General features: G+C 45.8%; 184 protein-coding genes and 7 pseudogenes (2 of these 191 cut by a window edge). 166 read left to right on the top strand and 25 right to left on the bottom strand.

From position 1 onward, the window contains the following. On the bottom strand, positions 1-68 hold the 5' portion of the coding sequence (rpmB, locus tag OVA33_RS16830; protein ID WP_003154328.1) for a 50S ribosomal protein L28. Its footprint begins 121 nt before the window's first position; the window shows 68 of its 189 coding nt (coding positions 1-68); the start codon lies at positions 66-68; its stop codon lies beyond the left edge, outside the window. A gap of 258 nt (positions 69-326) precedes the next feature. Between rpmB and OVA33_RS16825 the strand changes: the two genes are divergently transcribed. The 124 genes from OVA33_RS16825 to mutL all read left to right on the top strand — a co-directional run bounded on the left by OVA33_RS16825 (position 327) and on the right by mutL (position 127,958). Then, positions 327-689 carry an Asp23/Gls24 family envelope stress response protein gene (locus tag OVA33_RS16825; protein WP_003154327.1) on the top strand — a complete coding sequence of 121 codons (363 nt, stop codon included), beginning with the start codon at positions 327-329 and terminating at the stop codon, positions 687-689. A gap of 15 nt (positions 690-704) precedes the next feature. Further along, positions 705-2,372 carry a DAK2 domain-containing protein gene (locus tag OVA33_RS16820; protein WP_014417751.1) on the top strand — a complete coding sequence of 556 codons (1,668 nt, stop codon included), beginning with the start codon at positions 705-707 and terminating at the stop codon, positions 2,370-2,372. 142 nt (positions 2,373-2,514) lie between these two features. Next, on the top strand, positions 2,515-3,177 hold the full coding sequence (sdaAB, locus tag OVA33_RS16815; protein WP_017417764.1) for an L-serine ammonia-lyase, iron-sulfur-dependent subunit beta: 663 nt from the start codon (positions 2,515-2,517) through the stop codon (positions 3,175-3,177). 20 nt (positions 3,178-3,197) lie between these two features. Beyond that, positions 3,198-4,100 (top strand): L-serine ammonia-lyase, iron-sulfur-dependent, subunit alpha, encoded by a 903-nt coding sequence (sdaAA, locus tag OVA33_RS16810; protein WP_003154324.1) that lies wholly within the window; start codon positions 3,198-3,200, stop codon positions 4,098-4,100. Next, on the top strand, positions 4,078-6,126 hold the full coding sequence (gene recG, locus OVA33_RS16805) for an ATP-dependent DNA helicase RecG (RefSeq protein ID WP_017417765.1): 2,049 nt from the start codon (positions 4,078-4,080) through the stop codon (positions 6,124-6,126). Before sdaAA ends, recG begins: the two co-directional genes overlap by 23 nt. Before the next feature lie 106 nt (positions 6,127-6,232). Beyond that, entirely contained in the window at positions 6,233-6,799 is a 567-nt protein-coding gene (gene fapR / locus OVA33_RS16800; protein ID WP_003154320.1) for a transcription factor FapR, read from the top strand. A 13-nt stretch (positions 6,800-6,812) separates the two neighbouring features. After that, on the top strand, positions 6,813-7,811 hold the full coding sequence (gene plsX / locus OVA33_RS16795; RefSeq protein ID WP_017417766.1) for a phosphate acyltransferase PlsX: 999 nt from the start codon (positions 6,813-6,815) through the stop codon (positions 7,809-7,811). An 18-nt stretch (positions 7,812-7,829) separates the two neighbouring features. After that, a complete protein-coding gene (gene fabD, locus OVA33_RS16790; protein ID WP_007409759.1) occupies positions 7,830-8,783 on the top strand; it encodes an ACP S-malonyltransferase in 954 nt (317 codons plus the stop codon). After that, complete coding sequence (gene fabG / locus OVA33_RS16785) at positions 8,776-9,516, top strand: 3-oxoacyl-[acyl-carrier-protein] reductase (protein WP_003154312.1); 741 nt, start codon at positions 8,776-8,778, stop codon at positions 9,514-9,516. The genes fabD (OVA33_RS16790) and fabG overlap by 8 nt, the downstream gene beginning before the upstream one ends. A gap of 84 nt (positions 9,517-9,600) precedes the next feature. Then, positions 9,601-9,834 (top strand): acyl carrier protein, encoded by a 234-nt coding sequence (gene acpP, locus OVA33_RS16780; protein ID WP_003154310.1) that lies wholly within the window; start codon positions 9,601-9,603, stop codon positions 9,832-9,834. Between the two features lie 138 nt (positions 9,835-9,972). After that, complete coding sequence (rncS, locus tag OVA33_RS16775) at positions 9,973-10,722, top strand: ribonuclease III (protein ID WP_014417754.1); 750 nt, start codon at positions 9,973-9,975, stop codon at positions 10,720-10,722. 101 nt (positions 10,723-10,823) lie between these two features. Then, entirely contained in the window at positions 10,824-14,384 is a 3,561-nt protein-coding gene (gene smc / locus OVA33_RS16770) for a chromosome segregation protein SMC (RefSeq protein ID WP_071181760.1), read from the top strand. Between the two features lie 19 nt (positions 14,385-14,403). Next, positions 14,404-15,393: a signal recognition particle-docking protein FtsY gene (ftsY, locus tag OVA33_RS16765; RefSeq protein WP_003154301.1), complete on the top strand. Its 990-nt coding sequence runs from the start codon at positions 14,404-14,406 to the stop codon at positions 15,391-15,393. Between the two features lie 83 nt (positions 15,394-15,476). Then, positions 15,477-16,247 (top strand): phosphotransferase family protein, encoded by a 771-nt coding sequence (locus OVA33_RS16760; RefSeq protein WP_128974072.1) that lies wholly within the window; start codon positions 15,477-15,479, stop codon positions 16,245-16,247. Between the two features lie 121 nt (positions 16,248-16,368). Next, a complete protein-coding gene (locus OVA33_RS16755) occupies positions 16,369-16,701 on the top strand; it encodes a putative DNA-binding protein (RefSeq protein WP_003154299.1) in 333 nt (110 codons plus the stop codon). Between the two features lie 13 nt (positions 16,702-16,714). Then, positions 16,715-18,055 carry a signal recognition particle protein gene (ffh, locus tag OVA33_RS16750; RefSeq protein WP_007409763.1) on the top strand — a complete coding sequence of 447 codons (1,341 nt, stop codon included), beginning with the start codon at positions 16,715-16,717 and terminating at the stop codon, positions 18,053-18,055. 105 nt (positions 18,056-18,160) lie between these two features. Further along, entirely contained in the window at positions 18,161-18,433 is a 273-nt protein-coding gene (rpsP, locus tag OVA33_RS16745; protein ID WP_003154296.1) for a 30S ribosomal protein S16, read from the top strand. Then, positions 18,433-18,678 (top strand): KH domain-containing protein, encoded by a 246-nt coding sequence (locus OVA33_RS16740; protein WP_007611392.1) that lies wholly within the window; start codon positions 18,433-18,435, stop codon positions 18,676-18,678. The genes rpsP and OVA33_RS16740 overlap by 1 nt, the downstream gene beginning before the upstream one ends. A 90-nt stretch (positions 18,679-18,768) precedes the next feature. Further along, entirely contained in the window at positions 18,769-19,155 is a 387-nt protein-coding gene (locus OVA33_RS16735; RefSeq protein WP_110085556.1) for a YlqD family protein, read from the top strand. A 4-nt stretch (positions 19,156-19,159) separates the two neighbouring features. Then, positions 19,160-19,684 carry a ribosome maturation factor RimM gene (gene rimM / locus OVA33_RS16730; protein ID WP_072176999.1) on the top strand — a complete coding sequence of 175 codons (525 nt, stop codon included), beginning with the start codon at positions 19,160-19,162 and terminating at the stop codon, positions 19,682-19,684. After that, on the top strand, positions 19,681-20,412 hold the full coding sequence (gene trmD, locus OVA33_RS16725; RefSeq protein WP_022553353.1) for a tRNA (guanosine(37)-N1)-methyltransferase TrmD: 732 nt from the start codon (positions 19,681-19,683) through the stop codon (positions 20,410-20,412). Before rimM ends, trmD begins: the two co-directional genes overlap by 4 nt. Before the next feature lie 140 nt (positions 20,413-20,552). Then, positions 20,553-20,900, top strand: coding sequence for a 50S ribosomal protein L19 (rplS, locus tag OVA33_RS16720; protein ID WP_003154288.1), 348 nt, complete (start codon positions 20,553-20,555; stop codon positions 20,898-20,900). A gap of 142 nt (positions 20,901-21,042) precedes the next feature. After that, positions 21,043-21,891 (top strand): ribosome biogenesis GTPase YlqF, encoded by an 849-nt coding sequence (ylqF, locus tag OVA33_RS16715; protein ID WP_007611396.1) that lies wholly within the window; start codon positions 21,043-21,045, stop codon positions 21,889-21,891. 72 nt (positions 21,892-21,963) lie between these two features. Further along, positions 21,964-22,731 (top strand): ribonuclease HII, encoded by a 768-nt coding sequence (locus tag OVA33_RS16710; protein WP_104843361.1) that lies wholly within the window; start codon positions 21,964-21,966, stop codon positions 22,729-22,731. A gap of 16 nt (positions 22,732-22,747) precedes the next feature. Next, positions 22,748-24,451 carry a glycosyl transferase gene (locus OVA33_RS16705; protein WP_110085557.1) on the top strand — a complete coding sequence of 568 codons (1,704 nt, stop codon included), beginning with the start codon at positions 22,748-22,750 and terminating at the stop codon, positions 24,449-24,451. After that, positions 24,448-24,729 (top strand): FlhB-like flagellar biosynthesis protein, encoded by a 282-nt coding sequence (locus OVA33_RS16700; RefSeq protein ID WP_014417762.1) that lies wholly within the window; start codon positions 24,448-24,450, stop codon positions 24,727-24,729. The genes OVA33_RS16705 and OVA33_RS16700 overlap by 4 nt, the downstream gene beginning before the upstream one ends. A gap of 174 nt (positions 24,730-24,903) precedes the next feature. Then, the gene (gene sucC / locus OVA33_RS16695) at positions 24,904-26,061 is read left to right on the top strand and encodes an ADP-forming succinate--CoA ligase subunit beta (protein ID WP_003154283.1); all 1,158 of its coding nucleotides are present in this window, start codon (positions 24,904-24,906) and stop codon (positions 26,059-26,061) included. 28 nt (positions 26,062-26,089) lie between these two features. Continuing rightward, positions 26,090-26,992 (top strand): succinate--CoA ligase subunit alpha, encoded by a 903-nt coding sequence (gene sucD, locus OVA33_RS16690; protein WP_014417763.1) that lies wholly within the window; start codon positions 26,090-26,092, stop codon positions 26,990-26,992. Between the two features lie 64 nt (positions 26,993-27,056). Further along, on the top strand, positions 27,057-27,956 hold the full coding sequence (dprA, locus tag OVA33_RS16685) for a DNA-processing protein DprA (protein WP_017417773.1): 900 nt from the start codon (positions 27,057-27,059) through the stop codon (positions 27,954-27,956). A 181-nt stretch (positions 27,957-28,137) separates the two neighbouring features. After that, positions 28,138-30,213: a type I DNA topoisomerase gene (topA, locus tag OVA33_RS16680; RefSeq protein WP_025649465.1), complete on the top strand. Its 2,076-nt coding sequence runs from the start codon at positions 28,138-28,140 to the stop codon at positions 30,211-30,213. A 64-nt stretch (positions 30,214-30,277) separates the two neighbouring features. After that, positions 30,278-31,585, top strand: coding sequence for an FADH(2)-oxidizing methylenetetrahydrofolate--tRNA-(uracil(54)-C(5))-methyltransferase TrmFO (trmFO, locus tag OVA33_RS16675; protein WP_012117550.1), 1,308 nt, complete (start codon positions 30,278-30,280; stop codon positions 31,583-31,585). 69 nt (positions 31,586-31,654) lie between these two features. Further along, positions 31,655-32,572: a tyrosine recombinase XerC gene (gene xerC / locus OVA33_RS16670; protein ID WP_007409774.1), complete on the top strand. Its 918-nt coding sequence runs from the start codon at positions 31,655-31,657 to the stop codon at positions 32,570-32,572. A gap of 15 nt (positions 32,573-32,587) precedes the next feature. Then, positions 32,588-33,133 carry an ATP-dependent protease subunit HslV gene (hslV, locus tag OVA33_RS16665; protein ID WP_003154267.1) on the top strand — a complete coding sequence of 182 codons (546 nt, stop codon included), beginning with the start codon at positions 32,588-32,590 and terminating at the stop codon, positions 33,131-33,133. Between the two features lie 16 nt (positions 33,134-33,149). Next, on the top strand, positions 33,150-34,553 hold the full coding sequence (gene hslU / locus OVA33_RS16660) for an ATP-dependent protease ATPase subunit HslU (RefSeq protein ID WP_017417774.1): 1,404 nt from the start codon (positions 33,150-33,152) through the stop codon (positions 34,551-34,553). A 37-nt stretch (positions 34,554-34,590) separates the two neighbouring features. After that, complete coding sequence (codY, locus tag OVA33_RS16655) at positions 34,591-35,370, top strand: GTP-sensing pleiotropic transcriptional regulator CodY (RefSeq protein WP_017417775.1); 780 nt, start codon at positions 34,591-34,593, stop codon at positions 35,368-35,370. Positions 35,371-35,723: 353 nt separating this feature from the next. Continuing rightward, positions 35,724-36,113, top strand: a complete 390-nt coding sequence (flgB, locus tag OVA33_RS16650; RefSeq protein WP_003154260.1) for a flagellar basal body rod protein FlgB — start codon at positions 35,724-35,726, stop codon at positions 36,111-36,113. Then, entirely contained in the window at positions 36,113-36,565 is a 453-nt protein-coding gene (flgC, locus tag OVA33_RS16645; RefSeq protein WP_003154259.1) for a flagellar basal body rod protein FlgC, read from the top strand. The genes flgB and flgC overlap by 1 nt, the downstream gene beginning before the upstream one ends. A gap of 10 nt (positions 36,566-36,575) precedes the next feature. Then, positions 36,576-36,896 (top strand): flagellar hook-basal body complex protein FliE, encoded by a 321-nt coding sequence (gene fliE, locus OVA33_RS16640; RefSeq protein WP_025649464.1) that lies wholly within the window; start codon positions 36,576-36,578, stop codon positions 36,894-36,896. Between the two features lie 42 nt (positions 36,897-36,938). Beyond that, the gene (fliF, locus tag OVA33_RS16635; RefSeq protein ID WP_022553346.1) at positions 36,939-38,549 is read left to right on the top strand and encodes a flagellar basal-body MS-ring/collar protein FliF; all 1,611 of its coding nucleotides are present in this window, start codon (positions 36,939-36,941) and stop codon (positions 38,547-38,549) included. A 12-nt stretch (positions 38,550-38,561) separates the two neighbouring features. Then, the gene (gene fliG / locus OVA33_RS16630; protein WP_003154256.1) at positions 38,562-39,578 is read left to right on the top strand and encodes a flagellar motor switch protein FliG; all 1,017 of its coding nucleotides are present in this window, start codon (positions 38,562-38,564) and stop codon (positions 39,576-39,578) included. Further along, positions 39,571-40,326, top strand: coding sequence for a flagellar assembly protein FliH (fliH, locus tag OVA33_RS16625; protein WP_017417778.1), 756 nt, complete (start codon positions 39,571-39,573; stop codon positions 40,324-40,326). The genes fliG and fliH overlap by 8 nt, the downstream gene beginning before the upstream one ends. Next, a complete protein-coding gene (gene fliI, locus OVA33_RS16620; RefSeq protein WP_007611430.1) occupies positions 40,323-41,639 on the top strand; it encodes a flagellar protein export ATPase FliI in 1,317 nt (438 codons plus the stop codon). The genes fliH and fliI overlap by 4 nt, the downstream gene beginning before the upstream one ends. 5 nt (positions 41,640-41,644) lie before the next feature. Continuing rightward, a complete protein-coding gene (gene fliJ / locus OVA33_RS16615; RefSeq protein WP_003154253.1) occupies positions 41,645-42,088 on the top strand; it encodes a flagellar export protein FliJ in 444 nt (147 codons plus the stop codon). An 11-nt stretch (positions 42,089-42,099) separates the two neighbouring features. Beyond that, entirely contained in the window at positions 42,100-42,714 is a 615-nt protein-coding gene (locus OVA33_RS16610) for a MotE family protein (protein ID WP_007409780.1), read from the top strand. Positions 42,715-42,720: 6 nt separating this feature from the next. Further along, complete coding sequence (locus OVA33_RS16605; protein WP_128974073.1) at positions 42,721-44,061, top strand: flagellar hook-length control protein FliK; 1,341 nt, start codon at positions 42,721-42,723, stop codon at positions 44,059-44,061. Beyond that, positions 44,062-44,502 carry a flagellar hook assembly protein FlgD gene (flgD, locus tag OVA33_RS16600; RefSeq protein WP_007409782.1) on the top strand — a complete coding sequence of 147 codons (441 nt, stop codon included), beginning with the start codon at positions 44,062-44,064 and terminating at the stop codon, positions 44,500-44,502. 24 nt (positions 44,503-44,526) lie between these two features. Then, positions 44,527-45,303, top strand: coding sequence for a flagellar basal body rod protein FlgG (gene flgG / locus OVA33_RS16595; RefSeq protein ID WP_007409783.1), 777 nt, complete (start codon positions 44,527-44,529; stop codon positions 45,301-45,303). A 39-nt stretch (positions 45,304-45,342) separates the two neighbouring features. Then, on the top strand, positions 45,343-45,558 hold the full coding sequence (locus OVA33_RS16590) for a swarming motility protein SwrD (RefSeq protein WP_003154243.1): 216 nt from the start codon (positions 45,343-45,345) through the stop codon (positions 45,556-45,558). Further along, positions 45,555-45,974: a flagellar basal body-associated protein FliL gene (gene fliL / locus OVA33_RS16585; protein ID WP_014417773.1), complete on the top strand. Its 420-nt coding sequence runs from the start codon at positions 45,555-45,557 to the stop codon at positions 45,972-45,974. The genes OVA33_RS16590 and fliL overlap by 4 nt, the downstream gene beginning before the upstream one ends. Before the next feature lie 33 nt (positions 45,975-46,007). Further along, a complete protein-coding gene (gene fliM, locus OVA33_RS16580) occupies positions 46,008-47,006 on the top strand; it encodes a flagellar motor switch protein FliM (RefSeq protein ID WP_003154240.1) in 999 nt (332 codons plus the stop codon). After that, a complete protein-coding gene (fliY, locus tag OVA33_RS16575) occupies positions 46,996-48,132 on the top strand; it encodes a flagellar motor switch phosphatase FliY (protein ID WP_025649461.1) in 1,137 nt (378 codons plus the stop codon). The genes fliM and fliY overlap by 11 nt, the downstream gene beginning before the upstream one ends. A gap of 26 nt (positions 48,133-48,158) precedes the next feature. Further along, on the top strand, positions 48,159-48,521 hold the full coding sequence (cheY, locus tag OVA33_RS16570) for a chemotaxis protein CheY (RefSeq protein WP_003154238.1): 363 nt from the start codon (positions 48,159-48,161) through the stop codon (positions 48,519-48,521). A gap of 14 nt (positions 48,522-48,535) precedes the next feature. Further along, positions 48,536-49,189, top strand: coding sequence for a flagella biosynthesis regulatory protein FliZ (gene fliZ, locus OVA33_RS16565; RefSeq protein ID WP_003154237.1), 654 nt, complete (start codon positions 48,536-48,538; stop codon positions 49,187-49,189). Then, the gene (fliP, locus tag OVA33_RS16560; protein ID WP_007409786.1) at positions 49,182-49,847 is read left to right on the top strand and encodes a flagellar type III secretion system pore protein FliP; all 666 of its coding nucleotides are present in this window, start codon (positions 49,182-49,184) and stop codon (positions 49,845-49,847) included. The genes fliZ and fliP overlap by 8 nt, the downstream gene beginning before the upstream one ends. A 14-nt stretch (positions 49,848-49,861) precedes the next feature. Then, positions 49,862-50,131 (top strand): flagellar biosynthesis protein FliQ, encoded by a 270-nt coding sequence (gene fliQ, locus OVA33_RS16555; RefSeq protein ID WP_003154234.1) that lies wholly within the window; start codon positions 49,862-49,864, stop codon positions 50,129-50,131. 6 nt (positions 50,132-50,137) lie between these two features. Continuing rightward, complete coding sequence (fliR, locus tag OVA33_RS16550; protein ID WP_025649460.1) at positions 50,138-50,917, top strand: flagellar biosynthetic protein FliR; 780 nt, start codon at positions 50,138-50,140, stop codon at positions 50,915-50,917. Beyond that, positions 50,917-51,996 (top strand): flagellar biosynthesis protein FlhB, encoded by a 1,080-nt coding sequence (gene flhB / locus OVA33_RS16545; protein WP_014417776.1) that lies wholly within the window; start codon positions 50,917-50,919, stop codon positions 51,994-51,996. Before fliR ends, flhB begins: the two co-directional genes overlap by 1 nt. 33 nt (positions 51,997-52,029) lie before the next feature. Further along, positions 52,030-54,063 (top strand): flagellar biosynthesis protein FlhA, encoded by a 2,034-nt coding sequence (gene flhA, locus OVA33_RS16540; RefSeq protein ID WP_014417777.1) that lies wholly within the window; start codon positions 52,030-52,032, stop codon positions 54,061-54,063. Beyond that, positions 54,063-55,154, top strand: a complete 1,092-nt coding sequence (flhF, locus tag OVA33_RS16535; protein ID WP_014417778.1) for a flagellar biosynthesis GTPase FlhF — start codon at positions 54,063-54,065, stop codon at positions 55,152-55,154. The genes flhA and flhF overlap by 1 nt, the downstream gene beginning before the upstream one ends. After that, on the top strand, positions 55,151-56,044 hold the full coding sequence (locus OVA33_RS16530) for a MinD/ParA family protein (RefSeq protein ID WP_014417779.1): 894 nt from the start codon (positions 55,151-55,153) through the stop codon (positions 56,042-56,044). Before flhF ends, OVA33_RS16530 begins: the two co-directional genes overlap by 4 nt. Next, positions 56,041-57,108, top strand: coding sequence for a protein-glutamate methylesterase/protein-glutamine glutaminase (locus OVA33_RS16525; RefSeq protein ID WP_007409791.1), 1,068 nt, complete (start codon positions 56,041-56,043; stop codon positions 57,106-57,108). The genes OVA33_RS16530 and OVA33_RS16525 overlap by 4 nt, the downstream gene beginning before the upstream one ends. 5 nt (positions 57,109-57,113) lie before the next feature. After that, positions 57,114-59,132, top strand: a complete 2,019-nt coding sequence (gene cheA, locus OVA33_RS16520) for a chemotaxis protein CheA (RefSeq protein WP_063636641.1) — start codon at positions 57,114-57,116, stop codon at positions 59,130-59,132. Positions 59,133-59,154: 22 nt separating this feature from the next. Then, the gene (gene cheW, locus OVA33_RS16515; protein WP_003154225.1) at positions 59,155-59,628 is read left to right on the top strand and encodes a chemotaxis protein CheW; all 474 of its coding nucleotides are present in this window, start codon (positions 59,155-59,157) and stop codon (positions 59,626-59,628) included. 15 nt (positions 59,629-59,643) lie between these two features. Continuing rightward, positions 59,644-60,273 carry a CheY-P phosphatase CheC gene (gene cheC, locus OVA33_RS16510; protein WP_014417781.1) on the top strand — a complete coding sequence of 210 codons (630 nt, stop codon included), beginning with the start codon at positions 59,644-59,646 and terminating at the stop codon, positions 60,271-60,273. Then, positions 60,270-60,770: a chemoreceptor glutamine deamidase CheD gene (cheD, locus tag OVA33_RS16505; protein WP_003154219.1), complete on the top strand. Its 501-nt coding sequence runs from the start codon at positions 60,270-60,272 to the stop codon at positions 60,768-60,770. The genes cheC and cheD overlap by 4 nt, the downstream gene beginning before the upstream one ends. Before the next feature lie 26 nt (positions 60,771-60,796). Next, complete coding sequence (gene sigD, locus OVA33_RS16500; RefSeq protein WP_003154217.1) at positions 60,797-61,561, top strand: RNA polymerase sigma-28 factor SigD; 765 nt, start codon at positions 60,797-60,799, stop codon at positions 61,559-61,561. A gap of 27 nt (positions 61,562-61,588) precedes the next feature. Further along, positions 61,589-62,056, top strand: coding sequence for a DUF6115 domain-containing protein (locus tag OVA33_RS16495; protein ID WP_014417782.1), 468 nt, complete (start codon positions 61,589-61,591; stop codon positions 62,054-62,056). 143 nt (positions 62,057-62,199) lie between these two features. Further along, positions 62,200-62,940, top strand: coding sequence for a 30S ribosomal protein S2 (gene rpsB / locus OVA33_RS16490; protein WP_003154215.1), 741 nt, complete (start codon positions 62,200-62,202; stop codon positions 62,938-62,940). Between the two features lie 99 nt (positions 62,941-63,039). After that, positions 63,040-63,921, top strand: a complete 882-nt coding sequence (gene tsf / locus OVA33_RS16485; RefSeq protein WP_007409794.1) for a translation elongation factor Ts — start codon at positions 63,040-63,042, stop codon at positions 63,919-63,921. A 145-nt stretch (positions 63,922-64,066) separates the two neighbouring features. Next, on the top strand, positions 64,067-64,789 hold the full coding sequence (gene pyrH, locus OVA33_RS16480; protein WP_029973460.1) for a UMP kinase: 723 nt from the start codon (positions 64,067-64,069) through the stop codon (positions 64,787-64,789). 2 nt (positions 64,790-64,791) lie between these two features. Then, complete coding sequence (gene frr, locus OVA33_RS16475; protein WP_003154212.1) at positions 64,792-65,349, top strand: ribosome recycling factor; 558 nt, start codon at positions 64,792-64,794, stop codon at positions 65,347-65,349. 125 nt (positions 65,350-65,474) lie between these two features. Then, positions 65,475-66,257: an undecaprenyl pyrophosphate synthase gene (locus tag OVA33_RS16470; protein ID WP_014417783.1), complete on the top strand. Its 783-nt coding sequence runs from the start codon at positions 65,475-65,477 to the stop codon at positions 66,255-66,257. A gap of 3 nt (positions 66,258-66,260) precedes the next feature. Next, entirely contained in the window at positions 66,261-67,058 is a 798-nt protein-coding gene (locus tag OVA33_RS16465) for a phosphatidate cytidylyltransferase (RefSeq protein WP_014470393.1), read from the top strand. A gap of 55 nt (positions 67,059-67,113) precedes the next feature. Next, positions 67,114-68,265, top strand: coding sequence for a 1-deoxy-D-xylulose-5-phosphate reductoisomerase (dxr, locus tag OVA33_RS16460; RefSeq protein ID WP_063636642.1), 1,152 nt, complete (start codon positions 67,114-67,116; stop codon positions 68,263-68,265). A gap of 6 nt (positions 68,266-68,271) precedes the next feature. Continuing rightward, positions 68,272-69,540, top strand: coding sequence for an RIP metalloprotease RseP (rseP, locus tag OVA33_RS16455; RefSeq protein WP_014721183.1), 1,269 nt, complete (start codon positions 68,272-68,274; stop codon positions 69,538-69,540). 31 nt (positions 69,541-69,571) lie between these two features. After that, positions 69,572-71,266 (top strand): proline--tRNA ligase, encoded by a 1,695-nt coding sequence (gene proS, locus OVA33_RS16450; RefSeq protein WP_017417785.1) that lies wholly within the window; start codon positions 69,572-69,574, stop codon positions 71,264-71,266. Between the two features lie 111 nt (positions 71,267-71,377). After that, entirely contained in the window at positions 71,378-75,691 is a 4,314-nt protein-coding gene (locus OVA33_RS16445; RefSeq protein ID WP_025649455.1) for a PolC-type DNA polymerase III, read from the top strand. Between the two features lie 239 nt (positions 75,692-75,930). Then, positions 75,931-76,401, top strand: coding sequence for a ribosome maturation factor RimP (rimP, locus tag OVA33_RS16440; protein ID WP_014417787.1), 471 nt, complete (start codon positions 75,931-75,933; stop codon positions 76,399-76,401). A 39-nt stretch (positions 76,402-76,440) separates the two neighbouring features. Beyond that, on the top strand, positions 76,441-77,562 hold the full coding sequence (gene nusA, locus OVA33_RS16435; protein WP_003154195.1) for a transcription termination factor NusA: 1,122 nt from the start codon (positions 76,441-76,443) through the stop codon (positions 77,560-77,562). A gap of 13 nt (positions 77,563-77,575) precedes the next feature. Beyond that, positions 77,576-77,851 (top strand): glucose-induced regulator RulR, encoded by a 276-nt coding sequence (gene rulR, locus OVA33_RS16430; RefSeq protein WP_003154193.1) that lies wholly within the window; start codon positions 77,576-77,578, stop codon positions 77,849-77,851. Between the two features lies 1 nt (position 77,852). Beyond that, positions 77,853-78,155, top strand: coding sequence for a YlxQ family RNA-binding protein (locus tag OVA33_RS16425; protein WP_003154192.1), 303 nt, complete (start codon positions 77,853-77,855; stop codon positions 78,153-78,155). Positions 78,156-78,174: 19 nt separating this feature from the next. Beyond that, on the top strand, positions 78,175-80,325 hold the full coding sequence (infB, locus tag OVA33_RS16420) for a translation initiation factor IF-2 (protein ID WP_015417484.1): 2,151 nt from the start codon (positions 78,175-78,177) through the stop codon (positions 80,323-80,325). Beyond that, a complete protein-coding gene (locus OVA33_RS16415) occupies positions 80,322-80,600 on the top strand; it encodes a DUF503 domain-containing protein (protein ID WP_003154188.1) in 279 nt (92 codons plus the stop codon). The genes infB and OVA33_RS16415 overlap by 4 nt, the downstream gene beginning before the upstream one ends. A 16-nt stretch (positions 80,601-80,616) precedes the next feature. Continuing rightward, positions 80,617-80,970, top strand: coding sequence for a 30S ribosome-binding factor RbfA (rbfA, locus tag OVA33_RS16410; RefSeq protein WP_017417787.1), 354 nt, complete (start codon positions 80,617-80,619; stop codon positions 80,968-80,970). 84 nt (positions 80,971-81,054) lie between these two features. After that, positions 81,055-81,984, top strand: coding sequence for a tRNA pseudouridine(55) synthase TruB (truB, locus tag OVA33_RS16405; RefSeq protein ID WP_017417788.1), 930 nt, complete (start codon positions 81,055-81,057; stop codon positions 81,982-81,984). Between the two features lie 19 nt (positions 81,985-82,003). After that, complete coding sequence (gene ribF / locus OVA33_RS16400; protein WP_017417789.1) at positions 82,004-82,945, top strand: bifunctional riboflavin kinase/FAD synthetase; 942 nt, start codon at positions 82,004-82,006, stop codon at positions 82,943-82,945. 165 nt (positions 82,946-83,110) lie between these two features. Beyond that, positions 83,111-83,380 (top strand): 30S ribosomal protein S15, encoded by a 270-nt coding sequence (gene rpsO / locus OVA33_RS16395; RefSeq protein WP_003154182.1) that lies wholly within the window; start codon positions 83,111-83,113, stop codon positions 83,378-83,380. A gap of 174 nt (positions 83,381-83,554) precedes the next feature. Continuing rightward, a complete protein-coding gene (gene pnp / locus OVA33_RS16390; protein WP_007611468.1) occupies positions 83,555-85,678 on the top strand; it encodes a polyribonucleotide nucleotidyltransferase in 2,124 nt (707 codons plus the stop codon). 112 nt (positions 85,679-85,790) lie between these two features. Next, entirely contained in the window at positions 85,791-86,750 is a 960-nt protein-coding gene (locus tag OVA33_RS16385; protein WP_015417486.1) for a polysaccharide deacetylase family protein, read from the top strand. Positions 86,751-86,790: 40 nt separating this feature from the next. Then, on the top strand, positions 86,791-88,026 hold the full coding sequence (locus tag OVA33_RS16380; RefSeq protein ID WP_014417791.1) for a M16 family metallopeptidase: 1,236 nt from the start codon (positions 86,791-86,793) through the stop codon (positions 88,024-88,026). Between the two features lie 78 nt (positions 88,027-88,104). Continuing rightward, positions 88,105-88,362 (top strand): YlmC/YmxH family sporulation protein, encoded by a 258-nt coding sequence (locus OVA33_RS16375; RefSeq protein ID WP_063636643.1) that lies wholly within the window; start codon positions 88,105-88,107, stop codon positions 88,360-88,362. Positions 88,363-88,518: 156 nt separating this feature from the next. Further along, on the top strand, positions 88,519-89,409 hold the full coding sequence (gene dpaA, locus OVA33_RS16370; protein WP_017417790.1) for a dipicolinic acid synthetase subunit A: 891 nt from the start codon (positions 88,519-88,521) through the stop codon (positions 89,407-89,409). A gap of 2 nt (positions 89,410-89,411) precedes the next feature. Then, a complete protein-coding gene (gene dpaB, locus OVA33_RS16365; RefSeq protein WP_007409809.1) occupies positions 89,412-90,002 on the top strand; it encodes a dipicolinate synthase subunit B in 591 nt (196 codons plus the stop codon). 131 nt (positions 90,003-90,133) lie between these two features. Continuing rightward, positions 90,134-91,174 carry an aspartate-semialdehyde dehydrogenase gene (gene asd, locus OVA33_RS16360; protein ID WP_003154169.1) on the top strand — a complete coding sequence of 347 codons (1,041 nt, stop codon included), beginning with the start codon at positions 90,134-90,136 and terminating at the stop codon, positions 91,172-91,174. Positions 91,175-91,262: 88 nt separating this feature from the next. After that, entirely contained in the window at positions 91,263-92,477 is a 1,215-nt protein-coding gene (dapG, locus tag OVA33_RS16355; protein WP_003154168.1) for an aspartate kinase, read from the top strand. Between the two features lie 30 nt (positions 92,478-92,507). After that, a complete protein-coding gene (dapA, locus tag OVA33_RS16350) occupies positions 92,508-93,377 on the top strand; it encodes a 4-hydroxy-tetrahydrodipicolinate synthase (protein WP_017417791.1) in 870 nt (289 codons plus the stop codon). Between the two features lie 178 nt (positions 93,378-93,555). Then, on the top strand, positions 93,556-95,223 hold the full coding sequence (gene rnjB / locus OVA33_RS16345; protein WP_017417792.1) for a ribonuclease J2: 1,668 nt from the start codon (positions 93,556-93,558) through the stop codon (positions 95,221-95,223). A gap of 115 nt (positions 95,224-95,338) precedes the next feature. Continuing rightward, positions 95,339-96,076, top strand: a complete 738-nt coding sequence (locus OVA33_RS16340; protein ID WP_003154162.1) for a ClpP family protease — start codon at positions 95,339-95,341, stop codon at positions 96,074-96,076. Beyond that, positions 96,073-96,282: a YlzJ-like family protein gene (locus OVA33_RS16335; protein ID WP_003154161.1), complete on the top strand. Its 210-nt coding sequence runs from the start codon at positions 96,073-96,075 to the stop codon at positions 96,280-96,282. The genes OVA33_RS16340 and OVA33_RS16335 overlap by 4 nt, the downstream gene beginning before the upstream one ends. A gap of 134 nt (positions 96,283-96,416) precedes the next feature. Next, a complete protein-coding gene (locus OVA33_RS16330; RefSeq protein WP_063636644.1) occupies positions 96,417-98,780 on the top strand; it encodes an FtsK/SpoIIIE family DNA translocase in 2,364 nt (787 codons plus the stop codon). Positions 98,781-98,904: 124 nt separating this feature from the next. Beyond that, positions 98,905-99,630 (top strand): GntR family transcriptional regulator, encoded by a 726-nt coding sequence (locus OVA33_RS16325; protein WP_007409813.1) that lies wholly within the window; start codon positions 98,905-98,907, stop codon positions 99,628-99,630. Positions 99,631-99,741: 111 nt separating this feature from the next. After that, positions 99,742-100,971, top strand: coding sequence for a bacillibactin exporter BcbE (locus tag OVA33_RS16320; protein WP_017417794.1), 1,230 nt, complete (start codon positions 99,742-99,744; stop codon positions 100,969-100,971). 106 nt (positions 100,972-101,077) lie between these two features. Continuing rightward, a complete protein-coding gene (locus OVA33_RS16315) occupies positions 101,078-101,533 on the top strand; it encodes a MarR family winged helix-turn-helix transcriptional regulator (protein WP_003154157.1) in 456 nt (151 codons plus the stop codon). After that, entirely contained in the window at positions 101,533-104,652 is a 3,120-nt protein-coding gene (locus OVA33_RS16310; protein WP_022553331.1) for an MMPL family transporter, read from the top strand. Before OVA33_RS16315 ends, OVA33_RS16310 begins: the two co-directional genes overlap by 1 nt. Before the next feature lie 151 nt (positions 104,653-104,803). After that, positions 104,804-106,084 carry an EF-P 5-aminopentanol modification-associated protein YfmF gene (yfmF, locus tag OVA33_RS16305; protein WP_063636645.1) on the top strand — a complete coding sequence of 427 codons (1,281 nt, stop codon included), beginning with the start codon at positions 104,804-104,806 and terminating at the stop codon, positions 106,082-106,084. Next, a complete protein-coding gene (yfmH, locus tag OVA33_RS16300) occupies positions 106,081-107,367 on the top strand; it encodes an EF-P 5-aminopentanol modification-associated protein YfmH (protein WP_025649450.1) in 1,287 nt (428 codons plus the stop codon). The genes yfmF and yfmH overlap by 4 nt, the downstream gene beginning before the upstream one ends. A gap of 59 nt (positions 107,368-107,426) precedes the next feature. Then, positions 107,427-108,155 carry an elongation factor P 5-aminopentanone reductase gene (gene ymfI / locus OVA33_RS16295; RefSeq protein ID WP_014417800.1) on the top strand — a complete coding sequence of 243 codons (729 nt, stop codon included), beginning with the start codon at positions 107,427-107,429 and terminating at the stop codon, positions 108,153-108,155. A 75-nt stretch (positions 108,156-108,230) separates the two neighbouring features. Next, positions 108,231-108,488, top strand: coding sequence for a DUF3243 domain-containing protein (locus tag OVA33_RS16290; RefSeq protein WP_003154150.1), 258 nt, complete (start codon positions 108,231-108,233; stop codon positions 108,486-108,488). Between the two features lie 127 nt (positions 108,489-108,615). Beyond that, positions 108,616-109,407 carry a DUF3388 domain-containing protein gene (locus tag OVA33_RS16285; RefSeq protein WP_003154149.1) on the top strand — a complete coding sequence of 264 codons (792 nt, stop codon included), beginning with the start codon at positions 108,616-108,618 and terminating at the stop codon, positions 109,405-109,407. Positions 109,408-109,425: 18 nt separating this feature from the next. Beyond that, entirely contained in the window at positions 109,426-110,325 is a 900-nt protein-coding gene (locus tag OVA33_RS16280) for a helix-turn-helix domain-containing protein (RefSeq protein ID WP_017417797.1), read from the top strand. Between the two features lie 73 nt (positions 110,326-110,398). Further along, entirely contained in the window at positions 110,399-110,980 is a 582-nt protein-coding gene (pgsA, locus tag OVA33_RS16275) for a CDP-diacylglycerol--glycerol-3-phosphate 3-phosphatidyltransferase (RefSeq protein ID WP_007409821.1), read from the top strand. Positions 110,981-110,997: 17 nt separating this feature from the next. Then, positions 110,998-112,248: a competence/damage-inducible protein A gene (locus tag OVA33_RS16270; RefSeq protein ID WP_017417798.1), complete on the top strand. Its 1,251-nt coding sequence runs from the start codon at positions 110,998-111,000 to the stop codon at positions 112,246-112,248. Between the two features lie 170 nt (positions 112,249-112,418). Further along, positions 112,419-113,462, top strand: coding sequence for a recombinase RecA (gene recA, locus OVA33_RS16265; RefSeq protein ID WP_003154145.1), 1,044 nt, complete (start codon positions 112,419-112,421; stop codon positions 113,460-113,462). Between the two features lie 166 nt (positions 113,463-113,628). Further along, a complete protein-coding gene (locus OVA33_RS16260) occupies positions 113,629-114,810 on the top strand; it encodes a serine hydrolase domain-containing protein (protein WP_128974074.1) in 1,182 nt (393 codons plus the stop codon). A 292-nt stretch (positions 114,811-115,102) separates the two neighbouring features. Next, complete coding sequence (gene rny / locus OVA33_RS16255; protein ID WP_003154140.1) at positions 115,103-116,662, top strand: ribonuclease Y; 1,560 nt, start codon at positions 115,103-115,105, stop codon at positions 116,660-116,662. A 60-nt stretch (positions 116,663-116,722) separates the two neighbouring features. Further along, positions 116,723-117,517: a TIGR00282 family metallophosphoesterase gene (locus tag OVA33_RS16250; RefSeq protein ID WP_003154137.1), complete on the top strand. Its 795-nt coding sequence runs from the start codon at positions 116,723-116,725 to the stop codon at positions 117,515-117,517. Between the two features lie 199 nt (positions 117,518-117,716). Further along, positions 117,717-117,977, top strand: coding sequence for a stage V sporulation protein SpoVS (gene spoVS, locus OVA33_RS16245; protein WP_003154135.1), 261 nt, complete (start codon positions 117,717-117,719; stop codon positions 117,975-117,977). A gap of 257 nt (positions 117,978-118,234) precedes the next feature. Then, complete coding sequence (tdh, locus tag OVA33_RS16240; RefSeq protein ID WP_106067965.1) at positions 118,235-119,281, top strand: L-threonine 3-dehydrogenase; 1,047 nt, start codon at positions 118,235-118,237, stop codon at positions 119,279-119,281. 12 nt (positions 119,282-119,293) lie between these two features. After that, the gene (locus tag OVA33_RS16235; RefSeq protein ID WP_128974075.1) at positions 119,294-120,472 is read left to right on the top strand and encodes a glycine C-acetyltransferase; all 1,179 of its coding nucleotides are present in this window, start codon (positions 119,294-119,296) and stop codon (positions 120,470-120,472) included. Positions 120,473-120,614: 142 nt separating this feature from the next. Continuing rightward, the gene (gene miaB, locus OVA33_RS16230) at positions 120,615-122,144 is read left to right on the top strand and encodes a tRNA (N6-isopentenyl adenosine(37)-C2)-methylthiotransferase MiaB (protein WP_012117585.1); all 1,530 of its coding nucleotides are present in this window, start codon (positions 120,615-120,617) and stop codon (positions 122,142-122,144) included. Between the two features lie 2 nt (positions 122,145-122,146). Further along, positions 122,147-122,578 carry a regulatory iron-sulfur-containing complex subunit RicA gene (locus tag OVA33_RS16225; RefSeq protein ID WP_003154113.1) on the top strand — a complete coding sequence of 144 codons (432 nt, stop codon included), beginning with the start codon at positions 122,147-122,149 and terminating at the stop codon, positions 122,576-122,578. A 252-nt stretch (positions 122,579-122,830) separates the two neighbouring features. Further along, complete coding sequence (cotE, locus tag OVA33_RS16220; protein ID WP_003154111.1) at positions 122,831-123,376, top strand: outer spore coat protein CotE; 546 nt, start codon at positions 122,831-122,833, stop codon at positions 123,374-123,376. Positions 123,377-123,494: 118 nt separating this feature from the next. After that, positions 123,495-126,080: a DNA mismatch repair protein MutS gene (mutS, locus tag OVA33_RS16215; protein ID WP_128974200.1), complete on the top strand. Its 2,586-nt coding sequence runs from the start codon at positions 123,495-123,497 to the stop codon at positions 126,078-126,080. A 15-nt stretch (positions 126,081-126,095) separates the two neighbouring features. Beyond that, positions 126,096-127,958 (top strand): DNA mismatch repair endonuclease MutL, encoded by a 1,863-nt coding sequence (mutL, locus tag OVA33_RS16210; protein WP_128974076.1) that lies wholly within the window; start codon positions 126,096-126,098, stop codon positions 127,956-127,958. A 387-nt stretch (positions 127,959-128,345) separates the two neighbouring features. On the opposite strand, the gene OVA33_RS16205 is transcribed toward mutL, so the two are convergent. After that, on the bottom strand, positions 128,346-128,555 hold the full coding sequence (locus OVA33_RS16205; RefSeq protein WP_094031716.1) for a hypothetical protein: 210 nt from the start codon (positions 128,553-128,555) through the stop codon (positions 128,346-128,348). 971 nt (positions 128,556-129,526) lie between these two features. Here OVA33_RS16205 and OVA33_RS16200 point away from each other — a divergent pair. The 13 genes and pseudogenes from OVA33_RS16200 (at position 129,527) to OVA33_RS16140 (ending at position 179,900) form a co-directional block, all read left to right on the top strand. Beyond that, positions 129,527-130,204 (top strand): MBL fold metallo-hydrolase, encoded by a 678-nt coding sequence (locus tag OVA33_RS16200; RefSeq protein WP_003154103.1) that lies wholly within the window; start codon positions 129,527-129,529, stop codon positions 130,202-130,204. 314 nt (positions 130,205-130,518) lie between these two features. Next, entirely contained in the window at positions 130,519-131,388 is an 870-nt protein-coding gene (gene fabD, locus OVA33_RS16195) for an ACP S-malonyltransferase (RefSeq protein WP_128974077.1), read from the top strand. 136 nt (positions 131,389-131,524) lie between these two features. Then, on the top strand, positions 131,525-132,499 hold the full coding sequence (locus OVA33_RS16190; protein ID WP_128974078.1) for an acyltransferase domain-containing protein: 975 nt from the start codon (positions 131,525-131,527) through the stop codon (positions 132,497-132,499). Between the two features lies 1 nt (position 132,500). Continuing rightward, the gene (fabD, locus tag OVA33_RS16185) at positions 132,501-134,741 is read left to right on the top strand and encodes an ACP S-malonyltransferase (RefSeq protein ID WP_025649443.1); all 2,241 of its coding nucleotides are present in this window, start codon (positions 132,501-132,503) and stop codon (positions 134,739-134,741) included. Between the two features lie 65 nt (positions 134,742-134,806). After that, positions 134,807-135,055 (top strand): acyl carrier protein, encoded by a 249-nt coding sequence (locus tag OVA33_RS16180; protein ID WP_017417810.1) that lies wholly within the window; start codon positions 134,807-134,809, stop codon positions 135,053-135,055. A 51-nt stretch (positions 135,056-135,106) separates the two neighbouring features. Beyond that, the gene (locus OVA33_RS16175; RefSeq protein ID WP_017417811.1) at positions 135,107-136,369 is read left to right on the top strand and encodes a hydroxymethylglutaryl-CoA synthase family protein; all 1,263 of its coding nucleotides are present in this window, start codon (positions 135,107-135,109) and stop codon (positions 136,367-136,369) included. After that, positions 136,366-137,139, top strand: a complete 774-nt coding sequence (locus OVA33_RS16170) for an enoyl-CoA hydratase/isomerase (protein ID WP_025649442.1) — start codon at positions 136,366-136,368, stop codon at positions 137,137-137,139. Before OVA33_RS16175 ends, OVA33_RS16170 begins: the two co-directional genes overlap by 4 nt. A gap of 9 nt (positions 137,140-137,148) precedes the next feature. Next, positions 137,149-137,511: pseudogene (locus OVA33_RS16165) on the top strand (enoyl-CoA hydratase-related protein); the annotation flags it as partial. Further along, positions 137,462-137,584 (top strand): annotated as a pseudogene (locus OVA33_RS20720) (beta-ketoacyl synthase N-terminal-like domain-containing protein); the annotation flags it as partial. The pseudogenes OVA33_RS16165 and OVA33_RS20720, both read left to right, overlap by 50 nt. A 1-nt stretch (position 137,585) precedes the next feature. Then, positions 137,586-145,587: pseudogene (locus OVA33_RS16155) on the top strand (beta-ketoacyl synthase N-terminal-like domain-containing protein); the annotation flags it as partial. 17 nt (positions 145,588-145,604) lie between these two features. Further along, positions 145,605-156,138, top strand: a pseudogene (locus OVA33_RS16150) (SDR family NAD(P)-dependent oxidoreductase). Beyond that, positions 156,128-172,429, top strand: coding sequence for a non-ribosomal peptide synthetase (locus OVA33_RS16145; protein ID WP_063636648.1), 16,302 nt, complete (start codon positions 156,128-156,130; stop codon positions 172,427-172,429). The pseudogene OVA33_RS16150 and the gene OVA33_RS16145 overlap by 11 nt, the downstream one beginning before the upstream one ends. 13 nt (positions 172,430-172,442) lie before the next feature. Beyond that, a complete protein-coding gene (locus tag OVA33_RS16140) occupies positions 172,443-179,900 on the top strand; it encodes a beta-ketoacyl synthase N-terminal-like domain-containing protein (protein ID WP_025649440.1) in 7,458 nt (2,485 codons plus the stop codon). Between the two features lie 133 nt (positions 179,901-180,033). Here the strand turns inward: OVA33_RS16140 and OVA33_RS16135 are convergent, their stop codons facing one another. Next, positions 180,034-181,245 carry a cytochrome P450 family protein gene (locus OVA33_RS16135; RefSeq protein WP_025649439.1) on the bottom strand — a complete coding sequence of 404 codons (1,212 nt, stop codon included), beginning with the start codon at positions 181,243-181,245 and terminating at the stop codon, positions 180,034-180,036. Positions 181,246-181,533: 288 nt separating this feature from the next. Here OVA33_RS16135 and OVA33_RS16130 point away from each other — a divergent pair, with 288 nt between their 5' ends. Beyond that, entirely contained in the window at positions 181,534-181,968 is a 435-nt protein-coding gene (locus OVA33_RS16130; protein ID WP_007611576.1) for a NucA/NucB deoxyribonuclease domain-containing protein, read from the top strand. A 59-nt stretch (positions 181,969-182,027) separates the two neighbouring features. Beyond that, a complete protein-coding gene (locus OVA33_RS16125; protein WP_003154084.1) occupies positions 182,028-182,783 on the top strand; it encodes a YoaK family protein in 756 nt (251 codons plus the stop codon). A 33-nt stretch (positions 182,784-182,816) separates the two neighbouring features. On the opposite strand, the gene OVA33_RS16120 is transcribed toward OVA33_RS16125, so the two are convergent. Both OVA33_RS16120 and OVA33_RS16115 read right to left on the bottom strand, forming a co-directional pair. Further along, positions 182,817-183,179 carry a protein YmzB gene (locus OVA33_RS16120; RefSeq protein WP_007410383.1) on the bottom strand — a complete coding sequence of 121 codons (363 nt, stop codon included), beginning with the start codon at positions 183,177-183,179 and terminating at the stop codon, positions 182,817-182,819. Between the two features lie 191 nt (positions 183,180-183,370). Next, on the bottom strand, positions 183,371-184,699 hold the full coding sequence (locus OVA33_RS16115; protein WP_017417817.1) for a serine protease AprX: 1,329 nt from the start codon (positions 184,697-184,699) through the stop codon (positions 183,371-183,373). Between the two features lie 178 nt (positions 184,700-184,877). Between OVA33_RS16115 and OVA33_RS16110 the strand changes: the two genes are divergently transcribed. The 3 genes from OVA33_RS16110 (at position 184,878) to OVA33_RS16100 (ending at position 186,586) form a co-directional block, all read left to right on the top strand. Continuing rightward, the gene (locus OVA33_RS16110) at positions 184,878-185,111 is read left to right on the top strand and encodes a hypothetical protein (protein ID WP_015239897.1); all 234 of its coding nucleotides are present in this window, start codon (positions 184,878-184,880) and stop codon (positions 185,109-185,111) included. Positions 185,112-185,366: 255 nt separating this feature from the next. Continuing rightward, positions 185,367-186,074, top strand: a complete 708-nt coding sequence (locus tag OVA33_RS16105; protein WP_014417828.1) for a poly-gamma-glutamate hydrolase family protein — start codon at positions 185,367-185,369, stop codon at positions 186,072-186,074. 59 nt (positions 186,075-186,133) lie between these two features. Next, positions 186,134-186,586: an OsmC family protein gene (locus OVA33_RS16100; RefSeq protein ID WP_014305039.1), complete on the top strand. Its 453-nt coding sequence runs from the start codon at positions 186,134-186,136 to the stop codon at positions 186,584-186,586. 37 nt (positions 186,587-186,623) lie between these two features. Here OVA33_RS16100 and erbB read toward each other — a convergent pair whose 3' ends face one another. The 3 genes from erbB to OVA33_RS16085 all read right to left on the bottom strand — a co-directional run bounded on the left by erbB (position 186,624) and on the right by OVA33_RS16085 (position 187,713). Next, the gene (erbB, locus tag OVA33_RS16095) at positions 186,624-186,953 is read right to left on the bottom strand and encodes an SMR family multidrug efflux transporter EbrB (protein ID WP_032865393.1); all 330 of its coding nucleotides are present in this window, start codon (positions 186,951-186,953) and stop codon (positions 186,624-186,626) included. 17 nt (positions 186,954-186,970) lie between these two features. Beyond that, positions 186,971-187,285: an SMR family multidrug efflux transporter EbrA gene (gene erbA, locus OVA33_RS16090; protein WP_007410378.1), complete on the bottom strand. Its 315-nt coding sequence runs from the start codon at positions 187,283-187,285 to the stop codon at positions 186,971-186,973. Between the two features lie 137 nt (positions 187,286-187,422). Next, positions 187,423-187,713: a hypothetical protein gene (locus OVA33_RS16085; protein ID WP_017417820.1), complete on the bottom strand. Its 291-nt coding sequence runs from the start codon at positions 187,711-187,713 to the stop codon at positions 187,423-187,425. A 101-nt stretch (positions 187,714-187,814) separates the two neighbouring features. Here OVA33_RS16085 and OVA33_RS16080 point away from each other — a divergent pair, with 101 nt between their 5' ends. The 9 genes from OVA33_RS16080 to OVA33_RS16040 all read left to right on the top strand — a co-directional run bounded on the left by OVA33_RS16080 (position 187,815) and on the right by OVA33_RS16040 (position 194,580). Beyond that, on the top strand, positions 187,815-188,219 hold the full coding sequence (locus tag OVA33_RS16080; RefSeq protein WP_014417831.1) for a YmaF family protein: 405 nt from the start codon (positions 187,815-187,817) through the stop codon (positions 188,217-188,219). A gap of 98 nt (positions 188,220-188,317) precedes the next feature. Then, on the top strand, positions 188,318-189,262 hold the full coding sequence (gene miaA / locus OVA33_RS16075; RefSeq protein WP_015388203.1) for a tRNA (adenosine(37)-N6)-dimethylallyltransferase MiaA: 945 nt from the start codon (positions 188,318-188,320) through the stop codon (positions 189,260-189,262). 39 nt (positions 189,263-189,301) lie between these two features. Further along, positions 189,302-189,523, top strand: coding sequence for an RNA chaperone Hfq (gene hfq / locus OVA33_RS16070; RefSeq protein WP_003154064.1), 222 nt, complete (start codon positions 189,302-189,304; stop codon positions 189,521-189,523). A 96-nt stretch (positions 189,524-189,619) separates the two neighbouring features. Beyond that, entirely contained in the window at positions 189,620-189,895 is a 276-nt protein-coding gene (locus OVA33_RS16065) for a YmzC family protein (protein WP_025649429.1), read from the top strand. Between the two features lie 82 nt (positions 189,896-189,977). After that, positions 189,978-190,193: a hypothetical protein gene (locus OVA33_RS16060; RefSeq protein WP_003154062.1), complete on the top strand. Its 216-nt coding sequence runs from the start codon at positions 189,978-189,980 to the stop codon at positions 190,191-190,193. Between the two features lie 259 nt (positions 190,194-190,452). Then, entirely contained in the window at positions 190,453-190,845 is a 393-nt protein-coding gene (gene nrdI / locus OVA33_RS16055; RefSeq protein WP_003154061.1) for a class Ib ribonucleoside-diphosphate reductase assembly flavoprotein NrdI, read from the top strand. Beyond that, complete coding sequence (gene nrdE, locus OVA33_RS16050) at positions 190,805-192,907, top strand: class 1b ribonucleoside-diphosphate reductase subunit alpha (protein WP_003154060.1); 2,103 nt, start codon at positions 190,805-190,807, stop codon at positions 192,905-192,907. Before nrdI ends, nrdE begins: the two co-directional genes overlap by 41 nt. Before the next feature lie 17 nt (positions 192,908-192,924). Next, positions 192,925-193,914 carry a class 1b ribonucleoside-diphosphate reductase subunit beta gene (gene nrdF / locus OVA33_RS16045; RefSeq protein WP_012117608.1) on the top strand — a complete coding sequence of 330 codons (990 nt, stop codon included), beginning with the start codon at positions 192,925-192,927 and terminating at the stop codon, positions 193,912-193,914. 48 nt (positions 193,915-193,962) lie between these two features. Then, complete coding sequence (locus tag OVA33_RS16040; RefSeq protein ID WP_017417824.1) at positions 193,963-194,580, top strand: hypothetical protein; 618 nt, start codon at positions 193,963-193,965, stop codon at positions 194,578-194,580. A gap of 52 nt (positions 194,581-194,632) precedes the next feature. Here OVA33_RS16040 and OVA33_RS16035 read toward each other — a convergent pair whose 3' ends face one another. Then, complete coding sequence (locus OVA33_RS16035) at positions 194,633-195,391, bottom strand: N-acetylmuramoyl-L-alanine amidase (RefSeq protein ID WP_017417825.1); 759 nt, start codon at positions 195,389-195,391, stop codon at positions 194,633-194,635. A 306-nt stretch (positions 195,392-195,697) separates the two neighbouring features. On the opposite strand from OVA33_RS16035, the gene spoVK reads away from it, so the two are divergent. From spoVK to glnA, 5 genes are all read left to right on the top strand, one after another. Further along, complete coding sequence (gene spoVK / locus OVA33_RS16030) at positions 195,698-196,666, top strand: stage V sporulation protein K (RefSeq protein WP_017417826.1); 969 nt, start codon at positions 195,698-195,700, stop codon at positions 196,664-196,666. A 129-nt stretch (positions 196,667-196,795) separates the two neighbouring features. Next, the gene (gene hflX / locus OVA33_RS16025; RefSeq protein WP_017417827.1) at positions 196,796-198,058 is read left to right on the top strand and encodes a GTPase HflX; all 1,263 of its coding nucleotides are present in this window, start codon (positions 196,796-196,798) and stop codon (positions 198,056-198,058) included. Positions 198,059-198,074: 16 nt separating this feature from the next. Then, complete coding sequence (locus OVA33_RS16020; RefSeq protein ID WP_017417828.1) at positions 198,075-199,340, top strand: methionine gamma-lyase family protein; 1,266 nt, start codon at positions 198,075-198,077, stop codon at positions 199,338-199,340. Positions 199,341-199,449: 109 nt separating this feature from the next. Further along, positions 199,450-199,854, top strand: a complete 405-nt coding sequence (gene glnR, locus OVA33_RS16015) for a transcriptional repressor GlnR (protein WP_007611631.1) — start codon at positions 199,450-199,452, stop codon at positions 199,852-199,854. A 57-nt stretch (positions 199,855-199,911) separates the two neighbouring features. Continuing rightward, positions 199,912-201,246, top strand: a complete 1,335-nt coding sequence (glnA, locus tag OVA33_RS16010) for a type I glutamate--ammonia ligase (RefSeq protein ID WP_017417829.1) — start codon at positions 199,912-199,914, stop codon at positions 201,244-201,246. Between the two features lie 119 nt (positions 201,247-201,365). Here the strand turns inward: glnA and OVA33_RS16005 are convergent, their stop codons facing one another. Then, positions 201,366-202,511 (bottom strand): site-specific integrase, encoded by a 1,146-nt coding sequence (locus OVA33_RS16005; RefSeq protein WP_013352364.1) that lies wholly within the window; start codon positions 202,509-202,511, stop codon positions 201,366-201,368. 256 nt (positions 202,512-202,767) lie between these two features. Here OVA33_RS16005 and OVA33_RS16000 point away from each other — a divergent pair, with 256 nt between their 5' ends. Beyond that, complete coding sequence (locus OVA33_RS16000; RefSeq protein WP_128974201.1) at positions 202,768-203,502, top strand: hypothetical protein; 735 nt, start codon at positions 202,768-202,770, stop codon at positions 203,500-203,502. A 223-nt stretch (positions 203,503-203,725) separates the two neighbouring features. Here OVA33_RS16000 and OVA33_RS20715 read toward each other — a convergent pair. Together OVA33_RS20715 and OVA33_RS20710 are read right to left on the bottom strand one after the other, a co-directional pair. Then, positions 203,726-203,830, bottom strand: a pseudogene (locus tag OVA33_RS20715) (excalibur calcium-binding domain-containing protein); the annotation flags it as partial. 186 nt (positions 203,831-204,016) lie between these two features. Beyond that, positions 204,017-204,466: pseudogene (locus OVA33_RS20710) on the bottom strand (thermonuclease family protein); the annotation flags it as partial. Between the two features lie 415 nt (positions 204,467-204,881). Between OVA33_RS20710 and OVA33_RS15990 the strand changes: the two are divergent. From OVA33_RS15990 to OVA33_RS15975, 4 genes are all read left to right on the top strand, one after another. After that, positions 204,882-206,597, top strand: coding sequence for a T7SS effector LXG polymorphic toxin (locus tag OVA33_RS15990; protein WP_104679161.1), 1,716 nt, complete (start codon positions 204,882-204,884; stop codon positions 206,595-206,597). Positions 206,598-206,605: 8 nt separating this feature from the next. Beyond that, positions 206,606-207,103, top strand: a complete 498-nt coding sequence (locus tag OVA33_RS15985) for an SMI1/KNR4 family protein (protein WP_019712870.1) — start codon at positions 206,606-206,608, stop codon at positions 207,101-207,103. Between the two features lie 63 nt (positions 207,104-207,166). Beyond that, complete coding sequence (locus tag OVA33_RS15980; protein ID WP_019712871.1) at positions 207,167-207,745, top strand: SMI1/KNR4 family protein; 579 nt, start codon at positions 207,167-207,169, stop codon at positions 207,743-207,745. Between the two features lie 35 nt (positions 207,746-207,780). After that, positions 207,781-208,314 (top strand): GNAT family N-acetyltransferase, encoded by a 534-nt coding sequence (locus OVA33_RS15975; protein WP_019712872.1) that lies wholly within the window; start codon positions 207,781-207,783, stop codon positions 208,312-208,314. Between the two features lie 285 nt (positions 208,315-208,599). Here OVA33_RS15975 and OVA33_RS15970 read toward each other — a convergent pair whose 3' ends face one another. Then, positions 208,600-208,689: a putative holin-like toxin gene (locus tag OVA33_RS15970; RefSeq protein ID WP_076982784.1), complete on the bottom strand. Its 90-nt coding sequence runs from the start codon at positions 208,687-208,689 to the stop codon at positions 208,600-208,602. A gap of 224 nt (positions 208,690-208,913) precedes the next feature. Between OVA33_RS15970 and OVA33_RS15965 the strand changes: the two genes are divergently transcribed. After that, positions 208,914-209,381 carry a DUF4879 domain-containing protein gene (locus OVA33_RS15965; RefSeq protein ID WP_063636675.1) on the top strand — a complete coding sequence of 156 codons (468 nt, stop codon included), beginning with the start codon at positions 208,914-208,916 and terminating at the stop codon, positions 209,379-209,381. 5 nt (positions 209,382-209,386) lie between these two features. Next, entirely contained in the window at positions 209,387-209,746 is a 360-nt protein-coding gene (locus tag OVA33_RS15960; RefSeq protein WP_128974080.1) for a hypothetical protein, read from the top strand. Positions 209,747-209,807: 61 nt separating this feature from the next. Here the strand turns inward: OVA33_RS15960 and OVA33_RS15955 are convergent, their stop codons facing one another. Further along, complete coding sequence (locus OVA33_RS15955; protein ID WP_063636674.1) at positions 209,808-210,827, bottom strand: hypothetical protein; 1,020 nt, start codon at positions 210,825-210,827, stop codon at positions 209,808-209,810. 66 nt (positions 210,828-210,893) lie between these two features. Then, the gene (locus tag OVA33_RS15950) at positions 210,894-211,586 is read right to left on the bottom strand and encodes a YiiX/YebB-like N1pC/P60 family cysteine hydrolase (RefSeq protein WP_065180794.1); all 693 of its coding nucleotides are present in this window, start codon (positions 211,584-211,586) and stop codon (positions 210,894-210,896) included. Positions 211,587-212,090: 504 nt separating this feature from the next. Here OVA33_RS15950 and yunB point away from each other — a divergent pair. The 3 genes from yunB (at position 212,091) to OVA33_RS15935 (ending at position 214,667) form a co-directional block, all read left to right on the top strand. Then, on the top strand, positions 212,091-212,864 hold the full coding sequence (yunB, locus tag OVA33_RS15945; RefSeq protein WP_065180793.1) for a sporulation protein YunB: 774 nt from the start codon (positions 212,091-212,093) through the stop codon (positions 212,862-212,864). Between the two features lie 227 nt (positions 212,865-213,091). Next, positions 213,092-213,424: a YolD-like family protein gene (locus tag OVA33_RS15940; protein ID WP_065180792.1), complete on the top strand. Its 333-nt coding sequence runs from the start codon at positions 213,092-213,094 to the stop codon at positions 213,422-213,424. Continuing rightward, positions 213,417-214,667, top strand: a complete 1,251-nt coding sequence (locus OVA33_RS15935; protein ID WP_062623501.1) for a Y-family DNA polymerase — start codon at positions 213,417-213,419, stop codon at positions 214,665-214,667. Before OVA33_RS15940 ends, OVA33_RS15935 begins: the two co-directional genes overlap by 8 nt. Before the next feature lie 163 nt (positions 214,668-214,830). Here OVA33_RS15935 and OVA33_RS15930 read toward each other — a convergent pair whose 3' ends face one another. The 10 genes and pseudogenes from OVA33_RS15930 to OVA33_RS15885 all read right to left on the bottom strand — a co-directional run. After that, entirely contained in the window at positions 214,831-215,991 is a 1,161-nt protein-coding gene (locus tag OVA33_RS15930; RefSeq protein ID WP_079891309.1) for a response regulator aspartate phosphatase, read from the bottom strand. A gap of 151 nt (positions 215,992-216,142) precedes the next feature. Next, positions 216,143-216,421 (bottom strand): hypothetical protein, encoded by a 279-nt coding sequence (locus tag OVA33_RS15925; protein ID WP_022553060.1) that lies wholly within the window; start codon positions 216,419-216,421, stop codon positions 216,143-216,145. A gap of 338 nt (positions 216,422-216,759) precedes the next feature. Beyond that, positions 216,760-217,011 carry a phage holin gene (locus tag OVA33_RS15920; protein WP_014417851.1) on the bottom strand — a complete coding sequence of 84 codons (252 nt, stop codon included), beginning with the start codon at positions 217,009-217,011 and terminating at the stop codon, positions 216,760-216,762. Positions 217,012-217,023: 12 nt separating this feature from the next. Further along, positions 217,024-217,395 carry a hypothetical protein gene (locus tag OVA33_RS15915; RefSeq protein WP_045208155.1) on the bottom strand — a complete coding sequence of 124 codons (372 nt, stop codon included), beginning with the start codon at positions 217,393-217,395 and terminating at the stop codon, positions 217,024-217,026. A 666-nt stretch (positions 217,396-218,061) separates the two neighbouring features. Beyond that, positions 218,062-218,545 (bottom strand): annotated as a pseudogene (locus tag OVA33_RS15910) (peptidoglycan recognition protein family protein); the annotation flags it as partial. 172 nt (positions 218,546-218,717) lie between these two features. Next, entirely contained in the window at positions 218,718-221,267 is a 2,550-nt protein-coding gene (locus tag OVA33_RS15905) for a peptidase G2 autoproteolytic cleavage domain-containing protein (RefSeq protein WP_128974081.1), read from the bottom strand. A 13-nt stretch (positions 221,268-221,280) separates the two neighbouring features. Continuing rightward, positions 221,281-222,096, bottom strand: coding sequence for a hypothetical protein (locus tag OVA33_RS15900; protein ID WP_071181779.1), 816 nt, complete (start codon positions 222,094-222,096; stop codon positions 221,281-221,283). A 20-nt stretch (positions 222,097-222,116) separates the two neighbouring features. Further along, complete coding sequence (locus OVA33_RS15895) at positions 222,117-225,413, bottom strand: DUF7359 domain-containing protein (RefSeq protein WP_241688001.1); 3,297 nt, start codon at positions 225,411-225,413, stop codon at positions 222,117-222,119. Between the two features lie 14 nt (positions 225,414-225,427). Further along, positions 225,428-226,189, bottom strand: coding sequence for a distal tail protein Dit (locus OVA33_RS15890; protein ID WP_128974082.1), 762 nt, complete (start codon positions 226,187-226,189; stop codon positions 225,428-225,430). A gap of 44 nt (positions 226,190-226,233) precedes the next feature. After that, a protein-coding gene (locus OVA33_RS15885; protein ID WP_128974083.1) for a phage tail tape measure protein crosses the window boundary here: on the bottom strand, positions 226,234-230,686 show its 3' portion. 2,447 nt of this gene lie beyond the right edge of the window; the window shows 4,453 of its 6,900 coding nt (coding positions 2,448-6,900); its start codon lies off the right edge, out of view; its stop codon occupies positions 226,234-226,236.

Below are 230,686 nucleotides of genomic sequence, written 5' to 3'. Positions count from 1 at the left end.
TTCATTGCGTGAGAACGGTTGTTTCCGGCTTTTGTTTTTTTACCTGTAATAAAACATTTACGTGCCATTTGTTTCCCTCCTAACTGCGCGAAACATCTTTTCAAACATAGTTTCTCAGATGCTTTCGTTATACAATACTTTAAATAATTTACCACAGCTAAAAACCGTTTGCAACTATTGTTTCCCTTACTTTCAAGAAAAATCACTTGACATGTAAAACCAATCACATTTCCGCGCTGAAGGCCGCTGTCTGTATCTTTTCTTTTCATAATGGGATACATATAGTAGAATAATGATAACTCTATGCACCTGAAGGAGGAACCTGTGTGTCCATTGAAATGAAGACAAAATACGGACAGATTGATATATCCAACGAAGTCATCGCAATGGTTGCCGGAGGCGCTGCCATTGACTGTTACGGAATAGTGGGGATGGCCTCAAAAAACCAGATTAAAGACGGTTTGTCTGAAATCCTCCGGAGAGAGAACTTCGCAAAAGGCGTACATGTCCGTCAGGAAGCCGAACAAATACATATCGACATGTACATTATTGTCAGCTACGGCACTAAAATATCCGAAGTAGCCCACAATGTTCAGACGAAGGTAAAATACACAGTAAATCAAACAATCGGACTTGCAGTTGATTCTGTAAATATTTATGTCCAAGGCGTACGAGTAACGAACCCGTAGTGAGGAGGATGAGTATTGTCTAGACGAAACTTAGATGGGAGAGCTTTTGCGGCAATGATTCTGGCGGGGGCTGAGACATTGTCTCAAAACGCATCCGCGGTGGATGCGCTGAACGTGTTTCCCGTGCCTGACGGCGATACCGGAACAAATATGAATTTATCGATGTCATCCGGTGCAAGAGAGGTAGAGCACATTGACTCACCCGACATCGGCAAAGTCGGCATCGCCCTGTCAAAAGGCCTGCTTATGGGAGCGAGAGGAAACTCAGGGGTGATCTTGTCCCAATTGTTCAGAGGTTTCACAAAGAGCATTGAAAACAAAAACCAAATAGACGCCCAAGAATTTGCCGCAGCACTCCAAGCGGGAGTGGATATGGCATATAAGGCGGTCATGAAACCGGTTGAAGGAACGATTTTAACCGTGGCTAAGGATGCGGCTAAAAAAGCGGTCGCCTCGGCCAAAGAAGAAACCGATATTATTTCGGTCATGGAGGCCGTTATTGAAGAAGCGGAAGCGTCGCTGAACCGCACGCCGGATCTGCTTCCTGTTTTAAAGGACGTCGGTGTCGTTGACAGCGGCGGAAAAGGTCTGCTTTGTGTATATGAAGGCTTTTTGGCTGCTTTAAAAGGAGAGGCCGTACCGAAAAAAGCGGTTCTTCCGGCACTCGATGATATGGTGAATGCCGAGCATCATAAAAGCGCGCAAAGCATGCTGAGTACAGAAGACATTGAATTCGGATTTTGTACGGAAGTGATGGTGAGGCTGGATCAAGATAAACGGACGTTCAAGGAAGAGACGTTCAGAAACGAACTGAGCCGTTTCGGCGATTCATTGCTGGTCGTGGCTGATGATACGCTGGCGAAAGTCCATATTCATGCCGAAGAACCAGGGAACGTACTCAATCTCGCACAGCGTTACGGCGATTTGATTAAAATTAAAATTGAAAACATGAGGGAACAGCATACTTCAATCATCAGCCAAGAACATGATGAAAAAAAGCCGGCCGGCGTTATGAAAGAAGCCCGCAAGCCTTTTGGCATCGTGACTGTGGCAATGGGAGAGGGCATTTCTGAATTGTTTACGAGCATCGGCGCTTCACACGTAATCGAAGGCGGCCAGACAATGAATCCGAGCACGGAAGATATTGTTGAAGCCGTTCAGTCTGTCAATGCGGAGACGGTTTTCATTCTTCCGAACAATTCCAATATTGTGATGGCTGCCAATCAGGCGGCGAGCGTGGCTGAAGAAAATGTCATTGTCATTCCGGCAAAAACGGTCCCTCAAGGCATGACCGCCCTGCTTGCGTTTAACCCTGACCAGCCGGCTGACGTAAATGAAGCCAATATGCTTGAGGCCATCCGGAATGTGAAAAGCGGACAGGTGACATATTCAGTCAGAGACACCCATATTGACGGCAAAGATATTAAAAAAGGTGATTTTATCGGCATTTTAAACAGTTCAATTATCGGCAGCGCCGAAGATCGGATGAGTGCGGCAAAATTGCTGCTGGATGAAATGATCGGGGAAGAAGATGAAATTGTCACCATCTTGTACGGAGAGGACGCTCCGGAAGAAGAAGCTGAGAAACTCGCTGAGTATATTGCTAGCGTCTGTGAAGATATCGAGGTTGAAATCCATAACGGCAGACAGCCTCTGTATCCATATATATTTGCGGCAGAATAGAAGGGCTTATCAGGCCCTTCTATTCTTATGTCTTTATTTACCTGCGGCAGTGCGGCAGTGTGCCTGCTTGCCAATTGAGAAATGTTCAATTAGTCTAAAGAAAAGCGCTGAATGAAGTGATGTTAAGGAGGAACAAACCAGCATGAAGTATAGAAGCGTTTTTGATATTATCGGCCCGGTAATGATCGGTCCGTCCAGTTCACATACCGCAGGCGCCGCCCGGATCGGCAGAGTGGCCAGAAGCCTATTCAGGCGGGAGCCCCGCCGGATCATTGTGTCTTTTTACGGATCATTTGCGGAGACGTATAAGGGTCACGGCACTGATGTCGCGATTATCGGCGGCCTGCTTGATTTTGATACATTTGATGAACGGATTAAAACAGCGATTCAAATTGCGGAAGAGAAGGGCATATATGTAGAGTTCCGTACAGAGGATGCCGTGCCCGTTCATCCGAATACAGCGCGTATCGTCATTTCTGATGATGAGGGAGAGCTTGCCCTTACCGGTATTTCCATCGGCGGCGGAAAAATAGAAATCACGGAGCTCAACGGCTTTGAGCTGCGTCTTTCCGGAAACCATCCGGCTATTTTAGTCGTTCACAATGATAAATTCGGCACGATTGCAGGCGTTGCCAATGTGCTTGCGAAATTCTCCATCAACGTCGGACATATGGAAGTGGCGCGTAAGGACGTCGGCCAGCTTGCGCTGATGACGATTGAGGTCGATCAGAATATTGAAGAAGAAGTGCTTGACGAGCTTTCAACACTTCCTAATATTATACAGGTTACTAAGATAGCTGACTAAAAAGTCAGGAGGAAAATGACATGTTTCGTAATGTAAAAGAATTAATAGAAATCACTCAAGAAAAACAAATTCCGATTTCGGAAGTGATGATCACGCAAGAGATGGAAGTGACGCAAAAAACGCGGGAAGAAATCTTTCAAGGAATGGAGCGCAATCTCTCCGTCATGGAAGCAGCTGTTGAAAAAGGGCTGAAGGGCGTCACGAGTCAGACCGGTTTAACAGGCGGAGATGCCGTGAAACTTCAGGCATACATCCAATCGGGAAGAAGCCTGTCGGGCAATCTGATTTTAGACGCCGTTTCTAAAGCTGTCGCGACAAATGAAGTCAATGCGGCGATGGGAACGATCTGCGCTACACCGACCGCCGGCTCTGCCGGGGTCGTGCCGGGAACGTTATTCGCCGTAAAGCATAAGCTGAACCCTACGACAGAACAAATGATCCGTTTTCTGTTTACAGCCGGCGCGTTCGGTTTTGTCGTAGCAAACAATGCGAGTATTTCAGGAGCGGCAGGAGGCTGTCAGGCGGAAGTCGGGTCAGCATCAGGCATGGCAGCGGCTGCGATTGTGGAAATGGCGGGCGGAACGCCTCAGCAATCAGCGGAAGCAATGGCGATTACACTGAAAAATATGCTCGGTCTCGTATGTGACCCGGTCGCCGGATTGGTAGAAGTGCCGTGTGTCAAACGAAACGCAATGGGAGCATCCAACGCAATGATCGCGGCGGATATGGCGCTGGCCGGGATTACAAGCCGCATTCCTTGCGATGAGGTGATTGACGCGATGTACAAAATCGGCCAGACAATGCCGACAGCACTGCGTGAAACGGGACAAGGCGGTTTAGCCGCGACACCGACGGGAAGAGAATTAGAGAAAAAAATTTTCGGAGGAGCGCTGAAATCAAGTGACACACCATCAGCAAACTAGTATAGCGGAAATTAAGGGCATTGGGCCGGAAACAGAAAAAACATTGCACGAACTTGGTATCTATGACATTTCTGATCTTCTGAATTATTTCCCTTACCGTTATGACGACTATGAGCTGAGGGATTTAGAAGAAGTAAAACATGAAGAAAGAGTGACGGTAGAAGGGAAGGTTCATTCAGAACCTTCTCTTACCTATTACGGCAAAAAACGAAACAGGCTGACATTCAGGGTGCTTGTCGGCAATTATTTAATTACCGCGGTCTGCTTTAACCGTCCCTACTTAAAAAAGAAACTGACGTTAGGTTCTGTCGTCACGATATCGGGGAAATGGGATAAACACAGACAGACCGTTTCCGTGCAGGAATTAAAAAACGGTCCTCATCAAGAAGATAAAAGCATTGAGCCTGTTTATTCCGTTAAAGAAAACGTCACCGTAAAAATGATGAGACGGTTTATTAAGGAAGCGCTGCAGCATCATTTGGACAGTGCGGCCGATCCGCTTCCTGAAAAATTGAGAATCCGCTACAAGCTGCCTGATTACAAACATGCCCTGCAGACGATGCATCAGCCTGAAACGAGGGAATCGTTACAGCAGGCAAGACGCCGGTTTGTTTACGAGGAATTCTTATTATTTCAGCTGAAAATGCAGGCGTTCCGTAAAGCGGAAAGGGAACAGTCAAAAGGCATCAGCCATGTGTTTCCTGCTGAAAAGCTCGCTGCTTTCACAGACAGCCTGCCGTTTTCGCTCACAACCGCACAGACGCGCGTGCTTCGGGAAATTATCGCTGATATGACATCCCCTTACCGAATGAACCGTCTGCTGCAAGGTGATGTCGGTTCAGGGAAAACGGCCGTCGCCGCCATCGCTTTGTACGCTGCGATTCTGTCGGGGTATCAGGGGGCATTAATGGTGCCGACTGAAATTCTGGCCGAACAGCATGCAGATTCTCTCGTATCGTTGTTTGCAAATGAAGATGTAAATATCGCGCTTTTGACGAGTTCTGTAAAAGGAAAGCGGCGCAGGGAGCTTTTGGAGCGGCTTGCTCTCGGAGAGATTGATATTTTAGTAGGGACCCATGCTTTAATCCAGGACGAAGTGGAATTTAAAGCGCTGAGCCTTGTTATTACGGACGAGCAGCACAGGTTCGGAGTCGAACAGCGCAAAAAACTCAAGAATAAAGGTCAGGATCCGGATGTGCTGTTTATGACAGCCACTCCGATTCCGAGAACGTTGGCCATTACCGTCTTCGGAGAAATGGATGTTTCCGTGATAGATGAAATGCCCGCGGGGCGAAAACAAATCGAAACGTATTGGGTGAAACACGACATGCTGGAGCGGATTTTGGCTTTTATAGAAAAAGAGCTGAAACAGGGAAGGCAAGCCTATATTATCTGCCCGCTCATTGAAGAGTCGGATAAACTGGATGTGCAGAATGCGATTGACGTATATAACATGCTGTCTGACGTTTACCGCGGTAAATGGAATGTCGGCCTGATGCACGGGAAGCTCCATTCTGATGAAAAAGATCAGGTGATGAGAGAATTCAGCGCCAATCAATGTCAGGTACTTGTGTCAACAACCGTCGTAGAAGTCGGGGTGAACGTGCCGAATGCGACGATTATGGTCATCTATGACGCCGACCGTTTCGGATTATCTCAGCTTCATCAGCTCCGCGGCCGGGTCGGGCGGGGAGACCACCAATCTTTCTGTATCTTGATGGCCGATCCGAAATCCGAAACCGGGAAGGAACGGATGAGAATCATGTCAGAGACAAACGACGGCTTCGAGCTGTCTGAAAAGGACCTTGAACTGCGCGGCCCCGGGGATTTCTTCGGAAAAAAACAGAGCGGTATGCCCGAGTTCAAGGTGGCGGATATGGTTCATGACTACAGAGCTTTGGAGACGGCCCGCCAGGATGCGGCCAATCTGGTGTCTTCAGAGGCTTTTTGGAAAGATGACGAATACCGCATGCTGCGCGGCCAATTACTTTCAAGCGGCGTCCTAGAAGGGGAGAAATTAAGTTGATTCTGTAAAATTCGGCGGCTTTCAAAAAACAATCATTGCATTCCAATCTATGAGATTATATACTACTATTAGTACCTAGTCTTAATTGTCCGGATGGTGTTTACAGATGAGAAGAAGCAAGAAAGAACGCCAAAAATTATTGCAGCAGACGATCAAATCGACACCCTTCATCACAGATGAAGAATTAGCGGGGAAATTCGGCGTCAGCATTCAGACGATCCGTTTAGACCGCTTAGAGCTCTCAATACCGGAGCTGAGGGAAAGAATTAAAAACGTGGCAGAACAAACGCTTGATGATGAAGTGAAATCACTGTCTTTAGACGAAGTGATCGGTGAAATTATTGATCTGGAGCTTGACGGCCAGGCCATTTCCATATTAGAAGTAAGACGCGAACATGTCTTCAGCCGCAATCAAATTGCGCGGGGGCATCATTTGTTTGCGCAGGCGAACTCACTCGCCGTAGCCGTCATTGATGATGAGCTGGCGCTGACCGCAAGCGCAAATATCCGCTTTACAAGACAGGTGAAAGAAGGCGAGCGCGTCGTTGCGAAAGCCAAAGTGACGGCAGTCGAAAAAGAAAAAGGCAGAACGGTAGTTGAAGTCAACAGCTATGTGGGAGAAGAAGTCGTGTTCTCCGGCAGCTTTGACATGTACCGTTCAAAACAATCATAAAGGTGGAGCATGCATGAGAATAGCTGTAGATGCAATGGGAGGCGACAACGCACCCAAAGCTGTTATTGACGGAGTAATGAAGAGTATTGAGGCATTTGACGATCTTCATATTACGCTGGTCGGTGACAAGACAACGATAGAATCACACTTGCCAACAACATCAGACCGCATCACTGTGTTGCACGCCGATGAAGTGATTGAACCGACGGATGAACCGGTCCGCGCCGTACGCAGAAAGAAAAACTCTTCTATGGTGCTGATGGCGCAGGAAGTGGCTGAAAACAGAGCGGACGCCTGCATCTCAGCGGGGAATACAGGCGCACTCATGACAGCGGGACTGTTTATCGTCGGCAGAATTAAAGGAATCGACCGGCCTGCGCTTGCGCCGACGCTTCCGACCGTTTCAGGCGACGGTTTCCTTCTTTTGGACGTGGGAGCCAATGTCGATGCCAAACCGGAGCATCTCGTCCAGTACGGAATTATGGGATCTGTATATGCCCGGCAGGTTCTCGGAATCAGCTCGCCCCGCGTCGGATTGTTAAATGTCGGCACGGAAGAAAAGAAAGGAAACGACCTGACAAAAAAGACGTTTGAATTATTAAAAGAAACAAACGTGAATTTTGTCGGAAACGTTGAGGCGAGAGACTTGCTCGAAGGCGCTGCTGACGTCATCGTCACAGACGGCTTTACGGGCAACGTCACGTTGAAAACATTGGAAGGTTCAGCGTTATCGATTTTCAAAATGCTGAAAGATACACTGACTTCAAGTTTTGTTACTAAGCTCGCAGCGGGAGTGCTGAAGCCGAAGCTGATGGAAATGAAACTGAAAATGGACTATTCTGAGTACGGCGGGGCGAGTCTTTTCGGTTTGAAAGCGCCCGTCGTTAAAGCGCACGGCTCTTCTGACGCACGCGCTGTTTACCATGCGCTGCGCCAGGCGAGAGAAATGGTCAGCCAAAACGTGGCCGCATTTATAGAAGAAGAAGTAAAAGAAGAAAAAACAGATGAGTAGTCTGGAGGTTACCGCATCATGAGTAAGATTGCATTTTTATTTCCCGGACAGGGATCACAATATATCGGTATGGGAAAAGACCTGTACGAACGCGAAGAAGCGTCAAAACGTATTTTTGATGAAGCGGATGAAACGCTTGAAACAAAGCTGAGCTCGCTCATTTTTGAAGGTGACGCCGAAGAATTGACCCTTACATACAATGCGCAGCCTGCGCTGTTGACAACGAGCATCGCCGTATTGGAAAAGTTTAAAGAATCCGGCATCACCCCTGATTTCACCGCCGGCCACAGCCTCGGAGAATATTCGGCGCTTGTTGCGGCGGGAGCGATGACGTTTAAAGATGCTGTTTACACGGTAAGAAAACGGGGAGAATTCATGAATGAAGCCGTGCCGGCCGGAGAAGGCGCCATGGCAGCGATTCTCGGAATGGATGCGGAGTCCTTGAAAAAGGTAACGGATCAAGTGACGGAAAACGGGCATCTCGTACAGCTTGCAAACCTGAACTGCCCCGGCCAGATCGTAATTTCCGGAACGGCAAAAGGCGTGGAGCTGGCTTCAGAAGAAGCGAAAAACAACGGAGCAAAACGGGCAATCCCATTAGAAGTAAGCGGACCGTTCCATTCTGAATTAATGAAGCCGGCAGCGCAAAAACTCGAGGAGGTGCTCAGCGCCTGTGAGTTAAAAAATGCGGCTGTTCCCGTGATTTCAAACGTTTCGGCTGACGTTATGACAGAAAAAGACGATATCAAGAAAAAATTGATCGAACAGCTGTACTCACCTGTACGCTTTGAAGAAACCATTAACAAACTGATTGACGAAGGTGTCACGACGTTTGTTGAAATCGGGCCCGGAAAAGTGCTTTCAGGCCTTGTGAAAAAAGTGAACCGCCGCCTTAAAACAATCGCGGTTTCTGACCATGAAACCATCGAACTGGCGATTCAAACGCTGAAGGAGGAGAATCAGGATGCTTAATGAAAAAACAGCAGTGGTAACGGGAGCGTCCCGCGGAATCGGGCGGGCGATCGCGCTTGATCTTGCGAAAAACGGCTGTAACGTAGTAGTCAACTACTCCGGGAATGAAGCGAAAGCGAACGAAGTCGTAGATGAAATCAAATCTTTGGGCCGAAACGCGATCGCGGTAAAAGCCGATGTATCAAATTCCGAAGAAGTACAAAACATGATGAAAGAGGCTGTCGCTGCATTTTCTTCAATCGACATTCTCGTGAACAATGCGGGGATCACAAAAGACAATCTTCTGATGAGAATGAAAGAAAATGAATGGGATGATGTCATTAACATTAACCTGAAAGGTGTATTCAACTGCACGAAAGCCGTTACAAGACAGATGATGAAACAGCGCTCCGGCCGGATTATCAACGTATCATCAATCGTCGGCGTCAGCGGAAACCCCGGCCAGGCGAACTATGTGGCGGCAAAAGCCGGTGTAATCGGCTTAACGAAGTCATCAGCCAAAGAGCTTGCGAGCCGCAATATTACGGTCAATGCCATTGCTCCGGGCTTTATTTCTACAGATATGACGGACAAGCTTTCTAAAGAAGTCCAAGATGAAATGCTGAAGCAGATTCCGCTCGCGCGTTTCGGTGATCCTTCCGATATCAGCAGCGTTGTTACGTTCCTTGCTTCTGAAGGATCGCGTTATATGACGGGCCAAACCCTTCATATTGACGGCGGAATGGTGATGTAAAGATTTGTTTTTAAAATTTCATCCTAGTTTCTCTAGTTTTTTAAAAACGAATCCTCTATAATACTTGAGGGGAGGTGAATTGCTATGGCAGATACATTAGAGCGTGTAACGAAAATCATCGTAGACCGCCTTGGCGTTGATGAAGCTGACGTCAAACTTGAAGCTTCTTTCAAGGAAGACTTAGGTGCTGATTCCCTAGATGTAGTTGAGCTTGTTATGGAACTTGAAGACGAGTTTGATATGGAGATTTCTGACGAAGATGCTGAAAAGATTGCAACAGTCGGCGACGCTGTGAACTACATACAAAACCAGCAATAAGCTGATGCTAAAAGTCCCGCCTGACAGCGGGGCTTTAGCCCTTTAATCGTTCGGTTACCGGCGTCTGACGCTGTACGCGCTGCCGATTCCGTTTACGGCGGGGAGCGCGGTGAACCTGATGTGCCTATGGAGGTTACTATGTCAAAACACTCACATTTTAAAGATAAAAAAAAGTTCTATAAAAAAATAGAGCAATTTAAAGAGTTCCAAGAACGGATTTCGGTTCATTTTCAAAACGAGAAACTTTTGTATCAAGCATTTACACATTCATCTTATGTGAATGAGCATCGGAAAAAGCCGTATGAAGACAATGAAAGGCTTGAATTTTTAGGTGACGCTGTTTTGGAACTGACGATCTCCCAATTCTTATTTGCCAAATATCCGGCCATGAGTGAAGGAGATTTGACGAAGCTGAGAGCCGCTATCGTATGCGAGCCGTCACTCGTCTCACTTGCCCATGAATTGTCATTCGGCGATCTTGTTCTCTTGGGAAAAGGAGAAGAAATGACGGGCGGCAGAAAGCGTCCTGCGCTTTTAGCGGATGTGTTTGAAGCGTTTATCGGCGCACTGTATCTGGATCAGGGCCTTGAGCCGGTTCAGCAATTCCTGAAAGTGTACGTGTTCCCTAAAATAAACGATGGTGCTTTTTCTCATGTGATGGATTTCAAAAGCCAGCTTCAAGAATTTGTACAGCGGGACGGAAAAGGATCGCTTGAGTACAAAATTCTCAATGAAAAAGGGCCTGCCCACAACCGGGAATTCGAGGCGCTTGTCTCTCTTAAAGGTGAGGCGCTCGGTATCGGGAACGGACGTTCCAAAAAAGAAGCCGAGCAGCATGCGGCACAGGAAGCTCTTGCAAAAATGCAAAAACATCATACGAAACAATAAAATCCCCCTGTTTCCCTAGGGGGATTTCAGTATGTCTGCGCCTGATATAAGCGGGTGATTATGATAATATTGAGATACTTATACGATAAGGAGGATCTGGGATGTTCCTCAAACGTTTAGACGTTATAGGATTTAAATCATTTGCAGAACGGATATCCGTTGACTTTGTAAAAGGCGTCACGGCCGTTGTCGGTCCGAACGGCAGCGGAAAGAGCAACATTACCGAAGCCATCCGCTGGGTGCTCGGCGAACAATCAGCCCGCTCGCTTCGGGGCGGAAAAATGGAAGATATCATTTTTGCTGGAAGTGATTCGCGCAAGCGGCTGAACCTTGCCGAAGTTACGTTAACGCTTGATAATGAAGATCATTTTCTCCCGATCGATTATCACGAAGTCAGCGTGACGAGACGGGTGTACCGCTCCGGAGAAAGTGAATTTCTCATCAACAATCAGCAGTGCCGCCTGAAAGACATCATTGACTTATTTATGGACTCCGGGCTCGGGAAAGAAGCATTCTCTATTATCAGCCAGGGGAAAGTCGAAGAGATTCTCAGCAGCAAAGCGGAAGACCGCCGCAGTATTTTTGAAGAAGCGGCCGGCGTGCTGAAATATAAAACAAGAAAGAAAAAAGCGGAAAACAAACTGTTTGAGACGCAGGATAACTTAAACAGGGTGGAAGATATTCTCCACGAGCTTGAAGATCAGGTCGAACCGCTGAAAATCCAGGCATCAATCGCCAAAGACTACTTAGAAAAAAAGAAAGAGCTTGAACATGTCGAAATCGCCCTTACCGCCTTTGACATCGAAGAACTGCATGGCAGATGGTCGGGTTTAAAAGAAAAGGTGCAGGCGGCAAAAGAAGAAGAATTGGCGGAATCATCGGCTCTGTCCGCAAAAGAAGCGATGATAGAAGAGACGAGAGATAAAATCCACGCGCTTGATGAATCCGTCAACGAACTGCAGCAGGTTCTGCTCGTGACAAGTGAAGAGCTGGAAAAGCTGGAAGGCCGGAAAGAAGTGCTGAAAGAGCGCAAAAAAAACGCCGCGCAAAACCGGGAACAGCTTGAGGAATCCGTTACACATTACACGAACAAAGAAGCCGAACTGAAAGCGGACATTGAAAAACAGTCTGCCGTCTATGATAAACTTCGTGCGGAAGTGAAGCGGTTAAACGCCCAGGTGAAAGAAAAGCAGCAGGCTCTCAGTCTGCATAATGAAAATGTAGAAGACAAAATCGAACAATTAAAAAGCGATTACTTTGAATTGTTAAACAGTCAGGCGTCGATTCGCAACGAGCTGCAGCTTTTAGATGACCAGATGTCCCAATCTGCGGTCCAGCAGGCGAGACTGACAGCAAACAATGAAAAATACCTTGAAGAACGTAACGATATTGCAGTCCGCAAAGTGGCGTGCGAAGAAGAATTGGCCGCCGTTGAAGAGGATATTCACAATCAGGTCGTCCGCTTTCGTGAAGTCCAGACAGCATATGAACAGAAAAAACGCCAATATGAAAAGAAAGAATCTGCGCTGTATCAGGCATATCAATTCGTCCAGCAGGCCAGATCCAAAAAAGATATGCTTGAAACGATGCAAGGCGATTTTTCAGGATTTTACCAAGGCGTAAAAGAAGTGCTGAAACAGAAAGAGCAGCTTGGCGGCATCCGCGGCGCCGTTCTCGAACTGATTGCCACCGAACAAAAATATGAAACGGCGATCGAGATTGCACTCGGCGCAGCGGCGCAGCACGTTGTCACAGACGATGAGCAGGCGGCGCGGAAAGCGATTCAATATTTAAAACAGAATTCCTTCGGCCGCGCGACGTTCCTGCCGCTTACGGTTATGAAACCGCGCCAGCTCCAAACCCGTGATGAACAGACGGCTCAGAAGCATCCGTCTTTCCTCGGCACAGCGAGCGGGCTTGTCACATATGATGCGGCATATCGGAATGTTATTCAAAACCTTCTCGGCACCGTGCTGATCACTGAAGATTTAAAAGGCGCGAATGAACTGGCCAAGCTTCTCGGGCACCGCTACCGCATCGTGACGCTTGAGGGCGATGTCGTCAATCCAGGCGGATCAATGACAGGCGGCGCGGTCAAAAAGAAAAACAATTCTCTGCTCGGCAGAAGCCGTGAGCTTGAGACGGTGACTGCGCGGCTTGCCGAAATGGAAGAAAAAACAGCTCTGCTCGAAAAAGAGGTCAAAACGCTGAAGCAGGCCATTCAAGAGCTTGAACATACGCTGAGCGGTCTCCGTGAAGACGGTGAAGCTTTCAGAACAAAGCAGCAGGATGTAAAAGGCAGGCTGTATGAACTTGAAGTCGCTGAAAAGAACATCAATACCCATCTGGAGCTTTACGATCAGGAGAAAGCATCACTGACGGAAAGCAGCCGGGAAAAAGAGACGCGCAAATCAGCTCTGGAAGAACAGCTGAGTGAGGCATCCGGCCAGCTGAAAGAGCTTGAGGAAGAGATGGAAAGGCTGACAAAACAAAAGCAGACCCTATCCTCAACAAAAGAAACGCTCTCTCATGAACTGACGGAATGTAAAGTGGCCGCTGCGAAAAAAGAACAGGCGTGCTCGAGTGAAGAAGACAACCTCAAAAGGCTGAAAAAAGAGCTTGAGGAAACGCAGCTCGCTCTGAAAGAAACACGGGAAGATTTAAGCCTCCTGACCTCAGAAATGACGTCCAGCACAAGCGGTGAGGAGCAGCTTGAAGAAGCAGCCCATCATAAGCTTCACGATAAAACGAGAACAATCGAATTGATCGCCAGCCGGCGCGACCAGCGTGTGAAGCTTCAGAGGGCGCTTGATACGAACGAACTTGAGCTGAAAGAGATGAAGCGTCTCTACAAGCAAAAAACAGAAATTCTGAAAGATGAAGAGGTAAAACTCGGCCGGATGGAAGTTGAGCTTGATAATCTCTTGCAGTATTTACGCGAGGAATACAGCTTATCCTTTGAAGGGGCTAAAGAACAATATCAGCTTGAAATCGAGCCTGAAGAGGCGAGAAAACGGGTCAAACTGATCAAGCTCTCAATTGAAGAGCTCGGAACGGTCAATCTCGGCAGCATCGATGAATTTGAAAGAGTAAACGAACGGTACCAGTTTTTAACAGAGCAGAAAAATGACCTGACGGAAGCGAAAAACACACTGTTTCAAGTCATTGAAGAAATGGATTCTGAAATGACGAAGCGTTTCCATGAAACGTTTATCCAGATCCGTTCTCAATTCAACGACGTGTTCCGTTCTTTATTCGGAGGAGGGCGGGCTGAACTGAAGCTGACTGATCCGAATGATCTTCTTAACTCCGGGGTGGACATTATCGCGCAGCCTCCGGGCAAAAAACTGCAAAACTTAAATCTTTTGTCAGGGGGAGAACGGGCGCTGACTGCCATTGCCCTTTTATTCTCCATTCTGAAAGTAAGGCCCGTGCCGTTTTGCGTCCTTGATGAAGTGGAAGCTGCGCTTGATGAAGCCAATGTATTCAGGTTTGCGCAATATTTAAAAAAATACAGCAGCGACAGCCAGTTTATCGTCATCACCCACAGAAAAGGCACCATGGAAGAAGCGGATGTCCTCTACGGTGTAACGATGCAGGAATCCGGCGTTTCCCGAATGGTTTCGGTCAAACTGGAAGAAACAAAAGAATTCGTTCAGTAACGAGGAAAGAGGTTGAAAGATGAGCTTTTTTAAAAAATTAAAAGAGAAAATCACGAAACAGACAGACTCCGTCTCTGAAAAATTTAAAGATGGTCTTGAAAAAACAAGAAATTCCTTCTCGAATAAAGTGAACGAACTCGTCTCCCGCTACCGGAAAGTCGACGAGGATTTCTTCGAGGAGCTTGAGGAAGTGCTGATTGGCGCTGACGTCGGTTTTACAACCGTCATGGAGCTGATTGATGAGCTCAAAAAAGAAGTGAAGCTGAAAAACATCCAGGATCCTCAGGAAGTGCAGTCCGTCATTTCTGAAAAGCTTGTCGACATTTATAACAGCGGCGACGAACAGATTTCTGAATTAAATATTCAGGACGGGCGCCTGAACGTTATTCTGCTTGTCGGGGTAAACGGCGTCGGAAAAACGACAACGATCGGAAAACTTGCCCATAAGCTGAAGAATGAAGGCAAATCCGTTGTGCTCGCTGCCGGAGACACCTTCAGAGCCGGGGCGATTGAACAGCTTGAAGTGTGGGGGGAGCGTACAGGCGTGCCTGTCATTAAGCAGGCTGCCGGAAGCGACCCTGCGGCGGTTATTTATGATGCCGTACACGCGGCTAAAGCAAGAGGAGCGGATGTGCTGATTTGTGATACGGCCGGCCGCCTTCAGAATAAAGTAAACTTAATGAAAGAGCTTGAAAAAGTCAAACGCGTCATCGAACGCGAAGTGCCTGAGGCTCCGCATGAGGTTCTCCTTGCGCTGGACGCGACGACAGGCCAGAATGCGATGGCGCAGGCGAAAGAATTCTCCAAAGCGACGAATGTGACGGGTATCGCGTTAACGAAGCTTGACGGCACCGCAAAAGGCGGTATCGTCCTGGCGATCCGCAATGAGCTTCACATCCCCGTGAAACTGGTCGGCCTCGGAGAAAAGGTTGACGATCTCCAGCGATTTGATGCAGAATCTTACGTATACGGTCTCTTTTCTGATTTAGTTGAAAAAGCCGAGGATTAATGAATAAAAAACGAGTATAAAATGGACGGTTTTATACTCGTTTTTTTATACGCATTGATAGATCGGAATGGAGGGGGCAATTGTTGGACAAATGGCTGAAAGCTGAATTGGAAAGTAAGATCGGCGCGATAAACCATATGTCGCTGTTGGGTGAACAGGGAGGCACTTCAACCGTTCGAAAAATAGTGACCGGTCAAGACGCATTTCTGCTGAAAAGTTCTTTTCAACAGAAGTATCGGGAATGGTTAATGAGAGAAGCCTTCGTTTTACAAAAACTGACGGAAACTCGTCGTCTGCCTGTTCCTGTTTATTATGGGATGATACAGGAACAGCATGCCAGCCATATCATCATGTCATTTGAGGATGGAATCACCCTGACTTCGGCTTTAAGAAAAGCAAAAGGGGATACTGAAAAGAAAAAGCTGATCAAAAGTTTCGGCCGGTTTCTGCAACGGCTGCATGAAACCGAAATGGTCTCTGGTTTACAGCCGGAAACAGACTGGCTCGATCTGCAAATCAAACGAGCCGGGGAATATGTCAAAAAAAGGCAGGCTGAAGGAAGTGCAGAGCTTTTGAAGGAATTGGACAGGTACAGGCCTGTTCCTGTTCAGCAGACAATGATTCACGGTGACTGCACGACTGATAATGTGCTGGTGAAAGACGGAGAGGTCTATCTGTTTATCGATGCTGCGGGAATATCGGCGGGAGATCCGCGATATGATGAATCATTAGCGATCAGTCATTTTGTCACAAATGAAGCATACCTCAATGCTTTTTACGAAGGCTATTGCCGCTACCGTGTATCAAAACAAGAATTCGAGTATTTTAACGACGGTCTATATGAATTTTTTTGAAAAAACTTATGATGTAAAAAGAGCATCATGCTTTGACAAGATAAAAACTTGACACACGCTCTGAAACCATGTAAACTAAGTTTTTGTAAAGGGATTTGACTTAACAAAGGGGAGAGCTCAAATGTCGCTCGAAAAAACGACGAGAATGAACTATTTATTTGACTTCTATCAGTCGTTGCTGACGTCAAAACAAAAGAGCTATATGTCGCTTTATTATCTGGACGATTTCTCCCTTGGTGAAATAGCCGAAGAGTATGACGTTTCAAGGCAAGCCGTTTACGATAACATCAAACGGACTGAAGCGATGCTTGAACAATATGAAGAAAAACTGCTCCTTTTTAAAAAGTTTCAGGAGCGTAAAGAAATGTTTACAAAGCTGAAAGAGCTTGCTTCCGGGTTGCAGGAAGAGGAAAAAATGACGGCTCTGATTGAAGCGCTTGAGAAATTAGATTAGGAGGCGGCAAACAATGGCATTTGAAGGATTAGCCGACCGACTGCAAAAGACGATTTCAAAAATCCGCGGAAAAGGAAAAGTCAGCGAACAAGACGTAAAAGAGATGATGCGTGAAGTTCGTCTTGCGCTTCTTGAGGCTGACGTTAACTTTAAAGTCGTAAAGGATTTTGTGAAAAAAGTAAGTGAACGGGCTGTCGGACAGGACGTCATGCAGAGTCTGACACCCGGTCAGCAGGTTATTAAAGTCGTAAAAGAAGAGCTTACCGAGCTGATGGGCGGCGAAGAAAGCAAAATTGCCGTCGCCAAACGCCCGCCGACCGTTATTATGATGGTCGGGCTCCAAGGTGCCGGTAAAACGACAACCACGGGGAAGCTTGCCAACCTGCTGCGCAAAAAACATAACCGCAAACCGCTGCTCGTGGCTGCGGATATTTATCGCCCCGCCGCGATTAAACAGCTGGAAACCCTGGGGAAACAGCTTGATATGCCGGTCTTTTCGCTTGGCGATCAGGTCAGCCCGGTGGAAATTGCCAGACAGGCGATTGAAAAAGCGAAGGAAGAGCATCATGATTATGTGATTTTAGATACCGCCGGACGACTGCATATCGATCATGAACTGATGGATGAGCTCTCCGGCGTAAAGGAAGTCGCAAATCCTGAGGAAATTTTCCTTGTCGTCGACTCAATGACCGGTCAGGATGCGGTAAACGTCGCCAAAAGCTTTAATGACCAGCTCGGTTTAACGGGTGTCATTTTAACAAAGCTTGACGGGGATACCCGCGGAGGTGCGGCGCTTTCTATCCGCGCGGTCACCGAAACGCCGATTAAATTCGCCGGAATGGGAGAAAAGCTCGATGCTCTTGAAGCGTTCCATCCTGAACGGATGGCATCCCGGATTCTCGGAATGGGTGACGTGCTGACGCTGATTGAAAAAGCTCAGGCGACCGTTGATGAAGACAAAGCCAAAGAGCTTGAGCAGAAAATGAGAACGATGAGCTTCACATTGGATGATTTTCTGGAGCAGCTCGGCCAGGTCCGAAACATGGGGCCTCTTGACGAACTGCTGCAAATGATGCCCGGCGCAGGCAAAATGAAAGGCTTAAAAAACATCCAAGTCGATGAAAAACAGCTGAATCATGTGGAAGCGATCATTAAATCAATGACTGTTCTTGAAAAAGAACAGCCGGATATCATTAACGCCAGCCGGCGGAAGCGGATTGCCAAAGGAAGCGGAACATCCGTTCAGGAAGTCAACCGTCTTTTAAAGCAGTTTGAGGAAATGAAAAAAATGATGAAGCAGATGACCAACATGACAAAAGGGAAGAAAAAAGGCTTTAAATTACCTTTTATGTAATCGGTTATACATGATAAAACCGTTGTTAAGAAAAAACACTTTACAAACACTTTTATCATTGTTAATATACTATCTTGTTGAAATATTTTCGGAGGTGCTAGTAAAATGGCAGTAAAAATTCGTTTAAAACGTATGGGAGCAAAAAAATCTCCTTTCTATCGTATTGTTGTAGCAGATTCTCGTTCACCGCGTGACGGCCGTTTCATCGAAACAGTCGGCACATACAACCCGGTTGCAAAGCCGGCTGAAGTGAAAATCAACGAAGAGCTTGCTCTTAAATGGCTTCAAACAGGAGCTAAACCTTCTGATACAGTCCGCAACTTGTTCTCAAGCCAAGGAATTATGGAAAAATTCCACAACGCTAAACAAGGCAAGTAATGACTGATCAGAACTTGGAAGATTTGATTGTCAGCATTGTGGCTCCGCTTGTCGACCATCCGGAAGACATAACGGTCACAAAGGAAGAGACTGATCAAAAGATTGCGCTGCGCTTATCTGTCAATAAGTCAGATACCGGTAAGATTATCGGAAAGCAAGGCCGGACTGCAAGAGCGATTCGAACCGTCGTTTTTGCAGCTGGCGCACAGTCTTCTAAGAAAGTTCAATTTGAAATATTTGACTGAAAAAGGGAGAGGGCCGGCACCTCCCCTTTTTTTACACGTAAAAAAGGCAAATGAACAGAAATATGTTGGAAGAGTGGGGAGTCTGGTCCTATGCAGATTATTCACAGGGTAACCGTTATGCAGGTTCTGACCGAGCAAAGTAAGGAAAAGCTTTTGGCCTCTTTTGTAGAAAAAAAGCAAACGCTTGAACGAGAATGCAGCCAGCTCTATTTTCAGCTTAGAAAACATGAAAAAGATCAGCAGAATCCCGATGTAGCGGAATCTTTTAAAAAAGCCATTGAAAAAAGACAAGACAAAATCAAAATGATCGATTTCCAAATAAGCCAGACAGAGTCGCTCCCGCTTGGAAGCGAAGTGAAGGAAAAGGAGATCGATGCGCTGCTTTCAATCAACGTCGGTGATAACTGGCATGAAAAAACAGCGGCAAATACCATCGTCATAAAAGACGGGGTAGTAATTGAAATCCGCCCGAGGTGATAATATGACAAACAGATGGTTTAATGTAGGCAAAATTGTAAATACCCACGGCATTAAAGGCGAAGTGCGGGTCATTTCTAAAACGGACTTTGCCGAAGAACGGTACAAGCCCGGCAATACGCTTTATTTGTTTGCGGAAGGGGCTGCGGAGCCTGTCAAAGTAACGGTCAGCGCCCACAGGCTTCACAAGCAGTTTCACCTGCTGCAATTCAAAGAAATGCCGAGTCTCAATGAAGTCGAGCACCTGAGAAACATGGTGATCAAAGTCCCTGAAGAAGACTTGGGAGAGCTTGAAGAAGATGAATTTTATTTTCATGAAATCATCGGCTGCGAGGTTGTGTCAGAAGACGGGGAACTGATCGGCACAGTGAAGGAAATCCTGACGCCCGGGGCTAATGACGTATGGGTGGTTGCAAGAAAAGGCAAAAAAGATGCGCTCATTCCGTATATTGCTTCTGTGGTAAAGGATATTAATATAAATGAGAAGAAAATTAAGATTCATGTAATGGAAGGGTTAATAGACGAATGAAAATCGACTTTTTAACACTGTTTCCCGAAATGTTTCAAGGGGTGCTCGGCTCATCCATTCTGCAAAAAGCACAGGAAAAAGAGGCTGTCCGTTTTGACGTCATCAATTTCCGGGCTTTTTCGGATAATAAACACCAAACGGTTGATGATTACCCGTACGGCGGGGGAGCCGGGATGGTGTTAAAGCCGCAGCCCGTATTTGATGCGGTTGAAAAGCTGACAGCCGGTACGGACGCCAAGCCGCGCATTATTCTCGTCTGCCCGCAAGGTGAGCGTTATACGCAGAAGAAAGCCGAGGAGCTGGCGGAAGAGGAACATCTCATGTTTATTTGCGGACATTATGAAGGGTATGATGAACGGATCCGGGAACATCTTGTCACTGATGAAATCTCCATCGGGGATTTTGTGCTGACCGGGGGAGAGCTCCCTGCCATGATGATCGCCGACAGCGTTGTCAGGCTTTTGCCGGGCGTTCTCGGAAAAGAAGCATCCCACGTGGAGGATTCCTTCAGCACGGGGCTTTTAGAGCATCCGCACTATACGAGGCCTGCAGATTATAGAGGCTTAAAAGTGCCTGAGACCCTTCTGTCGGGCAACCATGCCAAAATACAAGAATGGCGCAATAAAGAATCAATCAGAAGAACCTTTTTAAGACGTCCGGATCTTCTTGAAAACTATCCTCTCACTGATGAGCAAAGAAAATGGATTTCCGAGTGGGAAAACGAATAGATTCTATTGCGCAGGCGATGAAGGTATGATAAGATACTACTTGTGGCTTAAGGAGGCTTATCCTTCAGAAGCTTGAAAACGATGTTCCGCTGTGCCTTGCAGTTGTGGCCAAGAGCATCTGTTGGAAGGAGTTGAAAACGATGCAAAAACTAATTCAAGATATCACAAAAGAACAGCTTCGCACTGATCTTCCTGCGTTCCGTCCTGGTGACACTTTACGTGTACACGTAAAAGTTGTTGAGGGTAACCGTGAGCGTATCCAGATCTTCGAAGGTGTTGTGATCAAGCGTCGTGGTGGTGGAATCAGCGAAACGTTCACAGTTCGTAAGATTTCTTACGGTGTTGGCGTTGAACGTACATTCCCTGTACACACACCAAAAATCGCGAAAATCGAAGTTGTACGTTACGGTAAAGTACGTCGCGCTAAGCTTTACTACCTGCGTGAACTTCGCGGAAAAGCGGCTCGTATTAAAGAAATCAGACGATAATGATAACGAACGAAAAGAGCTTGTTACCCGTAACAGGCTCTTTTTTTATATGAAATTTGTAAAAGCGGAACAAGCAACGTAAAATACATAAGAGATCATCGGAACATCCGGTTCCGGTAAATAAGGCAGGTGTCGAAGTCACATGACCATTCAATGGTTCCCGGGCCATATGGCTAAAGCGAGACGGGAAGTAACAGAAAAACTGAAATTAATTGATATCGTATACGAATTGGTGGATGCGAGAATCCCGATGTCATCGAGAAATCCGATGATTGAGGAGATTTTAAAAAATAAGCCGCGCATTATGCTTTTAAATAAAGCCGATAAGGCGGATGCGGCTGTGACTGCCCAGTGGAAGGACCACTTTCAGGAACAGGGCATTCCCTCTCTTTCAATAAACTCCGTTAACGGGCAGGGACTGCATCAAATCGTGCCGTCCTCGAAAGAGCTGCTGAAGGATAAGTTCGATAAAATGAAAGCAAAAGGCATTAGGCCGAGAGCAATCCGCGCATTAATCATCGGCATTCCGAATGTCGGCAAGTCTACGCTCATTAACCGGCTGGCCAAAAAAAACATTGCCAAGACGGGAGACAGGCCCGGCATTACCACTTCACAGCAGTGGGTAAAGGTAGGCAAGGAATTAGAGCTGCTCGATACACCGGGAATTTTATGGCCTAAGTTTGAAGATGAGCTTGTCGGCTTGCGCCTGGCGATCACCGGGGCGATTAAAGATACGATTATCAACCTGCAGGATGTGGCTGTTTTCGGGCTGCGCTTTCTGGAAGAGCATTATCCCGACCGTTTGAAGGAGCGCTACGGACTTCAGGAAATCCCTGAGGATATCGCCGCTCTTTTCGACGCGATCGGTGAAAAACGCGGCTGTTTGATGGGCGGCGGAATGGTTGACTATGATAAAACAACGGAAGTCATCATTCGGGACATCCGGACGGAAAAATTCGGCAGGCTTTCATTTGAAACACCATCAGAATAAAGACGCGCAGCGATGCGGGTCTTTATTTTTTCCGCAGAATACCGATATACATAATGTAAGGGAGAAGAGAACGTGAATACATTAACCGTAAAAAGCGTAAAAGAACGCCTGCAAGAGGTCAGGGACGAAAGCGACCCCTTCCTTGCCCAATGTGAGAAAGACCCGAGAAAAAGCGTACAGACGCTTTTAGAGCAATGGCTGAAAAAGCACGCGAAGGAAAAAGCTCTTAAAGAGCAATGGCTGAACATGACGGCATACGAAAGACAGTCATCCAAAAAGGGCTTCCGCCTGATTGCGGGTGTTGACGAAGCCGGAAGAGGGCCGCTTGCCGGACCGGTTGTCGCCGGCGCCGTCATTTTGCCGGCAGAATGCGAGATTCTCGGTCTCACGGACTCGAAGAAATTGTCGGAAAAGAAGCTCGGGGAGTATTACAGCCGGATCACGGAAGAAGCGGCGGCTGTAGGAGTCGGCATTGTCCATGCGGACGTTATTGACCGGATCAACATTTATGAGGCCGCGAGACTGGCGATGGTAAAAGCCGTCAATGCTTTAACGGAAACACCTGATTATCTGCTTGTTGATGCCATGACCCTTCCGCTTGACATTCCGCAGTCATCAGTTATAAAAGGGGATGCCAAAAGCGTGTCAATTGCCGCCGGAGCCTGCATAGCAAAAGTAACGCGGGACCGTCTCATGGCTGAGTACGCCAAAACCTACCCCATGTACGGCTTTGAAAAAAATAAAGGCTACGGAACGAAAGAACATCTTGAAGCTCTTCAGGCATACGGACCGACAACTATTCACCGAAAAACGTTCGCTCCCGTTCAATCTTATTGTTAGAAAAGAGGCTTAAGACATGAACATTAGCGGCGAAATCCAAGCGGCTTTCAGACAGCTGACGGCGGAAATCCCTCCGGACCGGCAGGACGGCGGTAAAGACAGCGGCGCTCAAAGGCTGCTGTTAGGGAAGGTTCTCCGTTTGCTGGACGATCAAAGCGCTCTTATCCAGATCGGCGGCCGGACGATGCAGGGAAAGCTTGAAACCGCCCTCCGACCGCAGGCGTATTACTGGTTTTCTTATGACAAACAGCCGGCGGAAAAAACGGGCCGGCTTCATGTCATCGACCAATTCGAAGGAAGCCCGAAAACCGTTCAGGAAGCAGCGGGTAGACTGTTAAACGCTCTTTCCGTCAAACCGGGCCCTGTGTCTCTGCAGATTGCCGAAACGTTTATGCAGCAGAAGCTGCCGATGACGGAAAACAGCCTCAAAGCCTGCATCCGCTGGGCTGAATCGCTTCCGGCCGCCGAATTGAAAAAAGCGGCGGAAACAATCGTATTTGCGCTGAAACGGGAACTGCCCGCACATCCGGAAGTCTTGTCAGCCATTCATGCCGTTAAATATCCGGTTCCGACCCGTCGCCTCCTCTCAGGACTGCTTCAGGCAATCAATCAGGCTCCGCAATCGGCAAAAGAGCTGTCTGTGCTCAAAGAGGCGGTTTCTGACGTATTAAACGCGGAAACGGATCTTCATGCAGAACGTCTCTTGAAGAAGCTTGCCGAGGCTGCACGCATGCCGATCCCAGAAACCGGGCTGATGGATGAAGAAGAACGGACGGAATCCAAACAATCACCATTTGTCCGAGAGACTCGTGAAAACGGAAAGGCAGTCTCAAGCCAACCTTCTCCTCCGAGTGCGCGGACAGATCCGGAACTTCCTGAAAAAACGGCAAAACAGATTATAGAGAAATTAATGACATCGGCAGAAAAAACTGAAAACCGCCCCGTAAAAGTAACGGCGGAGATCATTAAGGCTTTCATTTCTCAAGAAAAAACATTTAAAACAGCACCTGTTCTTCAAAAAGCACATCTGACAGAACAGGAGGCGGCTGTTTTCGAAAAAGCCGTTCAGCTCACCGAATTGAAATATGCGGAAAAACATGATGTATTAAGCCTTTTGCAGAAAATCAAAAAAGGATTGGGCACGCGTGATGAATTATCATTCATTACAGCGCTTGAAAAAGGCGTATCTCTTCAGCCGGAGAAACAAGCGCTGAAAACCGCCCTCCAAGCTGTCCGGACGCTTCAAGAAGCGCCCCAATCCGTTAAACAAGAGGCGGAACCGCTTATTCATAAATTAAACGGCCAGCTGTTTATTGAGCAGCATAACCCTTCTTTTACGCAGATGGTGCTGTCATTTCCGCTGGGAGCGTCCGCGTATGAGAATGACATCACAGTTCTCTTTAAAGGACGGAAGAAGCCGGACGGAAAACTCGATCCGTCACATTGCAGGCTCCTGTTTTTGCTGCATCTTGAAACACTGCAAGAAACCGTTGTGGACTGCATCATTCAGCAAAATGTAATGACTATTACGGTTGAGACTGATTTTGAGCTTCAGGCGGCCATCGACCCTCTCGTACCGGCTTTAAAAGAAGCCGTAAAAGAAACGGGCTTCAGCCTGTCAGGCGTCACGGCTAAAAAACGGCGCCCGAAAGACCAGAGCGCTCTTGTGGAAGAGTTTATAGAAAAAGACGGCGGAAGAAAAGTGGATGTGAAAATATGAAAGAGCAAACGCCGTTAAGAAGAGCTGTCGCCCTGCATTACGACCGGCAGAAAGACCAAGTCCCGAAGGTTGTCGCAACAGGCAGGGGGCACGTGGCGGAAAATATTATAAAAGAAGCTGAGAAGGCTGGGGTCCCCATTCAGGAAGACAGAACCCTTGTCGAATTAATGCGCCATTTGACGGTTGACGATCAGATACCGGAGGCGCTTTATGAAACCGTTGCCGAAATTTTTTCATTTGTTTACAGACTGGACGAAACCCTGAAAAACGAAAAATAAGGACCATTCATTTCCCGGACTCCGTTTAAATTTATATTTTCAATAAAATAAAAGTTAGAATGTTTGGAAGGATATAAAGATTTTGTTTTGAACCCTAGACAATTCTTCCAGTATTATATAGAATGAAAGCGCAGTCTATTTTTAGTTTTGCTACATAAGTTAGGAGGATGGGAAATGAATATCCATGAGTACCAGGGAAAAGAAGTCCTCAGAAAATACGGGGTGTCTGTTCCTGAAGGTAAAGTGGCTTTTACAGCAGAGGAAGCAGTTGAAAAAGCAGAGAGCCTGTCAAGCTCGGTTTATGTCGTAAAGGCGCAAATCCATGCTGGCGGCCGCGGCAAAGCTGGTGGGGTAAAGATTGCAAAAACAAAAGATGAAGTGAAAGAGTATGCCGAAGAACTGTTAGGCAAGACGCTCGTCACACATCAAACGGGTCCGGACGGACAAGTAATAAAACGCTTACTTATTGAAGAAGGCTGCGATATTAAAAAGGAATACTATGTCGGGCTTGTACTTGACCGCGCTACTTCAAGAATCGTTTTAATGGCGTCTGAAGAAGGCGGAACGGAGATTGAAGAAGTAGCGGAAAAAACACCTGAAAAAATTAAAAAAGCGGTAATTGATCCGGCTGTCGGCCTTCAGGGCTATCAGGCAAGGGAAATTGCATTCGCAATTAACATCCCGAAAGAGCTTGTCGGCAAAGCCGCTAAATTTATGCTCGGTTTATACAAAGCATTTGTTGAGAAGGACTGCTCCATCGCCGAGATCAACCCTCTCGTCGTTACGGGGGACGGAAACGTCATGGCGCTGGATGCTAAGCTGAACTTCGACAGCAATGCGTTATACAGACAAAAAGACATTATGGAATACAGAGATTTAGATGAAGAAGATCCGAAAGAAATCGAAGCGTCAAAATACGATTTAAGCTACATTTCCCTTGATGGAAATATCGGCTGTATGGTAAACGGCGCGGGTCTTGCAATGTCTACAATGGATATCATTAAACACTACGGCGGAGAACCTGCAAACTTCCTTGATGTCGGGGGCGGCGCAACCGCAGAAAAAGTTACGGAAGCTTTTAAAATCATTCTTTCCGATCAAAACGTAAAAGGAATTTTCGTTAATATTTTCGGAGGCATCATGAAGTGTGATGTCATCGCCGAGGGCGTTGTTGAAGCGACGAGACAAGTCGGATTGACATTGCCGCTGGTCGTGCGCCTTGAAGGGACAAACGTAGATTTAGGAAAGAAAATCCTGAATGAATCAGGCTTAAACATCACATCTGCGGAATCAATGGCAGACGGCGCACAGAAAATCGTATCCTTAGTTTAGGAAAGAATGAAAGGCAGGGGACCAGATAATGAGTGTTTTTATCAATAAAGATACAAGAGTTATTGTACAGGGGATTACAGGTTCTACCGCTTTATTTCATACAAAGCAGATGCTGGAATACGGCACGAATATCGTTGGCGGTGTAACACCTGGAAAAGGCGGAACGGAAGCGGAAGGCGTACCGGTATTCAATACGGTCGCAGAAGCGGTTCATACAACGGGCGCTGATGCGTCAGTTATTTACGTGCCGGCTCCGTTTGCGGCGGACGCAATTATGGAAGCGGTTGACGCGGAAATTGATCTTGTCATTTGTATCACTGAGCACATTCCGGTTTTGGACATGGTGAAGGTGAAGCGCTTTATGGAAGGCAAGAAAACGAGATTAATAGGGCCGAACTGCCCGGGTGTTATTACACCTGAAGAATGCAAGATCGGCATTATGCCGGGATACATTCATAAAAGGGGCCATGTAGGCGTTGTATCCCGTTCAGGAACATTGACATACGAGGCCGTCCATCAGCTTTCAGAAGCCGGCGTAGGCCAATCTACCGCTGTAGGGATCGGCGGCGATCCGGTCAACGGCACGAACTTTATTGACGTGTTAAAAGCGTTCAATGAAGATCCTGAAACACATGCCGTCATCATGATCGGAGAAATCGGCGGCACAGCTGAAGAAGAAGCGGCTGAGTGGGTGAAAGCGAACATGACGAAGCCTGTTGTCGGCTTTATCGGCGGTAAAACCGCGCCTCCGGGAAAACGCATGGGCCACGCGGGCGCCATCATCTCCGGAGGAAAAGGCACGGCAGAAGAAAAAGTCAAAACGATGAACGCCTGCGGAATTGAAGTCGCGGAAACCCCTTCTGTAATGGGTGAAACGTTGATTAAGGTGTTAAAAGAAAAAGGCTTATTTGAAACGTGCAAAACGCACTGATCGAAGCAGGGGCAGCCGTAACGGCTGTTCCTGTTTTTGCTGAAAAAAGAGGAGGTTGCCAGATTTGGATCAAGCATCGCGCTGTTTAATGGTCTGCAGTATTAATCAAATCATTTCCCCGTCTCTTCTATTAAAATGGTGGAAAGCTGATCACTCTCTGTCTTTTTTACCGGATCCGCATCCATTAACTGCTTTATCAGAAGGGAAAACAGTGCCCGAAGCAATTTTTCGGGAAATAGAGCGCAAGGATCCGGAACTTGATGAAGTTCTGTCCGATTACCGCCGCAAAGGCATTACTGTCATTCCGATTTCATCAACCCGCTATCCAACATGGCTTAAAGCGATTTATGATCCGCCGGCTGTCTTGTATGCAAAAGGGAACACGCCGCTTCTTGAAAAAGGGAGAAAACTCGGGATTGTAGGAACGCGGAAACCGACAGAAGACGGAATAAAAGCGGCTGGGCATCTTTCCGCCGAACTCTCAAAAAAAGGCTGGGTCATTGTAAGCGGGCTTGCATCCGGTATAGACGGATTGTCTCATAAGGCGAGCATCAGGGCAAAAGGGCTTACGATCGGCGTGATAGCCGGCGGATTCCATCACATCTATCCCCGGGAAAATCTCCTGTTAGCAGAATACATGGCTGAACACCATCTCCTACTCTCAGAACATCCTCCTGAAACAAAGCCGAAAAAATGGCATTTTCCGATGAGAAACCGCATAATCAGCGGACTAAGTGAAGGAATTGTGGTCGTGCAGGGAAAAGAAAAAAGCGGTTCATTAATCACAGCTTACCAGGCCCTCGATCAAGGCAGAGAGGTATTTGCCGTTCCGGGTTCCATATTTAATCCATATTCCGGAGGACCTATAAAACTCATTCAAGAAGGGGCGAAAGCTGTATTATGCGCAGAGGATATTGACGGAGAGCTGACCGCCCGATGCGTTCAGTATACGGAACCCTTTTGAAATATCGTTTGACAAACGGTATTGTAATATTTAATAATAGTGAGGATTTAAAGTTGCATATTATTTTCATGTATAAAATGACGTTCATCATAAAGAATGAAATGTTGAAAGCCATAAAAAGGCAGCTCTAAAATGAATTGATACTTGAAAAGAGAGAGAACACCTCTTGAGGGGGATGAAAATGTCTGATTATCTAGTCATCGTGGAATCGCCGGCAAAGGCGAAAACGATTGAACGTTATTTAGGGAAGAAATATAAAGTCAAAGCTTCAATGGGACATGTCCGGGATCTTCCGAAAAGTCAAATGGGAGTTGACATCGAACAGAACTTTGAACCGAAATATATTACGATCCGCGGAAAAGGCCCTGTTTTAAAAGAATTAAAAACAGCGGCAAAGAAAGCAAAAAAAGTCTATCTCGCGGCCGACCCCGACAGAGAAGGGGAAGCGATTGCATGGCATCTCGCACACAGTCTTGATCTGGATCTCAGCTCGGACTGCCGGGTCGTCTTTAATGAAATAACGAAAGACGCCATTAAAGAATCATTTAAACATCCGCGCATGATTAACATGGATCTTGTCGATGCGCAGCAGGCGCGCCGCATACTAGACAGACTCGTCGGATACAAAATCAGCCCGATTCTTTGGAAAAAAGTAAAAAAAGGCCTCAGTGCGGGCCGTGTGCAATCCGTTGCGCTCCGGCTGATCATCGACCGGGAAAAGGAAATCAATGACTTTAAACCTGAAGAGTACTGGACGATTACCGGCTCATTTTTAAAGGGAAAAGAGACGTTTGAAGCCGGATTTTTCGGGAAAAACGGCAAAAAGCTTCCTTTAAAAAGCGAAGAAGACGTAAAAGCCGTCCTTGCTCAGCTGAAAGGCAATAAGTATACAGTTGACAAGGTGACGAAAAAAGAGCGCAAACGAAATCCCGCTCTGCCGTTTACAACGTCCACTCTGCAGCAGGAGGCTGCCAGGAAGCTGAATTTCAGAGCGAAGAAAACGATGATGATCGCTCAGCAATTATATGAAGGAATTGATCTCGGCAAAGAAGGGACAGTCGGACTCATCACATATATGAGAACGGACTCAACGCGGATTTCCAATACAGCCGTTGAAGAGGCGTCAGCTTTTATTGATCAGGCATACGGAAAAGAGTACTTAGCGGGAAAACGGAAACCGGCAAAGAAAAATGAAAACGCTCAAGATGCCCACGAAGCGATCCGCCCGACTTCAGTGCTCAGAAAACCAGCCGACTTAAAAGCGGTGCTTGGAAGAGACCAGCTCAGACTATACAAGCTGATTTGGGAGCGCTTTGTTGCAAGCCAGATGGCGCCTGCCGTCCTTGATACGATGAGCGTCGATCTCAGCAATAACGGATTGACATTCCGGGCAAACGGAAGTAAAGTCAAATTCGCCGGCTTCATGAAAGTCTATGTAGAGGGTAAAGACGATCAGCTGGAAGAAAAAGACCGCATGCTTCCGGACCTTAAAGAGGGAGACACGGTTTTATCAAAAGATATTGAGCCTGAGCAGCACTTTACTCAGCCGCCTCCGCGTTATACAGAGGCGCGCCTGGTTAAAACGCTTGAAGAACTGGGGATCGGCCGTCCTTCGACATATGCGCCGACTCTTGACACCATCCAGCGCCGCGGTTACGTGGGATTAGACAATAAACGGTTTGTGCCGACTGAGCTTGGGCAGATCGTGCTGGATCTTATCATGGAGTTTTTCCCGGAAATCATCAACGTTGAATTCACGGCTAAAATGGAAAGAGACCTTGACCATGTTGAAGATGGCCAGACAGAATGGGTTCAAATCATTGACAGCTTCTATACCGATTTCGAAAAACGCGTGAAAAAAGCGGAAGCTGAAATGAAAGAAGTGGAAATTGAACCTGAATACGCAGATGAAGATTGTGAATTATGCGGCTCCCGGATGGTTTATAAAATGGGCCGATACGGTAAATTTATGGCGTGTTCCAACTTCCCTGACTGCCGGAATACAAAACCGATTGTCAAACAAATCGGCGTAAAATGTCCGAAGTGCCATGAAGGAAACATTGTCGAACGAAAATCAAAAAAGAAACGCGTCTTTTACGGCTGTGACCGTTATCCTGAATGCGACTTCGTATCTTGGGACAAACCGATTGAACGAAAATGCCCGAAATGTGAAAATATGCTCGTAGAGAAAAAGCTTAAAAAAGGCATACAAGTCCAATGCGTCGAATGCGATTATAAGGAAGAACCACAGAAGTAGCGGTGAGCAGAGCCTTGCTCACCTTCTTTGTGTGGAAGGGACAAACAACAGGAGATGAAAAGAAATGAACCAGCAAACAGTTAATGTAATCGGAGCAGGCCTTGCCGGAAGTGAAGCGGCATGGCAGCTTGCAAAACGAGGAATTCAAGTAAAACTATACGAAATGCGGCCCGTCAGGCAGACGGCAGCCCATCATACTGATAAATTCGCTGAACTGGTATGCAGCAACTCCCTCCGTTCAAATACACTCGCCAATGCGGTAGGCGTATTAAAAGAAGAAATGCGGGCGCTTGACTCGGCAATCATTCAATCTGCTGATAAATGCTCGGTTCCGGCAGGGGGAGCGCTTGCCGTTGACCGCCATGAATTTGCGCAAAGCGTGACGGATCTCGTGAAAAACCATCCGAACGTAACGGTTCTTACTGAGGAAGTAACAGAGATTCCGGAAGGCCCGACGGTTATCGCGACCGGACCGCTTACGTCAGAATCGCTTTCACAGCAGCTGAAAGAGCTCACGGGAGAAGAGTATCTGTATTTTTATGACGCGGCGGCGCCGATTGTCGAAAAAGACAGCCTTGATATGGAGAAAGTGTACTTAAAATCCCGTTATGACAAGGGAGAAGCGGCGTACTTAAACTGCCCGATGACAGAGGAAGAGTTCGACCGTTTCTATGAAGCATTGACGACGGCTGAGACGGTACCTTTAAAAGAATTCGAAAAAGAAATCTTCTTTGAAGGCTGCATGCCGATTGAAGTCATGGCGAAAAGAGGCAAGAAAACAATGCTGTTCGGACCGATGAAACCGGTCGGACTGGAAGATCCGAAAACAGGCAAGCGCCCTTATGCAGTCGTTCAGCTCAGACAGGATGACGCGGCGGGTACGCTTTATAATATTGTAGGTTTTCAGACACATTTAAAATGGGGAGACCAAAAAGAAGTGCTTAAACTGATCCCCGGCCTTGAAAATGTTGATATCGTCAGATACGGCGTCATGCACAGAAACACATTTATCAACTCGCCGAGCCTTTTGAACCCGACATATCAATTTAAACAGCGGAACGATCTGTTTTTCGCGGGCCAAATGACCGGTGTAGAGGGTTATGTTGAATCTGCCGCTTCAGGTCTTGTAGCGGGAATCAATGCCGCCAAACTTGTGCTCGGTCAGGATCTTGTGACATTCCCGCAGGAGACGGCGATCGGAAGCATGGCTCACTACATTACGACGACAAATCAGAAGAACTTCCAGCCGATGAATGCAAACTTCGGCCTCTTAAAAGAATTGCCTGTAAAAATTAAAAACAAAAAAGAACGAAATGAAGAATACGCTAAACGCGCAATTGAGACTATTCAAACTATTTCGAAAACGATATAGCTTTTCATTGCAACTTCGATGCATTATATGATACCATTTAAAAGCCCTTCGGAGAGGGAGGTCTTCATAATGACTGAGAATGTTAACTTTTTTTTAAAGTTATTCGTTGAATATTTACAAATTGAAAAAAATTATTCACAATATACTATTGTGAATTATGTTAATTCGATTGAAGAATTTGGGATGTTTCTGCATGCTCAAAATATAAATGGAATGAAAGAAGCTGCATATCATGATGTGAGAATATTTTTGACAGAGGCTTATGAAAAAGGCCTGTCAAGAAAAACAATCAGCAAGAAAATTTCAGCTTTGAGAAGCTTCTATAAATTTTTAATGAGGGAAAAGCTTGTTGAAGAGAATCCGTTTCAGCTTGTTCATCTGCCGAAACAAGAGAAACGGATTCCGAAGTTTCTTTATGAAAAAGAACTTGAGGAACTATTCGCTGTTTCAGACAGAAGTCAGCCGTCAGGGATGCGCGATCAGGCCCTGCTTGAGCTTCTTTATGCGACCGGAATGAGGGTCAGTGAGTGCTGTACGCTTACTGTCGGCGATCTTGACCTGTTCATGGATACGGTGCTCGTTCACGGGAAAGGCAAGAAGCAGCGCTATATCCCGTTCGGCTCATATGCCCGTGATGCGCTGGAGCTGTATATCAACAGCGGAAGGCAGTGCCTGCTTGAAAAAGCAAAAGAGCCTCATGATGTGCTGTTTGTCAATCAAAGAGGCGGCCCGCTGACCGCCAGAGGAATCCGGTATATTTTAAGCGGGCTTGTAAAAAAAGCATCCGGCACTTTACATATACACCCGCATATGCTTCGGCACACGTTTGCGACTCATCTGCTGAATGAAGGGGCTGATTTAAGAAGCGTCCAGGAGCTTTTGGGCCATTCCAATCTGTCTTCTACGCAGATATACACGCATGTATCGAAGGAAATGCTGAGAAACACATATATGTCCCACCACCCGAGAGCTTTTAAAGAAAATTAAAAGGAGGCCCTTCTCATGTCATCTTTTCATGCGACAACGATTTTTGCCGTCCAGCATAACGGGAAAAGCGCTATGTCAGGAGACGGCCAGGTCACATTCGGTCAGGCTGTAGTCATGAAACATACCGCGAGAAAAGTGAGAAAGCTGTTTAACGGAAAGGTTCTGGCCGGATTTGCGGGATCTGTTGCAGACGCTTTCACACTTTTTGAAATGTTTGAGGCGAAGCTTGAAGAATACAACGGCAATTTAAAACGTGCGTCGGTTGAGCTTGCGAAAGAATGGCGCAGCGATAAAGTGCTGCGCAAGCTGGAAGCCATGCTGATTGTCATGAACCAGGATACCTTGCTTCTCGTATCGGGAACAGGTGAAGTGATTGAGCCGGATGACGGTATTTTGGCCATCGGCTCCGGCGGAAACTACGCCCTGTCAGCAGGAAGAGCGCTGAAAACCTATGCCGGAGAGAATCTGTCCGCCAAAGATATTGCAAAAGCCGCTTTGAAAATCGCGGGCGAGATTTGTGTGTACACAAACGATCAGATCATTTTGGAAGAACTTGAATAGAAAGGACTTGAGGCGCATGGAAAACAAACCGTTAACACCGAGACAAATCGTAGATCGGTTGGATCAATACATTGTAGGACAGCAGGATGCGAAAAAAGCTGTCGCCGTGGCATTAAGAAACCGCTATCGCAGAAGTCTTCTTGATGAAAAACTGAGAGACGAGATCGTTCCCAAAAACATCCTGATGATGGGCCCGACCGGGGTGGGGAAAACAGAGATCGCCAGACGGATCGCCAAGCTTACCGGTGCGCCATTTATAAAAATTGAAGCGACAAAATTTACAGAAGTCGGCTATGTAGGCAGAGATGTTGAATCAATGGTCAGAGACCTCGTTGAGACATCCGTGCGGCTCATTAAAGAAGAAAAAATCAGCGAAGTGAAAGAACAGGCTGAAGAAAATGCAAACAAACGTATAGTGCGGCTTCTCGTTCCGGGAAAGAAAAAACAAGCGGGTGTGAAAAATCCGTTTGAAATGCTTTTCGGAGGAAGCCAGGCGGCAAATGATGATGAAACCGACCAGCAGGAAGAAGCAAGCCTTGAAGAGAAAAGAAAGCGCATGGCGCATCAGCTCGCATTGGGAGAGCTCGAAGACCATTACGTCTCCGTAGAGGTGGAAGAGCAGCAGCCGTCGATGTTTGACATGCTGCAAGGCTCCGGGATGGAGCAGATGGGCATGAATATGCAGGATGCGCTGAGCAATCTGGTGCCAAAAAAGAAAAAACGCCGCAAAATGACGGTCAGAGAAGCAAGGAAGGTTCTGACCAATGAAGAGGCAGGCAAATTAATCGATATGGATGAAGTCGGCCAAGAGGCCGTGTTAAGAGCTGAAGAGGGCGGCATTATCTTTATTGACGAAATAGATAAAATCGCAAAAAACGGAGGGGCTTCTTCCTCAGCAGATGTATCGAGAGAAGGCGTTCAAAGAGATATCCTTCCGATTGTCGAAGGCTCTACCGTCGTCACGAAATACGGCTCCGTCAAAACAGATCACGTGCTGTTTATCGCAGCCGGGGCATTCCATATGGCAAAACCGTCTGATCTGATTCCGGAGCTGCAGGGCCGCTTTCCGATTCGTGTAGAATTGAGCAAGCTGACGGTAGATGATTTTGTGAAGATTCTCGTCGAACCCGATAACGCGCTGTTAAAACAATATCAGGCTTTATTGCAGACAGAAGGTATATCTCTTGAATTTTCTGACGAAGCTATTCGTAAGATCGCCGAAGTGGCTTATCATGTGAATCAGGATACGGACAACATCGGAGCGAGAAGGCTTCACACGATATTGGAACGTCTCTTGGAAGACCTGTCGTTTGAAGCGCCGGACGTAACGATGGAAAAAGTAGCCATCACGCCGCAATACGTTGAAGAAAAGCTCGGAACGATTGCAAACAACAAAGATCTAAGTCAATTTATATTGTGAAAATTTAATAAGAGGAATTCTAGGAGGATTATTTATCATGGCTTTACTACAAAAAACACGAATTATTAACAGCATGCTGCAGGCTGCGGCAGGCAAACCCGTAAACTTTAAAGAAATGGCTGAAACGCTTCGTGACGTCATTGATTCTAATATTTTCGTCGTCAGCCGCAGAGGAAAGCTTTTGGGCTACTCTATTAATCAGCAGATTGAAAATGACCGCATGAAAAAAATGCTTGAAGACCGCCAGTTCCCGGAAGAGTACACGAGAAATCTGTTCAATGTTCCGGAGACGTCTTCAAACCTTGATATCAACAGCGAATACACGGCGTTTCCTGTGGAAAACAGAGACCTGTTCCAAGCGGGCTTAACAACGATCGTGCCGATCATCGGCGGAGGAGAGAGACTGGGCACGCTCATTCTGTCCCGTCTGCAGAATCAATTTGAAGATGATGATCTAATTCTTGCTGAATACGGAGCAACCGTTGTAGGAATGGAGATTTTAAGAGAAAAAGCGGAAGAAATCGAAGAAGAGGCGCGAAGCAAAGCAGTTGTTCAAATGGCGATCAGTTCTCTGTCTTACAGTGAACTTGAAGCGATTGAGCATATCTTTGAAGAGCTTGACGGAAACGAAGGCTTGCTTGTGGCAAGTAAGATTGCGGACCGTGTCGGCATTACGCGTTCAGTCATCGTTAACGCGCTGAGAAAACTGGAAAGCGCAGGCGTCATTGAATCCAGATCACTGGGAATGAAGGGGACGTACATTAAAGTTCTGAACAACAAATTCCTTATTGAATTGGAAAACCTTAAATCTCATTAAGAAAAAAGCAGGATCCCTGAAAATGGGGGTCCTGCTTTTTTTATGGACAATAGGTGAAAAGTTGCAGTTTAAAGTTGCTTATTGGAATCTGATCTGAGATAATCCATCTTGCTGTGTGAAAAAAGGAGGAAGATACAGAAATTCTGCTATTTTCAGTCTTATATTAAACAAATCCTTGTAGTACAAATATTCTAGGACTTAATACCTACATGTAAAATAGATATAATTGAGCACTTTTTTTTAGCCTAACTTCATAGACTTTAAGCCTGTTATTTCTTACAATAAGTATATGGTTTTACAATTCTCGACAAGGATTTTTAGGAGAAAAATATCTGAAATGGAGGTAAGTGGATTTGGACTTATTTTCTGGAACTATACAAAATCTTGAGAATGCCTTGGGGAGAGCGGACATTAAGCAAAAAGTCTTAACTAATAATATCGCCAATATAGATACACCGAACTATAAGGCAAAAAAAGTCTCTTTCCGAAATTTGTTAGATCAGGAAACATCCAATCTTGAGGCTGTAAAAACCGACTATCGGCACGTTGACTTTACGGGTTCGGGGGACGATTATTCTATCGTGTCCAGCAGTGATACATCGTACCAGCAAAACGGAAACAATGTCGATATCGACAAAGAAATGACAGATTTAGCCGAAAACCAAATTAATTATCAGGCTTTGGTTGAAAGAATGAGCGGCAAATTCAATTCTCTGAAAACCGTCTTGACAGGAGGAAAATAATGAGTGGCTTTCAAAGCTTAAATATTTCGGGTTCCGCTTTAACTGCACAGCGTGTCCGGATGGACGTCGTATCGTCCAATCTGGCCAATATGGATACAACGAGAGCGAAGCAGGTAAATGGCGAATGGGTGCCTTATAGAAGAAAGCTGGTATCTCTCCAATCCGGAGGCGAATCATTTTCGTCCCTTTTACATTCCAAGATGAACGGAACAGGGAGCGCGGGAAATGGCGTAAAGGTATCTGGTGTTACGGAAGACCCGTCCGCTTTTAATCTCGTTTATGATCCGGAGAATCCTGATGCGAATAAAGACGGATATGTACAAAAACCAAATGTAGATCCATTAAAGGAAATGGTGGATCTTGTCAGCAGCACGAGATCATATGAAGCAAACGTAACTGCATTAAACGCCTCCAAAGGCATGCTTTTGAAGGCTTTAGAAATCGGAAAGTAAGGTGATGTAAGTGGTTAACGCTATTACTCCTTTTCAGCTTCAACAAACCCAAAACACTCAAAACGTAACGAATCAATTAAACCAAACTCAAAAAACTGATTCTTCAAACCAAACAAACTTTTCGGAGCTTTTAAAAAACTCTATTGATTCGTTAAATGAGTCACAAGTGAAATCTGACCAAATATCGAACGAACTGGCTGCAGGAAAGGATGTAAACCTTGACGAGGTCATGATCGCTGCCCAAAAAGCAAATATTTCTCTGACGGCCGCTACCGAATTCCGCAATAAAGCCGTGGAAGCCTATCAGGAGATCATGAGAATGCAGATGTAGTGGTCAGATTGAAGAGAATGACTGGAATGACCGGGGGTTAACATGAATCGTACTCTAATGCAAATGAAAACCAAAACGGCAGCGTTTTGGAACAACAGATCAAAAACACAGAAGATACTCATGGTAAGCGGCTTGGCCGCATTCATTATTTTACTCATCGTCGTTATTATTTTTACTTCGTCTGAAAAGATGGTGCCTCTTTATAAAGATTTGTCCGCGGAAGAAGCGGGGAAGATTAAAGAAGAGCTCGATACGAAAAAGGTGTCTTCTGAACTTGCTGACGGCGGCACGGTCATTAAGGTTCCTGAGAGCCAAGTGGATTCGCTTAAAGTCCAGCTTGCCGCGGAAGGCCTGCCGAAAACGGGATCAATTGATTATTCGTTTTTCGGACAAAATGCGGGCTTCGGCCTGACGGATAATGAGTTTGACGTTTTAAAGGTTGAGGCGACTCAGACCGAATTGTCAAACCTGATAAATGAAATGGACGGTATTAAAAGCTCGAAGGTCATGATCAATATGCCGAAAGAAGCCGTGTTCGTCGGTGAAGATCAGCCGGCAGCGTCCGCATCAATCGTTTTGCAGATGAAACCGGGCTACTCGCTTGATCAAAACCAGATCAACGGGCTGTACCATCTCGTTTCTAAAAGTGTTCCGAACTTAAAAGAAGATAATATCGTCATAATGGATCAAAATTCTACATATTATGACAAAAGTGACAGCGGTGCAGGGTCCGTTTCTGACAGTTATGCTTCTCAGCAAGGTATTAAGTCGCAGGTCGAAAAGGACGTTCAAAAACATGTTCAGTCACTGCTCGGCACAATGATGGGGCAGGATAAGGTCGTTGTTTCCGTGACGGCGGATATTGACTTCACGAAGGAAAAACGCACTGAAGACACTGTCGAACCTGTCGATAAAGATAACATGGAAGGCATAGCGGTAAGCGCCGAAAAAGTTGCGGAAACGTATAAAGGCGACGGCGCGGCCAACGGCGGCACGGCCGGAACGGGAAGCAATGACACCGCGAACTATGCCGAGACAAACGGCGGTTCAAACAGCGGCGACTACGAAAAAAGCAGCAATAAAATCAACTATGAAGTCAACCGCATTCATAAAGAAATCGCTGAAAGCCCGTATAAAGTGCGTGATTTAGGCATTCAGGTCATGGTGGAGCCGCCTAATCCGAAAAATGCCGCTTCCTTATCAGCACAGAGACAGGCTGATATACAGAAGATTTTAGGAACGGTCGTCAGAACGTCTCTTGATAAAAACGAAACGCAAAATCAAAACCTGACAGACAATGATATCAACAATAAAATCGTTGTATCCGTTCAGCCGTTTGACGGAAAAACAAGCCTGAACACAGATTCGGCACAATCTTCAGGTCTTCCGATCTGGGTATACATTACAGGCGGCGTACTGCTTGCGGCCATTATTCTGCTTATTATTCTCCTTATCAGAAAGAAACGCTCACAAGAGGATGAATACGAAGAATATGAATATGAAACACCGCCGGAGCCGGTTCGATTGCCTGATATCAACGAAGAGAAAATTGAAACGGAAGAAACAGTCAGACGAAAACAGCTTGAAAAAATGGCTAAAGAAAAACCGGAAGACTTTGCTAAATTGCTTCGAAGCTGGCTGGACGAGGATTAGGGGGAATGGAAAATGGCGAAACGTGATCAGAACAAGCTTACAGGAAAACAAAAAGCAGCCATCCTCATGATTTCCTTAGGCCTTGATGTATCAGCTTCTGTGTACAAGCATTTGTCTGAAGAAGAAATTGAAAGATTGACACTCGAGATTTCGGGAGTCAGAAGCGTCGATCATCAAAGAAAAGATGAAATCATTGAAGAATTTCATAATATCGCAATCGCTCAGGACTATATTTCACAAGGCGGTTTAAATTACGCCCGCCAAGTGCTTGAAAAAGCGCTCGGAGAAGACAAAGCGGTAAGCATTTTAAACAGGCTCACCTCTTCTTTGCAGGTAAAGCCGTTTGATTTCGCGAGAAAAGCGGAGCCCGAACAGATTTTAAATTTCATTCAGCAGGAACATCCGCAAACGATGGCGCTGATTTTATCCTACCTTGACCCGGTGCAGGCCGGACAGATTTTGTCTGAGCTGAACCCGGACGTTCAGGCTGAGGTGGCAAGAAGGATTGCGGTTATGGACAGAACGTCTCCTGAAATCATAAATGAAGTGGAGCGGGTCCTTGAACAAAAGCTGTCCTCCTCCTTTACGCAGGACTATACGCAGACCGGCGGCATAGAAGCCGTTGTTGAAGTGTTAAACGGCGTAGACAGAGGAACGGAAAAAACGATCCTTGATTCATTAGAAATCCAAGATCCTGAGTTGGCGGATGAAATCAAAAAACGGATGTTTGTCTTTGAAGATATTGTCACCCTTGATAACCGTGCGATTCAGCGCGTGATCAGAGACGTTGAAAACGACGACCTCCTGCTTTCATTGAAGGTTGCGAGCGAGGAAGTCAAAGAAATCGTCTTCAGCAATATGTCACAGCGTATGGTTGAAACGTTTAAAGAGGAAATGGAAATTATGGGGCCTGTGCGTTTGCGTGATGTGGAAGAGGCGCAATCAAGAATCGTGGGCGTCGTCCGCAAGCTGGAAGAAGCCGGAGAAATTGTAATCGCGCGAGGCGGAGGAGACGATATTATTGTCTAATATCATTAAACAGCAATCATCATTTTCTCCTGAACAAAAACGGCGCAAGCTTTCCTTGCAGGAAGTCAGGAAAACACATTCCCAGCCAGACCGGGAGGAACCCGAAAATCCAGAGGCTCTCATGGCTTTTGCCAAAGCAGAAGCCGACAGGGTGTCTGAAGAAGCGAAAAATCAATTTGAGCACACTCTTCGTCAGATTGAAGAAGAGAAACACCGCTGGGCGGAAGAAAAACAAAGATTGATAGAAGAAGCAAAGGCAGAAGGATATGAAGAAGGCATGGCATTGGGAAAAGCCGAGGCTCAAGCTGAATACGCCAATCTCATCAGCCGGGCCAATGCCGTTATGGAAATGGCGAGACAGTCAGTCGAGGAAAAACTGGAAAGCGCTGAGGAAGAAATCATTGAGCTTTCCGTTGCGCTCGCTAAAAAAGTATGGCGGCAAAAAAGTGATGATAAAGAGGCTTTCCTTCTGCTGGTCAAACAGGTAGTAGCCGAAGTAAAAGATTATGATGACATCTCCATCTATGTGGACCCTGAATATTATGAGACGGTTCATCAGCATATGGACGAAATTCAGCAGCTGTTATACAAAGAATGCAGATTAAGCTTATATGCCGATGAAAAAGCCGCGAAGGGAACGTGCTCGATAGAAACTCCGTTCGGACGTGTCGATGCAGGCATAGATACCCAGCTGATGCAATTAAAGCAAAAACTTTTAACGGCGCTTGAGGCGGGAGCGGAGCAATGAAGACACAGTATTTAATAGACTCAATTGAAACAGCGGATCCGTACAAGCGCTACGGCAAGGTTAAACGGGTCATCGGGCTGATGATTGAATCAAAAGGGCCCGAAAGCTCAATCGGAGATGTTTGTCTCATTTATCCGAAAGGCCATGCGAAAAAAGCGATTAAAGCTGAGGTTGTAGGCTTCCAGGATGAAAACATTCTGTTAATGCCTTATCTGGAAGCGGCCAGCATCGCGCCGGGCAGCATTGTGGAGGCCACTGGCGAGTCGCTCCGCATCAAAGTAGGCGCGGGTTTAATCGGACAAGTTGTCGACGCGTTCGGCGAGCCTCTTGACGGCCGGGCGCTTCCGAAAGGTTTGTCCCCCGTTTCGACGGAACAGCCGCCTCCAAACCCGATGAAACGCCCGCCGATACGGGAAAAGATGGGTGTCGGCGTCAGATCGATTGACAGTCTGCTGACGGTAGGAAAAGGGCAGAGAATCGGGATTTTTGCCGGAAGCGGGGTCGGAAAAAGCACCCTGATGGGAATGATCGCGAAGCAGACTGAAGCTGATTTAAACATTATCGCACTCGTCGGTGAACGGGGGCGCGAGGTGCGTGAATTCATCGAGAAGGATTTAGGCGAAGAAGGCCTGAAACGCTCGATCGTCGTAGTCGCGACCTCTGATCAGCCCGCCTTAATGCGTTTGAAAGCGGCGTATACGGCCACCGCCATTGCAGAGTATTTCCGCGATAAAGGCCGGAATGTGATGTTCATGATGGACTCCGTCACGAGGGTCGCGATGGCTCAGCGGGAAATCGGCCTGGCAGCGGGAGAACCGCCGACAACAAAAGGATATACACCTTCCGTGTTCGCTATTTTGCCCCGTTTGCTGGAAAGAACGGGCGCGAATGAACAAGGAACGATAACCGCTTTTTATACGGTTCTCGTTGACGGAGATGATATGAACGAACCGATTGCCGATACGGTGCGCGGAATATTAGACGGGCATATCGTTCTCGATCGGGCGCTTGCCAACAAAGGGCAGTTCCCGGCCGTGAATATCCTGAAAAGCATCAGCAGGGTCATGTCTAATATTTCAGACACATCGCATATAGAGGCGGCCAACAAATTCCGCGATCTTCTGTCAACTTATCAAAACTCTGAAGATCTCATTAATATCGGAGCTTACAAAAGAGGGTCATCAAGAGAAATTGATGAAGCGATTCAGTTTTATCCGCAGCTTATTCAATTTTTAAAACAAGGAACGGAAGAACCTGCTCAATTGGAAGACAGCATTGCGGCATTGACGAGTCTGACAGGAAAAGAGGAATAAACATCGTGGCATACCAATTCAGATTTCAAAAGCTGCTGGAATTAAAAGAAAATGAAAAAGACCAAACATTGACTGAATACAGACAATCGGTTTCTGAATTTGAGACAGTGGCTGAAAAACTATATGAAAATATGAGCAAAAAAGAATTGCTCGAAAAAGACAAAGAATCAAAGCTGAAATGCGGGATGAGCGTTCAGGAAATGAGACATTATCAGCAATTCGTTTCCAATCTTGAGAACACCATCTATCATTATCAAAAGCTTGTCATCATGAAACGAAATGAAATGAATGAGAAGCAGGAACAGCTCACCGAAAAAAACATTGAAGTAAAGAAATTTGAAAAAATGCGGGAAAAACAATTTAATATGTTCGCACTTGAAGACAAAGCTGCAGAGATGAGGGAAATGGACGACATTTCAATCAAGCAGTTTATGATTCAGGGGCATTAGGAGCGAATGAAATGGCCGATAAAGAAAAGAGATCTGGAAAGTTCGGTTCAATCCTGCTTTTTATCATGATCCCGCTGATTTTTCTGATCATCGTCGCAAGCATCATCCTTTGGGCTGCCGGCGTTGATGTGATGAAGCCGATTCAGGAAACAGCCGCTAAAACGCCTGTTTTAAAAGAATTGGTTCCCGAAACGAAAGAAATGAAAAGCGCGGCGGAAAAGCAGAAGGAAGACAGAACGGCTTCTCTTGAAAAGACCATAAAGGAACAAAAAAGTGAAATTAACATTTTGAATAAAGATTTAGACACAAGCAAGTCCGAAATCGATAATCTGAATCAGAAAATCCGTTCACTGAAACAGGAAGCTGAACAGCAGCAGAAAACGAAGACGGATGAAACGAAAAAAGACGCTGCGGATTCAGCCGGAAAAGATAAAATGATCAACATCTATAAAAGTATGGACAGCGGTAAAGCGGCAAGCATTATCGTAAAGCTGAAAGAAAAAGAAGCCCTCGATATTTTAAACGGATTAAGTAAAAAGCAGCTTGCTGAAATCTTGACGAAAATGACTCCTGAACAAGCGGCTAAATATACAGAAAAACTATCCGCTGACGGAAATAAGGAGTGATGTAAGTTGAAGCTGCTTGAATTAACGGGTAATCGTACGCAGACTGCGCAAAACAGCAATGTGAAGATGAATGTAAACAGCTTAGGTCTATTTCAGAACTGGCTCCTGTCGGAAATCACTTCTCCCCGGCAGCCCGGAGATGAAACAAAAACAAGTGACGCAGAGCTGAATGATGCCCTATCGAAAATCGGTGATTGGCTGAAAGCCGGCCCGGAAGATAAAGAATTGCAGCTGAAACAGCTGCTTGAGGCGGTAAAAGCTCTTGAAGGAAAGCAGACGGCTGAAACAGCTCTTCCTTTATTGAAACAGCTTGCCGAATCTGTTGAAGACATGTTAGCGGGAAAACAGCATGGGGAGAAGCCTGAAACGGATGAACCGGATTCTTCCGCAAAAGACGGGGATTCCGTCAAGGATGCGCTTGAGAAGGGCCTGCTGTTCATTCAAGAAGCCGTATCCCAGCTCTTCACATCTCAGCAGGAACTGCCGGACAGCGCGCAGGCAAAGGCGGTTTACCAGGAAGGCGCCCGTTTATTAGAGGCATTGAAAAAACAAGGTGTCCCGGACCGCGTGATTCAAGACCTGCGGCAGACATTTTTTCCGAAAAACGAATCTGCATCTAAACTTTACTCCATGACAGCCGCTGAGCTGAAGAGCTTTCAAAGCGTCACGGAGCAGCTTGCGGGCCTTTCTCAAAAGGGGACAAAGGATTGGGATATGGCTGAAACTGAGCTGAAAGCTTTTGTGTTATCTCAATCATCTGAATCATCCCAAGAGTCAGCCGGGAAAACAGAACAGCAAAACGGCACGGTTTCTCACGCAAAGGCACCTGACAGCAAATTGTCTGCACATATACTGTTTTCGGGAACGAGAAGCCTTGCCGGCATTCAGCAAGCGTCCGCAGGAGCTGAACAGCAGCAGGCAGAAAATAAACCGTTAACGGATCAGGTCATCAGCGGCTGGAAACAGATGAAATACACGCCTTTCGGGAAAACAACCGGAAGCTTTACGATTCGTCTTAATCCCGAGAACCTCGGATTTGTCACAATTAAGGTGACAAATGAAAACGGGATGTTTCAAAGCAAAATAATCGCATCCAGCCAGTCCGCGAAAGAGCTGCTGGAACAGCATCTTCCTCAGCTGAAACAGTCGCTTCCGAATATGTCGGTCCAGGTCGACCGTTTTACAGTCCCGCTTCAAAGCGGGGATCAGCAGCCTGTTTACGGGCAGACGGCCGATCACAATAAACAGCAGCATCAGGGACAGAGAGAGCAGAAGAACCAGCAGCAGTCAGGCGATTTCGGAGATATGCTGGAGGAGCTTTCTCTCAATGAAATGGAGGAAGAATAGTTGACATCAGTAAACTCGGATTATGCCGCGGCGGGCGCTTCAACCACTTCAAGCGCGAAGAGCACCTCCGCAGTAAACAGCAGCACGAATTTAGGGAAAGACGAATTTCTGAAGATCTTAATGACACAGGTTCAAAACCAGGACCCGCTCAATCCGGTTGATGACAAAGAATTCATCAGCCAGATGGCGACATTTTCTTCATTGGAGCAAATGATGAATATGAATACGACGATGACTAAATTTGTAGAAAATCAAGATCCGTTTACGATGTATGTGAACTGGATCGGCAAAAATGTCACATTCAGCGACAGCGACGGGAAGGATCAGACAAGCCCAGTCAATTCAGTCAAGCATTCAAACGGCAATTACGTGCTCGTGCTTGAAAATGGCAAAGAGGTCAGTCCGTGGAATGTCACGGCCGTCAGCGAAACATCTAAATAATAAGAAACTCAGGGGGAATTTAACATGTTACGTTCATTATATTCCGGTATCAGCGGCATGAAAAACTTTCAGACAAAACTAGATGTAATCGGCAATAACATCGCCAACGTCAACACAGTGGGATTTAAGAAAAGCCGCGTTACATTTAAAGATATGATCAGCCAGACAGTCGCCGGCGGTTCAAACGTGACCAATTCAAAACAAATCGGCTTGGGTGCCGCGACTTCTTCCATTGATGTTGTTCATTCAACCGGCGCCCCGCAGGCTACACAGAATAAAACCGACCTAGCCATTGACGGAGACGGCTACTTTCAGATTAATACAGGTGCGGGAATTGTTTACACACGTGCGGGGAATTTCGGTAAGGACAATCAAGGGAACCTTGTTACGACTGACGGGTACTACCTTGAAAAAATCGGCGGCGGTAAAATCAATATTCCGACTGATGCGAAAGATTACAGCATCGGTGCAGACGGAACCGTTACATATACTGATGCAGGGGATGAGGTTCATGATGCCGGACAAATCGGTCTGGTCACGTTCCCTAACAGCGCCGGTCTGGAAAAAATCGGAGGCAACCTTTACAGAGAATCATTAAGTTCAGGAGCTGCGAGCGCAGTCACCACTCCGGGCGAAAACGGAACGGGTAAGCTTTTGGCAGGCTATCTTGAAATGTCAAACGTAGATCTGACAGATGAATTTACCGAAATGATCGTTGCTCAGCGGGGTTTCCAATCAAACTCAAAAATCATTACGACTTCAGATGAAATCCTTCAGGAGCTGGTTAATCTGAAACGGTAAGGAGGGAGGAGAGGCGGTTAAGCCGCTTCTCCGGATTGCATGATTCAAGTCACCCGTTTAAACGGCCAGCCTTTTACGCTGAACGCGCTGTTTATCGAACAGATTGAGTGCTTCCCCGACACGACGATTACACTGTCCAACGGCAAAAAGTTCGTAGTGAAAGAACCGGAAGAAGCAGTTCTCAAAAAAGTCATATCGTTTTACCATAGCATACAAATATTTTCACTGGATCAGGGAATAGAGGAAGAAGAATGAAGAAAAAATTAGTCATCATTTTGCTGATTATTTTAATTGTCATCGCCGGCCTCGGAACGGCAGCATATTTTGTCGTCAGCGGAAATTCGGGCAAAGATAAAAAGCCGACAATTGACGAAGTCGTTGCAGCCACTGTGTCTGTCGACGATATCACGACAAACTTAAAGTCTGACAGCATCATCCGTATCGGCATCAAGCTTGAAACCGACTCGGCTAAAGCGAAGGAAGAACTTGAAAAACGCGATTTTCAGGTGAAAGACAACATCATTTCCATTTTAGCCGACACAAGCGCCGGAGAGATTGAGGGAGATAAAGGAAGAGAAGCGTTTAAACAATCATTAAAAGAGAAAGTAAACAGCTATCTCCAAGAAGGAAAAGTTCAGAAAGTGTACATTACCTCCTTTAATCTGCAATAAAAACAAATTTGACAGAATACGGAGGTGAAGAAAATGTCAGGAGAAGTTCTCTCCCAAAATGAAATAGACGCACTGCTTTCCGCCATTTCCACGGGTGAGGCGGATGCGGAAGAGCTGAAAAAGGAAGTAAAAGAGAAAAAAGTAAAGGTATATGATTTTAAACGGGCTCTCAGATTCTCGAAAGATCAGATACGCAGTTTAACCCGGATACATGATAACTTTGCGAGGCTTCTCACAACACACTTTTCCGCCAAGCTCAGAACGTATATTCATATATCCGTCAGCTCAGTTGATCAGGTGCCGTATGAAGAATTTATCCGTTCCATACCGAACATGACGATTTTAAATTTATTCGATGTTCATCCGATGGAAGGCAGAATCATGATGGAGGTTAATCCCACCATCGCATACGCAATGCTTGACCGCGTCATGGGAGGCATCGGCATCACTCATAACAAAGCTGACAGCCTTACGGAAATTGAAACGAATATTATTTCTAATTTATTTGAAAATGCACTGGGCAACTACAAAGAAGCTTGGCAATCGATTGCTGATATTGACCCTGAAATGACTGAATTTGAAGTGAATCCTCAGTTTGTACAGATGGTTTCCCCAAATGAAACAGTCGTTGTCATTTCTCTCAATACACAGATAGGTGAAATCAGCGGTGTCATTAATCTTTGTATTCCCCATGTCGTACTTGAGCCGATTATCCCTAAGCTTTCCGTACATTATTGGATGCAATCAGACCGGAATGAAGCGAAGCCCGAAGAAACGAAGTTGCTTGAAAAGCGCATCATGACGGCTCAAATTCCCGTTGTGGCTCTATTGGGCGCTTCTGAACTGACAATAGAAGAATTTTTAAGTTTGGAAGTCGGGGACTGTATAACTCTGGACAAATCAGTGACTGATCCTCTTACTGTATTGGTCGGAAACAAACCGAAGTTTTTAGGGCAGGCCGGCCGGGTGAATCGAAGACAGGCAGTGCAAATTTTAGATCACGACATAAGAGGTGAACAAGATGAACAATAGATTATCTCAAGATGAAATCGATGCTCTTCTTAACGGCACAAGCAGTCAATCAGAGGATACAGAACAGCCTCAAGGGGCGAACTTGTCTGAACTTGAGCGCGATGCGATCGGAGAAATCGGGAATATTTCGTTCGGCAGCTCGGCTACGGCGCTGTCCACTCTTTTAAATCAAAAAGTGGACATTACAACACCGAGTGTGACCGTCATTTCAAAAAGCAAAATCAGTGATGAATTTCCTCATCCGTATGTTGCCATTGAAGTGAACTACACAGAAGGCTTTGACGGCAGCAATTTGCTCGTCGTCGAACAAAGCGACGCGGCCATCATCGCGGATTTGATGATCGGCGGAGACGGCCGGGGCGCCGATCCGTCACTCGGTGAAATCCACCTGAGCGCCGTTCAGGAAGCAATGAATCAAATGATGGGCTCGGCTGCTACGTCAATGTCGACCGTGTTCAGTAAAAAGATTGACATTTCTCCGCCAAGGGTTGAACTTCTGGATTTGACGGAAGAAAAAGGGACCGACAGAATACCTGAGGATGACCTGCTCGTAAAAGTGTCATTCCGTCTGAAAGTCGGTGAATTAATCGATTCGAGCATCATGCAGCTTTATCCGATTACGTTTGCGAAAGATCTGATCGCAGAACTGATGACTGCAGACCAGCATGAGTCAGAGGCCGCAGAAACCGTATCAGAACCACAGGAAACATACGAAACGCCGCAGCCGGAACCTGCCATGCAGCCGGAGCCGCAGGCAAAACCCGAGCTTCCGAAGAGACAGGGAACCGCAAAAAAAGCTGCTCCTGTTCAAGTCGCTCCGGTGGAATTCCAGGCGTTTGATCATAACGAAGCGGCGCAAGGATCAAGGAATAACCTTGATATGCTGATGGATATTCCGCTTTCCGTTACGGTTGAGCTCGGCAGAACGAAGAGAAGCGTCAAAGAAATCCTTGAACTTTCTGCGGGAAGCATTATTGAGCTTGACAAGCTGGCTGGTGAACCTGTTGACATCCTGGTCAACCAGCGGATCGTGGCAAAAGGCGAGGTCGTCGTCATAGAAGAAAACTTCGGCGTGAGAGTCACTGATATTTTAAGTCAGGCAGACCGCCTTAACAATTTAAAATAAGCGAACATAGAGGAGAGAAACAGATTATGGCACACAGAATTTTAATTGTAGACGATGCAGCATTTATGAGAATGATGATCAAAGATATTTTAGTGAAGAACGGTTTTGACGTTGTAGCTGAAGCTTCAGACGGAGCGCAGGCGGTCGAAAAATTCAAAGAGCATTCCCCCGACCTTGTGACAATGGATATTACAATGCCTGAAATGGACGGGATTACAGCTCTAAAGGAAATTAAACAAATCGATCCGCAGGCGAAAATCATCATGTGTTCGGCTATGGGCCAGCAGTCAATGGTTATTGACGCGATTCAAGCCGGCGCAAAAGACTTTATCGTGAAACCGTTCCAAGCGGACCGCGTGCTTGAAGCCATTAATAAAACATTAAGCTAAAGGGTGTACGACTGTTGAAAAAGAGTCATGGTTTACTAGCTTTGATTTGTTGTTTCGTTTTACTCAATGTACATCCGTTCCCTGCTTTTGCGGCGGAGTCTGACAATTCCACCGTCAACGAATGGTTTGACAAACAATCAACAAACAAAACAGAGAAAAAAAGCGATACATCGAAACAAACGGCTGATCAAGAGATAGGGGATGCTTCTGCATCTTCTGTCTCCGCTTTTGATTTTGTAAAGATGATTGGGGCGTTATTATTCGTCATTCTGCTGATCTATGGATTTGTCAAACTGATGAATAGAAGAAACCGTCTGTTGAAGCCGTTTCAATATGTAGAAAATATCGGCGGAACGTCAGTCGGCCAAAACCGTTCCGTGCAGCTGATTAAAGTGGGAAACAGCGTTCTCGTAGTCGGTGTGGGCGAAACGATACAGCTTTTAAAAGAAATTGAAGATGAAAAAGAGCGCGAGGCGATTCTGAGCCAATACGAAGAGTCGATGTCTTCAAAAGTGGAATGGACCAAGCTCGTAAATCCGCGTAAGGATGGAGAAAAAAAGCCGCAAACGATGCTTCCGTCGTTTTCAAAAGCGCTGAAAGAACAGTTGAACGAGCTGAAACAAAGCCGTTCTGAAGGAAAGAAGAAAGGCCCTTATCATCATGAATGAATTTATTAATCTTTTTAATTCAAGCAGTCCGACCGAAGTCAGCTCCACTGTTAAATTACTGCTGCTTTTGACTGTCTTTTCAGTGGCGCCGGGGATTCTGATTTTGATGACCTGCTTTACGAGAATCGTCATCGTCCTGTCTTTTGTGAGAACCTCACTGGCGACGCAGAACATGCCTCCCAACCAGGTTTTAATCGGCCTTGCGCTGTTCTTGACGTTTTTTATTATGGCGCCGACTTTTTCAGAGATTAATAAGGAAGCCTTAACGCCGCTGATGGACAACAAAATCAGTCTCGATGAAGCATATACAAAAGCCGAGAAGCCGATTAAAGAGTATATGAGCAAGCATACAAGGCAGAAGGATCTGGCGCTGTTTATGAACTATGCCAAGATGAAAAAACCTGAATCGATTCAGGATATTCCTTTGACGACGATGGTGCCCGCTTATGCGATATCAGAACTCAAAACCGCTTTTCAAATGGGCTTTATGATTTTTATTCCGTTTTTAATTATCGATATGGTCGTGGCGAGCGTCTTAATGTCAATGGGAATGATGATGCTTCCGCCGGTTATGATCTCTCTGCCCTTTAAAATATTGCTTTTCGTTTTGGTCGATGGATGGTATTTAATCGTGAAATCTTTGCTTGACAGCTTTTAGGGTAGGTGCTAATTGTGAGTTCAGAATTTGTAATTTCCATGGCGGAAAAAGCCGTATATGTAACACTAATGATCAGTGGGCCGCTGCTTGCGATCGCGCTGATCGTCGGTTTGCTCGTCAGTATCTTTCAAGCGACAACTCAAATACAGGAACAGACGCTTGCGTTCATTCCGAAAATCGTGGCGGTGATGCTTGGACTGATCTTTTTCGGTCCTTGGATGCTGTCGACGATTCTTTCGTTCACAACTGATCTGTTTTCTCATCTGAACCGATTTGCAGGGTAGAATCAAATGAATTCCATCATTGATTTATTTCCCGCTTTTTTATTGGTCTTTATCAGAATCTCTGCTTTTTTTGTAACGGTGCCGGTGTTCGGACATCGGAATCTGCCGGCGGTTCACCGAATCGGCTTTGCTTTTTTTCTTTCGGTGATCTGCTTCAGCACGCTGAAACATGCGCCGGAAATAGAAATAGGGGAACAGTATATGCTGCTTGTCATAAAAGAGGCCGTTGTGGGCTTGAGCCTCGGGCTGATCGCTTTCATGATGATGACAGCCATTCAGATAGCAGGTTCCTTTATTGATTTTCAGATGGGCTTTTCCATCGCCAATGTCATTGATCCGCAATCAGGAACGCAAAGCCCGCTGATCGGACAATTCGTTTATACGCTTGCGCTGTTATTTATGCTCAGCGTAAACGCCCATTATCTTTTATTGGACGGGATTTATTACAGCTTTCAGTATATCCCGCTTGACCAGGCATTTCCGTCGTTTGGAAATGATCAGTTTGGACTTTTTATCGCAAAAAGCTTCAGTGCCATGTTTATTATCGCTTTTCAAATGTCTGCGCCGGTTGTGGCCAGTCTGTTTTTAGTTGATTTGGCGCTCGGTATTGTAGCGAGAACGGTGCCGCAGCTGAATGTTTTCGTTGTCGGGCTTCCTCTGAAAATAGCCGTGAGCTTTATTATGCTGATCGTTTGTATGTCGGTGATGTTTGTCGTCGTCCGCAACATCTTCAGCCTTACCGTTGAAACCATGCGGAATCTATTGGCATTGGTCGGTGTGACATGATGAGACTCAGACTGAATCTGCAATTCTTTGCCGGTGAAAAAACGGAGAAAGCCACTCCGAAAAAACGGAAGGATACAAGAAAGAAAGGACAGGTCGCGAAAAGTACGGATGTGAATACAGCCGTTTCTTTACTGATTATCTTTCTTTCGCTGATCGCGCTCGGTCCTTATATGCGGGACAGGCTGCTGTCCTTTATTAAAACGTTTTATACGAAATCGATAACATTACACCTGTCAGCATCTGCCGTGCATGAACTGTTCGTGGATACGGTGAAAGATATCAGCCTCATCCTCGCGCCGATTATGCTGGTCGCGCTTGTGGCAGGTGTCGTGAGCAATTACATGCAGGTGGGTTTTCTGTTTTCTGCGGAAGTCCTCAAGCCTGACTTGAATAAGCTCAGCCCGCTGAAAGGATTTAAGCGGATTTACAGCATGAGGGCGATTGTTGAACTGGTCAAATCCATTTTGAAGATTACTGTGGTCGGTTTTGCCGCCTTTATGGTGCTCTGGCTTCATTATGGCGATATTCTTCGCCTTCCGCTTTTAACGCCTGCGGAAGTGCTCACTTTCGTTTCTAAGCTCACGCTTTGGATGGGGCTTGCGGGATCAGGGGCTTTAATGCTGCTGGCCGGGCTTGATTATTTATATCAGCGTTTTGACTATGAGAAAAATATCAGAATGTCAAAGCAGGATATAAAAGATGAATACAAAAAATCGGAGGGTGATCCGATAATCAAGTCCAAAATTAAGCAGAAGCAGCGGGAAATGGCGATGAGGCGGATGATGCAGGAAGTGCCGAAAGCGGATGTCATCATTACCAACCCGACCCATTATGCGATAGCTTTAAAATATGATGAAAAGAAAATGGACGCCCCTTACATTGTTGCCAAAGGGGTCGACCATCTCGCATTAAAAATCAGGCAGATCGCCAAAGAACACGATGTCATGACGATTGAAAACAGGCCGCTCGCGCGTGCGTTATATGATCAGGTTGACATTGACCAGGCTGTGCCGGAAGAGTTTTTCAAAGTCATTGCGGAAATTTTGGCTTATGTATATAAAACGAAACAAAAAGTATAGTGAATTTCAGATTCAAAAGGAGAGAAAAACAGCATGTCAACAAGAGATTTATCGGTTTTAATAAGTGTTGTCCTCATTGTGGCAATGCTGGTGATTCCATTCCCTCCATGGTTGTTAAGTATTTTGATCATCATTAATATCTCTCTTGCGTTGATCGTGCTTCTCACCACAATGAATATGCAAGAACCGCTGCAATTCTCGATATTCCCGTCATTGCTGCTGTTATTGACGCTGTTTCGGCTTTCGCTCAATGTGTCGACGACACGTTCGATTCTTTCTCACGGAGAAGGAGGAAAGGTTGTTGAGACATTCGGGAATTTCGTTGTCGGCGGAAATGTGCTGGTAGGGCTTGTTGTCTTCATTATCTTGATTATTATTCAGTTTATCGTCATTACAAAAGGCGCCGAGCGGGTATCGGAAGTGGCGGCGAGATTTACGCTCGATGCGATGCCCGGAAAGCAAATGAGTATTGACGCGGATTTAAATGCCGGCATGATTACGGAGCAGGATGCAAAGCACAGACGTGAAAAAGTCGCCCGGGAAGCCGATTTTTACGGCGCCATGGACGGTGCGAGCAAATTCGTCAAAGGAGATGCCATCGCGGGTATCATCATCGTGATGATCAATATTATTTTCGGAATCGTAATCGGCATGCTGCAGCAGGGGATGAGCATACAAGAAGCTGCGTCTCACTTTACAATGCTGACGGTCGGTGACGGTATCGTTTCTCAAATGCCGGCTTTGCTCATCTCAACGGCTACGGGGATTGTCGTGACGAGAGCGGCATCTGAAGGAAACCTCGGTCATGATATTACAGGCCAGCTGTTTGCTTATCCGAAGCTCTTGTATGTAGCCGCGGGAACTGTACTTTTGCTCGGTCTTCTTACACCGATCGGCATTCTGCTGACGGGACCGATCGCCGGTCTGCTTGCATTCGGCGCTTACATGCTGTCCAAAACGGATAAGCCGAGCGAAGAAGAGGAAGAAATTCTTGAAGAAGAGGCTCAGGCGGATGAACTGAAAAGCCCGGAAAGCGTCGTGCAGCTTTTACATATTGATCCGATTGAATTTGAGTTCGGATACGGACTCGTGCCGCTTGCAGACGCGGGGCAGGGCGGTGATCTTCTTGACCGCATCGTCATGATCAGACGTCAGCTTGCGCTTGAATTGGGACTTGTCATTCCGGTTGTGCGCATCAGGGATAACATCGCGCTCCAGCCGAATGAATACAGATTGAAAATTAAAGGCAATGAAGTCGCTAAAGGAGAGCTCCTGCTGGATCATTACTTAGCGATGTCACCGACGCCTGAAGATGACGTCATTGAAGGAATTGAAACGATTGAACCGTCGTTCGGACTTCCTGCAAAATGGATCAGCGAAGCTGCGAAAGATGAAGCAGACATGCTGGGGTATACAGTTGTTGATCCGGCGTCAGTCGTATCTACGCATATTACAGAAAAAATTAAGCAGCATGCCCATGAACTGGTCGGCAGACAGGAAACAAAGCAGCTGATCGATCATCTGAAGGAAAATTATCCTGTGCTTGTTGAGGAAGTCACGCCAAACCCTCTTTCTGTCGGCGATATTCAAAAGGTGCTTGCCAAATTGCTGAGAGAAAAAGTGTCAATCAGAAACTTGGTGACCATTTTTGAAACTCTTGCCGATTACGGAAGATTAACGACAGATTCAGACCTTTTGACAGAATACGCGAGACAGTCGCTTGCCAAACAAATCACGGCACAATATGCGAGAGAGCATGAAACGCTGAAGGTCATCACATGCTCAGGCCGGGTGGAAAAAGCGATTGCAGACGGGGTACAGCAGACTGAACAGGGCAATTACCTGTCACTCGACCCTGAGGTTTCAGACAGCATCATCCGTTCTGTCGCTAAAGAGGCCGAGCAGCTTTCCATCCGTCAGGAGTCAGCGATTCTTCTTTGCTCGCCTGCTGTCAGAATGTATGTTAAACAGCTGTTAGAACGGTATTTCCCTGATCTTCCGGTTCTTTCTTATAATGAGCTGGAAGCAAATGTTGAAGTACAGAGCATTGGAGTGGTGGATATTTAATGAAAATAAAAAAAATTACAGCCGCTTCAATGCAGGATGCCGCGAAGCAAATCAAAAAGGAACTCGGCAATGATGCCGTTATTTTACATTCCAAACAAGTAAAGAAACGAAAATGGCTGGGGCTGCGGCCGCAGCAGGCCGTTGAAGTGATAGCGGTTTTAGATCGTGACGTCAGGGAAGCGAGAAAAACGCCGCCGGCTGCCGCTGAAGAAATGAAAAAGACGGAAACGGCGGAGAAAGCTGAGCCTGTTCAGCCGCCGCGTCTTCCGGATCAAAGCATTTCCGGCGAACTGGCGCATTATAAAGAAGTGCTCCCTGAACCATTAAAAAAAGCCGAGAGACTATTGAAGCAAGCCGGGCTTCCTGATCATACGCAAAACGCCGTGCTCAGTGAATTGCTCCGTTCTTCAATTGTTTCCGGAGATTTAACTGAAGATAATGTCAGCTCAAAACTGCAGGATTTGTTAGTGAAAAAACTCCCTTCGGCAGACAGGTGGCAGGAAGGGATTCAATCAAAATACGTCGTGCTTTTCGGTTCAACCGGGGCCGGCAAAACGACTACACTTGCGAAACTCGCGGCCTCATCAATGCTGACAGAGCATAAAAAAATTGCATTTATGACGACGGATACTTACCGGATTGCCGCGGTCGAGCAGCTGAAGACATATGCGGAGCTGCTTCAGGCTCCTCTTGAAGTATGCTATTCAAAGGAAGAATGTCTGAAGGCACTGGAAAAATTCGCTGAATATGACCATGTTTTCATTGATACAGCCGGCAGAAACTTTAAAGAAGAGCAGTATATTACGGAATTACAAGAGATGATTCCGTTTGAATCAGGCTTACAATCCTTTCTCGTATTATCAGCATCTGCAAAATATGAAGATATGAAACAGGTGCTGAAACGTTTTTCCGGTGTGCCGGTCAATCAATTCATTTTCACGAAAACGGATGAAACCGCCTCACTCGGCTCCGTGTTTCAAGTGCTGTCGGAATCAAGAATCGGCGCCGCCTATTTGACAAATGGACAGGATGTGCCTGAGGACATCCTATCGGCTTCACCAAAAGAGTTTGTAAGGATGCTTTTGACATGAAACCCGATCAGGCAGAGTCATTAAGAAGGAAAATGAGAGAGCGGCAAATGATCAAGCCGGAGCTTTATGAGAAAAAAGCGAAGACATTAGCCGTCATCAGCGGTAAAGGCGGCGTCGGAAAATCTAATTTAACATTAAACATGGCAGTTGCCCTGCAGGAAAAAGGAAAAAAAGCACTCATCATTGATCTTGACATCGGAATGGGCAACATTGATGTGCTGATCGGCGCTGCTTCTTCCCGCACCATTATTGATGTGATGGAGAATCGGCACGCATTGGCGCAATCACTGTCCTCCGGTCCGAAAGGCCTTCGGTACATATCCGGAGGAACGGGGCTTGAGGCGATCTATCAAGCTGACGGAGAGAAGTGGGCGGCTTTTATGAATGGTCTTTCCGCTGTATTAAGCGATTTTGATTACGTTCTGTTTGATATGGGAGCGGGACTTTCAAACGAACAGCTGCCGTTTATTTTATCGGCGGAAGACATTCTCGCCGTGACAACGCCTGAGCCGACGGCCATTATGGATGCCTACAGCGCGATCAAACATCTTTTGCTCGCGGATGAACGGCTGACCGTAAACATTGCCGTCAATCGCGCCCGCTCCCAAAAACAGGCGCTGGACACGTACAACCGCCTTTCTCATGCGATTCACACGTTTTTAGGCGCGGAAGTGCGTTTCGCCGGCTCCATACCCGATGACCCGCTAGTAAGTCAAGCCGTCATTGACCAGGTGCCTTTTTTAATAAAAAGTCCTCAAGCAAAAGCCAGCAGGTCCGTCCGTCTTCTGACGGATGTCTTGTTTCAAACGGAAGAAAACAAACCAAGAGAAGAGAAACCGGCATTTATTGAGAGATTATCTTCTTTTTTATTGAGGAGGACTTTACAGTGATTCGTGTGCTTGTCGTTGATGACTCAGCTTTTATGAGAAAGATGATTACCGATTTTCTGGCTGCGGAAGTGCAGATAGAAGTCATCGGGACAGCCAGAAACGGGGAAGAGGCGCTGAAGAAAATAGAGCTTCTCAAACCGGATGTTGTCACGCTTGATATTGAAATGCCGGTCATGAACGGAACGGATACATTGCGGAAGATCATCAGCATATATAAACTTCCCGTAATCATGGTATCGAGCCAGACACAACAAGGGAAGGACCGAACGATCAACTGCCTGGAAATGGGCGCTTTTGATTTTATCACCAAGCCTTCCGGAGCGATTTCCCTTGATCTTTATAAAATTAAAGAGCAGCTGATTGAGAGGGTGATTGCAGCCGGGCTGTCCCGCGCACAAAAACCTGAGGCGGCAGTGAAAGAGTCTTCTATCCCGGAACGTCCGGCTTTAGCGGGATTTGAAAGACCGAAAGCAAAATCCGCCAAGCAGGCCGTATTCATCGCGACCTCTACAGGCGGACCGCGGGCTCTGCAAAAGGTGATTCCGAAACTGCCGAAGGATTTAAAGGCGCCTGTATTTGTCGTTCAGCACATGCCTGAAGGCTTCACCGCTTCACTTGCAGACAGACTCAACCATTTGTCAGATATTCAGGTCAAAGAAGCGGAAAACGGTGAAGAAGCGAAAGACGGATGGGTGTACATCGCGCCCGGCGGAAAAAATATGACGGTTGCAGAGGAAGGCGGAAGGCTCCGCATCATTCTTGACGTTCATGATACGGAAAGCCGGCATAAACCGTCAGCCGATTATTTGTTTCGGTCGGCAAGCCGCTTATCCGATTACGAAAAGGTAGCCGTCATTATGACCGGCATGGGCAGCGACGGAACCGAGGGCGTAAAAGAAATGCTCAGAACAGGCGGCGTTAAAACGATTGCGGAATCGGACGAATCCTGTGTTGTGTTCGGAATGCCGAAGTCAGCGATAAAGGCGGGCCTCATTCATGAGATTAAACATGTGGAAGATATCGCGGCATCCATCACCGGATGTGTGAAAAAAGAGAGGGTGTGAATCAATTGGATATGAATCAATATTTAGATGTCTTTATTGATGAAAGTAAAGAGCACTTACAGACATGTAACGAAAAGCTGCTGCTGTTGGAAAAAGATCCGGCAGACCTTCAGCTTGTGCATGACATCTTCAGAGCTGCCCATACGCTGAAAGGCATGAGCGCAACGATGGGATATACAGATCTGGCGCATTTAACCCACCTGATGGAAAATGTGCTGGACGCCATCCGCAACGGAGAAATGCCCGTTACATCGGATTGGCTGGATGTGCTGTTTGAAGCGCTTGATCATCTTGAAGAGATGGTGCAGTCCATTATTGACGGAGGAGACGGCAAACGTGATATTTCTGAAGTGAGTGCGAAGCTCGACGTAAATGCGGTGCATGAGACTGCGGCTTCAGCCGAAACAGCAGAACCGCCGGCTTCAAAACAACAGGCTTCAACTGAATGGAATTATGATGAGTTCGAACGGACTGTTATTGAAGAGGCGGAAGAGCAAGGATTCAGCCGCTATGAAATAACGGTTTCCCTGAATGAAAGCTGCATGCTGAAAGCCGTGCGGGTGTACATGATTTTTGAAAAGCTGAATGAAGCCGGAGAAGTCGCAAAAACGATACCTGCCGCGGAAGTGCTTGAGACGGAAGATTTCGGAACGGATTTTCAGGTGTGTTTCTTGACAAAGCAGCCTGCTGAAGAAATTAAAGAACTCATCAGCGGCATTTCAGAAGTGGAGAATGTCGAAATTTCTGCCGGTGCGCCGTTAAAAACGGCCGAAAAACCGCAAGCGGCTGAACCGGTGAAGGAAGCTCCGGTTAAAAAGGCTGAGAAACAGCCAAAGCCGCAAGCGAAAACGGAAGAACAGCCGAAGCATCACAGCGGCTCGAAAACGATTCGCGTCAACATTGAAAGACTGGATTCTTCAATGAACCTTTTTGAAGAACTTGTCATTGACCGCGGACGTCTTGAGCAGATCGCCAAGGAGCTTGACCACAATGAGCTGACTGAAACCGTTGAACGCCTGACCAGAATCTCGGGCGACCTTCAGTCTATTATTCTTAATATGCGGATGGTGCCGGTAGAAACCGTCTTTAACCGTTTCCCGAGAATGATCCGCCAGCTTCAAAAGGAATTAAACAAGAAAATCGAATTGTCCATCATCGGAGCTGAAACGGAGCTGGACCGTACGGTGATTGATGAAATCGGCGATCCGCTTGTCCATTTAATCAGAAACAGCATCGATCACGGCATTGAATCGCCTGAAGTGCGGGTGAATAAAGGAAAATCAGAATCAGGTCATGTCGTGCTTAAGGCATATCACAGCGGCAATCACGTCTTTATTGAGGTTGAAGATGACGGGGCCGGCTTGAACAGAAAGAAAATTCTTGAAAAAGCGCTCGAACGGAGTGTAATCACCGAACGTGATGCTGAAACGCTTGAAGATAATGAGATTTACGAGCTTATTTTTGCTCCGGGCTTCTCGACTGCCGATCAAATTTCTGACATTTCAGGGAGGGGCGTCGGTCTGGATGTTGTGAAAAATAAACTCGAATCACTCGGCGGCTCTGTCAGTGTCAAATCCGCGGAAGGCCAAGGTTCTCTTTTCAGTATCCAGCTTCCGCTGACACTTTCAATTATATCTGTTCTTCTCATTAAACTGGAAGAAGAGACGTTTGCGATACCGATTTCTTCTATTATAGAGACGGCTGTTATTGATAAGAAAGATATCCTGCAGACGCATGACAGAGAAGTGATTGATTTCAGAGGCCAAATCGTTCCGATCGTCTATCTGAAAAAAGAATTCGGCATTACGGATTCAAAACAGGATGCCGATCAGTTCCATGTAATCGTCGTGAAAAAGGGCGATAAATCCACTGCTTTTGTCGTGGACTCTTTTATCGGACAGCAGGAAGTCGTACTGAAATCACTCGGCGACTATTTGACGAACGTCTTTGCGATTTCCGGCGCTACGATTCTCGGAAACGGAGAAGTGGCGCTGATTATTGATTGTAATGCGCTGATCTACTAAAACGACACGAGGAGGTGCCCGAATGACTGCTGAAATCAAAACAGGTGAAAAAATGATTGTGTTTATGATAAACGGGAAAGAATACGCTATCTCAGTTTCCCAGGTGAAATCAATTGAAAAGTGGCAAAAACCGACGAGGGTCCCGGGTGTGGAATCTTATATCCGCGGCGTTATCAATCTGCGCGGAGTGATTACCCCGGTTCTTGATTTAAGAAAACGTCTGAACCAGCCTGAACAGGACATCACAGAAGAGACTCGGATTATCATCATTTCTTACCGTGACGCTGATGTCGGATGGGTCGTGGATGAGGCCAATGACGTCATCACCGTGCATGAAAATGAAATCGAATCCGCGCCTGAAAGCCAGACAAAGGAAACGGATGTGTGGATTAAACAGATCGTTAAGCAAGATAACAGGCTCCTCAATATTATCGATGCGCATGCGGTGCTGGATAAAGGTGCTTCGGCATCTGCGTCCGGAGAGCCTAATGCTTAAAGGGGAAAAGACAACATGAGTAAGTTTGAAGCGATCAAAGAAGAGCAGATGGATATTTTGCGGGAAGTCGGAAATATCGGGGCGGGTCACTCGGCTTCTGCAATGGCTCAGCTGCTGAACAGAAAGATAGACATGGAAGTGCCGTTTGCGACTTTATTGACATTTGATGAGCTCGCTGATTTTTTCGGCGGGGCTGAAACGCCGGTCGCCAGTATCTTTTTAAGAATGGAAGGCGACATGACCGGCTCTATCTTTCTCATCATGCCTTTTGATCAGGCGGAACAGTTTATCAGAGAGCTGATCGGAAATCCGGATTTTGATATTGACCAGCTGGGCGAAGATCATTTGAGTTCTTCTGCTTTACATGAGTTCGGCAATATTTTAGCAGGTTCCTATTTAACGGCATTGGCTGATTTGACAAAGCTTGAGATTTACCCGAGCGTGCCGGAAATCTCACTTGATATGTTCGGCGCGGTTATCAGTGAAGGGCTGATGGAGCTCAGCCAAGTCGGAGAGCATGCCATTGTCGTGGATACTTCTATTTTTGACCAGGGCAGCCGGCAGGAGCTCAAAGCCCACATGTTTATGCTCCCGGACTATGATTCTTTTGAAAAGCTCTTCGTCTCATTGGGTGCGGCTTTATGAGCCGTGCGGAAGCCGCAGTCGTTAAAGTGGGGATTGCGGATGTTCAAGTCGCGCGTTACCCGGATAAAATCCGGACCTCGGGACTCGGTTCATGCGTGGGGCTGGTTTTATACGATAAAGACAAACAAACGGCAGGACTCGTTCACGTCATGCTGCCGGACTCCGGTTTATCAAAAACGGCGGAGCTCAACCGTGCAAAATACGCGGACACCGCCGTTAAGATGACGATTGATATGCTTTTGAAAGCCGGCTGCCGCAAGTTTGCCCTGAAGGCAAAACTCGCCGGGGGAGCGGAGATGTTTAAGTTTAAAATGACAAACGACCTGATGAAAATCGGTCCGAGGAATGTAGCGGCCATCAAAGAGCAGCTTTCATTGTATAACATTCCGGTCATCAGTGAAGATACGGGCGGCTCAAGCGGCCGGACGATTGAATTTGAGCCAAAGTCCTGCATGCTGCACATTCGAACTGTTAAACAAGGTGAAACAACGATTTAATAAAGGTATGAGGTAGGGGGATAACAATGCAATCCTTGAATTATGAAGATCAGGTGCTTTGGTCGCGCTGGAAAGAGTGGAAAGATCCTAAAGCCGGTGATGATTTAATGCGCCGTTACATGCCGCTGGTCACATATCATGTCGGCAGAATTTCCGTCGGACTGCCGAAATCGGTGCATAAAGACGATCTAATGAGCCTTGGTATGCTTGGTTTATATGATGCCCTAGAAAAATTTGACCCCGGCCGGGATTTAAAATTTGATACCTATGCCTCGTTTAGAATTCGCGGTGCAATCATCGACGGGCTGCGTAAAGAAGATTGGCTGCCCAGAACTTCACGGGAGAAGACAAAAAAAGTCGAAGCGGCGATCGAAAAACTTGAACAGCGCTACCTTCGGAATGTGACGCCTTCAGAGATCGCAGAAGAGCTGGGGATGACGGAGCAGGACGTAGTATCAACGATGAATGAAGGGTTTTTTGCCAATCTCTTATCAATTGATGAAAAGCTTCACGACCAGGATGACGGTGAGAATATTCAAGTGATGATCAGAGATGACAAAAATGTGCCGCCGGAAGAAAAAATCATGAAGGACGAGCTGATCGCTCAGCTTGCGGGCAAAATTCATGAGCTCTCTGAAAAAGAGCAGCTTGTCGTCAGTTTATTCTATAAAGAAGAACTGACTTTGACCGAAATCGGACAAGTCCTGAACCTTTCGACGTCGCGGATTTCACAGATTCATTCAAAGGCGCTGTTCAAATTAAAGCACCTGCTTGAAAAAGTAATTCAATAATGAACTCATGGTTAGCGAGTGAAAAACATGTCAACACTATTATGGCTTTTAAGCTTTGTGCTTCACGGCGTACTGCTTTATGCCGTCATTATTCTGTACACGAGGTTTTCAGCCCTCAAGGAGACGGAGCGCCAGCAGAAGAAGATTCTTGAAGAGACGGAAAACACCCTTGCAGCGTTTCTGCTTGAGCTGAAAGAAGAAAATGAAAGACTCGAAGACGCAAAAAGCCGTCAAGCGCCGGACGCAGAAGACGCCGAACCCCGGCCGGAACCGAAAGAAGAGCCTGATATTCCGGACCACATGGAAAAGCTCATCAGTGCAACGGAACGGGCTGAAAGTGACGAAAACAGCGGCGCGCATTCGTTTGAAGAACGTGTTTCAGAATTATATGAACAAGGGCTCACCCCCGCGGAAATTGCCAAACGGATGCAGAGCGGAAAGACAGAAATCGAGCTGTTTTTAAAATTTCGCGGCAAAGCTGTAAAGGATTCTTGATTGTCGCATAAAGCTGTGTTATATTATTTCTTGGTGTTAAATACACACGCTTAACGATTTATGCAGAGGGTGCTGCAAACGGCAGTTCTGCACAAAAATGACCTAAGCGGAGGAAAAAAACCATTTTATTAGGAGGAAATCACATGTCAGTTATTTCTATGAAACAATTGCTTGAAGCTGGTGTTCACTTCGGCCACCAAACACGCCGCTGGAACCCAAAAATGAAGCGTTACATTTTCACGGAGCGTAACGGAATCTACATCATTGACCTTCAAAAAACAGTGAAAAAAGTAGAGGAAGCTTACAACTTCACGAAAAACCTTGCTGCTGAAGGCGGAAAAATCCTTTTCGTCGGCACAAAAAAACAAGCTCAGGATTCTGTTAAAGAAGAAGCTGTACGCTCTGGCATGTACTATGTCAACCAACGCTGGTTGGGCGGTACACTGACAAACTTCGAAACAATCCAAAAACGCATTAAGCGTCTGAAAGACATCGAGAAAATGCAAGAAAACGGTACATTTGAAGTACTTCCGAAAAAAGAAGTTGTTCAATTGAAAAAAGAATTAGAGCGTCTTGAAAAATTCCTCGGCGGAATTAAAGACATGAAGGATCTTCCTGATGCATTATTCATCATCGATCCTCGCAAAGAGCGCATCGCTGTTGCGGAAGCTCGCAAATTGAACATTCCTATCATCGGAATCGTAGATACAAACTGTGATCCTGATGAAATTGATGTCGTAATCCCTGCAAACGATGACGCAATCCGCGCTGTCAAACTTCTTACTTCTAAAATGGCAGATGCTATTCTTGAAGCGAAGCAAGGCGAAGAAGAAGCGGAAGCTGCTGAAGAGACTGCACCTGAAACAGAAACGACAACTGCGTAACCTAATCAAAAGGTGATAGAAGGGACTGCCTTTTATCACCTTTTTTCAAGAAAAATGTATCTATACATATCTTGTTTACACATATAAGGAGGAATTCAAATGGCTATTACTGCACAGCAGGTAAAAGAACTGCGTCAAAAAACAGGCGCTGGTATGATGGACTGTAAAAAAGCATTGACTGAAACTGACGGAGATATGGACAAAGCAATCGACCTTCTGAGAGAAAAAGGAATTGCGAAAGCGGCTAAAAAAGCTGACCGTATCGCTGCTGAAGGTTCTACTCTTATTAAAACTGACGGCAACAAAGGCGTTATCTTAGAAGTAAACTCTGAAACTGATTTCGTTGCGAAAAACGAAGGCTTCAAAGAGCTTCTGAACACGCTTGCTGACCACCTTCTTGCAAACGCTCCTGCTGATCTTGAAGAAGCAATGGGTCAAAAGATGGAAAACGGTTCTACTGTTGAAGAATACATCACTAGCAACGTTGCTAAAATCGGAGAGAAAATCACTCTTCGCCGTTTTGCTGTTATTACAAAAGAAGACAGCGAAGCGTTCGGTGCTTACCTTCACATGGGAGGCCGCATCGGCGTATTATCCGTTCTTAGCGGAACAACTGACGAAGATCTTGCAAAAGACATCGCGATGCATGTTGCAGCGGTAAATCCTCGTTACATTTCCCGCGACCAAGTGTCTGAAGAAGAAGCAAACCATGAGCGTCAGATCCTGACTCAGCAAGCTCTTCAAGAAGGCAAACCGGAAAACATCGTAGCTAAAATGGTTGAAGGCCGTCTGAACAAATTCTTCGAAGAAATTTGCTTATTAGACCAAGCTTTCGTTAAAAACCCAGACGAAAAAGTGAAACAAGTTGTGGCTGCGAAAAACGCATCTGTTAAAACTTACGTCCGCTACGAAGTTGGAGAAGGTATTGAAAAACGCCAAGAAAACTTTGCTGAAGAAGTTATGAACCAAGTGAAAAAATAATGGCGGAAAGCCTTGGCGAATCTTTCGCGGCTTTTCAGGCAGTATAGGGGACACTACTTGTGTTCCCTATTTTTAAAACTATATTTACAAACCTTTTTTTCTCTTGCATAATAGGAAACGGCAATGTTTACACTTGGAGGTTATTATGGAAAAACCAAAATACAATCGTATCGTTTTAAAGCTTAGCGGAGAAGCATTGGCAGGAGAGCAGGGAAATGGCATTAATCCGACTGTCATCCAATCCATCGCTAAACAGGTAAAAGAAATCGCTGAGCTTGACGTCGAAGTGGCCGTAGTCGTAGGCGGCGGCAACTTATGGCGCGGAAAAACAGGCAGTGACTTAGGAATGGACCGTGCGACGGCCGATTATATGGGCATGCTTGCTACTGTCATGAACTCACTTGCCCTGCAGGACAGCCTGGAAACGCTCGGAATTCAGTCCAGAGTGCAGACATCAATTGAAATGCGTCAGGTCGCTGAGCCTTACATCAGAAGAAAAGCCATCCGCCACCTGGAGAAAAAACGCGTTGTTATTTTTGCCGCGGGAACAGGAAACCCTTATTTCTCTACGGACACAACCGCAGCGCTGCGTGCCGCTGAAATCGAAGCGGACGTGATCTTAATGGCGAAAAATAATGTCGACGGTGTGTATAATGCTGATCCGAGAAAAGATGAGTCAGCCGTTAAATACGAAAAATTATCTTATCTCGATGTGTTAAAAGACGGGCTGGAAGTCATGGATTCTACGGCTTCTTCACTATGTATGGATAATGATATTCCGCTGATCGTCTTTTCTATTATGGAAGAAGGAAATATTAAGCGTGCCGTAACCGGCGAATCAATCGGAACGATCGTAAGGGGGAAATAACGTTGTCAAACGAAGTATTAACACAAACAAAAGAACGCATGGAAAAAGCGGTTGCCGCTTATTCACGCGAATTGGCGTCAGTCCGCGCAGGACGTGCCAACCCATCTCTATTGGATAAAGTGACAGTAGAATACTACGGTGCCCAAACACCTTTAAACCAGCTGTCTTCCATCAATGTGCCTGAAGCGCGTATGCTTGTTGTCACACCGTATGACAAAACGGCAATCGGCGATATTGAAAAAGCGATCCTGAAAGCTGATCTTGGCGTAACGCCGACAAGTGACGGCACAATTATCCGTATCGCGATCCCGGCTTTGACGGAAGAAAGACGTAAAGAACTTGTCAAAGTCGTGAAAAAATACGCGGAAGAAGCGAAAGTAGCAGTCCGTAATGTCCGCCGTGACAGCAACGATGACCTCAAAAAACTTGAGAAAAACGGAGACATTACAGAAGACGAGCTTCGTGCTTCCAGTGAAGACGTTCAAAAGCTGACAGACGAATATGTGTCAAAAATTGACAGTGTCACAAAGGACAAAGAAAAAGAAATCATGGAAGTTTAATGAAAAACTATGTACAATAGATAATGTGAAAAGACCCTCTCATGTTTACAGGGGGTTTTTTTGTTAATACTGTTGATTACATTGATCATCAGCAACGCAACCTTTTTGGGTGACGGAGGAATCTCATGCTCAACATACTCAAAAATTGGAAGAATCAGCAGAATGCGGCTTCCAACTTAGAACGGTATACAAAAGAAGACATACTGAAGGGTGAAATTCCCGCACACATTGCCATTATTATGGACGGAAACGGACGCTGGGCGAAGAAGCGCTCACTCCCTCGGATTGCAGGACATCATGAAGGAATGAAAGTGGTAAAAAGGGTGACAAAGCTCGCAAGTCAGCTCGGCGTTAAAGTTCTGACTCTTTATGCGTTTTCAACGGAGAACTGGAAGCGCCCGAAGATGGAAGTCGACTTTTTGATGAAGCTTCCGGAAGAGTTCCTGAATACGTATCTTCCTGAATTGATAGAGGAAAATGTACAGGTGAAAATTATCGGAGATGAATCCGCGCTCCCTTCTCATACGTACAGGGCGATTGAGAAAGCCGTAAAAGATACAGAACAAAATGACGGGATGATTCTCAATTTCGCTTTGAACTACGGCGGACGCACGGAAATCGTCAATGCGGCAAAAGCACTGGCCGAACAGGTGAAAAGCGGCACGCTGAATATCGAAGACATTGATGAAGCGCTCTTTTCCGGGCATTTAATGACAGAATCAATCCAGGACCCGGAGCTGCTCATCAGAACGAGCGGAGAAATCAGATTGAGCAACTTTATGCTTTGGCAGGTGGCTTACAGTGAATTTGTTTTTACAGATGTCCTGTGGCCCGATTTTAAAGAAGATCACTTTCTGCAGGCAGTGGGAGAATTTCAGCAGCGGGGCCGGAGGTTTGGCGGAATTTAGAGGATGGTGGAAATGAAACAAAGATTGTTAACGGGTGTTCTGGCAGCGGCACTATTTTTATTTTTGGTTATTTTCGGAGGATTGCCGTTCACCGTATTTGTTTATGTGATGGGCAGTATAGCGCTTTTTGAGCTTTTGCGGATGAAAAAGCTCAAGTTTTTTTCTTTTCCGGGTCTGATCAGCCTCCTGTTATTATGGCTGTATATGATGCCGGACAAATATCATTTTTTTGACGCGAAAATGGAAGTAACGATTTTCGCCGTTTTGATATTGCTCAGCTATACGGTGCTTGTGAAAAACACCTTTACGTTTGATGAAGTCGGGTTTATCGTCCTAGCGACGGTATATATCGGACTGTGTTTTCATTATTTTATCGAAATCAGAAACATTGAAACAAACGGGCTTTTGTATATTTTTTATGCCTGCGTTGTCATATGGTCAACGGATTCGGGCGCATATTTTGTAGGAAAGTCGCTCGGAAAGCGGAAGCTGTGGCCTGAAATCAGTCCTAACAAAACGGTGGAAGGGTTTCTCGGCGGTATTGCCATCGCCCTTATTTTCACGGCTGTTTTTCAGCTGTTTGCCGGTCTTCCGATTTCATACCCGGTTCTTTTGGTCATCACACTTGTTCTGTCTGTTTTCGGACAGATCGGGGATTTGGTGGAATCAGCGCTGAAACGGCACTATGATGTGAAGGATTCGGGGAAAATCCTTCCGGGGCATGGCGGCATTTTAGATCGATTTGACAGCTTTTTGTTTGTCATGCCGTTCTTGTACTTTCTGCTTGCGCTTTTTTCATGAGAAAGGCTAATATGAAAATAAGACCGATCTGGACGCATAGAATGGGAGTGGCATTTTGAAGAATATTTGTCTTTTAGGAGCAACGGGATCAATAGGGGAGCAGACATTGGATGTATTGCGCATGCATGAAGACCAATTCCGTCTCGTCTCGATGACTTTCGGTAAAAACGCCGAAAAAGCAATCCCGTTGATCAGAACGTTTCAGCCGAAATATGTAGCAGTCGGCGACATGGATACATACCAAAAAGTGAAAGAAGCGTCTTTTTCTCATGAATGTCAAATCGGCATCGGAGAAGAAGGCCTGATTGAAGCGGCAGTCATGGACGAAGTGGATATCGTGGTCAATGCGCTGCTTGGAAGCGTCGGTTTAATCCCGACTTTGAAAGCGATTGAACAGAAAAAAACAATTGCGCTTGCAAATAAGGAAACTCTCGTCACTGCCGGGCATATAGTGAAAGGACACGCAAAACGATACGGTGTTCCTCTTCTTCCGGTCGACAGCGAACATTCCGCTATTTTTCAGGCGCTGCAAGGCGAACAGAGCAAAAATATCGAGCGCCTGATCATTACGGCATCCGGCGGCAGTTTCAGAGATAAAACGCGGCAGGAGCTTGAGTCTGTAACGATTGCCGACGCCCTTAACCACCCGAACTGGTCGATGGGCGCAAAAATTACGATTGACTCGGCTACAATGATGAATAAAGGACTTGAAGTTATTGAGGCGCATTGGCTGTTTGACATTCCGTATGAACAGATTGACGTTGTATTACATAAGGAGAGCATCATTCATTCGATGGTTGAATTTCACGACAGAAGCGTCATCGCCCAGCTCGGAAATCCGGACATGAGGGTGCCGATTCAATATGCGCTGACATATCCGGACCGGCTGCCTCTGCCTGAAACAAAAAGGCTTGAATTATGGGAGATCGGAAGCCTTCATTTTGCGAAAGCTGACTTTGAAAGGTTCCGCTGCTTACAATTTGCCTTTGAATCAGGTAAAATAGGGGGAACGATGCCGACGGTTTTAAATGCGGCCAACGAAGAAGCCGTTGCCGCTTTTCTTGCCGGACGGATTTCATTCTTATCGATTGAGGACCTGATTGAAAAAGCACTGGACCGCCACAGCGTAATTCAGGATCCGAGTCTTGCGGATATCCAAGAAGTGGACAAAGACACCCGGGGATACGTTAATTCAATACTCACATAAGGTGGTATGTTCGTGAATACAGTTATCGCGTTTATTATTATTTTCGGAACGCTCGTTTTTTTCCATGAGCTGGGGCATTTATTGCTCGCCCAAAGAGCGGGAATCCTTTGCCGTGAATTTGCGATCGGCTTCGGCCCTAAAATCTTTTCATTTAAAAAGAATGAAACCGTGTATACGATCAGACTCCTTCCGGTCGGCGGGTTCGTCCGCATGGCCGGTGAAGACCCGGAGATGATCGAAGTCAAACCCGGTTATACCGTCGGACTTCTTTTTAATAAAGATGACGAAGTGGAAAAAGTCATCATTAATCAAAAGGAAAAATATCCCGACGCTTTAATTATCGAGGTGGAGACGGCTGATCTTGAGCACGAAATGAAGATTACCGGGTACGAGCAGGGGAAAGAAGATGAACTGGCGGGCTTTACTGTCAGTCAGACCTCTTTTTTTATCGTAGACGGAGAAGAAGTGCAGATTGCGCCTTACAATCGACAATTCGGGTCTAAACCCGTATGGAAGCGGATTAAGGCGATTGCTGCCGGTCCGATAATGAACTTCATCTTAGCGTATGTCATTCTCGTCATGCTTGGATTCATTCAAGGCGTGCCTTCGAATCAGCCTGAGCTCGGGAAGCTGACAGACAATGGACGCGCAGCGGCTGCCGGTTTAAAAGAAGGCGACTATATCCAGAGCATTAACGGTGAAAAAATGAGGTCATGGACCGACATCGTGACAGCGGTAAAAGAAAATCCCGGGAAAAAAATCGATGTCGCCGTCAAACGGGACGGCAAATCGTTTCATATCTCGGTTACACCTGAAGCTGTAAAAGATGAAAATAAAAAAACAATCGGCCGCTTCGGCTCTTATGCGCCGACTGAAAAAGGCGCGCTTGCAGCGATCGCCTACGGCGCGACATCTACCGTTGATGTCACAAAAGCGATTCTGACCAATCTGGGCAAAATTGTGACAGGCCAGTTTAAGCTTGATATGCTTTCGGGTCCTGTCGGCATTTATGATATGACGGATCAAGTTGCAAAAACCGGCATCATCAACTTATTGCGGTTTGCGGCGTTTTTAAGCATCAACCTGGGAATCGTCAACCTGCTGCCGATACCGGCGCTTGACGGCGGGCGGCTGCTGTTTTTATTCATTGAAGCAATCCGCGGCAAGCCGATAAACCGTGACAAGGAAGCATTTGTCGTATTTATCGGCGTAGCTTTCTTAATGCTTCTTATGCTGGTTGTCACATGGAACGATATCCAGCGTTTATTCTTATAATTGACTAGTAAAAAATCAGAGGTGCGAAGACATGAGACAAAGTTTGACGCTTATTCCGACCCTGAGAGAAGTGCCGGCTGATGCTGAAGCAAAAAGCCATAAGCTTCTGCTGAGAGCGGGATTTATCAGACAAAATACGAGCGGGGTTTACAGCTACATGCCCCTGGCTTACAGGGTCATTCAAAACATTCAGAAGATCGTGCGTGAAGAAATGGAAAAAATCAACGCGGTGGAAATGCTGATGCCGGCCCTTCAGCAGGCTGAAACATGGCAGGAATCAGGCAGATGGTATACGTACGGGCCTGAATTAATGCGTCTGAAAGACCGCCACGGCCGTGAATTTGCTTTAGGCGCGACACATGAAGAAGTCATTACTTCTCTCGTGCGCGATGAGGTGAAATCTTATAAGCGTCTGCCGCTCACTCTTTACCAGATCCAGTCTAAATTCAGAGATGAAAAACGCCCGCGTTTCGGGTTATTGCGCGGACGCGAATTCATCATGAAAGATGCGTATTCTTTCCATGCTTCTGAAGAAAGTCTGGAGGAAACGTACCAAAACATGTACGGCGCATACAGCAGCATTTTCGCACGCTGTGAATTAAACGTCCGTCCCGTTATTGCCGACTCAGGCGCGATGGGCGGAAAAGATACGCATGAATTTATGGCTCTTTCTGAAATAGGGGAAGATACCATCGCTTATTCCGATGGATCCTCTTACGCAGCCAATACAGAAATGGCGGAAGTTGTCATGAACAGCGAGCCGTCAGATGAAACACCCGAGGCATTGGAGAAAATTGATACGCCGAATGTCAAAAGCATTGAAGAGCTCGCTTCGTTCTTGCAGATCGAGCCGAGCGCCTGCATCAAATCAATGCTGTTTAAAGCTGATGACCGATTTGTTCTCGTGTTAGTGAGAGGCGATCATGAGGTCAATGACGTGAAAGTGAAAAACCTTCTGAACGCGGAAGTGGTTGAGCTTGCGTCTCATGAAGAAGTAGCGGAGAAACTTGGCACGGAGCCGGGATTTGCGGGGCCGATCGGCGCTGCCGGCGACATTGAGATTTATGCCGACCAAGCCGTGAAAGTAATGGTAAACGCTGTTAGCGGCGCGAATGAAAGAGACCGTCATTACCGAAACGTAAACATCGAACGTGATGCGTCTGTAAAAGCGTATGCCGATCTTCGAATCATTCAGGAAGGCGATCCGTCACCTGACGGAAAAGGCACGATCCGTTTCGCTGAAGGGATTGAGGTCGGACAAGTCTTTAAACTCGGCACGCGTTACTCTGAAGCGATGAATGCGACATACCTTGATGAAAACGGGCGTGCGCAGCCGATGCTGATGGGATGTTACGGAATCGGCGTGTCCAGAACGCTTTCAGCCATCGCTGAACAGCATCACGACGAAAAAGGCTTGATCTGGCCGAAAAGCGTTGCTCCGTATGATCTTCATATTTTGGCGCTGAATATGAAAAACGAAGCGCAAAAAGAGCTTGCTGAACAGCTTTACGGCAAATTCCAGGCGGAAGGTTATGAGGTATTATACGATGACCGCGCTGAACGCGCAGGCGTGAAGTTTGCTGATTCTGATCTGATCGGCCTTCCGATCCGCATCACTGTCGGAAAACGTGCCGACGAAGGCATCGTAGAAGTGAAAATCCGCAAAACCGGTGAATCTGCCGAAGTTTCAGTGGATGAGCTTTCTGAATTTATCAAGACGAAGTAATCACCATAACGAATCACACAAAATCATGTTAAAATAGAGAAAAAAGAAGGTACCTCATCACCTGCGGAGGTACCTTCACTTATGATGTTTTAAGGGAGGGATACTGTCTGAATGGAACAGTTATCAGTAAACAGAAGACAGTTTCAGATTCTTCTGCAGCAGCTTAATATGACAGATGATACCTTCATGACATACTTTGAAGACGGAGAGATTGATAAACTGACAATCCATAAAGCAGAAAAAGCCTGGCATTTCCAATTTCGCTTTAAGGCTCTTTTGCCGTATCAAATATATGACTCATTCATGATGAGGTTAACACAATCGTTTGCTCACATCGCCCGTGTCACATCGTCTGTTCAGGTCATTGACCCCACAGTGACAGAGGAGCTTGTACAGGATTATTGGACACGCTGTATTGAAGAGCTTGAAGGAACCTCGCCGCCGATGGTGGCTCTTTTGAATCAGCAGAAGCCGAAGCTCAAGGGAAACAAGCTGATCGTGAAAACAAAAACAGATACAGAAGCATCTGCGCTCAAAAATAAATACAGCGCACTGATTCAGCACAGCTATCGCCAATTCGGCTTTCCGGAACTGCAGCTGGATACCGAAATTTTCGTATCTGACCAAGAAGTCCAGAAATTCCGCGAGCAAAAGCTTGCTGAAGATCAGGAGCGGGCGATGCAGGCGCTTATCGAGATGGAGAAGAAGGAAAAAGAGGGCGATGAGGATCAGGCACCGTCCGGACCGCTTGTCATCGGCTATCAAATTAAAGAGAACGAAGAAATCCGGACGCTTGACAGCATCATGGATGAAGAAAGAAGAATTACGGTGCAGGGGTTTGTGTTTGATGCTGAAACACGCGAGCTGAAAAGCGGACGCACGCTCTGCATTTTCAAAATCACGGACTATACAAACAGCATTTTAGTAAAAATGTTCGCCAGAGAAAAAGAAGACGCCGCTTTGATGAAAACGCTGAAAAAAGGCATGTGGGTGAAGGCGCGGGGAAGCATTCAAAACGATACATTCGTCAGAGACCTCGTCATGATTGCAAATGACGTGAATGAAATAAAAGCCAAAACCCGTGAAGACACCGCTCCTGAAGGCGAAAAACGGGTTGAGCTTCATCTGCATTCTCCGATGAGCCAAATGGATGCTGTAACGGGCATCGGAAAGCTTGTCGAACAGGCGAAAAAATGGGGACATGAAGCGATTGCGTTAACTGATCATGCCGTTGTGCAGTCTTTCCCGGATGCCTATTCCGCCGCGAAAAAACACGGCATTAAAATGATTTACGGAATGGAAGCCAATATCGTAGATGATGGCGTTCCGATCGCATACAATCCAGCTCACCGTCTCCTGGAAGAAGACACATACGTCGTCTTTGACGTTGAAACGACAGGTCTGTCCGCAGTGTATGACACGATCATTGAGCTTGCCGCAGTCAAAATAAGAGGCGGAGAAATCATCGATAAATTCGAAGCGTTCGCCAATCCGCACCATCCGCTGTCAGCAACGACGATAGAGCTTACCGGGATTACGGACGACATGGTCCGCGACGCTCCCGATGTCGTTGACGTCGTCCGGGATTTTAAAGAATGGATCGGCGATGACGTGCTTGTGGCTCATAACGCCAGCTTTGATATGGGATTTTTAAATGTGGCGTACAAGCGTCTTTTGAAAACGGAAAAAGCGAAAAATCCGGTCATTGATACGCTGGAACTCGCGCGTTTCCTGTATCCTGAGTTTAAAAATCACCGCTTAAATACGTTATGTAAGAAGTTTGATATCGAATTAACCCAGCATCACCGAGCGGTCTTTGACGCTGAAGCAACGGGCTACCTGCTGTTGAAAATGCTCAAAGATGCCGCTGAAAAAGACATTTTTTATCATGATCAGCTGAATGAGAATATGGGACAATCCAATGCTTATCAAAGATCAAGACCTTATCACGCTACATTGCTTGCCGTAAATGAGACCGGCCTTAAAAATCTGTTTAAGCTCGTGTCCATTTCTCATATTCAATATTTCTACAGAGTGCCGCGCATTCCGAGGTCGCAGCTTAATAAATACAGAGAAGGTCTGTTAATCGGCTCTGCCTGTGACAGGGGAGAGGTCTTTGAAGGCATGATGCAAAAATCTCCTGAAGAGGTTGAAGATATCGCATCCTTCTATGACTATCTTGAAGTGCAGCCGCCGGAAGTATACAGACACCTTCTGCAGCTTGAGCTCGTCCGGGATGAAAAAGCGCTGAAAGAAATCATCGCCAACATTACGAAGCTCGGAGAAAAATTGAATAAGCCGGTCGTGGCTACGGGAAATGTCCACTATTTAAACGATGAGGATAAAATTTACCGGAAGATCTTAATATCTTCCCAAGGCGGCGCCAACCCGTTAAACAGACACGAACTGCCTAAAGTGCACTTCAGAACGACAGATGAAATGCTGGAGGCTTTCTCCTTCCTCGGTGCGGAAAAAGCGAAAGAAATCGTGGTTGACAATACGCAGAAAGTCGCTTCGATGATCGATGAGATCAAACCGATCAAAGACGATCTGTACACGCCGAAAATTGACGGGGCTGATGAAGAAATCCGTGAAATGAGCTATCAGCGCGCCAAAAGCATTTACGGTGAAGAGCTTCCTGAAATTGTGGAAGCGAGAATAGAAAAAGAATTAAAAAGCATCATCGGCCATGGATTCGCCGTTATTTATCTCATCTCTCATAAGCTTGTAAAACGGTCTTTGGATGACGGTTATCTCGTCGGCTCCCGGGGGTCCGTCGGTTCATCGCTTGTGGCGACCTTAACGGAAATCACTGAAGTGAACCCGCTCGCTCCGCACTATGTGTGCCCGAGCTGCCGATATTCCGAATTCTTTAATGACGGATCAGTCGGTTCCGGTTTTGACCTTCCGGATAAAACCTGCCCGTCTTGCGGCACGCCTTTGAAAAAGGACGGACATGATATCCCGTTTGAAACGTTCTTAGGCTTTAAAGGTGACAAAGTACCCGATATCGACTTGAACTTCTCAGGTGAGTATCAGCCGCATGCCCATAACTACACGAAAGTATTGTTCGGTGAAGATAACGTGTATCGCGCGGGAACGATCGGCACCGTCGCGGAAAAGACGGCTTACGGATATGTGAAAGGCTATGCGGGCGATCACAACCTACACATGCGCGGCGCAGAGATCGACCGTCTGGTGCAAGGCTGCACCGGCGTTAAGAGAACGACCGGCCAGCACCCGGGGGGGATTATCGTTGTCCCGGATTACATGGATATTTACGATTTTTCCCCGATACAATTCCCGGCAGATGCGACGGGGTCTGAATGGAAAACGACTCATTTTGACTTCCACTCCATTCATGACAACCTGCTGAAGCTTGATATATTGGGGCACGATGATCCGACAGTCATCCGGATGCTTCAGGATTTAAGCGGAATTGATCCGAAGACGATTCCGACAGATGATCCGGAAGTTATGAAGATTTTCCAAGGTACAGAATCGCTAGGCGTCACTGAAGAGCAGATCGGCTGTAAAACGGGGACGCTCGGCATTCCTGAATTCGGGACGCGATTTGTGCGGCAGATGCTTGAGGATACGAAGCCGACGACGTTCTCCGAGCTTGTCCAGATTTCCGGGCTTTCCCACGGAACGGACGTATGGCTCGGCAATGCGCAGGAACTGATACACAACAATACGTGTGAACTGAGCGAAGTGATCGGCTGCCGTGATGACATTATGGTTTACTTGATCTATCAGGGCCTTGAGCCTTCACTGGCCTTTAAAATCATGGAATTCGTCCGTAAAGGCAAAGGCCTGACGCCGGAATGGGAAGAAGAAATGAAAAAGAACAATGTGCCGAACTGGTATATTGATTCATGCAAAAAAATCAAATACATGTTCCCGAAAGCCCACGCCGCCGCATACGTGCTGATGGCGGTGCGGATTGCATACTTTAAAGTGCATCACGCGCTTTTATATTATGCTGCGTATTTTACCGTCCGCGCAGATGACTTTGACATTGATACAATGATTAAAGGCTCGACCGCCATCAGAGCGGTGATGGATGATATCAGCTCTAAAGGGCTTGATGCTTCGCCGAAGGAGAAAAACCTCCTTACCGTGTTAGAGCTTGCGCTTGAAATGTGTGAGCGCGGCTATTCCTTCCAGAAGGTCGATCTATACCGTTCGAGCGCTTCGGAATTTATCATTGACGGCGACAGTCTCATCCCGCCGTTCAACTCAATTCCGGGACTCGGAACCAACGCCGCTCTCAATATTGTGAAAGCGCGGGAAGAAGGGGAGTTCCTTTCAAAAGAAGATCTTCAAAAACGCGGAAAAGTGTCAAAAACCATTTTAGAGTATTTAGACCGTCACGGCTGTCTTGAGTCCCTTCCGGACCAAAATCAGCTGTCTCTGTTTTAAGCTTTGTGCACAGCCGCCGAGCGGAGTTTGATTTGCATTAAATATATGGTTATGGTATAGTTTTATTGGAAATGCTAACGATTACCGAGGCAAAGAGTGGGGAAACCCGCTCTTTTGTATTGAACAGGCAATTTTGCCTCGACATGTCCATCGTTTTCTCAATGCCCCTGCTCTTTTGAAGCAGGGTTTTTATGCAGAGGAACGGCTGATATGATATCGACAGCACAAGGAGGAAAAACATGAGCAAAAAAGTGACTGATACCGTTCAAGAAATGGCTCAGCCCATACTGGATGACCTTCACCTTGAACTCGTAGACATTGAATTTGTCAAAGAGGGTCAAAACTGGTTCCTTCGCGTGTTTATTGATTCCGAGAACGGTGTTGATATTGAGGAGTGCGCCAAAGTCAGCGAAGCGTTAAGCGAAAAGCTGGATGAGGCCGATCCGATCACCCAGAACTACTTTCTTGAAGTATCTTCTCCTGGAGCCGAGCGTCCATTAAAGAAAAAAGCCGACTTCGAAAAATCACTGGGCAAAAATGTGTACATGAAAACGTACGAACCGATTGACGGTTTAAAAGTGTTTGAAGGCAAATTGGCTGAATTTGATGGACAAACTGTTACAATAGAGATGACGGTCAAAACAAGAAAGAAACGGGTCAATATTCCGTATGAAAAAATAGCTAACGCGAGATTAGCTGTAACATTTTAATGAATGAAGTATTAGTGTTTAAGGGGGGAGACCGCTAACATGAGCAGTGAACTATTAGATGCTCTCACTATTCTTGAAAAAGAAAAAGGCATCAGTAAAGACATTATCATCGAAGCAATTGAAGCTGCCTTAATTTCCGCGTATAAGCGAAATTTTAACCAGGCGCAAAACGTACGGGTCGATCTGAACCGTGAGACGGGCACGATCCGCGTGTTCGCAAGAAAGGATGTCGTAGACGAGGTATACGATTCAAGACTTGAAATCTCGCTTGACGACGCCCAGCACATCCATCCGAACTACCTTGTCGGAGATGTCGTTGAAATAGAAGTAACGCCGAAAGACTTCGGCCGCATTGCTGCGCAGACGGCGAAACAAGTGGTGACGCAGCGTGTCCGTGAAGCTGAGCGCGGCGTGATTTACTCAGAATTTATCGATCGTGAAGAAGACATCATGACGGGAATTGTACAGCGCTTAGACAGCAAGTTTATTTACGTGTCTCTCGGCAAGATTGAAGCGCTGCTGCCCGTCAATGAACAAATGCCGAATGAGAGCTATAAACCGCACGATCGGATTAAAGTATTTATCACAAAAGTCGAAAAAACGACAAAAGGGCCGCAGATCTATGTATCAAGAACGCATCCTGGCCTGTTGAAGCGTCTTTTTGAAATCGAAGTGCCGGAAATTTATGACGGAACGGTCGAACTGAAATCCGTTGCCAGAGAAGCGGGCGACCGCTCTAAAATCTCCGTCCGCACTGATGACCCTGACGTTGATCCGGTCGGTTCATGCGTTGGTCCTAAAGGCCAGCGGGTGCAGGCGATCGTCAATGAACTGAAAGGCGAAAAAATTGATATCGTCAACTGGTCTGATGATCCGGTTGAATTTGTTGCCAATGCGCTCAGCCCGTCTAAAGTGCTGGATGTCATCGTCAGCGAAGAAGAAAAAGCCACGACTGTCATCGTTCCTGATTACCAGCTTTCTCTGGCAATCGGAAAAAGAGGGCAAAACGCCCGCTTAGCCGCGAAACTGACAGGCTGGAAAATCGATATCAAAAGTGAAACGGATGCAAGAGACCTTGGCATCTATCCGAGAGAGCATGAAGAAGATGACGATTTAGAGCCGCTCTTTATGGAGCCTGAAACAGCCGAATCGGATGAATAAGAGGTGACTTTAGGTGAATAAGCGAAAAAAAATTCCTCTGCGCAAATGCGTGGTAACGGGGGAAATGAAGCCTAAAAAGGAACTGATCCGAATTGTCCGTTCTAAAGAAGGAGAGATTTCAGTCGATCCGACCGGAAAGAAGAACGGGCGGGGTGCCTATATCACCCTTGAGAAAGAATGCATCTTAGCTGCGAAAAAGAAAAACACATTGCAAAATCAATTTCAATCACAAATCGATGACCAGATTTTCGAAGAATTGCTGGAACTGGCGGAAAAGGTGAAAAAATAACATGTCTGGAATGGAATGGTTTCCCTTGCTGGGTCTGGCCAATCGAGCTCGTAAGGTCGTGTCGGGCGAGGACTTGGTTATAAAAGAAATTAGAAATGCGCGTGCAAAACTTGTTCTGCTGACAGAAGATGCATCTGCGAATACTGCAAAAAAAGTATCCGATAAATGCAATTATTATAAAGTGCCTTATAAAAAAGTCGAAAGCCGCGCGGATCTCGGCCGCTCTATCGGCAAGGAATCACGTGTCGTTGTCGCCGTCACTGACCAAGGTTTTGCGAATAAGCTGATCAGCTTGCTCGATTAATATTTTTGGGGGTGAACGAATGGCTAAAATGAGAGTTTACGAATATGCAAAAGCCATCAATGTTTCAAGCAAGGAAATTTTGACTGCGCTGAAAAACATGGATATAGTAGTAAATAACCATATGGCAATGCTTGAAGAAAAGACCATTAAGCAGCTTGATGCGAAATTTAAAAAAGGCGGCGCCGGCGTTACATCTCAGAAGCCTGCGGAAACGAACAAAAACAAGCCGCAAGGGATTAATCAGCAGCCTGCTGGGAATCAACCAAACAAAATTCGAGACGGAAAGAAGAATGACGTGCAGAATAATCAATTTAACAAAAACAAGAAGAATAACAACAACAACAAAAACAAAAACAAACGCAATCATAACAACAAAAATCAGTATCAGCAAAAACCGCTGAAGCCGAAAAAAGAGCTTCCTGAGAAAATTACGTTTTCCGGCTCTTTAACAGTCGGAGCTTTAGCCGAGGAACTGGGCAAAGAGCCGTCTGAACTCATTAAAAAACTGATGCTTCTGGGCGTAATGGCTACCATTAACCAGGAGCTTGACAAAGACACAATCGAACTGATCGCATCTGAATACGGTGTAGAAACAGAAGAAGTGATTGTGCTTGAAGAAACTGAGCTTGAAAAATATGAAGAGGCTGACAAAGAAGAAGATCTTCAAATCCGTCCGCCTGTCGTGACGATCATGGGCCACGTTGACCACGGGAAAACGACCCTCCTTGACAGCATCAGAAAAACAAAAGTTGTTGAAGGAGAAGCCGGCGGAATCACCCAGCATATCGGGGCTTACCAGATCGAAGAAAACGGCAAAAAAATCACGTTCTTAGATACTCCGGGACACGCGGCGTTTACAACAATGCGGGCGCGCGGTGCGGAAGTAACTGATATTACCATTTTAGTCGTAGCGGCCGATGACGGCGTTATGCCGCAGACAGTCGAAGCCATCAACCATGCGAAAGCGGCTGAGGTTCCGATTATCGTTGCCGTGAATAAAGTGGATAAAGAAAGCGCGAACCCTGACCGTGTCATGCAGGAGCTGACTGAATACGGACTCGTTCCTGAAGCATGGGGAGGAGAAACGATTTTCGTTCCTCTGTCCGCTCTTACAGGCAAGGGAATTGACGAGCTTGTCGAAATGATTCTGCTTGTCAGTGAAGTGGAAGAGCTGAAAGCCAATCCGAACCGTCAGGCAAAAGGAACGGTTATTGAAGCTGAGCTCGATAAAGGAAGAGGATCTGTCGCGACACTTCTCGTTCAAACGGGAACATTGAATGTCGGAGATCCGATCGTTGTCGGAAATACATTCGGCCGCGTGCGGGCCATGGTTAATGATCTCGGCCGCCGCGTGAAAACAGCCGGACCGTCTACACCTGTAGAAATCACGGGCTTAAACGACGTACCGCAGGCTGGCGATCAATTCCTCGTCTTTAAAGACGAAAAAACAGCCCGTTCTGTCGGTGAAGCACGCGCTTCTAAGCAACTGGAAGAACAGCGCAGCGACAAAGCGAAGCTGAGCCTCGATGATCTGTTTGAACAAATTAAACAAGGCGATGTCAAAGACATCAATTTAATCGTAAAAGCTGACGTTCAAGGTTCAGCCGAAGCGTTAACAGCCGCTCTTCAAAAAATTGAAGTAGAAGGCGTAAAAGTGAAAATCATTCACACAGGCGTCGGTGCGATTACGGAATCAGACATCATTCTCGCATCTGCTTCAAATGCAATCGTTATCGGGTTTAATGTGCGCCCAGACGGAAATGCTAAGAGCACGGCTGAAGCTGAAAATGTAGATATCCGTCTTCACCGTATCATTTACAAAGTCATCGAAGAAATTGAAGCGGCGATGAAAGGAATGCTTGATCCTGAATACGAAGAAAAAGTCATCGGCCAGGTTGAAGTGCGCCAAACATTCAAAGTGTCGAAAATCGGCACGATTGCCGGCGGATATGTAACAGACGGCCACATTACACGTGACAGCGGACTCCGCCTGATCCGTGACGGCGTGGTCATCTTCGAAGGGGAAGTAGACGTTTTGAAACGCTTCAAAGATGATGTGAAAGAAGTTTCACAAGGATATGAATGTGGTATTACAATTAAGAAATACAATGACATTCGCGAAGGCGACATCCTTGAAGCGTATGTCATGCAGGAAATCGAAAGAAAGTGATCGGATTTGCGGAATGTGAATGCATCATTTATGATGCGGGATCATTAAAGGAGAAACGAGCCGTTCTGAAGCGGATTATAACGAGGGTTCAGAATAAGTTCAACGTGTCGGCCGCAGAAATCGGCTATCAGGACACTTGGCAGCGGACCAGCTTCGGAATCGCCGTCGTCTCCTCCTCTCACGTTCAGGCGGAAAAGGAGATCCAGCGCGTACTCGCGTTTATTGACTCCTTTCCCGAAATAGAACGGACGATCACTAGAACAGAGTGGTTTTAACTTAGAGGTGATTGAATTGAGTATGAGAGCAAACCGTGTCGGCGAGCAGATGAAAAAAGAGCTCGGGGATATTATCAGCCGAAAGCTGAAAGACCCGAGAATCGGATTTCTCACTGTAACAGACGTACGTGTTTCAGGTGATTTACAAATAGCGAAGGTGTATATCTCCGTTCTCGGCGGAGATAAAAAGAAAGAGGAGGCGCTGAAAGGGCTTGAGAAAGCGAAAGGATTTATCCGTTCCGAAATCGGCAGCCGAATCAGACTCCGCAAAACGCCTGAGCTTGAATTTGAATTTGATGAATCAATTGAGTACGGCAACCGTATTGAAACATTGATTCACGAACTGCATTCAGATAAACCGTCTGAATAACAAGGAAAGAGGATGGGCGAGTGTCGTCTGTCCTCTTTTCTGCGTTTTACGGGATACAATTGATAACAAAGGAGCGAAAGACATATGGTTAACGGAGTTCTCCTTTTACATAAACCGGTCGGCATGACTTCTCACGACTGTGTAATGAAAATAAGAAAACTGTTAAAAACAAAGAAAGTCGGGCATACGGGAACGCTTGATCCGGAAGTGTCAGGCGTACTGCCGATCTGTGTCGGACGGGCTACAAAGATCGTTGAGTACGTCACCGACAAGTCAAAAACGTACGATGCTGAGATCACTCTCGGCTTCTCCACATCGACCGAAGACCAGACTGGAGAAACGGTCAGCGTAAAACCTGTCAAGGAGCCGCTGAAAGAAGCGGATATCAAAGCCGTTTTAGACGAACTGAAGGGACCGCAGGAGCAAGTGCCGCCGATGTATTCCGCTGTAAAGGTCAACGGAAAAAAGCTCTATGAATACGCCAGAGCCGGTATTGAAGTGGAGCGGCCGAAGCGGAATATCACGATTGAAGATATCGCGCTCACTTCCCCTGTCACTTATAAAGAAGACACAGCATCATTCCGCTTTACAGTCACGTGCTCAAAGGGCACTTACGTGAGAACATTGGCGGTGACAATCGGTGAAAAACTCGGCTATCCCGCGCATATGTCGCATCTCATCCGCACCGCTTCCGGCGATTTCAGCCTTGATGAGTGTTTCACGTTTGAGGAACTTGAACAGCAGGTTTCAGACGGAACGGTTGCAGAGCATGCCGTGCCGATTGAAAGAGCGCTCAATCATTTGCCGAAATGGGTCATAAGTGATACATTAGCTAAGAAAGCTGAAAACGGGTCGGTGTTTGACATCCCGGCGGAATTTTCTGCAATGACAGCTGACGCCCGTATAGCGGTCTGTACTGAAGACGGAGAATGTGTGGCCATTTATATGCCGCATCCTTCAAAAAAAGGACTGCTGAAACCGGCTAAAGTGCTCATGCAAAAAAGCGAACAATAAGAAAAAAGGTGACCGTTCTGTGAAGACGATACATATTTCTCATCCGCATCATTTACAAAAAGAAGAGCAGCCGGCGTCTGTCATGGCGCTCGGCTACTTTGACGGCGTTCATTTGGGACACCGGAAAGTAATCGGAACAGCCAGACAAATTGCCGAAGAAAAAGGCCTGTCGCTGGCCGTTATGACGTTTCATCCCCACCCTTCCCATGTGTTGGGCAGGGACAAAGAGCCAAAGGATCTGATTACGCCGCTTGAAGATAAAATCAGCCAGATCGGGCGTTTAGGCGCTGATGTGCTGTATGTCGTAAAGTTTGATGAAGCGTTTGCGTCTCTGTCTCCAAAACAGTTTGCCGAGGAGTATATTTTAGGGTTAAACGCGCGGCACGCTGTGGGAGGCTTCGATTTCACGTACGGAAAATACGGAAAAGGCACGATGGAGACGCTGCCGGACGATTTAAACGGCAAGGCCGGATGCACGACTGTCGAGAAACTGACCGAGCAGGACAGAAAGATCAGCTCTACTTATATCCGGTCAGCGTTGCAGGATGGTGACGTTGAACTTGCGCACACTCTTCTCGGCCAGCCGTATTTTATCCGGGGCACTGTGATTCACGGAGACAAAAGAGGCCGCACCATCGGTTTTCCGACCGCGAATGTCGGCCTGCACAACAGCTATATCGTGCCGCCGACAGGCGTGTATGCAGTGAAAGCCGAAATAAAAGGCGAGGTGTATGAAGGCGTCTGCAACATCGGCTACAAACCGACCTTTTATGAAAAGCGTCCCGATCAGCCGTCAATTGAAGTGCATTTGTTTAATTTTCAGCAGGATGTATACGGAGAAGACGTTAAAATCGAGTGGTACAAACGAATTCGAAGCGAACGGAAGTTTAACGGCATCGATGAACTGACGGCTCAGATCGGGAAAGACAAACAAGAAGCGATCCGTTTTTTCAGCAAATAACGGAAAAAACATCAAAAGTACACAAATTTTCTTCTAAAAGATTTGCATATGGGCGCGATTTTTAGTATCATATGTTTCGTAGTCTTAAAACCATTGCTTGGCAATCCGAAGTCACCGACGGTTGCTAGGTAACTGGGGCTAATTATGATATGGAGGTGAAACAGGATGGCAATTACTCAAGAGCGTAAAAATCAACTCATCAGTGAGTTCAAAACACACGAATCTGATACTGGATCTCCAGAAGTTCAGATCGCTATCCTAACAGACTCAATTAACAACTTGAACGAGCATTTGCGTACTCACAAGAAAGATCACCACTCACGTCGCGGTCTTCTTAAAATGGTAGGTAAACGTCGTAATCTTCTTACGTATCTGCGTAATAAAGACGTAACTCGTTACCGTGAGTTAATTAACAAACTAGGCTTACGTCGATAATCGTAAAAAGCGGGAGGATTCCCGCTTTTTTATCGTATTAAAGCGAAAAAAATAATGATAAAAAAACAATGAAATCCTTTTACATACTACTTTGACATTGATATGTTCAATTCATTTCGTTCATAATAGGAGTAATTGATTATTTCACACATTAAGAGAGGAGCTCGTAATCGAATGGGACAAGAGAAACATGTCTTTACCATAGATTGGGCCGGCAGACAGCTTACAGTAGAAGCCGGCCAGCTTGCCAAACAGGCAAACGGCGCTGTCATGGTCCGCTACGGCGATACTGCAGTGCTCAGCACAGCAACCGCATCAAAAGAACCGAAACCGCTAGATTTTTTCCCGCTTACCGTTAACTATGAAGAAAGATTATACGCAGTAGGTAAAATTCCGGGCGGTTTTATTAAAAGAGAAGGCCGTCCAAGTGAAAAGGCCGTTTTAGCCAGCCGTCTGATCGACCGTCCGATCCGCCCGCTTTTCGCAGACGGATTCCGTAACGAAGTACAGGTCATCAGCATTGTCATGAGTGTTGATCAGGACTGCTCATCTGAAATGGCTGCAATGTTCGGTTCATCACTCGCTCTTTGCGTTTCCGATATCCCGTTTGAAGGCCCGATCGCGGGTGTGACGGTAGGCCGCATTGACGGGAAATTCGTTATCAATCCGACGGTTGACCAGCTTGAAAAAAGTGATATCAACCTCATCGTTGCAGGCACAAAAGACGCCATCAACATGGTGGAAGCCGGAGCAGATGAAGTTCCTGAAGAAATCATGCTTGAGGCGATTATGTTCGGTCACGAAGAAATTAAGCGCCTGATCGCATTCCAAGAAGAAATCGTCGCAGCAGTCGGCAAAGAAAAAACAGAAATCGAACTGTATGAAATTGACGAAGAGCTCAGCGAAAAAGTAAAAAGCCTTGCGGAGCCGGATCTTCTCAGCGCCATTCAGGTTCACGAAAAACATGCTCGCGAAGACGCGATCAATGAAGTGAAAAATGCAGTTGTCGCGAAATTCGAAGAAGAAGAGCATGATGAAGATACGATTAAAAAAGTGAAACAGACACTGTCTAAACTCGTGAAAAACGAAGTGCGCCGTTTGATCACAGAAGAAAAAGTCCGTCCGGACGGCCGCGGCGTTGATCAAATCCGCCCGCTTTCTTCAGAAGTCGGCCTTCTGCCGAGAACGCATGGCTCCGGGCTGTTTACGAGAGGACAGACGCAGGCGCTCAGCGTTTGTACATTAGGCGCCCTTGGGGACGTTCAGATTCTTGACGGTTTAGGCGTGGAAGAATCAAAACGTTTTATGCATCATTATAACTTCCCGCAGTTCAGCGTAGGGGAGACAGGCCCGATGCGCGGACCGGGACGCCGTGAGATCGGTCACGGCGCTCTTGGAGAGCGTGCGCTTGAGCCGGTCATTCCGAATGAAAAAGACTTCCCGTATACGGTCCGCCTCGTATCCGAAGTGCTTGAATCAAACGGTTCCACTTCACAGGCCAGCATTTGCGCGAGCACGCTTGCCATGATGGACGCAGGTGTTCCGATTAAAGCCCCTGTTGCAGGTATCGCGATGGGACTTGTGAAATCAGGCGAGTACTATACGGTATTAACGGATATTCAAGGGATGGAAGACGCCCTCGGTGACATGGACTTTAAAGTAGCCGGCACGGAAAAAGGCGTGACAGCGCTGCAAATGGACATTAAAATTGAAGGCCTTTCAAGAGAAATTCTTGAAGAAGCGCTTCAGCAGGCGAAAAAAGGAAGAATGGAAATCTTGAACAGCATGCTCAGCACGCTTGGTGAATCAAGAAAAGAACTTTCTCAATATGCGCCGAAAATTTTAACGATGAACATTAATCCGGATAAAATCCGTGACGTTATCGGACCGAGCGGTAAACAAATCAACAAAATCATTGAAGATACCGGTGTTAAAATTGACATTGAACAAGACGGCACCATCTTTATTTCTTCTACTGATGAAAGCAGCAACCAAAAAGCGAAAAAAATCATCGAAGATCTTGTCAGAGAAGTCGAAGTCGGCCAGCTTTACCTCGGTAAAGTCAAACGGATTGAGAAATTCGGCGCTTTCGTTGAAATCTTCAGCGGAAAAGACGGTCTCGTTCACATCTCTGAACTAGCGCTCGAACGGGTCGGCAAGGTTGAGGATGTTGTGAAAATCGGTGACGAAATCCTTGTGAAGGTAACCGAAATTGACAAACAGGGACGAGTGAATCTGTCGCGTAAAGCAGTGCTGCGCGAAGAGAAAGAAAAAGAACAGGAACAACAACAATCTTAAATGAAAACCTAACAAGGAGCCTGGGAGACCCGGCTTCTTTATTTTGAGAAAGACAACAGACGGGTTCTACCTTGTCCTCCTCATACATAATGTGTGATGAGGAGGGAAGGACATGTTGAAAAAATTCGTGCCGTTTGCCGTTTTTTTATTTCTTTTTTTTGTTTCGTTTGAAATGTTAAAAAATCCGTATACAGTTGATTACATAGACGCAATGAAAAAAGACGCTGTAACTGTGTCAGCATCAAAAGATCCGCTCTATGAAGAATTACTGCAAAAAGCGTCAGAGTATGAAGTGAAGCCGCAAGACGCGCGGATTGATAAAATATGGAAGAGTATACCGGGATATAACGGTTTAAAAGTCAATGTGGAAAAATCCTATAAGCAAATGAAAAAGGACGGAGAATTTCACGAAGACGGCCTTGTCTATGAGCAGGTGAAACCGAAAGTCCATCTTGATTCTCTCGCGCCCGAACCCATTTATAAAGGAAATCCCGACAAACCGATGGTCGCTTTCCTGATAAATGTCGCCTGGGGAAACGAATACGTGGAGCAAATGCTGCCTATTCTGAAGCAGCACCAGGTCAAAGCAACTTTCTTTCTTGAAGGGAAATGGCTGAAAAACAATCAGGAACTTGGGAAAAAAATAGCGGCAGACGGACATGAAATCGGAAATCATTCATACAATCACCCTGATATGAGCAAACTGACTTCAGGAAGCATTTCCGAACAGCTTGACAAAACCAATGCACAAATCAGCGAGACGCTCGGCATGAAGCCGAAATGGTTTGCGCCGCCAAGCGGCAGCTTCAGAAAAGCGGTGGTCGACCTTGCGGCGGAAAAAGGAATGGGCACCATCATGTGGACCGTTGACACCATTGACTGGCAAAAACCGTCTCCGGCTGTTTTACAAACAAGGGTGTTGAGCAAAATACATAACGGAGCCATGATTTTAATGCATCCGACTGATCCGACTGCGAAAAGCCTGGATACACTGATTGCAAAAATCAAAGAAAAAGGCTACGCGCTCGGCTCAGTGTCTGACTTAATGGATGAAAACAGGCTGATGAAGTAGCAGGCGGCAGTTTGCCTGTCTTTGAATAGGAGGAACAGACTTGATAAAACGCTATACATGCCAAAACGGTGTAAGAGTTGTGCTTGAAAATAATCCAACGGTGCGGTCTGTGGCAATCGGCGTCTGGATCGGGACGGGGTCACGTCATGAAACGCCGGAGACAAACGGTATTTCGCACTTTCTTGAGCATATGTTTTTTAAAGGAACAAATACCAGGTCCGCACGGGAAATCGCAGAATCCTTCGATCGGATAGGCGGCCAAGTGAATGCCTTCACTTCAAAAGAATATACGTGCTATTACGCCAAAGTTCTGGATGAGCATGCAAACTACGCACTTGATGTGCTGGCTGATATGTTCTTTCATTCTGCTTTTGACGAAGATGAGCTCAAAAAAGAAAAGAACGTCGTATATGAAGAAATCAAAATGTATGAAGACGCGCCGGATGACATTGTCCACGATCTGCTGAGCAAAGCGACATACGGCAATCATTCGCTCGGCTACCCGATTCTCGGGACGGAGGAAACGCTTTCGTCATTTAACGGCGATTCTCTCAGACAGCATATGGATGACTTTTACACGCCGGACCGCGTCGTCATTTCTGTCGCCGGAAATGTAACAGAACAATTCATTAAAGACGTGGAGAAATGGTTCGGTACATACGAAGCGAAGGGCAAAGCAAGCGGCATCAGCGAGCCTGAGTTTCATTATGAAAAGCTGACCAGAAAAAAAGACACCGAACAGGCGCATCTCTGTCTCGGTTTCAAAGGCCTGAAAGTCGGAGATGCGGACATTTACGATTTGATCGTCTTAAACAACGTGCTGGGCGGAAGCATGAGCAGCCGTCTTTTCCAGGATGTGCGCGAAGATAAAGGACTGGCCTATTCTGTATACAGCTATCACAGTTCCTATGAAGACAGCGGTATGCTGACGATTTACGGAGGCACCGGCGCGAATCAGCTCGGACTTCTGTCTGAAACCATTCAGGAAACGTTATCGGTTCTAAAACGTGACGGTATCACCCCGAAAGAGCTGGAAAACAGCAAAGAGCAAATGAAGGGGAGCTTAATGCTCAGCTTAGAGAGCACAAACAGCAAAATGAGCCGGAACGGGAAAAACGAACTCCTGCTCGGAAAGCATAAGACCATGGATGAAATTATCACTGAATTAAATGCGGTCAGCCTGGAAAGCGTCAACGGCCTCAGCCGCCGCTTATTTACGGATGATTACGCACTATCGCTCATCAGCCCGACCGGCAATATGCCGGCTTCATCTTAAGCAGAAAAGCAGTCTGCCTCTATACGGGGCAGGCATTTTTTTTTGCTCCGGGTCATATAGTACAAGGGGGTGGCTATCATGAGGCTCAGTGAACTGTCAGGTAAAGAAATTGTGGACATTAAACGTGCAGAGCGGCTCGGCGTGCTCGGCCAGACCGATTTGGAAATTAATGAACAGGACGGACAAATTACCGCGCTGTTGATACCGACGGTAAAATGGTTCGGATTGCGAAAACAAGGCCACGACATCCGCGTCCCCTGGAACCATATCCAAAAAATCGGGCCAGACATGATCATTTTAGACGTTCCGGGGGAGATCACGCCTCCCGAAGAGTAGATCTTATTCAATTGTTGCAAGCACCGGCTCATACAGCCGGTGCTTTTTTTATGAAAAAGACGCTGTACATTCACCGCCCTTTCTCTTCGCACATACGATGAAGAGGAGGATGACACTTAAAAGATCCAGTAACTGTAAAGAAGGTGAACGTTTCAGATGTTAACCGGATTGACAATTGCGATCATTGGCGGTGACGCAAGACAGCTTGAGATTATAAGAAAGCTGACAGAACAGCATGCCGATATTTATCTTGCAGGGTTTGACCAATTGGATGACGGTTTTACAGGAACCGTCAAATGCAAAATCGATGAGATTCCCTTTCAAAAAATAGACAGTATCATCCTGCCCGTATCGGCAACGACCGGAGAAGGCGTTGTTTCCACGGTTTTTTCAAATGAAGAAGTGGTATTAAAGCAGAGCTATCTTGAGCGGACACCGGAGCATTGCGTCATTTATTCAGGCATCTCCAACGCGTATCTTGAGGGGATCGCCAGCGAAGCCGGCCGTAAGCTTGTGAAATTATTTGAGCGGGACGACATCGCGATATTCAACTCGATTCCCACTGTTGAAGGAACAATCATGATGGCGATTCAGCATACGGATTATACCATTCACGGATCAAATGTCGCCGTTCTCGGCATGGGGCGCACCGGTATGACGATCGCCCGGACGTTTGCAGCGTTAGGGGCGAAAGTAAAAGTGGGCGCGCGGAGTTCGGCTCATTTAGCCCGTATATCGGAAATGGGGCTTTTTCCTTTTCAACTTGAAGAGCTTACTGAACATGTAAATGATATTGATATCTGCATTAACACCGTACCGAGCTTGATTCTGAATCAAAGCGTTTTATCGCGCATGACGCCGAAGACCTTGATTTTGGATTTAGCATCCCGTCCGGGCGGAACGGATTTCAAATATGCTGAAAAACAAGGCATTAAAGCGCTGCTTGCTCCGGGTCTTCCGGGAATTGTGGCTCCGAAAACAGCCGGACAGATTATTGCGAACGTATTGAGCAAGCTTTTGGCAGACTTAAAGAAAGAGGGGAAATAACCATGTCTCTGAAAGGGAAAAGAATCGGATTCGGATTAACCGGCTCGCATTGCACATATGAGGAAGTGTTTCCGCAAATAGAGGCGCTTATCAGTCAAGGAGCTGAAGTCCGGCCGGTCGTGACGTCAACCGTTCAATCGACCGATACCCGCTTTGGGGAGGGGGGAGATTGGGTCAGAAAAATTGAAGAAGCAACAGGCTTTGAGGCGATTGATTCCATCGTAAAAGCGGAGCCTCTCGGGCCGAAACTTCCGCTCGACTGCATGGTCATCGCCCCTTTAACCGGAAATTCAATGAGCAAACTCGCAAATGCGATGACTGACAGCCCTGTCCTTATGGCTGCGAAAGCCACGATCCGCAACGGCCGGCCGGTCGTGCTCGGAATTTCAACAAATGACGGACTCGGTTTAAACGGAACGAATTTAATGAGGCTGATGTCCGCAAAAAACATATATTTCATCCCGTTCGGCCAGGATGACCACGTGAAAAAACCGACATCGCTCGTCGCCAGAATGGATCTCCTTCCGATTACGGTAGAAAAAGCTCTTTTGCACCAGCAGGTTCAGCCGGTGCTCGTACACCATCATGAATAAATCATGATGACAGAAAATCATTCCGGAATAAAAAAATTCGGTCAATCCGTGACTATTCTATGGTAAAATAAAACGTAAAATGCAAAGTCAATTCAACAAATGATGCTTAATTGGCGGAAGGAGTTTTACAGATGGGAAGAGGATTACACGTAGCAGTTGTCGGAGCGACGGGAGCCGTAGGACAGCAAATGCTGAAAACACTGGAAGACAGAAACTTTGAAATCGAAACACTCACACTACTATCCTCAAAGCGTTCTGCTGGTACGAAAGTAACGTTTAAAGGCGAAGAATATACAGTGCAGGAAGCTGTTCCTGAAAGCTTCGAAGGCGTTCATATCGCGTTATTCAGCGCCGGCGGAAGCGTATCACAAAGCTTGGCGCCTGAGGCTGTAAAACGGGGAGCCATCGTGATTGACAATACGAGCGCATTCCGTATGGACGAAAATACACCGCTCGTGGTGCCTGAGGTGAACGAAGGTGATCTGCACAAACATAACGGCATTATCGCCAACCCTAACTGTTCAACGATTCAGATGGTGGCTGCGCTTGAACCGATCCGCAAAGCGTACGGTTTGAAAAAAGTCATTGTATCTACTTACCAAGCTGTTTCCGGAGCCGGCAATGAAGCGGCGAAAGAATTGTACAGCCAGACAAAGGCGATTTTAAACAATGAACCCGCAGAACCGTCCATTATGCCGGTTAAAGGCGACAAAAAGCATTATCAAATCGCATTTAACGCCATTCCGCAAATTGATAAATTCCAAGACAACGGCTATACGTTTGAGGAAATGAAAATGATTAATGAAACGAAAAAAATTATGCATATGCCGAAGCTGGAAGTGGCTGCGACATGTGTCAGACTGCCGATTGAAACAGGGCACTCAGAATCTGTTTACATTGAGCTTGACCGTGATGACGCAACCGTTGAAGATATTAAACAGCTTTTGAAAGAAGCTCCGGGTGTTACGCTTCAGGATGATCCGGCGGAGCAGCTTTACCCGATGCCTGCTGATTGCGTCGGCAAACGCGATGTATTTGTAGGAAGAATCCGGAAAGATTTGGACAGAGCAAACGGTTTTCATTTGTGGGTTGTTTCTGATAACCTGTTAAAAGGCGCCGCTTGGAACTCAGTCCAAATCGCGGAAAGCCTGCAAAAACTGAACCTCGTATAAAACAAACGTATTTTCTATAGGCGAATAGAAGAGAGTAAGGCTCTGCCTGCTCTCTTCTGTTACGTCAGACTAATTTGGAGTGAAAATAGTGAAGATCATTGTTCAAAAATTCGGCGGAACATCCGTAAAAGATGACAAAGGCCGCAAGCTTGCGCTAGCACACATTAAAGATGCCATCAGTGAAGGTTATAAAGTTGTCGTTGTCGTATCAGCGATGGGAAGAAAAGGAGACCCGTACGCGACAGATTCTTTAATCGGGCTCCTTTACGGCAGCCAGTCCGACATTTCTCCGAGAGAGCAGGATATGCTTCTGTCTTGCGGAGAAACGATTTCGTCCGTTGTTTTTTCCAGCATGCTGAAGGAAAACGGCATAAAAGCCGCAGCTTTAACAGGAGCCCAAGCCGGCTTTTTAACCAATGCCCAGCATACTGACGCCAAAATTATAGAAATGAAAACAGAGCGGCTTTTCGCTGCACTCGCCAGCCATGACGCTGTCGTTGTCGCAGGATTTCAGGGAGCGACTGAAAAAGGCGACACGACGACGATCGGCAGAGGAGGAAGCGATACTTCAGCAGCGGCGCTCGGCGCGGCGGTAGATGCTGAGTTTATCGACATTTTTACGGACGTGGAAGGCGTTATGACAGCCGATCCGAGAATCGTGGAAAATGCTAAGCCGCTTCCGAACGTCACATATACGGAAATCTGCAACCTTGCCTATCAAGGCGCGAAAGTCATTCATCCGCGCGCGGTGGAAATCGCCATGCAGGCAAAGGTGCCGATCCGCGTGCGCTCCACTTATTCAAAAGACAAAGGGACTTTGGTGACGTCCCATCATTCGTCTAACATCGGCAGCGATGTATTCGAACGGCTGATTACGGGGATCGCCCATGTGAAAGATGTGACGCAATTTAAGGTTCCCGCCAAAATGGGGCAATACAACGTTCAGACTGAAGTCTTTAAAGCAATGGCAAATGCCGGAATCAGCGTAGATTTCTTTAACATTACGCCGAGTGAAATCGTATATACCGTAGCCGGCAGTAAAACGGAAGCCGCGCGCAGCATCTTGGCTGAATTAGGGTATGAGCCGACAGTGACGGAGAGCTGTGCGAAAGTGTCAGCGGTCGGCGCCGGGATAATGGGTGTTCCGGGTGTCACGTCAAAAATCGTCTCCGCACTTTCTGATAAAGGCATTCCGATTCTGCAATCTGCCGACAGCCATACGACGATCTGGGTGCTCGTTCATGAAAAAGATATGGTAACGGCCGTAAATGCGCTGCATGAAGTGTTTGAACTTTCAAAGTAAATGTGATTGAATCATGATGAGGTGAAAAAAATGAATGTCGGAAATATATCTACAGCGATGATTACCCCCTTTGACAGTAAAGGGAATGTAGACTTTCAAAAACTGTCTACATTAATCGACTATTTGTTGAAAAACGGCACGGATTCTTTAGTCGTCGCAGGCACGACCGGCGAATCTCCGACACTTTCAACGGAAGAAAAAATTGCACTCTTTGAATTTACAGTCAAAGAAGTGAACGGACGCGTGCCTGTCATTGCGGGTACGGGAAGCAACAATACAAAAGACTCCATTAAACTGACAAAAAAAGCTGAAGAAGCCGGCGTCGATTGCGTTATGCTTGTCACGCCGTATTATAATAAGCCTTCCCAAGAGGGTATGTACCGTCATTTTAAAGCCATTGCGGAAGAAACGTCTCTTCCTGTGATGCTTTACAACGTGCCGGGCAGAACGGTCGCTTCGCTTGCGCCGGAAACGGCCATCAGACTTGCGGAGATTCCGAATATCTCTGCGATTAAAGAAGCGAGCGGCGATCTTGATGCCATTACGAAAATCATTGCCGAAACACCGGAAGATTTTTACGTCTATTCAGGTGATGACGGGTTAACGCTTCCTATTCTCGCAGTCGGCGGAAGAGGAGTCGTGTCAGTGGCCAGCCATATCGTAGGTTCTGACATGCAGCAGATGATTAAAAACTATACGAACGGGCAGACGGCAACCGCGGCACTGATTCATCAGAAGCTTCAGCCGATCATGAAGGAGCTCTTTAAAGCGCCTAATCCGGCTCCGGTCAAAACGGCGCTACAGCTGAAAGGCCTTGATGTCGGATCTGTGCGTCTTCCTCTTATCCCGCTGAATGAAGATGAACGTCTGAGCCTGAGCAGCGTCATCAGCGAACTGTAAGAAAAAATTTATACAGTTAAAATACGCGGTCATTCTCATTTTTATCGTGAGTTTGACCGTTTTGTATACATATTGGTTTTCCCTAAACCTTCCGCTTCTTCTTGTTTTCTAAAATTGATATCAGTTATAATAGGAACAAGTGATGATGGACGGGTATGAGACTAGGAGGATACAGATTTTGAAAAAGAAAAATACAGAAAACGTCAGAATTATCGCCCTTGGCGGCGTCGGAGAAATTGGGAAGAACCTATATGTCATTGAAATTGACTCAGACATATTTGTAGTGGATGCAGGGCTGATGCACCCTGAAAATGAAATGCTCGGTATTGATGTCGTCATTCCGGATATTTCCTACTTAGTAGAACGGGCTGACCGCGTGAAGGCCATCTTTCTGACACACGGGCACGATGAAAACATTGGAGGCGTCTTTTATTTATTGAACAAGCTGTCGGTGCCGGTATACGGAACGAAGCTTACTCTTGCATTACTGAGAGAAAAACTCAAGCAGTACGGGCATAATCGAAAAGCTGATTTGCGTGAAGTTCACTCTAAATCAGTCATTACATTTGAATCAACGAAAGTATCGTTCTTTAAAACAATTCACAGTATTCCGGATTCAGTGGGAGTCAGCTTCAAAACATCACTTGGCTCTATTGTATGCACGGGAGACTTTAAATTTGACCAGACGCCTGCTTATCACCAATCATGTGATATTGGCGAAATTGCCAAAATCGGAAACAGCGGCGTGCTCGCCCTGCTTTCTGACAGCGCCAATGCGGAGCGCCCGGGGTATACTCCGTCAGAAGCATATGTAAGCGGTGAAATTTCCGATGCGATGAACAGTTCAGAAAACCGTGTCATCATTGCTGTATTCGCGTCTAATATCAACCGGATCCAGCAAGTGATACAGGCTGCCGTCCAGAACGGCCGCAAACTTGCAATCGCCGGAAAAAATCTGCAAAACGTGCTTCAGCTTGGGCGCAAACTCGGCTATATTGAAGCCGAAGATGAAATGTTTATTCCTGTGCAGGATGTGAAAAAATATCCGAAGCGGGACGTGGCAATTGTTACAGCCGGAAGCCATGGTGAGCCGCTGGCCGCTCTTACGCGGATGGCCAAGCAGGCGCACAAGCAGCTTAACATTGAAGAAGGAGACACCGTTGTCATTGCATCAACACCGATTCCGGGGCATGAATTGATATATTCCAAAACCGTCAACCTGCTTGCCCGCGCCGGCGCTCAAGTCATTTTCGCCCAAAAACGCGTGCATGTGTCCGGTCACGGTTCGCAGGAAGAATTGAAACTCATGCTTAATTTGCTGAAACCGAAATATTTAATTCCGGTTAACGGTGAATTCAGAATGCAAAAAGCGCATTCCAAAATCGCAGAAGAGATCGGCATGAAACGCAGCGACATTTTCTTGATTGAAAAAGGTGACGTCGTTGAATTCCGCGGTCAGAATGTGAAAATCGGGGATAAAGTCACGTACGGAAACGTTCTGATTGACGGCCTCGGAGTCGGCGACATCGGCAACATCGTGCTGAGAGACCGCCGCTTATTATCACAAGACGGCATTCTCATCGTCGTGATCTCACTCGATAAGCAGAAAAAGAACCTCGTATCAGGTCCTGAGATCATTACGCGCGGTTTCGTGTATGTCAGAGAATCAGAAGGTTTAATTGTACAAGCTACTGAGCTCGTCCGCTCTATCGTGACTGAAGCGACGGAAACATCTGCCGTAGAATGGTCCACGCTGAAACAAGCAATGCGTGATGCGCTGAATCAATTCCTTTATGAAAAAACAAAACGCAAGCCGATGATCATTCCGATCATTATGGAAGTATAATGTATACAAAGCCGGAGCGCATGATGCTCCGGCTTTGTTTTTGTTCATGTCCCGGATGGAAATCATCATCTTTGTTCATAATACAAAGAGACATTCGGAAAGGGTGAAAGATAAAATGGATCATCGTATGGAAAACACCGAAGAACAGCAGCCCGAAAAATCAGATGCGAAAGACAGCATTATGAGCAAAATTCAGCAGCTGGGAGAGACATCTCTGCCGCAAATGTCCCAAGATACCAATATTCACTGCCTGACGATCATCGGCCAAATTGAGGGGCACGTCCAGCTCCCGCCGCAAAATAAAACAACCAAATATGAACACGTCATTCCGCAAATCGTCGCGATTGAGCAAAATCCGAAAATCGAAGGACTTCTGATCATCTTAAACACCGTCGGAGGCGATGTGGAAGCGGGGCTTGCGATTGCGGAAATGCTCGCATCCTTATCAAAACCGACCGTTTCAATCGTACTCGGCGGGGGCCACTCCATAGGTGTGCCGATCGCCGTGTCATGTGATCATAGTTTTATCGCGGAAACAGCGACTATGACCATTCACCCCGTTCGGCTTACAGGTCTGGTTATCGGGGTTCCGCAAACGTTTGAATACTTGGATAAAATGCAGGAGCGGGTCGTCAACTTTGTGACCCATCATTCAAATATTTCCGAAGAAAAATTCAAAGAGCTGATGTTTTCAAAAGGAAACTTAACCAGGGATATCGGGACGAACGTAGTCGGGAAAGATGCGGCTGATTACGGATTAATTGATGCCGTGGGCGGCGTCGGACAGGCGATAAAAAAGCTGAATCAGCTGATTGAGGAACGAAAGGGCGAGGAAGGAAGGATGATTCAATGATCCTTTATACCGTCATGCCCCAAGAAGTCGTTTACGGACAGGATATAGAGCAAAGCGTGCATGAACAGGTCGATTACGCCGGCGTGCCGCTGCTAGTTGAGATGAAGGGAAATGAAGCTGAAGTCGTACAGATTTTAAGTACGAACCCGATGGATTTTCTGAATCCGGACATCGCTCCGGGACAAAAAATCAAGCTGAAAATCTAACCGGCATTCAGTCCGTTTCTCGGGGGCAAAATATGCTATAATAGGGGAATCCTACAGAAAAATGCAGCCGGCAAAAGGCTGCTTTTCTTCATGAGGTATGATTTTACATTTTTTAACGCAGTAAGGTGATGAGTGTGGCAAAGAAAAAACGGAAATCTAAAAAGAAACAAGAGAGTAAGCTCAATCTAAAATACGAACTAAGCGGACTGCTCTGTGTTGCAATCTCAATTATTGCTGTTTTGCAGCTCGGCGTTGTGGGACAGACATTTGTGTACTTGTTCCGTTTTTTTGCCGGAGAGTGGTTTATTTTATGCTTAATTGCGCTCTTCCTTCTCGGAATTTCGCTGTTTTGGAAAAAGAAGAGTCCAAGCCTTTTAACGAGAAGAAAGGCAGGGTTGTACTGTATTATCGCGAGCATATTGCTGCTGTCTCACGTGCAGCTCTTTAAAAATCTGTCTCATCACGGGTCGATTCGGTCGGCAAGTGTCATCGGCAACACGTGGGAGCTGTTTATGATTGACATGAAACAGCAGGCTGCTTCCCCTGATTTGGGCGGCGGCATGATCGGCGCGGTACTGTTTGCAGCTTCCCACTTTCTATTTGCATCAACGGGTTCACAAATCATGGCGATCGTGCTGATCTTAATGGGGCTGATTCTTGTAACGGGCCGTTCACTGCAGGAAACGCTCAAAAAGTGGACGAGCCCCGTCGGCCGGTTTATCCGCGGTCAATGGCAGGCATTTCTTGAGGATATGAAGACGGTCAGAACGAATATGTCTTCGCCGAAAACAAAAACAAAATCGGGCAAAAAACAAAAACGGGTTCAAAAGAAAAAAGAAGAGCCTGAACCGGAGGAAGAGGATGATGAAATCATTTCGCCGATCATCCATTCAGAGCCGATTATTTCAAGCTTTTCAGACCGTCAGGAAGAGCCCGCCGAAGAACCGCTGATTCCGGAAAAAACGCAGGAGGCTGCACAAGCGGCAAAAGTTGAGCCTTCCGGCGGCGCTCAAGACAGTGGCGAAACGGCTGCGGCTCCGCCGATGACGTTTACAGAGCTTGAAAATAAAGATTATCAAATGCCTTCATTGGACATACTGGCTGACCCGAAACATACAGGCCAGCAGACCGATAAGAAAAACATTTACGAGAATGCAAGAAAACTCGAGCGGACTTTTCAAAGCTTCGGCGTAAAGGCGAAAGTGACGCAGGTTCATCTCGGTCCGGCGGTCACAAAATATGAGGTGTATCCGGACGTCGGGGTCAAAGTCAGTAAAATCGTGAATCTGAGCGATGACCTCGCGCTCGCGCTTGCCGCGAAGGATATCCGGATCGAAGCGCCGATTCCGGGCAAATCGGCAATCGGCATCGAGGTGCCCAATGCTGAAGTTGCGATGGTTTCGTTAAAAGAAGTGCTTGAATCCAAGCTCAATGACAAGCCGGACGCGAAGCTTCTGATCGGCTTGGGGCGAAATATTTCCGGGGAAGCCGTGCTTGCCGAACTGAACAAAATGCCCCACCTGCTCGTAGCGGGGGCAACGGGAAGCGGAAAAAGCGTCTGTGTCAACGGTATTATTACGAGCATTCTGATGAGGGCTAAACCGCATGAAGTGAAGATGATGATGATTGACCCGAAAATGGTTGAACTGAATGTGTATAACGGCATTCCTCATCTGCTTGCGCCGGTCGTGACAGATCCGAAAAAGGCCTCGCAGGCTTTGAAAAAGGTCGTCAATGAGATGGAGCGCCGCTATGAGCTGTTCTCCCATACGGGTACGAGAAATATAGAAGGCTATAACGACCATATTAAGCGGTCAAATGCCGAAGAAGAAGTCAAGCAGCCTGAGCTGCCATACATCGTCGTCATCGTTGACGAGCTTGCCGATCTGATGATGGTCGCTTCTTCCGACGTGGAAGATTCAATTACGAGACTTTCACAGATGGCGCGAGCGGCGGGAATTCATTTGATTATCGCGACACAGAGGCCTTCAGTCGACGTTATTACCGGTGTTATTAAAGCCAACATCCCGTCAAGAATCGCTTTCAGTGTCTCATCTCAGACCGATTCACGGACGATTTTAGACATGGGCGGCGCTGAAAAGCTTCTGGGGCGCGGAGACATGCTGTTTCTGCCTGTGGGCGCAAATAAGCCGGTGCGTGTGCAAGGGGCATTCTTATCCGATGAAGAGGTTGAGCATGTCGTCGATCATGTCATTACGCAGCAAAAAGCGCAGTATCAAGAAGAGATGATTCCGGAAGAAGTTTCGGAAACACACAGTGAAGTAACGGATGACCTCTATGACGAAGCGGTCGATTTGATTATCGGCATGCAGACGGCATCAGTCTCCATGCTTCAAAGGCGGTTCAGAATCGGATATACGAGAGCTGCCCGTCTGATTGACGCAATGGAGGAACGGGGCGTCGTCGGGCCGTATGAAGGAAGCAAACCGAGGGAAGTACTATTATCTAAGGAACAATATGATGAGCTCTCTTCTTAAAAAGGAGAGAGTTTTCACTGAAAATGATATCACCAAAATCATTCCTATTTATTTTTTTATCAAAACATGATATAGTTGTCCCAATTGTTCAATAATTTATGAAAGTGGTTTACGGAGGGGAAACATGTCTACAAAAGCTGACAATCGTCACTTGTATCTAAAAGTGATTGAGCGAATCAAAGAGGATATACAAAACGGAATTTACACCGAAAAGGAAAAGCTTCCTTCTGAATTTGAGCTTTCAAAATCAATGGGTGTCAGCCGGGCAACTCTGCGTGAAGCTTTGCGTATCCTTGAAGAGGAGCATGTGATTATCAGAAGGCACGGTGTGGGCACTTTCGTCCATACAAAACCGCTGTTTCTTTCAGGTATTGAACAGCTCAACAGCGTGACGAAAACGATTCAGCAGGCGAACATGGTGCCGGGTACGATTTTTTTGTCGTCTCAGGTCATCACGCCGTCTGATGAAGATATCGCTAGATTCCGGCTTGAGCCTGAGCAGGAGCTTTTTTATTTGGAACGCGTGAGAACGGCAAGCGGCACTCCGGTCGTTTACTGTTTAGATACGATTCCGATGCACATTCTGCCGAATTCTTTCTGTCATGAACAGGAGTCTATTTTTGATCTTTTGGAAAAAAACTCCGGGTCTGTGATCAGCTATGCCGTTGCTGATATCGAACCGATCGGATATCACGATACGATTTCACCGGTTTTGGAATGCGAGCCGGAGACGGCGCTTTTATTGCTGAAGCAAACCCACTATAATCAGAATGATGAACCTGTGCTGTATTCATTAAATTATTTCCGGGCTGATAAGTTCAGTTTTCATGTTGTAAGAAAACGTTTTTAAGACAGACGCGTCATGTGTCTGTTTTTTTATTTGCCGTTTCAGTACATACTTTGTTTTCTGCAAGGCACAATAAAACAGGAAACAACCAAGTATAGTGAATGGGTGAATAAGTTGAGTAAGAAGAAAAATGGAACGAAAAATATCATTGCTCTGGCTTCTGTACCGCTCGTGATGACACTCGGGAATTCCATGCTGATTCCTGTGCTTCCGATGATTGAAAAGAAGCTGTCCATATCGTCTTTTCAAGTATCGTTAATTATAACGGTCTATTCGATTGTGGCGATTATTTGTATTCCGATTGCCGGATATCTGTCCGATAAATTCGGAAGAAAAAAGGTTCTTCTGCCTTGTCTTCTCATAGCCGGCGCGGGCGGAGCGCTTGCCGCGATAGCTTCCACCGCGTTCAAGCATCCTTATCCCATTATCTTGGCGGGGCGGGTGCTGCAGGGAATCGGTTCGGCAGGGGCGGCTCCTGTAGTGATGCCGTTTATCGGTGATTTATTCAAAGGGGATGATGAGCGGATTACCGCGGGGCTCGGCGATATTGAGACGTCTAACACAGCCGGGAAAGTAATAAGCCCGATTCTCGGTTCGCTCTTGGCTGCATGGTTTTGGTTTATGCCGTTTTGGTTCATTCCGTTTTTTTCGCTCATCAGTTTTTTTCTCGTATTGTTTTTGGTGGCAAAGCCGGAGGAACAAAAAGAAGCGCCTTCTATTTCCGAATTTGTGAAAAATGTCGGCCGCATATTTAAACGTGACGGACGCTGGCTCTTTACGGTATTTATCATCGGCTGCGTGATTATGTTTTTGCTGTTCGGGGTTCTTTTTTATTTATCAGACTCACTGGAGAAGAAATACGGCATTGACGGTGTGGCTAAAGGAGCGCTTTTGGCAATCCCGCTTTTATTTCTATCCGTCAGTTCATATATATCAGGCAGGAAAATCGGAAAAGACCAAGGCAAAATGAAGTTTTGCATCGTTTTCGGAATGAGTGCCGTGACACTGTCGTTTATCGGCCTATGGTGGAATCACAGTTTTTATTTATTATTTATCTTTTTGTGTGTCAGCGGTATCGGTATCGGAATGGCATTGCCGGCTTTAGACGCTGTCATCACAGAAGGCGTAGACAACGAGGAATCGGGAACCATCACCTCATTTTATAACAGCATGCGGTTTATCGGAGTAGCGGCGGGACCGCCGATCTTTGCTGCCCTGATGTCAAATGCAGGCTGGCTGATTTTTATTTTATCCGCTTTTTGCGGCATTGTGTCTGTATTTTTAGCGCTGTTAAATATCTCATCACAAGCAAAAGAAAAGAAGGAATCATTAAAGACGGTGTAATCTGCACTGTCTTTTTTTATTTTATTTTGAAGATTGACATGATACCGTCAAGTCGTTATTCTTTTTAATAGTTAAACATATTAACTATCGGAAGGAGGGGGAAAAGGTGCATGAAGAAAAAGTAAAGCAGCTGATTCAGCGTTATTCCGATGTATACCTGCACGTCTTAAAAAAAATTGACAGTATTATCGCTGAAAAAGTGAACAAAGAACTGACATTGGATCAATATTATATCCTCCGCTATATTATGCTCAATCCCGATTGCAAATCAATTGAACTGGCCGCGGTGTGCCACGTCAATAAAAGCGCCATTACATCTATGACGAACCGCCTGTATGAAAAAGGCTACATCAATAGAGAACGCAGCCAAAGCGACCGCCGGAGCATACTTTTAAATGTCACGGAAAAGGGGACGGAAGTATTTCACCGTGTGGAGCGGCGGATTGAGGAACTCGTCCGTTCATATATTATGTATTTTGATGAAGACGAGGCGGAGATGTTCGTGAATACATATGAAAAATTATATCGATTGATGATGACAGAGGAGGATCAGCAGACATAATGAAAAACATTATCCGAGCCCGCTGGATCATCGCCGCGGTATGGGTCGCCGCAACGGTGATATTTATGCTTACAGCGCCTGATATGGCTGAATTGACACGGGAGAAAGGGCAGATTTCCGTACCGGACGGATATTCCTCTTCTTACGCCCATGAATTGCTTGATGAAATGTCTGGTTCAGATGCACCGTCTTCTTCTGCCGTCATCGTATTTCACGAAAAAGGCTTAATGACAGACAAAAAAGATCGTCTGGAAGAAGCCGTCAGCACTTTGTCTGAACATAAAAAAGCGCTTCAGATTAAAACGATGACCTCATACTTCGGGGAGAAAAATGACGACATCAAAAAACAGCTGCTGTCAAAAGACAGACAAACGATGCTCGTTCAGCTGCAGCTTGATACATCCAAAAACGATATCATCGAAATAAAAAATAAAATTGATAAAGAGCTGAAACCGTACGGCGTATCATACGGCATTACAGGCCAATCGCTGATCGACGAAGATGTGTTAAAAAGCTCACAGGACGGCTTGAAAAAGACTGAATATATAACGGTTGCCTTTATCCTGATCGTGCTGATTCTTGTATTTCGGTCAGTGGTCGCTCCGTTTGTGCCGCTTTTATCTGTATTGATATCTTATTTAGTCAGCCAGTCGATTGTCGCATTTTTAGTCGATCAGCTGGATTTTCCGCTCTCAACTTTTACTCAGATTTTTATGGTGGCGATTATGTTCGGAATCGGCACAGACTATTGCATTCTGCTTCTCAGCAGGTTTAAAGAAGAACTGTCGCATGGCGCTGATATAAGAGAAGCGATCGTCGTGACTTACAAAACGGCCGGAAAGACGGTTTTGTACAGCGGCGGTGCGGTGCTGATCGGATTTGCCTGCATCGGATTTGCGACATTTAAGCTGTATCAGTCGGCAGCGGCCGTTGCGGTCGGTGTCGCGGTGCTGCTGCTTGCGCTCATGACGATCGTGCCGTTTTTTATGGCTGTTTTAGGAAAAAGACTGTTTTGGCCTGTTAAGGGCGATATTTCCCATCCTCAAAGCAAAGCATGGGAAACGTCAGGGCGGTTTTCATTTAAAAGGCCGCTCATCAGTCTTGCAATCGTTGCGGTATTCACCGTCCCGCCTATCCTTCTTTACAAAGGGTCGCTATCTTACAACAGTCTTGACGAAATCGGGGATAAATATGAATCCGTCCGCGCGTTTAATACGATTTCAGACGCATTCGGCCCGGGAGAACTTCTTCCGGCCACTGTCGTCATCAAAAATGATGAGACTCTAAATACCGAAAAACACCTGATTGATATCGAAAAAATCAGCAGAGAACTTGAAAAAACAGAGGGTGTAAAAACGGTCAGAAGCGCCACGCGCCCTGCTGGAAACGGATTGAATCAATTATTTGTCACAAATCAGGCAAAGCAGCTTCAAGAAGGGCTTGATAAAGGCAATACAGGACTTGAAAAAATCACGGACGGATTAGGGCATGCCGCAAAGTCGTTAGTTGATTCACAGCCGCAGATCGAAGAGTCGGGGAAAAGCGTCAATCAGCTTATTGACGGAACATTGTCTCTGAAATCCGGGCTTTCTGATATAGGAGAAAACCTGAATAAACTGCAGGCTGGCGTGAACGAGAATAAAGCCGGCGTCGCCCAGATGAGAAAGCAGATTGAAGAGCAAAAACAAATGCTGACTTCACAGCTCAGCCAAAATAGCGGTCTCGCTTCAGAAACGCAAAACGCTTTAAAATTGGTAAAAACCGTCCTGCCGATGAAAGATGAAGCCAGCAGACAGCTTGCCGATTTGAACAAGCAGCTTGCCCGGCTGCCGTTTGCAAAATTGGAAGCGTCAATACCGTCAGTCAAAACCGATCCCTCTTACCAAGAAATCAAATCGGCCTTTACGGGTGTACAGTCAGCCGTTTCCAAGGCAAACGCGGATGCAGAAGCTTTTTCTAAACAGGTCGACAGTCAAAAGGATCATCTGCAGCAAGCGGAAAAACAATTTGCCCGGCTGGCAGCCGCTCAGAAGAAGATTGACACTCAAATTAACGCAATGATCAACGGTTTGACCAGTATTGAAAACGGTCTGCAGCAAGTGTCAGACGGACAGGGGGCTCTCGCAGGACAAATGCCGCGCCTTGAATCGGCGGCAGGACAGCTCGCGGAGGGCCAGAAAAAAATGAAGAGCGGTCTCGGTGATTTTTCTTCCCGGCTCAGCGATCTTTCTTCAGGCCTTAACGACAGTGTAAAAGGGCTTAAGAAAGTATCAAGCGGCATGATGGGGGCGAATGATTACCTGGGTGAGCTTCACAAGGCGTCAGACAAAGAAATGACAGGCTGGTTTGTGCCGAAAGACGCCTTGAAAAACAGTGATTTCACAAGCGTGTTTAATACGTACATGTCAGATGACAGAAAAACGACAGAATTGACTGTCGTTCTTGATAACAATCCTTACTCAAATACGGCCATTCAAGATATTCAAGCGATCAAAGCGAGCGTAAAAAGGGCCATTCCGAACACGGATCTGAAGAATGCTTCCTTCGGCGTTTCGGGAGTCTCCAGCATGAATGCCGATCTGAAGGAAGTATCGGATTCAGACTTCAAACGGACGGCAATGTTTATGCTGGCGGGAATTTTTCTGATTCTCATCGTGATGCTGCGCTCCCTCATTATGCCTGTTTATTTAGTGGCGTCGCTCGTACTGACGTATTTCGCATCCATCGGCGTAACGGAATACATCTTTACACACTTCTTCGGGTATCCGGGCGTAAACTGGGCCGTGCCGTTCTTCGGCTTTGTCATTTTGATGGCTCTTGGCGTGGATTATTCCATCTTTTTAATGGACCGCTTTAATGAGCTGAAAAAAGAAGGAACGGAACCCGCAATGATCAGCAGTATGAAAAATATGGGTTCCGTCATCATTTCTGCGGCGATTATTTTAGCGGGAACCTTTGCGGCCATGCTGCCGTCAGGCGTTCTTTCCTTATTACAGATTGCAACCGTGGTATTAACAGGCCTTCTCATGTACGCAATTGTCGTCCTTCCGTTTTTTGTACCGGTCATGGTGAAAATATTCGGAAGAGCCAACTGGTGGCCTTTCAATTTGAAAAAATAACGTTCAATGCCTCTGCCTGTTTTCGGGCAGAGTTTTTTTGTTTCCTTATAAATCCTCCAGTTGATATAATTACATCTGCGTACTCTTTTTTGCGAATGCTGAAATTTGGTCATAATACATACTATGAAAGAATGAACGAAGGAGGTTTCACATGACTTACGTAAATGAAATGAAGTCAAAGCACGGCGGGATCACCGCCCACATCGTAAAGACCGAGAAATTTAAAACCGTTTCGCTGACGTTTAAAATGCTGGCTCCTTTAACGAAAGAGCTCGTAACAAAAAGGGCGCTGTTTACGCATGTGCTTCTGCGCGGAACAGAAAGCCGCCCGAAAACCGCTGATCTGCGGTCTTATTTTGATGAGCTGTACGGCACATCCGTTTCAGCTGATCTGACAAAAAAGGGAGAACGTCATGTCATTACGTTCAGACTTGAGATTCCTAATGAAAAGTATCTGAAGGACCGCACACCGTTATTGGAAAAAGGTCTTCAGCTTTTATCAGAGCTTGTCTTTTCGCCCGCTTTGGAAAACGGCGCCTTCCTGCCCCTTTATGTCACGCAGGAAAAACGGACGCTGAAACAGCGGATTCAAGCCGTATATGATGATAAGATGAGATATTCTAATCTGCGTCTCGTTCAGGAAATGTGCAAAAGCGAACCGTATGCGCTTCACGTCAACGGCGAGTTCGATGATGTTGAACACATTACACCGCAAGATTTGTATGAAGCCTATCAAAAAGCCATACGCGAAGACCAGCTGGACCTGTACGTCATCGGCGATGTTGATACAGATCAAGTGAAAACGGCCGTTGATACGTATTTTAAAACGGAAGAACGGGAGCTGCAGCCTTTTGAAAGAAGCGCGGCGAATGAACAGCCCGATCCGAAGGAAGTCATTGATGAAGAGGACGTCAAGCAGGGCAAGCTGAATATCGGATTCCGGACCAATACGACATATACAGATCCGGATTATCCTGCATTGCAGGTGTTTAACGGGCTGTTCGGAGGTTTCTCTCATTCAAAGCTGTTTATAAATGTCCGTGAAAAAGCGAGCCTCGCCTATTATGCAGCCTCAAGGGTGGAAAGCTTCAAAGGGCTTTTGATGGTCATGTCGGGCATTGAGGTGAAAAATTACAAGCAGGCCGTCACCATCATTGAAGAACAGTTTCAGGCTATGCAAAACGGTGACTTTTCAGAAGATGATATCGCCCAAACGAAAGCCGTTATTAAAAATCAAGTATTAGAAACCATTGATACGGCATACGGTTTAGCGGAATTTCTGTATCAGCAGGCCTCAGCCCAAGTAGAGATACCGATCGAAAGATTCCTTGACAATATCGAGAAAGTGACAAAAGAGGACATTATCAATGTCGGAAAGAACATTAAGCTGGATACGACTTATTTCTTAAAAGGGACGGGGGGAGCATCTTGACTAAACCGATAAACTTCGAACAGCTTCAAGAAACGCTGTATCATGAAAAAATGGCAAACGGCCTTGATGTCTATGTGCTGCCGAAACAGGGCTTTAATAAAACATACGCCGTGTTTACGACAAAGTACGGTTCCATTGACAATCAATTCGTTCCTTTAAATAAGGAAGAAATGGTACACGTCCCTGACGGAATCGCGCATTTTCTGGAGCATAAACTGTTTGAAAAAGCGGACGGCGACGTGTTTCAGGACTTCAGTAAGCAGGGGGCGTCGGCAAATGCCTTTACATCATTTACACGAACCGCTTATCTGTTCTCCAGCACTTCTAATGTGGAGAAAAACCTGGAAACACTCGTGGATTTTGTTCAGGACCCGTATTTCACGGAAAAATCAGTTGAAAAAGAAAAAGGCATCATCGGCCAGGAAATTAATATGTATGATGATAATCCGGATTGGCGGCTGTTTTTCGGCCTTATCGAAAATATGTATAAAGACCACCCCGTGAAAATTGACATTGCCGGAACGGTGGAGAGCATCTCTCATATTACGAAAGATCTGCTGTATGAGTGCTACGAAACGTTTTATCACCCGAGCAATATGCTGCTCTTTATCGTCGGTCCCGCAGATCCTGAAGCGGTCATCAGCCAGGTGCGGAAAAACCAGGAGAAAAAGCCGTTTACAGACCAGCCCGAAATCAAACGTGAAGAAGTTCAGGAGCAGGAAGCGGTTTTCCGCCGGGAGCAGGAGTTGAAAATGAACGTGCAAGGCTCAAAATGTCTTGTCGGCTTAAAGGCGAAAGACCCTTATAAAACGGGGCGGGAGCTGTTGAAGCACGAGCTCAGCATGAACCTCATGCTTGAATGTCTCTTCGGAAAAAGCTCACCGCATTACGGTGACTTGTACGACAAAGGCTACATTGATGAAACCTTCAGCTTTGATTACACGGCTGAATACGGATTCGGTTTTGCCTCTGTCGGAGGAGATACACCGGAGCCGGATAAGCTCGCTGACGAATTAAAACACATGCTGCTTGATGCGGAATCAGCCGTGACTGCGGAAAAACTTGATCTTGCGAGAAAAAAGAAGATCGGGTCATTCTTAAAAGCGCTCAATTCGCCTGAATATATCGCCAACCAATTTACACGCTACGCCTTTTTAGATATGAGTCTGTTTGATGTCGTAACCGTACTGGAGCAGATTACGCTGGAAGACGTAAAGCGGGTCATTAAAGAAGAAATATCAGAAGACAGGCTGACAGTCTGCAAAGTCGTGCCAAAATCATAACAAAAACATCCCTCACGCCCTGAGGGATGTTTTTCTGGGGAAAGAAGGAGTATTGATTGATGAAACAGACAGCGCTCGTAACCGGAGCAAGCGGCGGAATCGGACAAAGTATAAGTGAAGTCCTCGCAAAAAACGGATATGACGTCCTTTTGCATTATCATTCTAATAAGGAAGCCGCACACAGGCTTGCGGAAAGGCTGAGCGCATCATTCGGCGTAAAAGCCTCCGTTATTCAGGCGGATCTGTCCTCACCGGATGGCGCGGAGACACTCAGCCGTTCCGTTAAGCAGCCTGTGGACGCCCTGATACTAAACAGCGGCAAAAGTCATTTCGGCCTGATTACGGACGTTACGGATGACATGGCGCGGGAGATGGTGCAGCTGCATGTGACGAGTCCGTTTCTTTTGGCGCGTAATCTGGTGCCCGGCATGATCCGGGAAAAAAGCGGGGGCATCGTCGCGATCGGTTCCGTCTGGGGAGAAACAGGCGCATCGTGCGAGGTATTATACAGCATGGTCAAGGGAGCGCAGCATTCGTTCGTCAAAGCGCTTGCCAAAGAGCTTGCTCCGAGCGGCGTCCGCGTGAATGCAGTCTCGCCGGGTGCCGTTGATACAAATATGCTTGATCAGTTCACGTCTGATGAAAAAGAAGCGTTGGCAGAGGAAATTCCCGCGGGCCGGCTGGCAAAGCCGGAGGAAATCGCCGAAGCGGCGGCCTTTTTATTATCGGACAAGGCTTCCTATATTACGGGGCATATATTATCCGTAAACGGCGGCTGGCACTGCTGAAAAAAATGTGTGTATAGTTTGCATCTGCACGGACAAAATAATTTTGTAACAACAGATGAAATGGAGGAACCCAACATGTCAGTATTAGAAAACTGGGATAATTGGAAGAATTTCCTTGGCGACAGATTGAACTATGCGCAGGAAAAAGGGATGAGTGATGAAACGATCACTGACCTCGCTACAGAAATCGGCGGTTACCTTGCGAACGAAGTCGACTCGAAAAACCATCAGGAAAAAGTGCTTGCTGATCTTTGGAGCGTTGCTTCTGAAGATGAACAGCGCGCCATCGCAAATATGATGGTGAAGCTTGTTGAAAATAACAGCACTCATTAAGAGGGGGGATTTCTCCTCTCTTTTTTTATGTTTTCCTCTATAGAGCAACATTCTTCTTTCTAATTAGAGAAAAATGTTTTATGATAAAGGAAGGTAAAAATTTGCCACAATGGAGGGGGTATATCATTTGGCAAAGCTCGAATGGTATTTTGAATATGAAATTCAAGTGAACCGCCCCGGCCTGCTCGGGGATATTTCATCTCTTCTCGGGATGCTGTCAATTAATATTGTCACAATTAACGGTGTCGACCTTTCCAGAAGGGGAATGCTGCTCAGATGCCGGCATATAGATCAAATTAAACGATTGGAATCAATTTTAAAAACAATGGAGACCATTAAAGTAACGAAGCTGAGAGAACCGAGGCTTCGCGACCGTCTCGCAGTCCGCCACGGAAGATACATTCAGCGTGATGCCGATGACAAAAAAACCTTCCGTTTTGAAAGGGACGAGCTCGGTCTTCTGGTTGACTTTATGGCCGAGCTGTTTAAAAAAGAAGGGCACAAACTGATCGGAATCCGGGGAATGCCGAGGGTCGGAAAAACGGAGTCCATCGTTGCGTCAAGCGTTTGTGCCAGCAAAAGATGGCTTTTCGTATCATCAACGCTGCTAAAACAAACGATCCGGAGCCAGCTGGTTGCCGATGAATACAGCACGGAAAACGTGTTTATCCTCGACGGCATCGTTTCGACAAGACGGGGATCTGAGCGCCATCTTCAGCTCGTCAGTGAAATTATGCGGCTTCCGGCGACAAAGGTCGTGGAGCACCCCGATATTTTTGTTCAAAATTCGGAGTATACGCTCGATGATTTCGATTATATTATCGAACTCAGAAATGATCCTGACGAAGTCATTACATATGAACATGCAGAAGAACCGCAAATGTTTGATCAGACCGGTTTTTCAAGCTTTGATTTTTAATATTGGAAGGTGTTTGTTGTGACAGAATTAGCAATCCGGCTTAAAGAAGCCAGAGAGGAAAAAGGGATGTCATTGGATGAACTCCAGGCGGCGACGAAAATTCAGAAAAGATACTTAACCGCTCTGGAAGAAGGCAATTATGACGTCATTCCCGGCAATTTTTATGTGCGGGCGTTTATCAAGCAATACGCTGAAGCTGTCGGGCTTGATTCCGATCAGTTATTTGAAGAATATAAAAAAGACATCCCTAACACGTACCATGACGATGTTTCGGAAAAAATTTCCGGTCTCGCCATGCAAAGGGAGCTTCCTAAGTCCGCTTCAAAGGCGGCGGAATGGCTTCCGACCGTCCTTGTCGTCATCGGTGTCATTATCGTCATCGCGATCATTTATGCGATTATTCAGCTCGGAATGAGCAAATCCGGACAGACAGACGGAGATAAAGCCGTCACCCAAAGTGAGAGCAAGTATGAGATTCCTAAGGATTCTGCGCTGAAAAACGACGGCAATACAAATGACGAAGCGCAATCTGACAGCAAGAAAGATAAAAAGGACACAAAAGCATCAGAGCAGAAAAAGAAAGAAAAAAGCAGTGAAACGACGGAGATCAAAGCGGCCGGAACGGAAGGCTCAGCTTCTTCATACAACGTCTCCGGGGCAGATAAGTATAAGCTTGAACTGATTGCTTCTGACAGCGCATGGATCCGCGTCCGTGATGACAGCGGCGGTTCTTTAAAAGAAGGAACGCTGCAAAAAGGCGAAACCTTTAAAAAAGACGTCACGGATCAAAAGCAGATTGAAATCCGCACGGGCTATGCCCCTAACCTGAAAATTAAAATCAACGGAGAGGTTCTGTCCTATGAACTCAATCCGCATGATGTGATGGCGCAGACCATCACAATCAAGATGAAAAAATAAAAGGGGAAAAGTCATCTGAACGATTAAGATGACTTTTTCTTCACGTCCGAGTACATATTATTGGAGGGGCTTTATGTTTAACTTACCGAATAAAATCACACTGGCAAGAATCGCTTTAATTCCTGTATTTATGATTATCATGCTTGTTCCTTTTCAGTGGGGCAGCGTTCATATAGGGGATGAATCGATTCCGGTAGCGCATCTTACGGGAGCTGTTTTATTCATTATCGCATCAACGACTGACTGGGTGGATGGCTACTACGCCAGAAAACTGAACCTCGTGACAAACTTCGGGAAATTTTTAGATCCGCTGGCTGACAAACTGCTGGTATCCGCGGCATTAATTACGCTTGTGCAGTTTGACCTTGCGCCGGCGTGGATGGTCATCATCATCATCAGCCGCGAATTTGCCGTAACGGGATTAAGACTTGTGCTGGCGGGAACGGGGGAAGTTGTAGCCGCCAATATGCTGGGGAAAATTAAAACATGGGCTCAGATCATCGCTGTTGCCGCGCTTTTGCTGCATAATCTTCCGTTTGAGCTCGTTTCTTTCCCGTTCGGCGATATCGCTTTATGGGTAGCTGTGCTCTTCACAGTCATTTCCGGCTGGGATTATTTTGCGAAGAACTGGGATGCGTTAAAAACATCTAACTAAGAAAGAAGGACTTAAAGATGGAAATAGCAAAAAAAGCAGAGATCATTGCAGTCGGCTCGGAGCTTCTGCTCGGCCAGATCGCCAATACGAACGCGCAGTTTATCAGTAAAGAGCTGGCGGAAATCGGTGTAAACGTGTTTTATCATACCGCTGTCGGTGACAATCCGGAGCGGCTTAAGCATGTCATCCGCATTGCCGAAGAGCGCTCAGACCTGATTATTTTTTCAGGCGGCCTCGGGCCGACCAAGGACGATTTAACGAAAGAAACCATTGCAAACACACTGGGGCGCCCGCTCGTTCTGAATGACGAAGCATTCCGGTCGATCGAAGAATATTTCGTGAAAACAAAACGGACCATGTCGCCGAATAACCGCAAACAGGCGCTCGTCATTGAGGGCTCAGACGTTTTGGCGAATCATTTCGGCATGGCGCCGGGAATGCTTGCAGAGCACGGCTCAAGGCTTTATATGCTGCTTCCCGGGCCGCCGAGCGAGCTGCGTCCGATGTTTGAAAATGAAGCGAAGCCGCTGCTTCTTAAAAAGCTCGGTTCTAATGAGAAAATCGTTTCAACCGTGCTGCGGTTTTTCGGAATCGGTGAATCCCAGCTTGAAGCTGATTTAGAAGATATCATTGACGCGCAGACGAACCCGACGATTGCGCCGCTCGCTGCTGACGGTGAGGTCACGCTGCGTTTAACGGCGAAACATGCCGACGAAAAAGAAACAGAACGGCTTTTAAAAGAAACGGAAGCCGCCATTTTAGAACGTGTCGGTGAATTTTTCTACGGATATGATGATACGTCTCTGGTGAAGGAGCTTTCAAAAGCATGCAGACAAAACAAAATCACGATTTCTTCTGCCGAAAGCTTTACAGGCGGCCTGTTTTCAGAGTGGGTGACTGATTTAAGAGGTGCGTCTCAACTATTTGCAGGGGGCGTTGTCTGTTATTCCGACAGCGTGAAACAGCATGTGCTCGGCGTGAAAGCTGAGACGCTCGCAGAAAGCGGAGCGGTCAGCAAAGAGTGTGCGAAAGAGCTTGCAGCCGGTGTGAGAAAGCTGACCGGAAGCGATATCGGCATCAGCTTTACCGGGGTTGCGGGTCCCGACCCGCAGGAAGGGCATGCTCCGGGCCGCGTCTTTATCGGCATTTCAGCGGAAGGAAAAGAAGAGGTGCACGAATTTAACTTTGCCGGCTCAAGAACCGGAATCAGAAAGCGCGCCGCTAAATACGGCTGCCATCTCATTTTAAAAATGCTGGATCAAAAATAAAGTTTTAAAGAGGCATTTTCTCTGATTTTTAAGTTTCACAAGGGAAATTATGCTCTTTTGCAGAAAAGCGAACGCGGAAAAAATCCGAATATGCGTTCGCTTTTTTCTTGGCAAATGCCAGTAAACAAGGTATAGTATATGTAGTGGCAAGATAAAGGAGGAAAAAATAAATGAGTGATCGTCAGGCAGCCTTAGATATGGCTCTTAAGCAAATAGAAAAACAATTCGGCAAAGGTTCCATCATGAAGCTCGGAGAAAAAACAGATACAAGAATTTCAACGGTGCCAAGCGGTTCCCTTGCACTTGATACCGCTCTCGGAATAGGCGGATACCCGCGCGGACGGATTATTGAAGTATACGGACCTGAAAGCTCAGGTAAAACGACTGTAGCGCTTCACGCAATCGCTGAGGTTCAGGAAAAAGGCGGACAGGCAGCATTTATTGATGCTGAGCATGCTCTTGATCCTGTTTACGCGCAAAAGCTCGGTGTCAATATCGAAGAGCTTCTGCTTTCTCAGCCGGATACGGGAGAGCAGGCGCTAGAGATTGCTGAAGCGCTGGTGCGAAGCGGAGCTGTTGATATCGTAGTCGTTGACTCTGTTGCGGCGCTTGTTCCAAAAGCTGAAATTGAAGGTGACATGGGTGATTCACACGTCGGTTTACAGGCGCGTCTCATGTCTCAGGCGCTCCGTAAGCTTTCCGGCGCCATCAATAAATCTAAAACAATCGCAATCTTTATTAACCAGATTCGTGAAAAAGTCGGCGTTATGTTCGGAAATCCGGAGACGACACCGGGGGGCCGCGCGCTGAAATTCTATTCTTCCGTGCGCCTTGAAGTGCGCCGTGCCGAGCAATTAAAGCAGGGCAACGACGTCATGGGGAATAAAACGAGAATTAAAGTCGTAAAAAACAAAGTCGCTCCTCCGTTCCGTACGGCTGAAGTGGACATTATGTACGGTGAAGGAATCTCCAAAGAAGGGGAAATCATCGACCTTGGAACTGAACTGGATATCGTCCAAAAAAGCGGTTCATGGTATTCTTATGAAGAAGAACGCCTCGGCCAGGGCCGTGAAAACGCCAAGCAGTTCTTAAAAGAAAATAAAGACATCATGCTGATGATTCAGGAGCAAATCCGTGAATATTACGGTTTGGACAATAACGGTGTAACGGACAAAGCGGAAGAAGTTCAGGAAGAGATGGAATTAGAAGAATAAAAACACGATCAAAAGAGCGGAATAAGCAATTTCCGCTCTTTTTTTGTGTGTTTCAAAAAACACTGGCTGTTTCGGAAAATTTTATCTGGAATGTTACAACTTTTTTCACCCTTCACTCGTCTAACATCATGGCGAAAGTTGAAATTATATCTGAGGAGGAAAAAAGATGACGAGCCCCCGCCGCACAAGAATAAATAAAAAAAGAAAGAAGAAGCTGATGAAAACGGGAGGGCTGTTTCTTTTTCTGCTGCTTGTCACTGTTTTTATTATGATCTGGACCGTCACAGCGCATCACCGGGAGAAGGAATCCGTTAAAAGCGCTCCCGCCGCTCAATCTGATACTTCAAAAGACCAGACTCAACAGAAAAAAGAAAAGACGCAAAAAGAGAAAACACCTAAATCAATCGATCACAATAAACAGATCAGCAATTACTTGCAACAGATCGGGTTCAGCGGCACAGCAATGATCGTAAAAGATGGAAAAGTTGTGCTGAAAAAAGGCTTTGGCTATGCGGACCGAAAACAAAAAATTAAAAACAATCCGGAGACATCATATTATATCGGTTCTTCACAAAAAGCGTTAATCGCGACGGCTGTCCTGCAGCTTGAAGAAAAAGGGCTGCTGCAGACGAGTGACCCCGTCAGTACATACTTGCCGAATTTTCCTAACGGCACGCGCATTACATTGAAAAACCTGCTCAATCATACGTCCGGCATAAACGGGCATATTGAGGGTCAGGGACCGATTTCTCCAATTGATTTAATCAAGGATATAGAAAACCGCGGAATTAAACGGCAGCCCGGGGTTTGGGATTACAGGGATTCCAACTATTCAGTGCTTGCTTATATCGTATCTCAGGTCAGCGGGGAGTCTTATGAACAATATATAAAAGAACACGTGTTCAAACTGGCCGGAATGAAGCATGCCGGATTTTACAAAACATTTGCCAAAGCCAAATATCCTGCCGTCGGCTACAAAGTCGATGAGAGCGGCAGTCTTATAACGCCGCACCTTTTGGACTTATCGCAGCTGTACGGGGCGGGCGACATGTATATGAGCGCTGAAGATCTCTATAAATTTGATAAAGCGATCGTAAACAACACGCTCCTTTCAAAAGCAAGCTTCACAAAAATGTTTACAGCAGGAAGCAGTGCCGCTTACGGCATGGGGTTTTACATTGATCCGGGAAGCTATTCCAATCACGGTGTTATGCCCGGTTACAACATTTTGAACAGCTTCAGCCATTCGGCAAGCAAATATGTCATATTACTGTCAAACATTCAGAATAACGCCAAATTGGGACAGGTAAACAATAGAATTTACCAATTGCTTAACCAGGCGGACTGACAGAGCCGTCATTCACGAAAAGCGGATCTAGGTATGGTATGATATATACATGGCGAAGATTCCGAGCTGAAGGCGAATCGTTAAGCTGGCAAGCTTGACAAGTATTTCCGACACAATTACAATGAAGTTGTAACATTTGTTTTTTTAACATGATTGTTAAACCATTTAAACTTGACAAGGGCATGAGAGACTCATTCCCTGTGAAGGTTCTGTATGTTGAGAAAATCAAACAATGTACATGCCGGCACTTATTTAAGCAAAAACCAAGTTCATAGCAAGAGGAGGTGAAAGTATGACCCCAATGACGGTTCTCATCTCCATTTTGCTGACTCTGCTCGGTTTAGTTGTTGGCTACTATGTTCGTAAAACCATTGCCGAAGCAAAGATTGCGGGCGCACGCGGTGCTGCCGAGCAAATCCTTGAAGATGCAAAGCGTGATGCTGAAGCACTGAAAAAAGAAGCTCTGCTTGAAGCAAAGGACGAAATCCATACACTTCGAATAGATGCTGAACAGGAAGTTCGTGAAAGACGAAATGAGCTTCAAAAACAAGAAAACCGTTTACTTCAAAAAGAAGAAAATCTTGACCGTAAACATGAAGGAATTGATAAACGGGAAGCGATGTTGGAGAAGAAAGATCATTCTCTGAATGAACGACAACAACATATTGAAGAGATGGAAAGCAAAGTGGATGAGATGATTCGTATGCAGCAGTCAGAACTCGAACGCATTTCGAGCCTGACACGGGATGAAGCGAAACAAATCATTCTTGACCGGGTTGAAAATGAGCTTTCACATGACATCGCCATCATGACAAAAGAAACCGAAAACCGTGCGAAAGAAGAGGCAGATAAAAAGGCGAAAAACATTCTGTCGCTTGCTTTGCAGCGCTGTGCAGCAGATCATGTTGCCGAAACGACGGTATCGGTCGTCAATCTTCCGAATGATGAGATGAAAGGACGTATCATCGGCCGTGAAGGGCGTAACATTCGTACGCTTGAAACGCTTACAGGTATTGACCTGATTATTGATGACACACCTGAAGCAGTCATTCTTTCCGGATTTGATCCGATCAGACGGGAGACGGCAAGAATCGCTCTTGATAAACTCGTTCAGGATGGCCGTATTCACCCGGCGCGCATTGAAGAAATGGTTGAAAAATCCCGCCGTGAGGTTGATGACTATATCCGGGAAATGGGTGAGCAGACGACGTTTGAAGTTGGCGTTCACGGACTCCACCCGGATCTGATCAAGATCCTCGGCCGGTTGAAATTCCGTACAAGCTACGGGCAGAACGTACTGAAACATTCTATGGAAGTTGCGTTTTTAGCCGGTTTAATGGCTTCCGAGCTTGGAGAAGATGCAAAGCTTGCCAAGCGGGCCGGTCTTCTGCATGACATCGGAAAAGCAATTGACCATGAAGTGGAAGGAAGCCACGTGGAAATCGGAGTGGAGCTTGCGACCAAATATAAAGAGCATCCAGTCGTCATTAACAGTATTGCGTCACACCACGGAGACGAAGAGCCGACTTCCATTATCGCCGTTCTGGTCGCTGCCGCTGATGCACTGTCAGCCGCAAGACCGGGCGCGAGAAGTGAAACGCTCGAAAACTATATCCGCAGACTTGAAAAGCTTGAAGAAATCTCCGAGTCTTACGAAGGTGTTGAAAAATCATTTGCGATTCAGGCCGGCCGTGAAGTTCGCATCATGGTGAAGCCGGACTCCATTAATGATTTAGAAGCCCATCGTTTGGCACGTGATATCCGTAAACGAATTGAGGACGAGCTTGATTATCCGGGCCACATTAAAGTGACCGTAATCAGAGAAACTCGAGCCGTAGAGTATGCAAAATAAAGTGATGCTTAGCGCATCACTTTATTTTTTTGAGTCCCTGAAAAGGAAGGAATGGAATGTATGAGAATTTTATTTATCGGAGATGTTGTCGGTTCCCCGGGCCGCGACATGGTAAAAGAATATGTCCCGAAACTGAAAGCGAAACATAAACCGCATTTTACAATTATTAACGGAGAAAATGCAGCACACGGAAAAGGACTGACAGAAAAGATCTACCACAGCCTGATGGAAGCGGGAGCCGATGCCATTACAATGGGAAACCATACGTGGGATAAAAGAGAGATCTTCGACTTTATTGATGATGTGCCGCATCTTGTCCGCCCGGCGAACTTCCCGGAAGGTACACCGGGCAAAGGCATTACCTATATTAAATCGAACGGAAAAGAGCTTGCCGTCATTAATTTACAGGGGCGGACGTTTCTTCCGCCGCTTGATGATCCGTTTGCTAAAGCGGATGAATTAATAGAAGAAGCGAAAAAGCGCACGCCGTACATTTTTATTGATTTTCACGCCGAAGCGACAAGCGAAAAAATTGCGATCGGCTGGTACACAGACGGAAGAGCCTCTGCCGTGGTAGGCACCCATACACACGTGCAAACGGCAGATAACCGCATTTTACCGAAAGGAACGGCATATATTACTGATGTAGGCATGACGGGTCCGTACGACGGAATTCTCGGTATGGACAGAGAAACGGTCATCAAGCGGTTTAAAACCAATCTTCCCGTCCGGTTTACGGTGGCGGAAGGTAAAACTACGCTGAGCGGAGTGCTCATTGACATCGACGATCAAACGAAAAAGGCCGTAAATATCGAACGGATATTAATCAATGATGACCATATGTTCTTTGAATAGGTGATCATGTGTTTATTTTATAAAAATATTAAAAGGAAAAGCAGGAATATAGCAACTTCTTAGTGAATATAGTAGAAATGGAAGGTAGCCCGCTATTTTTGAAAAGCATTGTGGGGATGGCTTTTTGGATAGCAACATCTAATAATGATTGTTCTAATGAACACTCACTTATCCATTGTAAAACTAAGGGGGAGCAGAAATGGAAATCTTAAAAGTTTCAGCAAAATCAAGTCCAAATTCAGTAGCAGGCGCGCTTGCCGGTGTATTGAGGGAACGCGGAGCCGCCGAAATTCAAGCAATTGGGGCGGGTGCCTTAAACCAGGCTGTTAAAGCGGTTGCGATTGCCAGAGGCTTTGTCGCGCCAAGCGGCGTAGATTTGATTTGTATTCCGGCTTTTACAGATATACAGATTGACGGAGAAGAAAGAACGGCGATTAAGTTAATCGTCGAACCCCGTTAAAAACAAAAACATGATATTCTCAACCTGCTTGCGTAAGGCGAGCGGGTTGTTTTTATTGTTGTCATATTTTCTCACAATATTATATTGATAGTACGAAGAGATGATAAATGGCTTTATTCATATAATATTCAAAAAAAATCCCGCCCATTTTTCCGGACGGAAGCAGTTGTTTTCTTGGAGTGGACACTGGTATTTACCTCCTTTTTATATCATGTTACAATCCAGTTATTACAGTGTTTTTTCGAGGAGGAGTGTACGTGTTGGGAGGAAAGATGAAAGCTATCGTCAAAAATGAAAACGCTTTCGGAGCAACTCTGAAAGAAATTCCCATACCTTCCATTAATGAGAATGAAGTTCTCATTAAAGTACAGGCCGCATCTATATGCGGTACAGATGTGCATATTTATAATTGGGATCAATGGGCGCAGAAACGAATCAAAACACCTCAAGTATTCGGACATGAATTCAGCGGTATCGTAGCGGAAACGGGCAAGCACGTCACAAATGTCAAAATAGGTGACTACGTTTCGGCTGAAACCCACTTCGTCTGCGGTACTTGTGTCCCTTGTTTAACAGGAAAACATCATGTGTGCACCCATACAAAGATCCTCGGCGTAGATACAGCCGGTTCCTTCGCTGAATATGTCAAAGTGCCGGCTCGAAATGTTTGGAAAAATCCCGCTGATATGGACCCCGCCGTCGCTTCTGTTCAAGAGCCGCTTGGCAACGCGGTGCATACGGTGCTGGAAAACAGCCAGCTTGCGGGCGGTTCCGCTGCAATTATCGGTTGCGGACCGATCGGACTGATGGCGGTGGCGGTGGCTAAAGCGGCCGGTGCGTCCCGTATTGCGGCCATTGATAAAAATGATTACAGGCTGGCTCTTGCGAAGAAATTGGGAGCCACGATCACCATTCCAGCTGACGAGGAAGATCCGCTTGAGGTGATCGACACCTTAACAGGCGGAGAAGGAATCGACCTTGTCTGTGAAATGTCCGGCCACCCGACAGCCATAACACAAGGATTAAAGATGGCGGCCAACGGGGGAAGGTTCCACATGCTGAGTCTGCCGGAACGTCCGGTGACGGTTGACCTGACAAATGACGTGGTGTTTAAAGGACTTACCGTCCAAGGCATCACAGGCAGAAAAATGTTTGAAACATGGCGGCAGGTATCGCACCTGCTTGAATCCGGCCTTGTTGATCTGACGCCGGTGATCACGCATCAGTTTCCGCTTGAAGACTTTGAAAAAGGGTTTGACCTGATGAGAAAGGGCCAGTGCGGCAAAGTCATTTTGATTCCATAAGGGGAGGGTTCTATAATGAAAGAATTTGAATTTCTAAAAGCCGAGCTTGATAAAATGAAAGAAAATAAAACGTGGCAGCAAATGAAACAAATTGAAACGAAGCAGGGTCCGTCGGTGGAAGTCAAAGGGGAAAACGTGATACAGCTTTCATCGAACAATTATCTCGGTTTGACGTCGCATCCAAGGCTTGTCGAAGCGGCCAAACGCGCCGCGGAAGAATTCGGAGCGGGTACGGGGTCCGTCCGGACAATCGCCGGAACATTCACAATGCACAATGAGCTGGAGAAGAAATTGGCAAACTTTAAAAAAACAGAAGCGGCACTTGTTTTTCAATCGGGGTTCACAACGAATCAGGGCGTCCTATCAAGCATTCTTACAAAAGAGGATATCGTGATCTCTGACGAACTGAACCATGCTTCCATCATTGACGGGATCAGGCTCACAAAAGCAGATAAAAAGGTGTACCGCCATGTTGATATGGACGATTTGGAAAGGGTGCTGAAAAAATCGATGAATTACCGCATGCGCCTGATCGTCACCGACGGCGTATTCTCAATGGACGGCAACATCGCTCCTTTGCCTGACATCGTCAAACTTGCAGAGTCGTACGATGCCTTTGTGATGGTCGACGACGCGCATGCTTCCGGCGTACTCGGAAAAAACGGAAGGGGAACGGTTAATCACTTCGGGCTTGACGGAAGAGTTCACATACAGGTGGGCACATTAAGCAAAGCCATCGGAGTGCTTGGCGGTTACGCCGCGGGGTCGCAGGTTCTGATCGATTACCTGCGCCATAAAGGGCGTCCTTTCTTATTCAGCACTTCTCATCCGCCTGCGGTAACGGCCGCATGCATAGAAGCCATTGACGTCCTGCTGGAAGAGCCTGAGCATATGGAAAAGCTGTGGGAGAACACGGCGTATTTCAAAGATAAACTGGTTCAAATGGGGCTGACCCTCACAAAAAGCGAAACACCGATCGTGCCGATATTAATAGGGGAGGAAGAAAAAGCCCAGGCATTATCAGACCTTTTATTGACCCGCGGCGTCTTTGCACAAAGCATCGTGTATCCGACGGTCGCCCAAGGAAAAGCGAGAATCCGCACCATTATTACGGCGGAGCATACAAAAGAGGAGCTTGACCGGGCCCTGGAAGTAATCCGTTCAGCCGCAAAAGAGTTTCAGCTTGTGTAAGGGGGAAATGATTCCCTCTTTTTTATTTCTGATTGATTCTTATTCTCAATAAGGTGTACAATAATAGGCTGGCGGTTGTGCCAAACGCTTTTAACCAGTATACTTGAGGGTGGAAGTTTCGGTTGAAAGGAGACATTCGAACATGAATGAAAAGCAAAAGCAGGAAAGCGGACAAGTGAATCCAGCGGACAAAACATCCGAAAAGGATTACAGCAAGTATTTTGAAGCCGTATATATTCCGCCTTCTTTAAAAGATGCGAAAAAACGGGGCAAAGAATCCGTTCAATATCATAACGATTTTAAAATCTCAGAAGAATTTAAAGGCCTCGGTGAAGGCAGGAAATTTTATATCCGCACGTACGGGTGCCAAATGAACGAGCATGATACGGAAGTCATGGCGGGTATTTTTATGGCGCTCGGTTATGAAGCGACAAATTCGGTTGATGACGCGAACGTTATTTTATTAAACACTTGCGCTATCCGGGAAAACGCTGAAAACAAAGTGTTCGGAGAGCTCGGCCATTTAAAGGCGCTCAAAAAAAATAACCCGGACCTGATTCTGGGCGTCTGCGGCTGCATGTCACAGGAAGAATCAGTCGTAAACCGCATCCTTAAGAAGCACCCGTTTGTCGATATGATTTTCGGCACGCACAACATTCACCGTCTGCCGGAACTGTTATCAGAGGCATATTTATCAAAAGAGATGGTCATTGAAGTGTGGTCGAAGGAAGGGGATGTCATTGAGAACCTTCCGAAAGTCCGCAACGGAAAAATTAAAGGCTGGGTCAACATTATGTACGGCTGTGACAAGTTCTGCACATACTGCATCGTACCGTATACCCGCGGAAAAGAACGAAGCCGCCGTCCTGAGGAAATTATCCAGGAAGTCAGAAGACTTGCAAGCGAAGGCTATAAAGAAATCACGCTGCTCGGTCAAAACGTGAATGCGTACGGAAAAGATTTTGAGGATATGACGTACGGTCTCGGTGATTTAATGGACGAACTGCGTAAAATTGATATTCCGAGAATCCGATTCACGACGAGTCATCCGCGTGACTTTGATGATCATCTGATCGAAGTGCTCGCCAAAGGCGGCAACCTTCTTGACCATATCCATCTTCCGGTTCAATCAGGAAGCTCAGCGATGTTAAAAATGATGGCGCGCAAATATGACAGAGAACGCTATCTGGAGCTTGTCGGAAAAATTAAAGCGGCGATGCCGAACGCTTCACTGACGACCGATATTATTGTCGGTTTCCCGAATGAAACCGATGAACAGTTTGAAGAAACGCTTTCGTTATATCGAGAAGTGGAATTTGACAGCGCATATACGTTTATTTACTCTCCGCGTGAAGGCACGCCGGCAGCGAAGATGAAAGACAATGTTCCGATGAGGGTCAAGAAAGAACGTCTTCAGCGCCTCAATGATTTGGTGAAAGAAATTTCAGCCAAAAAAATGAAGGAATATGAAGGCAGGACTGTCGAAGTATTAGTTGAGGGAGAAAGCAAAAATAACCCTGACATTCTTGCCGGCTATACGGAAAAAAGCAAGCTCGTCAACTTCAAAGGGCCGAAAGACGCCATCGGCAAGATTGTACGCGTCAAAATCGAACAGGCGAAAACATGGTCGCTTGACGGTGTGATGGCAGGAGAAGCAATCGAGGTGAAATAATAATGACGCTTTACTCTAAGAAAGACATTGTACAGCAGGCTAGGAACCTTGCGAAAATGATTTCTGAAACAGAAGAAGTTGATTTTTTCAAACGCGCTGAGGCGCAGATTAACGAAAATGAAAAAGTCTCTGCGATTATTAATCAGATTAAAACCCTGCAAAAGCAAGCCGTTAACCTGAAGCACTACGAAAAGCTTGAAGCGCTGAAACAAGTGGAAAGTAAAATTGACGCCCTGCAGGAAGAGCTTGAAGGGATTCCGATCATTCAGGAATTCAGAGATTCCCAGATTGAGGTCAATGACCTTCTTCAGCTTGTCGCACATACGATCTCAAATCAGGTGACAAACGAAATCATTACATCTACCGGAGGCAACCTGCTGACGGGAGAAACCGGTTCAAAAGTAAAACATTCGAATAACAGCTGTTCTATTTAAACACGGGGCCTTCATCGGCCCGTGTTTTTTTGCTATTTGAGAACTAATTGTAATATGTACTAAATTTTCATCGGCTCACCGTTTTGTCCCATTTTACTGGAAAGTTTTATCATACTTAAAAGTAAAGTTTCTGGGCAGGGCTGCATACAATGAAACAGAAACTTTGTATTTTTATATTTTTATTATAAAAATGCACATGAGACAAATGCCCAGCATAAGATAACACGAAGAAGAACAAGGAGGCCTGCCGGAATGTCTGAATACAGGGAAATTATTACGAAAGCGGTAGTTGCGAAAGGAAGAAAATTCACCCAATGCACCAACACGATCTCACCTGGAGAAAAACCGTCAAGTATATTGGGCGGCTGGATTATCAACCACAAGTACGATGCCGAAAAGATCGGGAAGACTGTAGAAATTGAAGGGTATTATGATATAAACGTCTGGTACTCTTACGCCGATAATACAAAAACGGAAGTTGTAACCGAGAGAGTAAAGTATGTCGATGTGATTAAACTCAGATACAGAGACACAAATTACTTAGATGACGAACACGAAGTCATTGCCAAAGTGCTGCAGCAGCCGAATTGTCTTGAAGTCACCATTTCTCCTAACGGAAATAAAATCGTGGTTCAGGCAGAGAGAGAATTTTTAGCAGAAGTGGTCGGTGAAACGAAAGTCGTCGTCGAAGTCAATCCTGACTGGGAAGAAGACGATGATGATGATTGGGAAGACGATCTTGATGAAGAATTAGAGGACATTAACCCTGAATTTTTAGTCGGAGATCCTGAAGAATAAGTTGAGGCTAGGGGAGTTTAACACCCCAAGTCTCTTTTTTATATATAAAGATATCACTCTTTTGTTTATGTTATAATGGGATTCGGATAAGAGAAGATACATAGTGAGGGATTAAATGATGGCTAGTTACACGCCTATGATACAGCAATACTTGAAGATAAAGGCAGAGCACCAAGATGCCTTTTTATTTTTTCGGCTTGGTGACTTTTATGAAATGTTTTTTGAAGATGCAAAAAAAGCGTCACAAGAGCTTGAAATTACACTGACAAGCAGAGACGGAGGTTCGGCTGATAAAATTCCGATGTGCGGCGTGCCGTATCATTCCGCGGCGGCTTATATTGAACAGCTGATTAAAAAGGGCTATAAAGTGGCGATCTGTGAGCAGACGGAAGATCCGAAGGCGGCTAAAGGCGTTGTGAAAAGAGAAGTCGTCCAGCTGATCACACCGGGAACCGTGATGGATGGAAAAGGCATCCATGAATCGGAAAACAACTTTATCGCTTCCGTTTCCGAATTTCGTAACGGATACGGTCTCGCTTTATCGGACTTAACGACCGGAGAAAACCTGGCCGTATTTATTGAGCGGATTGAAGATGTCATGTCAGAAATTTACTCAGTCGGCGCAAAGGAAATTGTCGTATCAAGCAAGTTTAACGAACTTACAGCTGCTCAGCTGAAAGAACGGTGCGGCGCCACGATTTCCATCGAAGACGGGGAAATAACAGAACGCATTGAAATCGCAAAGCACTTGCCGGGCGAAGAGCTGACAGAGACGTTTATGCGTTTATATACGTATTTGCAGAAAACGCAAAAACGGAGCCTGGATCATCTGCAGCCGGTTCAAGTATATGAATTGGAAGAAGCGATGAAAATTGACCTGTATTCAAAACGGAATCTTGAGCTGACGGAAACGATCCGTTCGAAAAGCAAAAAAGGGTCATTGCTTTGGCTTTTAGACGAGACGAAAACAGCAATGGGCGGCCGGCTTCTCAAACAATGGATTGACCGCCCGCTGATCAGGGCATCCCAAATCGAAGAACGCCAGGAAATGGTCGAGACGCTGATCAATCATCTGTTTGAGCGTGAAGATCTGCGCGAGCGCCTGAAGGAAGTATACGATTTAGAACGTCTGGCGGGCCGGGTCGCATTCGGAAACGTCAACGCAAGGGATTTAATCCAGCTGAAAGAATCTTTAAAACAAGTGCCGAGCATTAAAGAGCTTGTAGGGTCTCTTAACCATAAAAAAGCAAAAGAACGCGCCGGCTTGATTGATCCGTGCGGAGATTTGCTTGACCTGTTAGAAGAAGCCCTTCATGAAAACCCGCCGTTATCGTTAAAAGAAGGCAACTTAATTAAAGACGGCTATCATCAGAAGCTCGATGAGTACCGTGACGCCAGCAAAAACGGTAAAGACTGGATTGCCAGACTGGAGCAGCAGGAACGCGCTTATACGGGCATCCGTTCATTAAAGGTCGGTTTCAATAAAGTGTTCGGCTATTATATTGAAGTCACAAAAGCAAACCTTCATCTGCTTGAAGACGGACGGTATGAGCGGAAGCAGACCCTCACAAACGCCGAACGGTACATTACGCCGGAATTGAAGGAAAAAGAAGCGCTTATTTTAGAAGCGGAAAATAACATCTGCGAGCTGGAATATGAGCTTTTTGCCGGACTGCGTGAAAAGGTGAAACAATTTATTCCGCGCTTGCAGCGTCTTGCCAAACAAATGAGTGAGCTGGACGCACTGCAATGCTTTGCTACGATCAGTGAAAACAGGCATTACACAAAGCCCGTCTTTTCTGATAATGAAGTAAAAGTCATTGAAGGGAGACACCCCGTCGTTGAAAAGGTGATGGACAGTCAAGAATACGTCCCGAACAACTGCCTGATGGGCGATTCGCGGGAAATGCTCCTGATTACGGGTCCGAATATGTCAGGTAAAAGCACGTACATGAGACAGATCGCACTTCTATCGATCATGGCCCAGATCGGCTGTTTTGTGCCCGCAAAAGAAGCGGTTCTGCCGATTTTTGATCAAATCTTCACGAGAATCGGGGCAGCGGATGATTTGATTTCCGGACAAAGCACCTTTATGGTGGAAATGCTGGAAGCGAAAAACGCGATTGTGAACGCCACAAAAGACAGCCTGATCCTGTTTGATGAAATCGGCCGCGGGACATCAACGTACGACGGAATGGCGCTGGCACAGGCGATTATTGAATATGTTCACGATCATATCGGCGCTAAAACACTGTTCAGCACGCATTATCATGAGCTGACGGTGCTTGAAGATAAGCTTCCTCAGCTGAAAAACGTTCATGTGCGCGCAGAGGAATATAACGGAACGGTCGTGTTTCTCCATCAAATCAAAGAAGGAGCCGCAGATAAAAGTTACGGCATTCATGTCGCCCAGCTTGCCGAGCTCCCGGATGATCTGATCAGCCGCGCGCAGGAGATCTTAAAACAGCTTGAGCAGTCAGGAGATAAACCGGAGCTTCCGGCGGTATCTGAGAAAAAGTCCGCCGTCAGAGAAGAACCGGCACAGCTGTCCTTTTTTGCTGACGGTGAAAAAGAACAGAAGGCACCGGCTGTTTCTAATAAAGAAAAACAAGTGCTTGAAGCCTTTAAGTCAATCAATATTCTCGATATGACGCCGCTTGAAGCGATGAACGAAATGTACAAGCTGCAAAAAAAATTAAAATAGAAAGAGGTGACGGACTTGGCAAAAGTCATCCAGCTCTCAGATGAACTTTCAAATAAAATAGCGGCCGGCGAGGTGGTCGAACGGCCTGCCTCAGTCGTTAAAGAATTGGTGGAAAACGCCATTGACGCAAACAGCACAGTCATTGAAATCGACATAGAGGAAGCGGGGCTTTCGTCGATTCGGGTGCTCGATAACGGCGAAGGGATGGAAACCGATGATTGCAAGCGGGCTTTCCGCCGCCACGCGACCAGCAAAATCAAAGATGAAAACGACCTGTTCCGGGTGAGAACACTCGGTTTTCGCGGAGAAGCTTTGCCAAGTATCGCGTCTGTTTCTCATCTGGAAATCAAAACGAGCATCGGTGAGGGAGCTGGAACCCATCTCATTCTTCAGGGCGGGAATATCATTTCTGAACAGAAATCCTCCAGCAGAAAAGGAACGGAGATTATCGTTACCAACCTGTTTTTCAATACACCCGCCAGATTGAAATATATGAAAACCGTGCATACGGAGCTCGGCAATATTACGGATGTTGTTAACCGGATCGCTCTTGCGCATCCGGAAGTATCGATCCGTCTCCGTCATCAGGGGAAAAATCTGCTGCAGACAAACGGTAACGGGGACGTGCGCCATGTGCTGGCCGCAATTTACGGGACGGCGGTTGCGAAAAAAATGATACCGCTCCATGTCAGCTCGCTTGATTTTGAAGTCAAGGGCTACATTGCACTTCCGGAAATCACGCGTGCATCCCGAAACTACATGTCATCTGTCATTAACGGAAGATACATTAAGAATTTCCCGCTTGTAAAAGCGGTGCATGAGGGCTATCACACACTTCTGCCGATCGGCCGCCATCCGATTACGTTTATCGAAATTACGATGGACCCGATTTTGGTCGATGTCAATGTCCATCCGTCGAAGCTTGAAGTCCGCCTCAGCAAAGAGACGGAGCTGCATGAGCTGATCCGTGACGGGATAAAGGAAGTGTTTCAAAAGCAGCGGCTTATTCCGAGCGCCCAGCTCCCGAAAAAAACAGCGCCGGCACCGGCCAAAAACGAACAGCAATTCATAACGTTCGAGGAAAGTGCCCCTGAGCGGAAACTGCCAGAAAAAACGCCGGAACCGTCGTACTCGCCGATGAAGCTGAGTTCGGTCGTAAAAGAGCCTGAGCCGGTAATAATAGAAGAAGAGATCCTCCCGAATGAATCGGATCACGGAGTGCCGCCGGAGATCGGTATGCCCGAAACGGCAGCGCCTGTTTCCGATACTCCGGAACCGGAAGCTGTCTCTGAAGAAAGAGTTCCGGTGATGTATCCGATCGGCCAAATGCACGGGACATATATTTTAGCCCAAAACGAAAACGGCTTGTATATCATTGACCAGCATGCGGCCCAAGAACGGATTAAATACGAATATTTCCGGGAGAAAGTCGGGCAGGTCGAGCCTGAAGTACAGGACATGATCGTGCCGCTCACCTTTCATTACGCGGCAAATGAAGCGCTGATCATTGACCAGCATCAGCATGAGCTTGAAAGTGTCGGAGTGTTTTTAGAAGCATTCGGCACGAACAGCTACATCGTCCGCTGCCATCCGGCCTGGTTTCCAAAAGGGGAAGAAGCTGAACTGATTGAAGAAATCATTCAGCAGGTGCTTGACGCCAAACAGATCGATATTAAGAAACTGCGGGAGGAAGCGGCCATTATGATGAGCTGCAAAGGCTCAATCAAAGCGAACCGCCATTTGCGAAACGATGAAATCAAAGCGCTCTTGGACGACCTGCGCCGAACGACAGACCCGTTCACATGCCCGCACGGCCGGCCGATCATTATCCACCACAGCACGTATGAGATGGAGAAGATGTTTAAACGTGTGATGTAATAACAACGTTTATGTGAGACTAAACCGTTATTTGCCCACAAGCAGCCTTACTAGTTTGAATGACCCAGCCTTTCAGAGATAACTTTTGAGTTTTTTAATTTCTGGCATAATTGTTGCATCGGTATGCCGTCAATCATGAAAATGATTGGTTTAACATCCAGCTGGTTTTCTGTCATATAAAAATTGTTTTTGGAGAGTATTTGGGGTTGGCGATGTAGTATCCTGTGTTTGGTATAACCGTCTATATCGTCAATTGACTGCATTAATAGTAAAATAATTGTAGAAAACGGTTCCTGAAAAATCTGTGAAGAATTTAAATCAAATTGGAATTTGGCGGGTTATACTATCCGCAAGTCAGTCAAGGGGGGCTAGTAATTAGCCCCCCTTTTAGTTCTTCCTGCGGTTTTTTCTATTTTTGATCAAACTGAAAACCACTAAGAGAACCACACCGATAGCAACAATATAAAATGAAATTTCTGCTGCTGCGGTATTAATATTCTTAAGAACAAGGATAAGTCCTATTAAACCTATAGGAATGATGAAAGTTAGAATTTTTATAGCTTTTGGGCTCGGTTCAGCATTACTTTTATGTTCCATAGTTACCTCCGATCTTAGCACTTTAGAAAATAATCACTTTAAAGCTTAACACAGGATAAATTTGTTAAACACCAACAATAGCCCCGTTTAAATGAAAAGCCTAAGAGTTTTAGTAATCCGCCAAGCGGCTGTTGGGTTGCCAGTTCTTTTAGAGCACCCGCATAGCACGCATCTTCAACTGCACCAGTAAAATTGTCGATCATATTAAGAATTATTTCAAAACGCCGATTCCGCCCATAGCAGCTTTAACTTTAGCAGGTATTGCATCCCAATCTGCTCTTAGTGCTTTTGCATCCCAGGGCAATTTACCTTGAGCAGTAAACTCCGACCCATATAACATAGTCTATTTGTCTAATGTTTAATATTTTATATTTACTTTTTACACTTAATGATTTTATGTTAGTTTTGTTTTTGCACAGTAAAAAGCTGCGCGGCGCTTTCGTGAATTGTTGCAGCTAGGGCTGATTTGAAAAGAGTGTAAATTACGCCGTACTTTTCTAAGTTCAATTATGTTAATGTCAACATAACGTTGAATTCGGTGTAAGAACTAAGGTATTCTGATATATTTCGAGAGCCCGTATGGTTTAGTTTATCTTGAAGAAAAGGATTGAAATAATAGTCTTGATTGCGGGTCATTTCTAAAAACTGATTATCCCCTTCGGCCGCTTCGGCAATTGCTTTTCAAAACAAAAGCTCAATTTGTTTTCTTTTTATCCGAAACCCATATTCATCCTTCATTTTCTGAATAAAATTACCTAAAGAATTCATCTAAATTAATATTCTGATTTACTTATATATCAGCATAGCAATTTGTAAAAAAGGTCCAGACTGGTGCTTTTGGCGGGAGCAGAAAGTTTTTTTAACTTTACCGGAAAATCCATGGAAAAACGTGGTGTCATCTGGTAAAGTGGTTACAGTCGGCTGGGCGGCGGCAGCAGTCTGCCCGGATCTTTTAAATGGGAATGGTGACAATGGATCATACATATGAAGTGCATCAAATCAAAACTTATCACCAGATGTGGTCCAACTATTGTTATATTATCGCAGACCGCTCAAAAAAATCTGCGATAGCGGTGGACCCGTCCTGGGAAATCGATAAAATAACCGATAAACTGCATGAATTGGATGTTGATTTATCAGCTATTTTATTAACACATTCGCATTATGACCATGTAAACTTGGCGGAGCCGCTTCAGCAAATCTATCATTCTGATATATACATGTCGTCGGCGGAAATCGATTTCTATCAATTCCGGTGCAGAAACTTAATAGCGCTTGAAGACGGACAAACCTTTGCAGCCGGAGGGTTTATCATCAGAAGTATATTGACCCCGGGGCATACGGCCGGGGGAATGTGCTATTTGCTATCTGATCATCTTTTTACCGGTGACACCGTGTTTACAGAAGGGTGCGGTATATGTGAGGACAGGGGCAGCTCAGCTGAAGATATGTTTCACAGTATACAGAGGATCAAAGCCTCCATTCCGCCGCATGTGCGTGTGTATCCGGGGCACTCCTTCGGGGAGAAGCCGGGTCAAAAAATGGAGAGTCTTTTGAAAAACAATATTTACTTTCAGATTGAAAAAAAAGAACATTTCGTGAATTTCCGCAACAGAAAAAATCAAAAAGGGCTGTTTCATTTTAAGTAGCGTATAATTTGGTTCTATCTAACTAGTTTTTCTTTTGGGGTACGGAACTTCTGAATTGAAATGATAGTTATTGCTCGCTTTTTGGTGATGAATGGCTGAGTAACGGTAGTTTGCGGATAAAAGCGCCGGGCAGGCCGAATGGGACATTCTGCTTACGTCTGTTCCAAAAGCCCTGAGTCCGCCTTCTGGCAGGGAAAAATAGGCATTATTCAGGATTCCGCATAGGATAAATTAACTTGACATGGTATTTTTGTGAAGTTACTATCAACTTGAACATGCTTCTTAACTGAATCCGAGAAAGGATGGCTGAGAAAATGATCACATACTTATTCCCCGGACAAGGTTCTCAAAAGCAGGGAATGGGGAGCTCATTGTTTGATGAATTTAAAGACTTAACGGAGCAGGCTGATGAAACACTCGGATATTCCATGAAACGGCTTTGTCTTGAGAATCCGTATTCCAACCTTCACAAGACGCAGTTCACCCAGCCTGCTTTATATGTTGTAAACGCGTTAAGCTATTTGAAAAAAACCCAAGACAATGGCATAAAGCCGGATTATGTGGCCGGCCACAGTTTGGGAGAATATAATGCGCTGTTTGCAGCAGGTGCTTTTGATTTTATTACCGGCCTTCAGCTTGTCCGTAAAAGAGGCGAATTAATGAGTATGGCCACTGACGGAAAAATGGCCGCCGTTATGGGGTTAACTGCAGCTCAAGTGTCAGACGCCCTTCAAACGAACGGATTACATACGATTGATATTGCCAATATGAATTCTCCTCACCAAGTTGTCATATCCGGACGCAAAGAAGACATTGAAAGAGCCAAAAGCGTATTCGAAGGATTAAAAGACGTTACGATGTTTCATCCGTTAAACGTCAGCGGCGCTTTTCACTCGAGATATATGAGCGAAGCAAAACAAGAGTTCGAAAAATTTTTACAGTCATTTCATTTTTCTGCTATATCAATTCCTGTCATTTCTAATGTGCATGCCAGACCTTATGAGCAAGACGGAATCCACTCCGTTCTGGCCGATCAGATCGACCACTCAGTGCGATGGAACGACAGCATCCGCTATCTGCTGGACAAAGGGCGGATGGAATTTGAAGAAGTCGGCCCGGGCCATGTGCTGACAGGACTTATTCACCGCATCAAAAAAGAAACTGAAGCTTCACCCGCCATGTAGCGGAACGTAAGTCAAAATTCTTATCTCACACAATAGTGCCAGCCATACAACATCACGACCACTTCACCTGCACACGACATCACGAAAAACTTACAAATCAATATTTTAAAAAAATAAAGAGCAAAAAGGAGAACAAATGAACCAGCCAATTGTTTTCATGTTTTCTGGACAGGGTTCCCAATACTATCAAATGGGGAAAGAGCTGTTTGCACATAACACCGCTTTTCGGCAGAAAATGCTTGACTTGGACGATTTTGCAGTCAGCCGTTTCGGTTACTCTGTCCTGAAAGAGGTTTATCATACAGGCAATCGTCTGTCTGATCCATTTGACCGCCTTCTTTTCAGCCATCCTGCCATTTTTATGGCTGAGTACGCACTTGCATATGCTTTGGAGCAAAGAGGCATACGTCCCGATTATGTGATCGGAGCAAGCCTTGGAGAGTATGCAGCGGCCGCTGTGTCGGGTGTGCTGAGCGCTGAGGATGCTTTAGATTGCGTGCTGGAACAGGCCCGAATCATTACGGAAACTTGCCGTAACGGCAGCATGCTTGCGATACTGGGTGATCCGGCTTTATATCAAGATGATCCGCTGCTCGGCGAACATAGTGAATTGGCATCTGTAAACTATCATTCTCACTTTGTCATCTCGGGAGAGCGGGAGCATATCAAAAGGATCATGGACGATCTGAGAGAAAAGCAGATTCCTCATCAGCTATTGCCGGTATCTTACGGGTTTCACTCAGCGCTGGTTGATCAGGCGGAACAGCCGTACAAGCGCTTTTTAGCTCAGAAATCAATCCGGACTCCATTTATACCGTACATCTCCAGTGCGACAGGAGAGGCTGAGACCGATATACAAGCGGACTTTTTCTGGGATATCGTAAGAAAGCCGATTCGATTCCGCGAAGCGCTTCAATTCGCAGACAGCCGCCAAAAAGGATTGTATATCGATGCCGGGCCTTCCGGAACATTGGCCGCATTTGCCAAACAGATTCTTCCCGCGGGATCGGCTGAACGCATTCGTGCCATTATGACGCCGTTTCATAAAGAACAAACACATTTGCAGCAAATAGAAGGCAGCATTTTATCACCGCCCGGAAGGAGACTGTAAGATGATCAGCTTTGTTTTTCCAGGCCAAGGCTCGCAAAAAATCGGGATGGGAGAGGACCTGTTCGGCCGCTATCCTGAATTAACCGCAAAGGCCGATCACATTCTCGGATTTTCCATTCAGGAGCTGTGCCGGGACGGAGAACGTCTCAATCAGACTCAGTTCACTCAGCCGGCGCTCTATGTCGTCAATGCCCTCAGTTATTTGAAAAAAACAGAAGAAACCGGCTTGAAACCGGATTTTACCGCCGGACACAGTTTGGGCGAATATAACGCGTTATACGCTTCGGGAGCCTTTGATTTTGAAGAAGGCTTACAGCTGGTCAAAAAAAGGGGCGAACTGATGAGCCGCGCAAAAGGAGGCGGCATGGCAGCGGTGATCGGCCTGACTCATGAGCAGGTGACGGATGTTTTAAGAGAAAATCACTTGGATATGATTGATATCGCCAACATGAATACACCGCAGCAAATTGTCATTTCCGGCTATAAAGAAGATATTGAAAAAGCCGCATCCGTTTTTGAAGCCGTAAACGGCGTAAAAATGGTTCACCGCTTAAATGTCAGCGGCGCCTTTCATTCCAGATACATGCTGGAAGCGAAGGAGGAATTTTCACGGTTTATCGAATCTTTCCATTTTAAGCCGCTGTCCATTCCGGTCATTTCAAATGTGACGGCAAGACCCTATGAGCAGAGAGAGCTGAAAGAGACACTCACCGGACAAATAACGGGATCGGTGAACTGGACAGACAGCATCCGTTTCTTAATGGGAAGAAAGAACATGAGCTTTGAGGAAATCGGTCCCGGAAAAGTGCTGACGGGGCTGATCCAAAGAATTACGGCTGAAGCGGAGCCGATAACAGATGAAATCAAAGTCCCGGCTGAGGCTGGAAAAAGCTCAATTACGGCGGCGTCTTTAGGAAATGAAGAGTTTAAGCGCGATTATCAATTGAAATACGCCTACTTGGCCGGCGGCATGTACCGCGGAATTTCTTCGAAGGAAATGGTCGTCAAACTGGCCGAAAAAGGAATGATGGGTTTTTTCGGAACGGGCGGTTTGAACATCGCGCACGTCGAGGACGCCATTTTGTCAATTCAGCATGAGCTTCGTGACGGCGGTTCCTTCGGCATAAATATTGTACATAACATGAAGCATACAGATTCAGAAGAAAAAATGATTGATCTTTTATTGAAGCATGGGGTTCAGAACTTGGAAGCATCAGCGTTTTTAGCGGTTACTCCCGCTTTAGTAAGGTTTCGCGCTAAGGGGTTAAAACGCGATGCCGGCGGACAAATAATAGCGCGTCAGCGGATTATCGCCAAGCTGTCCCGTCCGGAAGTAGCGGAAGCGTTTCTCAGCCCGGCGCCTGATCACATTCTTCAGAAACTTGCAGCCGAAAACAAAATTACCGCTGAAGAAGCAAGTCTGATGAGAGAAATACCCGTTGCGCATGACATCTGCGTAGAGGCTGATTCAGGCGGCCACACTGACGGCGGAGTTGCTTACAGCCTCATGCCGGCGATCATCCGTTTACGAGATGACATGATGAAAAAATACCGATACGGCAAAACCGTCCGCGTCGGAGCCGCAGGGGGAATCGGAACGCCCGAGGCTGCCATGGCCGCATTTATGCTCGGCGCTGATTTTATTGTGACCGGATCCATTAACCAATGCACCGTTGAGGCAGCGACGAGCGGCCTCGTAAAAGACCTCCTGCAGCAGATGAATGTACAGGATACGGCCTACGCGCCGGCCGGCGATATGTTTGAATCAGGCAGCAAGGTGCAGGTATTAAAGAAAGGGCTGTTCTTTCCGACCCGCTCCTCTAAGCTGCATGAACTGTATCAGCGTCACCGCTCAATTGAAGAAATTGATGAAAAGACACTCAGACAAATAGAAGAGAAGTATTTTAAGGCAAGTGTAAGCAGTATTTATGACAAAGTGAAGGCTCATTATTCGAATGAAGACATTTCAAAAGCCGAACGGAATCCGAAACAGAAAATGGCGCTCATATTCAAATGGTATTTCAGGCAAAGTTCTGCTTCGGCGATTAAAGGAGACCCGGAGGCCAAGGTAGACTTCCAGATTCATTGCGGCCCGGCATTAGGCGCCTTTAATCAATGGGTGAAAGGTACGGAGCTGGAGTCCTGGAAAAACCGCCATGCCGATGATATCGGCCTGCGGCTTATGGAAGAGACGGCCTCGCTTTTGAATCAGAAGTTAGGCTCATTTCTGCAAACGTGTTGACAAGACGAAATGATAGATTGAAAACATGGAATATTCATAAAAGATGAAACAGGGAGGAACTGACAATGAGTGAAGAAAGAATCTTTGAATTGTTGCAGAACACAATCTACGAGGTTTTGCCTGATTTAGAAGGCGAACAGCTTTCACAGGAAGACCGGTTAGTTGATCTGGGGGCGGACTCAGTGGACCGCGCCGAAATTATCACGATGATGCTTGAAGAATTATCACTGCAGATCCCGCGTGTTGAGCTGACGGGAGTGTCAAACATCGGCGAATTGGCGGCAAAGCTTTATGAAAAGGTACAGGCTGTCTGATAAAACGGTGAAAAAATCGGAAACTCAAAATTCATATTGGAGGCGAAGTTCATGGCGGCTGCCGGAATAGAAGCGATAAATGTGTTTGGCGGGACGGCATACCTTGATGTCATGCAGCTGGCGGAGTACAGAAACTTAGACCCTGCCAGATTTGAGAATTTACTGATGAAAGAAAAAGCGGTGGCGCTTCCGTACGAAGACCCCGTCACATTCGGCGTTAACGCGGCAAAGCCGATTATCGACCGATTGACAGAGGCTGAAAAAGACAGAATCGAGCTGCTGATTACCTGCTCGGAGTCCGGCATTGACTTCGGAAAATCACTCAGTACATATATTCATGATTACTTAGGCCTCAACCGGAACTGCCGTTTATTTGAACTGAAGCAGGCCTGTTATTCAGGAACGGCGGGTTTGCAGATGGCGCTTAACTTTATTTTGTCGCAGACATCCCCCGGAGCGAAGGCGCTTGTCGTCGCGACGGATATTTCCCGGTTTTTAATTGCCGAAGGCGGCGATGCGTTAAGCGAGGATTGGTCTTACGCCGAACCGAGCGCCGGAGCGGGTGCCGTCGCCTTATTGATCGGTGAAAATCCAATTGTATTTCAGGCGGATGCGGGCGCTAACGGCTATTACGGCTATGAAGTGATGGATACATGCCGTCCGATCCCGGACAGTGAAGCCGGTGACGCCGACTTGTCATTGATGTCTTATCTCGATTGCTGTGAACAGACATTTCGCGAGTACAAAAACCGTGTGCCGGGCGCTGACTACAAAGAGACGTTTCACTATCTTGCCTTCCATACACCGTTTGGCGGCATGGTCAAAGGGGCCCACCGGACGATGATGCGCAAGCTTGCAAAAGCGAAAAACGCTGAAATCGAACAGGATTTTCAAACCAGGGTAGAGCCGGGGCTCCGCTATTGCCAAAGAGTTGGAAATATTATGGGAGCAGCCTCTTTACTGGCTCTTGCAAGCACGATTGACCAAGGGGCATTCGACACTTCTAAGCGGATCGGCTGTTTTTCGTACGGCTCCGGGTGCTGTTCAGAATTTTACAGCGGCGTTGTGACGCCTGAAGGACAAACGCGGCAGCATTCTTTCAAAATAGAAGAGCACCTGAACAACAGATACAGGCTGTCCATGGAGGAGTATGAAGAATTGTTTAAAGGCAGCGGTCTGGTGAAGTTCGGAACCAGGAATGTCAAATTGGATATGAATATGGTGCCGAACATTTTAGACCATCATACAGGAAGCCCTCGTTTGTATTTGGAAGAAATCACGGAATTTCATCGGAAATACAGGTGGATATCGTGACCTATGAAACGATAAACGTCCGTTTTCAGCAAAATGTCTGCTTCATCACCTTTGATCGGCCTGAAGCCAACAATACGATTAATGAGCGTTTAGTGGAGGAATGCCTGCACGTTCTTTCTGAATGTGAAGACTCCGTGACCTCCGTAGTGCTTGAAGGGCAGCCGGAGGTATTTTGTTTCGGGGCGGATTTTGATGAGATGTACCGGAAAATGAGGCAGGGAATGCAGCATGCGGAATCGCAGGAGCCGCTTTACCGTTTGTGGCTGGCATTAAAAACCGGGCCGTACATCACAATCGCCCGCGTCCGCGGAAAAGTAAATGCGGGAGGTGTCGGTTTTGCCGCCGCGTGCGATATCGTCATTGCAGAGGAGAGTGCTTCGTTCAGTTTATCTGAACTGTTATTCGGACTTTATCCAGCCTGCGTTCTGCCGTTTTTAATTCAAAGAATCGGATTTCAAAAGGCGCATTATATGACGATTATGACAAAGCCCGTGCCGGCACGCCAGGCGCTTGAATGGGGACTTTGTGACGTATGTGTCCCGGACTCAGCAACAGAGCTGAGAAAGCATTTGCTGCGCCTTCGTCCGCTGTCGAAAAAAGCAGTCATCCGCTATAAAAAATACATAGATTCCTTAAACGACCTTGTTCATCGTTCGAAATCCATTGCTTTAGCCGAAAATCAAGCGATGTTTTCAGATCCGGATAACCAATCAGCCATCACCCGTTATGCAGAAACGGGACGGCTTCCTTGGGAAACGGAGAACAGTTAGGAGGATATCATGCCGAACACCGCAGTTGAACTGCTAGAAATTGAACCGGATATTATCCAAGTGACAATGCAGGATAAAGCCCATAAAAACGCCTTCTCCAAAGAACTGACGGATGGATTGATGGAAGCGTTCACCCGTATAAAAAAATCGTCAGTCTATAAAGCTGTGATTTTAACAGGATACGGCCATTACTTTGCTTCCGGAGGCACACAGGAAGGCCTGCTCAGGATTCAGCAGGGCATCACGAAGTTTACGGAAGACCGCATGTACTCTTTGGCGCTGGAATGTGATATTCCCGTCATTTCCGCCATGCAGGGCCACGTTTCACGGGCCGAGCATGGCGGTCGATACGGTCTGTTCATCTTCGCTGACTGCGGTTCACCTTGCTGCGGAAAGCATTCGGCGCGGGGAATGTGAATCGGCAGTTGCCGGAGGCGTCAACTTGCTTCGGTTCATTGTCAAAAACTTTGTTTTTCGAATATCAGAATATCGAATCGCTGGCGCAGTATTTTATGAAAGCACACCGGGACACGCTGCTGGAAGTGACCGGGATGAAAACAGAAGAAACCCCTGCAGCCAAACCGGCGCTGTCTGAGAAAGCGAAAGTAAAGCCCGTTTCCAAACGGAATGAAGGCAAAAAAGGCTTTGCGCATGTCCGTCCAGACACGCGGAAAAATCAGCAGCTGACGGAGCGTGAAGATATCGCGATTATCGGTATGTCAGGACGATATCCGCAGGCCGAAAATCTTCAGGAATTTTGGAAGAACTTGAGTGAAGGCACTGACTGCATAACTGAAATTCCAAACGATCGCTGGGATCACAGTCTTTATTACGACGCTGATAAAGATAAAGAAGGCAAGACGTACGGAAAATGGGGAGGATTTTTGAAAGACGTGGACAAATTTGATCCGCAGTTCTTCTCTATTTCGCCCCGGGATGCAAAATTGATGGACCCGCAGGAGCGGTTATTCCTGCAGTGTGTCTACGAAACGATGGAAGATGCCGGTTACACGCGCAAAAAGCTCACGGAAAAATCGGGTGATTTGCTTGGCGCCAATGTCGGTGTTTACGTCGGCGTCATGTATGAGGAATATCAGCTTTACGGAGCAGAAGAACAGGCGCGCGGAAAATCGCTTGCGCTGACCGGAAATCCGTCATCAATTGCGAACAGGGCTTCCTATGTATTCGGTTTTAACGGTCCGAGCATGGCGCTGGATACGATGTGCTCTTCTTCTTTAACAGCCATTCATCTGGCATGCCAAAGCTTGCGGAACGGGGAATGCGAGACAGCATTTGCCGGGGGCGTCAATGTATCCGTTCATCCGAATAAATATTTGATGCTCGGCCAGAACAGATTTTTATCAAGCAAAGGCAGATGTGAAAGTTTCGGTGAAGGCGGGGACGGTTATGTGCCCGGTGAAGGAGTGGGAGCCGTACTCCTTAAGCCGCTTTCTAAAGCGAAAGCGGACGGTGATCATATTTACGGCCTGATCAAAGGAACGGCCGTAAACCATGATGGAAAAACAAACGGGTATTCCGTACCGAACCCGAACGCCCAAGCCGCGGTGATCAAACAGGCGTTAAAAGACGCGGGAACCGATCCGAGGGCGGTCAGCTACATTGAAGCCCACGGCACCGGGACTTCACTCGGTGATCCGATTGAAATCACGGGTCTGACAAAAGCCTTTTCAGAACAAACACAAGATAAACAGTTTTGTGCCATCGGCTCAGCGAAATCCAATATCGGGCACTGTGAAAGCGCGGCGGGCATCGCGGGTCTGACGAAGGTGCTCCTGCAAATGAAACATAAGAAACTCGCACCGTCACTGCATTCCCGGACGCTTAACCCGAATATTGATTTTCTCGCTACGCCGTTTAAAGTGCAGCAGACGCTTGAAGAGTGGAAAAGACCGGTCATAAATGAAAAAGGAGTAAATAAAGAACTGCCGAGAACCGCAGGGCTTTCCTCATTTGGAGCCGGCGGTGTCAACGCTCATATCGTCATCCAAGAATATACCGCTGATGAGGATAAGGAGACGGCTTTCGCCACGCCTCATCCGTCGATGATCGTCCTTTCCGCGAAAAATGAGAAACGGCTTCAAAAACGGGCGGAACGTCTTCTTGATGCGCTGCGGAGCGGGCGTTACCGGGAAGCGGATCTGAGCCGGATCGCCTATACGCTTCAAATCGGACGTGAACCGATGGAAGAGCGTCTCGGAATCATTGTCAGCAATTTGCGCGAGCTTGAAGAAAAGCTTGACGAATTTACGGGCGGCAAGGAGTCAATTGAACGGCTCTACCGCGGACAAGTCAAACAGAATAAAGACACGATGGCGCTGTTTGCGGCTGATGAGGACATGGAAAAAACAATTGAGGCATGGCTTGAAAAAGGCAAAGCCGCAAAGGTATTAGAGCTTTGGGTGAAGGGCCTTCCGCTGAATTGGGATAAGCTGTATCAAATGGGCAGACCGCAAAAAATCAGTCTCCCTGCCTACCCGTTTGCAAAAGACCGTTATTGGATCGACACATCAGCTGATACAGCTGTCAAAAGACCGGCCGAAACACAGTCTGCGCCGATCGCACCGGCGGCCGTCCCGGAACCGGTCATTGAAGTAACAACTCTTCACGAGGAGACTGCCAAAGAAAAACCGTCAAACATTTCATTGCAGCCTTTGAGCGGCGCGAAACCGAAAAGAACCGTACAGTCTGTTTCCCGTCCGGCGGTTTCCGCTGAGAAAGTAAGTGCCGTATTGACCGAAAGTTTGGCAGACGTTTTATATATGGATGCCGACGATATCGACGCAGACGACACATTTATTGATATCGGCATGGATTCAATTACCGGTCTTGAATGGATAAAGGCTGTTAATAAAACGTACGGCACGTCCCTTACGGTGACGAAAGTATATGATTATCCGACAATTCGCCAGTTTGCGGCTTTCTTGCAAAAAAAGCTCGGGACAGAACCGATCCTTGAGGAAGCAACCGAACCGCAGAAAACAGAGGCCGTGAAAAAACCGTCAAACATACTGCTGCAGCCTTTAAACGCTCATAAGCAGCATGTGATACAAGCAGAAGCGGATATTCTGGAGGCGATGTCTGAAACGGCAGCTTCCGCCGAACCGGAAGAACCGATTGAAGCGGTGCATGACGAGTTATCAAAAGCACTGGCTGATGTATTGTACATGGAGCGGCATGAAGTGGATATTGATGAGGCCTTTATTGACTTGGGTATGGATTCGATTACCGGTCTTGAATGGATAAAGGCCGTCAATAAACGGTACGGCACGGACTGTAACGTAACGAAAGTGTATGATTATCCGACAATCCGCCAATTTGCCGATTTTCTGCGTACGCAGCCGTCCGTCCGCGGAAGAAAAAAACAGGCGGTTCCCGTACGTCCAAAGCCGCTTACACAGCAACACGCCCTGCAGGAGAAAACACCTGCCGAGCCTGAGAGATTAACGGTTCAAAAGGAACCTGAACCGGTGCAGGCCAAACGGGAGCCTAAAGACGAGATAGCGGACGCGATAGCCATCGTCGGCATGTCGGGCAAGTACCCGGATGCGCCGGACCTAAAGACGTATTGGGACAACTTAGCCCGTGCGAAAAACGCCATTCGCGACATCCCGCTTTCCCGCTGGGATGTAGACAAATACTATGATCCGGCCTTAAACAAGAAGGGCAAAGTATACTGCAGATCAATTGGTATGCTTGACGGCATTGAAGAATTTGATCCGCTGTTCTTTAATATTTCTCCGTCTGAAGCGGAACTTATGGACCCGCAGCACCGGATATTTTTACAGGAAGGTTTTAAAGCCTTTGAAGATGCGGGTTACAGCTCAAAAGAATTAAACGGGAAAAATTGCGGCGTTTATTTGGGGATTATGAACAATGAATACGGCTTGATGTTAAACAACCATCAGACAGGAGGAAGCGCGACGGGCAACAGTTTCAGCATCGCGGCGGCCCGCCTGCCTTATTATCTCAATTTGAAAGGGCCGGCCATTCCGGTTGATACGGCATGCTCTTCATCTCTCGTCGGGACTCATTTGGCGCGTCAGGCGCTGTTGAATCATGAAATTGACATGGCGCTTGTCGGCGGCGTGACCTTGTATTTAACGCCTGAATCATACATCAGCATGTGTGAAGCCGGAATGCTGTCTCCTGACGGCCAATGTAAAGCATTTGATAACAGTGCGAACGGATTTGTGCCCGGCGAAGGCGCGGGGGCGCTCGTTTTGAAGAGGCTGAAAGATGCGGAAGCCGATCAAGACCATATTTACGGAGTCATTATCGGATCTGGAATTAACCAGGACGGAAAAACCAACGGCATTACCGCACCAAGCGCGAAAAGCCAAATGGATTTAGAGCGCCAAGTGTATGAAGCGCACAACATCCACCCTGAGAGCATCACCTATGCGGAAATGCACGGCACCGGCACAAAGCAGGGGGATCCGATTGAATTAGAAGCCCTGTCTTCTGTATTTAAGGAAAAAACGGATCGCAAACAATTTTGCGCCATCGGTTCGGTTAAATCGAATATCGGGCATACGTCGGCGGCGGCAGGTGTAGCAAGCGTCCAGAAGGTTCTGCTGTCGATGAAACATCAGCAGCTTGTACCGACCCTTCATTTCAGCACGCCGAATGAACATTTTGATTTCGATGACTCGCCTTTATTTGTCAATACCGAACTCAAACCTTGGGAAACAGCCGGAGCACCGCGGCGGGCCTGTGTCAGCTCATTCGGCTACAGCGGCACAAACGCTCATCTCGTTATCGAAGAGTATCAGCCGAAAGACCGGGGAAGCCGTAAGCCTGATGAGACAAACATTTTTGTGCTGTCGGCGAAAAAAGCGCCCCAGGTAAAAACCTATGCCGAGTCTGTGATCGAATTTGCAAAAGCCAATCAGAATATCAATCTTTCAGATATGGCGTACACGCTTCAAACCGGGCGTGATGCGATGGATTACCGTCTTGCAGTTACAGCCGGTTCGAGAGAAGAACTGATCAGCCGTTTAACCGATTTTGTAAACGGAAATACGGGTGAAGGGATATATGAAGCCCACATTAAAACGGCAAAAAAAGAAATCAAAGCATTTGAAACGGACGATGATCTGAAGCAGCTTGTCAGGTCGTGGTTCGATAAGAAAAAATACGCCAAAATAGCGGAATTGTGGGCCAAAGAGCTTCAGATGGACTGGGACAGACTCTATCAAGGCGAAAAACCCCGCAGAATCAGTCTGCCGGCTTACCCATTTGCGAAGGAGCCGTACTGGCTGCCTGAGCCGAAAGCCGTACCGCAGGAAACAGAAGACCGGCGCAAGGCTGTGCTTTTAGATAAGCAATGGGTTCCGTGTGAGATCGATTCGGCCGGTGAGAAAAGCGGCAGGACGGTCATGATTCTGGCTGATGAAAGAACAGCGGAGCTAGCCGAAGAGACTGCGAAGCATTTCACTGACTCGTTCATTCTCCCGGTCGATTCCGCTGACACTGCAGCTGGCGATTGGAATCACATAGATGGCGCAATCGATCTGACGGGATGCGGAGACGAAGACCCTTCACTGAAAGGGATCAGCCGGCTCCAGACTCTGATTGATACAAGCCGCCGGCAAGCGCGGCCGCTGACGCTGCTATATGTAACAAAAGGATTGGAGCCATTTCAGCAGAAAACGATTCATCTTGCAGGAGCGGCAAAAAGCGGCCTGTACAGAATGCTTCAAAATGAGTATCAAAACGTGACGTCAAGACACATGGATGCCGATACAGATACGGATCAGCAGACGCTTGCCAAACAGATTGCAGATGAATTTTCGGCGGACAGCACAGAACCGGAAATCTGCCGCCGAAACGGACAGAGATACCGTGCTTTATTCAGGGAGATTCCAAGCGGGAAGCGGGCAGAACATAAGCCCGCACCGTTTCCTGAAGACCATGTGCTTTTCATTACCGGAGGCACGAGGGGACTGGGTCTCTTATGCGCCCGCCATTTCACAGAAAAACACGGCGTGAAAAAAGTAGTGCTGACAGGCAGGGAGCCGATTCCTCCCCGCCATGAACGGTCAGCCGTTAATACGAGGCTGAAAGAGAAGATACGGGCGATTGAAGAGATTGAAGCAAAAGGAGTGCAAGTGGCGGTGATCAGTCTGAAATTGTCTGATCATGATGCGGCGGCAGCGGAAATTGAAACGATCCGGCGCACGATGGGACCGATCGGCGGCGTCATTCACTGTGCGGGATCGGTTAATTCAGTAAATCCGGCGTTTATCAGAAAGACTGCCGACGATATACAAGAAGTGCTGGAACCGAAAGTCGCAGGGCTTCAAACATTAAGCAGCCTTTTCACAAATGATCCTTTGCAATTTTTTGTCTTATTTTCTTCAGTATCTGCAGTCGTTCCGGCGCTCGCGGCGGGACAGTCGGATTATGCGATGGCAAATGCGTACATGGATTATTTCGCGGCGGCTCATCAGCATCAATATCCGTTAGTCAGCATTCAATGGCCGAACTGGAAGGAAACCGGATTGGGTGAAGTCCGCACAGAAAGCCTGAAGCAGACCGGGCTGCTGGGACTGTCCAACGCGGAAGGACTTGACTTGCTTGACCGCATTTTATCTGAAAACATCCGCCCGTCCGTTCTGCCGGCTATCATTGATCGGAGCGAATGGCATCCTGACAGGCTGCTCTGTCAAGAGAAAACACAAAAAGAGACTGAAGCCGTAATAACCGGCAAAGCCGCGGAAAAACATTCAGACAGAGAACTGCTTCTTGATACGAAGGCGTGGCTTGTGAAATTGTTTTCCGATGAGCTGAAAATCGCTCCGGAAGAACTGGAAACAGACGAACCGTTTCAGGATTACGGGGTTGATTCGATCATTTTAGCGCAGCTTTTACAGCAAATGAATCAAGCGCTCAAAAGAGGACTTAGACCCATCTGTTTTATATGAACATCCGACGATTGACGCGTTTGCCGAATGGCTTGTATCCAATGGGCAGCCGCTGCTTGCAGAAAGGGAGGAACCTGATACAGAAATCTTGGTTCCGGCTGCCGTACAAACGGTTCACACTGAACAAAAGCGTGATGCCGTAACTGAAGACATTGCCGTCGTCGGAATGAGCTGCCGTTTTCCGGGAGCGGAATCGTTAGAACAATATTGGGACTTGCTGAGAAGCGGCAGGTCCGCAATCGGCTCCGTCCCGGCGGAACGTTTCGGATATGCAAATCAATACGTTGCGGGATTGATTGACAATATGGATCACTTTGATTCCGAATTCTTTTTCATTCCGGAAAACGACGCGAAAGCGATGGACCCTCAGGCGTTGGCGGTGTTGGAAGAGAGCTTGAAACTTTGGTGCCATGCCGGCTATACCCGTGAAGAAATCAAGGGCATAGAAGCCGGTGTGTATATCGGAGGCCGCAGCCAGCATCAGCCTGATCCTGAAAGTCTTGCGAATACCCGCAACCCGATCGTTGCGGGCGGGCAGAATTATTTAGCGGCAAACGTTTCGCAATTTTTTGATCTGCGCGGGCCGAGCATTGTGCTTGATACGGCTTGTTCATCGGCTTTGACAGGAATGAACATGGCCGTTCAGGCACTGAGAAGCGGCGATATCAAAGCGGCGGTAGTTGGCGGCGTCAGCCTGCTGAACACGGATGCGGCGCACCGGATGTTCCAAGAGCGCGGGCTGTTAAACGAAAAACCGGCATTTCACGTATTTGACAAGCGTTCAGGCGGAGTTGTCCTCGGTGAAGGCGTCGGCATGGTGCTGTTAAAAACAGTAAGCCAGGCGCAAAAAGACGGCGACACGATACACGCAGTCATTAAGGCCGCCGCCATGAACAATGACGGCAGAACGGCAGGCCCGTCAGCCCCTAATATGCAGGCGCAAAAAGACGTTATGCAAAGCGCGCTTTTCAAAAGCGGCAAAAAGCCGGAAGACATCACTTATATCGAAGCAAACGGATCGGGTTCCGCGGTGACTGATTTGCTTGAGCTGAAGGCGATTCAATCCGTATACCGCTCTGGCCAGCATGTTCCGCTCGGCATCGGGTCAATCAAGCCGAACATTGGGCATCCGCTTTGCGCAGAAGGCATCGCAAGCTTCATTAAAGTCGTATTAATGCTGAAGCATAAACAAACGGTTCCGTTTCTCTCAGGAGACGAACCGATGCCGCATTTTGATATAACAAAGACAGATTTTCACTTTCATAAAACAGCCGGCGAATGGGATGCAGCCAGACCGTCAGCAGCCATCAACTGCTTTGCCGACGGCGGAACGAACGCCCACGTCATTCTGGAAGCTTGGGAAGAAAAAGATACCCGAATGAAAAGAAAGCCGCTGCCGGTACCGTCATTAAGACGTAAGGCTCTGGTAAAAGAATCTGACGTACGAGCGGAGAAACAAGAGCTTCCTGCGAAAAAAATGTTTTGGAAAGCATTTAAATGAGAGAGGAGTGGGAAGGAATGATATCGGAAAAAATCAATATCTCACTGGATCATCCCATCATGAAGGGCCATATGGTCTTTGGTGAAGCGGTATTGCCCGGTCTTGCTTATATCGATTTGATTTATCAGGTTTTTCAGGAACACGGTTATGTATACAATGAGCTCGAATTGAAGCACGTTACGATTTATCAGCCTTTAACCGTCAGTGAAACGGCTGCAATCATTCTGACCATTCAATGTTCTGATAGCGGAGATGGAAAGTGGCTCATCTCCCTTTCAGGGCAGAAACAGCAAGGTGACGAGCTGTCAGACAATATACAATATGCGACGGCTGAAATGGTGAAAAGAGACGCTGTCACATTTGACGAAACCATTGATTTCGGCGATGTGAAGCAGTCAGGCAGATCTCTGAATCTTGATGACATGTATAACCGCTGCCTGGATCATGACTTGGTTCATTCCGGCATGATGAAATCGAACGGACGATTGTACGAAACAGAAGGCGGCATGCTGGCTGAGCTTTCTTGCGAAGAAGGAAAAGATTTCTTTTTATTCCATCCGGCCCTTTTGGATGCGAGCGGAATCGGGGCGAGCGGTTTGCTTTCTGAAACAAACCGGCTTCACCTGCCTTTATATTATGAATCGTTCACGGCCGCCGACAGGCTGCAATCAGAGTGCACGGCGCGTATCGCCGCTTCCGGCGTCCGTCAGGAAAAAGAACTCACAACGATGACGATCGAGTACTTCAGCCGATCCGGACAAAAGGTGGCGGAGCTTAAAAACATTACGGGAAAAGCGGTTCGGCTCGAAGAAGACGCGAATACAGCCGAACAGAATCAACAGGCTGCAACTGAGCCGGAAAGCACAGATGAAAAAGACATCATTCTGTTTTTAAAGAAGCTTTTGGCTGATAAGCTTGGTCAGCCTTGGGAGACGCTGGACGTTCTTGCAGGCTACTATGAGCTTGGGCTGGATTCATCTTCTTTGCTTGAGATTGTACAGGATATCAGTAAAAAGACGGGTGCGGACCTCGCGCCCACTCTTCTCTTTGAATATACAAATATAAAAGAACTCGCAGCCTTTTTGAAAAAGACCGTTTCATTTGAATGTGCGGAACGTGCAGCCGAACCATCACGGTCTGAAGCTGAAGCACCGGACGCGCCAGAACATCATAAAAACACCGGAGACATCGCGATTATCGGAATGGCCGGCCGCTATCCGAAAGCGAAAAGTGTGGAGGAGTTTTGGGAAAACCTGAAGGCAGGCACGGATTGTATCACTGAAGTTCCGAAGTCCCGATGGGATTGGCAAACATATAAAAACGTAACGTCCCCGTCAGGAAAAACAGTATCAAAATGGGGCGGTTTCATTGACGATGCCGACTGCTTTGATCCGCAGTTTTTCAGAATCTCACCGCGTGAGGCGGAAACGATGGACCCGCAGGAGCGCCTGTTTTTAGAAACATGCTGGGAAACGATTGAAGATGCGGGGTATACGCCTGAAACGCTGGGAAATAAAGGGGAGAAACAGCATCCGATCGGCGTATTTGCAGGGGTGATGCATAAAGATTATTCCTTAATCGGCGTAGAACAATTATCTGAAACTGATCCTTTTCCGGTTTCACTGAATTATGCGCAGATCGCCAACAGAGTGTCCTATTATTGTGACTTCCACGGGCCGAGCATCGCGGTGGATACCGTTTGTTCCTCATCATTGACCGCCGTCCATCTGGCCATTGAAAGCATCCGCCGCGGCGAATGTGAAGCCGCGCTTGCGGGAGGGGTGAACTTGTCGCTGCACCCGGCGAAATATCTCAGCTACGGAAGCGTGGGCATGCACTCAAGTGACGGCCGCTGCCGTACATTCGGCGAGGGCGGGGACGGCTACGTTTCCGGAGAAGGAGTCGGTGCGGTATTGCTCAAGCCGCTGGAAAAAGCCGAACAAGACGGCGACCGCATTTACGCGGTCATTAAAGGAAGCGCCGTTAACCACGTAGGGAAAGTAAGCGGAATTACCGTCCCGAGTCCTGCTGCACAGGCAGAAGTCATTAAGGCCTGTCTGAAAAAAGCAGGTATCAGCCCGCGGACCGTCAGTTATGTGGAAGCCCATGGCACGGGTACTTCGTTAGGAGACCCGATTGAAATTGAAGGTCTGTCAAAAGCGTTCAGCCAAGGGACGCAGGATCAGCAATTTTGTTCCATCGGTTCGGTCAAATCAAATATCGGCCACGCAGAATCAGCGGCGGGGATCAGCGGGTTAACAAAAGCGGCGCTGCAGCTTCATCACAAAACGCTTGTCAAATCACTGCATTCTGCGGAATTAAATCCTTACCTGAAATTTGAGGGATCTCCTTTTTACGTACAGCAGCAGACTGCTCCGTGGAAGCAGCCGGCAGCCGAAGAAAACGGTAAAGTCACACATTATCCGCGCCGGGCCGGACTCAGTTCCTTCGGTGCATCAGGTTCGAATGCCCATATCATTTTAGAAGAATACATTCAGCCTGAACAAAAAGCGCCTGCACCTGAGAACGATGCAGCAAAACTCATCCCGCTGTCAGCAAGAAATAAAGACAGGCTTCTGGCCTATGCGGAAAAACTAGCCCGATCGCTTTCAGAAAAGACGGTGCTGTCTGAACTGGCTTATACTCTTCAGACAGGACGTGAAGCAATGGAGGAGAGAGCTGTCTTCCTTGTAAATGACACCCGCGACTTGAAAGAAAAGCTGAATGATTTCGTAAAAGGAAACGAAAACATCCCCGGTCTTTGGCGCGGACAAGCCGAGCTGCCGGAACTGAGCGAACCCGCTCCCGAGACGGATGATCCGAGACGGCTTGCCGAGTTATGGGCAGAAGGGAAAACAGTAGATTGGAATAAGCTGTACGGTTCATATAAACCGCGTAAAACAAGCGTTCCGACGTATCCGTTTGCAAAAGAACGCTATTGGATTCCGCAGCAGAAAAAACAGGAGAAAAGCCCGTCAGGAACAGTGCTGCATCCGCTTTTACAAGAAAATACGTCAGATTTTTCGCAGCACGCTTCACGTCTCTTTTTACGGGAGATGAATTTTTCCTATCTGACCATGTCGTCAACGGACAAAAAATACTGCCGGGTGTCGCCTATTTGGAAATGGCCGCAGAGGCGGTCAAAAAGGCCGCTGCCGTGAAGGAAAAAGGCCATAGCGTCACACTCAGGCAGGTTGTTTGGGTCCGTCCGGTCATGATTGAAGACAAACCGAAAGAAATACATATTGCCCTTTACCCAGAAGATAATGGTGAGATTACCTATGAAATATACAGTGAGGCGGAAAACGACGAAGATCCGGTTATTCACAGCCAGGGTGAAGCGGTCATTACCGAACAGGGCAGCGCCCAGATAGATATCGAGTCTGTCAAAGCTTCCTGCAATTTAGGAATCGTGACTGCGGAAGAATGTTACGGTGCTTTTGAGAAGATCGGTCTGGATTACGGAGAGGCATACAGGGGCGTACAGCAGTTGCTGCTTGGAGAAGACCGATTATTGGCCCGTATTTCACTCCCGGCTGCCGTACATGACAAAAAAGAACAGTATACGCTTCACCCGAGTATGATGGACGCCGCTTTTCACGCCTCCGTCGGTCTGCTTGTCCGGTCGATACATGACGATGCAGACAGCCACGAGCTTTCTTTGCCGTTTGCGATGCAGGAAGTGGAAGTGTACGGACCGTGTCCTGAACATATCTGGTCATATATCCGGTACACAGAAGGCAGCAAAGCAGATGACAGCGTAAGAAAATTTGACATTGATATGTGTGATGATGCCGGTACGGTTTATGTCCGGATGAAAGGCGCGTCCGTCCGGGCGCTTGACACAGGCCAAACAGCGGGCGGAGAAACCTCGGAGGCGCCTGTCGGCCATACGATGCTGATTCCGGCTTGGGAGCCTGTTGCGCTTGAAAAAGCCGGGGAAGCAGCGGTGGATAAGCAGACGGCAGTATTCAGCGGAACGGATTCGAGACATACGCGCATAAAAGAACATCTGCCGAACGCTTCCTATTATCCGATCAGAAGCACGGATGATATCGCATCTCTTACGCACATGCTTGAAGGACAAAAAGAACTGGAGCAAATCATTTGGCTTGCTCCGCAGGCTGAGAGTGCTGACAGCCTCAAGGAACAGGAAAGGAACGTTCTTCATGTGTTCAAGCTGATGAAAGCATTACTTGCCTTAGGGTACGGAGAAAAACGTTTGGACTGGTGCATCGTCACAGCAAATGCCCAGCCGTTTTCGGATCAAGACAGCGCCGACCCGTCACAAGCCGCAGTCAGCGGACTTGCCGGAACAATGGCGAAAGAATATCCGCATTGGCATATCCGCATGATTGACACAGAAACGGACGGCAGCTGGCCGATCGAAGAGGCGCTCAGTCTTTCTGCCGGGAAAAACGGTCAAATTTGGGCGTACCGCAATCAGCAGCTGTTTGAGCGGCAGCTGATCCCGCTTGACAATATGCCGACAAACGGCACGCTGTACCAAACAGGCGGGGTTTATGCCGTGATCGGAGGCGCGGGGTATCTTGGCGAGGCATGGAGTGAATACATGATCCGCCGCTACAAAGCACGCATCATTTGGATCGGAAGAAGCACACTGAATGATTCCATACAGGCGAAACTCGACCGGCTCAGCGCATTCGGCCCGGCGCCTGAATATGTTTCCGCCGATGCCGCTGACAGTTCTTCCTTAGAGCGGGCTTATCAGTTCATAAAAGAGCGCCACACAAAAATAAACGGCGTTATCCACTCGGCAATGGATCTGTCTGAGCAAAGCTTAAATAATATGAAGACAGAAGAGTTCAAATCGGTGCTGCGGGCAAAAGCCGATGTAAGTGTGTCCATGGCTGAGGTATTCGGACGGGAGCCGCTTGACTTTGCGCTCTTCTTCTCCTCGCTTGTGGCATTTATTCATAATGTGAAACAAAGCCATTATGCCGCAGGATGCGCCTTCAGTGACGCATTTGCGAAAGAACTTGCTCAGAAATGGAACTGCCCGGTCAAAGTCATGAATTGGGGCTATTGGGGCAACAGCGAAGCGGCTGAAGACGGCAATTTTATTCAGCTGATGGATCAGATCGGATTGGGATTGATCGAACCGGACGCTGCGATGGAGGCGCTTGAAACACTTATGACGATGCCGGTTGATCAAGCAGCCTTCATTCATACGACAAAACCGGTCGCAGTAGAGGGGATGAATGAACGAGAAACGATTTCCGTTTATCCGCCTCAGCCGCTTGTAACCGGACAACAGCCGAAGGCCGCTCCGCCCGGCGCACGTCTTGTAAGAGGGGCTGAACATCAGGAGCTTGATGATTTTCTGTATCAGCTTTTGATCGCCCAGCTTAAAGAAGCAGACTTGCTGACGCCGCAAAGCCTTAAAGCGTATGAGCCTGAACACGAATATTTTAAAAAATGGCTCGATCAAACGATCACCTTCCTTCTGGAACACGGCTATCTGGAAGGGAATGCCGATTCATTTACACTGTCAGCCCGCGCCGAAAAAACAACCGCCTCGCTATGGCGAAAATGGGAGCAGGAAAAAGCGGAATGGCTCAATAACGCTGATACAAAAGCGATGACTGTTTTAGCCGAGACGATGCTTAAAGCACTGCCGGACATTCTGCGCGAAGACGTGCCGGCCACGGATATCATGTTCCCGCACTCTTCAATGGAACTTGTTGAAGGAATTTATAAGCACAATCAAGTCGCGGATTACTTTAACGACGCCCTGTCAGATACATTAACGGCCTATGTGAAAGAAACCATCAGTAAAAACTCAAAAACTGCCATCCGTATACTGGAAATCGGAGCGGGCACAGGCGGCACAAGCGCAGGCATATTTGAAAAGCTTAAGCCGTATCAAAACCATATAAAAGAATACTGTTACACCGATGTATCGAAAGCTTTTCTCGTGCATGCGGAAACAGAATACGGCAAACAGAATCCTTATCTGACTTATAAACTTTTTAACGCGGAAGCGCCGCTTTCCGGTCAGGACATAGAGCCGGGCGCATACGACATCGTCGTTGCGGCCAATGTGCTTCACGCGACGAAAGACATACGCCAGACGCTGAGAAACGCCAAAGCCGTTTTAAAAGACAACGGCCTGCTGCTCTTAAATGAAATGGCGGGAAACAGCCTGTTCCCGCATATTACTTTCGGGCTGCTTGAAGGCTGGTGGCTGCATGAAGATTCTGACCTTCGTATTCCGGGATGTCCGGGCTTGTATCCAAAAAGCTGGAAGCGCGTGTTAGAAAGCGAAGGCTGGCATTCTGTCTATTTCCCGGCAGAAGCGGCACATGATTTAAGCCATCAGATTGTAGCGGCAAAAAGCAACGGCATTGTCCGCCAAAAAACGCTTAAAGCAGGAGGCGTAACACCGGCCGCACTGCCAAAAGCAGCACAAGCGCCGGAACTTCAGCCGCAAACAACGGCCGAAAAAAGCGATACAGCTTTAACAGAAAAAAGCACTGAGTACTTAAAAACGTTAATCGGAGAAACGTTAAAAATTCCGCCGGCTCAAATTGATCCGAAAGCGCCGCTTGAAAAATACGGAATTGATTCTATCGTCGTCGTACAGCTGACAAATGCGTTACGAAATGTGTTAGACCAAGTCAGCAGCACCTTATTTTTTGAATATCAGACGATCGAGGCTCTCGTCGGCCACTTAATCAAAACAAAAAAAGCCGCGATGATCAAACTGACGGGACAAGCGCCTCTTCATGAAGAACCAGAGGCGGCATCCGAACCGCAGGCTGTACAGCCGGCTAAGCCGCTTCGCACTGACTGGCGGCGGAGAGAAAAACGGGCAGCCAAAGAGGCCGTCCGGCAAAGTTCGGTTCGCGACGTGGCCATCATCGGCGTTTCAGGACGCTACCCGCAGGCAAAAACAGCGGCTGAGCTTTGGGCTAACATTAAAAAAGGAAAAAACTGCATAGAAGAAATCCCGCAGGAACGCTGGAACTGGCAGGATTACTACGATGAAGAAAAAGGTAAAGAGGGCTCTATTTATACGAAATGGGGCGGATTCATTGAAGATATGGACAAGTTTGATCCGCTGTTCTTTCAGATTTCTCCATTGGAAGCGGAGCGCATGGACCCGCAGGAGCGATTATTTTTAGAAACGGCGTATGCGAGTATCGAGGATGCCGGCTATACGCCTGACAACCTGTGCCAAAGCAGAAAAATCGGTGTTTTTGCCGGCGCGATGAACAAAAACTACCCGACAGGCTACGGCTACTGGTCCATTGCCAACAGGGTATCTTACCTTTTTGATTTCCAAGGGCCGAGCATTGCCGTTGATACAGCCTGCTCTTCTTCTTTGACGGCCATTCATCTGGCGCTTGAGAGCATATACAGCGGTTCAAGCGAATGCGCGATTGCTGGGGGCGTAAACATAGTGACCGATCCGATCCATTATATGAATCTGTCAGTCATGAACATGCTTTCCGCAGGTGACACGTGCAAATCGTTCGGAGACCGCGCGGATGGTTTTGTCGACGGAGAAGGGGTGGGCGCGGTCGTGTTAAAGCCGTTAGACCGAGCGATTGCCGACAACGATCACATTTACGGTGTGATTAAAGGAAGCACCATTAACAGCGGAGGCAAAACGAACGGATACACGGTTCCGAATCCGAATGCGCAGGCCGCCTTAATAAAAGAAGCTTTCGAAAGGGCAAACGTTCCGGCGCGCACCGTCAGTTATATTGAAGCCCACGGTACGGGCACCGCATTAGGAGACCCGATTGAAATCGCCGGATTAACGAAAGCATTTGAAGAGGATACAACAGACAAACAGTTTTGCGCCATCGGCTCCGCAAAATCAAATATCGGTCATTGTGAAAGCGCCGCGGGCATTGCGGGTCTGACAAAAATATTATTCCAGCTGAAAGACCGCCAAATTGCGCCGTCCCTGCACGCGGAACAGCTGAATCCGAATATTGATTTCGCGTATACGCCGTTTGCCGTACAGCAGGAGCTCGGTGAGTGGAAACGTCCCGTCATCGGCGGCAGAGAGCTTCCGAGAAGGGCGGGGTTAAGCAGCTTCGGCGCGGGAGGAGCAAACGCCCACCTCGTCATAGAAGAATATACGGCAGACAAAGAGCCTGATGAAACGCTGGCAGATCAGCCCGCCATCATCGTCCTGTCCGCGAAAAACAGCGAACGGCTCACTGAAAAAGCAAAACAGCTCAGAGACGCCATCCGTGAAAAAAGATACAGCGGCAGCGACCTTATGAGCATAGCTTTTACTCTCCAGACGGGCCGGGTGCCGATGGAAGAGCGTCTCGGCTTTATCGTTCATTCACTTCATGAACTTGAGGAAAAACTGAATGGATTTATCGCCGGACAAAACAGCGCCGGACTGCACCGTGACGGCACGGAAGAAAACAAACGGATGCTTGCCGTATTTTCGGCGGATGATGATATGGAAACAATCATAGACGCTTGGATCAGCAAACGGAAATATTCTAAGCTGCTGAGCTTTGGGTAAAAGGATTGGACATCGATTGGGCGAAATTATACGGAGACCGTCCTCCGGCCCGCATCAGCCTGCCTGCTTATCCGTTTGCGAAAGAACGCTTCTGGCATCAGCAGCCTGTACAAAGCAAGGCCGCGCCCGTTAACGCGCCGGCTGACGAAAATGATCCGGCGGAGCAGTTTGAAGTAATGACTTTTAGAGAAGTTCTTAAAGAACAGGCTCTGCCGGCAGCCGGAGAAAAGCAAGTCAAAACGGTGATTTCTTTCTTATCTGATCAGAAGAAGCAGCAGGAAGCCGTCTCTGTGGTCAAATCGTATGACAGTGACATTGACGTTATTTTTATCGCTCAGGGAGACCGGCATGAGGCTCTGTCCGCCGGCCGCTGCCAAGTGGTGCGGGAAGATCCGCAATCATATGTGAACGCTTTTGCGGATATTCAAAAAGAGTACGGTGAGGCTTCTGCCATTTTGTATTTATGGGCGCTTGAAGATAAAAGCTGCATCGAAGATTATTCATGTATCGTTCATATTCTTAAAGCAATGGCTGAGACCGGTCTGCAGCCGGAAAGGCTGTTATTGGCGGGGGAATATGCATCCGGTCTGGAAAGGTGCTACTTGGAATCATGGATCGGCTTTGAGCGTTCGCTCGGCATTGTTCTCCCGAAAACAAGTGTTACCGGCCACTTCAGAAAAGCCGGTGCGGCCATAACGGACTGGATGAGAACCATTTGGGACGAGCTGAAAGCTGAAACAGACCATACTGTTTTCTTGGAAGAGGGAAAACGATATGTCTATCACACCGAACCAACCGGACTAACGAAAGAAAACAGCAGGATCAGAACCGGCGGAACATATCTCATTACAGGCGGATTAGGAGGGCTCGGCTACTTATTTGCCCGCCATCTCGCCCGGAACTACCAGGCAAATGTCATTCTCACGGGGCGGTCGCCGATCAATGAAGAAAAGAAAGAAAAAATGAAAGATCTGGAAAATCTCGGCGCGGGTGTTCTTTACGCCGAAGCCGATGTTTGTGATCCGATCGGAATGGGCGACTGCATCAAGCGCGCGAAAGAACGATTCGGAGCCATTCACGGCGTCATTCATGCGGCGGGCATCGAAAGCAGAACATCCGTCTTTGAAAATGAAATCGGGAATTTCCGCAGTACGCTTGAACCGAAAATAAACGGAAGCCTGCTTCTTGACGAGTGGCTGAAAAACGAAACGCCTGATTTCATCTGCTACTTTTCATCCACATCGGCTGTTTTAGGGGATTTCGGCTGCTGTGATTATGCGGTCGCGAACAGGTTCCAAATGGCGTATGCCCGCTATAAAAACGAACAATCCGAAAGCGGAAACGCTTTTGTCATAAACTGGCCGCTCTGGAAAAACGGCGGAATGGCCGTCGGCGGTGAAGAGACGACGGGCATGTACCTGAAATCAAGCGGTCAGCGCCTGTTAGAAACAGATGAAGGCATTGAGCTTTTTGAGCGCATCATTTCTCAAGACAACACCCAGTGCCTTGTCATTGCCGGCGAAAGAAGCCGTGCCGAACGATTTTTAGGCATACGGCGGGACGATTCATTAAAAACGGATGCGCTTTTGGAAACCGTGAGCCGCCGCATCCCGGAAGAAAGCGCGGAAAAACGGCTCGAAGCGGATTTGAAAGAGCTGATACACAGTCTGCTGAAAATATCCAAAGATAAACTCGTCCTGCATAAAAACTGGGCGGAATTCGGATTTGATTCCATCTATTTAGCCAAATTTGCCGCTCTTTTGTCGAGTCATTACGGCATTGAAGTCACTCCGGCGTTATTTTACAGCTATGCCACGCTCGGAGACGTCATCAGCTATTACCTGACAGAACATAAAGAAACGATCGAAACGTTTTACCGAACGGAAGAAACCGAAACAGAAGCCGCCGCTCCGGATAACAAGGAGTATACGGATCAGGAGATCATCGCCATGATGAAACAGGTCTCTGAGGGGACATTAGATTTTAAAAGAGTGCAAGACATCATAGAAGGGAGTAAGACCTATGAATCATAAAGAACTTCTCGATGCCTACAGATCAGGAACGCTCACCATCGCTGAAGTAGAACAAAAGCTTCAGGCTTTCAAGCGGACAACTGCAAAACGTCCGCTTTCTGAAGGCCAGAAAGGTTTGTGGATGCTTCAGAAAATGTTTCCGGAGATGAGCGCATATAACATTCCGTTATGCTTTCGTTTTCAAAAGCTGGATGTCGAGACATTCAAAAACGCCCTTTTGTCCGTGCAGCGCCAGCACCCTATTTTGACCAGTGTGATAAAAGAGGAAAACGGCCTTCCGTATCAGATAGAAGATACGGATCGGCATTTTCCGATTGAAGAAATGGATCTTTCCGAATTAAGCGGGCGTGATGCGCTTACGTTTATTAAAGAAAAAGCAAAAGAACCGTTCTCGCTTGAAACCGGGCCGCTCCTGCGTGTTCAAGTATTCCGGCGGGCGAAGCGGGAGCCGATTGTGTTAATTACCATTCACCATATCATTTTTGACGGCGTCTCTCTTATGACGTTTATGTCGGCGCTGCTGGACGCTTATGTAAAAGCAAGTGAAGGCAAAGAACCTGTCATGCTTCAGCAGGCCGCAGATTATCATGACTTTGTGAAATGGGAAAAAGAGCTGCTGGAAAGCGAAGCGGGAAAAACGCATCTGTCTTATTGGAAAAAGCAGCTGAAAGGACCGCTGCCGGTGCTTGAGCTTCCGTCGGATTATCCGAGATCATCGGTTCAAACTTGCAGGGGGCAGGCGTATCAGCGCTTGCTTCCTGATGAACTGAACCGGCAGATTAAAGTTTGTGCCCAAAAAAATAATGTCAATGAATCCGTTGTGTATCTCGCTATTTTTAAAGGACTGCTCTATCAATATACGAATCAGGAAGATGTCATCGTCGGCATGCCGACGATGGGGCGTTCTGAGGCTCAATTTGAGTCTGTCATCGGATACTTTATTAATATGATCGCGGTCAGAAGCAGGGAGACGGGCGCCAAATCTTTTACGTCGTTTTTGAAGGAGCTGCAGCTGACACTGGCAGAAGGGCTGGACCATGCCGCGTATCCGTTTCCCGCGCTTGTAAAAGAATTGAAGACGGAACGCTCGCCTGCGGTGTCGCCTGTTTTTCAAACCGCGTTTTTCTATCAAAACTTCTTCCGGACAGAAGGAGCGGAAAAGCTGGCGGAACTATATCAATCACTCGGCATTGAAATGATAGAAGACATTCATCAGGAAGGCGAATTTGAGCTTGCGCTTGAAGTCTATAAAAAAGAAACGGGAACCGTCCTGCAATTTCTGTACAACCCGGATGTCTACAGCCCTTCTTTCATCGAACGAATGGCGGAGCATTATATGAAACTGGCAGAAAAGGTGCTTTCTGATCCGGAGATCGCTTTTGAAGCATGTTCCGGCCTGCTTAATCAAAAACGTGAAGCAAGCCGTTCATCCCATCAGCCGAATGAGCGCTGCATTCATGAAGTGTTTGCGGAAAAAGCCGGACGCCACCCTGACAGAGAAGCCGTCACATTCGGTGAAAACAGTCTTACATATCGCGAATTAGATGAACGAAGCACGGCGCTCGCTGTGTACCTGCAAGAAAAGGGCGTCACACCGGAATGCCCGGTCGGCATTTGTACGGAGCGTTCTTTTGAGATGGTCATCGGCATCCTCGCCATTTTAAAAGCGGGAGGCGCGTATGTGCCGCTGGACCCGGCTTTTCCAAACGAACGGATGGCGCACGTGTTGACTGACAGCGGCGTTTCAATCGTATTAACGCAGGAAAAGACGCGCGGCATGATTGAACAGTTGGCCATCGGCGGTGTGAGCACGGTGGAAATTGAAAACCGCGGACGTTCTGTCAGAGGGGCACAACTGACGCCGCGTTCAAAACCGCATCATCTCGCTTATATTCTATATACATCCGGAAGCACGGGAAAACCGAAAGGCGTCATGGTTGAGCACAGAGCCATCATGAATACGCTGCAGTTTTTAGAAGCTGAGTACCCGGTCGCTCAAGAGGATGCCTATTTGTTAAAAACGAATTACGTATTTGACGTTTCGATTTCTGAATTATTCGGCTGGTTTATCGGAAACGGACGGCTTGTCATTTTGCCGCCTGGTGCAGAAAAAAATCCGCAGCTTTGCATGGAATACATCCAAACCCACCAGGTCACGCATCTGAATTTTGCGCCCGCCGTGTTTAATGTATTTCTGGAAACGGTAAAGCGGCATACGGCATTTACAGAAGACGGCCCTGTGAAGTATGTGATGGTGGCAGGTGAGGCGTTTCCGAAAGATTTAGTCAAAAAGTCAGTTTCCATCTTCAAACATGCCAGAATTGAAAATATATACGGCCCGACGGAAACATCCATTTATGCCGCTTACTACAGCTGCGGCCAAAAGGAAATCACAAGCAGGAATACGCCGATCGGGAAACCGATTCACAACACGCGGCTTTATATCGTCGATGAAAAGCTCAGCCCCGTTCCTGACGGTGTGGCCGGGGAGCTTTGCGTGGCCGGCGCCGGTCTGGCCAGAGGCTATTACAATCAGCCTGAGCTGACGGCGGCATCATTTATTGATAATCCGTTTAGTGAAGGAGAAAAACTTTACAAGACAGGTGATTTGGCCAGATGGCTGCCTGACGGAAATATAGAATATGCCGGCCGGATTGACAGTCAGGTGAAAATCCGCGGCTTCCGCATCGAATTGGGAGCGATTGAAACGAAATTGAGCGAACATCCGGATATCCTTGATCAGGCGGTAGTTGTTCAGGAAAAGAACGGACATAAAAAGCTGATTGCTTATTATACGGCCCGCTCCGGTCATACGGCAGATGAAAAAGCGCTCCGCAACCATCTTTTATCGAGTCTGCCGGATTATATGGCGCCTGCCCATTTTATCCGTCTGGATGCGCTGCCGTTAACACCGAGCGGAAAAGTGAACCGCAAAGACCTAAAACAGCGCAAGGTAATCGTTCACCGGTCTGAAAAGACGGGCAGACTGCCGTTATCAGAAGCGGAAGCGAAAGTGACCGCAATATGGGAAGACCTGCTGAATACGGCGGGCATCAAAACCGAAGACGGCTTTTTCGATGTGGGAGGCGACTCGCTTCTGGCTGTTGCAGCGGCAGAACGCATTAAACAGGAGCTGGAATGCGATTTTACCGTCACGGATTTATTCGAACACTCTACCATTCAGGCGATCAGCCGATTTATTGTTGAAACAAAACAGGCAGCTGAATCAGAGGTGCCCGGCCAAGATGAAAGAGAAAAAGAACATACACCGCAAAACGGGATGCCGTCTTACTTTGAAGACAGTGTGGCGATAGTGGGGATTTCCTGCCAGTTCCCCGGCGCGAAAAATCATCATGAGTTTTGGAAGCAGTTAAGAGAAGGAAAAGAAAGCGTCCGTTTCTACTCGGAAGAAGAACTTCGGGAAGCCGGTGTGCCTGAGGATTTGATCGAAAATCCCGACTATGTGCCGGCATTATCGACGATAGAAGGAAAAGATCTCTTTGACCCTGAGTTCTTTCACATTTCTCCGAAAGACGCAGAATTTATGGATCCTCAGCTGCGGCTTCTGCTGCTTCATTCTTGGAAAGCCGTCGAGGACGCGGGATATGTATCGAAAGAGATTCCGAAGACAAGCGTATATATGTCGGCAAGCAATAATTCGTATCGGTCGCTTTTGCCGGAAAAAACGACAGAAGGCCATGAATCTCCCGACGGCTATGTGTCATGGGTGTTAGCGCAGAGCGGCACGATTCCGACGATGGTTTCCCATAAGCTCGGATTAAAAGGGCCAAGCTATTTCGTTCATTCCAATTGCTCATCATCATTAGTCGGTCTTTATTCAGCCTACAAAAGCATAACGAGCGGAGAATCGGAATACGCGCTCGTCGGCGGAGCAACTCTGCATGCAGCGGCCGGCATCGGCTATGTGCACCAAAACGGATTGAATTTTTCAAGCGACGGGCATGTCAAGGCATTTGACGCTTCAGCCGACGGTATGGCGGGCGGAGAAGGAGCGGCCGTCATTCTGCTGAAAAAGGCGTCACAAGCCGTTCAGGACGGAGATCACATATACGCCATGCTCAGAGGCATCGGTCTGAACAATGACGGAGCGGATAAAGTCGGTTTTTACGCACCGAGTGTAAAAGGCCAGACTGACGTCATCCAGCATGTTTTAGACAGCACGAATATTCACCCGGAGACGATTTCCTATATCGAAGCGCACGGCACAGGAACGACATTGGGTGATCCGATTGAGATGTCCGCGCTGCAGCAAGTGTATAAACGTTACACGGACCGGGAGCAGTATTGCGGGATCGGCTCCGTAAAAACGAATATCGGACATTTGGATACAGCAGCAGGTCTGGCCGGGTGCATCAAAGTCGCCATGAGTTTATATCACCGGGAGTTGGCGCCTACCATTAATTACACGTCACCGAATCCGAATATCAAATTCAGCGGTTCGCCGTTTTATGTGGCGGATAAGCGAAAACCGCTTCCGGAGAGAGAGACGCCGCACCGCGCAGCGTTAAGCTCATTCGGACTCGGAGGAACAAACGCACACGCCATTTTTGAACAGTACGAAAACAAAGCGATCAGCGGATCAAAGGACGGACAGCCGCCTTTTATCGTTCCGCTGTCAGCGAGAAATAAGCAGCGTCTTACTGCCTATGCATCTTGTTTATCCGGCTTTCTGGATGAAGCCGAAAACGATGTTTCCTTGCATGATCTGGCATTTACGTATCAGACCGGACGTGAAGCGATGGAAGAGAGAGCCGTTTTTATCAGTCATGATCGTCACGATTTGAAGCGTCAGCTGCAGGATTTTATCAACGGCAATGACCAAAACATCTTACGGGGCGAAAAAGTGAGAAGCAGAGAAGTGTCAGCTCAGGAGATGGAAGAGCTTGCGTCATGTCAGACACGGGATGAAAAGCTGAAAGCACTCGCGGCGCTCTGGGTTGAAGGAGCGCGTGTCGATTGGGGCTTATTGTATCAGGATTCCGCGCCGCAAAGAATCAGTGCGCCGACCTACCCGTTCGCAGAGGAGCGCTTCTGGCCGGAGGAAACTGTGAAGCAAACGGATACCAAACTTTTGCATCCGTTGGTACATCAGAATACATCTGTCTTGCAGGAGCAGCGGTTCAGTTCGGAATTCACGGGAAAAGAGTATTTTATTGCCGAGCATATCATTAAAGGAATGGCGATCGTGCCGGCTGCCGTTACTCTTGAGATGGCACGGGCCGCGGCGGAGAAAAGCATCGGCGGGGCAACAGAGGAATCTCTGGGCCTGCGCTTAAAGAATATTGTTTGGGTCCGCCCGGTGATAGCCGATCAGGACGCTGTCCGTGTCCATATCGGACTTTATGAAGAAGAGGACGGACAGATTCATTACAGAATGTACGGGGGTAACGATTCTATCGGTGAAGAAGCTCCTCTTTATAATCAGGGCATCGCTGAAATCATCCGGAAGGAACCGGAGGAAGCGGCGGATATTGAGCAGCTGAAGCGCCGGTGCACACAGGGAATAATCGAATCTCAAGCGTTTTACAAAGGAATGATCGGTGCTGATTACGGGCCCGGATACAAAGGGGTGCAGCTTGTATACAAAGGAGAAGACCGGCTGCTTGCTAAATTGAAGCTTCCTGAATCCGTCTCTCATACAAAAGCTGATTATATCCTTCATCCGAGTATAATGGACGGTGCGCTTCAGGCCGCCGAATATTTACAAAACGTGACGAGAGCGCTGCTTGCAGAAAGCGGGGAACCATTCAAAGCCGCATTGCCGTTTGCTTTAGAGGAGCTGGACGTTCTGAAGCCGTGCGCTGATGATATGTGGGTGCTCGTCACATTCAGTGCGAACAATAAAGCCGGCGATCCTATCCAAAAAGCCGATATTGATCTATATGACAATAACGGCGGGCTTTGTGTGCGGATGAGAGGTTTCTCAACGCGGATCATGGAAGAAAACGCGGGTGCCGGCATTTCGGTCAGCCGTACGGACACATTGCTCGCTGAACCGGTCTGGAAAGAGCAGCCGGAACCGGCGGACCACGAGCCTTCGTATGAAGAGCATATCATTTTCCTTTGTGAGTACGATGAAGCTGTAAAACAGGCCGTGGAAGCAAAGCTTGAACATGCAAGCGTCATTATCTTGGACGATCGTCCCGCATCTATTGCAGAGCGGTATCATTCTTATGCGGGTCAGATGTTTGACCATATCAAAACCATAATGAAAAGCAAGCCGATGGGCCGCGTTCTTCTTCAGGCTGTTACGCGGTCAGCAGGCTTACAGCAGGTGTTCTCAGGCATTACCGGACTCTTCAAAACCGCATGCCTTGAACATTCCAAGCTGATCTGTCAAATGATCGAAGCCGAGGAGGAAGAAAGTGCTGAAGGCATAGCGGAAAAAGCGTCCGAAAACCGTATGCATGCCGAAAGCGTCCATGTGAAATATGAAAACGGCAAGCGCTTTGCCGCTGATTGGGGAGAAATGGATATACCTCAAGCGGAGCCGGACATTCCGTGGAAAGACGAAGGCGTTTATCTCATTACAGGAGGTGCGGGAGGTTTAGGTCTGATTTTTGCAAAAGAGATCGCAAACCGTACAAAAGACACCGTCATCATACTAACCGGCCGGTCCGCTCTCAGAGAAAAGCAGAAAGACATGCTGGAAACAGTACGTGCTGCCGGCGCTTCTGTTTTCTACGAGCAGACCGATGTCACGGACGAAGCAGAAGTATACCGATTGATCCGCAATATCCGCAAACGGCACGGCAGGCTGGACGGGATTGTTCACAGTGCCGGCATTATAAAAGACAACTACATGGTGAAGAAGACGGCAGAGGAATACCAACACGTTCTCGCTCCGAAAGTGAAGGGCCTTGTGTATCTTGATGAAGCGTCACAACATGAGAAATTAGATGTCTTTATTGTCTTCTCATCCTTATCAGGTGTGCTTGGAAGCGTCGGCCAGGCTGATTATGCGTCTGCAAATGTCTTTATGGAGATGTATGCCGAGTACCGCCGTTCTTTACAAGCCGCAGGACAAAGATACGGAAAGACGCTTTCTGTCAGCTGGCCGTTATGGAAAGAAGGCGGAATGCAGGCAGGAAAGCAGACGGAAGATATGCTGATGCAGGAGGCGGGAATCGCACCGCTCGGCACAGATGCCGGCATCAAGGCTTTATATCAAGGCTTGATGAGCGGGACAGCCCGGATGACGGTTGTTGAAGGAGATGTGAAACACATGAAAGCAAAACTGTTCCGCAAAGAGAATGATCATCCGGAAGCAGAGACCGGCGTACGTCATGACATTGATGCTGACAGCCTGCTTGAAAAAGTGAAGCATCTGTTAAAACAGCAGACGGCCTCACTGTTAAAAGTAAACATTGACAAAATTGATCCTCATGAAGAAATGACAAAATACGGGCTGGATTCTATCTCGATGACTGAGTTTACGAACCAGTTAAACAAAACGTACCGGCTTACATTAACGCCGACGATTTTCTTTGATCATCCGACAATCCATGAATTTGCCGTTCATTTAATCAGTGAATACGAAGAGGAATTTGCCGGACGGTTTGCGGTAAATACAAAAACGGTTCAATCGGCAAGACCGGTAAAAGAGACTCAAATCACGCGCCCGGCCGTTAAGCGACGCCGCACTCTGCCTGAGACACTTCCGCAGACAGTGCAGCGGGACCAAGGGCCGGAACCGATCGCAATCGTAGGCATCAGCGGGATTTTCCCGATGGCAGAAGACATTGAAGCTTACTGGCAGAACCTGAAAGAAGGCAAAGACTGCATGACCGAGATTCCGAAAGACCGCTGGGACTGGCGGGACTATTACGGGGATCCCGCAAAAGAAGCCAATAAAACAAACGTCAACCAAGGCGGGTTTATTGACGGAATTGCTGAATTTGATCCATTGTTTTTCGGGATTTCACCGCGGGAAGCGGAGCAAATGGACCCTCAGCAGCGACTCTTGCTGACGCACGCGTGGAAAGCGATTGAAGATGCCGGATATGCGTCAAAGAGTCTCTCAGGCACAAAAACAGGTGTGTTTATCGGGACCGGAAATACCGGCTACGGTTCTCTTTTAGCCAATGCCGATGCGGAGATTGAAGGGTCATCCGCGGCGAATACAAGTCCGTCTGTCGGACCGAACCGTGTCAGCTATACGCTCAATCTGCACGGGCCGAGCGAACCGATTGATACCGCCTGCTCAAGCTCGCTCGTTGCCATACACCATGCCGTTTCTTCAATTGAAGAAGGGACGTGCGACATGGCTTTGGCGGGAGGAATCAATACGATTGTTCTTCCGGATGTGTATATCAGTTTTGATAAAGCGGGCGCGCTGAGTAAAGAAGGAAGATGCAAAACGTTCTCTGATCAGGCTGACGGTTTTGCCCATGGTGAAGGAGCCGGTCTCTTTTTCCTCAAAAAGCTGAAAGCCGCTGAGGCGGATGGGGACCACATTTACGGCGTCATTAAAGGAAGCGCGGTGAATCACGGCGGCCGCGCGGCATCTTTAACAACGCCTAACCCGAAACAACAGGCGGAAGTCATTAAAGCCGCATACAAAAAAGCGGGCATTGATCCGAAAACAGTCTCTTATATCGAAGCGCACGGCACCGGAACAGAACTGGGAGATCCCGTTGAAATTAACGGCCTGAAACAAGCGTTCAGCTCGTTTACAGACGGAAAAGAGAAAGCGGCCGGCTATTGCGGCTTAGGGTCGGTCAAAACGAATATCGGCCATTTATCCCTTGCCGCGGGGGCAGCGGGCATTATTAAAATTTTGCTGCAGATGAAGCATCGGACACTAGTAAAAAGTCTCCACTGTGAGACGGTAAATCCGTACATTCAGCTTGAAGACAGCCCGTTTTATCTGGTGCGGGAGACGATGGAATGGAAGACGCAGACGGACGAACGCGGTAACGAACAGCCGCGCCGCGCGGGCATCAGCTCATTCGGCATCGGAGGCGTAAATGCCCACGTCGTCATCGAAGAATACATCCCAGAAGACAGAGAGGAAGCAGATGATTCTCATATCGATCCATGTCTTTTCGTTCTGTCCGCCAAAAATGAAAAACGCCTGAAAGAGCAGGCAAAACAGCTGAAACGTGCGCTTACTGAAAAACGGTACGATCAATCCTCCCTCGTTTCTATGGCATATACCCTCCAAATCGGAAGGGACGCCATGGAAGAACGCCTGGCGGTTATTGCCGGATCCGCAGAAGAACTGCAGGAAAAACTGTCACAGTTTATCACTGGAGATAAGCACGCGGACTTGTACAGAGGAAGAATAGACAAAGGCACGCTGCAAATGCTGACGGAAGATGAAGAAATTCAAGAAGCCGTTGAAAAATGGATGGCCCGCGGCAAATACGCGAAGCTGCTTGAATTGTGGGTCAAAGGGCTGAACGTCGATTGGGCGAAGCTGTATGGAGACCGGCCGCCTAAACGTATGAGCCTGCCGTCGTATCCTTTTGCAAAAGACCGTTATTGGGCGGCGAAACATACCGGAAAACACGAAAAAACAAAAACTGTATCTGCCGGAAAACAAGACGCGCTTCATCCGCTTCTGCACAGAAATACTTCAAACCTTGCAGAACAGCGGTTCAGTTCAATCTATACAGGAGAAGAATTTTACCTTGCGGACCATGTTGTAAAAGGCGTGCCGATTTTACCGGGAGTGGCACATCTTGAAATGGCGCGCGCAGCAATGGAACAGGCATCTGAAGTTCCGGCCGGACAAGGAAGCGTCAAGCTTAAGAATACGGTTTGGGTGCGGCCGATCACCATTGAAGACGAGCCGGTTCATGTCAACATCCGTCTCATTCCTGAAACGGCAAATGACGTTCAATTCGACATTTACAGCGGCCGGGACACAGATCAGCCGTCCGTTTACAGCCAAGGGGCAGTATCAGTCCGCCCTGACGCCGAGGCTCCGGTCATTGATCTCCAAAAGCTGAGATCACAATCCGCCGAGACACCGTTTTCTGCAGATGAAGTGTACGATATGTACCGCAAAATCGGTTTTGATTACGGCCCGGCTTTCCGGGGTGTCAAAGCGATTTATACAGGTGATGATTTCGTATTGGGCAGACTGTCACTTGATGCGGCTTGTGCGGACACGGTACAGGAGTATGTCATGCATCCGGGCTTAATGGACTCTGCATTGCAGGCATCAAGCATATTAACCGGAACAAATGATGAAAAACTGATGCTTCCGTTTGCGGTTCAGGAGCTTGAAGTATTCAGCGCATGCGCTGCCGAGATGTGGGTTTACGCCAGACTTTCTGAAGACCACAAAGCCGGCCAGATTGAAAAACGCGATCTTGATATTTGTGATGAAAACGGCAAGGTTTGCGTAAGGCTGAAAGGTTTGTCATTCAGAATGGCTGAAAAAGAACCTGAGAAAAAAGAAAAAGCTCCGGGAACGCTCATGCTTGAGCCGGTATGGACCCGAAGTGATGAAACCGCCGTTCAAACGGAACCGGTTTTTGCCCGGCATATCGTGTTGCTTTGTGACACAGAGGCCGGATTGAAACAAGCCGTTGAAGCCGCGGGAGCTGCATGTATTGAAATGACCTCCCAGCACGGGAAAGCGGCGGCGCGCTTCCGTGATTATACAGGACGGATATTGGAGACGCTGCAAAAACTGCTGAAGGAAGAGACGGATGGAGACGTCTTCATCCAGACGGTTCTCTCTAAAACAGATAAGCATCAGCTGCTCTCAGGCATTTCAGCTTTGTTAAAAACAGCCGGCCTGGAACATAAAAAACTGAAAACCCAGCTGATTGAAATAGAACCGGCGGAAAACGGCAGAATCACAGACATCATCAGAGAAAATAAAACACGGGCTGATGACAGCCATATCAAATATGAAAACGGCATCCGATACAGCGCAGATGTCAAAGAAACGGCCGTGTCCGGCGGCAAAATACGCATTCCGTGGAACGACGGAGGCATTTATCTCATTACCGGAGGAGCCGGGGGCTTAGGCTTTATTTTCGCGAAAGAAATCGCCCGCAAAGTCAAAGAGCCGATACTGGTTTTGACAGGCCGTTCCGCATTAAGCGAGAATCAGCGGATGCAGCTGCAATCGCTTGAATCACTCGGAGCAAAAGCGGAATACAGGCAGGCTGACGTAACAAACGCTCAAACTGCGGCAGACCTGGTCAAAACAATTGAGACGGAATATGGCGGCCTTCACGGCATCATTCATAGCGCGGGTGTGATGAAAGATCAATATATCGCAAAGAAAACAACCGAAGAGTTTTACAGTGTATTGGCTCCTAAAACGGACGGATTTGTCAACCTTGATGAAGCAACCGAGCATTTAGCGCTGGACTTTTTCATCGTTTTCTCATCCATTTCCGGCGTCACCGGGAATGCGGGACAGGCGGATTATGCGGCGGCAAACGCATTTATGGACAGCTATGCGGCATACCGCAACGCGCTGGTTACCGCAATGTACCGCCACGGTCACACATTGTCGGTCAATTGGCCGCTTTGGAAAAACGGCGGAATGCAAGTCAATGAAGAAATGGCGAAGCTCACCGAAAAAAGAACCGGCGTAACGCCGATGCGCACTGAGGCCGGAATAGAAGCTCTTTACAAAGCATGGAGCATGGGGAAAACAAGCGTGCTCGTCATGGAAGGAAACCGCGCCGTAATGCGGGAAAAGCTGCTTCAAAAGACTCCTGACGCCGCTTTTGCACCGGTTAAGAAAACGGATGAAACGTCTGCGCCGAAAGACCTGACGGCAAAACTTCAGGAATTGCTGGCAAAAGAGGTTTCCGGGCTTCTGAAAATAAACATTGAAGAAATCGATATCGAATTGGAGTTTAATCAATACGGATTTGATTCCATTACGCTGACGGAATTCGCCAACAAGCTGAATGACACTTATCAGCTTGATCTGACACCGACCGTATTTTTTGAATATGCGACGATTCAAGCCTTGGCGCATCATTTAGCAGAAGACTATCAAACACAATTTGCCGGCAGCACACAGCCGAAAGAAGAAAAACAAAGCAGCGTAACTGATGATGGCGGTATCAGACTGGCAGGGAACAAACGATTTGCAAAAACTGCCGTACAGCCTGTTCAGACGGCGGCTGAACATAAACCGGAACCGATCGCCATTGTCGGCATGAGCGGAGTGTTTCCGAAGGCCGCAAATATTGATGAGTATTGGCGCAACTTAGAAGAGGGAAAAGATTGTATAACAGAGGTGCCGGCGGATCGCTGGGACTGGCGTGAGTATTACGGTGACCCGCTTAATGAAGCCAATAAAACAAATGTAAAGTGGGGCGGATTTATTGACGGAGTTGCGGATTTTGATCCGCTGTTCTTCGGAATTTCACCGCTGGAAGCCGAACAGATGGATCCCCAGCAGCGCTTGTTAATGATGTATGCGTGGAAGGCGATAGAAGATGCGGGATATTCCGCTAAAAGCCTTTCCGGCACGAAAACAGGCCTGTATATCGGCACGGGGAATACCGGATACGGCTCACTGTTTTCCGACCTGGATATCGGCGGTGCGTCAGCCGCAAATATGAGTCCGTCAGCGGGACCGAACCGCGTCAGCTATATGCTTAATCTGCACGGGCCGAGTGAACCGATCGACACGGCTTGTTCCAGCTCGCTGGTCGCGATTCATCACGCCGTATGCGCCATTGAAAACGGGAACTGCGATATGGCGATCGCCGGCGGCGTGAATACTGTCGTCACACCGCAAGGCCACATCGCTTATGACAAAGCCGGCGCTCTGAGCAAAGAAGGGAAATGTAAAACGTTCTCCGACAGGGCGGACGGATTTGCCGTCAGTGAAGGTGCCGGAATTCTGTTTTTGAAAAAGCTGTCAGAAGCGGAAAAAGCGGGAGATCATATCTACGGTGTCATTAAAGGCAGCGCGGTCAACCACGGCGGACGCGCGAACTCCTTGACGACACCGAACCCGAAAGCCCAGGCGGAAGTCGTCAGAACGGCTTATGACAAAGCAGGCATTGATCCGAGAACAGTCACTTATATAGAAGCGCACGGAACCGGAACGGAGCTTGGCGATCCGGTCGAAATCAACGGCCTGAAATCCGCCTTTCAAAAGCTGTACGAAAAAACAGGCGATTCCGCCGTTTACGCGAGTCACTGCGGTCTGGGTTCGGCCAAAACCAATATCGGCCACCTGTCACTGGCAGCCGGTGTCGCGGGTGTGATCAAAGTGCTGATGCAGATGAAGCATAAAACACTTGCAAAAAGCCTCCACAGCGAGGTCATCAACCCGTATATCAAGCTGAAAGACAGTCCGTTTTACATCGTACAGGAAAAAAGAGAATGGACGGCATTGAAAGACGAAAACGGCAATCTTCTGCCGCGCCGTGCGGGAATCAGTTCTTTCGGCATCGGCGGCGTAAACGCCCATGTCGTCATTGAAGAATATATCCCGAAGGAAGAAAGAAAAACAGCTGTTTTCACACACCCTCAAATCTTTGTGCTGTCGGCCAAAGAAGAAGAACGTCTGCAGGAACAGGCGCAGCAGCTGGCGCAAGCTTCTTTTACGGATGCGGATCTTGCCGATGTTGCTTACACGCTTCAGCAGGGGCGTGATGCCATGGAAGAAAGAGCGGCCATTATCGCTTCCTCGGCCGAAGAACTGCGGGACAAGCTAAAGAGCTGTGCGAAAGGACGTTATGATATAGCGGGCATTTATAAAGGAAAAGCGGGTAAAACCTCCCTGAAATCCATTCTGGCAGGTGCAAACGGCGAGGCGGATATCGAAGAGCTGATAAGCCGCCGAGAGAATGACAAGCTTGCGGAATTATGGGTGCAGGGCGCGGATATCAAATGGGACGGCTTATATTCTGATATCAAGCCTCAACGGCTGAGTCTTCCTGCTTACCCGTTTGCGAAAGAGCGGTACTGGATCACGGACAACCGGCCGAAAGCAGAGAAACCGCAAGCTGTGCCGACGTCGCGGGTGCTGCACCCGCTGCTTCACGAAAATGTATCAGATTTAACAGAGCAGCGGTACCGATCCGAATTTACGGGACAAGAGACGATTTTCACCGATCATCTTATTAAGGGCAAGCCGGTTATGCCGGGCGTTGCCTACTTGGAAATGGCTAGGGCGGCGGTTGCTCAGGCAGTCAAAGGTCAAAAGGAACGTCCTTCTGTCACCCGCCTGAAAAACATCGTTTGGGTTCGGCCGATCGAAGCGGGAAACCGCCCGATTGAAGCGCAGATCAGCCTGAACCCGAGGGAAAACGGTGAAATCGTGTATGACGTTTACACGGATTCACAAACAGAAGCAAGCGGCAGGCAGATACACTGTCAGGGGGCTGCCGGCATTCTCAGCGCCGGGGAGGCTCCGCACCGTGATATAGGCGCACTGAAAGCTCAATGCGGCCTCAGTATACTGACTTCTGAACAGTGTTACGGCTTATTCAGCAAAATCGGCATTGACTACGGTCCCGGACAACAAGGAATTCAGCAGATTCATATCGGAAGCAATCAAGCATTGGCTGAGCTCCGGCTGCCTTCCTTCCTCGAAGAAACGGCAGATCAATACGTTCTTCACCCGTGTATGCTTGATTCAGCTTTACAAGCGACAATCGGTCTGAAGCTGCACGCAGATGATAACCAGCTGTCACTGCCGTTCGCCCTTGAAGAACTGGACATTTTCAGCCCGTGCACGACAAGCATGTGGGCGTATGTCAGCTCCCGGGGAACGGATGAAAAAATACAGCGTATGGACATTGACTTATGCGATGAGACAGGCCGGGTCTGTGTCAGAATTAAAGGGATTTCTTCCAGAATGATGGAAGGCCCCGCGCCGGAAACATCATTAAATGGAGCAAACCTTCTGGCTCCGGTGTGGGATCTCGCGGAATTCCGTGATCAAAGCCCGGCATATAAGACGGAAGAGGTTGTCTTTATCGCGGGGGATGAGGAAAGCGCGGTTTTTCAATTGCATCATCCTTCTGCGAAACGGCTTAATATCAACCCGGAGGATGAAATAGAGGCTGTTGCGGCTGAACTGAAAGCAACAGGGTCTTTCGGGCATATCGTATGGATCGCTCCTTTTCACAGCGCTGACGACATGGTAAAAGCTCAGGATGCGGGCGTCATCCAGATGTACAGAGTGATTAAGGCAATGCTTGCTTTAGGATACGGAGGCAAGCGAATCAGCTTGACTGCAGTCACAATAAAAACACAGTCCGTACAGCCGGCGGACATTATTGATCCGGCTCATGCAGGCATTCACGGTTTGGTCGGCTCGCTCGCAAAAGAGTATCCGAACTGGCAAACAAGGCTGATTGATGCCGGATGTCCGGAAGATGTTTCAAAGGCGGAGCTGTTCTCAGCGCCGTTTGATGAGCAAGGCAATACATGGGCGTACCGGAACAATCACTGGTACAAACAGCGCCTTATTCCTGTACAGCAGCCGGTGTCAAGCCGGCCCGCTTACCAACAAGGCGGCGTTTATGTCGTCATCGGCGGCGCGGGGGGCATCGGCGAGGCATGGAGCGAATATGCCGTGAAAACATATCAGGCGCGAGTCGTTTGGATCGGCAGACGAAAACATAACAGCGCCATCCAGGAAAAAATCGACAGACTCAGCCAATTCGGCCCGGCGCCGATTTATATTGAAGCTGACGCGGCAAATCCGAATGAGCTCACACGGGCGTATGAAACGATCAAACGCACGCACCCGCAAATTAACGGAATCATCCATTCCGCAATTGTTTTAGAGGATCAGAGCCTGAAAAATATGCCGGAAAGCCGTTTTAAAAGCGTGCTCGCTGCAAAAGTCAATGTCAGCGTGAATATGGCCCGCGTGTTCCAAAATGAGCCGCTGGACTTTGCTTTGTTCTTCTCATCTGTTCAATCATTTGCACGAGCGGCCGGACAAAGCAATTATGCTGCCGGGTGCAGTTTCAAAGATGCCTTTGCCGCTCATTTGGCTCAAGTCCGGCCGTATTCGGCGGCAGTGATGAATTGGAGCTACTGGGGCAGTGTCGGAATCGTATCATCTGCCGATTATCAAGAACGGATGAAACAGGCGGGAGTCGGATCAATTGAAGCGCCCGAAGCAATGGCGGCGCTTGAACGATTGCTCGGCGGCCCATTGAATCAGTTCGTCATGATGAAACAGGCGGAAGAGCCGGAGGAAAAACCGGAAGAAATGATAGAAGTATACCCTGAACATCACGGCTCGGCGATGCAAAAACTGCGAAGCTATCAGCCTAAAGTAACAAGACATGTACAACAATTGAGTTAAGGAGGGGACGGCTTTGCAAAACACTGAAGATCTTCTTTACAAACTATTGGCAGGCCAGCTGAAATCTGTCGGATTTTTTACGGAAAACGAAACGCAGCCTGTCATGCAGGGGTTTTACGGCAGGTGGCTGGAAGAAAGCATCTCCATCTTGGTGCAAAAAGGCTTTTTGAAACAGTCTGGCAGTACGTATGTGTTAACGGGTCCGATAGAGCGTGCGGACGTTCTGTGGCAAGAATGGGATGAAAAGAAAGCTCCTTTACTCAAGGACAGCAGCAAACGGGCGATGATCACCTTAGTGGAGACCGCTCTCAGAGCTTTGCCGGATATTTTATCCGGCAGAGTTTCTGCCACTGATGTTCTGTTTCCTGATTCCTCAATGGAATTGGTTGAAGGAATCTATAAAAACAATGAAACGGCAGACTACTTTAATGAGGTGCTCGCTGACACATTGACGGCTTTCATTGAAGAACGCCTGAAAGAAGACCCGAACGCGGAAATCCGGATATTAGAGATCGGAGCGGGGACGGGCGGGACGAGCGCGGCCGTTTTCAAAAGATTAAAAGAGGTCAAACCTCATGTGAAAGAATATTGCTACACCGATCTGTCAAAGGCCTTTTTCATGCATGCTGAAAAAGAATACGGTCCCGACAATCCGTATTTGACTTATAAGCGGTTTAATGTGGAAGAGCCCCCGGCTTTGCAGGGTATAGAGGCGGGTGCATATGACGCGGTAATTGCGGCAAATGTGCTTCACGCGACAAAAAATATTCGGCGGACACTTCGCAATGCCAAAGCGGTGCTTAAAAAGAATGGGATTTTGCTATTAAATGAGATCAGCAGCCATTCGGTTTATTCTCATCTGACATTCGGTCTTTTGGAAGGCTGGTGGCTGTATGAAGACGCCAAACTGCGTATTCCCGGATGCCCTGGGCTGTATCCTGAAGCATGGCAGTCTGCGCTGGAAAGCGAGGGATATCGGTACGTTACATTTATGGCGGAATCGTCACATCACCTCGGCCAGCAGATCGTGGCGGCAGAAAGCGACGGCGTCATCAGGCAAAAGCAGCCGGACGCGCCGGCGGTTGAAGAAATTGCGGCTTCCAAAGAGCCGGCTGATTTCACAGAACCGTCTTTCTCAGTCACAGACCGGACGGTGCAATTCATAAAAGAAACGTTAGCCAAGTCCATAAAGCTTGCTCCCGAGCGCATTCAGCCGGAAACCAGCTTTGAAAAATACGGCATCGACTCCATTTTGCAGGTGAATTTTATCCGTGAACTGGAAACATTGACGGGCGAGCTGCCGAAAACGGTCTTATTTGAACACACGAATACGAAAGAACTTGCCGAGTATTTGCTGGAAACTTACCCGGATAAGCTGCAACAGGCATTCGGAGCCGATCAAGCGCCTCCTGAAACGGAGCATCCGGAACCTGCAATGAATGAACCGGTGCCGCTTGTCACGGAAACACGGCGATTTATCACTGAACAAAAAGAGCCAAAAGCGCTAAAGCCGGAAACAGAAACCGTCACCGATAATCGCTCAGATCGTGACGACATTGCCATTATCGGCATCAGCGGCCGCTATCCCGAGTCTGAAACCCTCGATGAGCTGTGGGAGCATTTAAAAGCCGGAGACAGCTGTATTACGGAAGCTCCGGAAAACAGATGGAAGTCCGGTCTTCTGAAAACAATGGCAAAAGAAACACGAAAAGAAGAACGCAAAACACGGTACGGCGGATTTCTGAAGCATATTGACGCTTTTGACCATCACTTGTTTGACATCCGGGAAGACCATGTGATGGAGATGACGCCTGAGCTCCGTCTAAGCCTTGAAACCGTATGGGAAACATTTGAAAACGGCGGCTACTCGTTAGAAAGAGTAAACGAATGGCAGGAATCAGACAGCGGGATCGGTGTATTTATGGGCAGTATGTACAATCAATATTTCTGGAATATCCCGTCATTGGAAAAAGCTGCACTCAGCTCTAACGGAGGGGATTGGCATATCGCCAACCGCATTTCCCACTTTTTCAATTTAACGGGTCCGAGCATGGGCGTTACGACCGCATGCTCCAGCTCACTGAGCGCCATTCATCTCGCCTGTGAAAGCCTGAAGCTTAACAGCTGTTCCATGGCGATTGCCGGAGGGGTCAATCTCACGCTTGAACCGTCTAAATATGATGCGCTCGAACGGGCGAATTTGCTTGAGCAGGGAAGTGAAAGCAAAAGCTTCGGAACCGGCACGGGCCTGATGCCGGGAGAAGGAGTCGGAGCAGTGCTCTTGAAGCCGCTCTCCAAAGCGGTTGCCGACAAAGACCATATTTACGGGATCATTAAAAGCAGCGCGTTGTGCCATAGCGGCGGAAGGCAGATGTACACGGCTCCGGATCCGAAACAGCAGGCGAAGCTCATGGCGGCTTCCATTGACAAGGCCGGAATCAATCCGGAAACAATCAGTTATGTTGAATCAGCGGCAAACGGCTCTGTATTGGGAGATCCGATTGAGGTCATTGCCCTGACAAACGCGTTCTCGCAATATACCGATAAAAAACGATTTTGCGCGCTTGGATCCGTCAAGTCAAATCTCGGCCATTTAGAGGCGGCCTCCGGGATGTCCCAGCTCGCGAAAGTGCTGCTGCAAATGGAGCGGGAAACATTAGTTCCAACCATTAATGCAAAACCGCAAAATCCGAATATCGTGCTTGAACAAACGGCCTTTTACCTGCAGGAGAAAACCGAGTATTGGGAGCGTCTGAAGGATGCCGAGACGGGAGACATCATACCGCGGAGAAGCATGATCAATTCCTTCGGGGCAGGCGGGGCATATGCAAATCTCATCGTAGAAGAATATATCAATCCGAATTCTAATCATGCCCGTCACGGCAATGAGGAATATATTTTCCCTGTGTCAGCGAAAACAAAATGGAGTTTTGAAGCCTATCTTGAGAGACTGGCGGCCTTTTTAGAAAAGACGCCATCTCTTCATCCGGCCGCCATCGCATCCGCGCTGCAAAAAAGAACGCATCATCCGGAGTATCGGGCGGCATTTACGGCTGCTTCCGTTCAGGAACTGTCGGAAAAACTGGCCGCTTACCGCATGGATCAGCGGAATCTCAATTTCTCCGATTCTGATATCGGCCGGCGTGCGCGGCAATGGGAAAAAGGAGAGAATATCACGTTTGATCAGTTGCAGCAAGAGCACGCCGTTCATCTGCCGGCCTACGCTTTTGACCACGGGACTTCTTTTCATTTCGGTGAATCAGAAAACGCTGCCGGCGTTCAGGCGGTATACAGTGATGACGACCCATACGTGAAAGGGCATCAATTCAGCGGAGAACCGGTACTCGTCGGCGCTACATATAACAGTCTGGCAGTCGATCATTTTTGTGATCTTTTTCCTGAAGCAGAGGGAGGACATATTAAAAAACTGAATTACGTCAGCCCCATTACCGTAAAAAAAGGCGATCGCATCGAGCTGAAAACAGAATCGAAACAAAACGGGGATGGATTTGAACTGAGCATAATGCACCGCAGCCGCACGTCTCCTGATTGGAGCATAGCGGCGTATGCCGAGTGCAGCCCGTATCCGTTTCAAAAGCAGCACGCGGATCTGGCGGCCATTCAGCGCTCATACCGGGAAGTGGGCCGGATAGATGAGTTATACGGAGACGGAACGGGAACCGTCGTGTGGGGAGAAGAATTTAAAACGATCACCCGCCTGTACAAAGGCACTGATGCCGTTTTAGCGAAAGTGAACCTGAACAATAGCGACTCACAACAAGCGCATCATTATGCCATAAATCCGTTAATCGCCAACAGTGCTTACTTGGCCTCGCTTTCTTTATTGGACCAAACAGAGGCGGAAAGCTATCTGCCGTTCGGCATTAATTCCGTCACCTTCAGCAGCCCGGAAAATCTTACCGATTGCTGGCTGCACATCAAGCTGGCCAAACAAACGGGGGAAATGATTCTGATTAACGCAGATGTCATCAGCAGCCGATCGGAAGTGGTGATGCGTTTTGAAGGCTATGCCCTGAAACGGTTCCGCCCGAAAACCGAACAGATGAATCAGCCGGCCCGAACGGCTGTGAAGAATGCGGGAGCACCGATTTCTGCCGGCAGTCTGACAGATGATATCCGCAGCTACGTCCTTGGCAAGCTCGCTAAGATGATGGATGAACCCGCGCCATCTCTTCGTTCTGACGCGAATATCATGGAATTGGGACTTGATTCAGCGAGCCTGATCGGGCTGACAAAAGAGATCGGCCAAGAGGCGGACATCGATGTGAATCCAACATTGTTTTTCGAGTATCCGACCGCGGAGGAGCTGACCCGCCACTTCGCGTCAGCATATGAGAGCAAGTTTTCTCAATTGCTTGCCGATCATAAGCATTCAGAAGAGGCCAGGGTCACGGAAACAGAAGAGCGCACTTTACCGAAGAAACAGCATACGCCTTGTGATAACGCCGATATCAAGCAAGGAATCGCGATTATCGGTATGTCAGCTCAGTTTCCGCAATCCCCGGATATCCAGTCTTTTTGGGAGCACATCGTAAACGGGGATCACTGTATTACCGAAATTCCGGCGGACCGCTGGGACTGGCGCCGTTACGCCGGTGATGAGAATGACACGAGTCTCAGATGGGGCGGTTTTATTGACGGTGTCGGCGAATTTGACCCGCTCTTTTTCGGAATTTCCCCTAAAGAGGCATCACAAATGGGGCCGGAGCAATTTCTGCTTTTGATGCATACATGGAAGGCAATGGAGGATGCGGGCCTGACAAATAAGGCGTTATCAAGCAGACCGACAGGCGTTTTCGTTGCCGCGGGCAACAGCGATCCGAACAATGGAACAGCCATCCCGTCCATCATTCCGAACAGAATATCATATGCCTTGAATTTACAAGGACCGAGTGAATATTACGAGGCTGCCTGCACGTCAACGCTGGTGGCATTGCACAGGGCGGTTCAATCAATCCGTCATAACGAATGTGAGCAGGCTGTCGTGGGGGCCGCCAATATTCTGCAATCGCCGAAGGGCTTTATCGGTTTTGACTCAATGGGATATTTAAGCAAAAACGGCCGGGCGAAATCGTTCCAAAAAGATGCCGATGGCTTTGTCAGAAGCGAAGGGGCGGGCGTGATCATCATCAAACCGCTTGAGGCGGCAATTGAAGACGGCGATCATATTCACATGGTCATTAAAGGAACAGGAGTGTCTCACGGCGGTAAAGGCATGTCGCTTCACGCACCGAATCCGGCGGGAATGAAGGCCGCGATGAAAAAAGCGTACGAAGACACCGATGTTGATCCGCAAACCGTCACTTATATTGAAGCGCACGGCATTGCCTCCGAAATGGCAGATGCGCTGGAGTTTAATGCAATCAAAGCGGGTTACGGCGAGTCTGCAAATCAAGGGGAAAGCGCGCCTTGTTATATCAGCACCGTGAAACCTTGCATCGGGCACGGCGAACTCGCTTCCGGACTGGCCGCCCTTATAAAAGCGGCGATGGCCATGAAGCATCATACCATCCCGGGCATTCCCGGATTTACAGCTGCAAATGAGCAAATGGCCATTCAGAAAAGCCGCTTCCGTTTCACCGAAGACAATCAGGAATGGACACAGCTCACCGACCATATGGGCAGACCGATTCCGCGCCGGGCCGCAATTAACAGCTATGGCTTCGGCGGCATGAATGCGCATGTCGTCTTGGAACAGTACAGCCCGAGCCATAAAGACAAAGAATCTGCGTGTGAACCGCAGCTTATCGTGCTTTCTGCTAAGAGCGAAGGACGTCTTAAGGCGGCCGCAGGTCAGCTGGCTGATTTTGTGCAAACTGGAGATACTCCGTCATTGCGGGATATTGCTTATACGCTTCAGACCGGCCGTGAGGCGATGAACTGCCGCCTGGCACTCGTTGCCCGCAATCAAGATGAATTGCTGGAAAAACTGAAAGAGTACAGAGCATTTTCCGAAGAAAGCAATGGAATGAAAAGCTTCTTTACAGGCAGTCAGCAGACTGGATCAGGAGATATCGGCGTTTTACTGGAAGGGACTCTCGGTACAGTCGTCACGGAGACGCTGTTGGCTGAAAACAATCTGGAAAAACTTGCATTTTGCTGGGTGAAAGGTGCGGATATACCGTGGGACAGACTCCACCAAGGCAAATCTGTTCAAAGAGTGCCGCTTCCGACATATCCTTTTGAAAACCATAAGTATTGGAACGGCGGTCAGTCAGAAGACATCAGCCTTGCACCGGTATCACAGAATCCTCAGATCCGCTGCGAGAGCGCGGCTGACATTGTGGCAGACATTTTGGGGATGGAGCCAGCGGAAATGGATCAAAATAAGCCGCTGACTGAATACGGCTTCGATTCAATCTCCTCTATTCAGCTGTTGAAGAAACTTGAGGACGGAGACAGCCGCATCAGTCTGGAGGCTCTTCAGAAATGCAGCACTGTTCAGGAGATTAGCATGCTGTTAAAAACGAACCAATCGCAGGAGGCGGGCCGAAATTTTCCAGAACTCGTCAAGCTGAATGATAGAGAAAAAGGCCGTCCTGTTTTTTGGTTTCACGGCGGAACGGGAGGCGTTGAAGCATACCAGCCATTCGCCAAAAAGAGTCAGCGACCTTTTTACGGCATACAGGCAAGAGGTTTGACAGGGAAAGAGCCGCTGCAAGGAATCGAAGAGACGGCCGCTTCTTATATGAGAATCATCCAAGCGGTACAGCCGAAAGGGCCTTATGACCTCGGCGGATATTCCTTGGGCGGAATGCTTGCATATGAAACCGCGCGCCTCTTGCAGGAGGAAGGTCATACGGTAAAAAGCGCCGTCATGATCGACACCCCGTACAGTGAAAAATGGAAAGAAAGAAAACCATCTGTTAAGTCGGTCATGCTGCAAACGATCAATACGATGCTTACAGCATATCTTAAGCCTGAAAACCTTGAAGAGGCATTAATCAGCAGAGAAGACATTACCGTCCAGGCTGAGGAAGAAGAAGTATTGAAAGAATTGACCGGCCTTGCCAAAAAGCGCGGTCTGCCAAAATCCGAAGAAGCGATCCGGATGCAGCTGGAGCAAATGATGAAGACGCAGCTCGCTTACGGAATGGAAGAGTATGACATGAAGCCGCTGCCTCATCCGGAAGCGCTGCAATGCTACTACTTCCGTAATAAAAGCGGTTTGTTCCTCGGAGATCTTGAACGTTATCTGACAGCAGAGGAAGAACAAATCCCGTTAGACCATGATGCGTATTGGAAAGAATGGGAACGCCAGATGAAACAGTTTCACCTGCTGGACGTTCACTCTTCCAATCATGTCACAATGCTGTCGGAACCAAAGCCGCAAAACGCCATTAAGGCATTCTGCGAAAAACTGTACGCAAACAAAGGAACGATCAGCGCAAATTTCCTTAAATCTTTCAGAAAAAAGCTGGACGAAACAAATGAGCTGGTAAAACGGTAATAGAGAACGGCCGGAGCAATCCGGCCGCTTTTTTATCTATATAGAACTAAATTCACTATGTACTAAATATTCACTAATGTATTGATTTCCGTTTATAAGACATTAAAAAAACCCCCAATAACAGGGGGCGATATTAAAATCTGACAGGCAATGTTTCAAGCCCTCTCAAAAACACATTTTTTCTCCATGTTACATTCTCGGGCGCGCCTTTCAGCTCTATATTCGGAAACCGTTTTAAAAGCGCGGTAAAGGCAATGGATGCTTCCATCCGGGCGAGCGGAGCCCCGAGACAAAAATGAATGCCGAATCCAAAAGAGATATGACGGTTCGGTGTTCTCGCTATATTTAATGTATCAGGATCATCGAAATATTCCGGGTCCCGATTGGCTGAACCGATGCCGATAAATATCATATCACCTTTTTTAATAGAAACATCTTTATAGGTGAAATCTTCAATCGCCCATCGATTTGCCATCATGATGACGGGAGAGGTATAACGCAAAAGCTCTTCGACCGCCGTCTGGATATCTTCGGGCTGCCGCTTTATCTTCTCCATCTGGTCTTTGTGCAGAAGAAGCGCCAGGGTGCCGGAGCCGAGAAGGTTAACCGTTGTTTCAAGCCCGGCAACGACTAACAAAAACAGCATGGAATACAGCTCTGATTCACTCAGCTTTTGGCCGTCCTCTTCAGCGTAAATAAGCTTGCTTGTCAGATCTTCAGCCGGATGTTTTCTTTTTTCTTCGATCAGTGTTTTCATATATTGTTTAAATTCTTTGAGAGCCTGGTTGGTCGCATCTTGTCCGCTTTCTGACGTGTCGACCATTGCGTTTGTCCACACTTGAAATTTGGCGCGGTCCTCTTTCGGAATTCCGAGCAGTTCGGAAATGACGATAAACGGAAGCGGTGCGGCGAAATCTCTCATGATATCAGGGTCTGCTTTTGTTTCCATTTCATCCAGCAGCTCTTCTGTGATCTGCTCTATCCCGGTGCGAAGCTGCTCAATCATCCGGGGAGTGAACCCCTGATGCACCAAAGATCGAAGACGTGAATGATCCGGAGGGTCTTTTGCCAGCATATGCTCTGAGACAAAATCGATATCTTCACTGACATTCAGCTTCGCGATCAGCTCCTTCGGCATGACCCGTTTTACATCTCTCGTAATTCTGCCGTCTTTTAAAAACGCCATACAATCATCATAACGCGTGATGAGCCAAGCCGGAAAGGTGCCTCCGAAACGCTGCAGTTCGAATTTATGTATGGGGTCCTGCTCTCTGAATCTGCTTAAAACCGCAAAAGGGTTTTCGTGAAACTCGGGTGAGTGTGGGTGAAACATTGTTTTTTCCATCTGGATTTCCCCGCCTTCATGTTTTTGAAAAGACATAACAAACAGCCGGTGCCTGCCGACCGGACGGCATTCCTCCTTTTATCTGCCGAAGACACTGATCACAACGGCTCATAAGTATGTCTAAAATATATAAGGAAACAGAAGCCGGTTCAATAGACAAATCGCAAAGCCGCCATTTTCGTTGATTATCAACAAAACAGCAAACTTTTTTTGCCATTTCATCATGTGTGTTAAATCCGGCTAATATACATATTTACGCTTCATATCAACTTCTTAAGGAGGATGTGAATGAATGCGTTTATGAAATGGGCGGCAAGTCTGCTTTTGGTGATCTCTCTTCAGTTCGGCCTTACGGGCGCCGGCATCCATTCGGACAGTGCTGCTCGTGCCGCATCCCGATACGATCAGGTGCTGTATTTCCCGCTGTCAAAATATCCGGAGACGGGAAATCATATAAAAGACGCCATTTCGGCAGGTCATTCTGAGATTTGTACAATTGATCGGGGCGGAGCGGAGAATAGAAGGAAAGAATCATTGAAAGGAATTCCGACAAAGCCCGGGTTTGACCGTGATGAATGGCCCATGGCAGTCTGCACAGAAGGCGGGGCGGGGGCTGATATCAGATATGTAACCCCGTCGGATAACCGCGGGGCCGGTTCATGGGTTGGAAATCAAATGAGCGGATACTCCGACGGCACGAGAGTACTATTTATCGTTCAGTAGCTTCTCCGGTTCGCCGGAGTTTTTTTATGCTCTGAAAAAGCGGCACGCCGGCTGGACATATGAAATGGCAAAGAGTAAACTTATATGTTGGAATCAGCATGAGAAAGGATTGGATCACATTGACAGTGACTACATACCGAAATATTGCACTTTTACTTCTTTGTTTAACAGCGGGAATTGTGGATGTGATCGGTTATTTAAGCCTGGGACATATCTTTACCGCCAATATGACGGGGAACATCGTTCTGTTCGGCCTGGCGATCGGCAACTCATGGCACCTTGCCGTACTCAAATCGTTAACCTCGTTAATCGGATTTATTGCCGGCGTTATTGCCGCGGCCCTGCTTGTGGGCAATAAAAAGAAATCATTCTGGCCCCCTGCGGTAACTGCAGCTTTAGCTATTGAAGGAGCTGTTTTGCTGCTGTTTGCTTTGTTCTCTTGCTTTTTTGCAGACGCCATTTCTGTTTATGTGCTGATTATGCTGCTCAGCTTCGCAATGGGAATGCAGACGACAGCCGCGAGAAAACTTGGTGTAGCGGGGATTTCCACGACCGTATTAACGGGAACGCTCGCTAATTTTTTTGAAGATCTCACCGCAAGGTTTTACAAAGCGGACAAGCGGAAGCAGTTTACGAGAGATGCTGTTTTGCGCGCGCTTGCCTTGGTTCTGTATTGCTTTGGGGCGGTCATCGGCGCTTTTGCCGAACCGGATTATAAGTTTGCCGTGATCTGGCTTCCGATTATCATTATTTTAGGCATTATGCTTTGCGCATTCACGATGTTCCACGGATATTCTGAAGAAAAAAACCAATAAAAAAACGCCGCTGGTTCAGGGCGTTTTTTCTTTTTATTGCTCTTTCCGGGTCCCGATTGTATACACGGCCCGATCTGTATGTACCTTTAATCCGTCTTGCTCCTTTTGGATGGTAATATCGCCGAGCAGAGGGATTTCATACGCATCTTGAGGAAGCGGGACATTTCCTTCCTCCGTATAGGTTGTGCCGTGCCCTTTTAAGACGAGCTCTTCGTCCGCTACATAGTCATCGGGATGGTTTGTCCGGCGGACGAGAACATCATCAAGGTGAAGCATGATCTGGTCCATATCAGAAATCTCGTTTCGGCTGTCTGTCAGCTCTCCTTTTCTGATATCAAGCGTTTGTCCGATCTGTTTTTGCAGCCATTCAGACAATTCGGTGTTTGTAAGTGCCATTGTGATTCCTCCTTTTATCTACACCATACTTATTCCCTATTTTTATAGAAATACACTGCCTTGATTGATCTTTTTTTCTGACAGCCGGTTCTGAAGCATTCCGAGTTCCTTCATTATAAATGTTTCATCTGTTCACCTGAAAAACGGAGTCATCTGCAGGTTTAGACGACCCCGTTCTCATGATAAAAAGGTTACTCTTTCGGCACGGCGTTTTCAGCGTTTACTGCGCCCGCTCCGTAAATGTTCGGATCTTCATTTGTCCATTGATCCGGACTTTGTTTGATCAGTGTTTTCACTTCGTCAGGCGAAAGCTGCGGGTTCTGCTGAAGGATTAAGGCGGCAATGCCAGCACAAATCGGAGTGGCCATGGACGTGCCCGACAGACTGAAATACAAGGAGCCTACACGGTTTGATTTCTGTAATTTGTCAAGATATGAACGCGGAGAACGGAGAGATACGATATCGACCCCGGGCGCAAGAATGTCAGGCTTCTCTTTTCCGTACACCGTCGGGCCGCGGCTTGAGAATGAAGCGACCGTATCGTCCTCATTGCCGGCCGTATTATTGTCATCATAGGCGCCTACCGTGATGACCTTCTCGCTGACACCGGGGCTTGAAATCGTTTGAGCTTCCGGACCGGAGTTGCCCGCGGCGACGCAGACGACGATTCCTTCATTCCATGCCTCTTCAACGGCCTTGACGAGCGGATCGTCCGTTTCTTTATCATATCTGAGCGCATCTCCGCCCAGTGACATGCTGATGATTCTGATCGGATTCTTTGTGTGTTCTTTATTATATTGTATGCACCATTCCACACCTTCAATGATATCAGCCAAGGTTCCTGATCCTGATTTGTTTAAAACTTTGACTCCGATCAGATCGGCTTCCGGCGCCGGCCCCTGATATTTACTGGAAGATGAAGCGCCGCTGCTTGCAATATCACCGGCGCAATGGGTGCCGTGCCCGTTGTCGTCATACGGTTCTGTCTTTTGGTTGACGAAGTCCGCAAATCCGATAACTCTGCCTTCTAAATCGGGATGCTGATAGATTCCGGTATCAATAACGGCGACGGTTACGCCTTTTCCTGTTAATACGGTGCCGTTACGGGTCACTTCTTTTGCATGAGACGATTCAGCTGCCGTATCAAGGAGCGCTTTTACTTCACGGTTTAAATAGATTTTACGGATATCCCGGCATTGCGAAAGAAGCATGTGAAGGGCGGACGGAGTGACTTCGGCGCTGCAGCAATTGATTGTTTGAAACTGCTTTTTTATGGTGCAGCGTTTTTCTTTTGATAAGACCTGTCCTGTGCTGTGAAAACCGGATTCATGACAGCCCTCTTCAAATTCAATGATGACTGACATTTTCTTTCTGTTTTTTACCTTTTTTTCGAAAAACTTGTGCAAAAAGCAAGGTGTCCATTTGAAAGGTTTATATAACTGTAATACGTTTTCTCTGAGCGGCCAGTCCAGCTTATGAGCATTTGACCGCACCATTTGTACCATTGAGTAACCAAACATATATACTTTTCCTCCCATTCTGGCGATTCTCTCTATACCATATGAACAGGCAGTATGTTCGGTCAGTTTGTTTGTCCTTCAGGAGAGCTGGTTACTTGCGGCTTTTTCAGGAGAAGAAATCGAGTTGAAACGGAACGTTTGTTTGGTTATAATGAAGCCGGCGGAAGGAGGTATATACATGAACATAATATTGAGACATTCCTTGGAAAAACAGCTTCCGATTGATATTATATATATGAAAAAAGACGGCTCCATTTCAAAACGGACCATTATGATAAAAAAAGGGGATGAGCGGGCTGTAACGGCATTTTGCTGTACAAAAAGGCAGATGAGAACTTTTTTGACGGGCTCCATTCTGTCCTGCGCATTTGCTTCGGGAGGCGGATATTCATTTTTAAAAGCGTATTCTTGATGCCGTCCGTTTCCGGCCGTGAATCTCCCGCCCCTGAAAATTCGGGCGTTCCTCCCTTTTTTTTTGCCCTCTCTCAACCTTTTTTCACTGATGCCCGGCATTTGAGCGCTTGAACCGTGACAATCCATTGATTTTTCGAAACCGGGAAGTTTTTCACTGATGATAATGTTAATAGAATGTTAAGATAAGACCTATTGACAAAAATCCATATAATGAACATGTCATTTTTCAGAAAGGAGCAAAGAAGGAGAGCTGATGAAAAGAATTTTACTTAATGTCATCATTATCGTAGCAATGGTCTTACTAATAAGATGTGCTCATTATGCGTCAGACCCTGATCCCTCGAATTCTTCTGATACATACACAGATTTTAAAGATCTGGCTGAACATGAAGACCCCGATGATTATCATATATCGTACAATAAGCGAAAGGGGAGCCCCGTATTGATCATGTCGCCGCACGGAGGGAGAATTGAGGGCGGGGTGAGCGAGATCGTCCGCTCTTTCAGGGATGATTATTCAACCTACCTGTTTGAGGGATTAAAAGCGCATGATAACCAGACTCTTCATATTACGAGCACCAAGTTCGATGAGCCTTCAGCAGTCGAAAGCATTAAGCAGCACCATTATGTTATCGCAGTTCACGGTTATAAAGGCGACGAGAAAAATACTCTTGTCGGAGGAAGCGACCGGAAGCGGGCGAAAAAATTGGTGAGAGCTCTCGAACGAAACGGATTTTCTGCAGAATTGGCAACCTCAAAAACCGGTCTGGCCGGGGTTGACACCGAAAATATCAATAACCAGGCGCAAACCGGGCTGAGCATACAGCTTGAGATCAGCAGAAAACAGCGGGAAGCGTTTTTTGATAATTTTGATTACCGCGAAAGGGAATTCACAAAAACGGAGGAATTTTACCGGTTTGTCCGTACGATAAAAAGAGTGATCAATCAAGAGTATTCGTGAGCTTAAAAAAAGACAAACCAGTGAAAGATGAGTAAACTGAAAAAAAGGAGGTTTGTCCCTTGGCAAAACATCACTTTTATTTAAAAGCAAATTGGCCCGGAAATCGCAACGACGTCGGCGATATTAAAAGCGGCCGGCTGGAGACGGCTGTGTCCATTCCTAAGGAAATGGACGGACCCGGAGAAGGCACAAATCCTGATGAAATGCTGCTTGGAGCGGCCGCGACCTGTTATATTATAACGCTTGCGGCGATGATGGAAAGAAGCGGCCTGGATAAAGAAGATCTACATATGGAATCTGAAGGAATTGTAGACGTCACGAACGGTGTGTTCACGTACCAGAAAATCATTCACCGCCCGTTTATATTATTAAAGCCGGATGCAGCCGAAACGGATTTTACGCTCGCCAGGAAGTTAGCGCAAAAAGCGGAGTCCTCATGTATGATTTCACGAGCGGTCCAAGGAAACGTGGAGATGGAGCTTGAGGTTGAAGTAAAAGCTGCCCGCGCTTGACGAGTTCAAACGGTCAGCTCCGGGCCGTTTGATTTTTTTAAGCTTTTTGAGACTTGGAACGGTTCAGCAGGATGACGCCCGTGATGACCAAAACAAGCCCGATCATCATTTTGACTGTCATGGCCTCCTTAAAAACAAAAAAGCCGACAATTGCCGTTAAAGCTGTGCCGACACCTGACCATGTCGCGTATGCGGCGGATAAATCAAGGCTTTTCAATGAGAAGCTCAAAAACATAAAAGAGGCTCCGATTCCGGCAATGACGCCGAGAGCGGGCCACAGGTGCGTAAAACCGTCCGACAGCTTCAGCATCGTGCTCCCGAACACTTCTGATACAATGGCTAATGCCAGGCAGAGTAATCCTTTCATCAGCATGCCTCTCCTTTCTACCAATTCATCAAAATGACACCGGCCAATAAGAAAAAGAGTCCGATGACGGCCTGCTTGTCCAGTTTTTCATGAAACCATTTCGCTCCGATAATGGATGCGAGCACCGTTCCGGCTCCGCTCCATGTTGCATAGGATAAGCTGAGCGGAATGAGATTCAGTGTCAGTGAAAGCATATAAAAGGCCAATGAATAGCCTGCCACTACAAGCGCGCTCGGCAAAAACCGCGTAAATCCGCGGGAGACTTTCAGCATGGCCGCGCCGATTGACTCTGATAAAATAGCAATTGTGAGGAAGATATAACCCAGAATCATATCAAATCCCCCTCTCATCATAATCCTTATGCCTTTTGTTTAAGGCAGTAAAATAAAATAATATCCGAACTTTGCCCGCCAAGTCAAGACATTAGGCCTATACAAAAAGGCCCCCGGGGAGGAGCCTTTTTGATTCGTCAATAGAAATACGGATAGCCGTAGCCGTAACCCCCGTACAAGTACGGATTGAATAAAGCGCTTCCGACAAGCCCCCCGACAAGCCCTCCGAAAAACGGTCCGCCGTAAAAACCAAACGGCCGTCCGAATCCATAACCAAACCAAGGCCGGCCAAATCCAAAACCCGGCCGTCCGAATCCAAATCCGAATCCGGGCCGTCCGAATCCGAAGCCCGGCCGTCCGAACCCAAATCCAGGCCGCCCAAACGGTCTCATATCACTATCTGCTGCGTATGTGTATTCTTCATTCATAATTAAGGTACCTCCAAGAATAAATTTGAGATGATAACAGAGTATTCAGCCCACCAATTTTTGATTGGGCGTTTATCAAAAAAATAAAGGAGTGAGCTTTTGTGGGTCTGTATCAGTCCGATTGGTCAAAAAAACCTCCGCACACACACGCATACCGGGCGGTTACGGATGTTGTGCAGGGGCATTACCATTTGATCGAAGGCTTTTCGCAGCCGGAGAACGGCAGCAATACAGATGAGCATACACATTTCTATACGGGCATCACCTCGTTTGAAAACGGCCATTTTCATAGGTATTACGGCATTTCCGGCCCTGCCATCCCGAGGGTTGACGGAACACATTACCATGAGCTTTCAGAGACCACCTTTGCCGCCTACAATGAGCCGATTCAGATCCAGCACGGCGGCGTCGTTTACGATCCGCGGGAGGAAGGACGGAAAACGCACCGCCATACACTCAAAGGAAAAACGAGAGAAGTTGTCGGAAACGAGCCGATCGGGTGGTAGTGGACGTTTAGCGCTCAGGAAAAAGGGCAAAATGGATAGGTGCCTGAAGAAATGAATGCTATAATTAGGGGGAGATTTATAAAAGAGAGTGATACATATTGAAAAATAAAAAACAGCCTGTCGTCATACTCGTCGGACCGACGGCAGTCGGAAAAACAAAACTAAGCATCGGACTCGCGAAAATGCTGAATGCGGAAATCATCAGCGGAGATTCCATGCAGGTATATAAAGGGATGGACATCGGAACGGCCAAAGTCACCGAAGAAGAGACAGAAGGCGTGCCGCATCACCTGATTGATATTTTGGAGCCGTCCGACACTTTTTCAACGGCGGATTATCAGAAAATGGTAAGGGGAAAAATCACCGAGATTGCCGGTAGAGGAAAGCTGCCGATGATTGTCGGGGGGACGGGTCTGTACATTCAGTCCGTGCTGTATGACTATACGTTCACGGAAAACTCCGGCGACCCTGTATTCCGGGAGCGCATGGAGAAACTGGCGGCTGAAGAAGGGGCGGAAGCGCTTCATGCCAAGCTTGCGGCAGCCGACCCGGAAGCGGCGGCAGCCATTCATCAAAACAATACGCGAAGAGTCATCCGCGCGCTCGAAATCCTGCATGTATCGGGAAAAACAATGTCAGAGCATCTTAAAACCCAAAAACGGGAGCTGCTTTACAATGCGGTTCTTATCGGTCTTACAATGGACAGAGAAGTGCTGTACGGCCGGATTAACGAGCGCGTTGACCTGATGCTGGAAACCGGCCTTCTTGACGAAGTAAAGCGGCTGTATGATATGAATATCCGGGACAGCCAATCGATTCAGGCAATCGGCTATAAAGAGCTGTATGAATATCTTGATGGAAAAGTGCCGCTCCCTCAGGCTGTGGAGCAATTAAAACAAAATTCAAGGCGATATGCGAAACGCCAGCTGACCTGGTTTCGCAATAAAATGCCCGTTTCATGGACAGATATGACGCCGCCTGTTGATATTGAGCAGAAAAAAAAGGAAATTTTCGAGTGCATAGCAGGAAAACTGGAAATTTAATCGAAACAGTATTGTATTGAGAACCAAGGAGGACGAAACATGAAACCGATTAATATTCAAGATCAGTTTTTGAATCAAATCCGAAAAGACAATACGTTCGTCACGGTGTTTTTACTCAACGGCTTTCAGCTTCGCGGCCAGGTAAAAGGCTTTGACAACTTTACCGTTTTGCTCGAAACGGAGGGGAAGCAGCAGCTTATTTATAAACATGCCATCTCCACGTTCGCCCCGCAAAAAAACGTCCAGCTTGAGCTTGAATAGACTTTTTGACAAAGACCATGAACAATGGTCTTTTTCTATGCGCGTCTGTATATTGCAGGCCGTATATCGGAAACATAAAAGGGGGTACGGAAAATCGTGTTCGAAAGTGAAAATGAACTGAGAAGAATCAGGATTACGCTCGTTTGGATCGCTGTTTTTTTGCTGTTTGGAGCTTGCAGCAATCACGAGACGGTGGTGACGGATGATGACGGCGGCTTGGCGGATGCCGAACCGCAGACAGAAGGCATGGTGCAGCTGGAACATAATCGTTTCGGCATTGTCGAGGACGGTTACTTAAAAATATACCGCTATGATGAAAAAACGAATAAAATCGAACTGAAAAAAGAAACGGCGCTGGATGAGCTTGAATAAATTTCACAAGCGTTCGAATTTACAAAGCGGGCCGCACAAGCTACACTAAGTACTGACATTGATCATGCAGAGGGTGAGACGATTGAAACACAAGGTGATAATCAACCATTGGGAAGAAACTTGTGAAGATGATTCCTGCTATGAATATGGAACCAGCATCATCGTTGACGGCAAAGAACTGATCAGAGAGGCTTCCATCACAAGCGCTCTGAAAGCCGTACTGAAAGAAATCGGTGCTGATGTGGAGATTGAAGAAACCGTTGAAAGCGAAAAAAAATGTGATTCTTACAAAAAATAAGAATAAAAGTCTAGACTACTAAGCAGTTTTTTTTCATGTTATGATAGACATCGGCTTACACATGACACCTTGAGTAGGATGAGAGATGATTCTCGTTCTGCTCTCTTTTTTGGGCGTTAATCGGGCCGGAGCCAAAGTCCGCTCTTTCAAAAATATGAATTTTTTATAAATCGATCTCAATATGTTGTGTTTTTCTGGGAGGTTAGTATACTATATATAGTGTTAAGAGATTCATTATTTTTGATAGGTCGTGATAAGGATGGTTCAAATCATATTTGATTCAAAGACAGGGAATGTTCAGCGTTTTGTGAATAAAACAGACTTTCAGCTGATCCGCAAGGTGGACGAAACGGACCACGTGGACACTCCGTTTGTTTTGGTCACCTACACGACAAACTTCGGTCAGGTACCGGCATCAACACAATCATTTCTCGAAAAATACGCCCATCTCTTATTAGGAGTCGCTGCGAGCGGCAACAAAGTATGGGGCGATAACTTTGCAAAAAGCGCCGATACCATCTCTAGACAATATCAGGTGCCGATCTTGCACAAATTTGAACTCAGCGGCACATCTAAAGACGTTGAATTGTTTACTCAGGAGGTAGAAAGAGTTGTCACAAAATCAAGTGCCAAAATGGATCCAGTTAAATAACGAAATCATGATCCAACAAGATGGAAAATTCCAGTTTGATAAAGATAAAGAGGCTGTACATAGCTATTTTGTAGACTATATCAATCAAAACACAGTTTTCTTTCACGATTTAAAAGAGAAGCTGGATTATTTGATTGAAAACCAATACTACGAAGAGGAATTCTTAAGCCTTTATTCTTTTGAAGACATTAAAGAAGTGTTTAAGACAGCTTACGCTAAGAAGTTTCGTTTTCCTTCCTTCATGAGTGCGTTTAAATTCTATAATGACTATGCTTTGAAAACGAATGACAAGAAAAAAATCCTCGAGCGTTATGAGGACCGGATCTCAATTGTTGCGCTGTTCTTCGCAAACGGCGACACTGAGAAAGCAAAAGAATATGTGAACTTGATGATCAATCAGGAATATCAGCCGAGCACACCGACATTTTTGAATGCCGGCAGAAAACGCCGCGGAGAACTTGTGAGCTGTTTCTTGCTCGAAGTCAATGATTCCTTAAACGACATTTCACGGGCGATCGATATTTCCATGCAGCTGTCTAAATTGGGCGGCGGGGTTTCTCTTAATCTGTCCAAGCTTCGCGCGAAAGGTGAAGCGATTAAAGATGTTGAAAACGCCACAAAAGGTGTTGTAGGCGTCATGAAGCTTCTTGATAACGCGTTCCGTTATGCTGACCAAATGGGGCAAAGACAAGGCTCTGGCGCGGCGTACTTAAACATTTTCCACCGCGATATCAATGACTTTCTTGATACGAAAAAGATTTCTGCGGATGAAGATGTGCGTGTCAAAACGCTTTCTATCGGTGTCGTCATTCCGGATAAGTTCGTTGAGCTTGCACGTGAGGACAAAGCGGCTTATGTATTCTATCCGCACACGATTTATAAAGAATACGGCCAGCATATGGATGAGATGGACATGACGGCGATGTATGAGGAGCTTGTCGACAACCCGCGTGTCAAAAAAGAAAAAGTGAATGCGCGCAAATTGCTTGAAAAGCTTGCCGTTCTCCGTTCTGAGTCAGGTTATCCGTACATTATGTTCCAGGATAACGTAAACAAAGAGCATGCGAATAACCACGTATCAAAAGTGAAATTCTCGAACCTTTGCTCTGAAGTGCTTCAGGCGTCACAGGTTTCGGCTTACACAGATTATGACGAGGAAGACGAAATCGGCCTGGACATTTCCTGCAACCTTGGTTCATTAAATATTCTGAATGTCATGAAACATAAATCGATTGAGCGCACGGTGAAACTCGCGACGGATTCCCTGACTCATGTATCTGAGACGACGGATATCCGCAACGCGCCGGCAGTCAGACGCGCGAACAAAGCGATGAAGTCGATCGGTTTAGGCGCCATGAACCTTCACGGCTACCTGGCCCAAAACGGCATCGCTTATGAAAGCCCGGAAGCAAGAGATTTCGCGAATACGTTCTTTATGATGGTGAACTTTTATTCCATCCAGCGTTCAGCTGAGCTTGCGAAAGAAAAAGGCGAAACGTTTGAGCATTATGAAGGCTCCACTTATGCAACGGGAGAATATTTCAATAAATACATCGAAAAAGAGTTCTCACCGGCATACGAAAAAATCGCTGCGCTCTTTGAAGGCATGCACATTCCGACAATCGAAGACTGGAAAGAGCTGAAGGCGTTTGTCGCTGAAAACGGCATGTACCACAGCTACAGACTGTGCATCGCGCCGACAGGCTCCATTTCCTACGTCCAATCCAGCACGGCGTCCGTTATGCCGATCATGGAACGGATCGAAGAAAGAACATACGGAAATTCAAAAACGTATTACCCGATGCCGGGGTTAGCGTCTAATAACTGGTTCTTCTACAAAGAAGCTTATGATATGGACATGTTCAAAGTGGTGGATATGATCGCGACAATCCAGCAGCATATCGATCAGGGAATCAGCTTTACCCTGTTTTTGAAAGATACGATGACAACTCGTGATCTGAACCGTATTGATCTGTATGCCCACCATAGAGGCATCAAAACCATTTACTATGCAAGAACGAAAGATACCGGGCAGGACAGCTGTCTTTCTTGTGTCGTTTGATTAAAGGAGAGTTTACAGTGACAAAAATTTATGACGCAGCAAACTGGTCAAAGCATGAAGATGATTTCACCCAAATGTTTTACAACCAAAACGTAAAGCAGTTTTGGCTTCCGGAAGAGATCGCATTAAACGGCGATCTTCTCACTTGGAAGTATTTGGGAAAAAATGAGCAGGATACGTACATGAAGGTGCTCGCCGGCCTGACACTGCTTGATACAGAGCAGGGGAACACGGGCATGCCGATTGTGGCCGAGCACGTCGAAGGCCATCAGCGGAAAGCGGTGCTGAACTTTATGGCGATGATGGAGAACGCTGTCCATGCGAAGTCGTACTCTAATATTTTCATGACCCTTGCACCGACTGAAACGATTAATGAAGTATTTGAATGGGTTAAACAAAATAAATATTTGCAGAAAAAAGCGCAAATGATTGTCGGGCTTTACAAAGCCATTCAAAAAGATGATGAAATTTCACTGTTCAAAGCGATGGTTGCTTCCGTCTATCTGGAAAGCTTCCTTTTCTACAGCGGTTTCTATTATCCGTTATATTTCTACGGACAAGGAAAACTGATGCAAAGCGGTGAGATCATTAACCTGATCCTTCGTGACGAAGCGATTCACGGCGTGTATGTCGGTCTCCTTGCTCAGGAAATTTATAATAAACAGACAGAAGAGAAAAAAGCAGAGCTTCGTGAATTTGCGATTGACCTTCTGAATCAGTTATATGAAAATGAGCTTGAATATACAGAGGACTTGTACGATCAAGTCGGACTCTCACACGATGTAAAGAAATTCATCCGCTATAACGCCAATAAAGCTTTGATGAACTTAGGGTTCGATCCTTACTTTGAAGAAGAGGATATTAATCCGATCGTATTAAACGGATTAAACACCAAAACAAAATCACATGATTTCTTCTCCATGAAAGGGAACGGCTACAAAAAAGCGACGGTAGAACCGATTAAGGACGAAGATTTTTATTTTGGCCAAGATGAAGAGCAGATATAATATCTGCTCTTTTGGCTTGAATGGAGAGGTAAGACAGGAGGAACGGGCATGAATAAAATGGATGAAATCATCTTGGCTGCACCGCGGAGTGACGTCTTTCAAAACGAAATGCTGACATTTCAGGGAGTCAACAGCGAGGATGAACGTATCGTAAACATTATGGCTCAAATTGAGGCGCATTTTTTTGAAATCAGAAGAGGCGACGCGGAAGAGGACCCGCGATTTAAACAGCCGATTCCGTATGTCGTCATCCGCCGCGATGATGAGGTGTTTGTGTATGAACGGCTTGCGGGCGGAGGGGAATCGCGCCTCCATAATAAGCTTTCTCTCGGTTTCGGCGGACACATGAACCCTATGGAAGGGGCGGCTTCATTTTCGGAAGTGCTGAAACAGAATACCGACCGGGAGCTGGCGGAAGAACTGTACATTCGCGAGGAGGACAAACAAAACATTGTCACACTCGGCCTGATCAATGATGATGAAAACGATGTAGGGAAGGTGCATATCGGCATCCTTTCTGCGCTCCAGTTAGCGTCTGCGGCACAAGTCGAAGTGAAAGAAAAAGATCAAATCGCCGGGCGCTGGATGAAACTGAGCGAACTGAAAGAGGAAAATGTGTATCAGCGTCTTGAAGCTTGGTCTCAGTTTGTCGCCGATATACTTTAATAACAAAAAACCCCCGTTCGTCCCAAAAAAGGGAGAGCAGGGGTTTTTTCATTTAGTCTTGCACAATGAAGGCATCAAATCCGGCTTTTTCGGCCCGTGCTGCCAACGCTTCAGCATTATCTCTGGAAGAGAATGCGCCGATCTGCACTTTAAATAAGCCGCCTTTTGGAAGCACAATCGCGTCAAAACCTTTAGACACCGCATCGGCGGCAAGCGCATCAGCATTTGCTTTCACTTTGAATGCGCCGATTTGCACTTTATAAAAGTCAGCCTTTTTTTTTAGACCGAAAGCTTGCTCCAAGCCCTTGGCATGTCCTCTTGCAAGGCTTTCAATAAAACTGGCTGTTTTCAGTTTGTTTGCATCAGCTGACGTATCAACAAAACCATTCTCCGTCAAAATCGCCGGCATACTTGTCTCTCGCAGCACATGGAAGTTGGCTGTTTTTTTTCCTCGGTCATTAAAACCTGATGCTTGAATCACTTGCGTGTGGACGGCTGATTGGTAAGTCGAGGTCGGCGCTCCGACACCGGGGTAAATATAGCTTTCGAATCCGGTTCCGCCTCCTGAGTTAATATGAATGGATAAAAAATAATCTGCGCCCCAGCTGTTGGCGGCATCCGTTCTTTCCGTCAGGCTGACCGTCTTATCGCTTGTCCTGCTCATCGTGACAGAAACTCCTTCATACTCATTCGTCAGAATCGTGCGCAAAGCCAGCGCGATCTCCAGCGTGACCGCTTTTTCCTGAAGTCCGTTTCCGGTTGCACCTGAATCAGTTCCGCCATGACCGGGGTCTATAAAAATTTTAACCATTCTCCATCACCTCATTACAGCATATGATGATATTCAAAAGGTGCTTGTACGGCTGTCATTCATGAAAAAAATGAGAAATATACCCAACATTTCCCGGAAAATAAAAATAAATGGTTTGTCCTCCCGTTTCTGCTGAATACAATAAGAAATGAAAAATATTTCTCGGGAAAGCGCAGGATTCAACATCATTCCCGAAGAGAACGGAAAAAGTGACAGATAAAGAGGAAAACAGGTCTCATGATGATAGGCGGATGTCACGGAACCGCTTCATCATGAGTAAGATAAAGAGAGAACAGAGAGGTGAGCATGTTGGAGCGCGCTGTAACCTATAAAAATAACGGACAAATTAACATCATTCTTAATGGCCAAAAGCAAGTGCTGACAAATGCGGAAGCTGAGGCGGAATATCAGGCCGCCCTGCAAAAAAATGAAGCCAAGCACAGCATTCTGAAAGAAATTGAAAACGAAATGAACACATTAGTGGGTATGGAAGAAATGAAACGCAACATTAAAGAAATTTACGCGTGGATATTCGTCAACCAAAAACGGGCCGAACAAGGGCTGAAAGTCGGAAAACAAGCTCTTCATATGATGTTCAAAGGGAACCCCGGCACCGGGAAAACCACCGTCGCGAGACTGATCGGCAAGCTTTTCTTCGAAATGAACGTTCTTTCCAAAGGACATCTGATCGAAGCGGAACGTGCCGATCTCGTCGGTGAATACATCGGACACACGGCGCAAAAAACGAGAGATCTGATTAAAAAATCGCTTGGGGGTATTTTATTCATTGATGAAGCATACTCACTTGCAAGAGGCGGAGAAAAGGATTTCGGTAAAGAGGCGATTGATACGCTTGTCAAACATATGGAAGACAAACAGCATGAATTTATTCTGATCCTGGCAGGGTACTCGAGAGAAATGACACATTTCCTGTCATTAAATCCCGGCCTGCAATCGCGTTTCCCTATCAGCATCGATTTTCCGGATTACTCTGTCACTCAGCTGATGGACATCGCAAAGCGCATGATAGCAGAGCGGGAGTATCAATTAAGCCAGGAAGCCGAGTGGAAGTTAAAAGATTACTTAATGACAGTGAAAAGCACGACAAGCCCCATTAAATTCAGCAACGGGCGCTTTGTCAGAAACGTGATTGAAAAATCAATCCGCGCTCAGGCCATGAGGCTTTTAATGGGAGACCAATATTTAAAAAACGATTTAATGACGATCAAGAGCCAGGATTTACTTATAAAAGATGAGGCGGCAGCTCACGAATAGACCTCTCAGCCGGTCTGAGGGGTCTCTTTTTTATTTCTCTCTTTAAAACCCGCCGGATGTGTGGTATACGCCCTGCGGGTTTGGTATGATAGTACTACTGCCCAATACGACACAGAAAGGAACATCCATTTGAACGAACAGGAAGGAAAAAAAGAAACGGTCATTTTGGTCGGCTGCCAGCTTCCGCACATGACAGATGAACACTTTGAACATTCCATGGAAGAGCTTGCTTCATTGACAAAAACGGCTGACGGAACGGTGCTGACCCGGATTACGCAAAAACGGAACAGAGCGGATGCCGCTACATATATAGGCAAGGGGAAAGTAGACGAGCTGAAGGCGCTGTGTGAAGAGCTTGAAGCGGATCTGGTCATTTTTAATGATGAACTGTCACCGAGCCAGCTTAAATCACTTGCCACTGCAATTGAAGCGAAGATCATCGACCGCACGCAGCTTATTTTGGATATTTTCGCAAAAAGGGCGAAGACGAGAGAAGGAAAGCTTCAGATCGAATTGGCCCAGCTTCAATACGCGCTGCCGCGTCTGAGCGGACAAGGAATCAATCTCTCAAGACAAGGCGGCGGAATCGGGACGAGAGGGCCCGGTGAGACAAAGCTTGAAACAGACCGGCGCCACATTAGAAACCGCATACACGAAATTAACGTGCAGCTTTCAACGGTTATCCGCCACAGAAGCCGTTATCGGGAGAGACGAAAAAAGAACGGCGTGCTTCAGGCTGCACTCGTCGGGTATACCAATGCCGGAAAATCAACATGGTTCAATCAATTAACGAGCTCAGACAGCTATGAAGAAGATCTGCTGTTTGCAACACTTGATCCGATGACGAGAAAGATGGCGCTCCCAAGCGGCTACAGCGTCCTTTTGTCTGATACGGTCGGCTTCATTCAGGATCTGCCGACGACGCTGATTGCCGCTTTCCGCTCAACACTTGAGGAAGTGAAGGAAGCAGACTTGATCATTCATGTCATTGATTCATCCAATGAAGATTATGCCGGGCATGAACAGACTGTCCTCGGTCTGTTAAAAGAGCTTGAGGCAGATGATATTCCGGTGCTGACCGCTTATAACAAACGTGATGAGACACTTCCTGACTTCATCCCGACAGCGGGAGAAGGCCACATCATGATCAGCGCCAGAATCGCCGGGGATGAAGCAAAACTAAAAGCGGAAATCGAAGCTTATTTGCGCCAGGAGCTGATGACGCCGTATGAAGTTCATGTGCCTGCCGCCGAAGGCAAATTGATGTCACGCATCAAATCAGAGACCATGATCGACAGCCTTTATTTTAATGAAGAAAATGAACGCTACGAAGTCTCAGGTTATGTACAGGAAGAACAAAGCATACTCGGAGAACTGAAGAAATTCATGTAAGGAAGGTATACACAACATGTTTGACACACTGACCCACGGCGCTCTTTTACAAAAGGCCGCCGAAGAAACAGAAGCGGAAATCTCCGCCGTTCATAAAGGAATAGAAGAAATCAGTGAACGGAATGAATGGAGAGTCCTGCAAAGCTACAGAAAACATAAAGTAAGCGATACGCATTTTACGCCTTCAACGGGATACGGTTATGACGATATCGGACGAGATACACTGGAGAAGATCTATGCTGATGTGTTCGGAGGAGAGGCGGGACTCGTGCGGCCGCAAATCATTTCCGGAACGCATGCGATTTCAATCGCGCTCTTCGGTGTGCTGAGACCCGGGGACGAATTGCTTTATATTACAGGCAAGCCTTACGATACACTCGAGGAAATCGTCGGAGTAAGAGGCGGGGAGTATTCAGGCTCGCTTAAGGAATTTCAAATCGGATACAATGCAGTCGATTTAACATCAGAAGGCAGAGTGGACTTTGAAGCGGTCCGGGCTGCAATCCGGCCGAATACAAAAGTGATCGGCATCCAGCGTTCAAAAGGATATGCGAATCGTCCGTCTTTCAGAATAAATGAAATTGAAGAGATGATTCGTTTCGTAAAGGAAATCAAAGAAGATGTCATTGTTTTTGTGGACAATTGCTACGGAGAATTTGCAGAAGAGCGGGAACCCTGCCACGTCGGAGCGGATCTTATGGCCGGCTCCCTGATTAAAAACCCGGGCGGCGGCCTTGCTAAAACGGGCGGCTATCTTGTAGGGAAAGCCAAGTGGATTGAGGCCTGCTCTTACCGGATGACCTCCCCGGGAATCGGAAGTGAAGCCGGGGCTTCGCTTTATTCACTGCAGGAAATGTATCAAGGTTTCTTTCTCGCTCCGCATGTAGTGGCACAAAGCTTGAAGGGAGCGGTATTTTCCGCCCGTTTTCTTGAAAAGCTCGGCTTTACGTCAAACCCTGCATGGAATGCGCCGAGAACGGATCTGATTCAATCAGTTGAGTTTCAGGACCCTGATAAGATGATTGCTTTTTGCCAGGCGATACAATATGCTTCACCGATTAATGCGCATGTGACGCCTTATCCGAGCTATATGCCGGGATATGAAGACGATGTCATTATGGCAGCGGGCACTTTCGTACAGGGAGCAAGCATTGAATTATCAGCAGATGGACCTATCAGACCGCCTTATGTGGCGTATGTCCAAGGAGGATTAACCTACGCGCACGTGAAAAATGCGATTTGCAGCGCCGTAAATGCTTTAATGGAAAAAGAGCTGATCTAGGCCGTTTGCAATTTTCAAAGAATTTGATGTTAAGGTTCCTTACATTGTGTTGACACAAAATATAACATCACCTATAATGAGACTAAGATAAGAAAAGGAGGAAATTGAGATGAGTGATAACATTCGCCGCTCAATGCCTTTATTTCCAATTGGGATTGTCATGCAGTTAACAGAACTTTCTGCCCGGCAAATTCGATATTATGAGGAAAATGGATTGATATTTCCAGCGAGAAGCGAAGGAAATAGACGATTATTTTCATTCCATGATGTAGATAAACTGTTAGAAATCAAAAATCTGATTGAACAAGGCGTCAATATGGCGGGGATCAAACAAATTCTGGATAAGGCATCTGCCGAACCGGAAGAAAAATCCGAAAAAACCGCCAAACCGATGAAGCACGATCTGTCTGATGACGAACTCAGAAAGCTTCTGAAAAACGAACTGATGCAGGCAGGCCGTTTCCAGCGGGGAAATACTTTCCGCCAAGGTGACATGTCCCGATTCTTTCATTAATCCGTTAGCAACTGTTTTGCTATATACATTTACCTTTTAGAGGAGGAGTTTTACAAAATGGCAAAGTACACAAGAGAAGACATCGTAAAATTAGTAAATGAGGAAAACGTAAAGTATATCCGCCTTCAGTTCACAGACATTCTCGGAACGATTAAAAACGTGGAAATTCCTGTGAGCCAGCTTGAAAAAGCACTTGATAATAAATGCATGTTCGATGGTTCTTCCATCGAAGGTTTTGTCCGTATCGAAGAGTCTGATATGTACTTATATCCTGATCTGAACACATTTGTAGTCTTCCCATGGACGGCTGAAAAAGGTAAAGTAGCACGCTTCATCTGTGACATTTACAATCCGGACGGCACGCCGTTCGAAGGTGACCCGCGTAACAACCTCAAACGGATTCTGAAAGAAATGAAAGAACTCGGTTTCAGCGATTTCAATCTTGGACCTGAGCCTGAATTCTTCCTGTTTAAATTAGATGAAAAAGGCGAACCGACGCTTGAATTGAACGATAAAGGCGGATACTTCGACCTGGCTCCGACTGACTTGGGAGAAAACTGCCGCCGCGATATCGTGCTTGAGCTTGAAGAAATGGGCTTTGAAATCGAAGCATCTCACCATGAAGTTGCTCCGGGTCAGCACGAAATCGATTTTAAATATGCCGGTGCCATCCGTTCTTGTGACGACATCCAAACTTTCAAACTGGTTGTCAAAACGATCGCCCGCAAACACGGTCTGCATGCGACATTCATGCCAAAACCGCTGTTCGGCGTAAACGGTTCCGGTATGCACTGCAACCTATCACTCTTTAAAGATAGCGTTAACGCATTCTTTGATAAAGACGCTGATCTTCAGCTGAGTGAAACAGCAAAACATTTCATTGCCGGTATCGTAAAACACGCGACAAGCTTTACGGCTGTCACAAACCCGACGGTGAACTCTTACAAACGCCTTGTTCCGGGCTATGAAGCACCTTGCTACGTGGCATGGAGCGCGCAAAACAGAAGCCCGCTGATCCGTATCCCGGCTTCCCGCGGCATCAGCACGCGTGTTGAAGTCCGCAGCGTAGACCCGGCGGCAAACCCGTACCTGGCGTTAAGCGTATTGCTTGCAGCAGGCCTTGACGGAATCAAAAATAAACTTGAAGCACCGGCTCCGATTGACCGTAACATCTACGTCATGAGCAAAGAAGAGCGCATGGAAAACGGCATCGTAGATCTTCCGGCGACACTGGCGGAAGCTCTCGACGAATTCAAATCAAACGAAGTCATGGTTGCAGCGCTCGGCGAGCACCTGTTCGAACACTTCATCGAAGCAAAAGAAATCGAATGGGATATGTTCCGCACACAGGTTCATCCGTGGGAGCGCGAACAATACATGTCTCAGTATTAATCTCTCAATCCCTTGGCACTATTGGTGTCAGGGGATTTTTTGGTTTATTTCACAAGGGGTATTTGAAGGATTGGTGGTCAGGTTGACCACTATTTGACCACCAAAAATACTAAAAAAAATTAAGACAAAAGAGAGTTCATATATTCTTCATAACCGTCAACTGACGAATTTTCAAGTTTCTCTGAGATATGAGAGTACACGTCAGAAGTGATGGTTATATTTTTATGCCCAAGTCTTTCTTGTACAAACTTCATCGTTGCACCAGATTCAAGAAGAAGAACGGCGTGAGTATGTCTTAAACCATGTATAGGCATTTTATTAAGCCCAGACTTTTTAAGAATTCGATTAAGTGCATTGAAGAGGGTGGATTTCGGTAATGGTTTGCCGTCCTCTCTGCAAAAAACAAGGTCTAATTCATGCTCATATACTTCATTAAAAACTATTCTATTATCATTTAAATATTTCATATGAGCTGTTAATTCCTTAGCCAAAGAATTGCTTATTTTAATACGTCTCTCGGATTCATAAGTTTTTGTTTCTCCGAATCTTTCTTCGCCTTCTTTAACTTGAAAGTCTAAAGATTTGTTAATATGGATGTAATTATTCTTTAAATCAATATCCTTTCTTTGTAATGCAGCAGCTTCCCCCTTACGCATTCCAGTTTCAAGTAGAGTTTTAAAGAAAATGTAGTAAAGATAGTTATCCTGTCTTGCAATTTTGAGGAAGAAGGAGATGTCGTCTGAGTTAATGTACGCCAGTTTTTCTTTTTTCTTAGGTATCTTCGGGATAGTTACTCCTTCACAAGGATTCTCCTCGAGTTTCTTTAATGGTTTTACAGCAGTAGATAAAGCATTAAACATTGTCCCGTGAATGATCTCGATCGTTCTCTTACTGTACCCTTGTTCTGCTAAATGATTGATGAATTTTTGGTATCTCAAAGGCTTGATATCCTTAAGCTTAATATCCTTAAAATAGGGCAAGATCTTTGTTTTAACATTACGTTCATGAAGGATATATGTGTTTTTCCTAACAGTTCCTTGTTTATATTCAGTGAGCCAATCTTTAAGATAGTGTTTTAAAAGAACGTCACCTCCATTGATTTCTAAGTCGCTATTCAGCCTCAGTTCTTCTTGTCTGGCTGCTAGTTGTGCTTCTTTTTTTGTTTTAAATCCACCTTTAGAGACCTCAATTTGTTCATGAGTCAAAGGGTCTTTATGCTTTATTCTGTATTGCCAGGTACTACCTCTTTTTCTGAAACTGGCCATCTTTACTCCACCTTTCATAAATTAACATATCCCATTTTAGCACTTAGTTTTTCGGGGGACAATCAAAAATTTCAGACAATTGAAAGTTAACGTTATCAAAAAATACTATAAGTTTGTGTTTATTTTCTGCTCTTGATATAAGATAATTGAAATTGTGGTGAATTATGGAGTGAGGGCAAACTTGAAGTTTTATGGTCAAATGGATTTAAACATTCTCGTATAAAGTATAGTGTAGTCATAAGGGGCTGTAACAGTGATGAAAAAGAAGAAAATGATTATTTTTTTCGGAATTGTGGCTATAGCAATAATAGCATTGTCTATAACAATTCCAATGTACATAAACAGGTTAGATACAACCAATTTAGATGCTATAGCTACTAAAGTAAAAGAAAACAAAAAATTAAACAAACACTTTGATTCAGTATGGTTGCGTAAAGTTCAGGATACTAAAAATCAATTTGATTTATCTTTAAAAGCTAAGCCAGCGTTTACTACTTTATCTGACAAAGAAAAATTGCTTTTGGCTGGAAAGGTGATGGAAGTTGTCCAAAAGAATTCGCATTTAAACGAAATTAAATGTGGAAGGAATAAAACATGTTCTATTAATGAGATTTTTATTTTGCCGAGCGATGAAGACGATAAAACATCCAGTTATGAAGTTAAATATAGTCCATTAAATCATCCAGAAGAGAACGTTTTAATCGTAAGTGAATACCAAAATGATGACCCTAATTCTCATATACTTGAAACAAGAGAAGTGAAGTACCAAGAAGACGGGTACGAAGGCGTAGACACCCTAGATGAAGATTATCAGGAGAAGACAATTGCTATTGGCATGACCAAGCAGGAAGTTGTCCAACTTAAAGACTGGGGCAGGCCTAAGTCTATTCATAAGACAACGACAGCATCAGGGATAAATGAACAATGGGTTTACGGTATTAGCAGATATCTATATTTCGATAATGGAGTATTAACAACAATACAAGAATAAAATTATTAGCCCTTCAATCCAAACATTAAATAAAAAAATCCTCATTTTAACGAAACATTTTAGATCATCTTGCTTATTAATCTAATTTAAAGTATCCTAATTGATGTATCATAGGGGTTTAACAGCCACTATAGACCACAGAGTCCCTCACACGCTCTGTGGTTTTTTGTTTAGACAGAATATATCCAAATAAAAAAAGAAGCCTCAGAGGGCTTCAAATTGATTAATTCTTCTCACATGCAAAGTTGTCATTATCCCGATCCATCTTAGATGTATAAGCAGGGTGAGTGCTTGGTACTCCATGCGGATATTTCTTTCTCAGCTCTGTGCAGTTTGCAAAGTGTTCTGTTCCTCCAGTAGAAGGGGAGGCTTGTGTAGAGTTAGAAGAGCTGTTTGATGCCGATCTATTTGAATGTGAACTGCTTGGATTAGACGATTTATGCGTCTCTGATTGGTGTGTTGTAACTGACTTTTGAGCCGGCTTAGATACACTTACTGATTTCTTCGGTTTCGTTACGCAGCCATTAAATCCTTTATCAGTCGCATATCCATTCTTACTCCAAATCTTCAAGTCCTTATCTTTAGCAGCTTGCTCATCTTTCTTATACGTGTCTAAATACTTCGTGTTTGGTTCATATACATAAGCTACTCGTGCTAATCCTTCTTTAAGCAGTGTTTCTTGAACAGATTTGCCATCTACATAAACGTAAACCAGCAGTCTGCCGTACTTGTCTGTACGATCTCCTTTATCAAACTCTAGTTGAAGCTTGCCATTGTTAACTAGCTGTTTGTTTCTTGTTGAAGCATCCTCACCATATGGTTGTACACAAGAGTTTGGCTTTTTAGTCTCAGGAGTGTCAACAAGTAAATAACGAACTGTTTTGACTTCGCCTTTATAGTTAACTTTAATCGTGTCTCCATCAACCGTTCTGTTTAGTGTTACATCGACCAACTTTTTCTTATTGTCAGATGCCTTGTTATCCGACGAATCCTTCTTTGAAGCATTTTCGGCTTTTTCATTTTTGTCATTATTGCTTTTGTCGTTTGATTGAGAGTCTGTCTTTGTCTCTTTTGTATCCTTTTCTTCTTGCTGCGTTGTTTTAGCCTTATCTGAATCTGTTTTATCTGTAGAAGCAGAATCAGACCCACATGCAGCCAAAGAAAAGCTTAGAGATAATGCGCCAATACCTAATAACCATTTCTTCAATGTAATTCCCCCAAATTTGTTTATTCTGTCTTTATATCGGACAAACCTTCCTAATTATAATTATAGAACCAAAGATTGTAAAATTAATTTTAGGTAAACATCTGATTTTGAAAATCGAAGAGCCTAAAACTATGGTAAAATTTAGAAAAGATTAAGTGGAAAGGAGACAGATATGAAAGTATTTGAAGCATCCTCGTTAATCTCAGCAGCGGAGAAACGAGCAAAAGAATACGATCAGATTAGAGAACAATTTATCAATCTCAGAAAAGCGTTTCAGGGAATGGCTGACTTAGACGATAGTGAGTTTTCAGGTAAAGGTGCTGATAACATTAAAGCATTCTTCCAAGATCACGCTGGTGTTACAGACAGCTGGCTTGATCTGATCGATATGAAGATTGCTTTTCTTAACAGTATTTCAGGAAAAGTAGCTGATGCCGGATTAGCCGATTCGTTTGTGGAAGAGTCATTTTTAGAACATGAGTTGATTTATGCGAAGAATAAATCAAAAGCCATCATGCAAGAGCAGCGGAATGAAATGAGGGATATTCTTAATGAGATAAGTGATATTGTTCATCTTGATGTTTTCTCTACAGAGGATGTCGATCAAAAGCTGGATTCAGCAGACAAAAAACGGGACGATACTGTACATAAGCTCGGCAAGCTTGATCATGATCTAACGAAAGAATACGCAGAAACCGAAGCAAACGAACAGTTCATCCAAGCCGACTTTCAGCAGCTCCAAAACGCTACGGGAAAAGGGAAAAACGCAACACCACTTCACTATAATGCCGAGGCGTACAGAGAAAGTGACATACATAAGAAAAAAGGCGAGATTGCAAGACACTCAGACACATATTTAACGATTAAGAAGGAAGAAGCGAAAGAGCGGGAAATCAAGGATTTGGAGAAAAAGCTCGCCGATGGAGTAACTGATTCGGATGAATACTTAGAGATTGCGAAGAAGATCGGTTACGAGAACCTTGAACCTTCCCAACAGCAATATGTGATCCAGCTTGAACAAGCAAAACAGATGGAAGAAGCCGGAGAAGTGACTTGGGATATTTTAAAAGGGGCCGGCGTTGGTTTATATGATGTCGGGAAAGACACGGTAACCGGTTTATGGCAGCTGATCAGCAAGCCTGATGAAGTTGTTGAAGGTATCATAGGGGCAGTTGCTCATCCGATTAACACGTATAATTCCATTTCAACAGCTATTGAGGAATCATATCAAAAGGATATGGTAAATGGAGATGCTTACTCCAGATCAAGATGGGTGACATATGCGGTCAGTTCAGTGGCTGTTGCTGTCGTCGGAACGAAAGGCGCAGGAGCCGTTAACAAAGCAGATGCAGCAGGCAAGGTCATAAACAAGGTAGGGCAGACAGGTACGAAATTGAAGGATGTTAAAATTCCGGATTTACTGCCATATAATCCAAAGTATAACCTTGCTCTGACAGGTGACGTGCCATACAATGTAGTGGACGGAGCAAACTTAAAAAATCAACTAATGAGTTTTGCTAAAAGGTCAGATAAAGAAGTAAAACCTTTCGATGTCGTAGATTATAGACCAAGTAACAGTCCTTTAGAGAATCATCACGGTGTAATGGATGTATGGGCTAAACATAATGTTCCGAATTATGTGAGTAGAGGTAGTAATACGCCAACAGTAGCTTTAACTAAGGAACAACACAACGCTACCAAGAAAGTATATAGAGAATGGTTGTTCGAAAAAACAGGGAAGAAAGTTGGCGGCAAAGTAAACTGGAAAGAAGTATCCCCTAGAGAAATACAAGAACTTACTGAGAAGATGTTTGATGCTGCTAATGTTCCTAAAGAAGCTAGACAGCAATATTATAACGCATTTAATCAATACAACTTTAGAAAGTAGGTGCGGACTTGAGCATTGATATGTTAATCAAGAAGATTGCTTCCACATCAGGCTGTCGGCTGTTTGAAGCTGATGGTCTCCCAGTAATAGACGAGAAGCATCAACTACCAAAAGATATTAGTGAATTTTATGAACAATGTGGTGGAGCAGTTTTATATGAAAATGCGGATTATCCAATATACATAGTACGACCAGCTGAGTTTGAATTGGCTAATCCCATTATTGTTGGGGAGCTCTGTGAAGAAGACATTTCATCCGAGTGGTATATTGTTTGCACTGATGGAAAAGGTGAATACCTAACAATTGACTTAAACGAAGAGCGAAAAGGGAAATGCTATGACAGCTTTTTTGATCGACATGGAATAGTCGGCGAAACACAGGTGATAGCAAGTTCATTTACAGATTTAATACAGCGACTGCTTGAGAATAAGGGTAAACATTGGTATTGGTTAAGGGATGATTATGTATCACTAGGCGATGCATATGATGGCATAGAAATTGAATAATCTATTAAACAAAAGTATTGCAATTGTTCATTGCTAAAGATGTGCAATGCGGAGGGGATTAATATGAGCTTCAATAATATCAAACAAAAGTTGAAAGAGTTTTCAATTGTTGCAAAAACAGATCCCAGAATCAATAAAAATGAACAACTCAAAGAAATTGAAATGAACATAGGAAAACAATTACCTTCTGATTATAAGGACTTTTTGAAGAAATATGGCGGCTGTTATCTAGAAAGTACAAAAACAACAGATGAAATTGAGTATGACGTTTGCTATAAACCTTTAGAGAAAGATCCTTGGATGGGCAAGGGCGATGATACACAATTGTTAGAAGGTTTTTATGGTTTAGCGAACGATCATAACAGTCTTCAGAAAGCAATCGATACATATTCTGATCGCTTTCCTAGAAATATTATTCCTATCGCAAGCTCTGCAGGCGGGAATGAAATATGCATGGATATCGATAATGGAAAGATATTGTTTTGGGATCATGAATTAAGTCATCCCGACAAAGACTTTTTCTTAATTGCCAATTCGTTTGAGGAGTTTGTCTTCAGTTTAGTTGATGAACCAATTGAAGCTGATAAAGAAGATGATGGAATTCTGTATATTGAATTAGATGATGACTTACTAAGCAGTTAAGAAAACGTATGGAAATAACTGGAGGAAAAGTTAAAATGGCAGTTACTTATTGGACAGGGGAGAATCTTACACTGCGAGCAATTCAACCTGAAGATATCGTTATATTTGATTCGTTAGATGATGAAATTCTGCGAAATATGGACTCGCTACATTTTCCTCGTTCAGCTAATAACATGAGAGAATGGGTAGAAGAACAATTAGAAAAAGATGAATTCCGTTTTATTGCAGTTGATAGTGATAATAATATAGTAGGTATAATTGAAACCTTTGACTGTGATAGGAAAAATGGTACCTTCGGTTATTATTTGGCTGTATTCGAGCCATATAGGGGAAAAGGATTTGCCAAAGAAATGATCTTGATGGTTCTTCGCTTTTTCTTTTTGGAACTTGCTTATCAAAAAGTAAATACAACTGTTTATTCTTTTAATAATCCATCCATACGATTACATGAAAAATTAGGTTTCATGAAAGAGGGACAACTAAGAAAGATCATTTTCACTAAAGGTGCCTATTATGATGGTATTTGCTTTGGAATGACAAGAGAAGAATTTGAACTGAATCATGGATAATATCACTTGTGCATCGATAAAGTACTGGGTTCCAATAAAATAATGGTTTTATCCATAAAACAAAAGTTTTGCAAATCATTTCAATGGTTTCATTTAATGTGTTATAATCAAACTGTAAAATACAGACTGGTTACAGTGTATTTCTTTAATAAGAAATGCATAAAATAAAAAGACCAGGGTGTTGGTAGCACCCCGGCTCTGTACAAAAAGCTACCCATCAAAGGGCTTGCTCAGCAGTTATTCGTGATAGACCTGTCCCTTCAGGATTCCAGTCTCAAGGGAGGTCTATTTTTTATTTATATACGTCAACAGGGCGATTATAAACGACCCAAATGCAAGCATTAACATTAATGCCTGAAATGTTGACATAAGCATCACCCCCTTTCGTAGGGGATGAGCAAGACTCCCTTGAGTGAGCAAACTTAATGTACAGGAATCATTATACACTAGTTCCATTTATATGTCGTTAAAAACCTCATACAGTTACCTAAACGAAAAGAACCATGTTAGAAATAGGTTCTTTTTTTGTATTTAAGTTAAATATCTCGCTGGAATTACCGATAAATAACATGTGAAATAATACCAAGGAGGTTGTGAAATTGAAAAAAGTATTTAGTTTAGTAACAATTGTACTTCTTGCTGTTGCAACGATGTTTTCTATTAACACATCAAAAGCAGAAGCAGTTGAAGCAACACCGCTTTACAGTCTTCAGATTCTTTCTGTCACATCGGATGGAAACGACTTTGTATGGGAGCCTATTACAAGCAGCAAGCCAAATGCAACAAATGTTTTGAAAGGTGACAAGCTGCATATTAAAGTTCGCTTTATGGGCTATACAAATTCGACCGTTATTAAAGCAAAGGATGGGAGAAATTTGTTATACAAAGGTGAAGCGAACATATACAAATATGACCCTATACTTGGACAAAACAAAGTTGTGATAGGATGGGACAAATACATTGAAATTCCAATGAACGAACTTCCTTCAAATGAGATTCAAGTTGAAGGTCTTGGGAAAAACATGAAAATCATTTATAGCAACGTTGTAAAATTCGAGAGAGGGTGAATGTTATGGAAGGTCTAAATAACTCTTACAATATTACGAAAGATCCGAAATTTTTAGCGTTTTGCAGTTTAGCGACAGAAGGTGCAGGAATTAGTTCGAATCAGCAATGTTCAATTGGTTTTAATGAATTCAAAGAAGCGCTGGAGAATGGCAAAGTAGTTGATAATAAAAACCTTAAAAGCAGTTCAGAGTTAAATCACCAGTTTGATTACTGGAAGTCCAGAATAACTGGGGGACGAGTTGTAACTGAAACTGATAATCAAGTGCTGGATATCATCAAACAAGCATACAATCTTGGAATGGTTACGAAAGATAATATGCTTTTGAGAAATCAAGCAATTAACGCTTATAAAACATCTATTTAATTTAAAATTAAAGCCCCTTCCTACAGGAAGAGGCTTTTGCTTTGCAACTTATTCTTTAAGTTTAATCTAAAACCATAAAGTCTTGCACTTTTGTTTCTTCTTCAGGTAAATCAAATTCATCAAGTTTCTTTTTAGTACGGATATCAAAAATCCCCATATAGCCACCAACCCCTTTTTTGTTTTCCTCTTGTGAAATCACATAAAGTTTTTGATCTTTAAACTTTGCATTCATATATGGAAATTTTAAATCGAATTTTTTAAAAGAAAAATCCTTACTGTACTCAAGTAAGCCGGCGTATCCGGATTTATTAATATATGTAACGTAAAATTTGCCACTTTTTTTGTCGTAATACACTGTGTCCGCTTGTTCGAGATCATCAGGATATTTTATGAATTTTGATTTCCATGATCCTTTTTCGATTACAGTTAGCTCATGCTCTGAGCTAGCTACAACGTATTTTTCAGAGTGATCAAACAAATCTCCATAGGAAGCTAATCCAATCGTTTTAATAATCTCTTCTGTGTTTCTATCAATGACGTACATAGACATTCCTTGAATGACGTAAATATACCTATTATCGCTTTCTCCCATGGTTACTAGGGAAGGCAAAGTTAGGCTATATTTTTTATTGAACTTTTTATCATTTACTTTCAGTTCATTTCCATTGGTGTCGACATTATAGGCTTTTACGGAAATATCCTCTCCTTGATACCAAAAAGCAAATGGATTGGACAATTTATGTTCCTTAATGGTGTTGTTTTTTAATGTGTAATAATATGGTTCATGTTCAGCTAACAAGACGATATCGTTTGAAGAGAGGGTTTTTTTCTGGATATATGGTATATCCGGTACCTTAAAGTATCGTTTATTAAATTCTTCTCCTTGTGATGTGGATATGAGTACGCTTTTCTTGATGAGTGGATTTGAATAGATAAAAAAGATTTTATCCTCGGTTGGATTAATTTTAGAAGTACTTACAGAGTATTCACCTTTATTTATAAAGAATGCATTGATCAACAATATAACTATTGCACCAATTAGAACTCCTGAAATCCCATATAAAACATAAGACTTTTTCATATAACGCTCCTTATCTTTTATATAAAATAAAAAGACACTTGCAGAATAAATCTGCAAGTAAAATGATTAGTAGCTAACAGTTTTTGATGAACGATCAATATCTGCAGGTGTAACAAGTGCGCCTCCATTACTGTCTAGGTCTGTCCCTTTTGTGTTTTTGTATGATTGCCACACAAGTTTAGAGCAATAATATTTATTTGTATTTTTCTTGGTTGTAGCTACTGAATAAGGCTTACCTGTTTTACTACTAGCATATCTCTGAGCCTTTACCTTATCATAGATATCTGCGCCCTTAACATACTGTTTCTTTTTGCTTTTGAATCGCTTACTCCAATTGTTCTGATAATTCCTTACACCCTTTCCGGCCCATGCTTCCATAATCCTTGAATTATCGCTTTGCACAATAGCATCGTGACCGTGCCTCCAGCTGGAAGTGCTATTATCATATGTTGTAAGTATATCTCCAACTTTACCCATTTTCCCAGAGGCATATGTCTTATTTCTTTCGCCTACAATTTGTTTATATTCATCAGGGTTTTCTTTTTTCAAAAGTTCAAGTTCTTCTTCGATATTTGGATCAACTTCTGGACTATTCTTAGCTTTTTCCGTATCGATGTCTGCTTGTGCAAGTTCTTGTTGAATTTCAGGCGAGGAGAGATCGAGGGTGTCTTCGCTATCATCAGAAGTAGCATTAATAGAGTAAGAGGTACCGATTGTTAACAAAGTGGTCATTAGAAAAATAGTAATCTTCATCTTCATTTTTAAAATCATGTCCTTTCAAGAAAATATGGTTATGTACCCAATGTGTTGCACGAAACCTCCTCTCTATTACCTAGACTAGGTACAGTTAATTTATATCATGTATTACATTTATTAACAATAATTAAATAAATTGTTAAGCTTGATTTAAGGTTTTAAGTTTTTTACCAACAATTACATCGAAGGTTGGATAGGGTTATTTTATTTAAGGGCGGTTTTCTTCACATATCTCATCAAGAAAACTACCACAGACTTTGACTGAAACACTCTAATTCCAACTGTCTTAATTTTGTATTGATGTTACCGATAATACAAATAAAGGGGAAGGGAGAGTTTTTTGAAACTGTAAGCTTTTCCATTCTCCTGAATTAAAGAATGTCTGATCCCTTGACACTTTTCACTCATCGAAAAGCAATGCTTTGTGCTGGAGTTTTTAAGTGTGAAAATAAATTACTATGTCCCCCCTTACAAGCATACATTGTGATATGTAAGGGGGGATTTTTCTTGCCTAGATACCGAAGAGCTCTTCGCAAGAGAGGGCCTTTGCCTTTTCGGTATGTGCTTCTTCTGTCGTTTGCTTTTTTTACCATATCGACGGTCATCAGCCTTTGGATGATCAACTCCTCAATCAAACCGATGCTGATGAACATAGGAGAAATGGAAACCAAACGGGTGGCGACAGAGGTCATTACGGAATCCATTGAAGAATACATGTCTCACAGCGACAATGTGAAAGATATGGTCGATATGAAAACGGATGAAAACGGAAAAGTCACAACGATGGATTTTAATACACAAATGGTCAACAGTATGAAGGCGAAAGTGACAAAGCAGCTCCAGGCTCATCTGAAGGAAGTGGAGTCGAACAATAAGCAACATGAAACAGAAAAAGGCGCAAAAACGGCCGATGAAATTATGATTAACATCCCTTTAGGGCAGGTCACGGGAAACAGCATTCTCGGAAATCTCGGGCCGAAAATCCCCGTGCGCTTTAACCTGATCGGTGATGCGTTAACTGATGTGAAAACAAAAATAAAACCGTACGGCATCAACAATGCCCTGATTGATATCAGTATTTTTGTGGAAATTAAAGTGAAGGTCATTATTCCGTTTGCCAGTAAGACATCAGTCGTGACAAATAATATTCCGGTCTCCATTAAAGCGATTCAAGGAGAGGTGCCGCAGTTTTATAACGGAAGCGGCGGATCAGGTGTCACGCCTTCCATTCAGCTACCGAATGAAAAAAAGGAGAAATCCGGAGCCAATAAAGACAAATAAAGACACACAGCTGCCAGAAAAGAATGCGGCTGTGTGTTTACTTTTTCCTGCGGATTTCTTTTCGCTCTTGGAGATAATTCAATGCTTCGACTAGAGCAGCTCATAAAGGCTAGTGGATATTTAATGATTAGTCATTTCCAACAATTACATCGAACTATCGTTCTTATTTATATTGAATAAAGAACGTTTGTTCTGTTAATATTAGATCAATAAAGGAGTGATTCAAAATGCTTAGAGATCGAGGAACAATCAAATGGACTTCCATGATGCTTCCAGAACATTTAACACAACTAAAAAAGGACTTGTTAGATGTTTTGAAAATGGAGAAGCCATCTTTAGATGAACAACAAATTGAGGAGATTGACATCTTGGTTTCTGAAGCAATGGCATTGAATAAAGAACTGAAGTTTAAGCTCTTTAAAGAAGGGGTTGCTGAGGATTTAATCGGTACAGTCCAATATCTCAATTACGAACAACACAAATTACATGTAAAAGATCATCACGATCAAACCGTATACATCACCATGAATGACATCATAGGAGTTGCTTACAATGATTGATTACTCACAGTTTCCACGTAAAAATATACTTTGTGTAGATATGAAATCCTTTTATGCTTCGGTTTCAGCTGTAACAATGGGATTGAATCCAATGACATGTTATCTCGCTGTAGTCGGAAACACGGATAGACAGGGGAGTGTTGTCTTAGCAGCGTCTCCTGCACTTAAAAAAGATTATGGAATCAAGACTGGCTCCCGGCTATTTGAGATTCCAGATGATCCAAGAATTCACATAGTAAACCCGCAAATGAAACTTTTCATCAGAGTTTCAACTGAAATAACTAAATTGTTTTACAGGTTCGTTCCTGAAACATGTGTACACACGTACTCAATTGATGAATCTTTTTTAGATGCAGGAAAAGAAAATCCTGAAGTCATGGCAGAAGCAATTCAGAGCAGTATGAAGAGAGAGTTCGGCTTAGTTTGTACTGTTGGCATTGGCGACAATATGCTGCTGAGTAAGTTAGCTCTTGATTTAGAGAGCAAGAAAACAAAGACTGGGATTGCACGGTGGGGGTATGAAGATGTTCCGAAAAAACTTTGGCGTGTTCATCCGTTATCTGAAATGTGGGGAATAGGAGGGAGGATGGAAAGGAATTTAAACCGAATGGGGATTGCGACTGTTGGCCAATTAGCCAATTATCCATTAGAGCTGCTTGAAAAACGTTTCGGCATTATGGGGAATCAGCTTTATTATCATGCCCATGGAATTGACCTTTCTGAAATTGGAGCTCCTTTAATGCAGGGGCAAATAAGCTACGGGAAAAGCCAGATATTACTTAGAGATTATACGAAGAAAGAGGATATCAAAGTAGTCCTCTTGGAGATTTGTGAAGAGGTTGCACGAAGAGCACGAACACATAACAAAGTAGGGCGTACGATCAGCTTAGGAATTGGTTACAGTAAAGATGAGTTCGGCGGTGGCTTTCACAGATCTAAAACAATTGATTTGCCTACGAATATCACAATGGATATTTATCGATACTGCTTGATTTTGTTTGATAAGTTCTATACAGGAAAAACAGTAAGAAGTATTTCAGTTACTTTATCCAATATTGAAGACGATGTGAATCAGCAATTAAGTCTGTTTGAAAAGGATAATGAGAAGAGAAGGAAGCTTGGATTTGTGATGGACGGGATAAGAAATAAATACGGATCTAAAGCGATCTTACGAGCTGTTTCATATACACCTGGTGGAACAGCATTGCATAGAGCAGGTTTGACTGGTGGACATAAGTCATGAGAACAGAGAGCAGCTCCCTCTGTTCTCCTTACAAAGTTATTAGTTTTTTACGTTTCGGCTCTTTCAGCAACCTTGAACGTATCATTTTGTTGTTGGAGATAGGAAGCACCCAATGTTCCGGCAACGCCGAATAATAGAACTGCACAGATAAATAGTTTAGTTTTCATATTGCTTCTCCCCTTTTGATTTGTCTTCTTGCTTCATTTGCCAAACGATAAAATTCAACTGCACCCCAAGCATCCTGTTTTCCAGTGAGAAAATCTGCTACAGAGACACCATAACTTTCCATGTCAGGGTATATACCTCTTTCTTTGAAGAACTCGAATGTTTTCCTAACTAAGTCTAAATCATAGTCCAAGAAAAGTCCTTTAACCATTTTTAACTTTTCAAGTACCATTTCATTGTTATGCCGTTCAGCCAGCTGTTTGGCCTGTTCATAAAATTTTTTTGCGTTTTCAACGTCATTTTGCCTTCCCTTTAAGAAGGAGATAACAAATAATGTCTTAGCAGCGTAATCATGATTTTCCGGCTCAATGATTTGAAGTGACTTATTAAAGTGAAAAAATGCTTTATCAAGTTCTTCCATTTGATTATAACACAATCCAATATTAAACAGTGCTGAACGCATCAAATGCCCACGATTCTTTTCACTTTTGTTTAGCTCTACTGCCTCCTGATACGCTTTGTATGCTTGCTTTAAAGCTTCATCAAACTTCATACTGTCCAGCAAATTACCAAATATGACGAATTGACAGCGCACCTTTTGTACCCCGTATGTAGGGTTCCCGTCAATAGCAGGTTGTTTTTTAAATATATCGTAAGCCCTCATGGCATAATTCATTGAAAAATAAGTCTGTTTCATGTGGTAATACACTTCTGACAATTTAAAATAAAATTCAGCTTTTTCAACTTCAATATCTCCACTCTCGATTGAATCCAAATACCTCTCAGCTTGTCTATAGTAATTAAGGGAGAATGTTAACTCTTTTTGTCTGAAATAGAACATGCCCATGAAAAAGTAATAGTAATATTCCAGCATTCCTGTTAAATTTCCATGACCTTCATATTCTTTTAGCTCGCCATAATTTTTCTCAATATCTTTTATAGCGTTAGGATACATATATGCCAACATTAGCTTATGTCTAAACTCAAGTAGGGAGTAGTATAGTAAAACATCTTGATTTTCTTCCATAACTTTTATTTCCTGCATAACTTCTTTACGCATTTCTTCTGCTCTACCGACCCAATTCTTTTTAATAGCCACATACCAATGATTCATCTTTGTTGCTACTAAATCATAAGGAATGACTTTTTCACTCTTCAAGTCCTAAACCCCTTTCATATCCATTTTATTATATAGTTGCATTAGAGGAAAGAAATGTAAAGGGGATTTGAGTGAAAATTAAAAACAAATCAATAATTTGTTTATGACCGAAACGAAAAAAATACCCTCCTCGTTAGAGAAGGGTACGTTATCAGTTTGCTGTTGCTTTCAGTGAGGCAAGCCACTCATCCAATGTTCCTGAGAAACCTTGTTGAACGGCTAATTCATATGCTGATTTTCCATCTTTACCGGCAGCACCAGTAGCACCTTTAACCCCGGTTGCACCAGTAGCTCCAGTATCGCCTTTTTCACCTTTTAATGAAGCTAACCATTCCTCTACAGTTCCTGAAAAACCATTGTCTACTGCAATATCATAAGCAGACTTCCCAGTGACAATTGAGACATTAACCATTGGATTGAAGAAACTCATTTATGCGCCCCCAAAAAATTATATGTTATTCCTGACTCAGAAATTTTGAAGCTTGTGATAGGTGAATCATGAGCGTCCATTTGAAAGCCTTGTCCAGCTCTTAAATAGATAGGATCACCACCATTGATTGATACGTGGCATTCCTGATCATTCGAAAAGCTGAATTTATAGAAAGAATATTTAATCGTCCAGGTTGCAGGTGGGGAAGGGATCACTTCATGGTTAGATTCTGACTTCTCAAGCATTGGACTCCCGATATATCCAGATCCTATTTGCATGACCAACAATCATTCCTTTCTTAATTAAAAATGAAAAAAGGGGGGATGAACTCCCCCGAGTTATTTTGGTTCTGTGTATTCCATTGCTTGATCACTATCTGAGATACCTGTAGTGGTTGGATCCACTACAATTCCCATGGCAGTTAAAAATGTCAGCAGTGCATTAAATTTCTCAGTGAGATCATCACTAAACACAGAAATATCGTATCCAAAAGCTGATGCAATTGCTTGTGCAAACAAAAGAGTTGCAGAGAAGATTGCAACCAGGAATGTTTTCTTTTTTAGTCTTACTTTCCAGTTAATTTTAGTCATTAAATCGTCTCCTTATAAATTAGCTAATTTGGTGATATCAACACCAGCGATCTCTGCACCAAGTAGTATGAGGATAATTAAAACTAAAATCTTTAATGTCTTGCCAAATGTTCCTTCTAATAAGTTTTGAAGCCACTTTGTTTGCGACTGATTAACTTGCTGAAATTCATTTCTTAGTCCAGCTATCTCAGTGGTGAACAAATTTTTTGTTTCAACAAGGTTTTTTTCTTGGTTCTCAACAACAGTGGTAAGTCTAATAAGTGATTCACTTGTTGTTTTTTGTGTTTCCAACATGATTTTTCTATCTTCTGCTTGTTCTTTAAGACGTTCTTTTATATGAGCAACCTCAGTCTTTAAAACTTCATAGTTTTCTTTTTCAGCCACAATGCAATCATCCTCCATAAAAAATAGGAGGTAATGTCACATCACCTCCTAAATAATCATTGATACACTTTGAGCTACAATCATCCTCAAAGATATTTAAATATATTTAGATTTTTGAGCCAAATTGTCCTGAAATGTAGCCGCGTTTACCTTTGTAGATAACTTCCCAGTAACCCTTAGCATTGTTTGACCCTTTCACTGAGCCAGAAATGCTGACGGTATCACCTAGCTCCACAGTGCCGAGATTCTTCGCTTTGTTTTTATCAGGTCTGTCCATTACGATAGCAGCGCTTTTTACTCCGACAACTTTAATCTTGCCTACAGATTTGATTCCACTGTTATCAGGCTTAGAAGTGGGTTTAGGCTTTGGGGTTGATTTTCCAAGCTCAGCATCACTTTTAATGTATTTCACATTTACATATCCGCTGTATGTAGCACCTTTGGAGTTTGTATATTTGATATAACCCCAACCATTTTGAGTTGATCCTTTTTGGTATTGGACAGTGGAGCCTTTAGGAAGGGCAAGTACAATAGAGGAGTTCGCATTGCGCTGAGTTCTCACATTAAGACTGTCTGCGATAACTGTGTTCTTAACATAAGAGCCATTTGTTTTAACGACTTTTGTTGGCTTTGAAGATGAGGAAGAAGTTTTTCCGCCGAGTACTTTTAATTCTGCAGCAATGGCCGCTTTCACTTGATCCCAACGTCCCTCAGACAGAATACGATGCGGACAGTATTTTCCGTTCCAGTCCTGATGCTTTCTGATTTTGTCAACGCCCCATCCGCGCTCTTTGAGAAGCTGCGCCACAAACTTGATAGCCAGCGCTTCTGCTGCGCGGTACCGCGCGCCACCTGACTTACTGTAGCAGATTTCTACTGCGATAGACTTACGGTTACCGGTTCCATTCCTTCCATCGCCAGAGTGCCAAGCGTTCCGATCCAGCGGAATCCCCTGAATGACTTCTTTATCATCGATGGCAAAGTGATAGCTTGTCGATTCGCTGTTTCCCGTCATATAACTGATTTCATTGGCGGCTGATGCGTCGTTTGCTGTGTTATGAATAGTGATATACTCCGGTGTCATTGGGTTCGGACATTTCAGGGCGTATTTTTCACTTAGAACTAATCTCTTTTTCACTGCAATTGTCATATTGAGCATCTCTCCTAAAAATTAAATTTGAGCACAAAAAAGAGAGAAGGGGGTAAATTCCAATCTCTCTTTATCTCACGTATGCTCTTGTTATCTCTGTTTTTGAATGCTGTAAATTGAATAAAATTTATATTTTAACTAGAACATAACCACCTCCTTTAATTTTGAGGGATTACTTAATTAAGCAGATGGCAATGCCATAGCCAAGCTTGTCTGAATATGGGGTTACAATCTCCATAGCCTTCCAAGAGTAAAACCTGTCTTCTGTTTTTGTGCCGATGCCATAATTACCTTCAATACGATCTCCCACAGAAACAGTGCTGTCCACTTTCACATAAACCTGTCCAAGTAAGCCGACTATGTTCCATTCAGGGCGTTCTTCACGGGGGACGTAATCTATTTTTTCAATCCATTCAGGGTTTACTTTAGGCAGTTTCTTAACATCACCGGTTTCTGGGTTGACTACATCTTCATATATGTATCCACCAAATTCATTCTTTAAATATCTACCTTGCCAGTGAATATCAGCTCCGCCTAAAATAGTTCCTGCAGTTTCGGAGATTACTCCGTGTACATCTTCACCTTTTCTCGCTGGGCGAATTTTAGCTCCTTCAAGAGTGACAATTGTTCCTGTCGGAATTGCTTTTCCGTCAAGGCTTTCAAAATATTCAGCGTAATCACTGAAAGTGGCTCCGCCATTCATCTTGCCGGTAGATGTTATATCTCCGTTCATGGAGTTTAGCATCCATTTGATATTCGCTCTTGATGGGGTAGAACCATATCCACCAACCACCATATAGCGATCATTTGTACCGAGTTTGACTCCTCCCGAAGATAAGATAGTTCGTGAGACATTATCGCCTTCAATGTGGGATTCGTTTGAAGACATGACTGTGCTACGCGAACCGCTAACGGAACTTGCTCCGGAAGAGGAAAATACTCCTGTTCTGACCCCAGTTGCTTTTGCTCCACCTGTGGTGCCTATAACAGCAGAAGCTTCACCTGATACTTCAGGCTGTCCAGTAGATGCTGCTATTAAGCCTGTGCTAGATTTGGGTACTCCAGAAGAGGTTGCAACCTTTGTCCCGCCTTTTATATTATTTGGTACAAAAGTGTAATCAACTCCTGCAATTCTGGCAGCCTTTTTGTATTTTTCCACTGAAATTCCCATTAGGCTTACCTGAGAATTAGAACAATATACACCAATACTGTCAGCTTTCCCGTCGCCTATCAAACTTGCATTAATAAGCTTTACATTTTCTGTGCCACTGCCAATACGCACACCGATTCTCGCCGATTCAAAACAATTTACATTTGAAATATTTACATTATCTGATTTTTGATCCCCACCGTATACATAAATATCAGCTCCAGCTGTTTTGAAGTTAGAAATAGAGAGACTGTTTAAATTGATGTTTCTTGATTTAAATTGCGTAGCGATTGCGGGATTTCCTTTGTAATCATAAGAAGGGTCTCCAATTGCGTTAAAGTTTGAAATGTTGACATTTCTGTAAGCTGAGATTACTAGTGCCCGTGGGCTCAACTCTTTATAAAGGTCACTAAAGATTGGAGACTTCGCAGTACAGTTAACAACATTAATGTCGAATGCACTAGTGGAGATTTTATCAGAAGCACGATGAAAGCCGATGTGTCTAAAATCAAATGCACGAATGTCATTCTCTGAGTAGCAGTTGATTAAATTTACGTTTCTTGCTGCAGGCGCTCTATTGTGGGCTTTAACTTCAAAACCTCTGCAGTTTTTCTGACTGTTGCAGTTCACCAGCCATACGTTTCTAGAACCGTCATCAATTTCAAAACCATTTGAATTTGATGAGCCTTTGTCATGAGCAGACCCATTGGCATTGTATGCGTGACAGTTAGTGAAGTAGATGTATTCAGAATAGTGAGTTGTGAAGCCATCGTCACCGAAATTAGTTGCAGTACAGTTTTCAATCCAAACATATCTACTGCCCTTCGGTTGATAATAATCAGCACCATCTGAAGAAGTGTTCCAAATAGGAGAGCTTACATCAAAACCATGAAGACCGGGATTTCGAGCATTGACGTTTCTAACCCGAACAAATTTAGAGTTAACAATACCCACACAGTTTGCATTTGTTCCATTTGTAATGGTGTTGTCCTTTTTGTCTAAATTCCAATCGAGGTCTAAGTCTTCAATTAAGATATATTCATTTCCGTTTGTGTAGTCGCTATTGGTTAACACACAAGATGTTCCGGTAGCAGTTGGGTGAAGCTTGATAATAGATCCTGATCCAACACCGTAAAGTCTGACATAAGAAGGGACATGTAATCCTTGAACCATATAAATACCTGCGGGTACAAAAACTTCTCGCTTCCCGCTGGAAAAAGCAGCTTTAAAAGCTTCAGAGTCATCAGTAACCCCGTCACCCTTAGCTCCAAAATCCTGAACATTGACACTTCGTCTGATAAATTCATTTAAGACTTTATCAACAATTGTTGCACCGGATGCTGGGATTTTTGAAATGTCTCCAATAGTGTTTGTGATATCTGTTAAACCAGAATCGACTGTGCTTATTACGTTTTTAATATCCTTAGAAGCTTTATCAAAAGCCTCTTGAATATCGTCTGCAGTATATCTGATATTATTTGATTTTAACCCTATAGTATCAATGGGTATCCATTGCTCTGTTTCTTCGTCCATATAACCCATTGTGTTTACGGGAATTAAATTGTCGTTCAATATATACTCCTCCTTATCCTTTTCTAATCCAAACCATGCTTCCGTCAGGGGGTTCTACAGATGGTTTTATCCTCATCTTTTTGGGAGCATTGTTCGTTCTCAACCATACTGATCTGATGTTGTAAGGCTCTACATAGCTAGAAACAATGTTGAAACCGTCATACTTATCTGAGACGCTAATATTTATCCAGTCAAAACCATCCCATCGATATTCAATTCCTGTTTCTTTTACAGTGACAGTCCAACCAATTTGAGGGGAAGGATAAGTGTTTAATAAATCCTGATAGGTGTACACAAACGGCAAGTAAATCTTCCTAGTGTTTTCAACTACATATTCATAGTCTGATGTTGCTTGTCTACACCAATTTGTTATTTCAATACATCGCTTGGTGACACGTTCACATTCAGCAATACGTTCATTGATACGAATAATGGCATCTTCAGCATCATCAATTAAGCCTTGAAGCGTTTCAATGACCATATTTCCTTGTCGTTTAATCCAAATTCTTGAGGCAGGGAAGAAGGATGCGCCTTCTCCTTGATATGTAAAAGTAAGTGATTTGCCTTCGTTTGAACCATTGAAAAAGACAACTCCCATAAGGTAATCAACCTTAAAGTAGTTGTCTTCTAATTCACCATCTTCAATTTCTCGCCATTCTTTACTGTCACCACTAACCTCGACTCTGTACTCACGGTTAGGCACTTCTGTAAGTAAGACTCGACCATTGTAAACAGTTAAAGTTTCACTATAGCTTAAATAAGGGTCATTGATTGAGCCCTTCCTTTTTTGAGAAAGGGTGGGATCGTTATAGAGCTGAGGAAAATCCAAACTAAATTCACCGTCCTTTCTTATTGTGTAATTGATTTGAGCAATTCTTCTAAGTGCGCGACTCTTTCTTCTAAGCTCTGTAGTTTGCCTTTTGTACCGCCTAATGTTTGTCCTCTGATAATGGATTCGGCTTTCTTGCCAATTACATTGTACACAGACTTCTCATCTGAAATTGCATATACAGAATATCCTTGCCACCAATCTTGAGCTTGAAAAACTCTAACCCATGCTTCAAACCAATTCGCCTGAATTGATTCATTGTATTCCCCTAGGTCACCGAATGCGTTATGGGGCTGTTCAGGAGAGTTACTGTAAGGTGGGATGCCAAGTTCACCAAAGAAGATCGGCTTATTCCATTTATCATAAAATGCTTTGATTTCCTTGAATATATTCTGTCCTCGCCCGTATAACGGTACGCTATAAATAGCATCAATTAACTGATCGACAGATGGATTTCGATTATCAGTTAATTCAAAGTAAGTTGCTATTGCAATAATATCGACTAGTCCAAATATAGGATTGTTCAGCTTTTTGTTATACGCGGCAATCGTTTCAGGAGACCACTCAGCGGTTACCCAATAATTTGTCCGGTAGAGTATCTTGCCAGAAAATAAACTCCTTAGGCCTGTAATAACTGATTTCCACTTTTCTGTTGAGTCTTCCATATGAACTAAGTTTGAAGCAATGTATAAGCCGTCTAATTTAAATTGTTCGCATTTTTTAGCGAAGTCTTGCAGGATGCTGTTCCATGCTGCGAACCATTGGTCTAGATCAGAAGGTGCCCAATCGGTTTCAGCTATCGTTCCATTTGCGATGAAGGGGTAGGGTTCTAAAATAATGTTGTACCCGTCATTTTTGAGTTTAGGGATCATATCCCACGCTTCGTTATAAGTGTAATCCACAACAGTTGGATTTGAGTCTGAAGCATCCACTGCATTAATAAGGATAGGAATAGTGATTGTATTTAAGTTTAAAACAGTTGAATCATAACTGACATCGGCATAGTATTTACGGCCAAATGCTGAAACATTTCCGCCTTTCCATTTCAAGGGGTTGACCAAAAGGTTATTGAGTTCAATGTTTTGAACGCGACTATCGTAGTCGGACAGCTTAGTGTCAACTTGTGCTGCTGTGGTTTCAACTAATTCAGCAGTTTTTTGATCACTGGAAACCCATTTTTCGCCGTCGTAAGATGAAACAACACCTGTAACCGTATTAGTCCATAAATCGTTTGCTTCTGGTTCCTCAGGCTCGGTTGAGGAGACCGTGTATTTCGAGCCATTTAGCTTTCCTTTAACTTCTACAGTAGAAGAAGGGAGGTAGGGGTTTTCGTTTGGGTGAAGGGATTTTACGATGTCAGATCCAATGAATTGAGTTATCTCTATATCTGCATCAACTCTTCGATAGGCTTGAATACCAATTGTGTAGTACATATTGGAGGGGAGCCCTGTAAATGTAGTAGCTCGTTTGTCATACTTTACATTCTTCAAGTCTTCACTTGCCATTTTTGAGCCAAAAACGTACTCTTCATTTTTGTTGCTTCCATGCAGATAAATTTCAAAACCATCAATATTGTATTGATCTTCGTCTGATTCAACATAGTCCCATTGGAAAGTTACATCAACAGAACCATCATCATTGGTCGTATGAGAAATAGCAGTGCCGTCCTTTGCAATAACAGGGGAGGCGGGTTTAACAGCAATCCTGTCATTACGTCGGTTGAAGTTTTCAGTAACCTCATCGTACTTGATTTTCCTTTTGTTTGTCTCAGTGCTGATTTTATTTGTTCGATAAACTGTTTTCAGCATGTTCTCAAAATCCGATGAAGCGCGTTTACCATTTGAAACTGTAACGCTCAAGTTAGACTGTTCAAAATCAATCGAAATAGCTGTTATTGTTGCTTTTACATCGGTATAGAAGCTTTTCTGTTGCACCCTTACGATGTCGCCAAGAGAAAACCTGTCCCAGTTATGTTTTTCACTAATGCAATTGAAAAAGTTCACTAAACCTAATGCCAGATTAACAGCTGGTGCATTTCGGTTTTCAAGTTCTTCGTTTGTAGCGTCATATAATTCATTCTCATCAAAGATACTGTCATTAGACCATTCGGCTGTAATAATGTATTTTGAAAGTTCTTTTTGGAGTTCAGTGCTGAAGTTCTTTTCAAAAGACAGTTTATCTTTAAGGTCGGTAATCTGTGTTGAAATTTGTGTAATAGAAGCTTGTATTGCTTTAATTTCTTCTTTTTTTGATTCAACTTCTTTTGATTTAGCATCTCTTTGCTTTATTAGATCAGTAGTATCATCGCCGGCTTTACTTGCAACTGTAATCCTGTCCAATATCTTTTGGAAATCAAGCTGCAACGTATATAGGTCATTATTCGATGCTGTTTCTTTTTCCTCGGCTTTCTTTTTCTCATCTAAAAGTTTGTAGAAAGAACTGCCTTCATTATTAACCAGGTCGTTGTAATCTAAAATTGCATGACAAAGTGCATCAGACATGTAGTTGCTTCTTTCGATTACATTTCGTTTCTGGTCACGCTGAAAAGGGTAGAGGAAGTACGAAAAATCGTCTATGTATGATTGTCCGGTTGGATTTACGGAGTTGATGCTTAATCCATCTTTGCCTGTAGCATAAATCCTTGTAACGACATCATCCATATCCTCAATATCATCCAGAGAAATCATATATTGGGCAGGGGTTATTTTGAGTCCCTTATATTTAGACACATCAGATTCTTTGTAAAAATCAACTGTACAGTCAATTGTATTAAAAACAGGAATCGCTTCGAATTTCTCGCAAATCGAATACATAAAATCAAGCTTGTTTGAAGAAGAAATATCAAACTGTCTGTATTTTAAATTGAAGAGGGGATCAATGAAACCGATAGACCATTCAGTATTTTTTAGGCAGTCGGTAGCGGCCTCTTTAAGATTTTTCGAAGTTTCTTCATACTTAATGACACCTTGCTTAGAAAGTACATATTGAAGTGATTTGCATTCAACCTGGATAGTGTCCATATCATTGCTGTATGATTTGGTTTTCTTGACTACTGTAAACCAGATTATAAGTCCATAAAATTCTGATTTTATTAAGTACCAGGGCCTCAATAGATCAACAACATGATTCCGTTTATTTACACCATCGTAAGTGGCAGTTAAAGGGATTGAGAATGTTAATTCGTGTACATTGCTGCCGTGATTGAGCGTTACCATAGGATTGATTACTTCATCAATATTTGCGATCTTTGTTTTATTTGGTTTAGCTAGGGAAAGACGAATATCTTTAATTTCCGTGTCTTTACGAATTGTAATCAAATGTCTAACCCCTCCTACAAATACTTGTATCTAAATGAAAATCTTAATTTACAATTGCCTGTAACCTTTAATCTGTTCCTTCCAAAGCCCAATCTCAAGTACTGGTCATTAAAATCGTCATAGCGCTCATTGCCATAAAGATTAGACTCAATAATTTCTTTTTCGCCGTTTATTTTTAAGAGCTCTTTATCTTTCAAGTTGCTGAATAAAAACGGTTCGCTGAAATCACTGAGATTTTCGATTTTTATGTCACCATCACCAATTTTCAATATTTCTAAAGAGGGGAAGATGTTTACATCGCCTTTATTTTGCAACTCAACAATTTCAGTACCAGAGGATATATCAAATGCATGAGTGATTGCATTTCGACTGTAAGCGTAAGGGGAGTTGCATTTCATAGTTAACCGGACGTAGCCATTACGAGCGGCATTATGAACTAAATCAGCTGTATCTACTGGCATTGCATAATAAACGATATCAAGGTTTTGGCTAAACGCAAAAGGCTTGTAATCATCTACACTTAACCAACGTTTAATTGCTCGTACATTCTTTTCATCAAAGTGATCACCGAGATAAAAATTCAATGGGAATTGCTTAGGTTCCTGTTTAACACCTTCAGTGTAGGGCTCAGGCCGCATCTTTACATAAGTCTCATTGACTGTTCTTGAGCCTAAGAACGGTTCCTCAACTAAGCCTGAATCAGTATTAACATTTGTGACACCATAGTCACTTGATTTTTCGTTATTAAATAAAAAATAGAGGCTTTCTCTAATCAATTTTTATCACCTCAAAAATAAGAAGAGCCAGCATATACACTGGCTCATGAGTTATTGAAATTTATGCCCTTGTTTTTAAGACCATTTGCAAATTTATTGAATACAAAATCAGCTGTTTTCTGAGGATTTTCTGATTCATTAATGTTAAATGTAGCTTTAAAATTATTGTTGTTTACAGTGCCGTTTACTGACTTAGTAGCATCTGGTGGGGAAGAGAGGCTTTGAATACTCGGTATCAAACTATTAGAAAGACTGGATTGATTAATATTCGGAATTATTGATGGAATAGAAGTAATCCCTTTGTTAATCAAGGCATCTAATTTTCCACTTTGCCCCCATTTAGGTGTCTCTTCACTTGGAGTATTGTTCTCACGTACAGCTTTTACTGTATCTAAGATGTTTGCAGTATCAGTTTTATTAAGGATAAGTTCTTTATCATGAAGAATAGCAAGCTTGCCAGCACCTAAACCTGTTCCTGTGTATCCTCCTGTTTCAAATGAAGATATTTTTTTGCCTGTTGTATTGCCTTTGGTCACAGTATTAAGGGCATTAGAAGCTTCTTTAAGCTTATCGATAAGGTTATTAGAGATACTTTTACCAATGGACTCCATATTGCTGTTAATGAATTTAGAGAATTCATTCAGTTGCTTAGCAATATCAGTAATCTTCCCATCCATTAGCTTTTTCTCAAGTTCCTTAAATCCACGCTCATCATTGACGAGATCATCATATTTCTTGTTAATTGAATCTTCGTCTTTTTGAAGCTGATCTTGCAACGCTTCTTTTCGTTTGCTACTTTCACGATCTTTAAGAAACTCATCTAAATCTAACTGTTCCTTTTGTAGCTGCTCAGTCAATTCCTTAACCTTTGACTTGCCAAATTCTGAGTCATCAAGAGAATACTGATTAATTTGGTCAGTGAGTTTTTGGATACTGTCTTGCTTCTCTTTTAACTGTTTTTGAAATTTAGCTTCATCATCAGTTTTATCAATCTCATCAATCAAGTCTTGCGTAGCTTTTTGATGCGCTTTTAATTCAATATCACGCATCTTTTCGTACATCTCTTTGTAGATGGAGACAACTTCATCAGCAAGGGATTTGTACACATCTTTGATTGATTTCTTTGTGTTGTAAAGCTCCAGATTGTAATCCTTCTGCTTGTCTTTCCAGTTCTCGATTTCTTCAGTAATTTGTTTCTGAATATCCGGGAACCCTTTAGCAGCTTTCTTTTGTGCTTCCAACTGTTTGATATACTTCTTCGCTTCATTCTGTTGCTGCTGAATAAGCTTAATCTGTTGGCTATAAAATTTAACCTTGTCTTTATCTTCCTCGGTCATGGATATTTTGTTGCTAACATCTTTAAGCTTGGATTCAGTTTTCTTGGTTGATTTCTCTATACCGTTAAGGGTTTCATCAACTTTGGATTGGATGAGCTGTCCCTGAAGTTCTCTTACTTCTTCTTGGAAATTGATGAGATCAATCTTAGCTTGTTTTAATTCCTCAGCAAGCTGTGCTCTTTGAGCGGCATTCAGAGTTTTGTTTGTTTTGATTTCTTTTTCAATAAAAGAAACCTTCTGACTCTGAATCTTTTGCTGTTCAGTTAAAGCTTTTTTCTGATCGTTTGTATACTTGCGGAATTCTTTACTGTCGCTCAGGTAATGACTAGCGAGCGCTTTGTCTTTAGCGATTCTTACGTCAAAATCGCCAATACGCTTGTCATATTCATCGAGTTTCGATTGAACGATCTCATATCTGAGCTCTTGTATCTGATCGTTTACTGAATCAATGTCACCTTGGAGAGAGAGGAGGTCTGATTTAGCTTGTGCGATTGCTTGTTGTCGTTCTGCTTCGGCTTGGGATGCATCTGAAATAGATGTACCGACACCTTTTAAATACTTCTCAGGGTCAATTGTCTTTCCGTTTTCCTCAATTTGAAGATGAAGGTGATTTCCAGTTGAATTACCCGTACTGCCAACTTTACCAATGGTCTGGCCAGCTTTAACAGTTTGACCGGCTTTAACAGAAGGGGTATCAAGCATATGCATATACTTAGCAACTTTTCCATCATCCTGTTGAATGACAACCCAGTTACCGGCAGTTTTACTATAGCCAGCAATTTGAACTTTTCCACTCTGAACCGATTTAATTGCGGTTCCAGCTTTTGCTGCGAAGTCGATACCTTTATGCGGAGTTGAACGGTAAGCGCCATCTTGTGCGCCATATTTAGAACTTATTCTAAACGCACTGTTCTTCGTGTAGTAGCTTGCAATGGAGGAATTAGCAGAAGTCATTGACTTCGTGTAATTCGACATGATCTTCTGAACATAATTCTGTGTTTCTTTGAAGGGAGGGACGCCGCCGTATTTAATTACATTACCAGGCCCTGCATTATAAGCAGCAAGTGCTTTCTCAACATTACCACCAAATTTGCTTAGTTGTTGGGCTAAATATTTCGTGCCACCCATAATGCTCTGATAAGGATCATAAACATTGTTTACGCCTAAGCTTTTAGCAGTGGATGGCATCAACTGCATCAAACCAGCAGCTCCTGCTCCAGAACGAGCTCTTGCATTGAATCCTGATTCTTGCTGGATTACAGCTGCAATTAGAGCTGGATCAACACCATATTTGCTAGCGGCAGAATTTATGTAGCTGGAGTATTTACCGGAGTAAGACCCGCCACCGGAAGAATAAGAACCACCAGAAGATGAACCAGAGGAGAGGGAAGAGGTAACAATACCGTACTGTGCAATGTTCCCTGACTTGATTTGATCCTTGAGGAGTTTGGCTTGCTCCTGCATAAGCTTTTTCTTTTGTTGAAGAGCTTTAATTTCTTTCTGCAGGGCATTTCGATAACTTTGAGAATACTTTGGATAGTCATTTACCTGCTTATTGTACTTTTCAACTTCAGCGTTGACTTTCTCCAGAGCTTCCTTGTATTTATCAGCCACATACATAGATGTTTTAATTTCCTCAGAGGCTTTATCACTTGAAGAAGACAGGTCATCAAGAGATGTTCCTGTTTCAGATAGGGAAGTTGAAGCCAAATCTGCTAGTTTATCAAGCTCTTTAAGCTGATCGGTGATATCAGTGACCTGGTTTAAATCACCCTGTGTTTTCGGTAGGAACTGGAGCGCACCACTGTTCCCTTTTTTTAGTTCGTCGTATATCTTTTTCTTGTTGTCTTCAAGCTCAGACTTCATTTTATAAGCGTCTTGAACAGTCTTAATAGCCTTGACTTCAGACTTATACATATTAATCTTTTTATTTAATGCATTAGCCTGATTAATTAGATCTTGTCTAACAGATTGTTGCATATCATTGTAAGCTTTGAGTTTTGTGTCCCGAAGCTTAACAACTGCATTTCTGTTGATTTTTACAACACCATTTTCAACTGAAATTGCATCAGCAAGATCATGTTCTTTCTGAATAAGCTTCATGGCTTCTGTAGCAGATATGCTTTTACCTTCAGACATTTTTTCAAGGAGGTTATTTAAAGGGGAGATGCTGTCAGACATAGTGTCATAAGCTTCATTTTGAATGGCAGATATAGCAGCATCATTTTGCTTTGATTCAACTAAGTCATCGATGATTCCTTTAATTGCTTCAAAATCACCTTTAGCTTCTTTGAGCTTGTCAGATAAATTCCCGACTTGCTCACCTAATGCATCTACACCTTCACCATTTTCATCCCAAGTTACTTTTGCAGTTTTTGCTGAATCATTTGTAGAGTCTATGGCTTCTTTTAAATTGTCATAAGAGAGAACCAAGCCATTATTCTTGTTTTCACCAGTCATGTATTGATTGACGAGTTCTTCCAGGCTCTTAGAAGCGGAAGCAAATCCGTCTTTATCACCAGAGTTCAGTGCTTTTTGTATTCTTACCAAGTCGTCAGAAACTGTTTTAGAAAAGGAGGTTAGTTCATCAGCACTAAGCTTAGTAAAATCAATTTTGCTAAATGCATCGTTAATATCTTTCTTTATATTTGGGTCAATTTTTATTGAGTTATAAGCGTCAACTGTTTTCTGAACTTGTTCCCTTATTTCAATTTGAACACCAGATAGACTTTGACCCAGCCTTTTGGCTTCTTGTTCTGCCTTAACACCTGCATTTTTGTAATCATCATCACTAGAGAAAGGATTCTCCAGGAAAGACCAAACAGATTTACCTTTTGAGTACGTATTTGCCATTTTCTCGTACTGATTGATCTGTTCTCTTAATTTGTCAAATTCTTTGAGCTGGTCTTTGAAATCACTTTTAGTACTTGTTTTGATATCTTCTTTGTTTAATTTGGCTAAGTCTTCGGTGTACTTAATGGCATCCTTTAATGCCTCATTGTTTTTAATAATAGCATTGCCCTGAGAATCATAACCAGAAACCAACATAGGAAATGTTTGTGCTAATTGTTGTGTTACTTGTAGATATTCTTGTTCTTTTTCAGGTGATAAAGAACCTGCTTCCTTAGCTTTTTGAAGGTCTTGATATTGACTTATTAGT

The sequence above is a fragment of the Bacillus sp. KICET-1 genome (assembly GCF_027721405.1).
GTDB lineage: Bacteria > Bacillota > Bacilli > Bacillales > Bacillaceae > Bacillus > Bacillus velezensis.
Note: the sequence above shows the minus strand (reverse complement) of the source record. Positions and strands in the feature narration are given on the sequence as shown.

What these genes read in the sequence shown, in the direction of transcription:
- sdaAB (WP_017417764.1), top strand. Translation starts at nt 2,515, where the DNA reads ATGAAGTATAGAAGCGTTTTTGATATTATCGGCCCGGTAATGATCGGT.
- sdaAA (WP_003154324.1), top strand. Translation starts at nt 3,198, where the DNA reads ATGTTTCGTAATGTAAAAGAATTAATAGAAATCACTCAAGAAAAACAA.
- fapR (WP_003154320.1), top strand. Translation starts at nt 6,233, where the DNA reads ATGAGAAGAAGCAAGAAAGAACGCCAAAAATTATTGCAGCAGACGATC.
- plsX (WP_017417766.1), top strand. Translation starts at nt 6,813, where the DNA reads ATGAGAATAGCTGTAGATGCAATGGGAGGCGACAACGCACCCAAAGCT.
- fabD (WP_007409759.1), top strand. Translation starts at nt 7,830, where the DNA reads ATGAGTAAGATTGCATTTTTATTTCCCGGACAGGGATCACAATATATC.
- fabG (WP_003154312.1), top strand. Translation starts at nt 8,776, where the DNA reads ATGCTTAATGAAAAAACAGCAGTGGTAACGGGAGCGTCCCGCGGAATC.
- acpP (WP_003154310.1), top strand. Translation starts at nt 9,601, where the DNA reads ATGGCAGATACATTAGAGCGTGTAACGAAAATCATCGTAGACCGCCTT.
- rncS (WP_014417754.1), top strand. Translation starts at nt 9,973, where the DNA reads ATGTCAAAACACTCACATTTTAAAGATAAAAAAAAGTTCTATAAAAAA.
- smc (WP_071181760.1), top strand. Translation starts at nt 10,824, where the DNA reads ATGTTCCTCAAACGTTTAGACGTTATAGGATTTAAATCATTTGCAGAA.
- ftsY (WP_003154301.1), top strand. Translation starts at nt 14,404, where the DNA reads ATGAGCTTTTTTAAAAAATTAAAAGAGAAAATCACGAAACAGACAGAC.
- OVA33_RS16755 (WP_003154299.1), top strand. Translation starts at nt 16,369, where the DNA reads ATGTCGCTCGAAAAAACGACGAGAATGAACTATTTATTTGACTTCTAT.
- ffh (WP_007409763.1), top strand. Translation starts at nt 16,715, where the DNA reads ATGGCATTTGAAGGATTAGCCGACCGACTGCAAAAGACGATTTCAAAA.
- rpsP (WP_003154296.1), top strand. Translation starts at nt 18,161, where the DNA reads ATGGCAGTAAAAATTCGTTTAAAACGTATGGGAGCAAAAAAATCTCCT.
- OVA33_RS16740 (WP_007611392.1), top strand. Translation starts at nt 18,433, where the DNA reads ATGACTGATCAGAACTTGGAAGATTTGATTGTCAGCATTGTGGCTCCG.
- OVA33_RS16735 (WP_110085556.1), top strand. Translation starts at nt 18,769, where the DNA reads ATGCAGATTATTCACAGGGTAACCGTTATGCAGGTTCTGACCGAGCAA.
- rimM (WP_072176999.1), top strand. Translation starts at nt 19,160, where the DNA reads ATGACAAACAGATGGTTTAATGTAGGCAAAATTGTAAATACCCACGGC.
- trmD (WP_022553353.1), top strand. Translation starts at nt 19,681, where the DNA reads ATGAAAATCGACTTTTTAACACTGTTTCCCGAAATGTTTCAAGGGGTG.
- rplS (WP_003154288.1), top strand. Translation starts at nt 20,553, where the DNA reads ATGCAAAAACTAATTCAAGATATCACAAAAGAACAGCTTCGCACTGAT.
- ylqF (WP_007611396.1), top strand. Translation starts at nt 21,043, where the DNA reads ATGACCATTCAATGGTTCCCGGGCCATATGGCTAAAGCGAGACGGGAA.
- OVA33_RS16705 (WP_110085557.1), top strand. Translation starts at nt 22,748, where the DNA reads ATGAACATTAGCGGCGAAATCCAAGCGGCTTTCAGACAGCTGACGGCG.
- OVA33_RS16700 (WP_014417762.1), top strand. Translation starts at nt 24,448, where the DNA reads ATGAAAGAGCAAACGCCGTTAAGAAGAGCTGTCGCCCTGCATTACGAC.
- sucC (WP_003154283.1), top strand. Translation starts at nt 24,904, where the DNA reads ATGAATATCCATGAGTACCAGGGAAAAGAAGTCCTCAGAAAATACGGG.
- sucD (WP_014417763.1), top strand. Translation starts at nt 26,090, where the DNA reads ATGAGTGTTTTTATCAATAAAGATACAAGAGTTATTGTACAGGGGATT.
- topA (WP_025649465.1), top strand. Translation starts at nt 28,138, where the DNA reads ATGTCTGATTATCTAGTCATCGTGGAATCGCCGGCAAAGGCGAAAACG.
- trmFO (WP_012117550.1), top strand. Translation starts at nt 30,278, where the DNA reads ATGAACCAGCAAACAGTTAATGTAATCGGAGCAGGCCTTGCCGGAAGT.
- xerC (WP_007409774.1), top strand. Translation starts at nt 31,655, where the DNA reads ATGACTGAGAATGTTAACTTTTTTTTAAAGTTATTCGTTGAATATTTA.
- hslV (WP_003154267.1), top strand. Translation starts at nt 32,588, where the DNA reads ATGTCATCTTTTCATGCGACAACGATTTTTGCCGTCCAGCATAACGGG.
- hslU (WP_017417774.1), top strand. Translation starts at nt 33,150, where the DNA reads ATGGAAAACAAACCGTTAACACCGAGACAAATCGTAGATCGGTTGGAT.
- codY (WP_017417775.1), top strand. Translation starts at nt 34,591, where the DNA reads ATGGCTTTACTACAAAAAACACGAATTATTAACAGCATGCTGCAGGCT.
- flgC (WP_003154259.1), top strand. Translation starts at nt 36,113, where the DNA reads ATGAGTGGCTTTCAAAGCTTAAATATTTCGGGTTCCGCTTTAACTGCA.
- fliF (WP_022553346.1), top strand. Translation starts at nt 36,939, where the DNA reads ATGAATCGTACTCTAATGCAAATGAAAACCAAAACGGCAGCGTTTTGG.
- fliG (WP_003154256.1), top strand. Translation starts at nt 38,562, where the DNA reads ATGGCGAAACGTGATCAGAACAAGCTTACAGGAAAACAAAAAGCAGCC.
- fliI (WP_007611430.1), top strand. Translation starts at nt 40,323, where the DNA reads ATGAAGACACAGTATTTAATAGACTCAATTGAAACAGCGGATCCGTAC.
- OVA33_RS16610 (WP_007409780.1), top strand. Translation starts at nt 42,100, where the DNA reads ATGGCCGATAAAGAAAAGAGATCTGGAAAGTTCGGTTCAATCCTGCTT.
- flgG (WP_007409783.1), top strand. Translation starts at nt 44,527, where the DNA reads ATGTTACGTTCATTATATTCCGGTATCAGCGGCATGAAAAACTTTCAG.
- OVA33_RS16590 (WP_003154243.1), top strand. Translation starts at nt 45,343, where the DNA reads ATGATTCAAGTCACCCGTTTAAACGGCCAGCCTTTTACGCTGAACGCG.
- fliL (WP_014417773.1), top strand. Translation starts at nt 45,555, where the DNA reads ATGAAGAAAAAATTAGTCATCATTTTGCTGATTATTTTAATTGTCATC.
- fliM (WP_003154240.1), top strand. Translation starts at nt 46,008, where the DNA reads ATGTCAGGAGAAGTTCTCTCCCAAAATGAAATAGACGCACTGCTTTCC.
- fliY (WP_025649461.1), top strand. Translation starts at nt 46,996, where the DNA reads ATGAACAATAGATTATCTCAAGATGAAATCGATGCTCTTCTTAACGGC.
- cheY (WP_003154238.1), top strand. Translation starts at nt 48,159, where the DNA reads ATGGCACACAGAATTTTAATTGTAGACGATGCAGCATTTATGAGAATG.
- fliP (WP_007409786.1), top strand. Translation starts at nt 49,182, where the DNA reads ATGAATGAATTTATTAATCTTTTTAATTCAAGCAGTCCGACCGAAGTC.
- fliR (WP_025649460.1), top strand. Translation starts at nt 50,138, where the DNA reads ATGAATTCCATCATTGATTTATTTCCCGCTTTTTTATTGGTCTTTATC.
- flhB (WP_014417776.1), top strand. Translation starts at nt 50,917, where the DNA reads ATGAGACTCAGACTGAATCTGCAATTCTTTGCCGGTGAAAAAACGGAG.
- flhA (WP_014417777.1), top strand. Translation starts at nt 52,030, where the DNA reads ATGTCAACAAGAGATTTATCGGTTTTAATAAGTGTTGTCCTCATTGTG.
- flhF (WP_014417778.1), top strand. Translation starts at nt 54,063, where the DNA reads ATGAAAATAAAAAAAATTACAGCCGCTTCAATGCAGGATGCCGCGAAG.
- OVA33_RS16530 (WP_014417779.1), top strand. Translation starts at nt 55,151, where the DNA reads ATGAAACCCGATCAGGCAGAGTCATTAAGAAGGAAAATGAGAGAGCGG.
- cheW (WP_003154225.1), top strand. Translation starts at nt 59,155, where the DNA reads ATGACTGCTGAAATCAAAACAGGTGAAAAAATGATTGTGTTTATGATA.
- cheC (WP_014417781.1), top strand. Translation starts at nt 59,644, where the DNA reads ATGAGTAAGTTTGAAGCGATCAAAGAAGAGCAGATGGATATTTTGCGG.
- cheD (WP_003154219.1), top strand. Translation starts at nt 60,270, where the DNA reads ATGAGCCGTGCGGAAGCCGCAGTCGTTAAAGTGGGGATTGCGGATGTT.
- sigD (WP_003154217.1), top strand. Translation starts at nt 60,797, where the DNA reads ATGCAATCCTTGAATTATGAAGATCAGGTGCTTTGGTCGCGCTGGAAA.
- OVA33_RS16495 (WP_014417782.1), top strand. Translation starts at nt 61,589, where the DNA reads ATGTCAACACTATTATGGCTTTTAAGCTTTGTGCTTCACGGCGTACTG.
- rpsB (WP_003154215.1), top strand. Translation starts at nt 62,200, where the DNA reads ATGTCAGTTATTTCTATGAAACAATTGCTTGAAGCTGGTGTTCACTTC.
- tsf (WP_007409794.1), top strand. Translation starts at nt 63,040, where the DNA reads ATGGCTATTACTGCACAGCAGGTAAAAGAACTGCGTCAAAAAACAGGC.
- pyrH (WP_029973460.1), top strand. Translation starts at nt 64,067, where the DNA reads ATGGAAAAACCAAAATACAATCGTATCGTTTTAAAGCTTAGCGGAGAA.
- OVA33_RS16470 (WP_014417783.1), top strand. Translation starts at nt 65,475, where the DNA reads ATGCTCAACATACTCAAAAATTGGAAGAATCAGCAGAATGCGGCTTCC.
- OVA33_RS16465 (WP_014470393.1), top strand. Translation starts at nt 66,261, where the DNA reads ATGGTGGAAATGAAACAAAGATTGTTAACGGGTGTTCTGGCAGCGGCA.
- rseP (WP_014721183.1), top strand. Translation starts at nt 68,272, where the DNA reads ATGTTCGTGAATACAGTTATCGCGTTTATTATTATTTTCGGAACGCTC.
- proS (WP_017417785.1), top strand. Translation starts at nt 69,572, where the DNA reads ATGAGACAAAGTTTGACGCTTATTCCGACCCTGAGAGAAGTGCCGGCT.
- OVA33_RS16445 (WP_025649455.1), top strand. Translation starts at nt 71,378, where the DNA reads ATGGAACAGTTATCAGTAAACAGAAGACAGTTTCAGATTCTTCTGCAG.
- rimP (WP_014417787.1), top strand. Translation starts at nt 75,931, where the DNA reads ATGAGCAAAAAAGTGACTGATACCGTTCAAGAAATGGCTCAGCCCATA.
- nusA (WP_003154195.1), top strand. Translation starts at nt 76,441, where the DNA reads ATGAGCAGTGAACTATTAGATGCTCTCACTATTCTTGAAAAAGAAAAA.
- OVA33_RS16425 (WP_003154192.1), top strand. Translation starts at nt 77,853, where the DNA reads ATGTCTGGAATGGAATGGTTTCCCTTGCTGGGTCTGGCCAATCGAGCT.
- infB (WP_015417484.1), top strand. Translation starts at nt 78,175, where the DNA reads ATGGCTAAAATGAGAGTTTACGAATATGCAAAAGCCATCAATGTTTCA.
- truB (WP_017417788.1), top strand. Translation starts at nt 81,055, where the DNA reads ATGGTTAACGGAGTTCTCCTTTTACATAAACCGGTCGGCATGACTTCT.
- rpsO (WP_003154182.1), top strand. Translation starts at nt 83,111, where the DNA reads ATGGCAATTACTCAAGAGCGTAAAAATCAACTCATCAGTGAGTTCAAA.
- pnp (WP_007611468.1), top strand. Translation starts at nt 83,555, where the DNA reads ATGGGACAAGAGAAACATGTCTTTACCATAGATTGGGCCGGCAGACAG.
- OVA33_RS16385 (WP_015417486.1), top strand. Translation starts at nt 85,791, where the DNA reads ATGTTGAAAAAATTCGTGCCGTTTGCCGTTTTTTTATTTCTTTTTTTT.
- OVA33_RS16375 (WP_063636643.1), top strand. Translation starts at nt 88,105, where the DNA reads ATGAGGCTCAGTGAACTGTCAGGTAAAGAAATTGTGGACATTAAACGT.
- dpaA (WP_017417790.1), top strand. Translation starts at nt 88,519, where the DNA reads ATGTTAACCGGATTGACAATTGCGATCATTGGCGGTGACGCAAGACAG.
- dpaB (WP_007409809.1), top strand. Translation starts at nt 89,412, where the DNA reads ATGTCTCTGAAAGGGAAAAGAATCGGATTCGGATTAACCGGCTCGCAT.
- asd (WP_003154169.1), top strand. Translation starts at nt 90,134, where the DNA reads ATGGGAAGAGGATTACACGTAGCAGTTGTCGGAGCGACGGGAGCCGTA.
- dapA (WP_017417791.1), top strand. Translation starts at nt 92,508, where the DNA reads ATGAATGTCGGAAATATATCTACAGCGATGATTACCCCCTTTGACAGT.
- OVA33_RS16340 (WP_003154162.1), top strand. Translation starts at nt 95,339, where the DNA reads ATGGATCATCGTATGGAAAACACCGAAGAACAGCAGCCCGAAAAATCA.
- OVA33_RS16335 (WP_003154161.1), top strand. Translation starts at nt 96,073, where the DNA reads ATGATCCTTTATACCGTCATGCCCCAAGAAGTCGTTTACGGACAGGAT.
- OVA33_RS16325 (WP_007409813.1), top strand. Translation starts at nt 98,905, where the DNA reads ATGTCTACAAAAGCTGACAATCGTCACTTGTATCTAAAAGTGATTGAG.
- OVA33_RS16310 (WP_022553331.1), top strand. Translation starts at nt 101,533, where the DNA reads ATGAAAAACATTATCCGAGCCCGCTGGATCATCGCCGCGGTATGGGTC.
- yfmF (WP_063636645.1), top strand. Translation starts at nt 104,804, where the DNA reads ATGACTTACGTAAATGAAATGAAGTCAAAGCACGGCGGGATCACCGCC.
- ymfI (WP_014417800.1), top strand. Translation starts at nt 107,427, where the DNA reads ATGAAACAGACAGCGCTCGTAACCGGAGCAAGCGGCGGAATCGGACAA.
- OVA33_RS16290 (WP_003154150.1), top strand. Translation starts at nt 108,231, where the DNA reads ATGTCAGTATTAGAAAACTGGGATAATTGGAAGAATTTCCTTGGCGAC.
- pgsA (WP_007409821.1), top strand. Translation starts at nt 110,399, where the DNA reads ATGTTTAACTTACCGAATAAAATCACACTGGCAAGAATCGCTTTAATT.
- OVA33_RS16270 (WP_017417798.1), top strand. Translation starts at nt 110,998, where the DNA reads ATGGAAATAGCAAAAAAAGCAGAGATCATTGCAGTCGGCTCGGAGCTT.
- recA (WP_003154145.1), top strand. Translation starts at nt 112,419, where the DNA reads ATGAGTGATCGTCAGGCAGCCTTAGATATGGCTCTTAAGCAAATAGAA.
- OVA33_RS16260 (WP_128974074.1), top strand. Translation starts at nt 113,629, where the DNA reads ATGACGAGCCCCCGCCGCACAAGAATAAATAAAAAAAGAAAGAAGAAG.
- rny (WP_003154140.1), top strand. Translation starts at nt 115,103, where the DNA reads ATGACCCCAATGACGGTTCTCATCTCCATTTTGCTGACTCTGCTCGGT.
- OVA33_RS16250 (WP_003154137.1), top strand. Translation starts at nt 116,723, where the DNA reads ATGAGAATTTTATTTATCGGAGATGTTGTCGGTTCCCCGGGCCGCGAC.
- spoVS (WP_003154135.1), top strand. Translation starts at nt 117,717, where the DNA reads ATGGAAATCTTAAAAGTTTCAGCAAAATCAAGTCCAAATTCAGTAGCA.
- miaB (WP_012117585.1), top strand. Translation starts at nt 120,615, where the DNA reads ATGAATGAAAAGCAAAAGCAGGAAAGCGGACAAGTGAATCCAGCGGAC.
- OVA33_RS16225 (WP_003154113.1), top strand. Translation starts at nt 122,147, where the DNA reads ATGACGCTTTACTCTAAGAAAGACATTGTACAGCAGGCTAGGAACCTT.
- cotE (WP_003154111.1), top strand. Translation starts at nt 122,831, where the DNA reads ATGTCTGAATACAGGGAAATTATTACGAAAGCGGTAGTTGCGAAAGGA.
- mutS (WP_128974200.1), top strand. Translation starts at nt 123,495, where the DNA reads ATGGCTAGTTACACGCCTATGATACAGCAATACTTGAAGATAAAGGCA.
- OVA33_RS16205 (WP_094031716.1), bottom strand. Translation starts at nt 128,555, where the DNA reads ATGGAACATAAAAGTAATGCTGAACCGAGCCCAAAAGCTATAAAAATT.
- OVA33_RS16200 (WP_003154103.1), top strand. Translation starts at nt 129,527, where the DNA reads ATGGATCATACATATGAAGTGCATCAAATCAAAACTTATCACCAGATG.
- fabD (WP_128974077.1), top strand. Translation starts at nt 130,519, where the DNA reads ATGATCACATACTTATTCCCCGGACAAGGTTCTCAAAAGCAGGGAATG.
- OVA33_RS16190 (WP_128974078.1), top strand. Translation starts at nt 131,525, where the DNA reads ATGAACCAGCCAATTGTTTTCATGTTTTCTGGACAGGGTTCCCAATAC.
- fabD (WP_025649443.1), top strand. Translation starts at nt 132,501, where the DNA reads ATGATCAGCTTTGTTTTTCCAGGCCAAGGCTCGCAAAAAATCGGGATG.
- OVA33_RS16180 (WP_017417810.1), top strand. Translation starts at nt 134,807, where the DNA reads ATGAGTGAAGAAAGAATCTTTGAATTGTTGCAGAACACAATCTACGAG.
- OVA33_RS16175 (WP_017417811.1), top strand. Translation starts at nt 135,107, where the DNA reads ATGGCGGCTGCCGGAATAGAAGCGATAAATGTGTTTGGCGGGACGGCA.
- OVA33_RS16145 (WP_063636648.1), top strand. Translation starts at nt 156,128, where the DNA reads ATGAATCATAAAGAACTTCTCGATGCCTACAGATCAGGAACGCTCACC.
- OVA33_RS16135 (WP_025649439.1), bottom strand. Translation starts at nt 181,245, where the DNA reads ATGGAAAAAACAATGTTTCACCCACACTCACCCGAGTTTCACGAAAAC.
- OVA33_RS16130 (WP_007611576.1), top strand. Translation starts at nt 181,534, where the DNA reads ATGAATGCGTTTATGAAATGGGCGGCAAGTCTGCTTTTGGTGATCTCT.
- OVA33_RS16125 (WP_003154084.1), top strand. Translation starts at nt 182,028, where the DNA reads ATGAAATGGCAAAGAGTAAACTTATATGTTGGAATCAGCATGAGAAAG.
- OVA33_RS16120 (WP_007410383.1), bottom strand. Translation starts at nt 183,179, where the DNA reads ATGGCACTTACAAACACCGAATTGTCTGAATGGCTGCAAAAACAGATC.
- OVA33_RS16115 (WP_017417817.1), bottom strand. Translation starts at nt 184,699, where the DNA reads ATGTTTGGTTACTCAATGGTACAAATGGTGCGGTCAAATGCTCATAAG.
- OVA33_RS16110 (WP_015239897.1), top strand. Translation starts at nt 184,878, where the DNA reads ATGAACATAATATTGAGACATTCCTTGGAAAAACAGCTTCCGATTGAT.
- OVA33_RS16105 (WP_014417828.1), top strand. Translation starts at nt 185,367, where the DNA reads ATGAAAAGAATTTTACTTAATGTCATCATTATCGTAGCAATGGTCTTA.
- erbB (WP_032865393.1), bottom strand. Translation starts at nt 186,953, where the DNA reads ATGAAAGGATTACTCTGCCTGGCATTAGCCATTGTATCAGAAGTGTTC.
- erbA (WP_007410378.1), bottom strand. Translation starts at nt 187,285, where the DNA reads ATGATTCTGGGTTATATCTTCCTCACAATTGCTATTTTATCAGAGTCA.
- OVA33_RS16085 (WP_017417820.1), bottom strand. Translation starts at nt 187,713, where the DNA reads ATGAATGAAGAATACACATACGCAGCAGATAGTGATATGAGACCGTTT.
- hfq (WP_003154064.1), top strand. Translation starts at nt 189,302, where the DNA reads ATGAAACCGATTAATATTCAAGATCAGTTTTTGAATCAAATCCGAAAA.
- nrdI (WP_003154061.1), top strand. Translation starts at nt 190,453, where the DNA reads ATGGTTCAAATCATATTTGATTCAAAGACAGGGAATGTTCAGCGTTTT.
- OVA33_RS16040 (WP_017417824.1), top strand. Translation starts at nt 193,963, where the DNA reads ATGAATAAAATGGATGAAATCATCTTGGCTGCACCGCGGAGTGACGTC.
- OVA33_RS16035 (WP_017417825.1), bottom strand. Translation starts at nt 195,391, where the DNA reads ATGGTTAAAATTTTTATAGACCCCGGTCATGGCGGAACTGATTCAGGT.
- spoVK (WP_017417826.1), top strand. Translation starts at nt 195,698, where the DNA reads ATGTTGGAGCGCGCTGTAACCTATAAAAATAACGGACAAATTAACATC.
- OVA33_RS16020 (WP_017417828.1), top strand. Translation starts at nt 198,075, where the DNA reads ATGTTTGACACACTGACCCACGGCGCTCTTTTACAAAAGGCCGCCGAA.
- glnR (WP_007611631.1), top strand. Translation starts at nt 199,450, where the DNA reads ATGAGTGATAACATTCGCCGCTCAATGCCTTTATTTCCAATTGGGATT.
- glnA (WP_017417829.1), top strand. Translation starts at nt 199,912, where the DNA reads ATGGCAAAGTACACAAGAGAAGACATCGTAAAATTAGTAAATGAGGAA.
- OVA33_RS16005 (WP_013352364.1), bottom strand. Translation starts at nt 202,511, where the DNA reads ATGGCCAGTTTCAGAAAAAGAGGTAGTACCTGGCAATACAGAATAAAG.
- OVA33_RS16000 (WP_128974201.1), top strand. Translation starts at nt 202,768, where the DNA reads ATGAAAAAGAAGAAAATGATTATTTTTTTCGGAATTGTGGCTATAGCA.
- OVA33_RS15990 (WP_104679161.1), top strand. Translation starts at nt 204,882, where the DNA reads ATGAAAGTATTTGAAGCATCCTCGTTAATCTCAGCAGCGGAGAAACGA.
- OVA33_RS15980 (WP_019712871.1), top strand. Translation starts at nt 207,167, where the DNA reads ATGAGCTTCAATAATATCAAACAAAAGTTGAAAGAGTTTTCAATTGTT.
- OVA33_RS15975 (WP_019712872.1), top strand. Translation starts at nt 207,781, where the DNA reads ATGGCAGTTACTTATTGGACAGGGGAGAATCTTACACTGCGAGCAATT.
- OVA33_RS15970 (WP_076982784.1), bottom strand. Translation starts at nt 208,689, where the DNA reads ATGCTTATGTCAACATTTCAGGCATTAATGTTAATGCTTGCATTTGGG.
- OVA33_RS15960 (WP_128974080.1), top strand. Translation starts at nt 209,387, where the DNA reads ATGGAAGGTCTAAATAACTCTTACAATATTACGAAAGATCCGAAATTT.
- OVA33_RS15955 (WP_063636674.1), bottom strand. Translation starts at nt 210,827, where the DNA reads ATGAAAAAGTCTTATGTTTTATATGGGATTTCAGGAGTTCTAATTGGT.
- OVA33_RS15950 (WP_065180794.1), bottom strand. Translation starts at nt 211,586, where the DNA reads ATGAAGATGAAGATTACTATTTTTCTAATGACCACTTTGTTAACAATC.
- OVA33_RS15940 (WP_065180792.1), top strand. Translation starts at nt 213,092, where the DNA reads ATGCTTAGAGATCGAGGAACAATCAAATGGACTTCCATGATGCTTCCA.
- OVA33_RS15935 (WP_062623501.1), top strand. Translation starts at nt 213,417, where the DNA reads ATGATTGATTACTCACAGTTTCCACGTAAAAATATACTTTGTGTAGAT.
- OVA33_RS15925 (WP_022553060.1), bottom strand. Translation starts at nt 216,421, where the DNA reads ATGAGTTTCTTCAATCCAATGGTTAATGTCTCAATTGTCACTGGGAAG.
- OVA33_RS15920 (WP_014417851.1), bottom strand. Translation starts at nt 217,011, where the DNA reads ATGACTAAAATTAACTGGAAAGTAAGACTAAAAAAGAAAACATTCCTG.